Source organism: Synechococcus sp. N5 (assembly GCF_900473925.1).
Taxonomy (GTDB): domain Bacteria; phylum Cyanobacteriota; class Cyanobacteriia; order PCC-6307; family Cyanobiaceae; genus Parasynechococcus.
The window spans coordinates 377,722-599,692 of the sequence record NZ_UCNI01000001.1 but is presented as its reverse complement, the minus strand read 5'-3'; the positions used below and the strand labels follow the sequence as shown (position 1 = coordinate 599,692).

245 protein-coding genes, 3 tRNA genes and 1 pseudogene (2 of these 249 running past the window's edge) are annotated in these 221,971 nt (G+C 59.9%); 125 read left to right on the top strand and 124 right to left on the bottom strand.

Going from position 1 to position 221,971, the window contains the following annotated elements:
• The 9 genes from DXY03_RS03395 to DXY03_RS03355 form a co-directional block, all read right to left on the bottom strand.
• Positions 1-456, bottom strand: the beginning of a protein-coding gene (locus tag DXY03_RS03395) for an ABC transporter substrate-binding protein (protein WP_115009106.1). It extends 810 nt beyond the left edge of the window; only the first 456 of its 1,266 coding nucleotides appear in the window; it begins with the start codon at positions 454-456; the stop codon falls past the left edge of the window.
• Positions 453-1,943: a glucosylglycerol-phosphate synthase gene (gene ggpS, locus DXY03_RS03390; protein ID WP_115009105.1), complete on the bottom strand. Its 1,491-nt coding sequence runs from the start codon at positions 1,941-1,943 to the stop codon at positions 453-455. Before ggpS ends, DXY03_RS03395 begins: the two co-directional genes overlap by 4 nt.
• A 52-nt stretch (positions 1,944-1,995) precedes the next feature.
• On the bottom strand, positions 1,996-2,556 hold the full coding sequence (locus tag DXY03_RS03385) for a peroxiredoxin (protein ID WP_115009104.1): 561 nt from the start codon (positions 2,554-2,556) through the stop codon (positions 1,996-1,998).
• A 12-nt stretch (positions 2,557-2,568) separates the two neighbouring features.
• On the bottom strand, positions 2,569-2,805 hold the full coding sequence (rpmB, locus tag DXY03_RS03380) for a 50S ribosomal protein L28 (protein WP_006850205.1): 237 nt from the start codon (positions 2,803-2,805) through the stop codon (positions 2,569-2,571).
• A 79-nt stretch (positions 2,806-2,884) separates the two neighbouring features.
• Positions 2,885-4,789 carry a molecular chaperone HtpG gene (htpG, locus tag DXY03_RS03375; protein WP_115009103.1) on the bottom strand — a complete coding sequence of 635 codons (1,905 nt, stop codon included), beginning with the start codon at positions 4,787-4,789 and terminating at the stop codon, positions 2,885-2,887.
• A 103-nt stretch (positions 4,790-4,892) separates the two neighbouring features.
• Positions 4,893-5,117, bottom strand: coding sequence for a ferredoxin family protein (locus tag DXY03_RS03370; protein WP_006851587.1), 225 nt, complete (start codon positions 5,115-5,117; stop codon positions 4,893-4,895).
• A 25-nt stretch (positions 5,118-5,142) separates the two neighbouring features.
• Positions 5,143-6,321: an ATP phosphoribosyltransferase regulatory subunit gene (locus DXY03_RS03365; RefSeq protein ID WP_115009102.1), complete on the bottom strand. Its 1,179-nt coding sequence runs from the start codon at positions 6,319-6,321 to the stop codon at positions 5,143-5,145.
• Positions 6,322-6,343: 22 nt separating this feature from the next.
• Positions 6,344-7,231, bottom strand: a complete 888-nt coding sequence (locus tag DXY03_RS03360) for an inositol monophosphatase family protein (protein WP_115009101.1) — start codon at positions 7,229-7,231, stop codon at positions 6,344-6,346.
• 2 nt (positions 7,232-7,233) lie between these two features.
• Positions 7,234-7,602 carry a 2Fe-2S iron-sulfur cluster-binding protein gene (locus DXY03_RS03355; RefSeq protein WP_114989241.1) on the bottom strand — a complete coding sequence of 123 codons (369 nt, stop codon included), beginning with the start codon at positions 7,600-7,602 and terminating at the stop codon, positions 7,234-7,236.
• 53 nt (positions 7,603-7,655) lie between these two features.
• On the opposite strand from DXY03_RS03355, the gene DXY03_RS03350 reads away from it, so the two are divergent.
• Positions 7,656-7,742, top strand: a tRNA-Ser gene (locus DXY03_RS03350).
• An 88-nt stretch (positions 7,743-7,830) separates the two neighbouring features.
• Here DXY03_RS03350 and pstB read toward each other — a convergent pair.
• From pstB to pstC, 3 genes are read right to left on the bottom strand one after another with little or no spacing between them, the layout of a single operon-like run.
• On the bottom strand, positions 7,831-8,652 hold the full coding sequence (gene pstB, locus DXY03_RS03345) for a phosphate ABC transporter ATP-binding protein PstB (protein WP_115009100.1): 822 nt from the start codon (positions 8,650-8,652) through the stop codon (positions 7,831-7,833).
• A 20-nt stretch (positions 8,653-8,672) separates the two neighbouring features.
• Complete coding sequence (pstA, locus tag DXY03_RS03340; protein WP_115009099.1) at positions 8,673-9,590, bottom strand: phosphate ABC transporter permease PstA; 918 nt, start codon at positions 9,588-9,590, stop codon at positions 8,673-8,675.
• A gap of 1 nt (position 9,591) precedes the next feature.
• Positions 9,592-10,539, bottom strand: a complete 948-nt coding sequence (gene pstC, locus DXY03_RS03335; RefSeq protein WP_115009098.1) for a phosphate ABC transporter permease subunit PstC — start codon at positions 10,537-10,539, stop codon at positions 9,592-9,594.
• Between the two features lie 124 nt (positions 10,540-10,663).
• On the opposite strand from pstC, the gene dnaK reads away from it, so the two are divergent.
• The 4 genes from dnaK to murQ are packed head-to-tail and all read left to right on the top strand — an operon-like array spanning position 10,664 to position 14,976.
• On the top strand, positions 10,664-12,655 hold the full coding sequence (gene dnaK / locus DXY03_RS03330; RefSeq protein ID WP_115009097.1) for a molecular chaperone DnaK: 1,992 nt from the start codon (positions 10,664-10,666) through the stop codon (positions 12,653-12,655).
• A complete protein-coding gene (locus DXY03_RS03325; RefSeq protein WP_115009096.1) occupies positions 12,639-13,535 on the top strand; it encodes a DnaJ domain-containing protein in 897 nt (298 codons plus the stop codon). The genes dnaK and DXY03_RS03325 overlap by 17 nt, the downstream gene beginning before the upstream one ends.
• A 43-nt stretch (positions 13,536-13,578) precedes the next feature.
• A complete protein-coding gene (locus DXY03_RS03320) occupies positions 13,579-14,022 on the top strand; it encodes a DUF3110 domain-containing protein (protein WP_115009095.1) in 444 nt (147 codons plus the stop codon).
• Positions 14,023-14,025: 3 nt separating this feature from the next.
• Positions 14,026-14,976, top strand: a complete 951-nt coding sequence (murQ, locus tag DXY03_RS03315; RefSeq protein WP_115009094.1) for an N-acetylmuramic acid 6-phosphate etherase — start codon at positions 14,026-14,028, stop codon at positions 14,974-14,976.
• On the opposite strand, the gene mtnP is transcribed toward murQ, so the two are convergent.
• Complete coding sequence (gene mtnP / locus DXY03_RS03310; RefSeq protein ID WP_371637595.1) at positions 14,958-15,908, bottom strand: S-methyl-5'-thioadenosine phosphorylase; 951 nt, start codon at positions 15,906-15,908, stop codon at positions 14,958-14,960. The two genes, murQ and mtnP, sit on opposite strands and share 19 nt — an antisense overlap.
• On the opposite strand from mtnP, the gene DXY03_RS03305 reads away from it, so the two are divergent.
• Positions 15,907-16,350 (top strand): peptidylprolyl isomerase, encoded by a 444-nt coding sequence (locus DXY03_RS03305; protein WP_114989232.1) that lies wholly within the window; start codon positions 15,907-15,909, stop codon positions 16,348-16,350. The genes mtnP and DXY03_RS03305 overlap by 2 nt on opposite strands.
• Here the strand turns inward: DXY03_RS03305 and ribBA are convergent, their stop codons facing one another.
• Positions 16,351-17,946 carry a bifunctional 3,4-dihydroxy-2-butanone-4-phosphate synthase/GTP cyclohydrolase II gene (gene ribBA / locus DXY03_RS03300; protein ID WP_115009092.1) on the bottom strand — a complete coding sequence of 532 codons (1,596 nt, stop codon included), beginning with the start codon at positions 17,944-17,946 and terminating at the stop codon, positions 16,351-16,353. It abuts the gene before it with no gap.
• Positions 17,947-18,083: 137 nt separating this feature from the next.
• On the opposite strand from ribBA, the gene argC reads away from it, so the two are divergent.
• The gene (argC, locus tag DXY03_RS03295; protein ID WP_115009091.1) at positions 18,084-19,157 is read left to right on the top strand and encodes an N-acetyl-gamma-glutamyl-phosphate reductase; all 1,074 of its coding nucleotides are present in this window, start codon (positions 18,084-18,086) and stop codon (positions 19,155-19,157) included.
• Here the strand turns inward: argC and purN are convergent.
• On the bottom strand, positions 19,148-19,708 hold the full coding sequence (gene purN, locus DXY03_RS03290; protein ID WP_244272232.1) for a phosphoribosylglycinamide formyltransferase: 561 nt from the start codon (positions 19,706-19,708) through the stop codon (positions 19,148-19,150). The genes argC and purN overlap by 10 nt on opposite strands.
• Before the next feature lie 72 nt (positions 19,709-19,780).
• Here purN and DXY03_RS03285 point away from each other — a divergent pair, with 72 nt between their 5' ends.
• From DXY03_RS03285 to DXY03_RS03270, 4 genes are read left to right on the top strand one after another with little or no spacing between them, the layout of a single operon-like run.
• Positions 19,781-20,131, top strand: coding sequence for a DUF1257 domain-containing protein (locus DXY03_RS03285; protein WP_115009089.1), 351 nt, complete (start codon positions 19,781-19,783; stop codon positions 20,129-20,131).
• 1 nt (position 20,132) lies between these two features.
• Complete coding sequence (locus DXY03_RS03280; protein WP_115009088.1) at positions 20,133-21,830, top strand: M61 family metallopeptidase; 1,698 nt, start codon at positions 20,133-20,135, stop codon at positions 21,828-21,830.
• Complete coding sequence (locus DXY03_RS03275; protein WP_115009087.1) at positions 21,812-22,699, top strand: N-acetylmuramoyl-L-alanine amidase; 888 nt, start codon at positions 21,812-21,814, stop codon at positions 22,697-22,699. Before DXY03_RS03280 ends, DXY03_RS03275 begins: the two co-directional genes overlap by 19 nt.
• A 37-nt stretch (positions 22,700-22,736) precedes the next feature.
• Positions 22,737-22,976: a TIGR03643 family protein gene (locus DXY03_RS03270; protein WP_115009086.1), complete on the top strand. Its 240-nt coding sequence runs from the start codon at positions 22,737-22,739 to the stop codon at positions 22,974-22,976.
• A gap of 225 nt (positions 22,977-23,201) precedes the next feature.
• On the opposite strand, the gene DXY03_RS11805 is transcribed toward DXY03_RS03270, so the two are convergent.
• From DXY03_RS11805 to DXY03_RS03250, 5 genes are all read right to left on the bottom strand, one after another.
• Entirely contained in the window at positions 23,202-23,486 is a 285-nt protein-coding gene (locus DXY03_RS11805; protein WP_136987626.1) for a hypothetical protein, read from the bottom strand.
• Positions 23,487-23,905: 419 nt separating this feature from the next.
• The gene (locus tag DXY03_RS03265) at positions 23,906-24,223 is read right to left on the bottom strand and encodes a hypothetical protein (protein ID WP_136987625.1); all 318 of its coding nucleotides are present in this window, start codon (positions 24,221-24,223) and stop codon (positions 23,906-23,908) included.
• Positions 24,224-24,316: 93 nt separating this feature from the next.
• Positions 24,317-25,342 (bottom strand): rod shape-determining protein, encoded by a 1,026-nt coding sequence (locus DXY03_RS03260; RefSeq protein WP_115009084.1) that lies wholly within the window; start codon positions 25,340-25,342, stop codon positions 24,317-24,319.
• Positions 25,343-25,983: 641 nt separating this feature from the next.
• Entirely contained in the window at positions 25,984-26,106 is a 123-nt protein-coding gene (locus DXY03_RS12715) for a hypothetical protein (protein WP_256377232.1), read from the bottom strand.
• 333 nt (positions 26,107-26,439) lie between these two features.
• Positions 26,440-27,210 (bottom strand): helicase DnaB, encoded by a 771-nt coding sequence (locus DXY03_RS03250; protein WP_115009083.1) that lies wholly within the window; start codon positions 27,208-27,210, stop codon positions 26,440-26,442.
• Positions 27,211-27,319: 109 nt separating this feature from the next.
• On the opposite strand from DXY03_RS03250, the gene DXY03_RS03245 reads away from it, so the two are divergent.
• Positions 27,320-28,918: a glucose-6-phosphate isomerase gene (locus tag DXY03_RS03245; protein ID WP_115009082.1), complete on the top strand. Its 1,599-nt coding sequence runs from the start codon at positions 27,320-27,322 to the stop codon at positions 28,916-28,918.
• A 12-nt stretch (positions 28,919-28,930) separates the two neighbouring features.
• On the opposite strand, the gene leuS is transcribed toward DXY03_RS03245, so the two are convergent.
• Positions 28,931-31,540: a leucine--tRNA ligase gene (gene leuS / locus DXY03_RS03240; protein WP_115009277.1), complete on the bottom strand. Its 2,610-nt coding sequence runs from the start codon at positions 31,538-31,540 to the stop codon at positions 28,931-28,933.
• A 46-nt stretch (positions 31,541-31,586) separates the two neighbouring features.
• Positions 31,587-31,808 carry a hypothetical protein gene (locus tag DXY03_RS03235; protein ID WP_115009081.1) on the bottom strand — a complete coding sequence of 74 codons (222 nt, stop codon included), beginning with the start codon at positions 31,806-31,808 and terminating at the stop codon, positions 31,587-31,589.
• 128 nt (positions 31,809-31,936) lie between these two features.
• Here DXY03_RS03235 and DXY03_RS03230 point away from each other — a divergent pair, with 128 nt between their 5' ends.
• Entirely contained in the window at positions 31,937-33,325 is a 1,389-nt protein-coding gene (locus DXY03_RS03230) for a site-specific integrase (RefSeq protein ID WP_136987624.1), read from the top strand.
• A 55-nt stretch (positions 33,326-33,380) separates the two neighbouring features.
• Here the strand turns inward: DXY03_RS03230 and DXY03_RS12095 are convergent, their stop codons facing one another.
• The 3 genes from DXY03_RS12095 to DXY03_RS03220 form a co-directional block, all read right to left on the bottom strand.
• Positions 33,381-33,557 (bottom strand): hypothetical protein, encoded by a 177-nt coding sequence (locus DXY03_RS12095; protein WP_170951953.1) that lies wholly within the window; start codon positions 33,555-33,557, stop codon positions 33,381-33,383.
• Positions 33,558-34,792: 1,235 nt separating this feature from the next.
• Positions 34,793-34,945, bottom strand: coding sequence for a hypothetical protein (locus tag DXY03_RS12450; protein ID WP_206749719.1), 153 nt, complete (start codon positions 34,943-34,945; stop codon positions 34,793-34,795).
• Between the two features lie 3 nt (positions 34,946-34,948).
• A complete protein-coding gene (locus DXY03_RS03220; RefSeq protein ID WP_115009276.1) occupies positions 34,949-35,818 on the bottom strand; it encodes a DUF5655 domain-containing protein in 870 nt (289 codons plus the stop codon).
• A gap of 186 nt (positions 35,819-36,004) precedes the next feature.
• Between DXY03_RS03220 and DXY03_RS03215 the strand changes: the two genes are divergently transcribed.
• Entirely contained in the window at positions 36,005-36,388 is a 384-nt protein-coding gene (locus DXY03_RS03215) for a hypothetical protein (RefSeq protein ID WP_136987623.1), read from the top strand.
• A gap of 391 nt (positions 36,389-36,779) precedes the next feature.
• Here DXY03_RS03215 and DXY03_RS03205 read toward each other — a convergent pair whose 3' ends face one another.
• A complete protein-coding gene (locus DXY03_RS03205) occupies positions 36,780-37,220 on the bottom strand; it encodes a hypothetical protein (protein WP_115009076.1) in 441 nt (146 codons plus the stop codon).
• A 454-nt stretch (positions 37,221-37,674) separates the two neighbouring features.
• On the opposite strand from DXY03_RS03205, the gene DXY03_RS03195 reads away from it, so the two are divergent.
• From DXY03_RS03195 to dacB, 8 genes are all read left to right on the top strand, one after another.
• Positions 37,675-37,938 (top strand): DUF3104 domain-containing protein, encoded by a 264-nt coding sequence (locus tag DXY03_RS03195; protein ID WP_115009075.1) that lies wholly within the window; start codon positions 37,675-37,677, stop codon positions 37,936-37,938.
• Between the two features lie 529 nt (positions 37,939-38,467).
• Positions 38,468-38,668, top strand: coding sequence for a hypothetical protein (locus tag DXY03_RS03190; protein WP_115009074.1), 201 nt, complete (start codon positions 38,468-38,470; stop codon positions 38,666-38,668).
• A gap of 6 nt (positions 38,669-38,674) precedes the next feature.
• Positions 38,675-38,806, top strand: coding sequence for a hypothetical protein (locus DXY03_RS12705; RefSeq protein ID WP_256377231.1), 132 nt, complete (start codon positions 38,675-38,677; stop codon positions 38,804-38,806).
• A 298-nt stretch (positions 38,807-39,104) separates the two neighbouring features.
• Positions 39,105-40,211 (top strand): diaminopimelate epimerase, encoded by a 1,107-nt coding sequence (gene dapF, locus DXY03_RS03185; protein WP_115009073.1) that lies wholly within the window; start codon positions 39,105-39,107, stop codon positions 40,209-40,211.
• Positions 40,198-41,370, top strand: a complete 1,173-nt coding sequence (locus DXY03_RS03180; protein ID WP_115009072.1) for a cysteine desulfurase family protein — start codon at positions 40,198-40,200, stop codon at positions 41,368-41,370. Before dapF ends, DXY03_RS03180 begins: the two co-directional genes overlap by 14 nt.
• Before the next feature lie 12 nt (positions 41,371-41,382).
• Positions 41,383-42,099, top strand: a complete 717-nt coding sequence (locus tag DXY03_RS03175) for a DUF1995 family protein (RefSeq protein WP_115009071.1) — start codon at positions 41,383-41,385, stop codon at positions 42,097-42,099.
• A 62-nt stretch (positions 42,100-42,161) separates the two neighbouring features.
• Positions 42,162-42,668, top strand: a complete 507-nt coding sequence (locus tag DXY03_RS03170) for a DUF4330 domain-containing protein (RefSeq protein WP_115009070.1) — start codon at positions 42,162-42,164, stop codon at positions 42,666-42,668.
• Positions 42,665-43,972, top strand: coding sequence for a D-alanyl-D-alanine carboxypeptidase/D-alanyl-D-alanine-endopeptidase (dacB, locus tag DXY03_RS03165; protein WP_115009069.1), 1,308 nt, complete (start codon positions 42,665-42,667; stop codon positions 43,970-43,972). Before DXY03_RS03170 ends, dacB begins: the two co-directional genes overlap by 4 nt.
• Here the strand turns inward: dacB and DXY03_RS03160 are convergent.
• Both DXY03_RS03160 and coaD read right to left on the bottom strand, forming a co-directional pair.
• Positions 43,917-44,849 carry a hypothetical protein gene (locus DXY03_RS03160; RefSeq protein WP_115009068.1) on the bottom strand — a complete coding sequence of 311 codons (933 nt, stop codon included), beginning with the start codon at positions 44,847-44,849 and terminating at the stop codon, positions 43,917-43,919. The two genes, dacB and DXY03_RS03160, sit on opposite strands and share 56 nt — an antisense overlap.
• Position 44,850: 1 nt before the next feature.
• Entirely contained in the window at positions 44,851-45,342 is a 492-nt protein-coding gene (gene coaD, locus DXY03_RS03155; protein ID WP_115009067.1) for a pantetheine-phosphate adenylyltransferase, read from the bottom strand.
• 69 nt (positions 45,343-45,411) lie between these two features.
• Between coaD and DXY03_RS03150 the strand changes: the two genes are divergently transcribed.
• Genes DXY03_RS03150 through DXY03_RS03120 form a run of 7 tightly spaced genes read left to right on the top strand, consistent with a single transcriptional unit; the run spans position 45,412 to position 51,523 of the window.
• Positions 45,412-45,894: a flavin reductase family protein gene (locus DXY03_RS03150; RefSeq protein WP_115009275.1), complete on the top strand. Its 483-nt coding sequence runs from the start codon at positions 45,412-45,414 to the stop codon at positions 45,892-45,894.
• 9 nt (positions 45,895-45,903) lie between these two features.
• Entirely contained in the window at positions 45,904-47,889 is a 1,986-nt protein-coding gene (uvrC, locus tag DXY03_RS03145; protein ID WP_115009066.1) for an excinuclease ABC subunit UvrC, read from the top strand.
• The gene (locus DXY03_RS03140; RefSeq protein WP_115009065.1) at positions 47,886-48,173 is read left to right on the top strand and encodes a hypothetical protein; all 288 of its coding nucleotides are present in this window, start codon (positions 47,886-47,888) and stop codon (positions 48,171-48,173) included. The genes uvrC and DXY03_RS03140 overlap by 4 nt, the downstream gene beginning before the upstream one ends.
• A gap of 2 nt (positions 48,174-48,175) precedes the next feature.
• Positions 48,176-49,672, top strand: coding sequence for a cryptochrome/photolyase family protein (locus DXY03_RS03135; protein ID WP_115009064.1), 1,497 nt, complete (start codon positions 48,176-48,178; stop codon positions 49,670-49,672).
• Positions 49,673-49,707: 35 nt separating this feature from the next.
• Positions 49,708-50,280 (top strand): protoporphyrinogen oxidase HemJ, encoded by a 573-nt coding sequence (gene hemJ, locus DXY03_RS03130; protein WP_115009063.1) that lies wholly within the window; start codon positions 49,708-49,710, stop codon positions 50,278-50,280.
• A gap of 13 nt (positions 50,281-50,293) precedes the next feature.
• Positions 50,294-50,941, top strand: a complete 648-nt coding sequence (locus DXY03_RS03125) for a PHP domain-containing protein (protein WP_115009062.1) — start codon at positions 50,294-50,296, stop codon at positions 50,939-50,941.
• A gap of 27 nt (positions 50,942-50,968) precedes the next feature.
• A complete protein-coding gene (locus DXY03_RS03120; protein ID WP_115009061.1) occupies positions 50,969-51,523 on the top strand; it encodes a hypothetical protein in 555 nt (184 codons plus the stop codon).
• On the opposite strand, the gene cobN is transcribed toward DXY03_RS03120, so the two are convergent.
• Entirely contained in the window at positions 51,513-55,241 is a 3,729-nt protein-coding gene (cobN, locus tag DXY03_RS03115) for a cobaltochelatase subunit CobN (protein WP_115009060.1), read from the bottom strand. The genes DXY03_RS03120 and cobN overlap by 11 nt on opposite strands.
• Before the next feature lie 65 nt (positions 55,242-55,306).
• Between cobN and DXY03_RS03110 the strand changes: the two genes are divergently transcribed.
• The 3 genes from DXY03_RS03110 (at position 55,307) to DXY03_RS03100 (ending at position 60,231) form a co-directional block, all read left to right on the top strand.
• On the top strand, positions 55,307-56,221 hold the full coding sequence (locus DXY03_RS03110; RefSeq protein ID WP_115009059.1) for a branched-chain amino acid transaminase: 915 nt from the start codon (positions 55,307-55,309) through the stop codon (positions 56,219-56,221).
• A 63-nt stretch (positions 56,222-56,284) separates the two neighbouring features.
• Entirely contained in the window at positions 56,285-59,911 is a 3,627-nt protein-coding gene (gene metH, locus DXY03_RS03105) for a methionine synthase (RefSeq protein ID WP_115009058.1), read from the top strand.
• A gap of 47 nt (positions 59,912-59,958) precedes the next feature.
• Positions 59,959-60,231 carry a DUF4090 family protein gene (locus DXY03_RS03100; RefSeq protein ID WP_115009274.1) on the top strand — a complete coding sequence of 91 codons (273 nt, stop codon included), beginning with the start codon at positions 59,959-59,961 and terminating at the stop codon, positions 60,229-60,231.
• A gap of 34 nt (positions 60,232-60,265) precedes the next feature.
• On the opposite strand, the gene DXY03_RS03095 is transcribed toward DXY03_RS03100, so the two are convergent.
• Positions 60,266-60,496, bottom strand: coding sequence for a hypothetical protein (locus DXY03_RS03095; RefSeq protein ID WP_006851429.1), 231 nt, complete (start codon positions 60,494-60,496; stop codon positions 60,266-60,268).
• A gap of 111 nt (positions 60,497-60,607) precedes the next feature.
• Here DXY03_RS03095 and DXY03_RS03090 point away from each other — a divergent pair, with 111 nt between their 5' ends.
• Positions 60,608-61,003, top strand: a complete 396-nt coding sequence (locus tag DXY03_RS03090; protein WP_115009057.1) for a DUF2237 family protein — start codon at positions 60,608-60,610, stop codon at positions 61,001-61,003.
• On the opposite strand, the gene DXY03_RS03085 is transcribed toward DXY03_RS03090, so the two are convergent.
• Positions 60,985-61,713 carry an SDR family NAD(P)-dependent oxidoreductase gene (locus DXY03_RS03085; protein WP_115009056.1) on the bottom strand — a complete coding sequence of 243 codons (729 nt, stop codon included), beginning with the start codon at positions 61,711-61,713 and terminating at the stop codon, positions 60,985-60,987. The genes DXY03_RS03090 and DXY03_RS03085 overlap by 19 nt on opposite strands.
• Before the next feature lie 126 nt (positions 61,714-61,839).
• Here DXY03_RS03085 and DXY03_RS03080 point away from each other — a divergent pair, with 126 nt between their 5' ends.
• Genes DXY03_RS03080 through DXY03_RS03065 form a run of 4 tightly spaced genes read left to right on the top strand, consistent with a single transcriptional unit; the run spans position 61,840 to position 64,213 of the window.
• A complete protein-coding gene (locus DXY03_RS03080) occupies positions 61,840-62,667 on the top strand; it encodes a SpoIID/LytB domain-containing protein (protein WP_244272230.1) in 828 nt (275 codons plus the stop codon).
• On the top strand, positions 62,657-63,502 hold the full coding sequence (locus DXY03_RS03075; RefSeq protein WP_170951952.1) for a DUF4922 domain-containing protein: 846 nt from the start codon (positions 62,657-62,659) through the stop codon (positions 63,500-63,502). The genes DXY03_RS03080 and DXY03_RS03075 overlap by 11 nt, the downstream gene beginning before the upstream one ends.
• A gap of 30 nt (positions 63,503-63,532) precedes the next feature.
• Entirely contained in the window at positions 63,533-63,946 is a 414-nt protein-coding gene (locus DXY03_RS03070) for a sigma factor (RefSeq protein WP_115009054.1), read from the top strand.
• Positions 63,947-64,213, top strand: a complete 267-nt coding sequence (locus tag DXY03_RS03065) for an RNA polymerase sigma factor (RefSeq protein ID WP_115009053.1) — start codon at positions 63,947-63,949, stop codon at positions 64,211-64,213.
• Here the strand turns inward: DXY03_RS03065 and DXY03_RS03060 are convergent.
• Positions 64,198-64,383, bottom strand: a complete 186-nt coding sequence (locus tag DXY03_RS03060) for a hypothetical protein (protein WP_114989156.1) — start codon at positions 64,381-64,383, stop codon at positions 64,198-64,200. The genes DXY03_RS03065 and DXY03_RS03060 overlap by 16 nt on opposite strands.
• A 154-nt stretch (positions 64,384-64,537) precedes the next feature.
• On the opposite strand from DXY03_RS03060, the gene DXY03_RS03055 reads away from it, so the two are divergent.
• Complete coding sequence (locus tag DXY03_RS03055; protein ID WP_115009052.1) at positions 64,538-66,079, top strand: DUF3370 family protein; 1,542 nt, start codon at positions 64,538-64,540, stop codon at positions 66,077-66,079.
• Positions 66,080-66,157: 78 nt separating this feature from the next.
• Positions 66,158-67,105, top strand: coding sequence for a molecular chaperone DnaJ (locus DXY03_RS03050; protein ID WP_170951951.1), 948 nt, complete (start codon positions 66,158-66,160; stop codon positions 67,103-67,105).
• A 65-nt stretch (positions 67,106-67,170) separates the two neighbouring features.
• On the opposite strand, the gene DXY03_RS03045 is transcribed toward DXY03_RS03050, so the two are convergent.
• Both DXY03_RS03045 and DXY03_RS03040 read right to left on the bottom strand, forming a co-directional pair.
• A complete protein-coding gene (locus DXY03_RS03045; protein ID WP_244272228.1) occupies positions 67,171-67,734 on the bottom strand; it encodes a YqhA family protein in 564 nt (187 codons plus the stop codon).
• Positions 67,735-68,455: 721 nt separating this feature from the next.
• Positions 68,456-68,950, bottom strand: coding sequence for an allophycocyanin subunit alpha-B (locus tag DXY03_RS03040; protein ID WP_114989152.1), 495 nt, complete (start codon positions 68,948-68,950; stop codon positions 68,456-68,458).
• A 100-nt stretch (positions 68,951-69,050) separates the two neighbouring features.
• On the opposite strand from DXY03_RS03040, the gene rlmD reads away from it, so the two are divergent.
• Complete coding sequence (gene rlmD / locus DXY03_RS03035) at positions 69,051-70,448, top strand: 23S rRNA (uracil(1939)-C(5))-methyltransferase RlmD (protein WP_115009050.1); 1,398 nt, start codon at positions 69,051-69,053, stop codon at positions 70,446-70,448.
• On the opposite strand, the gene pheT is transcribed toward rlmD, so the two are convergent.
• A complete protein-coding gene (gene pheT / locus DXY03_RS03030) occupies positions 70,438-72,861 on the bottom strand; it encodes a phenylalanine--tRNA ligase subunit beta (protein WP_115009049.1) in 2,424 nt (807 codons plus the stop codon). The two genes, rlmD and pheT, sit on opposite strands and share 11 nt — an antisense overlap.
• Positions 72,862-72,987: 126 nt before the next feature.
• Here pheT and rpmG point away from each other — a divergent pair, with 126 nt between their 5' ends.
• Genes rpmG through DXY03_RS03015 form a run of 3 tightly spaced genes read left to right on the top strand, consistent with a single transcriptional unit; the run spans position 72,988 to position 75,489 of the window.
• Complete coding sequence (gene rpmG, locus DXY03_RS03025; RefSeq protein WP_115009048.1) at positions 72,988-73,188, top strand: 50S ribosomal protein L33; 201 nt, start codon at positions 72,988-72,990, stop codon at positions 73,186-73,188.
• 38 nt (positions 73,189-73,226) lie between these two features.
• Positions 73,227-73,448 (top strand): 30S ribosomal protein S18, encoded by a 222-nt coding sequence (gene rpsR, locus DXY03_RS03020; RefSeq protein WP_006041316.1) that lies wholly within the window; start codon positions 73,227-73,229, stop codon positions 73,446-73,448.
• 10 nt (positions 73,449-73,458) lie between these two features.
• Complete coding sequence (locus DXY03_RS03015) at positions 73,459-75,489, top strand: ribonuclease catalytic domain-containing protein (protein WP_115009047.1); 2,031 nt, start codon at positions 73,459-73,461, stop codon at positions 75,487-75,489.
• Here the strand turns inward: DXY03_RS03015 and DXY03_RS03010 are convergent.
• Positions 75,477-77,264 (bottom strand): FAD-dependent oxidoreductase, encoded by a 1,788-nt coding sequence (locus DXY03_RS03010; RefSeq protein WP_115009046.1) that lies wholly within the window; start codon positions 77,262-77,264, stop codon positions 75,477-75,479. The genes DXY03_RS03015 and DXY03_RS03010 overlap by 13 nt on opposite strands.
• An 86-nt stretch (positions 77,265-77,350) precedes the next feature.
• Here DXY03_RS03010 and metG point away from each other — a divergent pair, with 86 nt between their 5' ends.
• Positions 77,351-78,895, top strand: a complete 1,545-nt coding sequence (gene metG, locus DXY03_RS03005) for a methionine--tRNA ligase (RefSeq protein WP_115009045.1) — start codon at positions 77,351-77,353, stop codon at positions 78,893-78,895.
• Positions 78,882-80,048: an LPS export ABC transporter periplasmic protein LptC gene (gene lptC, locus DXY03_RS03000; protein WP_115009044.1), complete on the top strand. Its 1,167-nt coding sequence runs from the start codon at positions 78,882-78,884 to the stop codon at positions 80,046-80,048. Before metG ends, lptC begins: the two co-directional genes overlap by 14 nt.
• On the opposite strand, the gene DXY03_RS02995 is transcribed toward lptC, so the two are convergent.
• On the bottom strand, positions 79,993-80,643 hold the full coding sequence (locus tag DXY03_RS02995; RefSeq protein ID WP_115009043.1) for a cofactor assembly of complex C subunit B: 651 nt from the start codon (positions 80,641-80,643) through the stop codon (positions 79,993-79,995). The genes lptC and DXY03_RS02995 overlap by 56 nt on opposite strands.
• A gap of 47 nt (positions 80,644-80,690) precedes the next feature.
• Here DXY03_RS02995 and DXY03_RS02990 point away from each other — a divergent pair, with 47 nt between their 5' ends.
• The 6 genes from DXY03_RS02990 to DXY03_RS02965 all read left to right on the top strand — a co-directional run bounded on the left by DXY03_RS02990 (position 80,691) and on the right by DXY03_RS02965 (position 85,175).
• Positions 80,691-81,113, top strand: coding sequence for a hypothetical protein (locus DXY03_RS02990; RefSeq protein WP_244272226.1), 423 nt, complete (start codon positions 80,691-80,693; stop codon positions 81,111-81,113).
• 33 nt (positions 81,114-81,146) lie between these two features.
• On the top strand, positions 81,147-81,818 hold the full coding sequence (gene psb32 / locus DXY03_RS02985) for a photosystem II repair protein Psb32 (protein ID WP_115009041.1): 672 nt from the start codon (positions 81,147-81,149) through the stop codon (positions 81,816-81,818).
• Between the two features lie 27 nt (positions 81,819-81,845).
• Positions 81,846-82,994 carry a proton extrusion protein PcxA gene (pxcA, locus tag DXY03_RS02980; protein WP_115009040.1) on the top strand — a complete coding sequence of 383 codons (1,149 nt, stop codon included), beginning with the start codon at positions 81,846-81,848 and terminating at the stop codon, positions 82,992-82,994.
• A complete protein-coding gene (cobU, locus tag DXY03_RS02975) occupies positions 82,981-83,565 on the top strand; it encodes a bifunctional adenosylcobinamide kinase/adenosylcobinamide-phosphate guanylyltransferase (RefSeq protein ID WP_115009039.1) in 585 nt (194 codons plus the stop codon). The genes pxcA and cobU overlap by 14 nt, the downstream gene beginning before the upstream one ends.
• Positions 83,562-84,053 carry a tRNA (cytidine(34)-2'-O)-methyltransferase gene (locus DXY03_RS02970; protein ID WP_115009038.1) on the top strand — a complete coding sequence of 164 codons (492 nt, stop codon included), beginning with the start codon at positions 83,562-83,564 and terminating at the stop codon, positions 84,051-84,053. The genes cobU and DXY03_RS02970 overlap by 4 nt, the downstream gene beginning before the upstream one ends.
• Positions 84,054-84,125: 72 nt before the next feature.
• Positions 84,126-85,175, top strand: a complete 1,050-nt coding sequence (locus DXY03_RS02965; protein WP_170951950.1) for a M23 family metallopeptidase — start codon at positions 84,126-84,128, stop codon at positions 85,173-85,175.
• 62 nt (positions 85,176-85,237) lie between these two features.
• Here the strand turns inward: DXY03_RS02965 and DXY03_RS02960 are convergent.
• Together DXY03_RS02960 and DXY03_RS02955 are read right to left on the bottom strand one after the other, a co-directional pair.
• A tRNA-Met gene (locus DXY03_RS02960) sits at positions 85,238-85,311 on the bottom strand.
• 47 nt (positions 85,312-85,358) lie between these two features.
• Complete coding sequence (locus DXY03_RS02955) at positions 85,359-85,667, bottom strand: hypothetical protein (protein ID WP_115009036.1); 309 nt, start codon at positions 85,665-85,667, stop codon at positions 85,359-85,361.
• Between the two features lie 121 nt (positions 85,668-85,788).
• Here DXY03_RS02955 and DXY03_RS02950 point away from each other — a divergent pair, with 121 nt between their 5' ends.
• On the top strand, positions 85,789-86,391 hold the full coding sequence (locus tag DXY03_RS02950; protein ID WP_114989138.1) for a peroxiredoxin: 603 nt from the start codon (positions 85,789-85,791) through the stop codon (positions 86,389-86,391).
• Positions 86,392-86,434: 43 nt separating this feature from the next.
• Here the strand turns inward: DXY03_RS02950 and DXY03_RS02945 are convergent, their stop codons facing one another.
• Positions 86,435-89,179 (bottom strand): UPF0182 family protein, encoded by a 2,745-nt coding sequence (locus DXY03_RS02945; RefSeq protein ID WP_115009035.1) that lies wholly within the window; start codon positions 89,177-89,179, stop codon positions 86,435-86,437.
• Positions 89,176-90,975, bottom strand: coding sequence for an ATP-dependent zinc metalloprotease FtsH (gene ftsH, locus DXY03_RS02940; protein WP_115009271.1), 1,800 nt, complete (start codon positions 90,973-90,975; stop codon positions 89,176-89,178). The genes DXY03_RS02945 and ftsH overlap by 4 nt, the downstream gene beginning before the upstream one ends.
• An 87-nt stretch (positions 90,976-91,062) precedes the next feature.
• Here ftsH and rpmF point away from each other — a divergent pair, with 87 nt between their 5' ends.
• Positions 91,063-91,239 (top strand): 50S ribosomal protein L32, encoded by a 177-nt coding sequence (rpmF, locus tag DXY03_RS02935; protein WP_006851068.1) that lies wholly within the window; start codon positions 91,063-91,065, stop codon positions 91,237-91,239.
• On the opposite strand, the gene DXY03_RS02930 is transcribed toward rpmF, so the two are convergent.
• The 3 genes from DXY03_RS02930 to DXY03_RS02920 are packed head-to-tail and all read right to left on the bottom strand — an operon-like array spanning position 91,203 to position 93,257.
• Positions 91,203-92,180, bottom strand: coding sequence for a phosphoribulokinase (locus tag DXY03_RS02930; RefSeq protein ID WP_115009034.1), 978 nt, complete (start codon positions 92,178-92,180; stop codon positions 91,203-91,205). The two genes, rpmF and DXY03_RS02930, sit on opposite strands and share 37 nt — an antisense overlap.
• Positions 92,170-92,481 carry a DUF565 domain-containing protein gene (locus DXY03_RS02925; RefSeq protein ID WP_115009033.1) on the bottom strand — a complete coding sequence of 104 codons (312 nt, stop codon included), beginning with the start codon at positions 92,479-92,481 and terminating at the stop codon, positions 92,170-92,172. The genes DXY03_RS02930 and DXY03_RS02925 overlap by 11 nt, the downstream gene beginning before the upstream one ends.
• Positions 92,478-93,257, bottom strand: coding sequence for an HAD-IA family hydrolase (locus DXY03_RS02920; RefSeq protein ID WP_115009032.1), 780 nt, complete (start codon positions 93,255-93,257; stop codon positions 92,478-92,480). The genes DXY03_RS02925 and DXY03_RS02920 overlap by 4 nt, the downstream gene beginning before the upstream one ends.
• Before the next feature lie 32 nt (positions 93,258-93,289).
• Here DXY03_RS02920 and recJ point away from each other — a divergent pair, with 32 nt between their 5' ends.
• The gene (recJ, locus tag DXY03_RS02915) at positions 93,290-95,188 is read left to right on the top strand and encodes a single-stranded-DNA-specific exonuclease RecJ (RefSeq protein ID WP_115009031.1); all 1,899 of its coding nucleotides are present in this window, start codon (positions 93,290-93,292) and stop codon (positions 95,186-95,188) included.
• 10 nt (positions 95,189-95,198) lie between these two features.
• On the opposite strand, the gene psb30 is transcribed toward recJ, so the two are convergent.
• Positions 95,199-95,306 carry a photosystem II reaction center protein Ycf12/Psb30 gene (psb30, locus tag DXY03_RS02910; protein WP_025362280.1) on the bottom strand — a complete coding sequence of 36 codons (108 nt, stop codon included), beginning with the start codon at positions 95,304-95,306 and terminating at the stop codon, positions 95,199-95,201.
• A 108-nt stretch (positions 95,307-95,414) separates the two neighbouring features.
• On the opposite strand from psb30, the gene DXY03_RS02905 reads away from it, so the two are divergent.
• The 11 genes from DXY03_RS02905 to fmt all read left to right on the top strand — a co-directional run bounded on the left by DXY03_RS02905 (position 95,415) and on the right by fmt (position 105,398).
• Positions 95,415-95,789, top strand: a complete 375-nt coding sequence (locus DXY03_RS02905) for a YkgJ family cysteine cluster protein (RefSeq protein ID WP_115009030.1) — start codon at positions 95,415-95,417, stop codon at positions 95,787-95,789.
• Positions 95,779-96,111 carry a TMEM165/GDT1 family protein gene (locus DXY03_RS02900; protein ID WP_115009029.1) on the top strand — a complete coding sequence of 111 codons (333 nt, stop codon included), beginning with the start codon at positions 95,779-95,781 and terminating at the stop codon, positions 96,109-96,111. The genes DXY03_RS02905 and DXY03_RS02900 overlap by 11 nt, the downstream gene beginning before the upstream one ends.
• 2 nt (positions 96,112-96,113) lie before the next feature.
• Positions 96,114-96,431: a TMEM165/GDT1 family protein gene (locus DXY03_RS02895; protein ID WP_115009028.1), complete on the top strand. Its 318-nt coding sequence runs from the start codon at positions 96,114-96,116 to the stop codon at positions 96,429-96,431.
• Positions 96,432-96,531: 100 nt separating this feature from the next.
• A complete protein-coding gene (locus DXY03_RS02890) occupies positions 96,532-98,853 on the top strand; it encodes an RNB domain-containing ribonuclease (protein ID WP_115009027.1) in 2,322 nt (773 codons plus the stop codon).
• 3 nt (positions 98,854-98,856) lie between these two features.
• Positions 98,857-99,465 (top strand): flavin prenyltransferase UbiX, encoded by a 609-nt coding sequence (locus DXY03_RS02885; protein ID WP_115009026.1) that lies wholly within the window; start codon positions 98,857-98,859, stop codon positions 99,463-99,465.
• Entirely contained in the window at positions 99,462-99,947 is a 486-nt protein-coding gene (locus DXY03_RS02880; RefSeq protein WP_115009025.1) for a hypothetical protein, read from the top strand. Before DXY03_RS02885 ends, DXY03_RS02880 begins: the two co-directional genes overlap by 4 nt.
• Positions 99,948-99,992: 45 nt before the next feature.
• Complete coding sequence (locus DXY03_RS02875; protein ID WP_115009024.1) at positions 99,993-100,430, top strand: DUF2996 domain-containing protein; 438 nt, start codon at positions 99,993-99,995, stop codon at positions 100,428-100,430.
• Between the two features lie 66 nt (positions 100,431-100,496).
• On the top strand, positions 100,497-101,567 hold the full coding sequence (acsF, locus tag DXY03_RS02870; protein WP_115009023.1) for a magnesium-protoporphyrin IX monomethyl ester (oxidative) cyclase: 1,071 nt from the start codon (positions 100,497-100,499) through the stop codon (positions 101,565-101,567).
• Between the two features lie 32 nt (positions 101,568-101,599).
• Complete coding sequence (locus DXY03_RS02865; RefSeq protein WP_115009022.1) at positions 101,600-103,009, top strand: TldD/PmbA family protein; 1,410 nt, start codon at positions 101,600-101,602, stop codon at positions 103,007-103,009.
• Positions 103,009-104,379: a TldD/PmbA family protein gene (locus tag DXY03_RS02860; protein ID WP_115009021.1), complete on the top strand. Its 1,371-nt coding sequence runs from the start codon at positions 103,009-103,011 to the stop codon at positions 104,377-104,379. The genes DXY03_RS02865 and DXY03_RS02860 overlap by 1 nt, the downstream gene beginning before the upstream one ends.
• A 2-nt stretch (positions 104,380-104,381) precedes the next feature.
• A complete protein-coding gene (gene fmt / locus DXY03_RS02855) occupies positions 104,382-105,398 on the top strand; it encodes a methionyl-tRNA formyltransferase (protein ID WP_115009020.1) in 1,017 nt (338 codons plus the stop codon).
• Position 105,399: 1 nt separating this feature from the next.
• Here fmt and DXY03_RS02850 read toward each other — a convergent pair whose 3' ends face one another.
• The 3 genes from DXY03_RS02850 to DXY03_RS02840 are packed head-to-tail and all read right to left on the bottom strand — an operon-like array spanning position 105,400 to position 107,119.
• Positions 105,400-106,050, bottom strand: a complete 651-nt coding sequence (locus DXY03_RS02850) for a hypothetical protein (RefSeq protein ID WP_115009270.1) — start codon at positions 106,048-106,050, stop codon at positions 105,400-105,402.
• Positions 106,051-106,053: 3 nt separating this feature from the next.
• On the bottom strand, positions 106,054-106,392 hold the full coding sequence (locus tag DXY03_RS02845; protein WP_115009019.1) for a DUF6464 family protein: 339 nt from the start codon (positions 106,390-106,392) through the stop codon (positions 106,054-106,056).
• Positions 106,382-107,119 (bottom strand): DUF475 domain-containing protein, encoded by a 738-nt coding sequence (locus DXY03_RS02840; RefSeq protein ID WP_115009018.1) that lies wholly within the window; start codon positions 107,117-107,119, stop codon positions 106,382-106,384. The genes DXY03_RS02845 and DXY03_RS02840 overlap by 11 nt, the downstream gene beginning before the upstream one ends.
• Positions 107,120-107,157: 38 nt before the next feature.
• Between DXY03_RS02840 and DXY03_RS02835 the strand changes: the two genes are divergently transcribed.
• A complete protein-coding gene (locus DXY03_RS02835; protein WP_115009017.1) occupies positions 107,158-107,913 on the top strand; it encodes a hypothetical protein in 756 nt (251 codons plus the stop codon).
• 214 nt (positions 107,914-108,127) lie between these two features.
• Here DXY03_RS02835 and DXY03_RS02830 read toward each other — a convergent pair whose 3' ends face one another.
• The gene (locus tag DXY03_RS02830) at positions 108,128-108,322 is read right to left on the bottom strand and encodes a hypothetical protein (protein ID WP_115009016.1); all 195 of its coding nucleotides are present in this window, start codon (positions 108,320-108,322) and stop codon (positions 108,128-108,130) included.
• A gap of 289 nt (positions 108,323-108,611) precedes the next feature.
• Here DXY03_RS02830 and DXY03_RS02825 point away from each other — a divergent pair, with 289 nt between their 5' ends.
• Entirely contained in the window at positions 108,612-109,118 is a 507-nt protein-coding gene (locus DXY03_RS02825; protein ID WP_115009015.1) for a hypothetical protein, read from the top strand.
• A 30-nt stretch (positions 109,119-109,148) separates the two neighbouring features.
• Here DXY03_RS02825 and DXY03_RS12700 read toward each other — a convergent pair whose 3' ends face one another.
• Complete coding sequence (locus DXY03_RS12700; protein ID WP_006851938.1) at positions 109,149-109,283, bottom strand: hypothetical protein; 135 nt, start codon at positions 109,281-109,283, stop codon at positions 109,149-109,151.
• A gap of 40 nt (positions 109,284-109,323) precedes the next feature.
• A complete protein-coding gene (locus DXY03_RS02820) occupies positions 109,324-109,587 on the bottom strand; it encodes a hypothetical protein (RefSeq protein WP_244272224.1) in 264 nt (87 codons plus the stop codon).
• A 37-nt stretch (positions 109,588-109,624) separates the two neighbouring features.
• Between DXY03_RS02820 and mfd the strand changes: the two genes are divergently transcribed.
• Together mfd and DXY03_RS12090 are read left to right on the top strand one after the other, a co-directional pair.
• On the top strand, positions 109,625-113,203 hold the full coding sequence (gene mfd, locus DXY03_RS02815) for a transcription-repair coupling factor (protein ID WP_115009014.1): 3,579 nt from the start codon (positions 109,625-109,627) through the stop codon (positions 113,201-113,203).
• Between the two features lie 79 nt (positions 113,204-113,282).
• Entirely contained in the window at positions 113,283-113,450 is a 168-nt protein-coding gene (locus DXY03_RS12090) for a hypothetical protein (protein WP_006849887.1), read from the top strand.
• Between the two features lies 1 nt (position 113,451).
• Here the strand turns inward: DXY03_RS12090 and DXY03_RS02810 are convergent, their stop codons facing one another.
• From DXY03_RS02810 to DXY03_RS02795, 4 genes are read right to left on the bottom strand one after another with little or no spacing between them, the layout of a single operon-like run.
• Positions 113,452-114,801, bottom strand: coding sequence for a S41 family peptidase (locus DXY03_RS02810; RefSeq protein WP_115009013.1), 1,350 nt, complete (start codon positions 114,799-114,801; stop codon positions 113,452-113,454).
• Between the two features lie 34 nt (positions 114,802-114,835).
• Complete coding sequence (ispG, locus tag DXY03_RS02805; RefSeq protein ID WP_115009012.1) at positions 114,836-116,032, bottom strand: (E)-4-hydroxy-3-methylbut-2-enyl-diphosphate synthase; 1,197 nt, start codon at positions 116,030-116,032, stop codon at positions 114,836-114,838.
• Positions 116,033-116,037: 5 nt separating this feature from the next.
• Positions 116,038-116,616: a uracil-DNA glycosylase gene (locus DXY03_RS02800; RefSeq protein ID WP_115009011.1), complete on the bottom strand. Its 579-nt coding sequence runs from the start codon at positions 116,614-116,616 to the stop codon at positions 116,038-116,040.
• A complete protein-coding gene (locus DXY03_RS02795; protein WP_115009010.1) occupies positions 116,613-117,014 on the bottom strand; it encodes a VOC family protein in 402 nt (133 codons plus the stop codon). The genes DXY03_RS02800 and DXY03_RS02795 overlap by 4 nt, the downstream gene beginning before the upstream one ends.
• Positions 117,015-117,100: 86 nt before the next feature.
• Between DXY03_RS02795 and DXY03_RS02790 the strand changes: the two genes are divergently transcribed.
• From DXY03_RS02790 to DXY03_RS12085, 6 genes are read left to right on the top strand one after another with little or no spacing between them, the layout of a single operon-like run.
• Positions 117,101-118,279 carry a pyridoxal phosphate-dependent aminotransferase gene (locus DXY03_RS02790; protein WP_115009009.1) on the top strand — a complete coding sequence of 393 codons (1,179 nt, stop codon included), beginning with the start codon at positions 117,101-117,103 and terminating at the stop codon, positions 118,277-118,279.
• Positions 118,280-118,306: 27 nt separating this feature from the next.
• Positions 118,307-119,230, top strand: coding sequence for a putative selenate ABC transporter substrate-binding protein (locus DXY03_RS02785; RefSeq protein ID WP_115009008.1), 924 nt, complete (start codon positions 118,307-118,309; stop codon positions 119,228-119,230).
• Positions 119,227-119,931 (top strand): phosphonate ABC transporter ATP-binding protein, encoded by a 705-nt coding sequence (locus tag DXY03_RS02780; protein ID WP_115009007.1) that lies wholly within the window; start codon positions 119,227-119,229, stop codon positions 119,929-119,931. The genes DXY03_RS02785 and DXY03_RS02780 overlap by 4 nt, the downstream gene beginning before the upstream one ends.
• Positions 119,910-121,442 carry a phosphonate ABC transporter gene (locus DXY03_RS02775; protein WP_115009006.1) on the top strand — a complete coding sequence of 511 codons (1,533 nt, stop codon included), beginning with the start codon at positions 119,910-119,912 and terminating at the stop codon, positions 121,440-121,442. Before DXY03_RS02780 ends, DXY03_RS02775 begins: the two co-directional genes overlap by 22 nt.
• The gene (locus DXY03_RS02770; RefSeq protein WP_115009005.1) at positions 121,439-122,125 is read left to right on the top strand and encodes a GDSL-type esterase/lipase family protein; all 687 of its coding nucleotides are present in this window, start codon (positions 121,439-121,441) and stop codon (positions 122,123-122,125) included. The genes DXY03_RS02775 and DXY03_RS02770 overlap by 4 nt, the downstream gene beginning before the upstream one ends.
• A gap of 54 nt (positions 122,126-122,179) precedes the next feature.
• A complete protein-coding gene (locus DXY03_RS12085; protein WP_011364263.1) occupies positions 122,180-122,347 on the top strand; it encodes a hypothetical protein in 168 nt (55 codons plus the stop codon).
• A 3-nt stretch (positions 122,348-122,350) separates the two neighbouring features.
• On the opposite strand, the gene DXY03_RS02765 is transcribed toward DXY03_RS12085, so the two are convergent.
• On the bottom strand, positions 122,351-122,515 hold the full coding sequence (locus tag DXY03_RS02765) for a PCP reductase family protein (protein WP_115009268.1): 165 nt from the start codon (positions 122,513-122,515) through the stop codon (positions 122,351-122,353).
• An 83-nt stretch (positions 122,516-122,598) separates the two neighbouring features.
• On the opposite strand from DXY03_RS02765, the gene DXY03_RS02760 reads away from it, so the two are divergent.
• Both DXY03_RS02760 and DXY03_RS02755 read left to right on the top strand, forming a co-directional pair.
• Complete coding sequence (locus DXY03_RS02760; protein ID WP_115009004.1) at positions 122,599-123,111, top strand: sigma factor; 513 nt, start codon at positions 122,599-122,601, stop codon at positions 123,109-123,111.
• Positions 123,112-123,162: 51 nt separating this feature from the next.
• On the top strand, positions 123,163-123,354 hold the full coding sequence (locus DXY03_RS02755; protein WP_115009003.1) for a sigma-70 family RNA polymerase sigma factor: 192 nt from the start codon (positions 123,163-123,165) through the stop codon (positions 123,352-123,354).
• Here DXY03_RS02755 and DXY03_RS02750 read toward each other — a convergent pair whose 3' ends face one another.
• Positions 123,355-124,074, bottom strand: a complete 720-nt coding sequence (locus DXY03_RS02750; RefSeq protein WP_244272222.1) for a TIGR00297 family protein — start codon at positions 124,072-124,074, stop codon at positions 123,355-123,357. It abuts the gene before it with no gap.
• An 86-nt stretch (positions 124,075-124,160) separates the two neighbouring features.
• On the opposite strand from DXY03_RS02750, the gene DXY03_RS02745 reads away from it, so the two are divergent.
• Positions 124,161-124,577 (top strand): hypothetical protein, encoded by a 417-nt coding sequence (locus DXY03_RS02745; RefSeq protein WP_115009001.1) that lies wholly within the window; start codon positions 124,161-124,163, stop codon positions 124,575-124,577.
• On the opposite strand, the gene DXY03_RS02740 is transcribed toward DXY03_RS02745, so the two are convergent.
• Both DXY03_RS02740 and DXY03_RS02735 read right to left on the bottom strand, forming a co-directional pair.
• A complete protein-coding gene (locus DXY03_RS02740) occupies positions 124,567-125,298 on the bottom strand; it encodes a 16S rRNA (uracil(1498)-N(3))-methyltransferase (protein ID WP_115009000.1) in 732 nt (243 codons plus the stop codon). The two genes, DXY03_RS02745 and DXY03_RS02740, sit on opposite strands and share 11 nt — an antisense overlap.
• Positions 125,291-125,740: a DUF3531 family protein gene (locus tag DXY03_RS02735; protein ID WP_115008999.1), complete on the bottom strand. Its 450-nt coding sequence runs from the start codon at positions 125,738-125,740 to the stop codon at positions 125,291-125,293. The genes DXY03_RS02740 and DXY03_RS02735 overlap by 8 nt, the downstream gene beginning before the upstream one ends.
• A gap of 41 nt (positions 125,741-125,781) precedes the next feature.
• Between DXY03_RS02735 and DXY03_RS02730 the strand changes: the two genes are divergently transcribed.
• Positions 125,782-126,420 carry an ABC transporter ATP-binding protein gene (locus DXY03_RS02730; RefSeq protein ID WP_115008998.1) on the top strand — a complete coding sequence of 213 codons (639 nt, stop codon included), beginning with the start codon at positions 125,782-125,784 and terminating at the stop codon, positions 126,418-126,420.
• Positions 126,421-126,434: 14 nt separating this feature from the next.
• Positions 126,435-127,352, top strand: a complete 918-nt coding sequence (gene hslO / locus DXY03_RS02725; RefSeq protein WP_115008997.1) for an Hsp33 family molecular chaperone HslO — start codon at positions 126,435-126,437, stop codon at positions 127,350-127,352.
• Positions 127,353-127,355: 3 nt separating this feature from the next.
• Here the strand turns inward: hslO and DXY03_RS02720 are convergent, their stop codons facing one another.
• From DXY03_RS02720 to DXY03_RS02705, 4 genes are all read right to left on the bottom strand, one after another.
• Positions 127,356-128,051 carry a CPP1-like family protein gene (locus DXY03_RS02720; RefSeq protein WP_115008996.1) on the bottom strand — a complete coding sequence of 232 codons (696 nt, stop codon included), beginning with the start codon at positions 128,049-128,051 and terminating at the stop codon, positions 127,356-127,358.
• A gap of 42 nt (positions 128,052-128,093) precedes the next feature.
• Positions 128,094-128,315: a hypothetical protein gene (locus DXY03_RS02715; RefSeq protein ID WP_025362298.1), complete on the bottom strand. Its 222-nt coding sequence runs from the start codon at positions 128,313-128,315 to the stop codon at positions 128,094-128,096.
• A 69-nt stretch (positions 128,316-128,384) separates the two neighbouring features.
• A complete protein-coding gene (locus tag DXY03_RS02710) occupies positions 128,385-130,031 on the bottom strand; it encodes a peptide chain release factor 3 (protein ID WP_115008995.1) in 1,647 nt (548 codons plus the stop codon).
• A gap of 6 nt (positions 130,032-130,037) precedes the next feature.
• On the bottom strand, positions 130,038-130,688 hold the full coding sequence (locus DXY03_RS02705) for a trans-aconitate 2-methyltransferase (protein ID WP_371637575.1): 651 nt from the start codon (positions 130,686-130,688) through the stop codon (positions 130,038-130,040).
• Positions 130,689-130,836: 148 nt separating this feature from the next.
• Between DXY03_RS02705 and nrdJ the strand changes: the two genes are divergently transcribed.
• Entirely contained in the window at positions 130,837-133,167 is a 2,331-nt protein-coding gene (gene nrdJ / locus DXY03_RS02700; RefSeq protein WP_115008993.1) for a ribonucleoside-triphosphate reductase, adenosylcobalamin-dependent, read from the top strand.
• A 769-nt stretch (positions 133,168-133,936) separates the two neighbouring features.
• Positions 133,937-134,614 carry a site-specific integrase gene (locus DXY03_RS11800; protein WP_206749718.1) on the top strand — a complete coding sequence of 226 codons (678 nt, stop codon included), beginning with the start codon at positions 133,937-133,939 and terminating at the stop codon, positions 134,612-134,614.
• A 9-nt stretch (positions 134,615-134,623) separates the two neighbouring features.
• Here DXY03_RS11800 and DXY03_RS02690 read toward each other — a convergent pair whose 3' ends face one another.
• Positions 134,624-135,292, bottom strand: a complete 669-nt coding sequence (locus DXY03_RS02690; RefSeq protein ID WP_136987620.1) for a hypothetical protein — start codon at positions 135,290-135,292, stop codon at positions 134,624-134,626.
• Positions 135,293-135,571: 279 nt separating this feature from the next.
• Here DXY03_RS02690 and DXY03_RS11795 point away from each other — a divergent pair, with 279 nt between their 5' ends.
• The 4 genes from DXY03_RS11795 (at position 135,572) to DXY03_RS11790 (ending at position 139,233) form a co-directional block, all read left to right on the top strand.
• The gene (locus DXY03_RS11795) at positions 135,572-135,847 is read left to right on the top strand and encodes a hypothetical protein (protein WP_136987619.1); all 276 of its coding nucleotides are present in this window, start codon (positions 135,572-135,574) and stop codon (positions 135,845-135,847) included.
• A complete protein-coding gene (locus DXY03_RS02685) occupies positions 135,844-136,089 on the top strand; it encodes a hypothetical protein (protein WP_115008990.1) in 246 nt (81 codons plus the stop codon). Before DXY03_RS11795 ends, DXY03_RS02685 begins: the two co-directional genes overlap by 4 nt.
• Before the next feature lie 551 nt (positions 136,090-136,640).
• Positions 136,641-138,473: an AAA family ATPase gene (locus DXY03_RS02675; RefSeq protein WP_115008988.1), complete on the top strand. Its 1,833-nt coding sequence runs from the start codon at positions 136,641-136,643 to the stop codon at positions 138,471-138,473.
• A gap of 520 nt (positions 138,474-138,993) precedes the next feature.
• Complete coding sequence (locus tag DXY03_RS11790) at positions 138,994-139,233, top strand: hypothetical protein (RefSeq protein WP_136987618.1); 240 nt, start codon at positions 138,994-138,996, stop codon at positions 139,231-139,233.
• Between the two features lie 67 nt (positions 139,234-139,300).
• On the opposite strand, the gene DXY03_RS02670 is transcribed toward DXY03_RS11790, so the two are convergent.
• Positions 139,301-139,861: a tyrosine-type recombinase/integrase gene (locus tag DXY03_RS02670; protein ID WP_115008987.1), complete on the bottom strand. Its 561-nt coding sequence runs from the start codon at positions 139,859-139,861 to the stop codon at positions 139,301-139,303.
• A gap of 624 nt (positions 139,862-140,485) precedes the next feature.
• Between DXY03_RS02670 and DXY03_RS02665 the strand changes: the two genes are divergently transcribed.
• From DXY03_RS02665 to DXY03_RS02650, 4 genes are all read left to right on the top strand, one after another.
• Positions 140,486-140,950, top strand: coding sequence for a hypothetical protein (locus tag DXY03_RS02665; RefSeq protein ID WP_136987617.1), 465 nt, complete (start codon positions 140,486-140,488; stop codon positions 140,948-140,950).
• Positions 140,950-141,399, top strand: a complete 450-nt coding sequence (locus DXY03_RS02660; RefSeq protein WP_136987616.1) for a hypothetical protein — start codon at positions 140,950-140,952, stop codon at positions 141,397-141,399. Before DXY03_RS02665 ends, DXY03_RS02660 begins: the two co-directional genes overlap by 1 nt.
• Positions 141,400-141,808: 409 nt before the next feature.
• A complete protein-coding gene (locus tag DXY03_RS02655; RefSeq protein ID WP_206749717.1) occupies positions 141,809-142,339 on the top strand; it encodes a hypothetical protein in 531 nt (176 codons plus the stop codon).
• Between the two features lie 208 nt (positions 142,340-142,547).
• A tRNA-Ser gene (locus DXY03_RS02650) sits at positions 142,548-142,634 on the top strand.
• Between the two features lie 430 nt (positions 142,635-143,064).
• Here the strand turns inward: DXY03_RS02650 and DXY03_RS02645 are convergent.
• Complete coding sequence (locus DXY03_RS02645; protein ID WP_115008983.1) at positions 143,065-143,514, bottom strand: hypothetical protein; 450 nt, start codon at positions 143,512-143,514, stop codon at positions 143,065-143,067.
• A 311-nt stretch (positions 143,515-143,825) separates the two neighbouring features.
• Here DXY03_RS02645 and DXY03_RS02640 point away from each other — a divergent pair, with 311 nt between their 5' ends.
• The gene (locus DXY03_RS02640; RefSeq protein WP_006850194.1) at positions 143,826-144,062 is read left to right on the top strand and encodes a hypothetical protein; all 237 of its coding nucleotides are present in this window, start codon (positions 143,826-143,828) and stop codon (positions 144,060-144,062) included.
• Positions 144,059-144,481 carry a hypothetical protein gene (locus tag DXY03_RS02635; protein WP_115008982.1) on the top strand — a complete coding sequence of 141 codons (423 nt, stop codon included), beginning with the start codon at positions 144,059-144,061 and terminating at the stop codon, positions 144,479-144,481. The genes DXY03_RS02640 and DXY03_RS02635 overlap by 4 nt, the downstream gene beginning before the upstream one ends.
• Here the strand turns inward: DXY03_RS02635 and DXY03_RS12805 are convergent.
• From DXY03_RS12805 to DXY03_RS02615, 4 genes are all read right to left on the bottom strand, one after another.
• Positions 144,465-144,668 (bottom strand): hypothetical protein, encoded by a 204-nt coding sequence (locus tag DXY03_RS12805; protein WP_371637571.1) that lies wholly within the window; start codon positions 144,666-144,668, stop codon positions 144,465-144,467. The two genes, DXY03_RS02635 and DXY03_RS12805, sit on opposite strands and share 17 nt — an antisense overlap.
• A gap of 260 nt (positions 144,669-144,928) precedes the next feature.
• A complete protein-coding gene (locus DXY03_RS02625) occupies positions 144,929-145,216 on the bottom strand; it encodes a hypothetical protein (protein WP_115009267.1) in 288 nt (95 codons plus the stop codon).
• Positions 145,217-145,275: 59 nt separating this feature from the next.
• Positions 145,276-145,971: an SDR family NAD(P)-dependent oxidoreductase gene (locus DXY03_RS02620; RefSeq protein WP_115008981.1), complete on the bottom strand. Its 696-nt coding sequence runs from the start codon at positions 145,969-145,971 to the stop codon at positions 145,276-145,278.
• Positions 145,971-146,513, bottom strand: a complete 543-nt coding sequence (locus tag DXY03_RS02615; RefSeq protein ID WP_244272220.1) for a TIGR00730 family Rossman fold protein — start codon at positions 146,511-146,513, stop codon at positions 145,971-145,973. The genes DXY03_RS02620 and DXY03_RS02615 overlap by 1 nt, the downstream gene beginning before the upstream one ends.
• 35 nt (positions 146,514-146,548) lie before the next feature.
• On the opposite strand from DXY03_RS02615, the gene DXY03_RS02610 reads away from it, so the two are divergent.
• The gene (locus DXY03_RS02610; RefSeq protein ID WP_244272218.1) at positions 146,549-147,415 is read left to right on the top strand and encodes an SdiA-regulated domain-containing protein; all 867 of its coding nucleotides are present in this window, start codon (positions 146,549-146,551) and stop codon (positions 147,413-147,415) included.
• The gene (locus DXY03_RS02605) at positions 147,402-148,355 is read left to right on the top strand and encodes an SDR family NAD(P)-dependent oxidoreductase (RefSeq protein WP_115008979.1); all 954 of its coding nucleotides are present in this window, start codon (positions 147,402-147,404) and stop codon (positions 148,353-148,355) included. The genes DXY03_RS02610 and DXY03_RS02605 overlap by 14 nt, the downstream gene beginning before the upstream one ends.
• 34 nt (positions 148,356-148,389) lie before the next feature.
• On the opposite strand, the gene DXY03_RS02600 is transcribed toward DXY03_RS02605, so the two are convergent.
• On the bottom strand, positions 148,390-149,235 hold the full coding sequence (locus DXY03_RS02600) for a DUF389 domain-containing protein (RefSeq protein ID WP_371637569.1): 846 nt from the start codon (positions 149,233-149,235) through the stop codon (positions 148,390-148,392).
• Positions 149,232-149,486 carry a hypothetical protein gene (locus tag DXY03_RS12800; protein ID WP_371637567.1) on the bottom strand — a complete coding sequence of 85 codons (255 nt, stop codon included), beginning with the start codon at positions 149,484-149,486 and terminating at the stop codon, positions 149,232-149,234. The genes DXY03_RS02600 and DXY03_RS12800 overlap by 4 nt, the downstream gene beginning before the upstream one ends.
• 86 nt (positions 149,487-149,572) lie before the next feature.
• On the opposite strand from DXY03_RS12800, the gene DXY03_RS02595 reads away from it, so the two are divergent.
• Positions 149,573-150,439, top strand: a complete 867-nt coding sequence (locus DXY03_RS02595; RefSeq protein ID WP_115008978.1) for an EamA family transporter — start codon at positions 149,573-149,575, stop codon at positions 150,437-150,439.
• Here the strand turns inward: DXY03_RS02595 and cobW are convergent.
• Both cobW and DXY03_RS02585 read right to left on the bottom strand, forming a co-directional pair.
• A complete protein-coding gene (gene cobW, locus DXY03_RS02590; protein ID WP_115008977.1) occupies positions 150,376-151,494 on the bottom strand; it encodes a cobalamin biosynthesis protein CobW in 1,119 nt (372 codons plus the stop codon). The two genes, DXY03_RS02595 and cobW, sit on opposite strands and share 64 nt — an antisense overlap.
• 5 nt (positions 151,495-151,499) lie before the next feature.
• A complete protein-coding gene (locus tag DXY03_RS02585; RefSeq protein WP_371637631.1) occupies positions 151,500-151,991 on the bottom strand; it encodes a pentapeptide repeat-containing protein in 492 nt (163 codons plus the stop codon).
• Positions 151,992-152,064: 73 nt separating this feature from the next.
• Between DXY03_RS02585 and DXY03_RS02580 the strand changes: the two genes are divergently transcribed.
• From DXY03_RS02580 to ilvD, 3 genes are read left to right on the top strand one after another with little or no spacing between them, the layout of a single operon-like run.
• Entirely contained in the window at positions 152,065-152,670 is a 606-nt protein-coding gene (locus tag DXY03_RS02580; protein ID WP_115008975.1) for a uracil phosphoribosyltransferase, read from the top strand.
• 36 nt (positions 152,671-152,706) lie between these two features.
• Complete coding sequence (locus DXY03_RS02575) at positions 152,707-152,985, top strand: hypothetical protein (RefSeq protein WP_114989086.1); 279 nt, start codon at positions 152,707-152,709, stop codon at positions 152,983-152,985.
• 44 nt (positions 152,986-153,029) lie between these two features.
• Positions 153,030-154,703, top strand: a complete 1,674-nt coding sequence (gene ilvD / locus DXY03_RS02570) for a dihydroxy-acid dehydratase (protein ID WP_115008974.1) — start codon at positions 153,030-153,032, stop codon at positions 154,701-154,703.
• An 11-nt stretch (positions 154,704-154,714) separates the two neighbouring features.
• On the opposite strand, the gene DXY03_RS02565 is transcribed toward ilvD, so the two are convergent.
• From DXY03_RS02565 to glpX, 7 genes are all read right to left on the bottom strand, one after another.
• Positions 154,715-155,083 (bottom strand): hypothetical protein, encoded by a 369-nt coding sequence (locus tag DXY03_RS02565; RefSeq protein WP_114989084.1) that lies wholly within the window; start codon positions 155,081-155,083, stop codon positions 154,715-154,717.
• Positions 155,084-155,087: 4 nt separating this feature from the next.
• Positions 155,088-155,648, bottom strand: a complete 561-nt coding sequence (locus DXY03_RS02560) for a CIA30 family protein (protein ID WP_115008973.1) — start codon at positions 155,646-155,648, stop codon at positions 155,088-155,090.
• On the bottom strand, positions 155,629-156,342 hold the full coding sequence (gene pgl, locus DXY03_RS02555) for a 6-phosphogluconolactonase (protein WP_114989082.1): 714 nt from the start codon (positions 156,340-156,342) through the stop codon (positions 155,629-155,631). The genes DXY03_RS02560 and pgl overlap by 20 nt, the downstream gene beginning before the upstream one ends.
• Positions 156,343-156,353: 11 nt before the next feature.
• The gene (gene gndA, locus DXY03_RS02550; RefSeq protein WP_115008972.1) at positions 156,354-157,772 is read right to left on the bottom strand and encodes an NADP-dependent phosphogluconate dehydrogenase; all 1,419 of its coding nucleotides are present in this window, start codon (positions 157,770-157,772) and stop codon (positions 156,354-156,356) included.
• Between the two features lie 134 nt (positions 157,773-157,906).
• Entirely contained in the window at positions 157,907-159,202 is a 1,296-nt protein-coding gene (locus DXY03_RS02545) for a glucose-1-phosphate adenylyltransferase (RefSeq protein WP_114989080.1), read from the bottom strand.
• 121 nt (positions 159,203-159,323) lie between these two features.
• Positions 159,324-160,622, bottom strand: a complete 1,299-nt coding sequence (locus DXY03_RS02540; RefSeq protein ID WP_114989079.1) for a glutamyl-tRNA reductase — start codon at positions 160,620-160,622, stop codon at positions 159,324-159,326.
• Positions 160,623-160,653: 31 nt separating this feature from the next.
• Entirely contained in the window at positions 160,654-161,658 is a 1,005-nt protein-coding gene (glpX, locus tag DXY03_RS02535; RefSeq protein WP_006851350.1) for a class II fructose-bisphosphatase, read from the bottom strand.
• A gap of 150 nt (positions 161,659-161,808) precedes the next feature.
• On the opposite strand from glpX, the gene rpe reads away from it, so the two are divergent.
• Entirely contained in the window at positions 161,809-162,492 is a 684-nt protein-coding gene (rpe, locus tag DXY03_RS02530) for a ribulose-phosphate 3-epimerase (RefSeq protein ID WP_115008971.1), read from the top strand.
• Between the two features lie 153 nt (positions 162,493-162,645).
• The gene (locus DXY03_RS12695) at positions 162,646-162,774 is read left to right on the top strand and encodes a hypothetical protein (RefSeq protein ID WP_255477759.1); all 129 of its coding nucleotides are present in this window, start codon (positions 162,646-162,648) and stop codon (positions 162,772-162,774) included.
• A gap of 611 nt (positions 162,775-163,385) precedes the next feature.
• Here DXY03_RS12695 and DXY03_RS11785 read toward each other — a convergent pair.
• The 9 genes from DXY03_RS11785 to DXY03_RS02485 all read right to left on the bottom strand — a co-directional run bounded on the left by DXY03_RS11785 (position 163,386) and on the right by DXY03_RS02485 (position 172,594).
• Positions 163,386-163,610, bottom strand: a complete 225-nt coding sequence (locus DXY03_RS11785; protein WP_136987614.1) for a hypothetical protein — start codon at positions 163,608-163,610, stop codon at positions 163,386-163,388.
• Positions 163,611-163,765: 155 nt separating this feature from the next.
• Entirely contained in the window at positions 163,766-164,680 is a 915-nt protein-coding gene (gene ccsB / locus DXY03_RS02520; protein WP_115008969.1) for a c-type cytochrome biogenesis protein CcsB, read from the bottom strand.
• A 38-nt stretch (positions 164,681-164,718) separates the two neighbouring features.
• Positions 164,719-165,849: an LptF/LptG family permease gene (locus tag DXY03_RS02515; RefSeq protein WP_170951967.1), complete on the bottom strand. Its 1,131-nt coding sequence runs from the start codon at positions 165,847-165,849 to the stop codon at positions 164,719-164,721.
• A 29-nt stretch (positions 165,850-165,878) separates the two neighbouring features.
• A complete protein-coding gene (lptB, locus tag DXY03_RS02510; RefSeq protein WP_115008968.1) occupies positions 165,879-166,607 on the bottom strand; it encodes an LPS export ABC transporter ATP-binding protein in 729 nt (242 codons plus the stop codon).
• Positions 166,604-167,041, bottom strand: a complete 438-nt coding sequence (locus tag DXY03_RS02505; protein ID WP_115008967.1) for a hypothetical protein — start codon at positions 167,039-167,041, stop codon at positions 166,604-166,606. Before DXY03_RS02505 ends, lptB begins: the two co-directional genes overlap by 4 nt.
• 50 nt (positions 167,042-167,091) lie before the next feature.
• Positions 167,092-167,448, bottom strand: coding sequence for a DUF309 domain-containing protein (locus tag DXY03_RS02500; RefSeq protein ID WP_115008966.1), 357 nt, complete (start codon positions 167,446-167,448; stop codon positions 167,092-167,094).
• Positions 167,448-169,256: a translational GTPase TypA gene (typA, locus tag DXY03_RS02495; RefSeq protein WP_115008965.1), complete on the bottom strand. Its 1,809-nt coding sequence runs from the start codon at positions 169,254-169,256 to the stop codon at positions 167,448-167,450. Before typA ends, DXY03_RS02500 begins: the two co-directional genes overlap by 1 nt.
• A gap of 57 nt (positions 169,257-169,313) precedes the next feature.
• Entirely contained in the window at positions 169,314-171,845 is a 2,532-nt protein-coding gene (locus DXY03_RS02490) for a U32 family peptidase (RefSeq protein WP_115008964.1), read from the bottom strand.
• Complete coding sequence (locus DXY03_RS02485) at positions 171,842-172,594, bottom strand: M15 family metallopeptidase (protein ID WP_115009264.1); 753 nt, start codon at positions 172,592-172,594, stop codon at positions 171,842-171,844. The genes DXY03_RS02490 and DXY03_RS02485 overlap by 4 nt, the downstream gene beginning before the upstream one ends.
• A gap of 108 nt (positions 172,595-172,702) precedes the next feature.
• Between DXY03_RS02485 and chlP the strand changes: the two genes are divergently transcribed.
• Positions 172,703-174,085 carry a geranylgeranyl reductase gene (chlP, locus tag DXY03_RS02480; RefSeq protein ID WP_115008963.1) on the top strand — a complete coding sequence of 461 codons (1,383 nt, stop codon included), beginning with the start codon at positions 172,703-172,705 and terminating at the stop codon, positions 174,083-174,085.
• 49 nt (positions 174,086-174,134) lie between these two features.
• On the opposite strand, the gene DXY03_RS12690 is transcribed toward chlP, so the two are convergent.
• Together DXY03_RS12690 and glyS are read right to left on the bottom strand one after the other, a co-directional pair.
• Complete coding sequence (locus DXY03_RS12690) at positions 174,135-174,269, bottom strand: hypothetical protein (protein WP_256377230.1); 135 nt, start codon at positions 174,267-174,269, stop codon at positions 174,135-174,137.
• A 140-nt stretch (positions 174,270-174,409) separates the two neighbouring features.
• Positions 174,410-176,575 carry a glycine--tRNA ligase subunit beta gene (gene glyS, locus DXY03_RS02470; protein WP_115008962.1) on the bottom strand — a complete coding sequence of 722 codons (2,166 nt, stop codon included), beginning with the start codon at positions 176,573-176,575 and terminating at the stop codon, positions 174,410-174,412.
• 88 nt (positions 176,576-176,663) lie between these two features.
• Between glyS and DXY03_RS02465 the strand changes: the two genes are divergently transcribed.
• Positions 176,664-178,406, top strand: a complete 1,743-nt coding sequence (locus DXY03_RS02465; RefSeq protein WP_115009262.1) for an NADPH-dependent assimilatory sulfite reductase hemoprotein subunit — start codon at positions 176,664-176,666, stop codon at positions 178,404-178,406.
• Here DXY03_RS02465 and DXY03_RS02460 read toward each other — a convergent pair.
• From DXY03_RS02460 to DXY03_RS02410, 11 genes are all read right to left on the bottom strand, one after another.
• The gene (locus DXY03_RS02460; protein ID WP_115008961.1) at positions 178,370-179,071 is read right to left on the bottom strand and encodes a M15 family metallopeptidase; all 702 of its coding nucleotides are present in this window, start codon (positions 179,069-179,071) and stop codon (positions 178,370-178,372) included. The genes DXY03_RS02465 and DXY03_RS02460 overlap by 37 nt on opposite strands.
• Positions 179,072-179,093: 22 nt before the next feature.
• Positions 179,094-181,610: an ATP-dependent DNA helicase RecG gene (recG, locus tag DXY03_RS02455; protein ID WP_115008960.1), complete on the bottom strand. Its 2,517-nt coding sequence runs from the start codon at positions 181,608-181,610 to the stop codon at positions 179,094-179,096.
• Positions 181,565-182,686, bottom strand: a complete 1,122-nt coding sequence (locus DXY03_RS02450) for a hypothetical protein (protein ID WP_115009261.1) — start codon at positions 182,684-182,686, stop codon at positions 181,565-181,567. Before DXY03_RS02450 ends, recG begins: the two co-directional genes overlap by 46 nt.
• 5 nt (positions 182,687-182,691) lie before the next feature.
• The gene (gene tsf, locus DXY03_RS02445) at positions 182,692-183,354 is read right to left on the bottom strand and encodes a translation elongation factor Ts (protein WP_038555235.1); all 663 of its coding nucleotides are present in this window, start codon (positions 183,352-183,354) and stop codon (positions 182,692-182,694) included.
• 84 nt (positions 183,355-183,438) lie between these two features.
• Positions 183,439-184,155: a 30S ribosomal protein S2 gene (gene rpsB / locus DXY03_RS02440; protein ID WP_006850376.1), complete on the bottom strand. Its 717-nt coding sequence runs from the start codon at positions 184,153-184,155 to the stop codon at positions 183,439-183,441.
• Positions 184,156-184,285: 130 nt separating this feature from the next.
• Positions 184,286-185,218: a glycosyltransferase family 2 protein gene (locus DXY03_RS02435; RefSeq protein ID WP_115008959.1), complete on the bottom strand. Its 933-nt coding sequence runs from the start codon at positions 185,216-185,218 to the stop codon at positions 184,286-184,288.
• A gap of 91 nt (positions 185,219-185,309) precedes the next feature.
• Entirely contained in the window at positions 185,310-185,465 is a 156-nt protein-coding gene (locus DXY03_RS02430; RefSeq protein WP_006850288.1) for a hypothetical protein, read from the bottom strand.
• A gap of 36 nt (positions 185,466-185,501) precedes the next feature.
• Positions 185,502-186,179, bottom strand: a complete 678-nt coding sequence (locus DXY03_RS02425) for a DevA family ABC transporter ATP-binding protein (protein ID WP_114989063.1) — start codon at positions 186,177-186,179, stop codon at positions 185,502-185,504.
• The gene (gene devC, locus DXY03_RS02420; RefSeq protein ID WP_114989062.1) at positions 186,179-187,348 is read right to left on the bottom strand and encodes an ABC transporter permease DevC; all 1,170 of its coding nucleotides are present in this window, start codon (positions 187,346-187,348) and stop codon (positions 186,179-186,181) included. Before devC ends, DXY03_RS02425 begins: the two co-directional genes overlap by 1 nt.
• Positions 187,345-188,241, bottom strand: a complete 897-nt coding sequence (locus DXY03_RS02415; RefSeq protein ID WP_115008958.1) for an HlyD family efflux transporter periplasmic adaptor subunit — start codon at positions 188,239-188,241, stop codon at positions 187,345-187,347. The genes devC and DXY03_RS02415 overlap by 4 nt, the downstream gene beginning before the upstream one ends.
• Positions 188,241-188,984 carry a phycocyanobilin:ferredoxin oxidoreductase gene (locus tag DXY03_RS02410; RefSeq protein WP_115009260.1) on the bottom strand — a complete coding sequence of 248 codons (744 nt, stop codon included), beginning with the start codon at positions 188,982-188,984 and terminating at the stop codon, positions 188,241-188,243. Before DXY03_RS02410 ends, DXY03_RS02415 begins: the two co-directional genes overlap by 1 nt.
• Positions 188,985-189,002: 18 nt before the next feature.
• On the opposite strand from DXY03_RS02410, the gene DXY03_RS02405 reads away from it, so the two are divergent.
• The gene (locus DXY03_RS02405) at positions 189,003-190,286 is read left to right on the top strand and encodes a pitrilysin family protein (protein ID WP_115008957.1); all 1,284 of its coding nucleotides are present in this window, start codon (positions 189,003-189,005) and stop codon (positions 190,284-190,286) included.
• Positions 190,283-191,539, top strand: coding sequence for a pitrilysin family protein (locus DXY03_RS02400; protein WP_115008956.1), 1,257 nt, complete (start codon positions 190,283-190,285; stop codon positions 191,537-191,539). Before DXY03_RS02405 ends, DXY03_RS02400 begins: the two co-directional genes overlap by 4 nt.
• On the opposite strand, the gene DXY03_RS02395 is transcribed toward DXY03_RS02400, so the two are convergent.
• A complete protein-coding gene (locus tag DXY03_RS02395) occupies positions 191,536-191,763 on the bottom strand; it encodes a DUF3148 domain-containing protein (RefSeq protein WP_006849608.1) in 228 nt (75 codons plus the stop codon). The two genes, DXY03_RS02400 and DXY03_RS02395, sit on opposite strands and share 4 nt — an antisense overlap.
• Before the next feature lie 56 nt (positions 191,764-191,819).
• Between DXY03_RS02395 and DXY03_RS02390 the strand changes: the two genes are divergently transcribed.
• From DXY03_RS02390 to DXY03_RS02380, 3 genes are read left to right on the top strand one after another with little or no spacing between them, the layout of a single operon-like run.
• Positions 191,820-192,389 (top strand): biotin transporter BioY, encoded by a 570-nt coding sequence (locus DXY03_RS02390; RefSeq protein WP_115009259.1) that lies wholly within the window; start codon positions 191,820-191,822, stop codon positions 192,387-192,389.
• Positions 192,386-192,907, top strand: a complete 522-nt coding sequence (lspA, locus tag DXY03_RS02385; protein ID WP_115008955.1) for a signal peptidase II — start codon at positions 192,386-192,388, stop codon at positions 192,905-192,907. The genes DXY03_RS02390 and lspA overlap by 4 nt, the downstream gene beginning before the upstream one ends.
• A 34-nt stretch (positions 192,908-192,941) precedes the next feature.
• Positions 192,942-194,531, top strand: a complete 1,590-nt coding sequence (locus tag DXY03_RS02380; RefSeq protein WP_115008954.1) for a YcjF family protein — start codon at positions 192,942-192,944, stop codon at positions 194,529-194,531.
• Between the two features lie 121 nt (positions 194,532-194,652).
• Here DXY03_RS02380 and DXY03_RS02375 read toward each other — a convergent pair whose 3' ends face one another.
• Positions 194,653-196,062: an aminotransferase class V-fold PLP-dependent enzyme gene (locus DXY03_RS02375; RefSeq protein WP_115008953.1), complete on the bottom strand. Its 1,410-nt coding sequence runs from the start codon at positions 196,060-196,062 to the stop codon at positions 194,653-194,655.
• 40 nt (positions 196,063-196,102) lie between these two features.
• Here DXY03_RS02375 and DXY03_RS02370 point away from each other — a divergent pair, with 40 nt between their 5' ends.
• Positions 196,103-196,606: a nucleoside deaminase gene (locus DXY03_RS02370; RefSeq protein ID WP_115008952.1), complete on the top strand. Its 504-nt coding sequence runs from the start codon at positions 196,103-196,105 to the stop codon at positions 196,604-196,606.
• Here the strand turns inward: DXY03_RS02370 and DXY03_RS02365 are convergent.
• Both DXY03_RS02365 and DXY03_RS02360 read right to left on the bottom strand, forming a co-directional pair.
• Positions 196,578-197,774 (bottom strand): alanine--glyoxylate aminotransferase family protein, encoded by a 1,197-nt coding sequence (locus tag DXY03_RS02365; RefSeq protein ID WP_115008951.1) that lies wholly within the window; start codon positions 197,772-197,774, stop codon positions 196,578-196,580. The genes DXY03_RS02370 and DXY03_RS02365 overlap by 29 nt on opposite strands.
• A 95-nt stretch (positions 197,775-197,869) precedes the next feature.
• Positions 197,870-198,394, bottom strand: a complete 525-nt coding sequence (locus DXY03_RS02360; RefSeq protein WP_115008950.1) for an allophycocyanin subunit beta — start codon at positions 198,392-198,394, stop codon at positions 197,870-197,872.
• A 206-nt stretch (positions 198,395-198,600) separates the two neighbouring features.
• On the opposite strand from DXY03_RS02360, the gene glnA reads away from it, so the two are divergent.
• The 3 genes from glnA (at position 198,601) to DXY03_RS02345 (ending at position 201,599) form a co-directional block, all read left to right on the top strand.
• Positions 198,601-200,022 (top strand): type I glutamate--ammonia ligase, encoded by a 1,422-nt coding sequence (gene glnA, locus DXY03_RS02355; RefSeq protein ID WP_114989052.1) that lies wholly within the window; start codon positions 198,601-198,603, stop codon positions 200,020-200,022.
• 114 nt (positions 200,023-200,136) lie between these two features.
• Positions 200,137-201,210: a class I SAM-dependent methyltransferase gene (locus DXY03_RS02350; RefSeq protein WP_115009258.1), complete on the top strand. Its 1,074-nt coding sequence runs from the start codon at positions 200,137-200,139 to the stop codon at positions 201,208-201,210.
• Between the two features lie 74 nt (positions 201,211-201,284).
• Positions 201,285-201,599, top strand: a complete 315-nt coding sequence (locus tag DXY03_RS02345; RefSeq protein ID WP_114989051.1) for a copper-binding protein — start codon at positions 201,285-201,287, stop codon at positions 201,597-201,599.
• 13 nt (positions 201,600-201,612) lie between these two features.
• Here the strand turns inward: DXY03_RS02345 and DXY03_RS02340 are convergent, their stop codons facing one another.
• Entirely contained in the window at positions 201,613-201,882 is a 270-nt protein-coding gene (locus DXY03_RS02340) for a hypothetical protein (RefSeq protein WP_115008949.1), read from the bottom strand.
• Between the two features lie 49 nt (positions 201,883-201,931).
• Here DXY03_RS02340 and DXY03_RS02335 point away from each other — a divergent pair, with 49 nt between their 5' ends.
• Positions 201,932-202,186 (top strand): DUF6439 family protein, encoded by a 255-nt coding sequence (locus DXY03_RS02335; protein WP_115008948.1) that lies wholly within the window; start codon positions 201,932-201,934, stop codon positions 202,184-202,186.
• On the opposite strand, the gene DXY03_RS02330 is transcribed toward DXY03_RS02335, so the two are convergent.
• On the bottom strand, positions 202,146-202,583 hold the full coding sequence (locus DXY03_RS02330) for an ATP-binding protein (RefSeq protein ID WP_115008947.1): 438 nt from the start codon (positions 202,581-202,583) through the stop codon (positions 202,146-202,148). The genes DXY03_RS02335 and DXY03_RS02330 overlap by 41 nt on opposite strands.
• Before the next feature lie 53 nt (positions 202,584-202,636).
• Positions 202,637-203,356, bottom strand: a complete 720-nt coding sequence (locus DXY03_RS02325; protein WP_115008946.1) for a GUN4 domain-containing protein — start codon at positions 203,354-203,356, stop codon at positions 202,637-202,639.
• A gap of 39 nt (positions 203,357-203,395) precedes the next feature.
• Here DXY03_RS02325 and mnmH point away from each other — a divergent pair, with 39 nt between their 5' ends.
• The 4 genes from mnmH to DXY03_RS02305 are packed head-to-tail and all read left to right on the top strand — an operon-like array spanning position 203,396 to position 206,915.
• Complete coding sequence (mnmH, locus tag DXY03_RS02320; protein ID WP_115008945.1) at positions 203,396-204,439, top strand: tRNA 2-selenouridine(34) synthase MnmH; 1,044 nt, start codon at positions 203,396-203,398, stop codon at positions 204,437-204,439.
• Between the two features lie 30 nt (positions 204,440-204,469).
• Positions 204,470-204,853 carry a photosystem II reaction center protein Psb28 gene (gene psb28 / locus DXY03_RS02315; protein WP_025362320.1) on the top strand — a complete coding sequence of 128 codons (384 nt, stop codon included), beginning with the start codon at positions 204,470-204,472 and terminating at the stop codon, positions 204,851-204,853.
• On the top strand, positions 204,850-205,929 hold the full coding sequence (locus DXY03_RS02310; protein ID WP_115008944.1) for an AI-2E family transporter: 1,080 nt from the start codon (positions 204,850-204,852) through the stop codon (positions 205,927-205,929). The genes psb28 and DXY03_RS02310 overlap by 4 nt, the downstream gene beginning before the upstream one ends.
• Complete coding sequence (locus DXY03_RS02305) at positions 205,926-206,915, top strand: AI-2E family transporter (RefSeq protein WP_115008943.1); 990 nt, start codon at positions 205,926-205,928, stop codon at positions 206,913-206,915. Before DXY03_RS02310 ends, DXY03_RS02305 begins: the two co-directional genes overlap by 4 nt.
• Before the next feature lie 149 nt (positions 206,916-207,064).
• On the opposite strand, the gene DXY03_RS02300 is transcribed toward DXY03_RS02305, so the two are convergent.
• On the bottom strand, positions 207,065-207,244 hold the full coding sequence (locus DXY03_RS02300) for a hypothetical protein (RefSeq protein WP_115008942.1): 180 nt from the start codon (positions 207,242-207,244) through the stop codon (positions 207,065-207,067).
• Positions 207,245-207,373: 129 nt separating this feature from the next.
• Here DXY03_RS02300 and DXY03_RS02295 point away from each other — a divergent pair, with 129 nt between their 5' ends.
• Complete coding sequence (locus DXY03_RS02295; protein ID WP_115008941.1) at positions 207,374-207,595, top strand: hypothetical protein; 222 nt, start codon at positions 207,374-207,376, stop codon at positions 207,593-207,595.
• Here DXY03_RS02295 and DXY03_RS02290 read toward each other — a convergent pair.
• The 8 genes from DXY03_RS02290 to DXY03_RS02255 form a co-directional block, all read right to left on the bottom strand.
• Entirely contained in the window at positions 207,592-207,813 is a 222-nt protein-coding gene (locus tag DXY03_RS02290; protein ID WP_115008940.1) for a hypothetical protein, read from the bottom strand. The genes DXY03_RS02295 and DXY03_RS02290 overlap by 4 nt on opposite strands.
• Positions 207,806-208,795, bottom strand: a complete 990-nt coding sequence (secF, locus tag DXY03_RS02285; protein ID WP_115008939.1) for a protein translocase subunit SecF — start codon at positions 208,793-208,795, stop codon at positions 207,806-207,808. Before secF ends, DXY03_RS02290 begins: the two co-directional genes overlap by 8 nt.
• Positions 208,796-208,798: 3 nt before the next feature.
• Positions 208,799-210,280, bottom strand: coding sequence for a protein translocase subunit SecD (secD, locus tag DXY03_RS02280; RefSeq protein WP_115009257.1), 1,482 nt, complete (start codon positions 210,278-210,280; stop codon positions 208,799-208,801).
• 5 nt (positions 210,281-210,285) lie between these two features.
• Positions 210,286-211,269, bottom strand: a complete 984-nt coding sequence (locus DXY03_RS02275; protein WP_115008938.1) for a pyruvate dehydrogenase complex E1 component subunit beta — start codon at positions 211,267-211,269, stop codon at positions 210,286-210,288.
• 182 nt (positions 211,270-211,451) lie between these two features.
• The gene (locus DXY03_RS02270; RefSeq protein WP_115008937.1) at positions 211,452-211,769 is read right to left on the bottom strand and encodes a DUF3082 domain-containing protein; all 318 of its coding nucleotides are present in this window, start codon (positions 211,767-211,769) and stop codon (positions 211,452-211,454) included.
• Positions 211,766-212,689 carry a 4-(cytidine 5'-diphospho)-2-C-methyl-D-erythritol kinase gene (gene ispE / locus DXY03_RS02265; RefSeq protein WP_115008936.1) on the bottom strand — a complete coding sequence of 308 codons (924 nt, stop codon included), beginning with the start codon at positions 212,687-212,689 and terminating at the stop codon, positions 211,766-211,768. Before ispE ends, DXY03_RS02270 begins: the two co-directional genes overlap by 4 nt.
• A gap of 9 nt (positions 212,690-212,698) precedes the next feature.
• On the bottom strand, positions 212,699-213,523 hold the full coding sequence (gene rsmA / locus DXY03_RS02260; protein ID WP_115008935.1) for a 16S rRNA (adenine(1518)-N(6)/adenine(1519)-N(6))-dimethyltransferase RsmA: 825 nt from the start codon (positions 213,521-213,523) through the stop codon (positions 212,699-212,701).
• Positions 213,524-213,537: 14 nt separating this feature from the next.
• A complete protein-coding gene (locus DXY03_RS02255; protein WP_115008934.1) occupies positions 213,538-213,900 on the bottom strand; it encodes a YraN family protein in 363 nt (120 codons plus the stop codon).
• Between the two features lie 78 nt (positions 213,901-213,978).
• On the opposite strand from DXY03_RS02255, the gene DXY03_RS02250 reads away from it, so the two are divergent.
• The 5 genes and pseudogenes from DXY03_RS02250 to DXY03_RS12565 form a co-directional block, all read left to right on the top strand.
• On the top strand, positions 213,979-214,464 hold the full coding sequence (locus DXY03_RS02250; protein ID WP_115009256.1) for a pentapeptide repeat-containing protein: 486 nt from the start codon (positions 213,979-213,981) through the stop codon (positions 214,462-214,464).
• Between the two features lie 3 nt (positions 214,465-214,467).
• The gene (locus tag DXY03_RS02245; RefSeq protein WP_115008933.1) at positions 214,468-214,896 is read left to right on the top strand and encodes a hypothetical protein; all 429 of its coding nucleotides are present in this window, start codon (positions 214,468-214,470) and stop codon (positions 214,894-214,896) included.
• Positions 214,893-215,327 carry a 23S rRNA (pseudouridine(1915)-N(3))-methyltransferase RlmH gene (locus DXY03_RS02240; RefSeq protein ID WP_115008932.1) on the top strand — a complete coding sequence of 145 codons (435 nt, stop codon included), beginning with the start codon at positions 214,893-214,895 and terminating at the stop codon, positions 215,325-215,327. Before DXY03_RS02245 ends, DXY03_RS02240 begins: the two co-directional genes overlap by 4 nt.
• Before the next feature lie 9 nt (positions 215,328-215,336).
• On the top strand, positions 215,337-215,612 hold the full coding sequence (locus DXY03_RS12570) for a hypothetical protein (protein WP_115008931.1): 276 nt from the start codon (positions 215,337-215,339) through the stop codon (positions 215,610-215,612).
• Between the two features lie 21 nt (positions 215,613-215,633).
• Positions 215,634-215,963 (top strand): annotated as a pseudogene (locus DXY03_RS12565) (2OG-Fe(II) oxygenase); the annotation flags it as partial.
• On the opposite strand, the gene DXY03_RS02225 reads toward DXY03_RS12565, so the two are convergent.
• Positions 215,932-216,321, bottom strand: a complete 390-nt coding sequence (locus DXY03_RS02225; protein ID WP_244272215.1) for a hypothetical protein — start codon at positions 216,319-216,321, stop codon at positions 215,932-215,934. The pseudogene DXY03_RS12565 and the gene DXY03_RS02225 sit on opposite strands and share 32 nt — an antisense overlap.
• Positions 216,322-216,409: 88 nt before the next feature.
• Between DXY03_RS02225 and DXY03_RS02220 the strand changes: the two genes are divergently transcribed.
• Both DXY03_RS02220 and DXY03_RS02215 read left to right on the top strand, forming a co-directional pair.
• The gene (locus DXY03_RS02220) at positions 216,410-216,841 is read left to right on the top strand and encodes a LexA family transcriptional regulator (RefSeq protein ID WP_115008928.1); all 432 of its coding nucleotides are present in this window, start codon (positions 216,410-216,412) and stop codon (positions 216,839-216,841) included.
• 12 nt (positions 216,842-216,853) lie between these two features.
• Positions 216,854-218,128 (top strand): Y-family DNA polymerase, encoded by a 1,275-nt coding sequence (locus DXY03_RS02215; protein ID WP_115008927.1) that lies wholly within the window; start codon positions 216,854-216,856, stop codon positions 218,126-218,128.
• 21 nt (positions 218,129-218,149) lie between these two features.
• Here the strand turns inward: DXY03_RS02215 and DXY03_RS02210 are convergent, their stop codons facing one another.
• The 3 genes from DXY03_RS02210 to dnaG are packed head-to-tail and all read right to left on the bottom strand — an operon-like array spanning position 218,150 to position 220,807.
• On the bottom strand, positions 218,150-218,446 hold the full coding sequence (locus DXY03_RS02210; protein WP_006851716.1) for a hypothetical protein: 297 nt from the start codon (positions 218,444-218,446) through the stop codon (positions 218,150-218,152).
• Positions 218,446-218,703 carry a hypothetical protein gene (locus tag DXY03_RS02205; protein WP_115008926.1) on the bottom strand — a complete coding sequence of 86 codons (258 nt, stop codon included), beginning with the start codon at positions 218,701-218,703 and terminating at the stop codon, positions 218,446-218,448. Before DXY03_RS02205 ends, DXY03_RS02210 begins: the two co-directional genes overlap by 1 nt.
• A gap of 55 nt (positions 218,704-218,758) precedes the next feature.
• Positions 218,759-220,807: a DNA primase gene (dnaG, locus tag DXY03_RS02200; RefSeq protein WP_115008925.1), complete on the bottom strand. Its 2,049-nt coding sequence runs from the start codon at positions 220,805-220,807 to the stop codon at positions 218,759-218,761.
• Positions 220,808-220,860: 53 nt separating this feature from the next.
• On the opposite strand from dnaG, the gene DXY03_RS02195 reads away from it, so the two are divergent.
• Complete coding sequence (locus DXY03_RS02195; RefSeq protein ID WP_115008924.1) at positions 220,861-221,751, top strand: DMT family transporter; 891 nt, start codon at positions 220,861-220,863, stop codon at positions 221,749-221,751.
• A gap of 3 nt (positions 221,752-221,754) precedes the next feature.
• Here DXY03_RS02195 and DXY03_RS02190 read toward each other — a convergent pair whose 3' ends face one another.
• On the bottom strand, positions 221,755-221,971 hold the final stretch of the coding sequence (locus DXY03_RS02190) for a hypothetical protein (RefSeq protein ID WP_170951948.1). 245 nt of this gene lie beyond the right edge of the window; the window shows 217 of its 462 coding nt (coding positions 246-462); the start codon falls outside the window, past its right edge; its stop codon occupies positions 221,755-221,757.

Below are 221,971 nucleotides of genomic sequence, written 5' to 3'. Positions count from 1 at the left end.
CGTGCGCCAGTAGAGCAGTCCCACATCGGCCACCAGCGGCCAGCGGTAGAGATGGCCGTCGTAGTCATTGCCGAGCCGAGCACCTTGAACCAGCTGCTCCTGGTCGCCTTGACCAAACCAGGGATCCAGGGCTTCCAGCCAGCCGGCGGCGGCATATTTCGGCAACCAGGTGACATCCATCAGCAGCGCGTCGAACGGCGCATCACCCAGCAGAAGACTGCTGATCGCCAGGTCTGAAATCGATTCCGTGTTCAACGGACCGCGAATCAAGCTGAGATGAATCCGGCCGAGATGCTCGCGGTTGAAGGCTTTCACCAGATCGGCACTGGCATCGGTGAAGGATGACGGCATCAGGATGCTCACCTCCTCCGCGCGCGAGGTGGCTGACCCAACCAGAACACCCAGTGCAATCAACAGCGCCAAGGCACCGCCTGCGAGCCAGCGGCGCAGTTTCATTGCGGGGTGGAGGGCGACAGGCCAGACATTTGTTCCTCGGCCCAATCACTCACCGTGTAGTTCTCAACGGCATCGGTCATGCGGCTCATGCGGTCGCGCTGCTCGTCTTCATCCATTTCCAGTGCCGATTCGATGGCCTCATCCATGCGGCGATTGGAATAGGGATTGGTGAGTACGGCGCCATCCAGCACAACCGAGGCTCCGGTGAATTCCGAGAGCACAAGAACGCCGCCACGGTTGCGTCGAGCAGCGGCGTACTCCTTGGCCACCAGATTCAGGCCATCCCGCAGCGGAGTGATCCAGCAGACATCGGCATGGCAGAACCAGGCGATCATTTCGTCGTAGGGGATCCGGCGAGTAGAAAAGCGGATGGGCACCCAATCGATCTGGCTGAAGCGGCCGTTGATCCGCCCGGCCATTTCCTCGATTGAGCGTTGGGTGTCTTCGTAGATCTTCATTCCACTGGCAGCGGCCACACAGGCCAGCATCAGCACCACCTGGCCGTGCAGATCCTTGCGTCGTTCCAACAGACGTTCAAACGCCAGCAGCAACTCTTCGTTGCCCTTGGTGTAATCCACCCGACTGGCAGAGAGGATCAGTTTTCGGCCTTTTTTGGTGTCTTGAACGATCAATTCGCCATGACTTTCAACCGACGGGCTCCAGCACAATTCCTGAATCAGATCCGGTGAGGTGCCCACCGGAGAGCTGAGTAGCTGAATGGTGCGACCGTTGTGCTCGAGGTGACTGGTGACCGTGCCTTCCGAAAGGGCGGTTCCGACCTCAATGAATTTCTTGTCCACCGGCACTTTGGGCCCTCGTTTGGCGCCCACCAGGGTTGTGGCAGCGCGGGCAAAGTTTTCGGTGTAGCGGGGAATATGGAAGCCGACGACATCACAACAGAGCAAACTTTCCAGGATCTGCTCACGCCAGGGAAGTATGGCGAAAACATCATTCCCCGGGAAAGGAGTGTGATGGAAAAAGGCAATCTTCAGGTCTGGACGTTCGGCTCGGATGTAACCGGGAGCCAGCCACAGGTTGTAGTCATGCACCCACACCGTTGCACCCTCGGCGGCCTCAGCGCATGCCGCCCTGGCGAAACGTTTGTTGACCTCTTCAAAAATCTTCCAGTTGGCGTTGTTGACATTGAAATAGGTTGGAAATGTATGAAGTATTGGCCAGAAGCATTCTTTGGATGTGATGTGATAAAAACTGGAGATCTGCTCATCTTCCAGGGGGATTCGGCACAGAGTAAACGGCGAAGGATTATCCATCTCAAACCGTTCTGTGCCTTCATTCGACTGATCGTCGACCCGTCTCCAGGCAATCCAAGTGCCTTTTTCGCAGCTACGGAAGAGGTTGCGAAGGGTTGGAATAATTCCGTTAGGGCTTTTCTGATCGACCCATATTCTTTTCCCGTTCTTGTCTTTTGATTCGTCGAACGGCGTGCGGTGATAGAGGATTACAAATGAACTCTGACCCGCACCCATTTATTCGAACAACGCTTCGTTCGGTCCACCATTCAGCAAAAGCCCTCTTTTGTCAAACGGCGGCTTTGGTCTGAAAAGACACCAACGAATCCAGCACCTCGCGGGCGTGACCGTTGGGTCGAACCGCCACCCAGCGTTCGCGCAAGACCCCGTCCGGATCGATCAGAAAGGTGTGGCGCAGCGAGTACGGCGCCATCCACGACCCGTAGGCCTTGCTCACGGTCCCGTCGGGATCGGACAGCAGGGGGAAGCTCAATCCTTCGCTCTCACAGAAGGATTCATGGTCGTCAACGCTGTCGGCGCTGATGCCGATCACTTCCGCACCGGCCTGAAGGAAGTCGTTGTGAAGGCTTTCGAAGCCCCGGGCTTCGATCGTGCATCCGCCGGTGAAATCCCTTGGATAGAAGTAAACCGCGAGCCAGCGGCCGCGCAGATCACGGCTGCTCCATTGCTTCCGATCGGGTTCGGACTGACTGGATCCGGGCAGATCGAAATCAGGCACGGTTGTACCCGTTTCCAAAACAAGACCCCCGAGGGCCGAAGCCCGCGAGGGTGTGAGCGTCAAAGCTGCAAGGAAAAGGCCGGACTTGATTAGTAATTCCCGCCGATTCACCCGTTCAAGATCTCAGATCTTGGCCAGGTTAATGCCCAGAGACTTGGCGTAGGCGCCCAGGCCTTTCTTCTGGATGGTTTTGAGGGCGCGGGTGGTGACACGCAGCTTCACCCAGCGGTTGCCTTCCGCCCACCAGAGGCGACGCTGCTGCAGGTTTGCCTGCTGCAGCTTCTTGGTGCGGATGTGGGAATGGCTCACGGCCATGCCGTTGTTGGCGCGAGTACCGGTGAGCTGACACACCCGTGACATGACGATGTCCTTCTACTGAGAGGTTGTTTGGAGCTGAAAAGCCAGTTCCAAACAACTAATTTAGCAAAAGGTCTTCAGGTCAAAGTCCTCTCTGCATCAAGGCACCCATCAATTCAGTGCTGCGGGTCTGGAAACCGGCCAGCTCATTGGGCTCCAGACCCCCGACGCCCAGGCGCGCCATGTCATACAGATAGCGGGCCACATCCTCGGCCAGGCTTGCGGTCGTCGATGTGTCCGCCGCTCCTACCAGCACGCCACCGGCACGCAACTTCAGCATCCCCTCCACAAGGGGGTGGCGCCGGTTCACCAGCAGCACGTGATGCTCGGGAAGGCCCGGCAGGCGTTGTTCCATCAAGGCGCCCATGTCGTTCAGCCGGCGCATCTGTTCCGGCAGAAGAATCATGGCCGGCGGTGCCCCCTCGGCTTTCAAGGCCTGCACCTGAACGGTCACCTTGTCGTTGGCGAGGGCTGCTTTGATCAGATCACGCAGTCGGTCTGACTCCGTGGTGCCGTCCTGATCGGTGAGTTCGGCATCGTTGTCCTTCAGGCTTTCGTCCAGTTCCGAGTCGACGCGCTGGAAGGTGAGTTCCTCATGGCGATGTTCCAGCCAGGGGATGAACTGGGTGTCGATCACCGTCTCCAGCTTCAGCACTTCCGCGCCCTGGGAGGTCCAGAGGTTGAGCGCACCGGCCTGGGCAACGTCATCGGTGCTGTAGAGCACACGCTTGTTCTGATCCGCGGCCAATCGGCTGCGGTACCCCTCCAGGGTGGTGAAGGCACGGCCATCGCAGGCGATCGGGTCAGCGTCGTCCCCTTCCCCTGCTGCAGCGGTGGTGGCGAACAGGATCAGTTCAGACACCTGTTCGGCGAACTTCTCGTCCTCCATGGCGCCGATCTTCACGAAGGGTGCCAGGGCATTCCAGGCTTCGGCGTAACCCTTGGGATCCTCCTTTTTCAGGTTCCGCAGCCGGTCGGACACTTTCTTGGTGACGAAGTTGCCGATGGAGCGAACGCGTCGGTCGGTTTGCAGAGCACTGCGGCTCACGTTCAGGGGGATATCGGGTGAATCGATCACTCCCCGCAGGGGCAACAGGTAGCGCGGAACGACCTCCTTGATCGAATCGCTGACGAACACCTGGTTGCAGTACAGCTTGATTTCCCCCTTCTCCCAGTCGGCACGTCCGGTCTGCTTGGGGAAGAAAAGAATGCCCTGGAGGTTGTAGGGGTAGTCGGTGTTGAGGTGAACCCAGAGCAGGGGATCGCCCTGGAAGGGATAGAGGTAGTGGTACAGGTCGATGTAGTCCTGATCACTCAGATCTCTGGCGCTTTTGCGCCAGGGGGCATCCATCTTGTTGATGGTTTCCCCTTCCAGCTGCACCGGCACTGCCATGAAGTCGCAGTAGGTGTTGATCAGGGTGCGGATCCGAGCCGGTTCGAGATATTCGAGCTCGTCCTCCATCAGATGAAGGATCACGTCCGTACCGGGCTGGTCTTTCTCGGCGGCAGTGAGGCTGAAGTTCGGAGAACCATCACAGCTCCAACGCACGGCCTCAGCCTCGGGCCGGGCTGAACGGGTCAGCAGCTCAACCCGCTCGGCCACCATGAAGCTGGAATAGAAGCCCAGGCCGAAGTGGCCAATGATGGCGTCATTTTCCTGCTTGTACTTCTCCAGGAAATCCTCGGCGCTGGAGAAGGCCACCTGGTTGATGTAGCGCTTCACCTCATCGGCGGTCATGCCGATGCCGTTGTCGCTGATGGTGAGCGTTTTGGCTTCTCGGTCCACACTGATCCGAATGGCCCCGTCATCCCCTTCACTGCAATCGCCGGCCATCGCCGCCATGCGGCGCTTGCTGATGGCGTCAACGCCATTGCTCACCAGCTCCCGCAGAAACACCTCATGGCCGGAATAAACGGCCTTCTTGATGATCGGGAAAATGTTTTCGGTGTGGATCTGAATCTGACCCTGTTCCTCCAGCACCGCCATTCCTTTGCTGCGAAAAACCAGACACTAGAGACAGGTTTTACCCGGGCTCAACGGCTGTTTCAGGGGGTTCCCCGTACCTTTTACCGACGTCCCTTGGTCCAGCTCAGGGCGTCTTCTGCAGGTCGGGGCGCTCTTCTGCGACGATGGCCCCCTCAACGGGACACACCTGCAGGCAGATACCGCAATCGATGCAGGTGTCGAAATTGATCCAGTAGAAGTCAGTGCCCTTCTTGTTCTTTCCTTTGCCTTGGTCGATACAGGCCACAGGGCAGGCATCAACGCAATCAGCGATTCCCTCGCAAACGTCAGTGACGATGGAATGAGCCATGGAGGTCCTGCTGCACAGCGGGATCCTAAGGATCGACCCAATCCAGCTGCAGACCACCCTGGGCCTTCGCCAGCTGCTCAGCCTCCTGCTTGGACGCCAGGGGTTCCAGGGCCATCACGGCGGTGCGTCCCTGCTCGTGCCAGCCGCGCTGACGCTCCATCGCGGATTCCAGATTCGAAGCCGTTGAAAAAGCAACGAGAACATCGGACTGCTCCTGTTCGGCAGCATCCAGGTCTGAAATCAGTTCGCGGATCGGATCGATCGCGAGGCTGAACCCAGCGCCAAAAGCCCGGTCATCCGTTGCGCCGCAACGGCGCACCAGATCGTCGTAGCGGCCGCCGCGGGCAATCACCACCGGTGAACTGCGGCCATCACAGACCAGCTGGAACACCAGGCCGGTGTAGAGCTCGAAATGGGGTTGAAAGGTTGGATCCAGCTGGATCGTCACCGCCTGAGCCTGAGCTGCCGAGGCGAGATGGGCACAGAGGCGCCGCAGCTCATCGAAGACCGGCTGTTCCCCGCAGAGACTGCCGAGCTGCGTCAGCACCTGGTCGGGGGTGCCACGGCAGTCCAACAAGGAGAGCAGCCTGGTCTTCTCAGCGTCGGCCAGATCGAAGCTCTCGATGGCCAACCGGTCGAAATCGATCAATGCCGTGCGGATCTGATCACGCAACGCACCGCTGAACGGACGGAGCACCAGATCCATCAGAGCGGTGTGCCCCAGCAACAGCCTCGGTTTCTGGCTGGCCTGCAGCCCCAGGGTCTGAACGGAGGCCATCAGCAGGCTCAGCAGCTCCATCTCCGCTTCGCTGCCACTGACACCGAACAGTTCAACGCCGCTCTGAAGGTTTTCCTCAATGCACTGACCACCCTCATCGGCGGAACGGGTGCGGAACACCGTGCCAGAGGCCCAGAGCCGCAGCGGTCTCCGGCGATCTGCAAATCGGGTGCAGGCGGCTCTGGCGATGGATGCTGTCATCTCCGGGCGCAGCCCGAGGGGGTCATCAGCCACCAGACGAACAATGTCTGAGCTGTCGATGGCACCGCCGGCCATCAGGGTGGCCAGGCGTTCCACCCGGGGGGGCGAGACCTCGTCGTAGCCCCAGAGGCGGTAGACCGACGCCAGACGTTCCGTCAGCTGTCGGTTGGTCTCCACCTGACGTGGATTCAGATCCTTTGCGCCAGCTGCAGGTTGCAGCGCCATCTCACGTCCTCTCGGCCACGCCTCAGGATCCCATGGCCGTGACCTCGGGCGCTCCGAAGGCGGCTCCAGGGAGTGGTTGCACCTGAGACAGCCCCTCGGTGATCGCCGCATGCAGGCTGGCGCCAGCGGCAACGACCCGGCCACTGGAGAGGTTGAAGGGTCTATTGCCATAGCCGGTGACGGTTCCACCGGCCAGATCCACCAACGCCACGCCAGCGGCCAGATCCCAGGGAGACAAGCCCCGTTCCCAATAGCCGTCCTGGCGGCCAGCGGCCACGAAGGCCAGGTCCACCGCTGCAGCACCGCCCCGGCGCACGCCGTGGGTGCGATGGGTGAACCAGCAGAACTCGGCGTAGTTGTTGTCGAGTCGGGTGTGCCGGTCGTAGGCGAACCCGGTGACCAGTAGGGAGTCTTCGAGCCGATCGCAACTGCTCACCTGCATTGGTCTGTCGTTGCAGAACGCTCCGACCCCCGGTGCCCCCCAGTACATCTCCTTCAGAAAGGGCACAGCGATGGCCCCGAGGATGGGCTGCTGGCCCAGGGTGAGTCCGATTGAGGTGGCAAAAAAGGGGTAGCCGTGGGCGAAGTTTGTGGTCCCATCGAGGGGGTCAACACACCACCTCAGGCCGTCCTGCTGACCGGCTGCCCCGCTTTCCTCCGCCAGCACGGCAATCTCAGGGGTTTGCTCCGCCAGCAGCTCCAAGACGATGCGTTCGGCAGCAAGGTCGGCATTGGTGACCAGGTCGCCGACGCGGCCTTTGCTTTCGATGGACGACAGGCGCCCGTAGTGGCGCATCAGTTCCTGGCCACCGGCATCGGCCGCTGAGCGGGCCACGCCGACAAGACGCTCCAGATCGCTTGGGTTGAGACCGGCTTCGTGGGCGGCACGGGTGCAGATCGATTTCGGCATGTTCACTCCTCCTCGAGGGGAATGCGAGCAGTGACGCGCCCTTTGCCGAAGTGGCGACCGAACTGGAGCTCGTACACCTCATCCTCATCCTGGGTTTCAGCCTCCAGGGGCCCGATGGCGCGGGCCACGCAGAGCAGGCCGTAGCCCTTGTCCCTCAGCTCCCGCGACAAACCCATGGCTTCGCGCTGGTCGAGGTTGCCGCTCTGCACGCGAACGGCGCACTCCGTGCAGCATCCGTTTCTGCAGGAGAAAGGAAGTGGGTCACCCTGCTCTTCGAAGCTGTGAAGGATGTAGTCCCCCTCAGGGACGTCGTGGGTGATGGTGCGACCCTCCTGGCGCCAGTGAATCGTGATCCTGTGGCTGGGACGCATGAAGGTCTGCTGGCAGTGCCCTGCTACATTCTCACCTGCCCCATTTAGCCGGTGGAGAGCTGGCCGAGTGGTCGAAGGCGCAGCACTGGAAATGCTGTATAGGGGCAACTCTATCGAGGGTTCGAATCCCTCGCTCTCCGCTTCTCCGGTCCATCAGGACCGGATTTTTTTTGCCCTTTTCGAGGCCTGAAGGCCCAATCACCGCCTTACCTGGGGCCGGCTCGGCGATCAGCCGAAACGACCGGAGACGTAGTCCTGTGTGGCCTGCTGTTGGGGTGCGTTGAAGATCTTGTCGGTCTCGTTGAATTCCACGAGGTAACCCACTTTTCCGGTTCCGCCTTCAACGGCCTCTGCGTTGTAAAAGGCGGTCATGTCGCTGACGCGAACGGCCTGCTGCATGTTGTGGGTGACGATCACGATGGTGAAGCTCTTCTTGAGCTCATGCATCGTCTCCTCGATCTTCAACGTTGAGATGGGATCAAGGGCTGAGCAGGGCTCATCCATGAGGATGACCTCTGGCTGAATCGCGATCGTGCGCGCGATGCAGAGGCGCTGCTGCTGTCCGCCTGAGAGCGAATACCCGCTTTCATTCAGCTTGTCTTTGCACTCATCCCAAACCGCCGCCTGGCGGAGGGAACGCTCAACAAGTTCATCCATGTCTCCGGTGTAGCCATTGATCCGAGCGCCGAAGGCGATGTTTTCGTAGATGCTTTTCGGGAATGGGTTGGGTTGTTGGAACACCATTCCGATCCGGCGACGCACCTCCACGGGATCAATCTTGGGCCCATAGAGGTCTACGCCTCCAAACAGGATGTTTCCCTTCAGTGAGCAGCCTTCGATCAGATCGTTCATCCGATTCAATGAACGAAGCACCGTGGACTTTCCACATCCGGATGGGCCAATGAAGGCTGTCACCTTGCCGCGGGGAATCTCGCAGTAGACGTTTTTGACGGCTTCGAAATTGCCGTAGCTGATCGTGACGTTCTGCAGGGAAAGGGCGACGTCTGTGTTGTGGGACTCGGTGGCTTGGGGCTGTTGAAGAGTCGTCATTGTTTTATGCAGAAAAAGGTTTATTTGGCAGCAAATCGCGCCAGCCAGCGAGAGAACAGGTTCAGGGCCAGGATCATCACGACGAGCACAAACGATGCGGCCCACGCCAGCTCGTTGTGAAATTCGTAGGGCATGATCGCGAAGTTGTAGATCATTACCGAGAGGGTCGCGATTGGAGCGAAGATCCCTTCGGGCGTAAGCAGATCCGACCAGAACGGTGAGAACAGAGCGGTGAAGATCAAGGGAGCTGTTTCCCCTGCTGCTCGGGCGATGCCCAGCACAACCCCTGTGGCTATCGGGGTTAATGCGGCAGGCAGGGTGATGCGAACAACGGTGACGAACCGGGATGCCCCCACGCCGAGGGCGCCACGCCGGAGATCGTCGGGCACCAGCTTTAGGCCTTCATCGGTGGTTTTGATCACTGTGGGAAGCATCAGCACCGCCAGCGCCATGCCGCCGGCCACGGCGCTGTAGGCGTTTCCGAACAGGATTCGACTGGTGACGATCGTGCCGTAAATGAAAACCCCGGCAATGATCGATGGCACCCCGGCCAGCACATTGGTGCCGAAGCGAATGAACTGAGCGAACCATCCCGAACGGGAGTATTCAGCCAGAAAAACTCCGCCGCCGACGCCCACCGGAACGGCGATCAGTGCAGCGATGGCGGTCACCACCAGCGTTCCAACGATCGCATTGGCGATGCCGCCGTCTTCGAGGCCTGGCGGTGGTGGAAGTTGCGTCAGCAGGGCCAGGCTGATCTTGCTGCCCCCCTGCACGAGCACGTAGCCCAGCACAAGGATCAGGGGCAGAACAGCAATCGCGGCAAACAGGGCTGCCAGAAACGAGAGCGCCCTGCTGCTGATGTTTCTGCGTTTAAAGGGTTTGTAGCTGAGGTCAGAAGCTGACTTGGCCTTGTTGTGGGTGAGCGTCTGTGTCATGTCAGTACTTCAGGCTCAAACGCTTCACGATCCACTGGGCAAAAATATTCACGCACAGGGTGAGAACAATCAGCACGAACGCTGCGTACATCAGTGATGACACCTGGGAGCCATCCGCCTCACCAAATTGATTGGCCAGCATCGCTGCGATGGTGTTGCCAGGGGCCAGCAGCGAAACGCTGAAGTTGTTGGAATTTCCGATGATCATGGTCACGGCCATGGTTTCGCCCATGGCCCGGCCCAAGGCCAACATCACACCACCAATGATTCCGGAAATCGCTGCCGGGAGAATCACATTGATGATGGCTCCCCAGCGGGTTGTGCCCACCCCATAGGCCGCCTGGCGCAGTTGCGGCGGAACCTGATTCAGGCAATCACGGGAGATCGCCGTGATGATCGGCAGGATCATCACCACCAGGATCAACACGGCGGGAATGGTGCCAGGCCCCATCGGTGGGGTGCTGAACAGGGGGAACCAATTGAACAGCTGATAAAGAAGTTCCAGCCCAGGCCTGATGAACGGTTCCATCACAAAAATGGCCCAGAGGCCAAGCACCACCGATGGAATCGCCGCGAGCAGTTCCACCATCAGGCCGATCACGTCCCTGATCCGCTTGGGAATGATGTTTTCGGTGATGAAAATGGCCGTGCCAACACCGAGGGGCACCGCGATCATCAACGCGAGTAGTGACGTGATCAAGGTGCCGTAGATCGCGGCTCCGGCCCCGTACTGATCGTCCACGGGATTCCAGTCTGAGGTGACCAGAAATCGCCATCCGTAGCGGGCCATGGAATCCAGGCTTCCCTGGAAAACCACCACAAGGATTGAGAACAGAACGATCGCCACAACGGAGGCCATGGCGATGGCGAGATTTCTGAAACTGATGTCCACCAGCTTTTCCGCTGGTGGACGGCTTCGGAGCAAGTAACGACTGTCCGGGTCGGACATGCATCCAATGGCGCGCCCTTACAACGTATGACCCGAACCGTTTGGGGGCATTAACAACCGCTCAAGGGAGGGACTGGAGCCGGTTTGAACCTGCCGTTAGCGTGGGGATCAAGTTTTCAGGGATATGGGGCGGATCGTCGGAATCGATCTGGGGACCACCAATTCGGTTGTCGCTGTGCTGGAGGCAGGTCGTCCCCACGTGATCGCCAATGCCGAGGGCGGCCGAACCACCCCATCCGTTGTCGGATACACCAAGGATCAGGAACTGTTGGTGGGTCAGCTGGCCCGGCGCCAGCTGGTGCTCAGCCCCCGCAACACCTTCTCCAACCTGAAGCGGTTCGTCGGCCGGGACTGGGACGAACTGGAGGACAGCAGCCTCTCGGTTCCCTACACGGTGCGTGCCAACGACCAGGGGCAGGTTCGGGTGCCTTGCCCGGTCACCGAGCGGGAATACGCGCCCGAAGAACTGGTGGCCAGCATCATTCGCAAGCTTGTCGATGACGCGTCCACCTATCTGGGTGAACCGGTGGAAGCGGCGGTGGTGACCGTGCCCGCTTACTTCAACGACGCACAGCGCCAGGCCACCCGTGACGCCGGACGGCTGGCGGGCATCTCGGTGGAGCGCATCCTCAATGAGCCCACCGCAGCTGCTCTGGCCTATGGCTTTGACCGCAGCGCCGTCAAACGGGTCCTGGTCTTCGACCTTGGTGGCGGCACCTTTGACGTGTCGCTGCTGCGCATCGCTAACGGCGTTTTTGACGTCAAGGCGACGAACGGCGACACGCAACTCGGCGGCAACGATTTCGATCAACGCATCGTCAACTGGCTTGCCGATGCCTTTGAAGAGGAGCACAAGGTTGATCTGCGCCGCGATCGCCAGGCCCTGCAGCGGTTGACGGAAGCAGCTGAGAAGGCGAAGCAGGAACTTTCCGGCGTGCTGAGCACCCCGATTTCGCTTCCCTTTATTGCTACCGGCAGCGATGGTCCGCTGCACATCGAAACCCGCCTGGACCGCGCCACCTTCGAAGGGCTCTGTCCCGATCTGCTGGATCGTCTGCTGAGTCCTGTCCAGGCAGCGCTGCGCGACTCAGGCTGGTCGGCTGACGACATCGATGACGTTGTGCTGGTGGGTGGTGCCACGCGGATGCCGATGGTTCAGCAATTGGTGCGCACCCTCGTGCCGATCGATCCCTGCCAATCGGTGAATCCAGATGAGGTGGTGGCCATCGGTGCTGCTGTACAGGCCGGAATCCTCACCGGTGAACTCAGGGATCTGCTGCTCAACGACGTCACCCCCCTGTCGTTGGGACTGGAGACCATCGGCGGATTGATGAAGGTGCTGATTCCCCGCAACACACCGATCCCCGTGCGTCAGTCCGATGTGTTCAGCACCTCGGAAGCCAATCAGTCGTCCGTGGAAATCCATGTCTGGCAAGGGGAGCGCCAGATGGCGACGGACAACAAATCCCTCGGACGTTTCCGGCTCTCCGGGATTCCACCGGCTCCGCGGGGGGTGCCGCAGGTGCAGGTGGCCTTCGACATCGATGCCAATGGCCTGCTGCAGGTCAGTGCCACCGACCGCACCACCGGCCGCAAGCAGTCGGTGTCGATTCAGGGCGGCTCGAACCTCAATGAGGAGGATGTGACCGCTCTGCTGGCGGAAGCGGAGGCGAGGGCTGATGAGGACAGGCGCAAACGCAATCAGATCGAGCGCCGCAACCGGGCTCAGACCTTGCTTGCCCAGGCGGAACGGCGGCTGCGGGATGCCTCGCTCGAGCTGGGGCCCTATGGCGCTGAACGGCAGCAACGGGCCGTTGAAATGGCCATGCGTGACGTGCAGGACTGTCTCGCCAATGACGACCTCCAGGAGCTTGATCTCTGCGTGAGTGGTCTCGAGGAGGCGTTGTTCGGGCTGAACCGCCGGCTGTCGGCGGAACGTCAGGCCGATGGCAGCCCGCTTCAGGGGATCCGCAACACCCTGGGCTCCCTCAAGGATGAGCTGTTTGCCGATGACTGGGACGAAGACCCCTGGGGTCCCCCCAGCCGTCCGGGTGACCGTGGCCGTGGTTTAAGCCGGCGTGAACCTGCACCTTGGGACGATGACATCTACCGCTGAGCCTGATTACTGGTCTCTGCTGGGGGTTGATTCCGACTGCACCGATCAGCAACTGAAACGGGCCTTTCGCCGGGAGGCGCGCCGCTGGCACCCCGATCTCAACAGCAACGATCCCGTTGCTGAAGAGCGCTTCAAGCTGGTGAATGAGGCCTATGCGGTGCTCAGCGATCCCCGCCGGCGTGAGGCCTGGCAGAGAGGGGGTGGTTCCCGTGCGGATGTTGCAGATCCCTTTGCCCAGGGCTTCCCAGATTTTGAGGACTACCTCGATGTGATCTTCGGCGGTGGAACCGGTCGTTCCTCAGTTGAGGTTGAGGACGAGCCCGATCCCCCCTTCCGAAGTCCGGTGTCGGCACCGCCGCCGCCGCCCCCGGTGCGTGCCGTGGAAGATCTCGAGTCGGTGGTTTATCTCACTCCGGATCAGGCTCTCCAGGGAACCGTTGTGGAACTGACGCTCGATGACGGCACCGTGATTGAGCTGAACACGCCCCCCGTTGCTGGGGATGGCTGGCGTCTGCGGCTTGAGGGCGTTGCCCCCGGCGGCCGTGATCATTTCCTGCAGCTCCGGGTCGTGACCGATGACGGCCTGCGGATTGATGGTCTGCGGGTGCTCTACAAGCTGATGCTGTTCCCACCGGATGCAGCCCTCGGTTGCGCCGTGGATGTGCCGACCCTGGATGGCCCTGTGACGCTGCAGGTTCCTCCAGGCTCATCCAGTGGACGTTTGCTGCGGCTGCGGGGGCGCGGGCTGCAGCTGGATGACGAGCGGGGTGACCAGTTGGTGGAGATCGTTGTGGTGATTCCGTCGGATCTGGGTGATGCGGAACGGGCCCTCTACCGACGTCTTCAGGAACTGGTGAGCGAATCCGAGCAGGGTGGTTGACGATGGGTGAGACTCCGGTCCGGTTGATCTGACGGTTTTCCCGATGCGCGTCCACGTCCTGCTCTTTGATGCCGGTACGGATAGCGAAGGCATCCACTCGCTTGAAATCGCTGGACGAACCGTGGTTCTGCTGTTTGAGAACCCCGACGATGCCGAGCGTTATGCCGGTCTTCTGGAGGCCCAGGACTTTCCGGTCCCGACAGTGGAGGCCCTCGATCGGGAAGACGTGGATCTGTTCTGCCGTGAGGCCGGTTACGAGGCCCGGCTGATCGAGTCGGGCTTTGTGCCCAGCAATGACGAGGAGCGTCTGTTTATGGCGCCCCCCCAGAGCAACCGCGATGTGAGCAACTGGAAGGACGAGGCTGTTTCTGACGGCGGGGTGGCAGAGCAGCAGGGCGTGGAGCCGGCGCGCCAGGGACTGGAGACCGAACCGGAATCGAATCCTGAACTGGATGAGCTGCGTCGGCGCCTGGAGGGTCTGCTCTGAGCCATGGCCGTGTTCGACCCCGATCTGCAGCCCTCCAGCGACCGCGGCCACCTGCTCACCGAGCAGAGCAACCGGCGCAGTTCACGCCTGGATCAGCTCGACACCCTGGCGCTGGTGGAGTTGTTTGCAGACGAGGATCGTCGCCCCCAAGAAGCCGTCGCCGCGGTGGCTCCGGCCCTGGCCCAGGCTGTTGATGCCGTTGCCGCGCGCCTCCGTGCCGGCGGCCGGCTCTTCTACCTGGGTGCTGGCACCTCCGGACGACTGGGGGTGTTGGATGCCGCGGAATGTCCGCCCACCTTCTGCAGTGATCCCCAGCAGGTGCAAGGTGTTCTCGCCGGTGGTTCCGCCGCGTTGCTGCGCAGCTCGGAAGGGCTTGAGGACATTGAGGCCGCCGGACGTGCCGATCTCGAGGAGCGGGGCTTCTGTGCCAAGGACTGCCTGGTGGGCATCGCCGCAGGCGGCACCACCCCCTACGTGCGCGGTGGGCTGGCGTTTGCCAAAAGCATCGGAGCTCATGCCATCGCCATGGCCTGTGTTCCAACGGAGCAGGCGCCCCTGCCCTGCGACATCGACATCCGCCTGCTCACGGGCCCTGAGCTGCTGACGGGATCCACCCGGATGAAGGCTGGAACCGCCACAAAATTGGCCTTGAACACCCTCTCCACCGCCGTGATGGTCAAGCTGGGCAAGGTCTACGGCAACCGCATGGTGGATGTGGCCGCCAGCAACAGCAAGCTGGTGGACCGTTCCCTGCGGATCCTGCGGGATCTTGCCGGTGTGGAGCGGGAGCGGGGGCTGACGCTGCTGGAGGAGGCCGGCGGATCGGTGAAACTCGCCCTGTTGATGGCCGCTGCAGCCTTGTCGGTGGACCAGGCCAAGGCTCATCTGCAGCAGCACAACCAACAGCTGCGGCCGGCCTTGGCCGCCTGCGGCGCTCAGCTGGCGGAAGCCTGATCGAACGGTCCCCAGTAGGGGGCGGTGAATAGATCAAGGTTGGACCGGGTCTGTTCCGGGACTTGATCTTTGGGGGTAATCAGGGCGTTGGCGAGGGCTGTGTGGGCCGGCGAGGCGGGAGGGTCCTGTTTGAGCCGCTGCATCAATCCACTCAGGATCGGTTCGGTGGCTGAGGCATTGGCCTGAAGGTTGCCGATCACCATCTCCACCGAGACAGCGTCGTGATCCTCATGCCAGCAGTCGAAGTCGGTGACCATGCTCAGGGAGGCATAGGCCACTTCGGCTTCCCGGGCCAGACGGGCTTCGGTGTGATTGGTCATCCCGATCACCGAACAATCCCAGGAGCGGTAGAGCTTGCTTTCGGCCTGGGTGGAGAAGGCGGGGCCCTCCATGCAGAGATAGGTGCCACCGCGGTGCAGCCGTCGACCCTCCGGCAAACCCTGTTCGGCGGCATCGGCCAACAGGGCACTCAAATTGGGGCAGAAGGGGTCTGCAAGGCTGACGTGGGCCACGCAGCCGTTGCCGAAGAAACTGGCGGGCCGGTCCCGGGTGCGGTCGATGAACTGATCGGGCACGACCATGTCGCGCGGCTGCAGATGCTCCTGCAGGGACCCCACCGCCGAGAGCGAGATCAGCCAGCGCACCCCCAGGGAACGCATCGCCCAGATGTTGGACCGGTAGGGCACTTCACTGGGAAGTAGATGGTGATGGCGGCCGTGGCGGGCCAGGAAGACGGTTTCGACGCCCTCGAGCTCTCCCAGGCGCAGTTGATCGGATGGTGCCCCGAAGGGTGTGTCGACCGTGCGTTCCTCCATCTGCCGCAAGCCGGGGATCGAATAGAGGCCGCTGCCGCCGATCACACCGACGCGGGCTTGGGAGAGGTCGGGCATGGTCGGCGTCTCTTTACACTCCAATTTTGCTCGCGCCACCATGACCAAGGCCTTGATGGACACTGAAGCAGGCCTGATCGAGCTCGAGCTGTTCGAAGCCGATGCCCCGAACACCGTCGCCAACTTCGTGAAGCTCGCCAAGGATGGCTTCTACGACGGTCTGGCCTTTCACCGCGTCATCCCCGGCTTCATGGCCCAGGGGGGATGCCCCAACAGCCGTGAAGGCGCCCGCGGCATGGCCGGTACCGGCGGCCCCGGCTACCAGATCGATTGCGAGATCAACCAGCAGAAGCACCAGGCCGGCACCCTGGCCATGGCCCATGCCGGTCGCAACACCGGCGGCTCGCAGTTCTACATCTGCCATGAGGCCCAGCCTCACCTCGATGGCGTGCATACCGTCTTCGGCCACACCGGCAACATGGATGTGGTGCTGAAGCTGGCCAACGGCTCCAAGATCAACAAAGTGACGATCCAGGAGGGCTGATCAGCTCCGGGTCCAATGCAGCAGTGACGGGCCGTTTTCCAGCAGTTCGTCACTGCCCAGATTGATCAACTCATTGAGTTGATGCTCCACCCGTTCTAGGGTCTGGGGCGGGTGCAATGCCATCCGCTCCGTGGGAACGCGCATCAGACCCACCCGCTCGGTGGCCGCCAGGGCCGCCAGGCTCTTGAGCAGGGGGACTGCATCGGCGCCGTCGGGAATCAGTTTCCAGACGAATTGCGGTCGATCCCACAGCGCTAACAAGCGGGGTTCATGCAGTGCCTCAAGGCTGAAGCCATGGCGCTGGGCGATGGCTTCCACTTCCTGGCGAATGGTGGGCCAGCTTTCGGGGCCCACGTTCACCGCCAGAGCCAGCACCACACAGGGACTCTCGGATTCGAACAGATGCCCGAGCTTCTCCCGCTTGGCCGCCAGGTAGTCGGCGTTATGGGCACCGGGGTCCATCACCAGCGGCACCCGCTCCTCCACCTGCAGGCCATAGCCGCCGAGGCCGGCGATCTTGCGTGGGTTGTTGGTGAGCAACCGCAGCCGATGGATGCCGAGGTCGGAGAGGATCTGCGCGCCCACGCCGTAGTTGCGCAGATCCGCCGGGAAGCCAAGCCGCTCGTTGGCTTCAACGGTGTCGAGCCCGGCTTCCTGGAGGCTGTAGGCCTTCAATTTGTTGATCAGGCCGATGCCCCGCCCTTCCTGGCGCAAATAAACGACCACACCCTCGCCCTCCGCTTCGATCTGACGCAGGGCCGCCTCGAGCTGGGGCCGGCAGTCGCAGCGCAGTGAGCCGAAGGCATCGCCGGTGAGGCATTCGGAATGCATGCGCACCAGCACGGGTTCGCTCAGGGCATTGGGCTCACCCTTGATCAGGGCCACGTGTTCTGAGCCATCCAGTTCGTTGCGGTAGCCCACCGCCTGAAAGCTGCCGAAGCGGCTGGGCATCTGGGCCTGGGCCATGCGGCGAACGAAGCGCTCGTTCTCCAGCCGGTAGCGGATCAGGTCAGCAATGCTGATCAGCTTCAGCCCCCAGCGATCGGCGTAGCTGCGCAGCTCCGGCAAGCGGGCCATCGAGCCATCGCTGTTCTGGATTTCACAGATCACTCCGGAGGGGCTGAGGCCCGCCAGCTGAGCCAGATCCACGGCGGCTTCGGTGTGACCGGCCCGTTTGAGCACGCCGCCGGGACGGGCGCGCAGCGGAAAGATGTGCCCAGGGCGGCGCAGTTCCGCTGGCCGTGTGGCTGGGTTGAGGGCCACCTGAATCGTGGCGGCCCGGTCTTCGGCGGAGATGCCGGTGGTCACCCCATGTTCGATGCCGGCATCGATGCTCACGGTGAAGGCCGTTTCGTTGGCATCGGTGTTGCGGTCCACCATCAGCGGCAGATCCAGTTCGTCCAGCCGCTGTCCCTCCATGGCTAGACAGATCAGGCCCCGTGCCTCGGTGGCCATGAAGTTGATCGCTTCCGGGGTGGCGAACTGGGCCGCGCAGATCAGATCGCCTTCGTTCTCCCGTTGTTCGTCGTCCACCACGACAACGCATTCCCCATTGCGGATCGCCGCCAGGGCGTCGCTGATGGCATCAAACGCGATCGGTTCGTTCGCGGGGTCAAGGGAACTGGGGTTCAGGAGCCTGGTCGCCGGGAGATGACTTCATTATTGATCTCTGTACGATCGACCGTTGGCTGGTTGGTTCAATGGCAGGCAGGACAACGTCGGCGGTTGAAGCGATGGCAACGGTGAAGGGCGGACGGGTTGCTGTGATCGGCGCCTCCGGCTACGGCGGCCTGCAGACCATCCGTCTGCTTCAGGGCCATCCTGCCCTGTCTGTGAGTTTTCTTGGCGGTGAACGCAGTGCTGGCCAACGCTGGAGCTCCGTCTGCTCCTTCCTGCCCCTGCCGGATGACCCAACGGTGGAATCAGCGGATCCGGATCGGATTGCGGCCTGTTCCGATTTTGCTGTTCTGAGCCTCCCCAACGGCCTGGCCTGTCAGTTGGCACCGCAACTGCTGGAGCGGGGTGTGCGGGTGGTGGACCTCTCCGCCGACTTCCGCTACCGCTCCCTGGAGCAGTGGCTGCAGGTGTACGCCAAAGAGGCCGGCTCCCTCAACCGTCAGGACGCTGAGCTCTGCAGCAGTGCCGTCTACGGCCTGCCGGAATGGAACGGCCCCGCCATCGCTGACGCGAAGCTTGTTGCCGCACCGGGTTGCTTCCCCACCGCCAGCCTGCTGCCTCTGCTGCCGTTCCTCAAGCAGGGCCTGATCGAGACCAGCGGCATCATCATTGATGCCAAGACGGGCACCTCCGGCGGAGGGCGCGTGCCGAAGGAGGCGATGCTGCTGGCGGAGGCCTCGGAATCCATCGCGCCCTATGGCGTGATCGGCCATCGCCACACCTCTGAGATCGAGCAGATGGCGATGGAGGTGGCTGGCCAGGAGGTGCGGCTTCAGTTCACGCCGCATCTGGTGCCGATGGTGCGTGGTCTGCTGTCCACGGTGTATGCCCGCCTGCGCGACCCCGGTCTCACCGCCGAGGATTGCACCACGGTTCTGGAGGCGATCTACCGCCACCACCCCTGCGTTCAGGTTCTGCCGGTGGGCACCTATCCCGCCACCAAGTGGGCGCGCCACACCAACCGCGCCCTGCTGTCGGTTCAGGTGGACACCCGCACCGGCCAGCTGGTGTTGATGAGTGCCATCGACAACCTGATCAAGGGTCAGGCCGGGCAGGGCTTGCAGTGCCTCAACCTGATGGCGGGCCTCGCTCCGGAGACGGGGCTTCCCTTGCAGTCGTTCTATCCCTGACGCCAGGTGGGCTTCAGCTCAGCCAGTGCCCTGGGCAGGAGCAGGTGTTCCTGCTCCTGAATCCGTTGGGCGAGCCTGGCGTGGTCATCCCCATCGAGAACTGGAACAGCGGCCTGGGCCAGGATCGGACCGGCATCCAGTTCCTCGGTGACGATGTGCACCGTGCAGCCGGTGACTTTCACCCCGGCCTGCAGGGCCTGCCCGATGGCATCCAGGCCACGGAAGCTGGGCAGCAGTGAGGGGTGGATGTTGATCAGGCGATCGGAATAGCCGCTGACCAGCACCTCGGTGACGATCCGCATCCACCCCGCCATCACCACCAGTTCCACCTGGTCGGCGCGGAACAGGCGCACCAGTTCGCCGTCCAGCTCGCGCCGGTTCTTGATCAGGCGATGGTCAAGCACCGACACCGGAATGCCGAGACGCTCCGCCCGCTGCTGGGCACCACAGCCCGGATTGTTCACCACCAGCCGCTGGATCCGTGCGTTGAGAGTCCCCGTCTGAATGGCCTGGGCCAGGGCCTCGAAGTTGCTGCCGCTTCCGGATGCCATCACCCCCAGCTGCAGCGGGGCCTGGTCAGCTCGAATGTTGTGGCTAGGGTCTGTCAAAGCGGGGTTCGGTCCATGTCCCATCTCTCCATCCTGCCGACTGTCTTCACCGACCTCGAGCGTCTGGTTCAGGCCCTTTGTGATGAGGGCTTCACGGTGGAGCGATCGACAAAATTGCAGGGATTCGCGGACGACTCCCATGCCGTGGATGTGCTCGCGTTTCAGGGCTCAGCCATGCCCCTGGGCTGGACCCAGCGGGAGGACGGAACAATCGTGATGCATGGCGACATCCAACGGATCAGCCGCCAGCCCGGGCTTGAACAGCGCTTGCAACGGGTGACGCGCCGCTACGCGCTGCTCCACGCTATGGACGAAGTGCGCCTTGGTGGCATGGGTTCCGCTGAGCTGATCCTGCAGACCAACTGACGTGTTCGAACCGGTTCAGATCCGGCTCGATCTGAGCCATCCCGAAACACAGACCATCGCGGTGTCCATCGAGTGGACACCGCAGACCCAACGCCAGACCTTCCAACTGCCGGTGTGGACACCGGGGTCCTACACGGTTCGTGATCACGCCCAGCACTTGCACAGCCTGCAGCTGTTGGCCAATGGTGAGGAGCTTCCTGTGCGTCGCATGGCGCCGCACCAGTGGCTCTGTGATCTGCCGGACCTGAGCCCGCTCACGCTCAACTATCAGCTTGAAGCCCGGGATCTCACCGTCCGCACCGGGTTGCTGGATCCTGATTTCGCATCGCTCTGTCTCGCTGCTGTGGCGATGGACATCGACGGCTGCCGCTGGTCACCACACCACGTTGCCGTCATGGCTCCGGAGCACTGGAGTGTGCATCTGCCGCTGGAGTCCAGCGCTGAGGGCTGGGTTGCTGCCGATTTCGATGCCCTCGTGGACTGCCCGCTGCATGCGGGGCCTTTTCAGGCAGAACCCTTCATGGTGGAGGGCAAGACCCATGAGCTGTTGCTGATCGGAACGCCACCGATGGGTTGGCCGCCGAACTTCATCAGCGACATCGAAAAGGTGTGCAGTGCCACCTGTCGCTTGCTGGGAACCCCTCCCCCGGCGGGGGACCGCTACCAGCTTGTGTTGCAACTGCTTGATCAGGGTTACGGCGGCCTCGAACACGATCACAGTGCTGTGCTGCAGTTCAGCTGGTCGGCTCTGGCCAAGCCCAAGGGGTACCGGCAGCTGTTGCAGCTGATCGGCCATGAATACCTGCACCAGTGGAATGTGCGACGGCTGCGGCCCGTTGAGCTTCGCCCCTATGACTACGGGCAGGCGGTGATCACCGAGGGCCTCTGGTTTGCCGAGGGAATCACCAGCTATTTCGACCTCAGCCTGCCCCTGCTGGCGGGATGTTCGGATCGACCGACCCTGCTCAAGGATCTGGGGGAGGAGCTGTCCAGCGTGCTGATGTCCCCCGGTTGCGCGATCCAGTCGCTGGCGGCCAGTGCCCGTGAGGCGTGGATCAAGCTCTACAAAGCAACGCCAGCCTCACGGGACAGCCAGATCAGCTACTACCGCCTCGGTGCGGCGGTGGCCTTCTGCCTGGATGTGCGCCTGCGGCAGCGCGGCCACTCCATGGCCGCGATCCTGCGGGAGTTGTGGCAGGGCCCTGGCTGTCAGGCCCGTGGCTACAGCCGTGATCACATCAAGGCGGCAGTGGCTCGATGGGATCGCGATCTTGCCTCGGATCTGGATCAATGGCTTGACCAGCCCGAGGCCGTTCCCCTGCTTGATTGCGTGAAGGCTCTGGGGCTGCGCATGGACCCTGTGCCGCTCAAGCATCCCGACCATGGACTAACCCTCAAGGATGCTGAGGGCGCCGTTTTGATTCAGCGGGTGCGGCGCGACAGTCCCGGACAACAGGCAGGGCTTGTGGTGGGTGATGAGCTGTTGGCGATCAATGGCTACCGGGTGCGTCGCAGCAGTGACCTCGCAGTTCTGCTTGAGAAGCAGGAGTGTGTGCGCGTCACCTATTCACGACGCAGCCTGCTCAAGGAGACCCAGCTCTTCCCTGATGCGGGTGTGGACCATTGGACGTTGGATTGGGATCCTGGGTGCACAACGGAACAACGGCAGTTGCGGGATCGATGGTTCGAGATCGTCTAAGCCGTTTCTGCACCGGTGTGTGGAACCGCGTTGAACAGCACCGTCCGCTCTCCATCGGCGTTGCTGCAGCGGGGACGTTGGCTCTGGGGCTGATCAGCTGGTCGTTGATGGAGCAAGGGAAGCTCTCTTCTGTGGGGATGGAGCGTGGTCGCCAGCGGGAGAACAACCCCTCCTCTTCGGTGCCCTTACCACCGAAGTCGCGCTCCTGGAGATCGCCCCTGGCCCGGCAGTGTTCGGGTGTGGACAGGGCATTGCGGTCGCGTTTGAACCAGCTCGATGCCCGCTCGAGTTCCTGGCGGGAGTTTGTGGAGATCGATCCCACCAATTTTGGTGAGCGTTACGACAAGGACGCCTACGGCCGTGTGATCGACGCCACGCCGAGGGTGGTGGTGCTGCACGAAACCGTCTACTCCTTGAGCTCCGCTCTGAACACCTTCATGACGCCCCATCCTCGTGATGAAGATCAGGTGAGTTATCACACCCTGGTGGGCCAGGACGGACGCGTTCTGGATCTGGTGGATCCCTTGAGCCGTGCCTATGGCGCAGGTTTTTCAGCCTTTCTGGGGGAGTGGGCGATCACTAACAGGAAGCTCAAGGGTTCCATCAACAACTTTGCTCTGCATCTGAGCTTGGAGACACCACCATCAGGCGCGAATGCCAACCGTTCCCACGTTGGCTACACCTCCAAGCAATACGACGCGCTGGCCCTGGTGTTGTCGGGTTGGATCCGCTCCTTCAATCTGCCGCCAGCGGCGATCACCACCCATCGCCATGTGGATCTGGGCGGAGAACGGGATGATCCCCGCAGTTTTGACTGGTCGAAACTTCAAACGCGGCTGGCGGCCCTCGGTGACCTCTGCGTGAGTTGATGCATCGTTAGCGTTCGCATTACTGTGTATTGCATCGGTGAAAACGCTCCCCAGCGAGGATCTTGATCGCATTATCGAAATGGCCTGGGAAGACCGCACGCCCTTCGAGGCGATCGAGTTTCAATTCGGACTCTCCGAGCCGCAGGTGATCGCAGTGATGCGGCAAGAGATGAAAGCGTCATCGTTCAAGCTCTGGCGCAGGCGAGTCAGCGGCCGCAAAACCAAACACGCCGCCACCAGCCGCTCTGATCGATTCCGGGCGAGCTGCCACAAGTGAATGGACCCCGATTCGGTTCAGCGCAGCTCTGAATTCTGCACAGGGGAAATGCGGAGCTATTTATCTACCTAAATTAAAGTATTAGATCGCTTTTGATAGATTCTCATTGGTAGTTAAAGCTCGAGGACTGTTGTGCATTACAGGAATGGCTTGGTAAATATGCTTTAGAAAAAGCCAGTAAAAGTATTTCTTTGATGTGCTTTTTGAGGAGTTGAGAGTTGTCGGCTAAAGCCCGTAGGGCTTGCATCCACCGGCAAGTGCATTCATGATTTTATCCTTTACCAGGAAAGATTTGCTGCTTGAAGAGCTCGCCTCAAGCTTGTTTAGTTTATGGTTTAAACGTGAAGAGGCCATTCTCAATTCTAGGCAAGCCATTTTGTAATTTTCAAGACTGCCAGTCTTTGAAAATTCTTCGAGGTGATTGTGATATCTAAGCATCGCATGTTCGGCTTGTGCTGACACCTCAGAAGCGGCCAAAGGAAGCGTTGGCAGGTTCAGCAGCAATACCAACAGTGGAGGCCTCATTTGCTGGGGCTCGAAGTCTTCACTCGATGCTGGGTCTGCTCTCCGCCTAGCGTTGATGTATTGGAGATTTTGCAAGAAAATGAAATTTTTTGGCACTCTGCGTTCTCTTCCTGCCTTTGCTGTAGAGCGCTTTTTAGAGATAAAGTAGGGTCCAAGGTAATAATATTAAAGTGAATATGAATTTATGAGTCGAACACTGCCGATCGTCTTTGTTGGAGTTGAAGAGAATAATTTTGGCAGAAATGTTATTCCATGATGGGTCGTATGCTGCCTGATAGAAATATCCTTAGTGCAAAACAATGGCGGGGCTTGGGTAAGCATTGATGGGTTGGATGGAGGTTGGAAAGTTCTTGTAGTAGCTTGAACCTTTGGTATTTGCTTGGGTTTGCTTTTGCAAAGATGCGTTAGAGCTTCTTGTTTAGTTTGATGATATTCATTTCTTGGCCCCATGCAAGCAAGTTATTAGCAGTATCGCATAAGAATAAATAGCGGTTCCATGCTTCAATTACGCTGTCTGCTTCTTTTATGTATGTGGCCATAGCATGATGTGATCGCACAAACTCGCAGGAGGCTTTAACGCTTTGGGGTGTCATCTCATTTTCTTTGATCATGGTTATCAATTGAAGACCCCAGAAAGCATGTGCCACCCCATTTGGCTGACAAACTGCCCGATCAAGAAGGTCGAGGATGGCTCTTAGTTTTGCTGCTCGTGCGTCGTCCATGCCATAGGCATAACACGCGTAATTTTTTGCATGCAAGAAAAAAGCCGGCTCATGCCGGCTTGTCGTTTAAATGGTTTGAATTTGTTGATCTGCCTATGCTTCTTGTTGCGATACACAGTTTTTGTATTCCTCCCAATTTTCCACCACTTCTCCGCATCCATTCACGACGCAGTGAAGCGGATCATTGGCCACCATGGTCCGAAGGCCTGTGCTTTCAGTGATCAACTCGCTGATGCCTGGGATCAGTGCACCTCCTCCAGCGAGAACAATGCCATTGGTGTAGACGTCGGCAGCCAGTTCTGCGGGGACATTGTCGAGAACTTTTTTGATTGCATCGTTGATAAATCGCAGGGGTTCCTGGATCGCTTCGCATATTTCTGCAGAGGTGACCGTAACACTTTGTGGTAGTCCTGTTTGGCAGTTCAAGCCGCACACTTCGATTTGATTGACTTCTCCAGATGAACCTCGGTGTGCTGATCCAATGGTCAATTTGATATCTTCCGATGTGGTTTCACCCACAATCAATGAATATTTCTGCTTCAGATAAGCAGCAATGCTTTCGGTGATCTCATCGCCAGCTACTCGTACTGATTCACTTGTAACCGGAGCACCAAGGCTGAGAACGGCAACATCTGTGGTTCCACCGCCAATGTCCACGATCATGCTGCCCGTTGGTTCGTTGATCGGCAATCCTGCGCCAATCGCTGCTGCAACTGTCTCATCAATGAGGTGAACTTCGCGTGAAGCCAATATTCCTGCTTCGCGAACTGCAAGCCTTTCAATATCAGTGATACATGAGGGAACACCGATCACCATGCGAGGAGCATTCGCATTTTGTGTATTGCTGCTTTTCATGAACGACTGCATCATCAAGTCTGTAGCTGCTTTATTGGCAATCACACCGTCGCGTACAGGTCTGACTGTTTCAATATTTTCAGGCGTTTTGCCTATCATCTGTTTGGCTGATTTTCCGGCCTTGAGTAGTTCGCCGTTCTTCTTGTTGATGGCGACAACAGAGGGCTGGTCAAGGACGATTCCCTGCCCCGATAGGTACATCAATGTATTGGCTGTACCGAGGTCAATGCCGATCGAAGCGGGCTTGCGGAAAATTCCGAACATTTGAGGCTTGGGTGTCCATTTCGAACATGCCCGGTTTGAGTTTTTACTCCCATCGGCTTAATTAATTTTTTGGATTTCTAGCGTTGTCCTTCACCTGCGCCGCTACATGTGGTGGCTGCATTGTTGCTTGTGCACTCGACTGAAGCATCCTTTCGACTTTTCTTCTGCTGCCCGGGATGAGTATTTGTGCCGTCTGCATCGACTGGCGTTCTGGTTGGCAGCTTTTGAAGGTTTATGGCTATCGGTTGGGTAGTCATCGAGGTGCCCATGGATGACAGGACGCTTTACGGGGGCCAAACGCGAAATCGTTCGCGTTTGAAGGGTCATGTCGGTTTACTTCGAGGCTTTTCTCCCGGCGGGGGGCGTTATTCGATCCAATTGACTGAGGCTTAGCAATGCAACACATGCCATGCAGGGCTCCGTTCAGGCGTTTCCTATCAAGGCGAGGTAGGCCCACGCCTCCTTCGCGACACCTGGTGATGACGTGGCTTCTCTCTCTCGGAGTGGCAACGTTTTGCGTTTTGGTTAATGCCCTCACATCGGCTGGATGACCAAGGGTTGGTGCAACATCAAGCTCTTCAAGTGACTAAAAGCCCACTTCAGCCACTGCAACTTCGCCGCCATCAGCCGCTTCGATCGGTTCACCGCAGGACGCCCCGCAGGATCCCTTCAACAAGACCAGCCGGATTCATGCCCCGGGGGAAATTTTGGGGTGCGTTGCGGTAGCCCTGGCCTGAGATCAGGCCTTCAGCCACCTGCCCCATCACGCCGGCATAAGGGTCATGTCATCGGAACGCCGGACCGGAGTGGTGAAGGCCCTGACGCAGCCATAGAAATCCCTGGCGTCTCTGCACTGTGCTGCCACTTCGGCGTCCACCCGAGCGAGTGCGGTTGATGGGACAAGGAGTCCAAATGCCAGCAATGGAAGGAGCTGTTTCATCGGTCTGCCCTGCTGGATCGATGCTTCAACAGAAAGGGGGGCGCCCACATCCCCCGTATGGGGGAGAGGCAGAGCTGAAGAACTCCTTCAACTGAGAGATATGGAGACGAGGGCTTGGGTTGGGCCGCTCATGCAGCCAAGTGCTCGTCGTGGATCCCTAAACCGTGATGTCGGGATTCGGTTGGCGACCGCCGTAAATCAATCCGTGCAGTTCAGGGTCCTGCATGTAGCCCAACACCCGTGCTGGGTAATCCAATTTTCCGTTGTGGAGATAGGTGAGGGTGGCGATCGCCTTGGCATCCAGGTAGGAGCGACTCGCCTGCAGCATCAAGCTCTCCGGCAGACCAAGGGCCAGCTTCAGCCGTTGAAACTTGGCCGCCAGCAGGGTGATGTTCATCTCAGGGTCCAGCAATTGATTGCGGGCCCAGGTGATCTCCTCCTGTGTTGGGTTCGCCGGCAGCCGGTTCTGATGGATCAGTTCCGAGACGCTGATCTGGGCCGGTCCGTGGGTCTTCACAAGACCGGAATGGGTGATGAAAGAGAGGCTCTCCCCCGGCTTGGAGTGCTGAATTTCGTCGAAAAGAACGGCGGTGATCAGCATTGGATTCACCTGATGCGCCGTTGCCTGGCGCAGGATGACCGGCTTCAGCTCGCGAAGACGATCCAGGGTGGATGCGCGCAATGGTTGGAGCTGATCTATCCCGCTGGTGAATAGCTGGGCCAGCTGCGTCTGGGGGCCGTGCACCCCGAAGCGCCGTTGCAGCAGCTTCAGTTCGTCGGGTGTGAAGTCGGTGGGCTCGAGCCTGTCCTCCACCAGAACAGGCGCTTGATCCCCAACCTCAGCAACCGGGTGTGACCACTGGCCAACCAGGCACAGGCTCGCTGCCGTCGCCAAAAGAGCTGTTGTCCATCGCAATGGCTCAGCCATGGGGGATGGAAATGGGGTCAGGGGACATGAAACTAGCTGTGGTGTCCTTTTATGCGGGCAACCCGTCAGATTCTGGATACGTTCAGCAGGACTGCACCGTCCGCCAGGCATGAGCTTTCCGGATTTCAACGCTTCCGACGCTCATATTCAGTGGCAGAGGTTCTGCGATCTCAGCTGGTATCACGATGATCTGGGCGTCTGGCTCGACATCAGCCGGATGCATGTGAACGCCACCGATCTGCAACAGCTGCAGCCGCGAATGGACAAGGCGTTCGCAGCGATGCAGGAGCTGGAAGCCGGCGCCATCGCCAATCCTGATGAGCAGCGCCAGGTGGGGCATTACTGGCTGCGCACCCCTGAACTCGCCCCCTCGTCAGAGCTTCAGCAGCACATCTCCAGGGAAATCGATCTGATCGCCGCCTTTGGGCGGGATGTGGTCAACGGAACGATCAAGGCCCCCAATGGCGAAGCCTTCACCGATGTGCTCTGGATCGGCATCGGCGGCAGTGGTCTGGGCCCCGCCTTGATGATCAAGGCTCTTCAGAATCCGGGCGAGGGGCTTCCGTTTCATTTCTTCGACAACGTCGATCCCAATGGGATGAGCAACGTCCTGGCGGGGTTGGAGGGTCGTCTCGACCGCACCCTGGTGGTGACGGTGAGCAAGTCGGGGGGGACACCCGAACCCCATCTCGGCATGGAGCAGGCTCGCCACCGCCTCGAGGCCGCTGGGGGCCAGTGGGCCGGCCAGGCCGTTGCCGTGACGATGCTCGACAGCAAGCTGGATCAGCAGGCCCAGAAGGAAGGTTGGCTCAAGCGCTTCGACATGTTCGATTGGGTGGGGGGGCGCACCAGCATCACCAGTGCCGTTGGTCTGCTGCCCGGTGCCTTGATTGGCTGTGACATCCGCGATTTCCTTACCGGCGCCTCTCAGATGGATGCCGCCACCCGCGCCGCGGATCTGCGCCGCAATCCAGCCGCCCTGATGGCCGCTTCCTGGTTCGTGGCCGGTGGTGGACGCGGTCAGCGCGACATGGTTGTTCTGCCCTACCGCGATCGTCTGGAGGTGTTCAGCCGTTACCTCCAGCAGCTGGTGATGGAATCCCTGGGTAAGCGTCTCGATCGCAACGGTGACGTGGTGCATCAGGGCATCGCTGTGTACGGCAACAAAGGCTCCACCGACCAGCACGCCTACGTGCAGCAGCTGCGCGACGGCGTCGACAATTTCTTCGCCACCTTCATTGAGGTACTCGAAGACGTGAGCGATATCCCCACGCTTGGCGGGGAATGCCCCGGCGACTTCCTTGATGGTTTCCTGCAGGGCACCCGCTCAGCCCTTACAGAGGGTGGCCGCCAGAGCATGACGATCAGCATGCGCCGCTTTGATGCACGCCGTCTCGGCGCCTTGATCGCATTGTTCGAACGTGCCGTCGGTCTCTACGGCGAACTGGTGAACATCAACGCCTACCACCAGCCCGGCGTGGAAGCCGGCAAGAAGGCGGCGGCGGCGATTCTTGACCTTCAAGGTCGTGTGGAAGCGATCCTGGCCGACGGTGTGGCCCGCTCCGCCGATGAAATTCGCCTGGCTCTCGGGGATGGCACCGATGAATCCATCTTCTGGATTCTGCGTCACCTCACCGGCAACCAGCGCGGCTTCAGTGCCCAGGGCGACTGGAGCCAGCCCGCCTCGATGCGCTTCAGCAAAGGCTGATCCCGCCTGGGATCAGGGCACCAGGTTCACCAGTTTTCCGGGGACCACGATCACCCGACGGGGGGTTGCGCCCTCCAACCATTTTTCGGCCACATCGCTGGCCAGGGCGAGCCGTTCCAGCTCCTCCTTGTCTGCGGAGACCGGAACCTGCAGCTTGCCTCGCACCTTGCCCTTCACCTGGATGACCACTTCAACGTTGGCCTGCACCAGTGCCGTTGGATCCAGAACCGGCCAGCTTTGACGGTGCACGCTGCCGCTTCCCCCCAGACGGCTCCAGAACTCCTCCGCCAGATGTGGCGCGAACGGAGCCAGGAGGCGAACCAGTCCGGAAAGTGTTTCCAGCAACACAGGTGCACTCAGGGCCTCGATGCCCGTGGAGCTGATGGCATTGGAGAGCTTCATCAGCTCGGAGATGGCCGTGTTCAGCTGGATCTCGTCGCTGAGGTCCTCGCTGACGGCTTCGATGGCCAGGTGCAGCGCCCGACGTACGTCGCTGTCGGCATCGCTCAGATCGGCTGGCCGTTGCATCGGCTCGAGTGAGTCGATGCGGGCAGCCCCGGCCTCAACAAGGCGCCAAAGACGTTGCAGGAAGCGGAACTGGCCCTCCACATCGGCGTCATCCCACTCCAGATCCTTCTCCGGCGGTGCCTTGAACAGGATGAACATGCGGGCTGTGTCTGCGCCGTAGCGGTCGATCACTGCTGCGGGGTCAACGCCGTTGTATTTCGACTTCGACATCTTCTCGAACAACACCTCGAGCTTGTCGCCGGTGTTGGGATCCCGGGGGTCTTCGGGATCTGCCACGTCCGCTGGAGCGATGTACTTGCCGGTTGTCGCATTGCGGTAGGTGATTCCCTGCACCATGCCCTGGGTGAGGAGCCGTTCAAACGGTTCGTTGATGTCGATCAGGCCGCGATCTTTCAGCGCCTTGGTGAAGAAACGGGCATAGAGCAGGTGCAGGATCGCGTGTTCGATGCCGCCCACGTATTGCTTCACCGGCAACCAGCGGTTGACCGCCTCCTTGCTGAAGGGTTTCTCGGTGTTGTGGGGATCGGCGAAGCGCAGGAAATACCAGGAGGAACACATGAAGGTGTCCATGGTGTCTGTTTCCCGCTTGGCCGGCTTGCCGCAGCAGGGGCAGGCCACATTCACCCAGTCGCTCTGCTGGCTCAGAGGCGAACCGCCTTTTCCAGAGAGATCAATGCCCCGGGGTAGCTCCACCGGAAGGTCCTCGCGGGGCACCGGAACAGCACCGCAGTCATCGCAGTGGATGACGGGAATGGGGCAGCCCCAGTAGCGCTGGCGTGAGATCAGCCAGTCGCGCAGGCGATAGGTGACCTTGCTAGTTGCCCAACCCTGCTCGGCGCCGTGGCCGGTGATGGCGCCCTTGGCTTCGCTGGAGGCCGTGCCATCGAAGCTGCCGGAGTTGATCAGTGTTCCGGCATCCGTCCAGGCCTGACCGGCCGCGATGGCTTCAGCAGCTCCTTCGGCGTCGATCACCTGCTGGATCGGCAGACCATTCGACCGGGCAAAGGCGATGTCGCGTTGGTCGTGGGCCGGAACGCCCATTACGGCGCCCGTGCCGTACTCGGCCAGCACGTAGTCGGCGATCCACACCGGCAGCACCGCCCCCGTCAGGGGGTTGATCACATGACTGCCGATGGGCACCCCCCGTTTGGGCCTGTCATCACTGGTGCGTTCGATCGTGCTCAGACGAGCCACCTGCTTGCGGAAGGCCTCCACCGTGCCCTTCTGTTCAGCGCTGGTGAGGCTGTCCACCAGCTCGTTTTCCGGTGCCAGCACCAAGTAGCTCGCCCCAGCGAGGGTGTCGGGCCGAGTTGTGAACACCGTGATCGTCTGATCCTGTGCCCCTTCAACGCTGAAGCTGATCTCCGCCCCTTCCGAGCGACCGATCCAGTTGGCCTGCATGGTGCGCACCCGTTCCGGCCAGCCCTTGAGGGCGTCCAGGTCGTTGAGCAGCGGCTCGGCGTAGTCGGTGATGCGCAGAAACCACTGATTCAGCTGCCGTTGTTCCACCAGAGCTCCGGAGCGCCAGGAGCGGCCGTCACCATCCACCTGCTCATTGGCCAGCACGGTCTGGTCGACGGGATCCCAGTTGACGGTGGCGTTCTTGCGATAGGCCAGCCCCCCTTCGAGCAGTTCAAGGAACAGCCACTGCGTCCAGCGGTAGTAGTCGCTGTGGCAGGTCGCCTGTTCGCGGCTCCAATCGATTGAAAGGCCAAGGCGATCCAGCTGCGCCCGCATCTGATCGATGTTGCGGTCGGTCCACTCGCCGGGGTCCACATTGCGTTCGATTGCCGCATTTTCAGCGGGGAGTCCGAAGGCATCCCAGCCCATCGGATGCAGCACCGCGTGGCCCCGCATGCGTTGAACCCGGGCGATCACATCGGTGATCACGTAGTTGCGCACATGGCCCATGTGCAGGCTCCCCGAGGGGTACGGGAACATCGACAGGGCAAAGAATCCGGGCTTCTCACCACCTTCTTCAGTGGTGTCCACCCCATCCGCCTTCCAACTCTCCTGCCAGCGCTGCTCCAGCGCAGTGGGGTAATAACGACCGTTCTGGGCACTGGCGTCGACGGCAGGGTTGGCAGCGTTCACGGAACCAGCGCTCGGCAAGGTTGCGATCGTGCCACATGCCTGGTGTTCAGCCGAGGGAGCGGATCACGCTGATCTGCCGACGGTTGATCAGCACGGGCCGGCTCGCACCCGCCCGTTCGATGGCCAGAAATTCAGGGTCCTGCCAGATCAGACGCCCCTCGATGGGCTCCTGTCCCACCACAACAATGCTGAGGGGGAGCTGTTCACGAATCCAGCTCTGCAGCAACCGAACCCCCGGAAGGCTTGGATCGAGTGGAGATGTCTCCATAGGATGCGGGGGCAATACCGGCCACGCATGCTGCAGTTCAGCAAAGATTGGCAGAAATGAGCCTATAACTGGGTATTGGGCGTTGAAATCGCTCAATACCAACCAAATACCAACTTTATTTCAGGTCCGTGCCGCGGATTTCGCAAAAACAAGCTGTCCTAAATGGGCGAGGAGCTGTTGTTCAGTACGCCTCAGGAAGCAGTGCTGAAGGTTGGTTCTACAGGGAGCTGGTCCCTGGGACTAAGTCCTACAGAACAAGGCGCATAGAAGGAGCCCAGACGCTCGAGGAAGCCGTCTCAGCAGCCACTGATGTGGCATTCCAGCTGAACTCCGCTTCAGCAGGCTCTGAAGCGGTTCTAGGGGGTGTTCTTAGGCGGCGAACCGGAGCAGACAAGCAAAACGTCACTTCTTCAGTACGCACACCAAGGTCTTTAACCATGGAATCGGCCTTAGGGGGATTCGAAAAGGAGGAGCTTCTCCGGGTTAAAGCAGGTCACATCACTGAGGAGACCCACCGGAACAAGATCCGAACGCTCAGGAAGCACCTAATCCCTTTCCTGGAATCCAAATACGTCGTTCAAACCAATCAGATCAGGCCTGACAGCTTTCAGGACTACGCACTGTGGCGAGCGAATGCGTCTCCTTTGAGCATCAATCGTGAAATCGTTCAAATTCGCGACTTCCTAAGGAACTATCTGGTCAGGCATCGCCTGATGCCAGCTGAACTCCTGGCTGATAAAGGACTCTTTAGGAAGCTTCCGATCCGACAGACAGACCTAATGGCAAACCCAGCCATTAACCCTGAAGACTGGAAGCTGATCATTGACTGGATACGTGGTCCGTTCCGCAAGGAGGTGGAAGAGGACTCAAATCACAAGTGGCATTACTGGAGAACTGCTTTCTGGCACTTTGCTCTTCTGTTGAAGAACAGCGGTATGTCGCCTGAGGAGGCGATCAAGCTGAAGTGGAAGCAGATTGAGTTCCGCAATGAACCCAGAAGAACATCAAGAGGAGGTACCGAAGATTGGATTGTTACCTACATCAATACAGTCAGATCAAAGACGAAGCAGGCAAGGGAGATCCCTTGTAATCAGGGGAGAGAATTGCAGCGATGGCTTGAGTTCCAAAGCCAGTACATCAAGGACAACAACATTTCAACAGAGATAACTTTGGATACGCATGTGTTTGGACAGCCAATGAAAGATTGGCGACCTTGGGAGCGGAATCAATTTGGTAAAGCATGGATAAAGGCAAGGAATGCCGTAGGACCACAACTTAAGGGTCATAAGTTTTCAAAAAAACCTTACACGCTTTATTCATTACGATCTACTTTCATCGAAGATCACCTTGTTAAAGGCACTGACATCTTTCTCTTATCTAGAATTGCTGGTCATGACGTGAGGATCCTTCAACGTCACTACGAAAGAATGGACATCCGATTGAGATCACGCGAAATCACACAGATTGAATTTGGAAAAACCAAGGATGAGTCACTGTTGATAAATCCATTTGAATAGAGTCCACTCAGAATCGCCCACAAGTGGCTCCAAGAAAACCGAAGCATGAATCCCCTCACGCACACTCATCAAGAGGCGTTACAGGGGCTTCTAAAGACCTCTCAGGATCACATTTATCAAGAGCAATTATCTCCGCATAGAACAGATACATTGCACCGACGATGCAAGCGGTAATTGCAGCAACAGTGCCGAACTGCACGAGGAACAGATTGAAGAGCATTTCGTTGAGCATTGATCCTTCCTTCTCTCTGCATTCTTTCTACTGCGGATCATCTGGAACGTGCAGTTCGCATTACCGAACCAATCCCTTCCGTATACAGAGAGAAGTTCGATTTCCGGTGTATACGAGAGAGAGGCTCTCTAACCCGTTATGTCTACAGGAGGAGTTAACCCCTGCCGTATAAGCAGAAAGAAGGACGGTACCCGGTTAATACAGGAGAACCTCCAGCTCCCTGCCTTCTCCAGGGAGAAGCAATCCCTGATGTATAGAGGGATAAACTCTTTAACCCGTTATGTATAAGGGGGAGAAAGTGATCCCACATGTATACAGGGAGAAGCGGTAGGACATGTATACAGAGACAACACCTGAACACTTGGTCAAGCTGGACCTTAAACGCAGCAAACAATCTGACTACAACGACAATTGACCGTCCTGTGAGATAGCAACGCAGGCATGCCGCCAGTCATGGGTACTGGTAAGAGCTATCAACACGAGATGCTGCACCTCTTGGGTAATGCATTATTGATGGTCTTCTTTCGAGGTTTGGGGTCCTTTTCTTCTTCGCCGTAAACGTCCTCAGTGAAGCCCTTATGGGCAGCATCTCACTGGACATGCCAGGCAAGACCAACCTTATTCGCCATTCATTAATGGGGGGTAAGGGGGGTTTTACCTTTCTTCTTGTCCAAACCTTCCTAGTGAATACCATTACAGCAGTCTTGCTGGATGAAGACAGTGAAGGAAAAGATCTTGAACAAAAGCTAATACGGTAAAAAATGACAGAACCAATTACAAAACTAGACGATGCATTCGTGACCTTCTACGAATACGCAACGGGCAACTTTTATCTTCGGTTCAAGGAAGGCGTTAGTCGTGACACACCAATGAGCCCAAGGCTTGAAAAGATGAAGATCCTGATTACTGACAATTATCCCAACAATAAATGAACCATAACACTTACAAGCAACTTGAGTTTGAGCCCTATGTTGAACATGGTGTTGCCAAGCTGCGATACAACGAACCACTTACAAAAGGGATGTTTCCAGAAGAGGCTCAGTACTCTCCAGAAACTCCAAACTGGGTTCTACATTCATTGACGTCAGATTGATATTCAACCCACTTTGAATTGATGTCAGATGCTCTTTGAATGCATTCCTTATAGGTAGTTGGCGTCCTTACCAGATTCTGATCTTCAGTCTCGGCTATGGCTTGGACCGGAAGCGAAAGAAGAATGACTGCTAAAGCCGACTTCATTGCTTTGCTCTTTCAACAGAGGGCGATCTCATTATCTCGTCTTTTATGAATCCTGCTACTCCCGCAACCAATGGAATCGTCATCCCAGCAACAGCAAGCAAAGCCATGGCTTGGATGAACCATTTTGGTGAGAGTGGTTTGTCTTCCATCAATCAGTTTATCCTGATTTCATATGCACTTCTCAGTAGGTGAAGAAGTGCCTCTCTCTTTTGCTCAAGATCATTCTCCGTAACCCGGATTCTGTATTGCTTCCATCGAGAATCGTAATCAAGGCAATCAAGTTCAGCGGATTCAATGAACTGATCGTTCTCTTGTGACTTTGGAATCTTGATATCCAGTCGTAGGACTGATTTCTGCGGTCTGCAGATTGCAAAATTATTTGCTCTTCCGTCAATCCAAAATCCCATATAATGCTTGTTATAACTGAATTCCGTAGAGCTAGGCAGGAACTCTGAGCATATCGCCAGTATCTTATCGGCCAATGAGATCGTTTTCTTACTGCCTCTGTTCTCCCAATAAGAGCGATCAGTTATTTGGGCAACCTCTTCGTCATCGTCTACAAATCCTCTTGAGACAGTGTCCAGGACAGTGGTGAAGTGCAATCCCACTCCCTCTCCTGTCTCGATAGCACTGAATTGAATAGCCATAATTGGGATATGACCATTGAAGAGGCTAATTACGTTTAGGAATCGACTTGTTATATCCTCGGCAACTATTACAGCCGTGTGATCATATTGAGGATACCTTTTCCTTTCAATATCCCAATATTCGATTGTTCTAATTATGTGTGATTCATCTGAGGCTCCCAGTTGTATTTCCACCTCATAGCGGCCGTGACCATCCGCTTCTTGCAGCAGTAGATCTAGCCGACCTGCATTCCTATGGACTCTCTCTTTGTCTTTAAGGACGACATCTCCGATCCCCAAGATCGATGGGTCATCAGCAATAACGTTCTGTACCCAACGCTCATTTAGCGATGGGTGGTTCTTCAGCTGTATTTGACGGAGCTTGACGTGCTGCATCAAGACGACGCGCTTACCCCTCATTTTGATGCATGAATCCAGTGCCTGTCAGCCTTTTGATGGAATCACTGGCTCCGTCACTTGAGCCAGAGCCGTCATCGCTGTAGGGTCGCGATCTAACGATTAGGTCGTATGAAGCCGGAAGCGATCACTGAACCCAGGTTCCCGAAGAACCCTGAGTCACAGGTGCTTCGGAAGACATACAACGACCTACGCAAGACAGCGATCAGCATCAACCGCAGTCGTGGTCAGATCAGGGCTGATCGTGACCGTCAGCTCGCCATCGTCGTTGAGCAGCAAGAGAAGCTCAGGGCTTTTGCCGAGGAGTCCGGCCTCCTGTTCCAACAGAAGGCAGAGCTGAACAAGATCCTGAAGCACTACGCCGAGTCACTTGAGGTGGTCGAGCAAGCAGGCGATGAGCTTGAGCTTGCAATGGAGGACTTCAAAGGCGGTATCGCTAGCTGGCAGAAGCTCTTCGCAGCCTTCAGTCGCTTCATGGCATTCCTGCGGCAATCTCGCCAAGGTGCTCGTACTGCTCCCAAGGTGATTACCGATGGGTCTGGCGAGTGACCTCAAGGCAGCTGTAGCAGCGGTCAACGAGACCGATAAAAAGCTTGCTCGCCTAGTAGGTCAACACATCGAAGACACTGCAGCTGGCCTGCAGGAGCTTCGGACTGCCATAGAGGCCAAGCAGCTAGCACCCGCAAACTTCCGTTCTCTTCCACCAGCACAGGCATCAGAGCTTCAGAGCTTGAAGGTTCCTGAGCTCAAGGCAATTGCTACGCGTATGAACTTGCCTGGGAGGAGTAAGGCCAAGAGAAAGGCAGACATAGTTGCATTCTTGGTAGAGCACAAGGCGCCTATGGCTCCTTCTTATGAGCAGCTCTTAGCTTTTTGGGTCGAGCACAGACAGTAAATAAGCACGCCAGATAAATTATCCAGCGTGCATTGATAGGGCTATTCAAAAATCAAATTCGTCCTCCGGCTCAATGTCAGGAACATCTTTTTTGAGCAGCTCGTCCAGGCGTTGAGCAAGCTCATTGCCATCACCAACGGCTAGGGATTCCCCACCCCTCCATTCAATTCCTTCTATATCTGATCCAATGGCATTGAGCATCAGTCCAAAGATCTTGGCTTTCAACTGATCGGTTTGGTAAGTCCATGCCAAAGCTCTGAATCGAAGAACTTTCTTGCCATTCCAAGTTCCTGAAAACTTGATAGCTGAAATTTCTTCTCCCATCAAAATGTTTGGCAGAAAACCAGCGGGAAATTCGTCAATAAATACATCACAGGAATAATGACTTTCCTTGTGGTAAACAAGGATGGCAATAGCAACGCCCCTATGGGTTTTCCTCTTGTCGATGACTTCATCGACCCGGACCTCGCAGATTGGGTTCAGCATTCGATCAACCTCCAAACAGCTGCTCTGTCATGTCTTCGGATTCAGGGCTTTAACTCCAATCCGCTGGGTAGAGCTTTGTCCTAGTGGCGGTCAGATCAGGCCTGTCCTCTATGAGTTCCTTGGCTGCCCACATGCCTCTGACTACGCGGCAGACGCCTTCCTGGTCGCAAACCCTGTAGTACTCAAAGCCCTGCGGGGCGGCGGTGAGTTTTGTTGCTTTCATGCTCTGCATCCCTGCTTCCTTTAGGAATAGGCAGCAAATCGAGTCCCGTTTGACTCAACCGAGACAAAAAGTTCAGCTTGTCACATATCCCTGGGTGTCTTAACGAAGCGGGTTGCGACAGGTAAAGCTGCTCGCTCTAGCCAGGGTCAACCGAACTTCGATCGTCGGTTTTACTCATTGCAGTTCACCTGTACTACTGCTTACCTGGTGAGGTGCGACAAGAGAAGTGGAATGTTGGTTGATCATTCGGTCGTCACAGCACGGCCTGACCGCGACCCACTGTTCCTGCACGTCAAAGCAGGGGTGACCGTGATCGTTGAAGAGAACGGTGATTGGTGGATGGGCGATGTCGTGTTTGTCGAGGGTGGAGCAAGGAACGCCAAGGTCCCGACCCTCTTCCAAGTGGAAAACGTGGACACTGGTGTGATCCGTTGGATCAACGCCGATCTGGTGACCCATATCGTGCCAAGAATCCACGAGCCAGTGGCGGCCTAGCAGCCCCTTCTATCGGCGGGGCTGACTTCCAACAGCCACTACCGAATCAAAGATGTGGGGCGACGGAACCGCGAGGAGAACGCTGTTCTCCCCGAGCGATGCGGTATCCGTATGAACAAGCTCGCTGCGATACAAGTGCTTGTCGCAAATGCACCAACTCTTTTCAGAGATCTGAAGAGCGCAGAAAGCTCCCCCTGGCAATCGCTCATGCCAAGGGAGCTATTTCTGCCAGCCACCAGGTCGCTCTCCCGGTGCTGCCTAGACAGTGCCACGTATTACGTGTTTGCTGCCCGGATCCCAAATATGGGGGCTAACGCCGGGGTTTGCAGCGACTTTTTGGACAGGTTTTAGTTTCCGGAAAATCTTCCGTGAACGTCTGTTCAGTGGTATCGCCTACTACTGACGAGACGTCTCTTGGCTTCTCAGAGCGATCTCTCATCCGACGATCACGGTGGGCGTTTCAAGGGTCTGAGCCGACCTGTATCAAAAGACCCGCTTATTGGTTCAAAACGCCGTTAGCTTCATCGGCATGAAACACCTGAACACGGCTGACATCAGTGCTTCGTACGGCGTCCTGCGCGTTCGTGCCGCTGTGGTGATCGCCGCTGTCATGGCTGTGCTGGTTTTCGTTGGCGGCGCCAACGCCTGTCACCACAACGCCGAGACAGCTGAGCAAACCTCCACTGAGGTTCCTCAGAAAGCTGACGAGAAGGCTGAAATCGAAGCCTGATCAGCAATGGAGCTTCTTGGCTTTCTGCTGGGCGCGATTGCGATTGCCTTTGTTATTGCAAAGGTGATCTTCAGCAGTAAGGCGAAGACGCCTGCATCCACCGAGCTGCCGGAAGACAAGAGCGACGACGACAGCTGATTTTTCGACTGAACGTCGATCACCTTGGGTGTTCTACAGAATGCGTGCAGCACTCCTGCTGAAACTGCTGCAGAACCTGTGCCTGGCTACGTTTTTCGCAGTCGGTTTGTATAGAAGGTCAGAAGGGTTGGTATCAAAGATTTTTTAAACTGGATGCACCACCGGATTGAGCGGCGCGGTCGAGTCGACAGCCGGTATGCGTGAACCCGAGTCACGCGATCTGTTGAAGGCCAAAAGCGCCTGATACCAACCAGATACCAACCGCTCAAAACCGCCCAAATCCCAGCTATATCAACAAATGCTTCAGTTCAGCAAATATCAGGGACTTGGCAACGACTTCCTGATCGTTGAAGGCCGGCAGGGACAACTGCCCGATGCCATCAGCAATCCCGATCCCGCCTGGGTGCGGCGCATCTGTGATCGGCGCTTCGGCGTTGGTGGCGATGGCCTAATTCTGGCGCTGCCTGCTCAGGCGGAGGGAGAACTGCGCATGCGGATTCTCAATGCCGATGGCAGTGAGGCCGAAATGTGTGGCAACGGCATTCGCTGCCTGGCCCGCTACCTGGCCGACACCGACGGTGATGCCCCAGGCCGCCGCTGGGACATCGAAACCCTGGCGGGAATGATTCGCCCCGAACTGGTGGCCGATGGCCAGTTGCGGGTGGACATGGGTCCTCCTTTCCTCACCTCCGAGGGCATCCCCACAACCCTGATGCCCGAAGACGGCCTGCCGCAGGGGGTGCTGCTGCTGGAGGGAGAACAACTGAAGGTGGCGGCCGTCGGCATGGGCAATCCCCATGTGGTGGTGCCCGTCGACGACCTGGCCAGCATTCCCTTTGATGCCTGGGGTGCTGCCCTGGAGGTCCATCCGGCCTTCCCGGCCAAGACCAACGTTCATTTCCTCCAGGTGCATAGCCGTGAGCGGCTGGAGATCCGGGTCTGGGAACGGGGTGCTGGCCCGACATTGGCCTGCGGCACCGGTGCCTGCGCCACCCTGGTCGCGGCGGTGCTGCTGGGCCTCGCCGATGACTGCGCTGAGGTGGTGCTGCCCGGCGGTCCGCTGATGATTGGGTGGCGTGATCGCTCCGGTTCCGTGCTGATGACGGGACCCGCCGAAGCGGTGTTTGACGGGGTGCTGACGCCCGATCTGGTGCCGGCAGGATCCTCGATGGCTTCGACCAGCGAAGCCCCTGCCGCTCCACCTGCACCGACGGCCGCAACCGACTTCGATTGCTCCAAGGATTGCGCTGAGCAGTGTCAGCGCCCCGACCGCTGTCTCCGCGATGAGGCGCAGCAGAAGGTGCAGGCTTTCCTCAGCAGCACGTCCCTCGACTCGATGCTCAATCTCGCCAGTGAGTCACTGGAGCAGCGCACCAAGGCGCGGTTCGAGCGTGGAACCCCCTGAGCTCTACCTGGATGCTGCTGCCACGACACCGCCCCTGCCGGCGGTGATCGCGGCGATGCAGCAGTTGCAGCAGACGGCCTGGGCCAACCCCAGCAGCCTCCATGGGGCTGGGTTGGTAGCAGCTGAAGCTCTGGAGCGAGCGCGCTGGAGCATCGCCGAGCGCTTTGCTGTCAATCCTGACCAGTTGATCGTCACCTCAGGGGCGACGGAATCCGTGCACCTTGCCTTGCTCGGCAGTGCCGCCGGTCTTGTCCCGGGCCGGTTGGTGATCTCTGCGGTGGAGCATCCGGCGGTGGTTGCTGCGGCGCACCAACTGGAAGCCCTGGGCTGGAGCATTGCCGAATGGCCCGTTGATGGGCAGGGCGTACTGCGGCTCCATCAGCTCGATCGGTTGTTGTCCGCTCCAACCCGATTGGTTTCCCTGATTGCAGCCCAGGGCGAGGTGGGTGCACTGCAACCGATCAGCACGATTGCTCGGGCCTGCCGCGAGCGCGGCATCGTCATCCATAGCGATGCCACCCAGCTTGTGCCCCAGGGTTGCTTCGCCTTCGAGCGGCTCGGCGTTGATCTGCTGACCCTCTCCGCCCACAAGTTCCGCGGCCCCCGGGGCGTGGGCCTGTTGATTCGTGCCCCGGGTGTGGACCTTTCACCGCTCCAGGGCGGCGGTGGACAGGAGCACGGCCTGCGCTCTGGTACCGAACCTGTTGCGTTGGTGGGCGGCATGGCCGAAGCCCTGATGGCCCTTCCCAGCTTTGACCCCGTCAGCCAGCAGGTTCCACCGGGCAGCTCAACTCAAATCCGTCGTCAACGGGATCAATTGCTCGAACGCCTGCTGGCGCTACCCCAGCTTCAGCTCTGCGGCCCTTCTCCCGATCAGCGTCTGCCCCATCACATCGCGCTGTTGGCCAAAACCGTTGGTGGACAGCCGCTGCCCGGACGCGATCTGGTGCGACGGCTGGCGGCGGCGGGGGTGGCCTGCAGCAGCGGCAGTGCCTGCAGCAGTGGCAGCAGTGCCGACAGTGCTGTGCTCACGGCCATGGGCATTCCCGGGCCTGAACGTCAGTCGGGCCTGCGGTTGAGCCTTGGCCCCTGGTTGTCGGATCAGGATCTCGACGCCGTTCCCGGCCGTTTTGCATCCGTGCTCGAGGCATTTTCCTGACATGCTTTGGCGATGACTCAATCCGATGCTTCCTGTCTCGCCCTCCCCGCGGATCTTCTCGCCGCCGAGGAGGCCATGCTGCAAGCCGCCCTGGCGGCCGTTGGATCCGGCGACGGTCAACGTTGGGCCGCAAGCCTCCGTTTTGAAGGGCTTCGCCTACTTCCGGTGGCGGTACGGCTGGCCCGAGCACTCATCGCTGCCGGTCAGGACCTGTTGATGGTTTGGCCCGATGCCGGCGCTGCCGCCCTGGCCCGGCGCGATGCGGAGGACCTCAAGGAGGTGATCCTTGATTTCAATCAGCTCAAACGGGCGGAGAGCGATGCCCCCGACACCCGCCTTCTGCTTGCGGTGAACCCCTCCCCTGCGGATTACGAGGAGTTCCAGGACTTGTGTGAGAACCACGCAGGAGTGGTTCTGATGCTGAATGGACGTCTCGAAGACGCCGCCGTCGGCATCGGTAGCGTGGCCCGGGAGCGCCGAAAGGGTTTCGTGGCCAGCTGGCAGCAGGCCTACTGGCTCCAGCCCCTGGAGGGAGGCGCGTTGATGCGCTGCTTCCCCGATGACTGGCGACTCTATCGCCAGGATCCCGATGGTTACCGGCAATTGGAGGTGCTCCCCGAACGTCCGGATCCCGACACCACAGCAGCACTTCTGGCCGGTGAAGATCCCGACAGCATCAAGCAACAGCTGTCCGGGGTCGACCGCTTCCTTGATGGTCTGCGCAATTGAGCCGCCTCTGGCTTGATCCAGGCTCAGACCCTCCTTAAGGTTCAAGCCCAGGCTCCCCTTCGATGGTGCTCAACAGGCTTCGATCCCTTTCACCCATCGATGCCGTGGCTGGAGTCGTCGCCTTGGCCGCTCTGGCCGGGGTTGTCTGGTCCCCAAAGCTCTCGAATGAGGTCGCCAAGGCCACTGGTGCTGTGAAACCTGTGCAGGTGAGCGTTGATGTGGTGCGGCTGTACAGCGCTGATCCCGAGCAGCTGCTGAATTCAGTGCGGGAGGAAGCAGCCCTCAACATCGTGATTCGCAATCAACCGGCCGGACGGGTGAGCCTGGTGTCGGTGGATGACGTCACCACTTCACTGACGGCGGTGCAGCCCGATGGTTCGGTGGTGCTCGCCGATGCCCCCGCCACGGCTCTACCCCGCCATGCCCGGTTTGTGATGGAGGCGCAGGCTGAGATCAAACCCTCCGGTGTTGTGATCGGTGGCACCAAGCTCAAGGTGGGTGTGCCCGTTGAGCTGGAGGGTCGCCTCTACCGCTTGAACGGTGTCGTGAGCGGAGTGATGCCTCTGTGATTCGCTCTGCCCTGGTTTCCCTGCTGGTGCTGGTGCCCCAGTTGCCCGTTAGGGCAGCGACTCCACTGTTGGCACCACCTCCGGTGGTGCAGCGTCAGGGCCAGGCCATGCTCAGCGGCGGTGCACTATGTCCGGCCCTGCAGACGGCCCTGGAATCAGCGGTGGGCACGGAAGAGCGGCTTTGGAGCGTCAGCGTTGTCGATCAACGGGGTCAGCTGCTGGCTGATCTCAACGGGGGGATCCCCCGGATTCCTGCATCGAATCAGAAACTGGTCAGCACGGCCTTTGCCCTGGATCGCCTCGGCCCCGACTTCCGTCTGAAGACGCAGCTGTTGCGTCATCCCGATGGATCACTGGAGATCGTGGGGGAGGGCGATCCCGACCTCAGCATTGCCGAGATCCAAAAGTTCGCCATGGTGGCCCTCGGCCAGGGCGGCTCCAGCAGCACCTCCAGCTCCGCCTCTGCGCCGGTTCAGCTGATGGTTCGGGAGGAACCGCGTCAACTTTGGTGGCCTGCCGATTGGGATCCTGCGGATCGCTCTTACGCCTACGGCGCACCGATCACCCGCCTTGCTCTCACCAGCAACGCCCTGCACATGGCGGTGATGGATCCAGCGGCACGGCTGCAGCGGATCCTCAACTCCACCGCGCATCAGCAAGGGGGACAGATCCGCCTGCAGATGGTTGATCAGCGGACCCGAGAGGCGGCCCTTGCTCGGAACTGGCGAGCGAGTGTTGTCCTGCACAGCGAGGATTCCGCGCCGATGCACGCCCTGCTCAGCCTGGCCAACACGGAGAGCCACAATTTCACCGCTGAGGTGCTGATGCGTGAAGCGGCGGACGTTTGGGATGCGAACCGTGCGTCCATCGCCACCACCCGCTGGTTGCAAGCCCAGGGCATCCCGATGACGGGACTTCGGCTGCGGGACGGCAGCGGACTCTCACGGGGCAACCGTCTTACAAGCCGTTCCCTGTCTGTGCTGCTGTGGCGCATGGCGCAACACCCCTTGGCGGCTTACTACCAGGCCTCGATGGCGATTGCAGGCCAGAGGGGAACGCTGCGCAACTACTTCTGGGGCACAACACTTGTGGGTCGCTTCTGGGGAAAGACCGGCACCCTTAGAGGAGTTCGTTCGATCTCCGGCATTCTTGAAACTACCAATGGACCGCGTTACGTGAGCATGATTGCCAACGGGTCCTATGCACCCAACTCCGTGATGGGCCAGATCCTGCTGGCCAGCCAGCGGATCAGCCGTTGCCCCGCATGGACCGCAGCCGTGACGCTGCCCGCTGAGCCCGACTGAACGGAACGGTTTTGCTGTCGTCGCCAGCGTTGGCGCCATGGGCCGCAGAGCGGATCGTCTGAATCTTGGAGAGCTCCTGACGGCCGGCCATGACCACCTGGGCCATTTCCTTGAGGCGAACCTCCAGCTCCCCCAGGGTCTGCTCGGCGTAACGGTTGGCCCCGTCCTGAACGCCGGCTGCTTCCTGGCGGCTGCGTTGGATCAGAGACTCACACTGCTGTTGGGTCTGCTGGCGGAACTGCAGCGCGTCGTTGTGAATTCGCTCGGCCTCATCCCGGCCTTCCTTCTGCAGACGCAGGGCTTCACGGCGAATCGTCTCCAGGTCCTGCTGCGCCTGTTGGCGGCTGGCGTCGAGTCGTTCAGCGTGTTGGCGCTTCAGCTCGATCGCTTCTTGATCCAGCTGCTGGCGACGCTCCAGTGCTTCTTGCTCCAGCTGCTGGCGGCGTGAGGCGAACTGCTGTTCCAACTGGGCCAGTTTGCTTTGCATCTCCTGCTCCAACTTCGCCCCCTGCTCGCGCGTTTTCTGGAGCAACTGCTCACACTGCTGGCGGGCTTGCTCACGCATCTCATTCACCTGCCGTTCCGCTTCCTGGCGGATGGCTGCGTTGTTCACCAGCTGCTCGCGCTGACGCTGGGCCTGTTCAACGATCTCCTCGGCGTTCCTGCGGGCGGTGTTGATGAACTCGTCCCGGCGATCCAGCAGTTTGGCGGCCCGCTCCAGCTCCTTCGGCAATTCATCGCGGACGGCATCCAGCAGCTCGACGGCATCCGTTTCGTTGACCAGACGTCCGCCGGTGAAGGGCAGCCGACTGCCCTCCAGCACAACTTCCTCCAGCTGATCGAGTTGATCGAGAACGGAGAACCGGACGTCGTTCATCTCAGTTGGCATGGAAAGTTGAATTAAAGAGCCTGTTGAGGTCCTTCGCCACCTCTGGCGGAACCATGTGGTCGATCGATCCACCGAAGCGGGCCACTTCCTTCACCACCGAGCTGCTGAGGAAGCTGTGGCGGGCCGTCGTGGCCATGAACACCGTTTCCAGATCGTCTGCCAAGGAGCGGTTGGTGTGGGCGATCTGCAGTTCGTATTCGAAGTCACTCATCGCTCGCAGGCCCCTCAGGATCAGGTCGGCGCGATGGGTGACGGCACAGTTCACGGTGAGGCCATCGAAACTGATCACCTCAACGCCGGAGAGGTGGCCTGTCGAAGAGCGGATCTGTTCTATCCGCTCTTCGACACTGAACGCGGGTCGTTTGCTCGGATTGCTGAGCACCGCGACAACCACCTCTCCAAACAGGCTCACCGCCCGCTCGATCAGGTCCATATGACCATTGGTGAGTGGGTCGAAACTGCCGGGGTAGAGCGCCCGCATCGGGAATCAGCGATGGGCGGATCCTATGCAGTGGATCGCTGTTTAGATTTCAGCCAACGCATCCGTGCCATGAGCCTCGACGCCGACGCCAAGAAGGTCCTGCTTCGCAAGATCCCCCATGGGCTCTTCATCTGCGGCGTTCGCAACGGTGATGAGGTAAACGGATTCACGGCCAGCTGGGTGACCCAGGGATCGTTCGAACCGCCCTTGGTGGTGATGGGTGTTCGGGCTGACAGCAGCAGTCACGCCATCATCGAGGCCACCGGTAAGTTCTCGCTCAACGTGCTGCGGGCCGATCAGAAAGATCTGGCAGCCGTGTTCTTCAAGCCCCAGAAGGCACTTGGTGGTCGCTTTGAAGCGGCACCCTTCGAGGAGGGCGAACTTGGTCTTCCTCTGCTCACCGATGCCGTCGGTGGTGTGGAGTGCGAACTCGTGGGCTCGATCAAGCATGGTGACCACACCGTTTTTGTGGGCGAAGTGAAAACGGCGCGCCTGATCGCCGATGGCGAGGCCCTGAATCTGGCCAGTACCGGCTGGAATTACGGCGGCTGAGCTGGCCCGGTGGATGCCGCCTCCGGTGCACCGCTGCTGACGCAGCCCGAGCGTCTTGAACGCCGGCTCAAGGAGATCCCCGCTGAGCCGGGTTGCTATCTGATGCGGGACGGCGACGACCGGATCCTCTACGTCGGCAAGTCGAAGGCGTTGCGCAGCCGCGTGCGCAGCTATTTCCGCAGTCGGCATGATCTGTCGCCACGGATCCGGCTGATGACACGCCAGGTCTGTGAGATTGAGTTCATCGTCACCGACAGCGAGGCGGAGGCCCTCGTTCTCGAGTCGAACCTGATCAAGAACCATCAGCCGCACTTCAATGTGCTGCTGAAGGACGACAAGAAATACCCCTACCTCTGCATCACCTGGAGTGAGGCCTACCCGCGGATTTTCATCACCCGTCGCCGTCGCTTCCGAAGCCCCCTGGATCGCTTTTACGGGCCCTATGTCGATGTGGGGCTGCTGCGCCGCACCCTGTTCCTGGTGAAGCGAGTGTTCCCACTGCGGCAACGACCCCGGCCGATGTACCCCGACCGCACCTGCCTCAATTACAGCATCGGGCGCTGTCCAGGGGTCTGCCAGGAAAAAATCAGCTCAGAGGACTATCACCGCACCCTGCGCAAGGTGGCGATGGTGTTCCAGGGCCGCAGCGATGAACTGCAGCAGCTGCTTCAGGAGCAGATGGAGCGGTATGCCGAGCGAATGGACTACGAGTCGGCGGCCCGGGTTCGCGATCAAATTCAGGGGCTGGATCAGCTCACCGCCGATCAGAAGATGAGCCTTCCGGATTCCTCCGTGAGTCGCGATGTGCTGGCCCTTGCCTTCGATGAACGTTTGGCAGCCGTGCAGCTGTTTCAGATGCGCGCCGGGAAGCTGGTGGGACGTCTCGGCTACACCGCTGACGCCTCAGGTCTGGAACCTGGACTGATCCTGCAACGGGTGATCGAAGAGCACTACAGCCAGGTGGATTCCGTTGAGGTGCCTCCCGAGTTGTTGGTGCAGCACGCTCTGCCCCAGCAGAAACTGATGGAGGATTGGCTCTCGGAACAGCGCGAGCGTCGGGTGCAGATCCACTGCCCGCAGCGCCAGCAGAAAGCCGACCTGATCGAACTGGTGCAGCGCAACGCGGAGTTTGAGCTACTCCGCGCCAAGCAAGGTCAGGAGAAGCAGTCGTTGGCCACGGAGGATCTGGCGCAACTGTTGGAGTTGCCCACCCCGCCGCGGCGGATCGAGGGCTACGACATTAGTCACATCCAGGGCAGCGATGCCGTGGCCTCCCAGGTGGTGTTCATCGACGGGCTGCCCGCCAAGCAGCACTACCGCAAGTACAAGATCCGCAGCAGCAGCATCCGCGCTGGCCACAGCGACGACTTCATGGCGATGGCGGAAATCATGCGCCGTCGTTTTCGGCGCTGGGCCCGGGCCAAGGCGGAAGGAGTGGATGTGGGTGCCCTGCGTCACAAAGGTGGCAGCGCTCTGCAGACCGACGGCCTCAACGACTGGCCCGATGTGGTGATGATCGACGGCGGCAAGGGCCAGCTCTCTGCCGTGATGGAGGCCCTGCGCGAGCTTGATCTGCACGAAGATCTCAACGTCTGCTCCCTCGCCAAGCAGCGCGAGGAGGTGTTTCTCCCCGGCGAAAGCCAGCCGCTGGAGAGTGAACCGGATCAGCTCGGAGTTGTGCTCCTTCGCCGCCTTCGCGACGAAGCCCACCGTTTCGCTGTCAGCTTCCATCGCCAGCAGCGTGGTGAGCGCATGAAGCGTTCACGTCTCTCGGACATCCCTGGGGTTGGGCCCAAGCGGGTCAAGGATCTCTTGGCCCACTTCCATTCGATTGATGCCATCCAGCTGGCATCGGTTGAGACCCTGTCCAAGGCCCCTGGCGTCGGCCCGGCTCTGGCCCGCGACATCCACGATTTCTTCCATCCTTCCGACGATGGAACCGACGCTGATGCCAGGGCTGCTTTAGAAGAGCAGCCTCAGGAACTCTCCGCATGATCCGTCATCTCTGCATGGCTCTGGCAGGAGTGCTTTTTCTCGCCACTCCGGTCTGGGCATCTCCCGGGCTCTGCACCGGGCCTGTGTGTGCCGACGGCATCACCCGCAGCGCCAAGAACCACTGGCAGTTGGTGCTGCGGCTCAACGATCAGCAGGGCCATCGCGAAAAAGTGGTGATGAATTGCCGGGCTGGTCAGCTGAGCCCCATGGAAGGGCCCGTGGATCGCGCCTACGCCACCGCCCTGGGTCGACGCGCCTGCCGTCTTGCTGGGGAGGACAGCTGACGGTGGATCTCAGTCTCGTTTTTCCCCATCAGTTGTTTGAGCACCATCCCGCGCTTCAGCCGGGACGGGCCGTGGCCCTGATCGAAGATCCGCTGCTGTTCGGCACTGATCCCCGCTGGCCCATCCAGGTACATCGACAGCGCCTGCTTCTGCATCGGGCCTCGATGAATGCCTATGCCGAGATGCTTCAGGCCAGGGGCTTCACCGTGTTGCGGGTGCTGCAGGGGCAGGCGGCCAGCACCACTGAGATCCTCGGGGATCTGGTCGAGCAGGGCTACCGGGCTTTTCATCTGGCGGATCCGGTGGACGATGTTCTGAGCCAACGGATCTCCGCCTTCGCCTCCCGCCACGGCTGCGGTCTGGAGATCGTCGCCACCCCGATGCTGCTCACTCCAGAGGCCGTCATCGAGGACCATTTCGCCTCCGGCAAGAAGCCCCTGATGGGTCGCTTCTACGAGATGCAGCGCAAGCGACTGGATCTGCTGATCAATCCTGATGGTGGTCCTGTTGGTGGCCGCTGGAGTTTCGATGCCGACAACCGCAAGAAGCTCCCCAAAGGAATCCTGGTTCCAGAGCCCCCAGCCGAACGCTCCAGCGCAGCGAACGCCATCGTTGAATCCGCCCGGAAGCAACTCATTCGGGAGGGGGTGGTCGGCATCGGCAGCTGGGACGGGTTCCATTACCCCGTCACCCATGGCGATGCAGCCCGTTGGCTGGATCAATTTCTCGAACAACGCCTGCGCCAGTTCGGGGCTTACGAGGATGCGATCAGCACCCAGCACCAGGTGATGTGGCACAGCGTGCTCACGCCGATGCTCAACATCGGTCTGCTCACGCCGCAGCAGGTGCTGGATCGAACGCTGGAGCGGGCTGCAGCCGGTGACATCCCCCTCAATTCATTGGAGGGATTTCTGCGTCAGATCGTCGGCTGGCGAGAGTTCATGGCCGCGATGTACCGGCGCCATGGGGTGGAGATGCGCAACGGCAATTTCTGGGGCTTTGACGATCGCCCGATTCCCTCCGCCTTCTACACCGCATCCACGGGTCTGCCCCCGATTGATGACGCCATCCGCCATGCCCTGGAGACCGGCTATTGCCATCACATCGAACGCCTGATGCTCCTGGGGAATGTGATGCTCCTCTGCGGATTCCATCCAACCCGGATCTACACCTGGTTCATGGAGCTGTTTGTGGATGCCTACGACTGGGTGATGGTTCCCAACGTCTATGGCATGAGTCAGTTCGCTGATGGTGGCATCTTCACCACCAAGCCCTATCTCTCCGGCTCGAACTACGTGCGCAAGATGTCGGATTACCGCAAAGGCGAGTGGTGTGACATCTGGGATGGCCTGTTCTGGACGTTCATCCATCGGCATCAAGACTTCTTTCGGCGCCAATACCGGCTAGCGATGATGGCCCGCAACCTGGATCGCATGGCTCCCGACGTTCTGTTGGCCCATCAGCGTCGAGCCAGCGATTTTCTTGACGCGCTCACCTGAACCCTGCGTAAGGTCGCCCCAGATCAGTTGTGTTGATGACGTTTTCGCCCGAGGCCTACCTCTGGTTCAAGACCCTGCACATCGTTGGGGTCGTGGTGTGGTTTGCGGGCCTCTTCTATTTGGTGCGCCTGTTCATCTATCACGTTGAAACGGAGGAACTGGCGCCGGAACTGCAGCAGCCGTTCCGCGATCAGTACACCTTGATGGAGAAACGGCTCGCCAACATCATCACCACGCCGGGAATGGCTGTGGCGGTATCGATGGCCATCGGGTTGCTGCTGGCCCAGCCCTCCTGGCTTCAGCAGGGCTGGATGCACGCCAAGCTCGTTTTTGTGGCGGCCCTGCTGGCTTACCACGTGTTCTGTTACCGACTGATGGGCCAACTCCACGCCGGCACCTGTGCCTGGTCAGGCAAGCAGCTGCGTGCCTTGAATGAGCTGCCCACGCTGCTGCTGGTGATCGTGGTGATGCTGGTGGTGTTCAAAACGCAGTTCCCCACCAGCGCAGCGACCTGGTTCATCGTCGCCCTGGTGGTGTTCATGGCAGCGTCGATTCAGTTCTATGCCCGTTGGCGTCGCCTGCGGGCCGAAGCCTCCGCCAAAGCCTGAGATGAGGGTTGAGATGACCCACCCCCTCCAAGCAGTGCTCGAACAGGTGGGACCGTCGAGCTGTCCCACCACGCACAACTTCCACTGCCACACCATCTGCAGTGACGGCAGCCTCGAACCGCTCGAGCTCATCCAGCAGGCCACCGAGCGTGGGCTCAAGCACCTGGCGGTGACGGATCACCACAGCAGCCATGCCCACCGGGAGATCCAGGTCTGGCTGGATCAGAAGCGTGCCAGCGGTGTTGAGGTCCCCACGGTGTGGAGCGGCATGGAAATCAGTGCACTGCTGAAGGGGTGCCTCGTTCATGTGCTCGCCCTTGGCTTCGAGCTCAACCACCCTGCGCTCCAGCCCTACAACCGTGGTGATGCCGTCGTCGGTGAACCGCTAAGGGCTGAGGCGGTGGTGAAAGCCATCCATGAAGCCGGTGGATTGGCAGTGTTGGCCCATCCCGCCCGTTACCGCCTGGGCCATGACGTGCTGATCGATGAGGCGGCCCGGCTTGGTTTCGATGGTGGTGAGGCCTGGTACGACTACGAGATGCAACCAACCTGGTCCGCCAGCCCGTTGATCTGCGAGGCCATCGATCGTCAGCTGAGCAACCTTGGCCTTTTGCGTACGTGTGGCACCGATACCCATGGAATTGACCTTTGCGGCCGCTAAGTTCATTTCATCTCAGTTCCGGTCGACATGGGCTTCTTGGATCGTCTGCTGAAAAAGGATTCCGCAGATTCCGACTCCACGATTCAGCCGCGCAAGCCGGCAAAGGAGAAGCCGGCCGAGTTCTTCCTTGATGCCGACGCTTCCTCCTCCCTCGGGGATGTGAACTACATGCGCGAGTCGAAGACGATTCGCCGCACCTTCCCCGGCACCGTCGACAGTCCCGGCACCAAGGAGCAGATCATGGAGGTGGCTGCCGAAACCGAGAAGCTCGAGAAGCGCAGCGAAGGCCTGGGTGGCGTCGTCAAGAAGGAAGAATCAATCAGTCTCAACGCGGGCATTCCCACGCCAGTGAAGAAAACCTTCGCTGAGCAGGTGAGCACCGAGGAGATGAGCAAGCGCCTCAAGGGCACGGCCATCACGGGTGTGAACACCCCTGCTCCTGCCGGTGCTGCTCCCCTCGGCCGTAAGGAAGAGCTGAATCCCAAAGAGGAACCGGTGGCCAAGGCTGGATCCGCTGCGCCTTCCTCCAAGCCTGGATCGATCGATCCGTTCCGTCAGATGGTTCGCGACCTCAACAAATAGGGCTTCCCCGTTCAATCTGGGCTTCGCTGCTGATCACCAGCTGTTGCAGGTGAAGCAGCTGATCTTTCGTTGCTGACGTCCAAAGGCCTCGATTCGAGGCCTCCAGCAGCCGTTCGGCCATATCCCTCAGCACCCAGGGGTTGCTCCCCTTGAGGAAGTCGAGAATTTTCGTCTGGCTCAGCCACTGCTCACAAAGCGCGCCGTAACACCAATCGGGTACGCGATCGGTGGAGGCGTCGTAGGCAAAAAGGTAGTCCAGGCTGGCCCCCATCTCGAAGGCACCCTTGTAGCCGTGCTGCATCATTCCCTCGATCCAGCGGGGGTTGAGCATCCGGCTGCGCATCACTTTGTCGAGTTCCTTTTCAAGGCGGTGCAGACGAGGGCGTTCGGGGCGTGAATGGTCTCCGAACCACAGTTGCGGCCGTGCTCCTGAAACCTCTTCCACCGCTGCACTGAGGCCCCCCTGGAACTGGTAGTAGTCGTCGGAATCGAGCAGGTCGTGCTCGCGGTTGTCCTGGTTATGGAGCACCACCTGCACCCTGCCCAGGGCTTGCTCGAGGCCGGAACGATCAAGGCTGGGGGCAGCGGCACCGTCGTACGACCATTGGCTCCAACTGAGAAAGGCCTGGCCCAGGTCTGCTCGGGAATCCCAGGCGCCACTGTCGATCAGGACTTGCAGACCGGCTCCGTAGGCACCGGGGGGGGACCCATAAATGCGGCCCTGGGGCCCGCCTTGACGGGTGAGCTCAGCCAGGGGATTCAGTTCATCCGGTTCATCAAGGGCCGCCACCATCGACTGGGCCTGATGCACCCAGCCAACCAACTGGGGGAAGGCGTCGCGAAACAGTCCGGAGATGCGCAGCACCACATCCACCCGCGGTCGACCCAGCAAACGGGCTGGGATCACCTCCAGGTCCACCAACCTTCGGGTGGGGCCGTCCCAAACCGGTCGAACACCGATCAGGGCCAGCAGCTGAGCGATGTCTTCTCCGCCATTGCGCATCGTTGCTGTTCCCCAGACCGATAACGCCAGATGGCGCAGCGGTTCCCCCTGCTCCAGCAGATGGAGATCCAGTAACTGCTCCGCCGATCGTCGCCCCAGATCCCAGGCGGCTTCCGTGGGCAAGCCCCGCAGATCGACGGAATAAAAATTGCGGCCGGTGGGCAACACATCGGGGCGACCACGACTCGGTGCTCCTGAGGGTCCCGCAGCGATGCGCTGCCCCTGAATGCCCCGCAGGAAGGCCTCTTTTTCAGCTGAGGCACAACCGTTCAAGCGGGGCCAGAGGTCGTGGTGCAGGTTCTGCAGGCAGGGATCCTTTCGGCTCCAGGTCCGGAACGGTTTCGCCAGTCCGTCGCCCTGTTCCCCATGGATGATCCATCGGATCAACAACTGGGCCTGCTGTTCCAGCCAGGCGCAACCATCCCCCACCCGTCGGCAGTTCGCGCCACCCAGCAAGCTCAGGCGGGTCTGATCCGCCTCCGAGAGCTTGTCGCCTTCGTCCTGCTGCCAGGGGTCAAAGCCCAGTTCTGCCTGCAGGGCCATGGCCTGCAGCAAGCCGGGCTGCCCCTTTCTGGGGGGCCGGGCCAGGGCGACCAGCAGCTCATCGGCGGCTTCTGTCGATGGCGCCACACCAAACCGATGCAAGCCCGTGCGGATCTGCGATTCCTTGAGCTCGCAGAGATAGGTCTCGGCCTGATCCAGACAGGTCTCCAGCAACTCAGGTTGGCGGCGAATCTCCGCTTGGCTGGGGATTCCAGGCCAGTTGAGGGACAGCAAGCTGGAATGCACTGCCTGTTCCAGCACCCGGGCCCGCTGGCCGCCCAGCTGCCTCACCTCCACCAGTTCATCCAGCAGGCCCTCCAACCGTTGCAGTGGTCCGTGCAATCCAGCACGCCCCAAGGGCGGTGTGAGGTGGTCCAGTACCACGGCATGACCCCGTCGCTTGGCCTGAGATCCTTCGCCGGGATCGTTGACGATGAAGGGGTAGAGGTGAGGGATCGCTCCCAGGGCCAGCTCGGGGCCGCAGGCATCGCTCAACCCCACCGACTTGCCCGGCAGCCATTCCGCACTGCCGTGCTTGCCCACATGCAGCATCACCTGGGTCTGATGCATGCAGCGCAGCCAGAGGTACTGAGCCAGATACCGGTGCGGTGGCGGCAGATCCGGTGAGTGGAGATCGGCGATCTGATCGGCGTCATAACCGCGATCCGGCTGGATCAGCACCACCACATGGCCGAAGCGCAGGCCATGAATGGCAAACCCCTTGTTTGGATCCAGATCGCAGGCGGCTTCTGGAGGTCCCCAACGGGATTCGATCAAGCGTCGAGCCGATTCCGGAACGCTGGTCCACCATTTCTGATAGGTGGTGAGGGGCAGATGATCCAGCGCTGGGCGGTGCTGACCTTCCGGTGCATTGGTGCGGCCGGACAACAGCTGTTGCATCAAGCCATCGCCTGAATCCGGCAAGGCTTCCGAACCGAGGTCATGGCCGGCGTCAGCCAGCCAGCGGAGCATCCGCGCCGTGCTGTCTGGCGTATCAAGGCCCACGCCATTGGCCACACGACCGTCGCGAACGGGATAGTTGGCCAGCACCATCGCGATGCGCCTCTGGGCACAGGGGGTCTGTCGCAGCTCCACCCAGCGACGGCTGTGCTCGGCCAGCCATGCGAGTCCAGATGGATCCGGCTGCAGGCAGGGAATGGCCGTGGCCAGGGGGCCGGTGGTCTGCAGGTGGTCACGAAAACCGCAGGGCCGCGTGGTGATCCGAGCATCCAGCTCCGGCATCACCACCTGCAACGACAGATCCATCGGATTCAGCCCCTGGCTGCTCTCCAGCCACTGGGCCCGGCTGCGGCTGCTGCTGAGCAGTTGCAACACCGGTCGATCGAGCCGATCCCAGAGAGGGCTGCCAAGGCCGGCCTGTTCGGTCTGCACCGAGGCAAAGGACGTGCCCGCAATCACCAGCTGAGCGTTTTGCTGATTCAACAGGTCGTGGACGCCGGCCTGCACAGCCGGGTTTCTCAGGCTGCTGACCCAGAGCAGACAGGGCCGCAGTCCCTCCTTCCGAAGTGCGGCCGTGAGGGCATCCGCCAGGGCAAGGTCTCCGGCTTGAAACTGAGCCCGATAGAGAACAACGCCCACCGCAGGCCAGGCTTCGTCGCGCCAATCCCAGGGCATCGGATCGGGGCAAGGCACCACCGCAACGTTGTCGGGTGATGGGGGGGTGCCCTCCAGCAGAGCCTCGAGAGCTCCAAGGAACCGCCCCATGTTGTCGATGCCCCCTTCCCGCAGCAGTGCCGACAGCTGATCGGCCAGTTCAGCGCTGCAGGAGCCCAACCCATGCAGCTCGTTGTTCTGATCAGCCGTTCCGGCAAGGACGATCAATTGTCGCTGCTTCGCTTCGCTGCACCAGCGCTGCAGTTGCTCCAGGCCGTAGCTCCAGTGCCCACGGCTCCCGAGCAGGCGCACCACGATCAAGTGCGCCGCCTGGGCGGTGGTGTTCAGGTAGTGGTCCAGCTGCGCTGGGTGGTCCAGGCAGCTAAGGGGCAACGCCCGGATCCGCTCGTTCCAGGCCGGGTTGCTCGATAGGCTTGCGTCCAGGCAGCTGATGTCTGTGCCTGCGCTGGTGAGGAACAGCACATCCGCGCCCGGCTGCTCCACGAGCACCACATCTTCCGGTGGGTCCAGACCCGGACAGGTGGCAAGGCGATGCATGACCCCATTCTCCGTGTTGCGGTGCGCGGTGGTGAGAAGATTCAGCGATCGGATCCATCACGGTGATGCATCAGTTCCTGCCCTATGCCTGGTTCCAGGGCCAGTGCGTCCCCTTCGAGGAGGCCAGGATCTCCATTGCCACCCATGCCCTGCACTACGGCACCGGTGCCTTCGGCGGCATGCGCGCCATTCCCGATCCTCAGAACAGCAACACCATGCTGCTGTTCCGTGCTGATCGGCACGCCCGGCGTCTCAGTCAGAGCGCCAGGTTGCTGCTCACGGATCTGAGTGAGGACACGATCCTCTCGGCGCTCAAGGCAATGCTGCAGGCCAACAAGCCTGATCAGCCGATCTATCTGCGGCCCTTTGTGTACACCAGCGATCTGGGCATCGCCCCGCGCCTGCACAACATCGAGACCGACTTTCTGATTTACGGACTCCCCCTGGGGGATTACCTGTCTCCGGAAGGGGTGAGCTGCAGGATCAGCAGCTGGACCCGCCAGGAGGACCGCTCCTTGCCGCTACGCGGCAAGATCTCCGGCGCCTACATCACCAGTTCCCTGGCCAAGACGGAAGCCGTGCAGAGCGGTTTCGACGAAGCCTTGCTGTTGAACAGTCGCGGCAAGATCAGTGAAGCCAGCGGCATGAACCTGTTCCTGGTGCGTGATGGCCAGCTGATCACGCCTGGAGTTGATCAGGACATCCTTGAGGGCATCACCCGCGCCAGCGTGATTGAGCTGGCCAAAGCGATGGACATTCCTGTGATTGAACGTCCGGTGGACAAAACCGAGTTGTTCATCGCCGATGAAGTGTTCCTGTCCGGAACGGCCGCGAAGGTGACGCCGATCCGTCAGATCGAATCAACGGTGCTGAAAGCCAAGCGTCCTGTGATGGATGCCCTGAAGGCCAAGCTCGTGGCGATCACCGAAGGACGGGATCCCGCCTATGAGCACTGGGTGACCCGTATTCCGATCTCCTAAATCAACAGCCTGAAGTTCGCCCTGAGCTTTTCTTAAGATTGGGGCTTCCACGAGGGTGCATGGATGGTGGTGACGCAGGCAGATCGGAAAGCCACCACCTCTGCATTCCTTGAGTACCTGCATGGGCCAGAGCGTCCTGTGCTCGTGTTCGACGGTGCCACTGGCACCAGCCTTCAGGGGCTTGGGCTTACGGCGGAGGATTTCGGTGGTCCTGACCTGGAGGGTTGCAACGAGAACCTGGCGGTCACCAAGCCGGATGCAGTCAAGGCAGTGCATCGCCAGTTCCTCGAGGTGGGCTGCGATGTCATCGAAACCGATACCTTCGGCGCTGCATCGATTGTGCTGGCGGAATACGGCCTGGAAGACAAGGCCTTTGAGCTGAACAAGCGGGCAGCCGAGCTGGCTCGGGAAATGGCTGATGAATTCAGCACCCCTGAGAAGCCACGTTTCGTGGCGGGCTCCATGGGGCCCACCACCAAGCTGCCCACCCTTGGCCACATCGATTTCGACACGATGCGGGATTCGTTCCGGGAGCAGGCTGAGGGACTGATCGCCGGCAACGTCGACCTGTTCATCGTCGAAACCTGTCAGGACGTGCTGCAGATCAAGGCAGCACTACAGGGCATCGAAGCGGCCTTTGCCGCCACCGGTGAGCGGCGGGCCCTGATGGTTTCGGTCACGATGGAAACCACGGGCACCATGCTCGTCGGCACGGACATCGCCGCTGTGGTGTCGATTCTTGAGCCATTCCCGATCGACATCCTCGGCCTGAACTGCGCCACCGGTCCGGAGCAGATGAAGGAGCACATTCGCTACCTCTCTGAGCATTCCCCCTTCACCGTCAGCTGCATTCCCAACGCCGGACTGCCTGAAAACGTTGGCGGGGTGGCCCATTACCGCCTCACGCCGGTGGAGCTGAAGATGCAGCTGATGCACTTCGTTGAAGACCTCGGCGTGCAGGTGATCGGTGGATGCTGCGGCACCACTCCCGCTCACATCGGCAGCCTTGCGGAACTGGCGCAGGAGCTCAAGCCGGCTGAACGCCATTCCCGCTGGGATCGCGCCAGCGCGGGGGATGTGCGCCCCAGCCTCAATTACGAGCCCGCAGCTTCATCGATCTATGGCGTCACGCCCTATCACCAGGACAATTCTTTCCTGATCATTGGTGAGCGGCTCAATGCCAGTGGCAGTCGCAAGGTGCGCGAACTTTTGGCGGAGGAAGACTGGGACGGGCTGGTGTCGGTGGCCCGCGGTCAGGTGAAGGAAAACGCCCACGTCCTCGACGTCAACGTCGACTACGTCGGTCGCGATGGCGAACGGGACATGCACGAGCTGGTGAGCCGTCTCGTCACCAACGTCAACCTGCCCCTGATGCTCGATTCCACCGAGTGGCAAAAGATGGAGGCGGGTCTGAAGGTGGCTGGTGGGAAATGCATTCTCAACTCCACCAACTATGAAGACGGTGATGAACGCTTCTTCAAGGTTCTGGAGCTGGCCCGCCGCTACGGCGCCGCTGTGGTGGTCGGCACGATCGATGAAGACGGGATGGCCAGAACAGCCGAGAAGAAGTTCGCCATCGCACAGCGGGCCTATCGCGATGCCCTCGAGTTCGGCATCCCCGCCCATGAGATCTTCTACGACCCCCTGGCCCTTCCCATCTCCACTGGCATTGAGGAAGACCGGCTGAATGGTCGCGCCACCGTGGATGCCATCCGGATGATCCGGGAGAACCTCCCCGGCGTGCACGTGGTGCTCGGGGTCAGCAACGTGAGTTTCGGCTTGTCACCGGCGGCCCGGATCACCCTCAATTCGGTCTTCCTTCACGACTGTTGTGAAGCCGGCATGGATTCGGCCATCGTCAGCCCCGCCAAGATCCTCCCTTTGATCAAGATCAGCGACGACCACCAGAAGGTGTGTCGTGATCTGATCAGTGACAACCGCCGTTTCGAGGACGGCATCTGCGTCTACGACCCGCTCACCGAACTCACCAAGCTGTTTGAGGGAGTGAGCACCAAGGAAGCCCGTGCATCAGGCCCCTCGCTGGAGGATCTGCCGATTGAGGAACGGCTCAAGCAGCACATTATTGATGGTGAGCGCATCGGCCTGGAGCCCTCCCTGGATGAGGCGTTGCAGACCTACCCCCCTCTGCAGATCATCAACACCTTCCTTCTGGATGGCATGAAGGTGGTGGGTGAATTGTTCGGCAGTGGCCAGATGCAGCTCCCCTTCGTGCTGCAAAGCGCCGAGACGATGAAATCCGCGGTGGCTCACCTCGAGCCGCACATGGAAAAAAGCGAGGGCGAGAGCACAAGCAAGGGCAAGTTCCTGATCGCCACGGTGAAGGGCGATGTCCACGACATCGGCAAGAACCTGGTGGACATCATCCTCACCAACAACGGTTATGAGGTGATCAATCTGGGCATCAAGCAGAGCTGTGAAGCCATCGTTGAGGCTCAACGTGAACATAAGGCCGATTGCATCGCCATGAGCGGTCTGCTGGTGAAGTCCACGGCCTTCATGAAGGACAACCTCCAGGCCTTCAACGATGCGGGAATTGATGTTCCTGTGATCCTCGGCGGTGCGGCGCTGACCCCACGCTTCGTGCAGAAGGATTGCCGTGAGGTTTACGACGGCAAGGTGATCTACGGCCGTGATGCCTTCGCTGATCTGCGCTTCATGGATGCGTTGATGGATGCGAAGCGCAGCGACAACTGGACCAACACCAAGGGCTTCCTAGCTGATGCTCCCCAGGGGGTTGGCCTGGATGAAGAGTCGACAACCTCCGAGAGCGCTGAGGAGACATCCACCTCCTCATCGGATGCTCCGGCTGCGGATCTGCCGCCGGTGAGCTCAGATCGATCCGACGCTGTCCCCGCTGAAACCGCACCGGTGCCGCCCTTCCTCGGCTCTGCGGTGATCACTGAGGCCGACATCGACATCGCCGAGGTCTTCCACTACCTCGATCGCAATGCCCTCTTCGCTGGCCAGTGGATGCTCCGCAAAACCAAGGAGCAGAGTCGGGACGACTACGAGGCGATGCTTCAGGAGAAGGCAGAGCCGGTGTTGCAGGAGTGGATGCAGCGCTGCATCAACGAGTCACTGTTGACCCCCCGGGCGGTGTACGGCTACTTCCCTGCGGGACGCGATGGCAACAGCCTGCGGGTCTTCGATGCCGACGGCACGCAGGAACTTGGGTGTTTTGAGCTTCCCCGTCAACGGTCTGGCAACCGCTACTGCATTGTCGATTTCTTCAACGATCTGGACGCTGAGGGACGCCCAACCGACGTGCTGCCGATGCAGGCCGTGACCATGGGCCAGAAGGCCTCTGTGGTGGCGCAGGAGCTGTTCAAGGGCGATCGCTACAGCGATTACCTGTACTTCCATGGCCTGGCGGTTCAGATGGCCGAAGCGATGGCCGAATGGGTGCACGCACGGATTCGCTCGGAACTCGGTTTCGCAGATCCAGCTGGGATGCCCCTGCGGGATGTGTTGGCGCAGCGCTACCGCGGCAGCCGGTACTCCTTCGGCTACCCCGCCTGCCCGAATGTGGCCGACTCCAGGCAGCAGCTGGACTGGCTCGGAGCTGAGCGGATCGGCTTGAGCATGGACGCCAGCGACCAGCTCGAACCGGAGCAGAGCACCACAGCATTGGTGGCGCTGCACTCCCAGGCCCGTTACTTCAGCGCCTGAGCCCTGAGGGGCGTCCCATAGCCTGAGGCGCCCTGTTTGTGTTCACCATGGCCATTGCCGGACCGGATGGTGTTGATGCCGCCATCAAAGCTGGTGTGGATCTTGATGGAAGTCCAATCCCTGAAGCGATGCTCGCCCTTTACAACCAGGTGATGGATCTGGAAAGTCAGCGCGCCCGCAGTGGTGTTCTGAAATCGATGCGCAACAGGGTGGTCAAGACCGGAGCCAAGCATTTCGACAAGGAAACGCTCAATCAAAGGCTCCTTGAGGCCGGGTGGGACGGTCTGAAGGACAAGGAGATCGCTTTCTTCTACGGATGATCTCCTGCTGACGGAGAAGCACCCTCTGCCGGGCTCAGTCCTGGCAGAGCTTCTCCATCGTGTCGATCACCTCTTGCTGGAACGATTCCAGGGCACTGGACTCGCTCAGATCAAGGCCTTCGCCAGCGGCGTTCTGGGCCAGGTCCTGGAAATGAAAGGCTCCCTCTCCATTGGCAAGGAACTCGATCGCCGAACTTTCACCGCTCTCGCGAAACGCATCGCAGAGCGCCAGAAAAGCAGCGTCTTCAGTGAACTCCCAATCCATCGAGTGGACATGACTGAATGACCTTTAACCCGCTCCCCCAGGGGTTCGTCAACCGTCTGAAGTCAAAATGTGCCAGTCCTTGGGCAGACTCCCCCTCAAACGAGCGCTCAGATGTCCAGCAGCAGCCCCGAATTTCCGCCGGCCAGGAACGTTCTTGGCGACCCACTGGAGAGTTGCAGTTGTGAACCGATGACGGGTTGGTATCGCAATGGTCTCTGCCAAACCGATCCATCGGATCTCGGCCAGCACAGCATCTGCTGCGTGATGACCGAGCAATTTCTCAGTTACAGCAAGGCCCAGGGCAATGACCTGAGCACACCGATGCCCGCGTTTCAGTTCCCGGGCTTGAAACCAGGGGACCACTGGTGCGTCTGTGCACCGCGCTGGAAACAGGCCTACGACGATGGCGTCGCACCGCTGGTGCGCCTGGAGGCCACGGAAGACACAGCTCTGACGGTTGTCAGCCTCGAGCAGCTGAAGCAGCACGCTCACCAATCGATCGACTGACCGTCCCAGGCGAGAAAGGCTCCTGATTGTTCCGGGGTCTGTTGCAGCAACACCTCAACCAACTGACGCGCAGCCCGTTCTGGAGTGAAAAGTTTGTCCGGTGCCACGAAGCTCTGGAAAGGTCGAGACAGGGCTGTGTCGGTCGTACCGGGATGCAACAGGCTCACGGTGGCCAATGGCCAGCGGCGGGCCCATTCAATGCTCAGGCAGCGCAGCAGCTGGTTCTGAGCCGCCTTGGCCGCCCTGTAGCCGTACCAGCCCCCGGTGCGGTTGTCGCCGATGCTTCCCACGCGAGCACTGAGGCTGGCGAAGTGAAAGGGTTGATCCCGCTGCAGCAAAGGCTCGATCGCCTTTGCCAGCAGGATCGGTGCCATGGCGTTGATGCCGAATTGCTCCTCCAACTGAGAACGATCGATCTGTTGAAGACGTTTTTCCGGTTGAAGCCCAGGACCATGCAGACGGCCGCTGCAGTTGAACACCAAACGCAGGGGGAGCCCCTGGGCTCGCAGGCTTGAGCTCAGACCATCCAGATCACTGTCGTTTTGGAGGTCCAGTTGCAGTGAGGAGGCCGGAGGTCCATGACGTCCAGCGGTCAGCACCTTCAGCTCAGGGCAGGTGCGCTTCAGTTCTGCTGCCACCGCCGCTCCGATGCCGCCGGGGCCAACCACCAGAGCCAAGCCAGCCCAAGTGGTCAGAGCTTCTTCGACCATGTGAACTTGCTGCGAAGAGGAGACCGTCTAGCGGAAATCAGGCATCATCGGCTGGTGGCTCTGACAGCAGTTCTGGTGCCGATGCGCTGTCATTTTTGGCTCCCGGCCGCGATCGGAAGTCTTTTCATGGCGGCTTTGATCGGCTGGTTGGTTCGGCCGCTCTCACAGCGGCCTGATCAGCTCAGATCAAGCTTGGCTGATCTGCTCGATCACGATTCAACCGTTGGTTCGAGTGTGGTTCCAAAGGTGCCGCCTGGTGCTGACCATGTGCTCCTGGAGATCCGCGTCGGTTTGGTCAGCCAGAGCCCTATCACCGCCTTCCGACCCGGAGCCAACGTGCTCTGTCGCTACCAGCACGGCGATGTGATCCTTCCCCAAGACCTGATGAAGAGGATCGCTTCCTCACCTCAGCATGAGATTCATTGCTCCGGTGGACCTGTTCAGATCAATCAGAAGCATTATCAAGGCGATGTATCACTCCTGAAAGGCCAAGCTGATTGGCTGCCGGTGGTCTCGCTTGATCTGGAGACCTACGTGGCCTCAGTGGTTGGCGCCGAAATGCCCAGCAGTTGGCATGGGGAAGCCCTCAAGGCGCAAGCCGTTGGAGCCCGCTCCTATGCGATGGCCCATCTCGCCCGACCGGCAACGACGGCCTATCACCTGGGGGATACAACCCGTTGGCAGGTGTTTGCAGGGGAGCAAAGCACCACCCCGGCCAGTCGTTCAGCAACACGGGAAACCCGCGGGATCATCCTGAGTTACGGCGGCGGCATTGTGGAAAGCCTTTATGCGTCAAATGCGCAGGTGAGTGCTGAAGCCCATGGCCATCTCGGCGCCAGCATGAGTCAATCAGGGGCACAGCAACTTGCCCATCAGGGACTCCCCTTCAATGCCATTCTCGGCAGGTACTACGCAGGAGCCTTGCTGGCACGGTTGACATGGCATGACCAGTGAACTGCTTCGAAAAGCGATGGAGGTCACGGTTGCATCGACCGCATCCGGAGCTCTTGTTCCGCTCGACACCTCATTGAGCCATCTGGTCGGGGAAAGAGGCTGTCGCTTTGAGTTGCGCCACCTCCTCAGCGCCACACCAAAACACCTTCGAGCATCGGGTCCAAAGCCGAATCCGTTTCTTCCCTGGGACCAACGTCTGGAGGTTGACCGGATCGGTGAATCCCACGTCGTGATCCTGAACAAATATCCCGTTCAGACCTCCCACATGTTGCTCATCACCCAGGACTGGCAACCCCAGACCGGTTGGTTGTCCCTGGAGGATTGGCACTCCCTCGCCAGGATTGATGCCACGACGACGGGGCTGTGGTTCTTCAACAGCGGGCCTGATGCCGGCGCCAGTCAGCCCCATCGACATCTGCAGTTGTTACCGCGGTTAGAAGGGGAGCGGATCTGTGCACGGGACGATTGGTTCCGTTGCTGTGCGGCTGGCACAACCACGTCTGCTCAGGATCCTCTGTTGCGCAGTGCACGGGTCGCACCGATCAGTTCAACCCTGACGGGTGAAATGCTTCAAGCGTTGTATCTCGCCCTAGCTGAAGACCTCGGTCTGGGGCACCCCAGCACCGATGACTGCCCGCGAGAGGCTTACAACCTGTTGCTCACACGGCAGTGGATGGCCATGGTTCGCCGCAGCAGGGAGGGAATTCACGGCTTCAGTGTCAACGCCCTCGGCTTCGCCGGATCCTTGTTGAGCACTGATGCCTCCGATCGAGAGTGGATTCATCGTTTTGGACCGGAGGCCCTACTTCAAGCTGTTGTTGACACGCAGGACTGAAAAGTTCAGTGGTGGCACGGATGCTGTGGCTTGCTTCTCTCTGCCAAGGCTGGAGATGCAACTCACAACCATCCATTGGACAAGACCTGCCTCAAGCGTCGGAACCGTCAAATTCAGGACAACCAGCATCTGGTTCAACCCATTGCCCGTCATTACGCCCAACAGACAGGCCTAGAAAGCGACGATCTCCTGCAAGTCGGATGTCTTGGCCTGATCAAGGCCTATAACCGCTACGACGCCCAGCGGGGAACTCCCTTTCCAAGCTTCGCCAAGCCGCACATTCGCGGAGCCATTCTCCACTTTCTTCGCGACAGAGTCGGATTGATACGACTCCCCAGGGCCGTTGAAGAACGGGCCATGCAGATGGTGCGCAGTTCGGAGGGCTCTGCTCTGAGCCCAGCCGATGCTCTCGTGGTTGACCACTACCGCAGCAAGCAGCACTGAGTGGAATTCAACGACGACCTTCTCGATGACACAGCGCAAGGTATGGATTTGGTCGAACGTTCGGAGGCCTGGAGCAGGGTGAACAAGCTCTTCCGCAACCTTGCAAACGACGACCAATGTGCCCTGCAGATGGTCGTCATTGATGGGATGAGTCTGAGGAAGACAGCGCGACTGCTTGGGATTTCAGCGATGACAGTTCAGAGGCGCGTGAAACGCGGCCTCAACACCATCGCGAAGAGTTTGAACGCCGATCAGCCGGACGCCTGAGCATCGCGATCCATCTGTTCCTGAAGAGTTTTGATGGCGGCATTCAGGGCCGACAGCTGCCGTTCAGCACCATCACGCCAGAACCGCAGCATCGACAACTTCCGTTCCTGATGCTGGCGACGAAGGCTTGTGTGATCGGTGCTGGGGCTGCAGCAGAACGGAGGAAGCATTTCAGCGTCGACGCTGAGCGCATGCTGACCGATTTTCAGGCACGGTGTGACTCATCAATCTGTTGGCTGTCTCAGAAGGTGGAACTACGGTGTGAATTGAGAGCATCCAAATCGTGGTGTCGACGTTGCTCCGAACACCACAACGGCAAGCCGCATGAGTCTCAGGCAAATCCCAATCTTGGTCTTGACCTGTGTCTCGCTTGCGGGTTTTGAGTGCGTGCCTCAGCGCAACGCTGAGGCCTACGTCGCGCTCATGGCAGGTCAAAAGGCACGACCTCTCAACGGCACCTTCAACAACGTTCCGGTTCTTCATTCCAATCAACCGGAGATCGTCACCGGTCCAGGAATCCTGGTGAACACGGCTGCGGGTTCAGCAATCGCTGCGGAGTCGAACCAGCCGCTTCGCAATGCCGCCCACACCTTCAACGGTGAGTTCGGCGTTCATATGCATCACAAGTATTACCCCCAAGACCAAGCCAAGTTGGGGGGGCGTCGATCCAGAGGCTTGATGACCTTGGCTTTGATCGCGACGAATCCCGGGTCAAGCCCGATCACACTGAAGTTCGATCGAGGCTCCGTCAAAAACAGTTTTGAAGCGCCTTATCACCCGAATCGTTTGATGGGGGTCAAACCCCTTGGGAAGCGTCCTTGGAACACAGGGCCAGGCGATGCCACCGCCGTTCAACTGCTGCGCGGTGAACTGGACCGGAAATTACCCGAACAGGTCGTGATTCCGGCAGGAGGGCAGAGGGTTGTTGTGCGCACTGTGCTCCCTGCCCGTGGCATTGCCAACGGGCTGCTAAGAGGACGCAGCAACGGTCCTTTCACGATGGCTGTCGTTGCCGCCGAGCAATCAGCACAGGATGCCGATCTGTTCGCGGTGCTGCAGTCGGGGCGGCTGGCGCCGGGAAGGATTTATCTCAACCGGATTCGCGAGATCCAGCTGGGTCGTGTTTTCTCCCGGGTGGCCGGCGTTGCCCTGGGCGATGCCTACAAAGCTGAGATCAGCCATGACCTCAACCAGGGGCCACTCCACGTGCCCCTGACCAGCACGAAGCGGCATCACTTCGGCACCAGCGACGTTCAGGTCAATCCGTTGACCACACGGATGGTTGATTCCGCTCTGAACAACGTCGGCACCTATGGGGTTCGCTATGACGTGACCCTCAATGTTGCTGGTGCAGGGCCCCATCAACTGGTGCTCAGTCACCCGGTTGTGTCTGGCAAGAAGACGTTCACAGCCTTCCGTGGATCACTGCAGATTCGTCAGGACCGAACCCTGCAAGAGGTTCACGTGGGCATGCGCTCAGGGGAGAGCCTGGCTCTGGCTGATCTAAACCTGGTTCCTGGCACGCGCAAGGCGGTGAAGGTGAGCTTGGTTTATCCGGCTGATGCCACCCCAGGCCATCTCCTCAGTGTGGTTCCCGTTCAGCAGTTGGCCATGCTTCATCGCCGCAAGCAACAACAGCGAGATGCCCAGGTCAAAATCGCTGACAGTAAATCCCGCTGGGTGGGCCCGAAGACCGCTCCTCCTCCGCCTGAAGCCAAGCCTGTTGTTGTGAACCCTGCAGCTGCGAGGCCAGCACCTGTGAGGCCGGCTTCTGTGATTCCTGCTGTGGTGCCTGCCACCCGACCCGGTTACGGCGATGTGATTCGATCTCAGCAGCAGTGGTTGCTCCAGCTTCAGGGTCGATAACCTGCCCAAAGGTGGATTGAACTTTTGAGCGGCGAGGACTCAAAACGTCAACGCATCTCTGTGGAGATGTCAGAGCCCATGGTCGCGTTGATTGACCAGCTCAAGGGTGAATACGGAGCCCGTTCCCGGGGCCGGGTTCTCGAAATGCTCCTCCAGGATCTGCTCGACCCTGGGGATGCAGCATCGGATCCTGAGGTCGATCCTCTCAAGGACGTTGCTGAACCAGCGGTCGCCACTGGGGCCGATGAGGTCACCAGTCTCGTTCTGATCTCAACGGGGAATCAACAGCAAGGGGGTGAAGACGCTCCAACCTCGGCCTCTGGGCTTCCTTCGGGAGGTGGCTCCTCAGGCATCGACCTGCCGGGGTTCGTCAGCAAGCGCACCAGTCAGCTGAAAGCGACGCTTCGCTCTCCGCAGCAACGCGATTCCCCTCAGAACGACCCCCTTGTCTCAACGGTGGACCTCGCCGATCTAAGAGAGGCCAGTGCTGCCGCAGAAGAACACTGGAGGTCCCTCTATGGCCAACCACCGGGCCCAACAGTGATTGAAGCGGCCATGACATGGCTGGCCCGAGATGTCTGGTCCAGCACCGATGCCAGTGATGGGCGTCCATTCACCTGGTCTGCTGCCAATGCAGCCGTTGAGACACTCTGTGCCAGCTGGGAGTCCAGCGATCCATCGCTGGGTCGGGTGATGGTCGTGGCTGGCGCTCTTGAGGATCCCTTTGCAACATCCTCGTTGGCAGAACGGATGCCGACCCTGATCCGCCGCTTTGTGAACCGTTTCCGCCGCAGCAGACAGGTCACCTCCTTCGAAACCCTTGAGTCGACCATGACGGTGCATGGGGCTCTAAAGCTGTTGGGTTTATCAACCCAAGCAGGGACTTCGGTCACGCTCAGCTCCATCCGGGAGGCTTACAAGCAACGGGCGCTTGAAGAACATCCTGATGCGGGTGGTTCCACCGATGCGATGCGCCGACTCAATGAGGCCTATCGGCTCCTGCGTGAGCTGTACAGAAACCGTTGATCACTTATCTCGACTGAGACGCAAGGCAATTCCAAGCACATGTCTTGGCTGAGACGGCTGCGTTGTTATTCATGGCCAGCTCCGTGGCTTCGAACAATCAACCAAGTACTGAGGGCCAACATGGCCACGGAGCCACACAGCGCCAGTAGATAAGTGGCGTTGTTCACCTCGAAGCCGATGGTCTTTTTGAGCGCGGCAACAATCAGGCCCACAACAATCACATTGGACAGATTGTTCTTCAGGCTTTGGAGGCTGTTCACCGAGAGAATGTTGGTGTGCTGCTCTTCGCCACCCTCCAGGCGTGGATCAAGGTCTGAAATCACAAGCTCGTAGATGCCATAGCCAAAGATCAGCAGGGCGATGCCGATTACGAAGTAATCAACCCCTCCCACCATCTGGGCGATGGTTTTGGCCGCAACGCTCTTGGTCGTGAAGGGAAGGGGCATGATCACAAGGAAAGCGTTGAAGACCTCAATCGCTCCAATGACGAAGCAGCCAACGCTTCCGAGCAGGCTCAATACCACCGGAACGATGCTGATCAGCCGGAATTTCCAGATCAGGTTCAAACCGACGTTCAATCCATCGCGCCGCCACGGTCCTATCCGATCATCCGCTCGCAGTCTGATCAACAGAATCTCAGGTCTTGACTGCGACACGTTTCAGGACCCAATAAAAGTCTTGCCTGCAATGCGCGCTAATCCTCAAGATTCAAAAAATGGTGGTTTTTATTTGCCGCGCATCCGAGATTGTCGCAGCACCCTTCCTTCTGCAAAAAACCATTGTCTTGATGGCTTTACCTGTAGTCCACGGCCAGTCCAGAGATGGCCTGTGACCATCAAAACCGTCTGAAAACGGTGGTTTTCAGTCTTGCGTACCTGCTATAGACACAGGTACGCAATAAGGGCTCACGATTTTGGACCTTGAAACCTCCAATCCGGACCAGTGTCCGGCTGTTGATGCGGGGATCGCTTCACAGCTTCCATCACACATATCTCAATCATCATGAAGTCAGAGACAAGTACCAAGCGGCGCAGTATGGACTTGGTATGAGTCTTGATTGATGTCTCACCCGGGACGAATTGACATTACGAGGCCTAGGCCAGTGCTGTTCAAGAATGTCGACCTATGGATAGGCAGAGACCTGACGCCCTCGAGCAGCCGATCGAATCATCGAGAGGATGCCTTGCATGACTTCAGCAGATGATTGGCAGAAAATAAAAAGCAGATTTTCATCTCTTAGGTCTCAACTGAGGCGCATTTCAGGTCTTGAAAGCTGTCTCAGTCAAGACAAGTGGACAATAAAAAACCGGGCTCGAGGGCCCGGCTCTTTTGAACACGTTCAACGTTGAATCAGGTGGACGTCTGCATGCCCTGAATCAAGAAGTCGAAATACGGAGACGTGAGCTTCACCTGCTGTTCCGACAACAACGACAGGGACGCTTCCTTCATGCACTTCATGGCTTCAACCATTCCGGGCATCGGAACACCAAGGCTGTTGTACATCTCGCGAGCACCCACCAGACCGATCTCCTGGATCATTTCGGTGCTGCCGGCCAGAACTCCGTAGGTGATCAAACGGAGGTACCAGCTGTAGTCACGAAGGCACTGGGCCCGCTGGCGCTGACCGTAGGCATTGCCGCCAGGGGCGACGTACTCAGGTTTGCGACCAAACAATTGCTTGGCGGATTCGTCGACGATCTTTTTTTCGTTCTCGGTCAGAACCTTGACCACAGAAACGCGCATGGCGCCTTGGTCGAGGAAATCCACCATGGTGCGGAGTTCTCCGCTGGTGGGATACCGCAGATCGTCATCGGCCTGGAGGATGAGATCCCGGACAACGCTCATGGAACTGGGCAGGCTTCGTGGAGTTTAGTGGTCTCGACCCGTTCACCTGACCCATCACCGCCCGGGTGTTACGCCATTGCAATGGCAGGGAATCGAGAGCATGACCAAAGTCGACAGCCCGAACAGCAGTGAACCGCGGCCCGGGCTCACAATCGAGCTCGAGGCTGTTGACCTGGATCGCGACGGCAAGGGTCTGGCCCGTTGGAACAACTGGGTGATCGTCGTTCCTGATCTCTTGCCGGGGGAGCGTGCCACGGTCCAGCTGCAGCAACGCCAGAAGTCGCGCTGGTTGAGCCGTCGGGTGGATCAGATCACGTTCTCCGAAGATCGGCGTCGCCCTCCCTGCATCCTTGCCGATGACTGCGGTGGTTGCACCTTGCAACGCCTTGATGACCCCGCCCAAACCCGTTGGAAAGCCCAGCAGATTCAACAGACCATGCAGCGTATCGGGGGCATTGACGTTGCCCCTGCGCCCACGCTTGTTGATGCGGAACGCTGCTTCGGTTACCGCAACAGGGCCTTGATCCCGCTGAAGCGAGACCAGAACAGACGCTTGAAGGCCGGCTACTTCCGACCGAAGACCCACAAGATCGTCAACCTGAACCACTGCCCGGTGCTCGATCCACGCCTGGACGCGTTGGTGGAGCCTCTCAAGCAGGACCTGGATGCAGGGGGGTGGCCTGCCGACCATGACCTGCTCGAAGCCCAGGGGCTGCGCCACCTCGGGCTTCGTATTGCCAGCGCCACAGGAGACGTGTTGATCACGCTGATCAGCAGCCATGCTCAGCTTCGAGGCCTTGAGGACCTCGCACAGAGCTGGGTGGAGCGTTGGCCCGCGGTGAAAGGGGTCTGCCTCAACCTTCAACCCAAGGCCAACAACCTCGTGCTCGGTCGCACCACCCATTGCCTCGCCGGTGTTTCCACCATTGAGGAACAGTTCTGCGGAATCAAGCTCGCCCTCAGCAGCACCACCTTTGTTCAGGTGAATACGCCGCAGGCGGAACGGATCGTTCAGCGCCTCACAGACTGGCTTTTGACTCAGTGCGCTGGAGCACGGGTGGTCGACGCCTATTGCGGCGTCGGAACCATTGCCCTGCCCCTGGCCAAGGCCGGTTTTGATGTTCAAGGTCTTGAACTCAACCCCGACTCGGTGGAGCAGGCCCGGCTGAATGCCATGCACAACGGCCTTTCCTCCCGCTGTGCCTTTGATGCCGGCGATGTGGCCGACCTTCTCGCTGCTCAGCTGGACGACTGTCAGGCGCTGGTGTTGGATCCCCCGCGCCGGGGGCTCGATCGACGCGTGGTGGACAGCATCCTTGAGCGGCCACCTGCCGTGATGGCTTACCTCAGCTGTGACCCCGCCACGCAAGCTCGGGATCTCAAAGCACTGCTCGCCCCATCAGGCCCCTACGAGCTGGAGATGCTCCAGCCCGTGGACTTCTTCCCCCAGACAACCCACCTCGAATCGTTGGCGCTGCTGAAACGGGTCAGCTCCTGAGCTCAGCCTGAAACTGCTTGCTCAAAGCGGCACGCACCTTGTCGTGAACAGGCTGAATTTTGTCGTCGGTGAGGGTCTCGTTCTTGCCGCGGTAGCGCAGACGGAATGCCTGACTCACTTTGTTGTCGCCCAGCTGTTCGCCCTCAAAGCGATCCACAAGTTCCACCTGCTCCAGAAGGGGTTTGCCCGCCTTGCGAATGGCTTGGATCAGATCAGCAGCTGCATTGGATCGGTCGACGATGACGGCAAGATCCCGCTCGCTGAAAGGCACGGTTGGGTAGGGCTTGAAGGCCGGCGTCCAACGGTTGCTGCGGGTTGCAGCATCCACCAGTCGTGTCAGATCCAGTTCAAAGAGGTATGTGGCTTCTGGGAGATCCAGCTCCTCAGCCATGGCTGGATGAAGCTGACCGAAACAACCCAAGGGGCGCCCTTCCAACACCAGGGTGGCGGCACGACCCGGATGCAGTCGTGCGTCATCCGTGAGGCGACGGTCAGACAGCTCCAGCTGCAAGGCCTCCATCACTCGGGTGAGAACGCCACGGGCCTGGAAATAGTCGGGCGCCTGCGGCTTGCCGCTGGTGGCCCAGGTAGAGAGGCGTCGATCTCCGCAGATCACGCCACCAAGAATGGCGGTCTGGCTGACGGCTTCCGGTGAACCGCTGTAGGTGTTGCCGATCTCGAAAACAGAGCAACCGCGCTGTGATGCCTTCAGATTGCGAACACAGATCTGCAGGTGCTCCTCCCAGAGGTTCGTGCGCAGATGGCTTGTGTCGGCCAACAACGGATTGCTGATGGCGATGCGCTGTTCCTGCTCCGAAGCCGGGACGAGAGACAGGGTGGTGACCTCCTGTAGCCCTGTGGAACAGAACAGCTGCCGCAAGCGCCGTTCCGCCTGCTGGCGCGGGGTGAGGGCACCGGGCTCCAGCGGATCCGGCAGGTGAGCCTCAAACCGATCGAAGCCCACAAGACGCGCCACCTCTTCGATCAGATCAACTTCACGCTGAAGGTCTTGCCGTCTTGAGGGCGGTGCAATCACCTGCCATCCCTGCTCATGGGCTGAGAGCTGGCAACCGAGGGCTGTCAGGCAGTTTTCGATGCTGGTGTCATCGAGATCCTCCGGGCCATCGGCAGCATCGAGGGGGCCAAGCAGTTGATGGAGGGCACTGCGCCTCAACAGCACCGGTTCCGCTTCTGCGGGACCGTTACCGCCCACCCAGCGGCCGCTCTCAGAGCAGGAAAACTCCTGACTCAACAAGGTCAAAGCGCGGGCCGAACAAGGCAGGGTCATTTCCACAGGCAACCCTTTTTCGAAACGGCTGCTGGCATCCGTACGCAAGCCCAGGGCACGGGCCGACTGACGAACCCGCGGCGGAGCAAACAGAGCGGATTCGAGCCAGATGTTCCGGGTACCGGCAGTCACCCCACTCTCGAGACTCCCCATCACACCAGCGACGGCGACAGGCCGGTCATGGCAGGTGACGACCTGCACACGGCTGTCGAGGGTGCGCTTCTGATCATCCAGACCCACGAAAATTTCCCCATCGCGAGCGGAACGAACGGCAAAACTCTTGGCGTCTACCGGTTGCCCGGTCAGTTGTTCCAGCGCATCGGCATCAAAGGCGTGGAGGGGCTGCCCCTGCTCCAGCATCACCAGGTTGGTGACGTCAACCACCGCATTGACGCTGTTCACGCCACCACGCTCAAGGCGCTGCTGCAACCAGGTGGGTGAGGGCTTGGATCCGTCCACACCCTCGATCCTGGTGATCGAATAGAAGCACCCGTCCAGTTCTGCGTTCAGCGGAGTGGTGCTGGGATCCAGATCCAGCTCGGGCAGGCTCAAACTGCCACCGGTCAGGGCCGCCACCTCGCGGGCAATACCCACCATCGAGAGGCCGTCGGGGCGATTGGCGGTGATGGCCAGCTCCAGAACGGTGTCGTCGAGACCCAGCAGGGGCGCAACGGGCGTCCCGTTGGCCGGCAGCGACTCCCCAAGCTCATCCAGGATGGCGATGCCGTCGGACTGCTCCGTCAGGCCCAGCTCCGTCAGGGAGCAGATCATTCCGTTGCTGGCCACACCCCGCAATTCACCGGCTTTGATCGTCAAGCCAACGGCGGGGAGGGTGGCTCCGACCATGGCTACCGGAACATGGATCCCGACACGCACGTTGCTGGCACCACACACGATCTGGATGGGTTCCTGAGCTCCCACATCCACCGTGCAGACGCTGAGCTTGTCGGCATTGGGGTGTTTCTCCCGTTCCAGCACATGGCCGACCACCACGCCATGGGCCCGGGCGCTGAGGTCATCAACGTCGTCCACCTCAAAGCCCGCCATCGAGAGGCGCTCGGAGAGATCGTCCACGGACTCATTCACCTGGACCAGCTGCTTCAGCCAGGAGATGGATACCCGCATCGGATCTAAGCCAGACAGCGCGCGATCTTAGGAACTCCCCTTGGGAGAGCTGCTCTGCACCTGTCGGGTCAGGAGGTACGATCGGTGTTTGTAATTTCGCTTCGCACCTGCGGCGCTACGTCCTTTATGGCCAAGAACAAGGGCGTCCGGATCGTTGTCACTCTCGAGTGCACCGAATGCCGGTCCGTTCCCGCTTCCGAAAAGCGATCCCCTGGCGTGTCTCGTTACACGACTGAAAAAAATCGCCGGAACACCACTGACAGGCTTGAGCTGATGAAGTTCTGCCCTCAGCTCAACAAGATGACTCTCCACAAAGAGATCAAGTGAGTTTTTTGCTCATTCAGCCTTTCAACTGTTCCTGATTCATGTCCAGCTCCTTCTTCAAGAAGCGTCTTTCGCCGATCAAGCCCGGTGATCCCATCGATTACAAGGATGTGGATCTTCTCAAGAAGTTCATCACCGAACGAGGCAAGATTCTTCCCCGTCGCCTCACCGGCCTCACCGCCAAGCAGCAGCGCGATCTCACCAACGCCGTCAAGCGTGCCCGCATCGTTGCCCTTCTGCCGTTTGTGAACCCCGAAGGTTGATCCTCGGGCGTTGAACAATTCAATCCAACCCGGAGACACCGTCGCGGTTGTTCTCAAGGGTTCTCCTCTCTTCGGCCGTCTTCTGTCCATCAAGGGCAGCAAGGCGGTTCTTTCTTTTGGTGGTCAACGTCGTGACCAGGGACTGCCCCTGCGCGATCTGATTGCCATCGATCCCGAGCATCTGTTCGATGGCAGTGAACTACCTGCCCCTGAGCAGGTGCAGGACAGCGCTCCATCAGCGCGGGCCATTGTGGAGGCATGGCAGCTGTTGGAAACGGATCAACCGGGGGGATTGGCTCGGCTGAGCCTCTGCGAGCTGGGCGAGTTGGTGTTGACCCCGCTCAACCTCGCTGGTCTGGCAGCGCTGTGGGCCTGGCTGCATGGAAACCAACAGTTGTTCCGCTGGCGTCGTGACCGTTTGATCCAGCCACTCTCCCGCGAAGAGAGGGCAAGCCTGCGGCGCCAACGCCGAGCTGAGCGGCAGGCGCAACAACATGAACAACGGCAGCTCGCATTGCTGCGGGCAGAGCGAGCCCTCAGCGACGCTGAACGCCTGGAGCTGGACCCGGTTTGGGACGAGCGCTTCAGCCACTGGATTCAGTTGCTGAAAGACAATCCCGCTGCGGTTGGTACCGACCTGGATCTCCAGCAGTGCTCGGCAGCGTTGTCGATTGGATCAGATGCCGCCGATCTGCGTCAGTGGTTGATCGTGCGTGGGTTGCTCGATCCCAATGAGCCCATTGGCCTGAGGGGCAGCGTCTGGTCCCGCTGTTTTCCCTCTGATCTGGTGGAGGAAGCGAATCGTCTTATTGCTCTTTCGAATGAAGAGCGACCTGGGGATGAGCAACGCATCGACCTCACTCACCTGGCCACTTACAGCCTGGACGATGCGGGCACTCGAGAAATTGATGACGCGCTCTCGCTGGAGCGTCGTGATGGCGTCGATTGGATCTGGATCCACATCGCTGATCCCAGCCGTCTGATCGACATTGACTCCCCCCTTGATCAGGAAGCCAGACGTCGAGCCACCAGTTTGTATCTGGGGGAGGGTGTGATGCCCATGCTCCCTCTGGAGCTGGCGGCCGGTCCCCTCAGTCTTCGGGCTGGACAGCGCTGTGCAGCCCTCAGTGTGGCCGTTCGCCTCGATGAGGATGGTGCTGTGGCGGAGCAACGGATTGCGCGCAGCTGGATCCGACCCCGCTATGGCCTCACCTACACCGATGGTGATGAGCTGATCGAGTTGGCACCCCCAGGGGATGAAGCCCTCTCGGATCTCTCGGGACTTCTGATGTTGCGCATGCGCTGGCGCCGTTCCAAAGGAGCCGTGATGTTTGACCGGCCTGAAGGACGCTTCCGCCGCAGCGATGGAGCCTTGGCGCTGCAGGTGATTGACCCTTCACCCTCCCGCCTGATGGTGAGTGAAGCGATGCTGCTGATGGGAGCTGTTGTGGCCGGCTTTGGGCAAGAGCACAGCCTGCCGTTGCCCTTCCGCAGTCAGCCTGCGGCGGAGCTGCCCTCCAGCGATGAACTCGATCGAATCCCCGAGGGACCAGCCCGTGATGCGGCGATCAAGCGCTGCTTGAGCCGAGGCGTGCAGGGAACGCGAGCCATGCCCCATTTCAGCCTCGGGCTTGAGGCCTATGTGCAGGCAACCTCACCGATCCGACGCTACGCCGATCTCGTCGCCCACCGGCAGATCATTGCCCAGCTTTCGGCGCTTGCACCGATGGATGAAGAGCGTCTGCGGGAAGTGATCGATGACCTCGATGATCCATTGCGCCAATCCATTCAGATCAGCCGTGAGGATCAGCGCCACTGGCAGCAGGTGTGGTTCGCCGAGCATCAGAACACTGTTTGGTCAGCCGTGTTCCTGCGCTGGCTGCGCCCGCAGGATCGCTTGGCCCTGGTTCATGTGAGCGAGCTGGCCATGGATCTGGTCGGTTGTGTGTCTGCAGACAACCCTGCTCCTGGTGACGCTCTTGAACTCAGGGTGGGGCGTGCTGACCCGGTACGCGGTGAGCTGCAGCTTCAGTTGGCTTGATCCAGAACCCCGGTGATCCGCACCCAGGGCCCCCAGGGATTCTTAATGCCGCGGAGGTTCAGGGTTCGGCCCGAATGATCCTCGTTGGATAGCCAGCGATGGATTGCCGGTTCCAGGGTGATCAGAGGCCAGATCCCTTCAGCGGTTTCCAAGTGGTAGCCCTCATGGAGGTTGCCGGTGAGCACGCCACTGAAGCCAACCTCATCAGGCTGATTTGGCGCCTGGTTCACGCCAGGGGGAAGCAGAATGCTGGCCCTTGGGCCTGAAAGGCGGCCCATGGAGTCCAGGTGTTCAGGCTGAGCCAAGCCCTGCTCCTGTGCCTGAACCCAGTGCGGATGCCAGAACGGCCAGTCCCAGATCGGGAGAACTGCTGCAGGGGCCTGCGGCTCATGGATCAGGGCTGACTGGATGGCCTCAACCTGCAGATCAGCAGGGTCACACCCCTGGCAAACCGCCATGGCCGCCGCCAGACCCGCCACCTGGCCCAGGTTGAGGATCAAAGGCTGCAGGCGCGTGGCCCCATTGGCCATGTGGCTGACGCTGAAGCCTTTCTCTGCCATCACAAGGTTGGGGATTGAGTCTGTGATCAGGGCATCGAAAGGGATGCAGAAAGGCGTACCGCTCCAACGTCCTCCCCAACGCACACTTTTTGGCGCGAGAGGCCAGTCCTCGCCCGGGTAGTGATGGTCATTGGCATAGGTGCCCACAGCGATGCTGGTGCAGCGACCCTGGGCATCGATGGGGAGCGGTCCCCGTCGGGCTTCTGTGGAGATCGGCAAGAGGTCGCGTTCCGTGACCGTTGTGCGACCCATCAGCCGCCGGCCTTCTCGCCAGTACGGCATCAAAGCCAGGCTGGGATCGGCTCCGGGGAAGGCGTTACCGGCAGTGATCCAACCACCGCTGCATTCCTCCAGGGCCGCCAGGAAATCCTTGCTGTGCCGTTGCATCTCCTGGGCCAGCTCCGCACGAACCTCGCCATCAGCACTGATGGCTCGATCGAGGCTGATGTGCCAGTCGTTGCCCTCCAGGGGCCAATTGAGCATGACCAGGCCGCTGGGCAGACGGCCATAGGTGATGGTTTTCTCGAGGCCGAAGCTGGCGGTGCTCCGATCGAACGGAATCCGCGGGATCGCTGCGGCATGGCGCGGAGCGAGTTCCCCATGCAATTGGCCCATCACCACCCAGGTGGGTGACTGAATCGGTTGCTCTTGAAAAAATGCTTCGCTCTCAAGCCGGGACTGCTCGGGGGCGCTGGGTTCATCCCAGATCTCCTTGGCTTCCCACCCCCAGCGGAAGGGGGCGGACGACAGGGCAAGCAGATCACCCAGATCGCTGCCATCCACAAACACGTCGGCGGAATAGTTTTCGACGCCATTGGCGCTGTGGATCTCCACAGACTGGAGGCGACCCTGCTGGCCGTGAACCTGTTCCAGGCTGCTGTGGGGACGCCACTCCAGCCTGGGCTCAGCCGCCACCCAGCGTTGCAGGATCCGTTCGGCTGTTTGCGGCCTGTATCCGAAACAACTCACCCAGTTGTGGTCGAGCCCGCTCGGCTCCTCCAACTCCAACTCCCGCAGAAAGGCGCCCCAGATCCCGGTTTGCCAACAGGTGAGTTCATGGCCATCCGGGGCACAGACTCCTGCTGAACTCACCATGCCCCCCAGCCAGGGGCCAGGGGTGAACAGTGTCGTGTCTGCTCCTGATCTTGCGCTCTGCAGCGCAGCAGCAACGCCGCCGCAGCCACCACCCCAGACCACCACGTCGCGGTGCGTCATGACGAGGGCCGGTTGGCGTGGAGCGAGATGGGCATGCTCGTTAGAGTCTGTCGTCGCTGCGGTGCAGCGGAGTTCGAACTTTTCTGATGCCTTACACCCTTACGACTCCGCTCTATTACGTCAACGATCGTCCCCATCTGGGCAGCACGTACACGACCCTGGCCTGTGATGCCTTGGCTCGTTTCGAGCGGCTGCAGCTGGAGAAGGTGACCTTCGTGACCGGTGTTGATGAGCACGGCCAGAAGATTCAGCGCACGGCAGAACGTCAGCAGCTGAGCCCCCAGGACCACTGCGACAAGATCAGCAGCCGGTACCGCGATCTCTGGAATCAGTGGGGGATTTCTGACGATCGCTTTGTGCGCACAACCAACCCCCGCCACCTGGAATTGGTGGAACAGTTCTACGAACGGGTCAAGGCATCCGGCGACATCGTTGTCGGCAAGCAGACCGGCTGGTACTGCGTCGATTGCGAGGAATACAAGGATGATCCGGCCGAAGCGGAGTCGCCCTCCTGTTCGATCCACCGCAAGCCTCTCGAGTGGCGCGATGAGGAGAACCTGTTCTTTCGGCTCTCCCGCTATCAATCCGCCATTGAGGAGTTGGTGGCGCGCGATGACTTCATCGCCCCAGCCAGCCGACGACAGGAAGTGCGCAACTTCGTCGCTCAAGGTCTGCGCGACTTCTCCATTTCGCGGGTGAATGTGTCCTGGGGACTTCCGGTCCCCGACCATCCAGGCCACACCTTCTATGTCTGGTTTGATGCCCTGCTGGGTTATCTCACAGCGCTTCTTGATGATGGAGAAGCGGTATCGCTCGATCGGCTCGCCTCCTGCGGTTGGCCCGCCTCCGTGCACGTGATCGGCAAGGACATCCTTCGCTTCCACGCTGTGTTCTGGCCTGCCATGTGCATGTCTGCAGGACTGCCGGTGCCGCAAAAGGTGTTCGGCCATGGCTTCCTCACCCGTGAGGGCCAGAAGATGGGCAAATCCCTCGGCAATGTGCTCGACCCCGAACTGTTGCTGGAGCGATGCGGCAGCGATGCCGTTCGTTGGTACCTCCTTCGCGATATCCAATTCGGAGACGACGGCGATTTCCAACAGCAACGCTTTGTTGATCTGGTCAACAACGATCTGGCCAACACCATCGGCAACCTCCTGAATCGCACCTCGTCGATGGCGCGCAAATGGTTCGATGACGGCGTTCCCCCGGCAGGAGCAGCCTCAAGTGCTGACCATCCCCTGGCCCTTAAGGCTGCGGAAACCGTCAGCACGGTGATGGAAGCGATGCCGAAGCTCGCGTTCAAGACCGCGTCCGAGTCGATCCTTCAGTTGGCCATTGCCGCGAACGGTCATCTCAATGACACGGCTCCCTGGAGTCGCATGAAGGAACCCGGTCAAGAGCAGAGCGTGGCCGAGGATTTGTTTGCTGTGCTGGAAACGACCCGCGTCGTTGGACTCCTGCTTGCCCCGCTGTTGCCCGACCTCAGCGAGCGGATCCTGTCTCAACTTGGGGAACGCCTGGATCCAGACAACTGGTCGAAACAGCTGAATTGGGGCAGGCTGTGCAGCGGTTCCGCGCTGCCGAAGCCAACACCGGTGATGCAGCGGTTGGAACTGGATGAACCGCTCTGAAAAAAGCATGTTGGGTCGCTGGTCACGTTGTGGTCTGACAGCAGCCCTTGTGGCGAGTGCATGGCTCACCGGTTGCACAACGCGGCGGCCGATTGCGCTTGAACCCACGCCGTCCTTTGTCTTCCGGTCGCTGGATTTGAGCCAGCGGGCCGTCGATGGCAACCGTGACTGGGATCTCATCAGCCCCGAGGCGCGCTACGACCTAATCAGTCGAACCATCCGTGCGCGAGGTCCCGAGGGCGTTCTCTATCGAAATGATCAACCGCACTTCAGGATCACCGCCGATCTCGCCACGGTGTTGCGGGATGGTGAGCTCGTCGTTCTTGAAGGATCGGTCCAGCTGCGGCAGTTGAACCAACGGGGGCTGACGATTGAGGGAGACAATCTGATCTGGACGCCATCGCAGTCACGGATGGTGATCAATCAACGGCCCAAGGCCAATGATGGTGAAACGCAAATTCGTTCACGTGAGCTGGTGTTCCAGCAGGACACCGAGGTACTGGAGTTCAGCGGCCCAACCCAGCTCAACCGTCTTGATGAAAGCAGTTCTGCTTCCACGGTGGTGAAAGGTGGTAACGGCACCTGGAATCTGAAGAGTGGTTTGTTCCAGGCGCCTGGTCCGGTGCAGGCCATCCGCAGCGATGGCCGCACGCTCAGTGCTTCAGGACTGGATGGCAACACCCGCCAGGGTTACTTCGACCTACAACAACCGGTCACGCTGGTGCTGGAAAGCGACCGCGGTCGGATCAGTGCCGGCCGGACGCGTTGGCTTTTTTCGGCGGAGCAACTTGAATCCGATCAACCCATTCAGGCTGAGTTGAAAAACAGCAAGGTGCAGGGCAGGGGGTTCAAGCTTGATCAGCGCACTGGCACCGTGATCATTTCCAATTCATGTCGCGTTGAGCAGACGTTGGAAACATTGACGGCCCAACGCTGCGCTTGGAACTGGCGGAGTGAACGGGTTGTTGCTGATGGCGATGTTGTTCTGCAGCGGACCGAACCGGAGCAGATCACGCGGGCTTCGCGCATGGAGGCCAAGATTTCGGACGGTGGTGCGATCCGCTTCGGCCAAGCCGGAGCGAGGGTTGAATCGACGATCAAGCTGAGTCCGGCGGCACAGGAGAAGCCTCGCCGGTCGCAAGTGTCGTTCTGAGCCGCTTGGTCCAGCCTTCAATCCATCGCTCATCGGAGCGGGTGAAACAACGGGGCGACCATCCCCCCACGATCACGGCTCCCTCCTTCCCCATCGGGCAAACAACGATGGCTGGAAGTGACGGCAGCATCGCGTCGAATTCCGCTCGGCCCGGAAAGAGCGTTGTGTTGACCAAGGAGATGGTTTGCTCACGCTCCATGGCCCGTTGTGTGATCGCTCCTGGCTCGAAAGCCTCCTGAGTGATCAGGCCCCGACGCAGCACAACCTGATGGCGCCAGAACACGAGCACGGATGCCGCTGGCGTCGCCGTCAACAGCATGTGGCTGCCCCAGGCCAGCTCCTGTTGTTGGTTTTCGCTGAACTGATCCGCCATCAAAAGTCCCTGTTCCCCCTGCAACGGAACTTTCTCTGCTGACTTGGGGTTCGCCCGTGTCCACAGCACCGCCACCAGCATCAGGCCCACCGCTGCCATCCCCGCCAGAACTTCGGCCCGTTGAAATTCCGGTGTCACGGTCTGCGCTACCCCTGCATTGGTCACAGTCAGACCCAGCAACAAGAGCGCACAGATCAGAACGGCTCGGGCGGGACCTGGCATCAACAGAGGGTGCTGTCAGAACGCAATCATCCTGCTCAAATACCGACATGTGCGTCTCTGCCATGACGACTCCCGAGGCTTTTGCCGCTGTTGCCCTTGCCGCTGTTGCCTGTGATGGAAGGCTGGGGCGGGATGAGGCCCATGCCCTGCGCCGTCAGCTGGAGAACCGGTCGCTTTACAGCGACAGCTCTGAAGCGGCCATGGGTGAATTGTTCGACCGCCTGCTGTTGCTGTTGCGGGAGCAGGGAGTTCAGGGCTTGATCACGTCCGCCTTACCTCAGCTCAATCGAATTCAGCAGCAGTCCGCCCTGGCTGTGGCAGCGCATCTGGTGCATGCCGACCACAAGATCACAGCGGAGGAGACCGATCTCCTGGACCAGCTCACCCGTCAGATGACACTGCCCGATAACGAAGCCCGCATGGTTGTTGAGGCAATTGCAGCTTTGAACCGCGACATGCTGGACAGCTAACGGCAGACTGAGGCGGTAATAACGCTTGAAGGGATGCCCCGTTACGCCCGACGCCTGTTGGCCAGTTTCCTCAGTTTCGGGGTCTGTCTTCTCCTCTGGGCCCCTGCCAGCCTGGCGATCTCACCTGCTGCACTGGGTGAAAGCCTGCCGGATGCGTTGGTGATCGACGATGCCGACGTGTTCAGCCGCGCCAGCCGTGGTGAATTGGAAACGAGATTGCGCAGCTTTGAAGATCAACGGGTTGATGCCCGCTTGATCACGATGCGGCGTTTGGATTACGGCATCACCTTGAACAGCTTCGGTGAAGAACTCCTCGAGACGTGGAGCTCACCCAGCGGCAATCCCTTGCTGCTGATGTTGATCGAAACCTCCAACAAGCGTTCCGCTGTGGTGGCCAATCAGGAGCTTGAGGCACAGCTTCCTCCCAGCCTGCTGAAGAGCACCGCCCGTACAACGATGACTCTGCCCCTGAGGGAGGGCGATCGTTATCGCCAGGCATCCGTTGATGGACTCACCCGACTTTCAACCGTCCTCTCGGGTGGCGAGGATCCCGGCCCGCCGAAGGAGATCGAACGGGTCACCCTTCCCACCAACATTCCCACCAAGGCGGAAACCGCTGAAAGCGATGCCACCAAGTGGGTAATCATCCTGTTGGTGCTTGGAACCATCATTCCGATGGCCACCTGGTGGGTGTTCTCGCGCTGATGACCCGACTGCGATGAGCTGACTGCAATGAGCCGCCGTAACTGGATCAACCTGTTCAGCAACAGCCAAGCGATCGAGCTCTCCAGTGATCTTGAGCGTGGCTACGAGGCGGCTCTGCTTATCCAAAGCCTTGAGTTGGAGTACTACGGCGACCGGCAGATTCGGCCGGAGCTCAAGCTCTCCGTGCCGCGCTCTGTTCAGGCCACGATTCTTCGCCGCTTCAAAACAGCGCTGGCCATCTGCCGCAATTCAGCAGCGACTCTCTCGAAACAACGGGGCCAACTGGATTCCCAGGAGTTGCGACAACTTCAACTGATTGAATCCGTCGTGAGCCGCTATGGATCGAGACGAACCAGCAGTTCGCCGTCGATCAGCCGCTCACCGGATGCCCTCCCCCGATCGCTTCTGGGTGTCTTCGACAGCATTCGCCTCCAGTTGGATCCCTCAACGGAAGACAGCGTCGTTGCGGGGTATCGACGCCGCCGGGACAGCACGCTGATTTCCCTGAGGGTTCTGCTTCTGCTCGTTCTGGTTCCCCTTCTTGTTCAGCAGATTGCTGGCACCTATCTGATCTCGCCTGCGGTCAATCAGTTTTCCCCCGAACTCCCTTTCCTGAGCTACCCCAAGCCTCAGCTAGAAGAGAAGGCGGCTGAAAAACTTCGGCTTTACAAGCAAGAACTTGAATTCGATGCCTTCCTCAAGGGCGTGCAGCCCCTTGAGGATGGTGCGCTGCGCGACAAGCTCACCGAAAAGGCGACTGTTCTTAAGCACGATGCCGATGAGGAAAGTCTCAAGGCGATCAAGAATGTGTTTGCGGATCTGGCGGGCCTGATCGCTTTCGCCGTGGTGTGTTTTCTGAGCCGCGATGAACTGCGTGTTCTGCGTGGATTTGTTGATGAGGCGGTTTATGGGTTGAGTGATTCCGCCAAGGCCTTCGCCATCATCCTGTTCACCGATATCTTCGTTGGTTACCACAGCCCGGAAGGTTGGCAGGTCTTGCTGGAAGGGATTGCCGAGCATTTCGGTCTTCCCTCCAGCCAAAGTTTCGTCAACCTCTTCATCGCGACATTCCCGGTGGTGTTGGCGACGATCTTCAAGTATTGGATTTTCAGGTACCTCAACCGTGTGTCTCCGTCTTCCGTCGCGACGCTGAAGGGAATGAATGGCAGTGGTTGACCCCTCCTCCACAGTGGAGCCCCCCGTTGCCGGCCAGACCAGCCGGCTGATCCTGGTGAGTGGGCCAACCCGCAGTGGCAAGAGCCGTTGGGCTGAGCACCTGTTGAAACACCACCCCGTTGTCACCTACATCGCCACGGCGGCCGCCCGGCCGGATGACCGTGATTGGCAAAAGCGTTTGGAGGCCCACCGGCAGCGTCGGCCCGACCATTGGAGCGTTTCTGAATGTGGGGCAGAGCTGGTGAGCGTGATCAACGGCCTGGCTCCCGGGCAATCCGTTCTGATTGATGCCCTCGGTGGCTTTGTTGCCCACCACCTGGACCTCACTACCCAGGAGTGGGATCACCTCTGTGAACAGCTGATCGCCTCGATTAGGGCATCGCACTGCACGTTTGTTCTGGTGATCGAAGAGACAGGGTGGGGGGTTGTTCCCCCAACACGCATCGGAGGCTTGTTCCGTGATCGTCTCGGAACCCTCGCGCAGGTACTTGACCCCGTTGCTGACGCTGCCTGGCTCGTTCTCCAGGGTCGTGCACTTGATCTTCATGCCCTTGGCCAGGTGGTGCCATGACTGAGATCGCTCCCCTGCAGATTGCCCTGTTCGAACCTCAGATCCCTCCGAACACCGGCAACATCGCCCGCACCTCGGCGGCCTTCAGGGTGCCGTTGACCCTGATTGAACCCCTCGGCTTCAAGGTGGATGATCGGAGCGTTCGTCGTGCCGGACTTGATTACTGGCCCCACGTTCAGCTTTCCATCGCTTCGAACTTTGCCGAGTTCCAAGCTGAGCTTCGTCCTGAGCAGAGGTTGATCGGCTGCAGTCGACGTGGTGGTTCATCGCTCTCCTCGTTCACGTTTCAACGGGGAGATGTTCTGCTGTTTGGTCGGGAAGATACGGGGCTACCGGAACCGATTCGCGAAGCCTGCGACAGCATCCTCACGATCGCCATGCCAGGAGCTGCTGATGACGCAGGCCAGGGAGGTGTTCGCAGCCTCAATCTTTCCGTGGCCTGCGCCCTGGTGACCTACGTGGCTGGACAACAGTTGCGGTTGTGGTGATCCCACCACTGCTCCAAAGCCCCTTGCGCGGGGATGTTCGGCTCGTTACCTTCAACGCGTCTCAGTGGTTTCATGCGCGCAACGCTTGCTCTGGCAGCTGCTGTAACCCCTGTTCTGTCCCTGGGTATGTGGAGTTCTCTGCCCGGGATTGCCGATAACGCCACTTTTCATCTTGCCGAGCTGCCCCCTCTGCCAGCTCTCTCCCCGAACAATCCCGTTGCTGTTGTCAGCAAAGTCGACTCCAGCAGTCAGGTCTGGTTCCAAGTTGTTCGTGCCACGTCCTTGCGGCGTTATGCCGAGCTGTTGAAGCTCGATCGTGAAGAGCTGGCCTCGTTGAACAACGTGCCAAGCTCCCACGTTTTTGAAAAAGAGAGTTGGCTTTCCCTGCCGGACTCTGCACGGGTTGTTGCCGTGACGTTGTCGTCACTCAACCGCTCCAGTGAACGTGAGACGCTTCCGTTGGTTGCCCCACCTCCGCTTCGAGAAACGGCCAAAATCAAGACCGGAGACTCTCTGGCGTCATTCCTCAAGCGCCACGGCGTGACGCAACAGCAGCTGTTGAGTTGGAATCCAGGCCTTCAGCTGAGTGCTTTGACGATTGGCCAGGAACTGCAGATCGCTGAAGCCACTTCGGGTCAGTCGCTCCTGGCTGTACGCCCCCTCAGCAGTGGAGGTGCTGCATGGCCTGATCGTCCCCTGTCGTCTTCAGCCGATCAGCCCGACAGCCTGAAGTCGCCGTTTGTTGGTTACCAGTGGCCCACAAAGGGAGTTTTCACCTCTGGTTATGGGTGGCGCTGGGGACGCATGCACAAAGGCATTGATATCGCCAACAACACTGGCACCCCCGTTGTTGCGGCCCGTGATGGGATCGTTTCATTTTCCGGCTGGAGAGGTGCCTACGGGTATCTGGTTGAAATCGCCCACAGTGATGGCGAATTCACGCGTTATGCGCACAATAGCCGTCTTTTGGTCCAAAAAGGGCAGATTGTTCCCCGTGGGTCTCGCATTTCACTGATGGGAAGCACCGGACGGAGTACCGGACCTCACCTTCACTTTGAAATCCGTCGGGCCGGTGGCGCTGCCCTAAATCCCCTGGTCAAACTACCGGCACGCAAGGCCTGAATCAGGCATGCCCGAACTCAACGAGAGTTCGAACGAGCTGATCAACAGCATGAATCAATAAATGTCAGAGGGGAGACTTGAACTCCCGACCTCAGGGTTATGAATCCTGTGCTCTAACCAGCTGAGCTACTCTGACGCAGGCCCTTCAGGCCAGTACCCATCATACATCTCAGGGGTTCTGGCTCAGCGCATGTCGATGGCATTGAGGCGATCGCGGAAGGATTTCGGTTGATCGTCCTTGGTGAGTGGGGCTGCCGTCTCAACAACAGGTGTTGGAGCTGGAGCTGGGTCCGGCTCGATGCTCCGCGTTGCCGTTGAACGTCGGGTTGCGCCGCGATTCCCGCCCAGAGTCTTCAGCTGACCAGTGCGCTGGTCTCGATCCAGGGGTTTCTTGCGCAGATCGCCCTTCAGCTGGTTCAACAGACGGAAATGTCCGGTGGAACTGAACTTGCGCAGGAGCGCAGGATCCCAGCTCGTGAGTTGGTCAGTCATCAACTGAGTTTATGGCGACGGATGGCTAGGGTCGTGATAGGTTCAATCCTGAAACTGGAAGTCGAATCGACTACGTGTTAAGTCGTTTGCGTCCTTCAGCTCACTCATTCACCTCCCGAACATGACCGACACCGGTTGCTTGCGTGTGGGCCAGCAGGCCCCTGATTTCACAGCCACCGCTGTGGTGGACCAGGAGTTCAAGGAAGTCACCCTGTCCCAGTACCGGGGCAAGTACGTGGTGCTGTTCTTCTATCCGCTGGATTTCACCTTCGTTTGTCCTACTGAGATCACGGCCTTCAGCGACCGCTACGCCGATTTCTCCAGCAAGAACACCGAGGTTCTCGGCGTTTCCGTGGACAGCCAGTTCAGCCACCTGGCCTGGATCCAGACCCCTCGCAATCAGGGTGGCCTGGGCGATATTAACTATCCCCTCGTTGCCGATCTGAAGAAGGAAATCTCCACGGCCTACAACGTTCTCGACGAGGCTGAGGGTGTTGCCCTGCGTGGTCTGTTCATCATCGACCCCGACGGTGTGATCATGCACGCCACCATCAACAACCTGCCTGTGGGACGGAACGTTGATGAAACCCTTCGCGTTCTGCAGGCCTTCCAGTACGTGCAGTCCAACCCCGACGAGGTTTGCCCTGCCAACTGGACTCCTGGTGAAAAGACCATGAAGCCTGACCCCAAGGGATCCAAGGAGTACTTCTCCGCCATCGGCTGATCGTTCGATCAACCCGAACGGTCAATTCGTTTCGCCCTGCCCGTCAAACTGGTGGGGCTTTTTTCATGAGTTGATCCAAAGCAAGATTGAGGTCGCGGTCCATGGCAACCAATCGGCCGTCACTCACAACAATTCTGGCCAGAGAAGGCAGCCCCACCTTCTTGGTGCGCAGATACACCGGTTCCACATAGAGAAGTCCGGAGCCCACGGGAAGCACAAGAAGATTTCCCTGCAGGAGTTCCAGATCCTCCTGATCCCATAGACCAAACTGCTCGCTCACATCTGGATCCTGATGAATTAGAGCCTGAACCTGTTCCGGCCCGGGAATGTATTTGTCTTTGGGAAAGTCGATCAGTTTCAATTCACCGTAGTGATCGCCATCGTTCCGAGCCACCAACCACGCCGTGAGATTTGGCCTTGATAAGGGGGTCAGGGGTTGGAGCAGCAGAAATTCAGAATTGTCGTTGCTTTGAAGCTGAGCCGTGATGTGATACGGAGCAACATCAACTTTGCGGCCGCCGTAGATCTCGCTTGGCACCTGCCAAACATCATCACCGTTGTAGAAAATTCTGGGATTCGAAACGTGGTACCGCTTCAATTGGTTGACCTGGGCATTGAAGAAGTCCTCAGGAACTCTGCGGTGATCAAGAAAAGGCTTTGGCATTGCCTCCATCGGCTCCATCAAGCCTGGAAAAGCCTGAGCCCAGGCCATCACGATTGGATCCTCAGGCTCCGAGATGAAAAACCGAATGCTGCCGTTATAAGCATCAACGATGGCCTTCACTGAGTTTCTTAAATAGCGATCGGGATCATCTGCTGATACCGCTGCGCTGTAGGGCAGGGTTGAACTGTGGGTGTAACCCTCGACAACCCAATACTGATGTTGGCTGTGTTGTTCTGAAGTTGCCTTGGTGGTGTTGGAGCTGTCTTGCTGAGGGTTTGGAATGGAGATCAGGTAGGGCTCACCACGAAAATCAATGAAGGGAGCGATGGCCTTAACCCGACTGCGCACATCACGCCGGATCAAAAGTTTGGAATCAGCATTGATCGTTGTGGTGATCAGCAGTCGAGGGTCACGCAGATAAACAGCCGCTGCGAATCGTTGAAGCCAGGATCCAATCGGTACTCCGCCAGAACCCTGATAGTGCGTCATCACATTGATGTCGCCTTCGGGGTAGTCGAATTCTTCAATCTGCGTTGGAGCGATGGCATAGGGCGAAGGAAGCATCCCGTAATAGATCGCTGCATCACCAACGGGGATGGCCTTCTGCACCTCCGATCGTTCAATACCCAGTCCAGGATTTCCCGCAATGACTGTTTCTGGGCCAAGACCTTTAATGAAATACGAGGGAAGGCCATCACTGCTTCTGTCATTCACAGGGCTGACGGTGAATCCATAGCCGTGGGTGAAGATGAAGTGACGGTTCTGCCAGGTTTTGGATTGACGCGGTAACGCGGATTGATCCAATTCGCGGGCCGAGAGGATCACTTGCTGCGATGAATCGCTGTTTTCATTCAGCGGGTAGCGATCAACAGCTGCATTGGAAAAGCGGTAGTACACCCTCAGTTGCTGCAGTTGCCGGTTGGCTTCCAGCAGAGGGCTGCTGTCCCAGAGACGCACATTTTCGAGCGTGCTAACACCTTGCTCGCGATCAGCGGCGCTGAACCTTGTCGGGTCGACGACCTGACTCTTGATCTGATCCAACTGAAAGCCCCATTGCGTGGCCTCAATGGCGTTGTTCAGATAGCGCTCTTGCAGTGCAAATTCCCTTGGCCGCACCACCAGCCAGCGCGTTAACGGAGTTGCCACCGTTTCCAACACCACAAGAGACACCAAGACCAGTGCGAGGCCCTGACGGAGGCGTCGCCGGCACGGGACAAGAAGTGCACATGCGATCAGCACCAGCAGCAGTGTTGCGAAGCTGCGCAACGGAAGGGTCATGTGGGCCTGGAGCCAGCCCGCCCCTGCCACAAGGCCGTGTTGGGTCCACAGCAGCTGATGCCTCGATAACCACACCTGCCCCGCCGCTCCCAACAGGAGAAGCGCCGAAAGCAACCTGATCAGTTGGATCTGTCGCGAACAGAAGGCTGGACTGGCCCAGTCAGAAATCGATTTTGAGCTCGCCAGCACCCGCCAGAGCTCAAAGGCGAGGGTGAACGCGGCAGCCAAGAGCAGTAGGTCCAGGGCCAGATGTAAGCCGGCAAAACGCCCCAAGCCGAAGCTCAGATCCGCTCCCAGCAAGGGGTCTCTCGTGGATTCATCGGGAATCCATAGCGCCAGCGACCAGATGCCCCACGCCCGGCTGACGACAGCCACCAGCGAACCCGCCATGATCCGTGCCAGCCACAGCCTCAACCGCGGCCAGGCCATCGCAAGCCCTATCGCCCCTGCCTGAACAAGTCCTGCAGCTGAGCTGATGCGGTGCTGGAGCCCCGCAACTGGCTGCCATTCCCCAAGCTGAAACGGATCGTGGATGGCCAACGCCAACAGATCCAGCGTGAGCAAGGCACTGATCAGCACAGCACCACCACTGATCAACAGCGTGAATCCAAAGGACCATCCGGTCAGGCTCATCGCCTTGGATGAACTCGAGCTGTGTTGCCTGAATTGCCTTGACCAGGCCTGGGCTGCCAGCAGCGGCAGCATCGCCACACCCGCAAAGAGAAGCTGCAGAAGCCAGCGCTTGAGGAGAACGTCGCTCCAGGCGAACTGATCGAACCAGAGCCACTCGATCTGCATCCGGGCTGCAACAACAACCAGCGGCAGCAGAAGGAGGAGGCGTCTCATGGGAGGCCAGCGATGTCTCTGAATCGATCACCGTTGATCGTTTCCTCGGCAATCAAAACGTCCACCAGTTGATCCATCAACTCACGGCGGGGCTCAAGCAGGGCGATGGCCTGCGCCAGAGCACTCTTGGCGAGCTGGCGGATTTGAGCGTCAATGGCCTGGCCAGTGGATTCGGCGTATCCCGGCCGTTGGTTGAACCAATCGCGCCCCAGAAAAACCTCCGTACCCGGACCCTCGAGGGCCATCGGTCCGAGGCTGGAAAAGCCAAAGCGCGTCACCATCTCCCGTGCGAGTTGCGCCACCATCTGGAGATCTCCACTGGCTCCCTGGGTGATCTCGAGCGACCCGAAAACCACTTGCTCAGCTGCTCGTCCCCCCAGGGCCACCACCAGATCAGCGAGGCAGGAGGAGCGGGTGATCAACCCGGAATCAAGCACTTCCTCGTCAGGCATGAAGCGGGTGTAACCACCGGCCCTTCCCCGGGGAAGAATCGTGACCTTGTCCACCGCATTGGCCGCTGGAAGAAGACTGGCCACCAGGGCATGACCCACCTCGTGATAGGCGATTAGCCGTTTTTTGGCGCTGTCCTGCAAGGGACGATTGCTCAGCCCCATGGTGATCCGCTCCAAGGCCCCCTCCAGCTGGAACTGACCGATACGGAGCATGTTCTGGCGGGCCGTGAGGATGGCCGCTTCGTTGAGAAGATTGGCGAGGTCAGCCCCGGAAAAACCCGGCGTGCGGCTCGCCCAATCCGATAGCGAGACCGCGTCGTCGAGGGGGCGAGTTCTCGCATGAACGGCGAGAATTGCCTCGCGACCTCGGCGATCGGGAAGGCCCACATCAATGCGCCGGTCGAAGCGTCCTGGACGCAACAGTGCGGCGTCGAGCACGTCGGCACGGTTTGTGGCCGCCAGCAGAATCACACCGGAGTTCTCCTCAAAGCCGTCCATCTCCGTCAGGAGTTGGTTGAGGGTCTGCTCCCGTTCATCGTTGCCGCCACCGATACCAGCACCCCGCTGGCGACCCACAGCGTCGATTTCATCAATGAAAACGATGCAGGGGGACTTTTCCTTGGCTTGGCGGAACAGATCGCGAACCCTGCTCGCACCAACACCCACGAACAGCTCAACAAACTCAGAGGCCGCGATGGAGAAGAACGGCACGCCCGCCTCGCCTGCAATCGCCTTGGCAAGAAGCGTTTTCCCGGTTCCAGGGGGGCCGACCAGCAGCACTCCCCGCGGAATCTTGGCGCCCAGGCGGATGAAGGCCTCGGGCTGCTTGAGAAAGGTGACCACCTCCTCAAGTTCCAGCCGCGCATCGTTGATGCCGGCAACATCCTCAAAACGAAGCTGAAGGTCTTCCTGGGGTTTCAACCGAGGTTGACTACGCCCAAACCCAAGAGCTCTGTTCGCCATTTGAGCTGAACGCTTCAACAGAAACGACAAGCCGACCACCACCAGCAGAACCAACATCAGGGTTCCCGCCAGTTCGCGTCCTGCTTGTTCGCGGCGGATGTCAACAACCGTCAGGGGCGTGCCGGAGCTTTCAGCGGCCCGAAGAATTTGGTTGTCGTTGGCGAAAACAGGAACGGTGACCCGTCGGCCATCGTTGTATTGGACTCTTACCTCCCGACGACCGGGTACAAGATCCAACTGTTTGATCTCTTTCGCATCGATATCTCTCAGCAGGGTCGAGTAACTCACCGTGTCCTGCTTCGTCCAAAAACCCTGTATCGAAGAAGGTTGAGCCTTCTGAGGGGCCGCGGAACCACTGGAGTCGTCCGAACCTGGTGCCACGTCTTCATTGCGCTGCACGGAGCCTAGCGATTTGACGCAAGGGGGTTCCAAACGAGACAATCTCGGTTTGGAAATTAACCAGGCGCAATGGCCGTCCCGAAGAAGAAAACATCCAAGGCCAAGCGCAACCAGCGCAGCGCCACCTGGAAGGCCAAGGCAGCCGTTGCCGCCCAGCGCGCCATGTCCATCGGCAAGTCTGTGCTGAGTGGCCGCGCCCAGGGTTTTGTTTATCCGGTGAGTGAGTCTGAAGACGGCGAATCCTGAGTCGAACTCGGGAGGTGGATCCGCCGCAGAGTTCGATCCGGATCCACCTCCACAACAACATCCGCTCGCATGGTGTGAAAACTGCTCGATGGCAGCGAGCAGAGAATCATGCGGATAAAACGATCCAATTCGGCATTCGACAGCGACGCACAGCGTTCCTCTTCAAGGGTGGCTTCCTGTTGGCGCTTCCATCGCCAAGGAGCGTTGAAGTCGGTCGCTCGCAGTTGCCAGAGTTGATCGAAACACCTCCAGGTGGGTTCGTAGTGGGCGAGCACGGGTTGCAGCTTCAGGCGCCACTCCCACTCCTGCGCCGTTAGGGGGCTCTCGAGATGGGGCTCATCCGCAGTTGCGTCGTCATTTGGGCTGCAGCCCACAAACCAACCCTCAAAAATCAGCAAGTCGGCATCGCAACGGCGCCAACCGCTTCGATCTCCTCGGCCATGGCGTTTGGCTTTGTCGAAGCAGGGCATCAGAACGTTCTCACCCTGTCGCCATGTCTGAAGACACTCCTGCAGGAGCTCCAGGTCATGGCTGCCAGGAAGCGCGCGAGGCACACCCCAGGGGTTGCCCTGCATTGCCGCATCAAGCCGTTCGGCCTCGAAATAAAAGTCATCTAGCGAAACCACCTGGATCGAGAGGTGAAGTGCCCGTGCGGCAGCTTCAATCCACTGCCCCAGGGTGGTTTTCCCGCAACCTGGCAAAGCACTGAATCCGAGCAGTCGGCGTTGTCCCTGCCATTGCTGGCCCAGGTTCAAAAGCGGCAGACCAACAGACCACAGCCAATCCGGTGTCGCGTGAGGATGCCAGTGATCGATGGCGACCCGATGCCACCCAGAGTTGCGCTGCAGTGCAGACCAACTCGGAAGGTCGCCCAACTCGAGATGGTGCAGCAACCGCTGCTGATCCTTGCTGGGGATGACGCGTTGGCCCTCAGGATCCAACTTTGAACGCCTCCAGAACAACGGCGTAAACGAATCCAAGCCGGAGGTTGTCCAGCCAGGGAAGACGACGGCGCCCAAGAACCATCAATTCACAGGCGATGAGGGCATAGAACGCTGTGGACGTCCTGAGTTCAACAGCATCCAGGATGTAGACGGGAAGGTTGCTGCCAATGAAAAATCCGAGCAGCAGCAGCAACAACGAAGCGCTGCGGCGCCACCAGGGGCCAGACCAGGACCGCCGGATCCCAGCGCCCCACGCGTTCTGAAGCCCCGCCAGACGTGTGCGCTGGATTGAGCTCATCGATCCGGCACCGACAGCAGGAACTCCAGATACTTCAGCGTTACTGCCCCCTCATGGCAAGAGGCACCGGAAAGCACGGTTGCTGGCTGTCCAGGGTCCCCCAGGTGATTCAACACCGCAGCAGCCTCGCCTCCGGACTCACGTAGAGCATCGGCATCCCAGGGGGAAGGGGTCAGCAGACAACGCAGACCTGCGGCTCTTGCCGCCGAAAGACCTGCCGCAGAATCTTCGATGGCAAGGCTGGCAGCACTGTTGGCCCCACTGCGTTCGAGAGCGAGTCGGTAGCCGTCCGGTGCTGGCTTTCCCGAAGCAACGTCATCCGATGTGACCACCCCATCGAAGCTGGGGATTTGCTTCTGGATCTGTTCCAGCAGAGCCATCACCGACGCCGATCCGCTGGAGGTGACGATCCACTGCTGCACGCCGGCCCTGTTCAACTCCTGCAAAAGCCTCTTCACTCCGGGACGGAGATGCACATGTCCTTGGCGGACCCGTTCCAGGTAATGGACGCGTTTGCGATCACGCACTTGGTCCAGTTGGTTCTGGCTGAGATGCACCCCACATGTTTCAGCGTGGAGTTTCACCCTGCGCAGCCCGCCAGGAATCGCCAGCAGCCTGTTGTAGAGCGCTTCATCCCAAACAAAGGGAAGATCCAGTTCCTGGAAGGCCATGTTGAAGGACGGTCGATGACCGTCCATTTCCGTGTCGGCCAAGGTGCCATCCACATCCCAGAAGACCGCTGAAAGCCTGTTCACCTTGAGGAGCAGCAACGGCACAATGCTGGGACATCACCGCCTGTTGCGTTCCCTTGCCGGCTGTTCCGCTGCATTGGTCCTGGTCCCTTCCAGCCGTGGTGGAACCATCGCCATTGCAAGGGCTTGATTTGCCGCTGTCGCTGCGCTGTGTGCTGCGGCGCAGGGGATTCAGTTCCACATCCGAGGCCGAGAGCTTTCTCTCCCCTGGTGATCTACCGCCTACACGTGATCATTTCCCCGATCTCGAGCAGGCCTGTACGCGCTTGGTAAAGGCCTGCCGTTCCTGTGAACGCGTCGCCATCTGTGGTGATTACGACGCCGATGGGATGACCAGCACTGCGTTGTTACTGCGGGCGTTGGCCCCGTTGGGTGCTGAGCCGGAACCCGCTATCCCCTCGCGGATGGAGGAGGGATATGGCCTCAATCCCGCCATGGTGCAGCGGCTCTACGACGATGGCGTGCGATTGCTGGTCACCGTTGATAACGGTGTTGCCGCGAGGGAAGCCCTCGAACTGGCCGCAAGTTTGTCGATGCAGGTGATCGTGACCGATCACCACACGATCCCGGCGCAACGACCGCCCATGACAGCGCTCATTCATCCGTCCACCACCCCAGAGGGCTCGCCTTACCGCGGACTCGCCGGTGTGGGGCTGGCCTATGTGCTGGCCCATGCCGTTGCCGATGTTCTGAACAAACCAGAAGCCATCCGCGTGGCCCGGGATCTGTTTTGCATCGGCACGGTGGCCGATATGGCTCCTCTGGTGGGGGCTAACCGCAATTGGTTGCTGGAGGGGCTGAACCATCTGCATCGCTCCGAGTGCAAGGGCGTGCAAGCGCTTCAGCGCCTGGCGGGTCTCGGGGAACGTCCGCTGACGGCAGAAGACATCGGGTTTCAGCTTGCACCGCGCATCAATGCAGTGGGCCGCCTTGGGGAACCGAGGCTTGTGGTGGATCTGCTCACGGCTGAAGATCCCGATTCAGCCATGGCCCTCGCGCGCCGTTGTGATGATTACAACCGCCAGCGACGGGATCTCTGCGACGCGATTGAAGCGGAGGCCGTGGCGCTGGTGGAAGCGGAGTCCAGTGACACTCTCCCCTCATTCCTGCTGTTGGCGCAAAGCCACTGGCACCACGGGGTGATTGGCATTGTTGCTGCACGGCTGATGGAGCGCTACCACCGCCCCACCGCTCTTCTGGCCGGTGATGGAGATGGAAGTCTGCGGGCTTCGGTACGGGGACCCATCGGCTTCGCGGTGGATCGTGCCCTCTCCAATTGCAGTGATCTACTGACCCGCTTTGGAGGCCATCCCGCTGCCGGGGGGTTCACCGTTAAAGCGGAATTCGTGCATGCCCTGCATGAGCGCCTCTGCGCCGAAGCCGATGGCTGGTTGATGACCCAGGCCCAGGGGCGTCCCGTGCAACCTGATGCTCTGCTGCACCTGAAGGATGTGAACTGGGATATGTGGCGCCACCTGCAATCCCTGGCCCCCTTCGGCATTGGTCATCCCAAACCGCAGTTCTGGTCACGGGGGGTGAGCGTTGAGGATCGGCGCGACCTCAAAGGAGGACACCTGGCCCTGACGCTGCGCCAGGGTGAAAGTGAGCGTCGCGCCATCGCCTGGCGATGGGATCCAGCCGCGCCTGTTCCCGCATGTTGTGACGTGGCTTACAGCATTTCGATCAACCGTTGGCAGGGTGAACAGCGGCTGCAGCTGGAGCTCAAGGCCATCCGTGCACATACGGAGTTGGTGTTGATCGACCGCGGGACACGGCAATACACCGCCCAGTTGACGGAAAGTTCAGGTCTGAAGCTCACCAATGGCGAGGGTGAGACGCTTCAGGCGAGCATTCAACAAGAACAATCCCTCACCAGCGACAACGACCTGGCGAGGGATCAGCGGGTGATTCAGTTGATCGAGGAAGCCTGCCTGGGATTGGGGCTACGTCCTTGAAACGAGGCGATCAGAGTGCGCCGCGGCGGTAGAAGAGGATGAAGATGACAGCGGGTCCGGCAATGGTGATCATCGCCAGGGCGGCAAAGTTGGCGATCAGGTGAATGTCAAAGCCCATGGCGATGCAGCGCTGTCCAAAATCGTTACGCCTCCCAGGCTACGGGGCTCTGACCCAGGAGCGACGGATTGGTTCTGATCTCTGTGATGGCTTGTCACAGCTTCAATCATGAGCCGTGAGACGCCGCAATGGTCCTGCATCAAACACTGTGGAGCCTGTTGCCGACTCGCTCCGGAGGAACGGGCTGATGCCCTGGCGGCCTTGAACGACGAGCAACAACGCACATATCTGGCCATGGTTGGCCCTGACGGTTGGTGCATCCACTACGACACGGGCAGTCAGCGCTGCAGGATTTATGAGGAGCGTCCTGATTTTTGTCGTGTCAGTGGTCTGGGCCGTCTTTTTGACGTTCCCGATGATCAGTTCGATGCCTTCACCATCACCTGTTGCCAACAACAGATCCGCAGCACCTATGGCGGCCGCAGTGGCGTGATGCGTAGGTTCAAGCGCGCTCAGACCTCGGGAGGTTCTGTTGACGAGTGAGCAAACAAGCCCTGAGTCGCGCAGCTTTGCTGCCGTGCTGTTCAGCACCTTCACCACAGTGTTTGTGGCTGAACTGGGCGACAAAACCCAGTTGGCAACGCTGTTGCTCTCGGCCCAGTCCGGCTCTCCTGTTCTGGTGTTCATCGGTGCCGCGCTGGCGTTGATTTCATCCAGTCTTGTGGGCGTTCTCGTCGGTCAATGGTTGGCCAAAACCCTTCCGCCTGAGCGTCTTGAACTGATGGCTGGGGTGCTGATGGTGGCGCTCGGCATCTGGCTCGGTCTTCAGGCCGCCAGCTCCCTTTGGCTCAATGCAGCGAGCTGACGATGGATTTTCCCCTTCTGATCTCCACGTTCTTGACCGTGTTCCTGGCCGAACTCGGTGACAAGACCCAACTGGCCACCGTTGCCATCAGCGGTACGTCCAATCGCCCCCTGGCCGTGTTTCTCGGCTCATCATCGGCGTTGGTTCTGGCCAGTTTGCTGGGGGCCTTCGCCGGTGGTTCCGTTGCAACCGTGATTCCCAGCGATCTGCTTCAACTGCTGGCTTCCGTGGGTTTCCTCGTGATCGGTGGCCGCTTGCTGGTTCCTCTCGTCCGTGATGTTGAAGCCAACTCGGACGGGGATCAAACTTCTGAGTCCTAAAGTGATCCTTGAAGGGCTGACTCTGCACGGCCTGCTGAAGAGCGTCGACCACCCCTTCCCTCTCTCCCGGCCCTGATGGTCGGTTTCTGCGCACGCCACGATGAAATTTACGGTTGCCGATCTGCTGGATCAGCTCTCAACGGAGCACTCCTCTGAGCCCGACCAACTGGCCAAGATCCTCAAGCTCAGCAACAAGACGGATAAAGCGGCGCTTGAGCTTGCCGTTTCATCACTGATGAAAATCGGTGTGATCGAAAAGACCAGTGAGGGTGGTCTCACACGGCCCCAGGAGAGTGATCTGATTGATGCTCGCCTGCGTTGCAGCAGCAAAGGCTTCTGCTTCGCCATTCGCGATGACGGCGGCGAGGACATCTACATCCGTGACCATCAGCTGAACCACGCCTGGAATGGCGATCGTGTGCTGGTGCGGGTGACGCGGGAGGGCGGACGCCGCCGCTCTCCTGAAGGAGGTGTGCAATGCATCCTGGAGCGGGCCACGCAATCTCTCCTGGCTCAGGTGGAGCAGCAGAGCGACCAGCTGCTCGCCTCCCCCTTGGACGACAGAGTGCTTGCCGGCATTGAGCTGCCAGCTGAGGATTCCAAGCATCTGCCCGGTGATGAGGTCTCCAGCGTTGTCGAGGTGCACATCGATCGCTATCCCGTGGCTCAGCATCCTGCGGCCGGCCACGTTGTGCGATCTCTCCCGCTCAATGGCGGACCAGCAGCCGACCGGGACCTGCTGCTGACCAAGGTTGGTCTTCAGGACCGTCCAGTGGCACCCAGAAGCTCAGGCAAAACCCCTGCGTCCAAGGGCCGGGTCGATTTCACCGCACAACCGTCGCTGCTTCTCAAAGGATGGAGTCAGGACGATGCACCGGGGTTGCCTGCCGTGCACGTTGAAGCGAGGGACGGCGGTTGCCGCCTCTGGGTCCACGCGCCCAGCGTGGGCGAGCGGATCGGTCTGGGCAACAGCCTCGATGCCTGCCTGCGGGACCGTGGTGAAGCCCTTTGCCTCGGTGAAGTCTGGCAACCTCTGCTGACTCCGGCCCTCCACAAGGCCACCAGCTTCTCGGCCGGATCCGAGGCTGATGCCATCAGCGTTCGGCTCGACGTCTCTGCCAACGGTGAGGTGAGCGACTGGGAGTTCATGCTCAGCTCGGTGCGCCCCGTCGCCGAGGTGAGCGCCGATCAGTTGATCGCCCTGGCGGAACGCAAACCCAAGGCGCGCAGCGTTCCGACCGCTCTCAAGCCGATTAAAGACCAGCTCGGTCAGTTGGAGACCCTCCGCTTCTGCAGCACGCTGTTGTTGGAGCAGGAGCGTGCCAAAGGGGATGTGCAACTCGATCTCTGCCCTCCGCAGCTGGAGGCCCTTGGTGACCTGTGCAGCGCAGATCCCTCCGGGTTGCGGCATCGCTGGGTTGATGCGTTCAACCCGGTCGACCCCCATGCGTTCCTTCAGCCTCTGTTGAGGGCCGCCGACCGTGCATGGACAGCACAACGTCTCGAGCTCCAATTGCCGGGCATCACCATCGAGGCGGATGAACCCGATGGCAGCGTGCTTACCGATGTGGCGAAAACAGCCATTGCCCTGGATCTTCCCCTTGAACTGGATGACGACGGCTGTCCATCAGCTTCGGAGCTGGTTCAGGTGTTCAAAGACAGCAGTCAGCGCCGGGTGCTGGAACAACAACTCAGTCACGCCCTGCCACCTCTCACCCTCGTGGCATCCACAGAGGCCCCCACTGCGGCAGCAGATTCCGATGGGGACGAGGTTGCTGCGTCAAGCCGGAACAGCTCACTGACCCCATGGACCTGTGCCACCCAGCACTACGCCCACTTGGTGAATCAACAGGTGATCGTTGCGCTGCTGACCGATGCCAAGGATCGTCCAACCGTCCGTCATAAGACCCGTCTGAAGCTTGGCCTCAAGGGTGCCGGTGCTGATCTCACGTGGCCCCTGTTCACCGCATCCCAAGACGAGAAGTTGAACGGATTGGTGAACGAGCGCACCGTGCAGCGGCTCAACACGCGACGGCGTCAGGTGTTGGAACTGGAAAAGGATCTGCTTTCGATGATCCAGGCCCGTTCAGCCCAACCCCTGATCGGCGAACAGGTGGAAGGGCGGATCAGTGGTGTGCAGAGCTATGGCTTTTTCGTGGAAGTTGGTGAAAGTCGCGTTGAAGGGCTGGTGCATGTGAGCTCCCTCAACGATGACTGGTACGAATACAGATCACGCCAGAATCGCTTGGTCGGGCGCAAGAACCGTCAGACCTATCAACTTGGCGACGCCGTACAGGTGCGCGTGATCAATGTGGATGTTCTGCGCAACCAGATCGACCTTGAGGTCATCAGCCAGGGTTCCAATGGCTCCACGGAACCTGAATCCTCAGCGCCGCTGCCCGTTGCCCTCAGCGAGCGCTGAGTGATGCATCCCTACGTTCTGGCAGTCACCGGTGCATCCGCTCAACCCCTGGCCGAGCGTGCCCTACAGCTGCTGCTGCAGCGCGGGCGCTCGGTGCATCTTGTGCTCAGCCATGGTGCCCATGAGGTGTTTCGTGCGGAACAGGGCCTGACGATCCCTGTTGATCCTCTGAAACAACGTGCGTTCTGGCGAGAGAGGCTGTCGGTTGAGAGTGGCGAGCTCACCTGTCATCGCTGGAATGATCAGGCTGCCTGCATTGCCAGTGGCAGCTACAGAACTCGGGCGATGGTCATCGTTCCCTGCAGCATGGGAACCGTCGGGCGGATCCATTCCGGTATCGCCGCAGATCTGATCGAACGTTGTGCGGATGTGCATCTCAAGGAGCGTCGGCCCCTGGTGATTGCTCCCCGGGAGATGCCTTTCAACCTGATTCACCTCCGCAACCTCACCGGCCTCGCTGAAGCTGGAGCCACCATTGCCGCTCCCATTCCGGCCTGGTATACCCGGCCCGATTCCTTGGAGGAGATGGTGGACTTTCTGGTGGTGCGCCTGTTCGACGGCCTGGAGGAGGACCTTGCACCCCTGAAGCGCTGGCAGGGCCCCCTGGAATGAGCATGTTTCAGCGGTTGCTGCTGATTCCCTGCCTGGCGCCACTGCTGGCGTTGCTGGTTCTTTCGGCCACCAATGTCGGAGAGAAGACCCGGATCCGTCTGCTGGTTTGGACAACACCTCCGCTCCCCGTTGGGGCGTGGACAGCGCTAGCTGGCGTTGGTGGTGCGGCCGGAGCCGCTGTCGCAGCGGTTTTGGTCTCCCCAGTGGAGCGTCCTCTGAGTCGCCAGAGGCGTTCCCCTGTTCAGCCGGAGTTTGAGGAGAGGGGCTACACCGACTACGAACCGACACCCAGATCCAGCACAAACCCAGGCCCCGAAAGAGATGTGAGAGAACCGGCTCCAACGGTGTCTGTGGCCTACCGCGTGATTCAACGCCCTTCGTCAGTCCCCCCGCAGTCAGACGCTTCATCAAGCACTTCAGCCATGGGCTCTCCTTCTCAGGAGTTCAGTGATTGGGGAGATGATCCGGAGGCGAACTGGTAAGCAGCGCACCAAGCTGCTTACAGTTGCGCCAGCAATGCTGGATCGGTGAGCGAAACCCCAGTCGAGAAGCAGTCTTCAGGTCAAGAGGCCCCTGCCAAAGCGGCGCCGAAAGCGAAGCCGCCCAAGCCGGAGGACAAGCCCTTCCCTGAATTCATCGACACACTGTTTTTGCCGGCCGTCGCCAAACAGTTTGCCGAACATGACATCACCGCTGATCGGCTCGAGCGCGTGGATGGGCAGCGTCCCGTTGTCGGTGGTGAATGTCCAATGGTGGTTGGTGAGCTTCCAGGGGGCCGCCGCTTCTGGGTCTGCTTCTCCAAGGCCGACATCAACAGCGCCAAAGTGATTGCCCTGGCTGATGCCGGCAGCGAGCCAACGCTGCTGGAGAGCTTTCTGATCGATGAGAAGCGGATGTCTTTGCCCCTGCTCGTTTCCCGTCTCTTGCAACGGCTCAACGGCCAAAAGTGGCTGGGAGGTAACTAACCGCCCGGCTCGGCCTCGGGGGTTGGGCTGACACGCCTACATTGGCAAGATCGTGAACCGCATCTGATGGTCCCTCCCACCGCCGTGGCCGAAGGCAGCGCTGTAGCCATCAAGGATCCTGTCAAGGACACAATCCTGACCCCTCGCTTCTACACCACCGATTTCGAAGCGATGGCGGCAATGGACCTTCAGCCCAATGAGGCTGAACTTGAAGCTATCTGTGAAGAGTTCAGGAAGGATTACAACCGCCACCACTTCGTTCGTAACGAGGAGTTCGAGGGTGCTGCGGACAAGCTGGATCCTGAAACCCGCAAGGTGTTTATCGAATTCCTTGAGCAGAGCTGCACATCGGAATTTTCAGGATTCCTGCTCTACAAGGAACTCAGCCGCCGCATTAAGGCGAAGAACCCTCTTCTGGCCGAGTGCTTTGCTCACATGGCTCGGGATGAAGCTCGCCACGCCGGCTTCCTCAACAAGTCGATGAGTGATTTCGGCATGCAGCTTGATCTCGGGTTCCTGACCGCGAACAAGGACTACACGTTCTTCAAGCCGAAATTCATCTTCTACGCCACCTACCTGTCTGAAAAGATCGGCTACTGGCGTTACATCGCCATTTACCGCCACCTCGAAAAGAACCCCGACAGCAAGATCTTCCCGATCTTCAACTTCTTTGAGAACTGGTGTCAGGACGAAAACCGACATGGTGATTTCTTTGATGCCCTGATGAAGGCCCAACCAGACACGGTTCGTGGCCCCATCGCCAAACTCTGGTGCCGCTTCTTCCTGCTTGCGGTGTTCGCCACCATGTACGTGCGCGACGTGGCCCGCAAGGAGTTCTACGAGGCTCTCGGATTGGATGCTCGCACCTACGACAAGATGGTGATCGAGAAGACCAACGAAACGTCTGCGCGCGTTTTCCCCGTTGTTCTTGATGTGAACAACGACAAGTTCTGGACACGCCTCGAACGGCTGGTGGCCAATAACGCCGCATTGGACAAGGCTGATGCCAGCGATGCCATCGCTCCTCTGAAAGTGCTTCGCAAGCTGCCCTTCTGGATCGGAAACGGTGCCGAGATGGCCAAGCTGTTCCTTATGCCAGCGATCGACAGCGATCGTTTCCAGCCAGCTGTGCGCTGAGGGGACTCCCCCGGCCCAATCGAGGAGATTTCTTGACCAACGCCTTTTCGAATCAGTGGCAAGGACTCTTGGAGTCCTTGCTGCACCGTGGTAGCTCAGCAGGAGCCGACCTGGTGGAGGTGTTTCTTGAGCGCACCGACCACATCGGTTTGCTTGCCGAACAGGATCGGATCACCAGTGTGAACCCGTCGTTCGCCCGTGGAGCTGGCCTCAGGGTGTTCCGTGATGGCCGTGATGGCTTCGTCAGCACCAATGATCTCAGCGAAGCTGGCCTCCAGCGCGCCCTCGATCAGGCCCTCGCCATGCTCGGTCTTGAGGCGCAACAGTTCACGTCCCCTTCAGCTTTTGAAGGGTTGAAGAAGCTGACCGACCACGGCTTGAACAAAGCCGACTGGCTGGAACGCTGCCCATCCCTGGATCAGGCCAGCCAGTGCCTGCTCGAAGGCACAGACCATCTCAATCGTCTTGGTCAGCACCTGCAGGTGCGCCGTGGCAGTTACGCCCGCGACTGGCAGGAAGTACTGGTGGCTGCAACCGATGGCACTTTTGCCCGCGACATCCGCCTGCATCAGTCGACCGGTCTCTCCGTTCTTGCCGCCGACGGCGATCACCGATCCAGCATTGGCCGCCGCTATGGCAGTTCTGATCGTCCAGACGATCTTCGGGACTGGGATTCCGAAGCCAGTGCAGCTGAAGTGTGCAACAGCGCTGGAACGATGTTGCGGGCCGACTACGTGGATGCCGGACAGATGCCGGCTGTTCTCGCCAACCGGTTCGGTGGCGTGATTTTCCACGAGGCCTGCGGCCACCTGCTCGAAACAACCCAGATTGAACGGGGCACCACGCCCTTCGCAGACCGGGTTGGTGAACTGATCGCTCACCCTGCAGTCACTGCCATCGATGAAGGGCTGAGTGGTGGATCCTTCGGTTCCATCTCGATGGATGACGAGGGAATGGAACCTGAGCGCACCGTGCTGATCAAAGACGGGGTGCTCCAACGCTTCATCAGTGACCGGGCCGGTGAACTGCGCACGGGCCACAAACGCACCGGAAGCGGCCGGCGTCAGAGCCATGCCTTTGCAGCTGCGAGCCGGATGCGAAACACCTTCATCGACGCCGGTCCGCATACCCCTGAGCAGTTGATTGAATCCGTCGATCAAGGCCTGTACTGCAAGGCCATGGGTGGAGGAAGCGTCGGCCCGACAGGTCAGTTCAATTTCTCCGTTGAAGAGGGGTATCTAATTGAGAACGGCAAACTCACCAAACCGGTGAAAGGGGCGACGTTGATCGGTGATGCCAAGGAGGTGATGCCACGCATTTCCATGTGCGCCAACGATCTGGAACTGGCTGCCGGGTTCTGCGGATCCGTGAGTGGAAGTGTGTTCGTCACCGTGGGCCAACCCCACATCAAAGTTGATTCGATCACGGTGGGGGGCCGTTGATGATGAGCAGCAACAACAGCCTTAACGCCACGGATCTCAGGGATCGCCTTCAGACCCTCGCCTCGCGTGAAGGCATTCGTCGTTGGGATCTTGGTGCCGCCTGCAATGACGATTGCTCCGTTCAGGTGGATCGTGGTGAAGCCAAACAACTCAAGGCTTCGCAGCGGAGCTCCATCACCGTCCGGGTTTGGAACAGCGATGGCCTGGTAGGCATCACCAGCACCACCGACCTCTCCGATAGCGGCTTGGAACAAGCCCTGGTGGGAGCCCATACGGCCAGCCGTTTTGGCAATCCCGAGGACATCCCTGAGTTCTCCCCCCTCGCCACAGCTCCACTCCCCGAGCTCGATCGCCCGCTTCAACCACGCCAAGGAATCCTCCCCCTGCTGGACACCCTTCGGGATGCGGAAGCCGATCTGTTGGGTCGTCACCCTGCGATCCAGACCGTCCCCTACAACGGACTGGCGGAATCCCTGTCCCAGAGCCTCTATCTCAACAGTGAGGGAGCACTGCGCCAGATGGAGCGCACCCAAGCCAGCCTGTATCTCTACGCGAGGGCGGAAGAAACAGGTCGTAAGCCCCGCAGTGGAGGAGCTATTCGTTTGGGTCTTGGCAGCATCGAACTGGATGTTCAAGGCTGCATCAGCGAGGCTGTTGATCGCACCGTCAGCCATCTGAATTATCGACCGATCGAAACCGGGAGCTACCGCGTTTGCTTCACACCCGAGGCCTTTCTCTCACTGCTTGGTGCCTTCAGCAGCATGTTCAATGCGCGTTCAGTGCTCGATGGGGTGAGCTTGAGCCAGCGGGATTCGATTGGATCCGATGTGGCGGTTCCCTTCTTCAACCTCCACGATGACGGCCTCCACCCCGGACACATCAGTGCGGCAGCCTTCGATGGCGAGGGAACACCAACCCGGCGTCTCTCTTTGATTGAGGGCGGAACCCTGCGGAATTTCCTTCACTCGGAAGCCACGGCCAGAGCCTTCGGTGTTCAACCCACCGGCCACGCTGGACTTGGAGCCAAGGTTTCGGTGGGTCCAGACTGGTTCGTGGTTGGTTCCAACCCGCAGGTGAGCAGCGGTGACAGCCTCAACCACCGCACCGAGTCAGGCCCCTTCGTGCTGATTGAGGATCTGTCAGCGCTTCACGCCGGTGTGAAAGCCACCCAGGGATCCTTCTCCTTGCCCTTCGATGGATGGTTGGTGAACAACGGCGAACGGGTTTCCGTTGAAGCAGCAACGGTTGCCGGTGACATCCGCTCTGTTCTCAACGGCATTGCTCATCTGGAAGCTGATTCTGAAATCACCCACCGAGGCGTTTCCCCTCATGTTTGGGTGGATGGACTCTCCATCACCGGCGAAGCCTGACGTTGAAGATTCTGTTCTGGGGGACACCGGTCTATGCGGTGCCAACCCTTAATGCACTGCATGATGCGGGCCACACCATCGTTGGGGTCGTCACGCAGCCAGATCGTCGGCGGGGTCGAGGCAAACAGCTGGTTCCATCACCGGTGAAGGCGAGGGCGGAACAACTCGGTCTTCCTGTGTTCACCCCTGAACGGATCCGACGGGACGACGATTGCAAAGCCAAGCTCGCTGCACTCGGTGCTGATGCCTCTGTGGTCGTAGCCTTCGGACAAATCCTTCCCAAGGATGTGTTGGAGCAGCCTCCTCTGGGCTGCTGGAACGGCCACGGATCACTGCTACCGCGTTGGCGCGGTGCAGGGCCCATCCAGTGGTCCCTGCTCGAAGGGGATCAGGAAACGGGTGTGGGGATCATGGCCATGGAAGAAGGGCTCGATACTGGTCCGGTTCTGCTCGAGCAACGCACCCCGATCCAGCTGCTGGAACCTTCCGTCGCCTTGGCTGAACGGCTCAGTGCTCTCACTGCAGAGCTGATGGTTCAGGCGATGCCGCTGATTGAAGCGTCGGGACCGGGTCCAGTAGACGAGAGATTGGCAAGGCTCAACGTGCGGGTTCAGGCCGAGGGGTCGACCTATGCCCGCATGCTGGAGAAGCAGGATTTCCAATTGGATTGGTCTGCCCCTGCTCTCAGCATTCATCGCAAGGTGATGGGGCTTCATCCCGGAGCGTTCACCCAGTGGCAGGGCAAACGCCTGAAGGTGTTGCGCACGGAGCCGTTGATCGAGCGCCTGCAGGATCAACTCAGTCCTGAGGGACGCAACCTCGTGGGCCAATGGCCCACCGGCGGGCATCCCCCAGGGACGATCCTTGCAGTGATTGAAGATCTGGGGCTTGTGGTGAGCAGTTCAGGCTGTCCCCTTCTGATCCGGGAGGCACAGCTGGAAGGGAAAGCACGCAGCACAGCCCCAGTACTGTTGCAGCAACTCAACGCCACTCCCGGAGATCGATTGGGCGAAGGTTGATTCAGGATTCCGTATACAACATCCGCGCTTGAGTCCAGACCCGATCGAGATCCTGCTCGGAGAGCTGAAGAGCATCCGGGAACATCGTCGAGAGCCATTGTTGGCGCTTCAACAGGGTGTCAGCTTCAAAAAATGTTTGCTGCGAGGCCAGAACTCTGAATTTGAGAAATTCCAGCAACCTTGCGCGCAGGCGAACCGTATCGATGAGTTTGATCCGTTGGCCTTGATCACAGAGATGAATGGTGCCGCCTGTTTCCACTCCGCATAATCGCGGTGCAAGCAATTCCAACGTTGTCGGCGGTTGCCAATGGCGCAACTTTGTCTCGGGGTGGGGGTAATAAATCCAGCCGTGCACAACCTCACTTTGGGGCGTCTTGATCTGAACACTCCAGAACGAGAACGTTTCGGGGGGGTGGAGGTCGGTCCATCGCACCTTTTCAAACAGGTGATCTGGATTTGAAAGTGAAACCTCGAGGGGGGCAAAGTCGAGATTCAGCGTGCCGAAGTAACAGCCCGAAAGGTCCAGCCCTAAGGACTGGAACACGGGGAATTGCATTCGAATCGTGCCATCCGGATACGGTGAATCGTTGCTTGTTCCGGAGGCGACGCCATGGCCAGCACAGAGTCGCCCAGTGAGCCAGTCCGGTTTCATCAATCAGCGAAGTTCACGGTGGCTGCAGTTCTCGCAGGGGCCTTCCGGCCACACAGCACAGCGGAGCAAAGGACTACGGGCATTGAAACGGCATTTGGGATCACCGATCACCCAGCCATGTCTCCAGGGTGTTGCATCGGCGGGACGCGTCTGGGGTTTCACCAACAGGGCCACTGAGGCCATCACATAGCGACCGTTGCGAAGGGCGTAACGGTGAAGACGTTGCATCACGAGGAAGGATTGCTGTTCCACAACAAGCCATCGCCCCGGTTGTGGCGGATCCTCAAGATCAACGCGATGGAGCAAACGGTCTCCACTGATATGGCGAAGTTCAACAAGCATGGCCTTCGTCCTGATCGAGTTCCTTGCTGCGGATCGACATTCCCCAGGAAAACAGCAACAGCACCACCACCAAGGTGAGCCAATCGGGTTGATTCAGACTGGGCACGACAACATGAACAATCAAGCGCAGCGCCACGAAAGCAACGGCGAGAAACCCAGCCGTCTCAAGCCGTGGATACAGATCAAGCCAGCGGATAAACAGGGCGGATGTAAAGCGCAGTGCCACGATGCCGATGAAGGCACCTGTGCTGATCAACACAATCTGATCACTGATGGCCACGGCTGCGGCGACGCTATCGATGGAGAAGGCCAGATCTGTGAATGCCAGCAGCAAAACCGTGTTCAGAAACGGGCGAGACAGACCGTTGGATTCATGTCCTTCGCTGGACTCGGCATCATCTCCTGATCGGTTGTTGAAGTGATCAACCACCAGCCAAACCAGATAGGCCGCAGCGAGGAGTTGCACCCAGGCGTTTTGCAACACCCACTGGGCCACAACGATCAAGGCGATCCGCAAGACCAGTGCAATGCCAATGCCCAGGTTGAGGGCAAGGCCTTCCCGCTCCGGTTGGCGGCTGCTGCGGGCGATGGCCGCGAGGGCCACGGCATTGTCAGCCGACAGGATCAGCTCCAGAAGTACAAGAACAGGCAGCAGGGCCAAAACCTCACCCCATTGATCGGCACCTTCGAAGAAATCCGACAGTGAGGGAAGCGAAGTGATGTCCATCGCGGCAGCCTAGAAAGTGCAAGCGCTGTTCCATTGCGATGCAGATCCGGGCCGAGCTGTGTCACGTCGACACCTTGAGATGCATCGTGCGGGTCGAGGCCTGGCTCGACGGTTCTCTGCAGGGCAGCTCCCTCGGTGAAGCCGCCACTGCTGAAGAGGCTGAGGAGAGAGCGTTGCGACGCCTGAACTCCAGGCTGGGGTCCACTGAGGGGCCACAACAGCCCGTGAATTCAGCTCGCCCTGAAGCCCCCCAGGTGGATGAGCCAAATCCGAAGCAGGTACCCGTGGAGCGGCCGAGAAAAATTGAGCAGACCCAGCCCTCGTCTGCTCCACTGCCCCCTGCCACCCATCAGGTCCCCGTCACCCCTGCTGACAACGCCCCCTCTGAAACACCAACGGATCCTGACGACTGGAGTGATGAGCTGACCGCCATTGATATGGAAATCAGACGCATTGGTTGGTCTCGAGAGCAGGAGCAGGAGTATTTGACACGGGCCTTCGGTCTCGGCAGCCGCCACAAGCTCACGCGCTATGCCGATCTGGTGGCCTATCTGCGTCAGTTGAAGTTGATCCAAGCCAACGACGACTCGTCCACGGCACCAGCACCCATCCGTCGTGGTGATCTGCTTCAACAAGGAGACGCAATGTTGAAGCAGCTGGGCTGGAGCTCCGATCAAGCCAGGACCTTTCTCCAACAACAACTGGGGGCGACCAGTCGTCAACAACTCAGTGATGAACAGCTTCTGCAGTTCAACATGCTGCTGGAAGAGCAGACGCTCAGCCAGGCCAAATAAGAATCAATACTCAGGAAGGGTCGAAGCTAGTGGCCTACAACGGTTTTGCGGCAGGGACTTATACGGCGTCCATGCCGATTGCAGCAGGGTGAATCGTCTACACACTCTGCGCAGCCAGGTCGTTCCCTCCGCTTCTTTCCTGAAGGGGGGAATGGCCCCTATGGGGCGGTAATAAGATCAGAGCTCTGTCGCGAAGGGATGCTCAGCTAATAACTCAACTGCGGAAGTTGAACTCCAGTTTCGTTTTGGGCTTTTGGTACTTGATTACATTCATCACCTGAAGACCAGTATTTTCAGACTTCCTCTCCTCGGCAAGCGCTTTGAGGATCATGGAGCCTGAGGCCTGCCAGTCTTGATCGACTTCGATCAATAGCTTGGCTCGTGAGTAGTACTCCGCAGCTTTAGCCAAATAATCAGATTTATGGCTTGATGTCTTTGAAGATATTGCCGTTGTGATGGATCTCACTTTCTCTGGAAGAATTATACAGCATGCTTTTCAGTGCAGATAAATTACTTGAGGCCTGCAATCCCGTAAGCGCGTTTTAGACCAAGGTGATTGGCCAAACCACGAGGAATCGATAACCAGCTGAGGCGGATGCTCCTTGTGAGCGTTTTTGGCCTGAATGTCACCTGATATATCAACGTTTTGAATCTTTAACCTGCAAAATCCACCAGCTGCACTTGCGATAAGGTCAGTCATGGATGACCCCACCCTTGTTGTACGGCAGCTGATCAATGAGCTTCGGGATGACATGTCCGAAGCGGGCCGTGAACTCAGAAATCGCAGCACTTGGGATCTCCAATGCCCCGTCGTCATCATTGATGCACGTACCGAACCCAACCGGGTAGTTCGTACCTCAGTTCGCGGCATCACTGGTGCCATCGCCACCAGCAACGTGATCGATGATCCCTTGATGCGGTCGTTTCTGGATCGCTTTCGTGAAGTCGGGGCTGATGAAGCCCTCAATGAATTTCGGCAGGGTCCGGAGGCAGAACGTTTCTCAGAGCTCTGGGACATCTACAACGACGAAGCCCAACAGCAGGGTCTAGCGGTCTGGTCCCACAGTGACGCCGCCAAATTTGTGCTCAAGTCGAAAACTTGTTTTGACGATGGTCAGCTGGCCTGTGTTGCCATTACGTCGGGAGACCATCGTGATGCCCACGACGTGCTCACCTTTTCAGTGGATGCCTGCTGGTTGTCTTGAGCGCCGGTTCGGCCTTAAACGCACCGGAATTCAGGAGCGAATCAGTTGCACAACAACAAAAAGCGCTGAAGCTGCCAGAGGCCAAAGCAACCAGGTCAACTGAGGAATGGTGAGGGCGAGCACAAGCCCGATCACGAAGAAAATCAGAAAACGGCCGAGGGTCATGAAGTCACCAATACCGACGTATTGAACCGAAAACCCCGCCTCAGGCCAGTTTTTCGCGCCTTGAGCTGGGAGCTGGTTCGGGGGTGAACAGGATCGGGACCGAGGAAGCAACCAGCACGCCGCCCACAGTCAGCAACACCAGCAGCGGAATGGGCCGGACCAGGGGCTGACGCTGCAACGGTGTCGCGCAGCTGGAGCAGAGCAGAACACCCCCCTTGGGTGGATGCAACACCAAGGCCCGGCCGCAACAGCAGGAGGGGCAGCGGTAGCGCGGCATCGACCGGTGAAACGCAGCTGCAGGCACCTTATTGCGAAGATCATGGATTGCCGAGGCCTGCTCCATGCCGCTCCGTTCCCTGGTGACCAAGTTGCAGGAAACTGCACTCACCGGTGAGCTTGATGAGCGCTCAAGCCGCCCCGAACGTTTGCTGATGCGCGGGGCTGGTCGTTGCAGCCGAGCTCTGGTGGCCAGCGCGCTCTCACAGCGGCGGGGCGCACCTCTGCTCGTGGTGGTGCCAACGCTTGAGGAAGCGGGACGCTGGACAGCGCTGTTGGAATTAATGGGATGGAGCCAGGCCAGCCTGTACCCCACCAGCGAAGGCTCTCCCTATGAACCCTTCGATCCCACAAGTGAAATCATCTGGGGGCAACTTCAGGTTCTGAGTGACCTGCTGGGGGAACCCAACGCGGCGTCCTGGGCCATCGTGGCCACGGAACGTTGTTTGCAGCCCCATCTCCCCCCGCCGGATGTTCTGAAAACAAAAACGCGCACCTTGCGCAAAGGGGATGAGGTTGATCTGGAGGCACTGGGCGAGACCCTGGCCCAACTTGGCTACGAGCGGGTCACCACCATTGAGCAGGAGGGGAGCTGGAGCCGTCGCGGCGACATCGTCGACATCTTCCCGGTGAGCAGTGAGCTGCCTGTTCGACTCGAATTCTTCGGAGAGGAGCTCGACAAACTGCGGGAATTCGATCCCGCCAGCCAACGCTCACTGGATCCCGTCGATGCGCTTCGACTCACACCAACAGGGTTTGGGCCTCTGATTGCGGACCAGCTCAGGGAGACGATGCCCGATGGACTAGAGCAATTGCTTGGTAGCGAGGGCACAGAGCAGCTTCTGAACGGCGGGACCCCGGAAGGAATGCGCCGGCTGATGGGGCTCGCTTGGGAGCAACCCGCCTCGCTTCTCGACTACCTGCCGGACACCACAACAGTGGTGATCGATGAGCGACGCCAGGGCCTAGCCCACGGAAAACAGTGGCTCAGCCATGTGGAGGAACATCACCACGACATGGCTGCAGAGGCGGGTCTGGACGAGGGCGATCGTGATCGGCTCTGGCCAGCGGTTCTGCACCGTGAGATTGAAGCCGCCTATGCCCTAACGGAGGTCTTCCATGGCTTTGATATGGCAGAACTGCTCGAAGTCGACCAGCACCCCAACAGCTTTGACCTCGCCAGCCGCCCTGTTGCGGCCTACCCCAACCAATTCGGAAAACTCGGGGAACTGATCAAGGGATTTCGATCCGAACGCACCGCGGTTTGGTTGGTGTCTGCACAACCCAGCCGAGCGGTTGCGCTGCTGGAGGAGCACGACTGCATCAGTCGGTTTGTGCCGAACGCGGGAGACAGCAATGCCATTTCCCGTCTGATTGAGCAGAACACCCCCGTCGCCCTGAAGGTGAGGGGCACTGCCGAACTTGAGGGTTTGCAGCTGCCGGCTTGGCGGATTGCGCTGGTCACCGACCGTGAATTCTTTGGCCAGCAGAGCCTCAGTTCCAGTGGCTATGTGCGCCGTCGTCGCAAGGCCGCCAGCCGCACGGTGGATCCCAACAAGATGCGCCCGGGCGATTTCGTGGTGCATCGGAACCATGGCATCGGCCGCTTCAAAGCCATGGAAAAACTCGCGATGTCAGGCGACATACGCGACTACCTCGTGGTGCAGTACGCCGATGGAATCCTTCGGGTTGCCGCCGATCAACTCGGCAGCCTTGGGCGTTATCGGGCCACGAGTGAAACACCCCCGCAGCTCAACCGTATGGGTGGCACGGCCTGGAACAAGGCCAAGGAACGGGCCAAGAAGGCGGTACGCAAGGTTGCCCTTGATCTGGTGAAGCTGTACGCAGAACGGCAACAGGCCGCAGGCTTTGCCTTCCCCTCCGACGGCCCCTGGCAGGTGGAAATGGAGGAGTCGTTCCCCTATGACCCGACGCCGGATCAACTGAAGGCCACGGCCGACGTGAAGCGGGACATGGAACGGCAGGAGCCGATGGACCGACTGGTGTGCGGGGACGTTGGCTTCGGCAAGACCGAAGTTGCGATCCGCGCCATCTTTAAAGCCATCACCGCTGGGAAGCAAGTGGCGATGCTGGCCCCAACCACGGTGTTGGCTCAGCAGCACTGGCGCACGCTCTCGGAACGCTTCGCGCCATATCCGATCAAGGTGGCTCTGCTGAATCGTTTCCGGACAGCGTCGGAACGCAAATCCATTCTCGATGGCCTGAAGCAGGGAACCATCGACGCCGTGGTGGGAACCCACCAGCTGCTCAGCAAAGGAGCGTCATTCCAAGAGCTTGGTCTGTTGGTGGTGGATGAAGAACAGCGCTTCGGTGTGAACCAGAAGGAAAAGATCAAAGTGCTGCGGAAGGACGTCGACGTGCTGACCCTGTCGGCAACGCCGATTCCCAGAACGCTCTACATGAGCCTTTCGGGGGTGCGGGAGATGAGCCTGATCACCACACCACCGCCACTGCGCCGTCCGATCAAGACGCACCTGGCTTCTCTGGATCCGGAGGCGGTGCGCAGCGCCATCCGCCAGGAACTGGATCGTGGGGGCCAGGTGTTTTATGTGGTTCCCCGGGTGGAAGGAATCGAGGAGGTGGCTGCAGGCCTAAGGGAAATGCTGCCAGGCCTGAAGCTTTTGGTGGCTCACGGTCAGATGGCCGAGGGCGAACTGGAGAACGCCATGGTGGCGTTCAACGCCGGTGAAGCCGACGTGATGCTCTGCACCACGATTGTGGAAAGCGGCCTGGACATTCCTCGTGTCAACACGATCCTGATTGAGGACGCCCACCGCTTTGGCCTGGCCCAGCTGTACCAATTGCGGGGACGGGTCGGTCGCAGTGGGATTCAGGCCCATGCCTGGTTGTTCTATCCGGGCAACGCATCGCTGAGCGACACCGCTCGTCAGCGGCTGCGCGCCATTCAGGAGTTCGCCCAACTGGGCAGTGGATACCAGCTCGCCATGCGGGATATGGAGATCCGTGGGGTCGGAAATCTCCTTGGCGTGCAGCAGAGCGGCCAGATGGAAACTATCGGCTTTGACCTTTACATGGAGATGCTGCAGGAATCCCTGGCCGAAATCCAGGGTCAAGACATCCCCAGCGTTGAAGACACCCAGGTAGACCTCCCCGTCACGGCCTTTGTGCCTGCGGACTGGATCACTGATCCCGATGAGAAGATCGCGGCCTACCGAGCTGCCGCCGACTGCCTCACCGCCGAGGCACTGGTGGAGCTGGCTGCGGGTTGGGCCGATCGCTACGGAGCGCTGCCCGCTGCCGTGGTGTCGCTCCTCCAGCTGATGGAACTCAAACTGCTGGCAAAGCGGTGCGGCTTCTCCAGGATCAAACCGGAGAAGCCCAACATCGTGCTCGAAACTCCCATGGAGGAACCGGCGTTCCGTTTGCTGCGCCAGGGGTTGCCCCAGCATCTGCATGGCCGCTTGGTGTATCAGGCCGGCAGCGGCATCCAGCACAAGGTGATGGCCCGCGGTCTTGGTGTTCTCCCCATGGAGAAGCAACTGGAACAGCTGATGGAATGGCTGCGTTTGATGGCAGCCCAGATTCCCGATGCCGATGGCAAAACGGAGGCACAGCGGCAGGAGGAACTGCGTGCCAAGAATGCAGAGGTGGTTCAGGTCTGAAGCCTGAACCCAATTCTGAGAAAAACGTTACCAACCACGCAATTCTTCGTTACATTGGTGCCAGCGAAATCCGTTGGACATGGGTGAATTCGTCGAAATCGGTGCTGGTGGCGTCTCTCTGGAACTGATTAGCGGCGTTTTCTGTGCCACCGCCCTTGGTGTGTATGCCCTGTTCCAGCCCGGCGCTTCAGACGACGACGACTCCAATGGTGGTGGCGGCGGCGGACTGATGCAGCCGATCTCCTGAGCTACTGCAGCGCGTAGCTGAGGTTGGCTCGACCGGGTTGATAGGTGTTGCCCGCCTGAATCTTCTTCAATTGGTTCATCAGGGTCCCCTCAGCTGTCCGGTACTGACTGTCCTTCTGGGTACCCAGGTCTTCAACCGAGAAGTTCTTGATCTCCTGCTTCGACATCGCCGCTTCGATGTCCGGTTGGATTCCGTTCTTATGAATATCGGTTCCCTTGGGTGTCAGGTACTTCGCGATGGTGACCGTCAGACCCGATCCATCGGCCAATCCGCGAACGGCCTGGACAAGCCCTTTGCCGAAGGTCTTCTGTCCAACGAGTTGGGCACGGGAATTGTCCTGAAGTGCACCTGAAAGAATTTCGCTGGCACTGGCGGATCCCTGGTCAATCAGCACGACCAGAGGTTTATCGGTGATTGCACTACCCGTGGCGCGCCTCACATCGCGGATTCCTGCGCGGGTTCGGGTGCTGACGATGGTGCCTTCGTTGAGCCATTGGCGGGCGATGTCCACACTGGCCTCAAGTAAGCCGCCGGGATTGCTGCGTAGATCCAGCACGTAGCCCTCAGCAGCCTGTGATTCCAGATCCTTGATGGCCGCACGCATCTCACGCGTGGCGTTGGCATTGAATTGCTTGAGACGGATATAGCCCACTTTGCGGCCATTGGGCGCCGTGTTGAGCATCGCTTTCACGGCATGAATCTCAATGCGCGCCCGTTTCAAGGGCACATCCAGCACCTGACCCTGGCGCCTGAGTCCCAGCACCACATCGGTGCCTTCCGGACCACGGATCAACTTGACGGCGTCCTCAGTGGTCATGCCTTTGGTGGAGGCACCATCGATGGACACGATCACATCCTTGGGCTGAATGCCCGCACGGGATGCAGGGGTGCCCTCAATCGGAGAGACAACAATCAGCTCTTTCGTGTCTTTGTCGAGACTGAGCTGGATCCCCACGCCCATCAACTCCCCGGAGGTGTCGATCTGCATCTCCTTGAACTCCTTCGGATCAAGGAAACGCGTGTAGGGGTCATCAAGGCTGGTCAGCATGCCCCGGATCGCCTCGTAGGACTCGGCGCTGCCCCCGTAGGACTTGCGCAGCAGATTGCTCCGCAACTGGCGCCACGTTCTTTCGTCGTAGGAGCCCGTGGAATCCAGGTAATCGCGATAAACGATCTGCCAGACCTGATCAATCACCTCCTTGGGGCTGTCGTGAATCGATCCGCCGGAGACCGATGGCAGGGAAAGACCTGGCGAGCTGATGCCCAGGGCGGTGACCACACCACCAACCCCCAGCATCAACAGCAACGGAGTCGACCGAACCAAAGAACGCAGGCGCTGACTCCGAACCATGGCCCTTCAGGACTGATTCTTCAGACTAACGAGATTAGGCGGGCTCCACCCAGCGACCGTCCTCTTTGATCAACTGGATGAGGGCTTCAACGCCCTCAGCTTCAGGCACCTTGCGGATTTCATCTCGACCGCGATACAGAGCAATGGTTCCAGGCCCTTTGCCCACGTAGCCGTAATCAGCATCGGCCATCTCTCCGGGTCCATTGACGATGCATCCCATCACAGCAACGTCAAGACCCTGGAGATGCTTGGTGGCATCCCGAACCTTATGCAGCACCTCTTCGAGATTGAACAGGGTGCGACCGCAGCTGGGGCAGGCGACGTACTCAACCATGGTCTTGCGCAGACCCAGGGATTGGAGAATCGAGTAGCAGACGGGGATTTCCTTTTCAGGAGCCTCCGTCAATGAGACCCGGAGGGTGTCTCCCAATCCATCGGCCAACAGGGTGGCAATGCCTGCGGTGCTCTTGATCCGGCCGTAATCACCGTCACCGGCTTCGGTCACGCCCAGGTGCAGAGGGTAATTGAAGCCTTCCTTGTCCATGGTGTCCGCCATCAGGCGATAGGCCGCAAGCATCACCGGCGCCCGCGAGGCCTTCATCGAAATCACGATGTTGTGGAAATCAAGTTCGTGGCAGATGCGCACGAATTCCATCGCTGATTCGACCATCCCCTCAGGGGTGTCGCCGTAGGTGAACAGCATCCGCTCCGCCAGGGAGCCATGGTTCACACCAATTCGCAGCGCCTTGTTCTGATCCCGCAGCAGGGTGACCAAGGGCTCGAACGTCTCACGGATGCGCTGGCCGATGGCGGCAAATTCTTCTTTGCTGAACTCCTGCCGATCAGGATCGGGCTTGTCGAAAACAAATAGCCCGGGATTGATCCGAACTTTGTCGACATGCTTGGCGACTTCAAGGGCGATTTTGATGCCGTTGTGGTGGACATCCGCCACCAGGGGAACCATGCAGCCCTGCTCTCGAAGTGCAGCACGAATTTTGGCCATGGCCTTCGCATGGCCAATCGAAGGCGTCGTCACCCGAACGATTTCACAGCCAGCTTCCACAAGCCGAAGGATTCCTGCGACGGACCCATCTATGTCGAGGGTGTCCTCGTTGATCATCGACTGAACAACCACAGGATGCTCACTGCCGATCGGCACATCACCCACCATCACGGTGCGGGTCACACGTCGATGGATCTTGGTGTCGTAACGCCGATCCAGGGCAGTCATGAAGCTCAGCTAGAAGCAACCCAAGGCTCGCACAGGCGCTGTTGGACTGCGGCCAGGTCCTGTTGTGTCAGATCCAGGGGCGCGCCGGCTGCTTTGGAGGGATTGCGCAGCAGATAAGAGGGGTGAAAAATCGGCATCACCGCCCGTCCATTCCAGCTCTGCCACTGCCCACGAAGCTGGGTCATGCCCCCCTTGATGCCAAGGATGGTCTCCACAGCGGTGGCTCCCGTCAGCACGATCACCTTGGGGTCAACGGCCTCCAGTTGAAGGTCAAGCCAGGCCCGACAGGCGGCCAACTCAGCTTTTTTCGGCCGTCGGTTGTTGGGCGGCCGGCATTTGATCGCGTTGCAGATGTAGAGGTCATGCTCGGGATCCAGATCCACATCCCGCAGCAGTTGATCGAGGGCACGTCCTGAACGGCCGACAAACGGGACGCCCTGAGCATCTTCCTGAGCCCCTGGTGCTTCACCGATCAGCATCAGATCCGCTTTGGGATTGCCGCGGCTGATTACGACGGTCTGGCGCGAACTGGAGAGGTCACAGGCAGTGCAAGAACTGCAGGACTCCAGGCTGGAGAGAGTCATGACATCGAAGCAACAGAGGCAAGGGGAGCCAGGAGCAACAGGGGATTACCCTCCGGATCTTGGATCCAGGCCTCAGCACCAAAGGGCTCAAGCCGCGCCTCCTCGAGGAGCGATCCACCACGCTTCAGGGCGTTACTGAGCAGCCGTTGAAGTTCAGGCAGGGGTTCCTGCGATGGGGAGAGCCTCAAACAGGGCGCCAGCGCTCGCCCTCGGATGGGAAAAGAGCGCCGGCGTGAAGGCCTGTAGATCTCCAGCTGGGTGCCATCGCTGAATTGAACGATGCAGTGGTGCTCCGCCAGCCCAGGCTTCAACGTGGCTTGAAACAGCTCGCTGTAGAACGTCGCCAACCTGGCGCTGTCTTCCGCAGCCAAGACCCAGCTGATCTGTATCGCATTCATGGGCGCTGAGAAATCAAGGTTGTCTGCGACACCATCTGCGGCAGGATGATGACGTTTTAAACGCACCGCGGGGAGGTGCGTTACCGATGCCGCGCCCGCCAGAACTTTCCGACCGGGCTGTCGCCCTCAAACCGTCGCTGACGCTGGAGATCAGCGCCAAGGCCAAAGCACTGCGCGACAGCGGTAAGGACATCTGCAGCCTCAGTGCCGGTGAGCCGGACTTTGCGACGCCTCCATTCATCGTTGAAGCGGCTCAGCATGCTCTGGGATCCGGCTTCACCCGCTACGGCCCCGCCGCGGGGGACCCCGATCTGCGTGCTGCTCTGGCCCACAAACTGAGCGTCGAAAACGGGATTCCAACCCAGCCCGAGCATGTGCTGGTCACCAACGGTGGCAAGCAAGCCATCTACAACCTGTTCCAGGTGCTGCTCAATCCCGGCGACGAAGTTCTGGTGCCGGCGCCCTACTGGTTGAGCTATCCCGAGATGGCGGCCTTGGCCGGGGCGAGCACCAAGATCATCCCCACCAAAGCGGAAGAAGGCTTCCGTCTCGACCTCGATCTGCTGGAGCAGCAGATCACCTCACGCAGCCGACTGCTGGTGATCAATTCCCCTGGCAACCCCAGCGGCCAGGTGATGACACGGGCCGAACTGGAGGCCCTGGCCGCGCTGGTGGACCGTCACCCCCAGCTGATGGTGATGAGCGATGAGATCTATGAATATCTCCTGGCCGATGGTCAGCAGCACTGCAGCTTTGCGGCCATTGCCGAAGAGATCCGCTCGCGCTGCTTCACCGTGAACGGCTTTGCCAAAGGCTGGGCGATGACCGGCTGGCGCCTCGGTTATCTGGCTGGAGATGCTGCAGTGATCAAGGCTGCTTCAGCCCTGCAGAGCCAGAGCACCAGCAATGTGTGCAGCTTTGCTCAACGGGGTGCCCTTGCAGCGATCGAAGCGTCCCGAGATTGCGTGCGCGAGATGGCCATCAGCTACAACCGCCGCCGAACTCTGCTCACTGAAGGGCTGCAGGCTTTGGAGGGCATCATCCTGACGCCCCCTCAAGGGGCCTTCTACGCCTTCCCCCGGTTGCCGGATGGTGCGCCTGATTCGATGGAGTTTTGCCGGCAAGCCCTGGAACAGGAAGGCCTGGCCGTGGTTCCCGGTCTGGCCTTCGGCGACGACCGCTGCATTCGACTCTCCTGTGCCGTAGCGGATGAGACGATCAACGATGGACTTATGCGATTGAAGAGACTGCTTCGTTCCTTCTGATCCGATCTGATCACTTCCTTTTTCTGAATGTCTGTACGAGAACGCAGGGCCGTGGTGGCCACCGGTTTGATTGCCGGCCTCGCCCTCACGGCCAATGTTTCCAGTTGCGGCGCACCCCAGAACGACGCCGAACAGGCCGTTCTGCAGATCGGTGCCATCCCCGACCAGAACCCCGAGAAACTCAATCGCCTCTACGGCACGCTCTCTGCGGAACTCAGCGAAAAGCTGGATGTTCCCGTGCGGTATGCGCCGGTGAGCAATTACGCGGCGGCGGTGAGTGCCTTCCGCACCGGCAGCCTTGATCTGGTCTGGTTCGGTGGACTCACCGGTGTGCAGGCCCGGCTGCAGACGCCTGGAGCCCGGGTGCTGGCACAACGGGACATCGATGCAGAGTTCACCAGTGTGTTCATCGCCAATGTCGCCAGTGGTTTGCGCCCCTTCACCAGTGCCGACCAACTGGTTGAGCTGAAGGGACGCCGACTGGCCTTCGGTTCGGAGAGTTCCACCTCTGGCCGCCTGATGCCCCAGTTCTTCATGGGGGAAAACGGCGTGAAACCTGAGGATCTGGCGGGGGGCGGCCCTGGATTCAGCGGAAGCCACGACGCCACCGTTGCCGTGGTGCAGAGCGGTGCCTACGAGGTGGGCGCCTTGAACGAGCAGGTCTGGCGTAGCAATGTGGCGGACGGCCGCGTGGATCCCGGCAAGGTGTCGGTGATCTGGAGGACACCGCCCTACGTGGATTACCACTGGGTTGTACGACCCGGTCTGGATGAGCGCTTTGGCAAAGGTTTCACCAACAAGCTGCAGAGCGCGTTGCTGGACTTGTCGGCAGACACAGAGAACGGCGCCACGATTCTTGAGTTGTTCGGTGCCGAACGCTTCATCCCCGCCAAGGACGAGGACTACGTGATGATCGAAACGGTGGGTCGCCAACTCGGAAAGATCCGTTGACGGCGCTGCTGGAGCTGCACCAGGTCTGCCTGGGGCAACGGCTCCAACCAATCACCCTCACCCTTCGTGCTGACCAGCGTGTGGTTTTGCTCGGTGCCAGTGGCGCCGGAAAAACCACGTTGCTGAAGCTCTGCAACGGGGCCTTAAGCCCCGAAGCAGGATCCGTGCACTGGTGCGGTCGCCCCCATCAGCAGTTGTCCCGCCGGCAACGGTGCCAAATCGGCACGCTCTGGCAGGACCTGCGCCTGGTGGAGGAACTGAGTGTGATCCAGAACATCAACAGCGGTGCCCTGGGACGCCATGGGCTGCTCTGGGCGATTCGAAACCTGCTGGGTCCGCTGGACCCAAACACCTGCCTGGAGCTGATGCACCAGGTGAAACTGGAGGCCGATCTGCTTGAACAGCCCGTGCGTGAGCTCTCCGGAGGGCAGCGCCAACGGGTGGCTCTGGGCCGTCTGTTGCATCAGCGGCCTGAACTCGTGCTGGCGGACGAACCCCTCTCCGCCCTTGATCCCAGCCTCGCCGAAGACGTTCTCAACACCCTGCTTCTCTTGCCGGGCTGTCTGATCAGCCTGCATCGGCCGGATCTGATACACCGTTTCGATCGGGTTCTGGGGCTCCGTGGTGGTGCCCTGGTGATCGATGCGGCTCCAAACACCATTCATCGGGATCAGTTGGAATGGCTCTACGCATCGGCCTGAAGCCAGCCCTGCCGCTGATCCCATTGCTGCCGGGCCTCAGCCTGCTCGGCATTCTTGGGGTGCTGTTGCGCGATGGTCACGGCGGCGGACTTTCAGTTCTTCAACAGTTCGCGGCTGGGGCCGTGCAGCCCTCCATCGATCCCATCGTTCTGGGCAGCTTGCTCAACGGGCTCCAGATCACCCTGGTGATCGCTGTGATGTCCTGGGGCATCAGCAGTGTTCTCGGCGTGGGTCTCGGACTCCTGAGCTCAAGCACCTTCTGGGAAATCCAGGCGGGCGTGCGTTGGCCTGCCGTGATCTTGCGCCGTTGGCTGGCGCCCCTGCGCGCTGTGCATGAACTGATCTGGGGGCTGTTGTTGCTGCAGGTGTACGGGCTGAATGGCTGGGTTGCAATCTGCGCCATCGCGATTCCCTACACGGTTCTGATGGCGCGGGTGATCGCCGATCAGGTGGATTGCCACGTTTCACCGGCCATTCCCGTCCTCAAGGGAGCCGGCGCCTCGCCATGGGCGGTGATGCTCACCGGGCTTGTCCCACCGCTGGCAGAGCCGATCAGCGACCACATCGGCCACCGCCTCGATTGCGCACTTCGTTCAGCCTTGATTCTGGGCGTTTTCGGCCTCGGAGGACTGGGGACAGACCTCAGCCTCAGCCTGCGCTCGCTCCAATTTCAGGAGCTGTGGAGTGGGCTTTGGATGCTGGCCATCGCCATGGTGGTGCTCGACCGACTGCTGCGAACGCTGCGCGGCTGGTCACGCATGCTGATTCTTCCCGTGGCCATGGCCAGCCCCGGGGTTGCCCTTGGCTGGGGAACACAGCTGGATCTGCAGCTGGCCTGGCCAGTGGCTGAGTGGTCGATGGTTGTTGGCAACCTCATCGACGGATCCCAGGGATTCAATGCTGCCCTTGAGATCTCCTGGCCCGGGGTGATTGGTGCCACGGTGTGGATCACCCTGATCGCCGGTTGTGTTGCCACCGGCCTTCCACCGCTGTTGCTGCTGGTTTGGCCCAGCCAAGCCAGCCTGCGTTTGCAGGGAGTGGCGTGGGGGGCGTTGCGACTGATCCCGGCCCCTCTCACCGCACTCCTGCTGCTGATGCTGGCCAAACCAAGCTTGAGCCTGGCGGGGCTGGCCCTGGGGCTGCACCACGGCGGTGTGATGGGTCGGGTGCTGATCGACGACATCCGCAGCACGGGAGTGAGTTCCGCCCAGACCATGAAGGCCTGCGGCGCCCCCAACCGGGTGAGCTGGCTTTACGGCCCCCTGGCGGATGTGAGTCGCGCTTACCTCACCTATGCGACCTACAGATTGGATGTGATCCTTCGCGACACCGCGATCATCGGCATGGTGGGGGGAGCTGGTCTGGGCTGGCAGCTGATGGAAGCCCTCAGCTCGTTTCATTGGTGGTTGGTGCTCTGGATCGTGCTGATCTCCGCAGTGCTCACACTGCTGGGTGAGAGCCTGGGGGAACGACTTCAGGGGAGCTGGAACAGCCGGGCCATGGCCTTATGAGCGGTGCGAACGACGCCCCCCGTCAGCTGATCGTGCTCGGGGACAGTGGCGTGCATGGTTGGGGTGACCATGAAGCGGGTGGCTGGTGCCAGCGACTGCGCCTGCGCTGGATGAACCTGCCCTGCGCTCCAGTGGTGTACCCCCTGGGCATCCGCGGGGACGGCCTGGAACGCGTGGCCGCCCGCTGGCGCAGCGAATGGAGCTGCCGCGGCGAACTGCGTCGCCAAACGCCGGGCGGACTTCTGCTAAGTGTCGGGCTTAATGACACCGCCCGCGTTGGTCGGACCGACGGCAGACCCCAACTGGATGTGGAGGCCTTTTCGTTCGGCCTGGGACAACTTCTCAATGAGATGACCCAGGAGGTGCAGGTGTTTGTGCTGGGCCTCACTGCGGTGGATGAGCACGTAATGCCCTTTGCCGGCTGCCTCTGGTACAGCAACAGCCAGATCGCGGCCACGGAGGCCGTGATGGCTGAACAGTGCCGTGAGGCTGATGTGCCCTTCCTGTCCATGCATCAGGAGATGCAGGAGGAGCCCGACTGGTTGACCTGGATGGAACCCGATGGGATCCATCTCAATGCCGATGGCCACCGCTGGCTCGACCAGCGCTTGGTTCAGTGGGCGCCTCTGCAGGAGTGGGCCGGACTCGCTGCTCTTAACACATCAACACCTATCAGCATGTAAACGAGACCGACGGGGGCGACTAATGTGTGGCTCTCCTGACATTGGTGATCGGACTTGGGACCTGACCGCTCTGCACAACGCGCTGCCGGCCACCCCCCTGCCCAGCGCAAAACCACGCTCAAGTGGGACGAAAACGGTGAACTCACAGCCCTGGATATGGCACGCATCGTTGACCGCTTGACCCAGCCGGAACTGCAGCGCTGCGATCTCGACCCCTCCTGAGGATCAGCTCGGAGCCATGGCCTGCTTGGCGGATTGGTAGAAATCCAGGTCGATGTCGGAACGTCCATCTGAATCCGCCATCGCCTCAACGCGTTTACGAACAGCAGGCCGTACGAAGAACGGAACATCTTTCTTGAGTGCTGCCAGTGCTTCTGGTTGCCAGTCCATCAATCCAAAACCGTTGCACCCATGATCCGGCACGAAAGTGCCGATCTGCGGCACCAAAGGGCCAACCGCTTCGGGGCTGAGGGTTGAACCGTTGGATCAGTTGCACTGATCCTTTGATTTCTCAACGTCACCTGCGCCAGGAGATCCGGCGTGGACTGCCGCCCTGCATTGCACGACGCAATCAGCAGGCTCTCAAGCACCTGGGCCTGGCCCACTGCGCGGCCCGTCGCCAACAGCAACGCGGGCCTGAAGAGTTCGACGACCTGCTGCAGGAGTCCCGGGTTGGATTGATCCGTGGCCTTGATCGGTTTGATCAACAACGAGGCCTCCGCCCCAGCAGCTATCTGCTCTCGCGGGCCACCGGCCAAATCCTCCACTTCCGCCGCGATCGATCACGCACCATTCGGATTCCCTGGCGACTGCGTGATCTTTACGCAGCCGGAATGAAGATCCAACGGGAACGCGAACAGAACCGGCAACCGCTTCTCAGCAATCAGGACCTTGCTACCGAACTCTCGGTTCGACCAGAGCGCTGGGCTGCCGCCGTTGAGAGCCATGGAGCCAGCCAGGTCGTCGACCTGGCTGCCAGCCCTTGAGAGCCAGCAAGCTCGAGGGCGGAGGATGAACACCTGGACTGGCTGAAGAGCGTGCTGCACCAGGTGGATGGCCTGGCCGGCACGGTGCTGCAAGCCCACTTGATCGAAGGCCAGACCCTCAAGGATCTGGCTCAGGTTATGAATTGCAGCCGTTCAACCCTGCGCCTTCATCTCCATGAGGGCGTTCAACTGCTGCAGCAATGGGCCCATCGCGATGGTCTGATGCCCATCCAAACCAGCTGATCAGAGCACCATCAGCAGCATCGCCAGAACTGCGGCCAAGAGGGTCTGGAGAGCATTGACCAGCTCATTGCTCAACCAGGCCACACGATCCTGCACCAGGGCACCAAGCAGGCTTTCGCCGAGGGTCGCCACCAGGCCAACCAACATCACCAGCGCTGCCACAGGCCATGAAGGAACCAGCTGCAGGGCCAGCATCACCAGGGTCATGGCGATGCTGCCGGCGGCACTGGCCAGGGTTCCCTCAAGGCTGATGGCTCCTTCGGTTCCTGGTGGAACAACCCGCAGGCTGGTGATCAAAACCGTGGTGCGCCCGAATCGTTTGCCGATCTCACTGCCGAAGGTGTCGGCCAACTTGGCGGCAAAACTCGCCGCAAAACCAACCAACATCAGCTCACGGGACTCGACACCAGCACCGATGAGCAGTGCCAGGAAGGCTCCAACGGCCGCAGAACCCCAGACGTTTTCAGGGCCGCGCTGCCCACCGCGGGCTTCGGCAAGGCCCCGGCTCTGCTTGTTCTGAAAGCCGATCTTGGTGACCAGACTTCCCAGACAGAGATAGGCGACCACGGCCAACCAGCCCGACCACCCCAAACACCCCCACAGGATCGTGCCCAAGGCAGCTGCATGGACCCAACCACTGCGGGTGAGCACAGATGTCCGCTGCGCCAGGGCGATCAAAACCGTGTTCACTAGCAGGGCCTGAATCCAGAGTGCTGACATCACACCGTGTTGCAGTGCCCTAAGCATCTCCTGCCTGCGGCCATTGCAGAGGGAGAATCGGGTGCGTTCGTTCTCTGGTCGACCGGATGGTGTTCAACAGCAACAAGGGCTTTTTCCTCACCCTGGATGACGCCGCCGCTCCGGCCACCCTCGAGCTGCCTCAACAAGAGGCTCCAGCAACCGAAGACGTACCGGTCGAGGCAGCAGTGGTAGCAGCCTCCGAGCCTTCGGTGGTTGCCCAGCCTTCAGCCCCCGAAGCTGTTGAAGAGACCGTTGCAGAAGCCAGCGCTGCATCCAGCGCTCAGCCCGCAGCCATACTCACCACAGCAGAAGCGATCGCGGCTGAACTGGCTGCAGCAGAGGCAGCCCGCCCAGAAGTGACCTACTCCACCTTTGCCCCCAGCAACCTCATGCCTGGTGGCGGACTGCGCCAGCGCAGCCGCCGGCCTGGAGCAGCTCTGAAATCCTTCCGGGGGATCGCTCAGGATCTGTTCAAGAGCTGATCAGCTGATCACGCCAACGAACCAGTTCCACGGCACCAGCCACCGCGGCTGTCGAACTGCGCAGGATGGTTGATCCCATCTGGACAGGCTGAATCTGGGCTTGGGTGAACTGCTTCAGTTCCTCTTCGGTCCAGCCCCCTTCCGGGCCGACCATGAGCCATGTGAGCTGAACAGGATCGGCCTGGTGACGTAACCATTGATCCAAGGCCGGTGGTGCCGTCTCGCGGGTCACCCCCACCAGACGCTGGCCCCGCTCATCTCCCATCCATTGGGATAGGTCATTGAGATCGAGCAGCTGTGGCGTCCACAACCGTTCGCACTGCTCCACCGCTTCACGAATGATCGTGGCCCAGCGCTCGGGTCGGTGGTCGGCCTGGGGAACACAGCGATCGCAGCGGAGGGGCTGAATCCGATCAATCCCGAGCTCACATGCCATCCGGACGACCTCATCCATCCCACGCCGCATCAAGGCCACGGCCAGACCCAGCTGAGGTTGGGCCTGTGGCTCAATCAGTTGCGCTGGCCGATCGAGCTCGAGCAGCTTGGCTTCCATCAGGGTTGCGGTGGTGAGACGGCCGCAACCATCGATCAGATCCACCTGCTCGCCAATGCGCAGGCGCAACACTCTCCGCAGGTAGTGCTGCTCTTCGGTGTTGAGCAGAACCGATCCACCCTGCTCCAGACGATCCGGCGACAGAAGCAAGCGCCGGCGTTCAGCCATCGGCAGGAAAAACGCTGTCGGGATGGTCTTCAACCGGCCAATTTTCATTGACCCCACCAACGACCAGCTCTTCGATCTGAACCACGTCGGAGTCCAGTTGACGCAGAGCATTGATCAGAACATCGATGGCAACTCCATCCGACGTACCGAGATCTACCCAGCAACGTCCCCAGTCGTTCTGGTATTCGAGCTGCCCCATGTTGTGCATCAGGGCTGGCATCGCCGACTCAGCCCCATCGTTGTCGTAGGTCATCCAACTGAGATCGGAGCCCGCTTCATGCACCTGCAGGTTTTCTGCGTTGAAGCCGCCCAAACGCCCGATCACGTACCAGCTGTCGAAGACACCATCGACGTAATTCCGTTCCCCCTGACTGGGGGGTTCCGAAAAACGGATCCACAACCAGCAATTGAAGGGATCGACTTCACGAAAACGAATGTCCATGGGGCCATCGCGACACCGTCATCATCGTTCAAGCTGAACGCATGCTCGAGCTCTCAGGAATCACTTATGCACCTGCTACTGCCGGTGCTCCCATCCTCGACGGCGTCGGTTTTCAGACGCAGAAGGGACGGCCGCTGCTGATTGCTGGCGCCAGTGGATCCGGAAAGACATCGCTGCTGGAAATCATCAGTGGCCTGGCATCAGCCACATCTGGCAGCATCCGCTGGAACGGCAGCGCAGTGAAACGACGGCAGCTGCGCTGGCTTTGCGGCATCGTTTTCCAGTTTCCTGAGCGCCATTTCCTCGGGCTGAGCGTGGCTCAGGAACTGCGGCTGGGGCATCGGCGGCTCGGTCATGAGCGCGAACAGAGCGTGCTCGAACGGGTTGGCCTCGACAGCATCGCCTCCACAACGGCGCCAGAACGGCTGAGCGGCGGACAGCAACGGCGGCTTGCCCTCGCCGTGCAAATGCTCCGCGGCGCTGAAGTGCTCCTCCTGGATGAACCCACCGCAGGTTTGGATTGGTCGGTGCGACGGGACGTGCTTGATTTGCTCGCCGACCTCGCCCGTGAGCAGGTGTTGATCGTGGTCACCCATGAACCCGAGCTGTTTCAGGACTGGGACTGCCAAAGACTGCGCTTGCAGGGCGGGCGGCTCGAACCGATGACTACATTGCCCTGAGCTTCCGAGGGGATATGGCCGACCGGCTGGTGCGTGCAACAGCCGCTGAGGGCGGCATCCGATTGGTGGCGGTATCAACAACCAACATCGTGCGTGAGGCGAGGGAGCGCCATGGTCTGTCGTTCCTCGCCAGCGTGATGCTCGGACGAGCCATGGCCGCTGGATTGATGCTGGCCAGTTCGATGAAGGTGCGGCACGGCCGGGTGAACCTGCGCCTCGGTTCCGACGGACCGATCAAGAATTTAATGGTGGATGCCGGCCGTAACGGAACCGTGCGTGGGTACGTGGGCGAGCCGGGCCTGGAACTCGACCCGATTCAGGATGAAGCAGGCCATTTCAGCTTCAACTTCAAGGAGGCCGCTGGCACCGGCTACCTCCACGTGATGCGTGATGACGGTAAGGGTGAGCCCTTCAACAGCACCGTTGAACTCGTCAGTGGAGGAATTGGTGAGGATGTGGCCTCCTATCTGCTCCACTCCGAACAAACTCCTTCAGCCGTGTTTGTGGGTGAGCAAGTGAACAGCGCCGGCATCCATGCCAGCGGTGGCCTCCTGGTTCAAATCCTTCCCAAAGCAGCGGAAGAGCCGGCCCTAGTGGAGCTGATTGAACAGCGTTGCCGCGAGATCACTGGATTCAGTCAGCGGCTGGCGGCAAGTGGAGACCAGCTGGAGGATCTGCTTCGGGACGTCTTCCCCGACCTTGATCCCAAACCCCTCGACGATGCCGAGGCCAGTCAGGAACTTCGTTTTTTCTGTCCTTGCAGCCGTGAACGCAGCAAAGCGGCACTGCTCCTGCTGGGCAGGGACGAACTCACAGACATGCGTGACAAGGACGGTGGCGCGGAACTGACCTGCCACTTCTGCAACGACCGTTATGACGTGAGCGCTGCGGAGCTGCAGGAGCTGATTGACGGACTACCGACGGCGGCCTGATGCTCAGGCCAGGAACAGGGCTGCAGCCCACAGCAGCAGAGCTGCAGGCAGAGCCTGGATCTGCAGAGGGCTGAGAGCCAGCTGTTCAACAGCAGTGGGGGAGAGCGCCAGGTTCAGCAAAGAGCCTGCCGCCAAGCCCAGGATGAGCACCAACAACGTCCAGCCCAGGGATGCCAGTGGGCGGCGACCACGGCGAACCTGACTGAGAAAAACGCCGATGGTTGCCAGGGCCAGCACCAACTGAATGCTCCCGGCCGAGATCAGCAACAGAGCAACGCCGACGATCCCTGCAATCAGGCGAACGGAACGCCCCTGCCCTTCCACCAGGGCCCAGTCAGGCTTGAGGCCGGAGAGGGTCGGGGAGGGATCGGGCAGCCTGTTGCGGAGATTCGCCAACACGTTGCCCATCGGTGCCTGAGCTGGCGGAGAAGGCATGGATCCCGCCATGGCCTCCCGCTCCGATGCCGTCGCTGCAGCAGCACTCACCTGACCCTGTTGCCGGTCCCGCAGGCGAGCCATCAGGACAGCGTCGTAGGCCGCTTCGATCTTTGCTCGGGCCTGATCATCACCGGAAACCTCGGCGAGACAGCGTGCTTTGGCCGCCTGAACCTGATCAAAGCCCGCATCACGGCTCAGGCCGAGACGGGCAAATGGATCATCTGCGTTTGCATCGGGACCAGATTCACCCAGGGCTGCCATTGCGTCGATCGGGTTCCTTTTGATGAGCGTATCGGGGCCTGTTCAGAAGAGGGGCGCACCGTGACGAAAACCTTCGCTGCGTTCCAGCCTGCTCCGACAGCTGAGGGCATCCACCCGGTTCATCCAGGAGCGGCGCTTGATCAACGGCATCTGAGGAGGAAGGTGGTAGCCCTCCAGCATTTCCACCGATTCGTCATCACCACGGAAACACACGTATTCGGTGCCGCCGTCAGCGCTGTTCCTCAGCAGCCAGAACGTACTCACGGAAGTTGAAGGCGCGGCACGATTCTGGCGAGAGAGCCGTGGAGGTGTGGATGGGGTGATCGGCGCGATTCAGAGACTGATCGGCTCCACTCCACTCACCACCGGGGCAACACTGCTGAGTTCAAGATCGGGGTGGTCTTCCCGAAGCTGGTTGAGATTCCACTCGTTCTTGAACAACAGCACAGGCCGATTCCAGGCATCACGCACGGTTTTGCAATTGAAAATCCGGCCCACCTTTTCGAGTTCAGCCCAACCGCCGTTGATCCAACGGGCAACCTGGAAACCCATGGGCTCAAGACGGGTTTCCACGCCATATTCGTTTTCAAGCCGGTGCTGCACCACCTCAAGCTGGAGTTGTCCAACGGCCGCCAGAATTGGATCCCGCTTGCTCTCGTCGGTGTCATAAAGGATCTGCACAGCTCCCTCTTCCCGCAGCTCGTTCACCCCTTTTCGGAAGTTCTTGAAGGCTGAAGGGTTGGGGTTGCGCAGCCAACTGAAAATTTCAGGGCTGAAACAGGGAATGCCTTCGTATTCCACTTTCGAACCCACATAGAGGGTGTCGCCAATGGAAAACATGCCGGGGTTGTTGAGACCGATCACATCACCCGGATAGGCGTCTTCCACCACGGCTCGGTCCTGACCGAACAGCTTTTGAGGACGTGAGAGACGGATCGCTTTGCCCGTGCGGGCGTGCTTCACCGTCATGTCTTTTTCGAAGCGGCCGCTGCAGACACGAACGAAGGCCACCCGGTCGCGGTGCCTGGGGTCCATGTTGGCCTGAAGCTTGAACACGAAGCCGCTGAACCCTTCACGCAACGGGTCCACCAGACCTTCGCTGCTGGATCGGGCGATCGGCCGTTGCGCCATCTCAAGGAAGGCGTCGAGGAACGGACGGACCCCGAAGTTGGTCATGGCCGAGCCGAAGAACACCGGGGTGAGCTCACCGGCATGGACCATCTCGATGTCCAGCTCGGCACCAGCCGCCTCCAGGAACTCCATTTCTTCAATGGCCAGATCCAGCAGGTCCTCTTCCACCAACTCGCGCAGGGCAGGGTCGTCCAGCGAGAGGCGTTGCTCACTGGCCTGTTTGCCGCGTTCAGCACGGCTGAACAGAACCACCTCCTTGCTGCGGCGATCGATCACACCTCGGAATTGCTCGCCACTGCCGATCGGCCAGTTCACCGCCCAGGGGGTGAGGCCGAGTTCCGACTCGATTTCATCGAGCAGGGTGAGCGGTTCCCGCCCCGGGCGGTCCATCTTGTTGATGAAGGTGAAGATCGGGATCTGCCGCATACGGCAGACCTCGAACAACTTCCGGGTCTGAGGCTCCAGGCCCTTGGCGGCATCCTCCAGCATCACGGCGTTGTCCGCCGCTGCCAGAGTTCGGTAGGTGTCTTCGGAAAAATCCTGGTGACCTGGCGTGTCCAGGAGGTTGATCGTGGTGGCGTCGTAATCGAACTGCAGCACCGTGGAGGTGATTGAAATGCCCCGCTGCTTTTCAAGCTCCATCCAGTCGGAGGTCACCTTGCGCTGCTCACCCCGGGCTTTCACCGCACCGGCCTGTTGAATGGCACCGCCGTAGAGCAGCAACTTCTCTGTGAGGGTTGTTTTTCCCGCGTCCGGGTGGGAAATGATCGCAAAGTTGCGACGGCGATCCACCGCCGAGGCCAAAACCTGGGCCAGATCACCATCAGTGGTCGCTTGACTGCCGCTCATCGGATTTCAGGACTTCACCAAGCCTGACACCACCAGATAACGGTCGTCCTCCGCCGACACCGTCAACTCGTCGAGATCAAGCCGGTGGAGCTCTGCGGTCACCTCCTGAGGTTCGAAGGCCGCCGCCAGCGAGGCAGCGAAATCGTGCTGCAACACCTCTGGAGCCGATGGCAGGTGTTTGAGCAGCAGCTGTTGAATCTCAGCGTCGGAAGCAGGACGCCGCAGATCGCGGTGCAAGGTGCGACAACCCGGTGCTGCCAAGTCTCTGGTGACCATCCAGAGCAGATCAGGCTGGTGCAGGTGATGCAAAAGGCTGTTGCTGACGATCAGATCAGCCTGCTCAAGCAAAGCACCTCGAAGCACCTCCTGAAGGGTCTGACAAAGGAAGGAGATCTCCAGCTGCTGCTGCTGGGCCCGCTCCCGGGCGACAGCCAGCATCGATTCGGCTCCGTCAATGCCGATAATCCGAGCCTTGGGGAAGAGGCCGGCCAGCCGAAGCGTGATGTTTCCAGGGCCACAACCCAGGTCCACCACCAGTGGATCAGGCGGCAAAGGCGATGTGCGTGAGAGGAGACGCTGAATCGCTTCGATGGTGGCTTGATCGCCGGAACTGAAGTCGGCAGCGGCATAGGCCTGCACCTGCGTGTCGCCGTTCATCAACTCAGGCTCCAGCCGCCGCTGCATCATTTGCTGCCGATTCGGAGCTTAGTTTGAACGGGACACTGTTGATGGTGGTAAAGAGACCTTGCTACCCCCATCTGTGGCGTTAGGGTTTCGATACTTGTCCTTCGCCCCAGCACCGCACGTGACCCTCACTCCAAATCGTGTGGAGACCTCTGCGGGAGCTGTCGCCGGGTTCGGCGACTTCCCCGCAACCGCTCCTGCTGCCAACCCGGTCTTCTATCGCACCTACAGCCGCAAAGCCCCCAGCGGCCGTGAGAGCTGGAGTCAGGTGGGCGCGCGAAACCTGGAAGGCCTGCGTCAATTGGGCAACCTCAACGATGCGGAAGTTGCCCTGCTGGCTCGCATGCAGGCCGAGAAAAAAGCTCTTCCCTCCGGCCGCTGGCTCTGGATCGGTGGTACCCGCTGGATCGAGCAGCCCGAAAACTTCTCGGGTTCCTACAACTGCACATCGACCAACCTGGTGGATTGGCAAGCCTTTGGTCTGATGATGGACCTGGCGATGATGGGCTGTGGCACCGGCGCCATCATCGAGCCGCACCTGATCGACCGGCTTCCGGTGGTGCGCAACAGTTTTGAAGTTCTCAGCGTCAGCGAAATCGGCATCACTCCTGCCGCTGAGCGCCAGGACGACTGCACCCACAGCATTGATGGCAACAAGGTAACTATCAAGGTGGGTGACACCCGTCGCGGCTGGGTGGACAGCTACCAGCTGATGCTCGAGCTCAGCAGCGATGAACGGTTCAACGGAGGTCTGATTCAGATCGAGGTGGACCTCAGCGATGTGCGGCCTGTTGGGGAAACGCTGAAGGGTTTCGGCGGCATGGCCAACCCCGTCAAGCTGAAGGATCTCTACGGGCGCGTTGCTCGGCTGCTGAACAAGGCCCAGGGCCGTCGGCTCACCTCAGTCGAGTGCTGTCTGTTGATCGACGAAGCCGCCGTCACGATCGTGGCTGGAAACATCCGGCGCAGCGCCGGCATGCGCCAGTTCGCTTCGGACGACCAGGCGGCTGCGTCCTCCAAGGACAACCTCTGGCAGCAAGACGAGGAGGGCAACTGGAGGATCGACCCCGAGCGTGATGCGTTGCGGATGGCCAACCACACCCGCGTGTATCACACCCGTCCCAGCAAGGACGTGGTGCACGCAGCGGTGACCAAGCAGTTCCACTCCGGCGAAGGCGCGATCCAGTTCGCTCCCGAAGCGATCGCTCGCTCCAATGCCGATCTGCTCACCACCCCTGAGCTGCGAACGGAATTCATTGAGATCTACTGCGACCAGGGTCGTGAGGAAGCGGGGCGTTGGCTGTCCGATAACCATGGCCCCATCGACGCCGACGAGCTGGAGCACCGCCTCAGCCGTTACGGCTTGAATCCCTGCGGCGAGATTCTGGGTGCCGATTTCCACTGCAATCTGGCCGAGGTACACCTCAACCAGATCGACCCCAGCGACGAGGAAGGACAGGCCGATGCCTTCCGTGCAGGTGCCCTCTCGGTTGCTTGTCTGCTCAACCATCGCTTTGAGGTGGAGCGCTACCGCCAGAGCCGTGAATGGGACCCGATCGTTGGCGTCAGCTTCACCGGTCTGTTCGACTTCTTCGTCCATGCTTTCGGCACGGAATGGCTGAGCTGGTGGGAGGCTGGCCGGCCTGATACCGAGGAGGGGCTGCGCTTCAAGGAGCAAGAAGCCGCTTACCTGAGCCGTTGGAAAGAGATCGTCAATCAAACGGTCTGGGACTACTGCGACCGTCATGGCCTGCGTCGTCCCAACCGCTGCACAACCGTGCAGCCTGCTGGCACCAAGAGCCTTCTCACCGGTGCTGCCCCCGGCTGGCATCCGCCCAAAGCTCAGCGCTTCATCCGTCGGATCACCTTCCGCAAGAACGACCCCGTGGCCATGGCCTGCATGGACTACGGCTACACCATCGTTCCCTCCCAGTCCGACAAGGATGAGGAAGGCCGTCTGCTGAATGACCCCTTCGATCCCCGCTGCACCGAATGGCTGGTGGAGATTCCCACCGAGGTGAGCTGGGCCAACCTGCCCGGTGCTGATGCCGTTGACATCAACGGCTTCAGTGCGATGGCGCAATTCGATTTCTACATGCAGGTGCAGCGGCATTACACCGCCCACAACACCTCCGCCACCATCGAATTCCGCGAGCACGAAATCGAACCCTTGGCTGATGCTCTGCATCAAGCTATGGACAAGGGCGAGGGCTACATCTCAGCAGCACTTCTGGCTCGCTTCGATGCCAATGCCACCTTCCCCCGCCTGCCCTTTGAGCCGATCGATGCAGCCACCTACGAGGAGCTGCAATCGGCTGTGGTGAAGCGTCGCGTCAGCAGTGATTTCTTCGAAGCACTGCAGCGTTACGACCAGGGCGAGCTGACCGAAGCGGGCCCGGCCGGGTGTGATTCCGATAAGTGTCTGCTGCCTCTAGCCAAGCCGGAAAACTGAACTGGGAGCACGTCCCGATACAGTTGTCAGGTGTCCTGCGGGACACCTGACACCCTCTGGAGAGGTGGTCGAGTGGTTTATGGCTCTGGTCTTGAAAACCACTGACGACTAAAGCTCCAAGAATTTGACCAAAAGATTTGAGCCCCGTGAGCGCGGGGCTTTTTTATTGCGCTGGAAGGGATCTCGGCGTTTTCTCTGGGTAGTTAGAACCTGGATCTAGCTTGTCTACCGGTTGTAAGTAGGTCGTCACCCGGTAGCTTTTAGGGCACGTTTTTAGGGCACGCTCCAGTTGGAGGACATATCGGAGCAGCTCAAGCAGTCCAACGTTGTTCTCAAGAACAGCAAGGCTGGCGTCACGATCCGGCAGAGACGAAACAAGCTCTGCCTCAGATCAGTATTACCAGCAAAAGATGGAAGCCAAAAACTCACCCAATACGACATACCAACAGGATGTGATGCCAACGCTCCAGGACTGAAGCGATGTCTAAAACTCGCTCAGAAGCTTGCGGCTGAGAAATCTCTTGGATCGTTTGCCTGGTCCAACTGGATCGCAGCACCAAAAGAGGTCCAATCGAGAGCAGAGGTTCAGACCGAAAGTCAGACCGTTGAGGCATGGGTCCAACGGTTCAAGGTTGATTGGTGGGATGACAAGACTCTCGACACAACAGCTCAGAGGTCCCAAGCCAAGCGCTCTTGGTACGCCTACGAGGTGCAGTTCAACCGGATTCCAAACCAGAAAGACCTGCTGACTGTTGATCTGCTGGTTGAAGTGGCGAAAACCACGAAGCCAGGAAGCAAGCCACGGCATGAGTTCTGCCAGAAAGCCAAGGCGTTAGCGAAATTCGCTGACCTCCCTGGAATCAAGAAGCTGGAGAAGGTTCACACCAAATACGTTGCCAAGGTTCCGAAGCTCCCAACTGATGAGGAGCTGTTCGCCTTTGCTGAGAAGCATCGGCATGACGGGCGTTTCGGTTGGTGCTTCGCTGCTTTGGTCGTTTACGGCTGCCGAGTCAGTGAGGTGTATTCGCTGGTTCCAACGGGTGATGGTGGAACGGCATCAGTGCTGACGTTGAAGCAGAAAGGGTTTGACCCCAAGCCAAGAACGGCAATCGCACTGCCGTTTGATTTGGTGGAACGGTTGGACTTATTGAACGTGCAGAAACCGTTTGAGATTTCTGATGGCGAGGACTACGACAGCGATGCTGCCAAGAGCCAAACCGACATGTTCAACAAATGGCTCCAGAAGCGATGGAACGGAAGCACCAAGCTCTCGAACAAGAATGTTCGCCATAGCTGGTGCATCCGCTCGATCTTTGATCCGAAGTTCAGCGATGGACTAGCTGCAAGAGCAGCAGGACACTCTCTGGCGCTCCACACCTCCACCTACGCCAATGCGATAGAGAAGAGGGATATGGAGGAGCAAGCCAAGTTGCTCAGAAACACATAGCTCAATTAGCTATCCCCGCATGCGCGCTGCAATTGGGGACAACATTTGAAGTGCCATTTTCTTTGTATCTTCGCTGGCGATACTTTGAGCAATCGTAATAACAACCCCATCCGTGAAGTATTTAGCCGCTTGATCACAAGGCTTGGTTTTGCCAGAAGCAAAATGCCCAACCATCATCATCATCAGAGGAGTGCCAAACATCTGCATGTATGCGTCGTCCTGAACGTACTGGTTCAGACAGATTTGAATCACTTCACTGGAACTTGGCTCGGCAATGTAAGCTGCAGCCTCAAGAAACTGAAAATACTCGATATTGAATATGTTTTGATGTTTTTCAAATGCAGCTTTCGCCAGCATATTGTAAAGGCAGCGCACAACCTTGCCGAACTTGCGATCACCAGCATCGCCAGACTCGGAAAACAATACATCTGCATATTCACCAGCCCGAAAGATGGAATAAGCGAGAAGATCTTCGTGCCGCATCTTAGAAAGAACACTTACATCGGCCTTGCCGCAAAGTGATCTAAGTTCTCCTTCGCGAGAAAGAATGTCATCACGAGAAGCCCGTTTTGCAGCTTCAATAACAACATCCATGTCCGGAGCTGGGATTAGCTCATCAATGGCTTGAGCAAAGGAAACCAGCCACCCAAGATTCATCTGCGAGAGCTGAAGTGCCATGTAGAACACAAACCACTGAACCAAAGCAAAGGTAGACCACAGGGAATTTTCCGGGTAGTGTCTTGGAAGACCACCTTTCCTCTTTGGTGGGACGGTCCCTGAAGAGCTAGTTACTCCAAGGGATGCTGCGCAATTAAGGCATCACGATCCTGCACACCAGATTGATGGTGAAAAAGGCAGGGCCAGCTGGGGGCAATCCAGATGCGTTGCTAGACGTAGCCGACACTTTCGACGGAACGAGAGGAGAGAAACCAACACAGTTCCGTCGCTGTTTCCATAGTGTCCGAGTCGCTCATCGCGACGTTGACTGCCGAAATTCGGCAGATGCGTCATGACATCAATCTGCTGATTGAGAAATCACCAGATTCGATCAATACGTGGATTCCTCCACGTGAGCTGGGTCGTCTTCTTGGCCTAAGCACCAAGACGATTACCAGTTATCGCAACGAAGGTCGTTTTCGTTCCAGCAGCATCAGAGCCGTCAAACGAGGGCAAAGGACTGACTGGGAATACCACCGCCATGACGCCGTTGAAGACGTCAGGGGGTTGGCATGACCTACCGCGACTATCGAATCGGTTTTTCTGGAACGGACCTCATCAGTCCAACTCAGTTCGAGTATTACCCCGAGCTGAAATATCGGATGCCTCAAGCGCTGGCTCATGCGTTGTATCGCCTCGAAGAGGTTCAAGGCGAAATCAATGACATGGAGCTGTCTGAGGAAGTGAGGCGTGTTGCTCGAAAGCGGCGTCACATCCTCAACGGCTGGATCCGTTATTACCGGGAGCAACTCCAATGAGGTGGCTTCCAACCAACCAGGCGAGTGCTGCGCTGTTCTTGCACCGCAACACCCTTCACAAGTACAGACGAGAAGGTCTGTTCAAGGCTGGAACGCATTGGATCCGTAAAGGCCCCTGGCGTAATGCTGGGTACCTCTACGACGTTGATGCCTGCAAGGAGACATTCCAGCAGTGGGCCGTTGACCCACCACTGCGTCTTCAGCTCATTAACTGCACAAGGTTGCACAGGGCTGAACGTGATTTGCAGGGCGATGTAGTGCACACGAATGGTTTCTCATACGTTGTTAGCGATGAGTAGACATTCCGAAGTGGACTACTACCAGCGGGAGAAATTAGGTGCTCCACTTGCAGATCAGATGACCTTTCGAGTGCAGAAACGGCTTGCCGTATTTATTCGAACGGTTGCTCTTACTGAAGGTCGAGACCCTGCCCAACTGATACGTCGGATGCTGCATGAGGCGTGCCAAGAGATTGGCTACGACCCAGACGCTTTTTGACAAGAAAAAGGCCCCTGAAGGGTTAGGGGCCCATCTACTTATCCAGGTCCATCATGGCAGAGATAACAACTTCAGCCGAATGGCTAAAGGCAGCTACCCATTGCGTTCTGGAGCATTGGTGTGATGCCGATGCTTGGCTTTGGAACGTTCCTGAAGGAAAGCGTTGCCGACCCAATACACAGCGTTGGAAAGGGTTCCAAATCTGGAAGGATCACTTTGATTACTACGACTGGGAAGACCCAGTACATGTAGCGATCTACAACGCTCTGTGTTTCCATCTCAACCCAGAGAGTGGGCCCAAAGACACCAGAGCACCTGAATGGACTCATGGAGTGCGTCCAAAGGATGAAATCATCCAAGGACTGGAACGTTTGATCAATGGCGATCCAGAACCTGAACCGGAGGTTGTTGCTGTTAGCGAGAACCTGCCGGATTACGAAGACCTACCGATAGAGGTCATCAAGGAAACGTCTAACTTCCAGCCATTTGATGACGCACCGGTCAGACCAATGCGGTCTGAGTTTGAGAAAGCCCTCTCTTACACAGGAAGGTTGAGTCGCAAAGCGCTCTGCCCCCTGTTCAAAGAGATGGACATTCTTTGGACTGTTCTCAATGAGCTGGAAGATGTCGCACCTGATTGGACCAACCAGGAGGTTCGAATCAGTGAATGGTTTGCCAATGCCTGTTGCGAGGTTGAGGAGCTTCTCGAAGCTCACCAACGCAAGACCCAGGCACTGAAGGACGCTGTACCCGACAAAGACTGCGGTTACACGGTTCTGTTGGAACGGATGTTCAAAGCCCTGTTACGGGACAACAGAGACCAGTACGAGTTCACTTCTGCGGTTATGCGGCAGAAGTTCCGCAAGAACGACAAACAGCTAATGCCAGACCTCTTAGGGCTCCTCAGAGACCATTACGGGGCCAAAGAGCACAAGGTGGGAGCCATTGACCTCTCCAAGGTCACATCACTGAAATACACGCTTCCAGGGTTCTGGCCGCGTGGTGGTGTGACCCATTGGTTTGGTGGCTCTACTGACGGGAAGACCAGCACAGCATTGGGTGCTGCAAGAGCCGTTATTTACGGCACTGGTTTCCTTGATCAAGAGTTCCCCGGAACTCCGGGGAAGGTGCTGTTTGTTCAGGCAGATGCTGGAGCGCCAAGGTTCAAAGCCGAGTTTGAAAAGCTCGGAATGGACGTTGATCCCCTCATTGCTGAACGATTTGAGGTGTGGGCTCCTGATGCTGAACAAGGTGTTTCAGGCTTCAAGGCATCCATTCCTGGGTTCATCCAGATCAGGAAAGCGCTTGAGGAAAAACAGTTTGATGCGGTGATCATCGACTCCGTTAAGGGCATGTGCTCTGGAACGGGGTTCGATTACGCCGATAACGCCAGCGTTAACTCACTGGTGACGATGCTCAGGGAGTCAATCGCCATGCCCTGCAAGTGCGCCATTGTTCTGATCAATCACCTAGGTGTTGACCAAAACCAGGGTGCTGGAGCGAAGGCATGGTCGGAAGCTGCCGATCAGACCGTTCAGTTCAAGTCTGTTCAAGGGCGTAACGCCAATGAACTGCTCGACATACGAGAAATCGTTGTCTGGAAAGACCCTGTGTATGGACGCCGAGCGTTCCACACAACAATCGAAGACGGCCTGCATGTGTGTTGTGACGACACAGCAGTGGTCAAAGACAAGTCAGACATGGTGCTGAAGTTTTTCCGTGATCAAACCCGTGAAGGCCGTAACCGTTGGAAAGCCAAGGATCTGAAAGCTCAGATCAAAGACGTTTCTTCAGCAACAGTGGAACGATCGCTGGCTGATCTGAGTCGTCACGGTGGACAACTGCGAAAAGTCAGTCGTGGTGTCTATGAGCTGAAGGGGGCCTAATGAAAACCACTAGGGGGTGCAGCTCCTTTGATGGTGGAACGCTCCAGAGGCAAGCAATACCAATGGATCTAGACGTCTATTGGTGTGATGGAAGCGTGAGGGAACGATGGAAACAGGACGTTCCATCAACCATCACCCGTTCCATCAGCGGTTTAGACAGCCAGAACCGTTCCAGGGCAAAGGATCTAGTCATATCAATCATCAATAACCAACACCCCCTTAAGAGGAGAACTAATAAGAGGGGTTTGGAACGGATGACGTACAGCGGTTCAGAACCGGTAATTCCGGTTTCGAAAACTGTGATTCCAGCCCTTGCCCCTGGAACGTCGAGTGCAGGCGAAAGCGCTGTAAACACTGAAAACAGTGATGACAGTGAAAACAGTGATGACACTTCCCGCACGGGTGCGGGTCAAGTGAGAGCAGTCCGGCGGTTTTTGGGACGTAAAACGCCCAAACCGACTGCAACACAATGGATCTACCCCCGGCGCTCTGATGACAGTGGTGTCACCAAAACCACTAAGTGCAGACCATTGGCTACCCGGTTTTTCGACGTTCTGACGGCCCGCGTTTTTCAGGAGAAAAAATCATGAGCCTGGAACGTGAACTGGCGGCCCTTAATAGACGCCTGAAAGACCTCAAGCGGAGGCAAGAGGCCATTCACATGCGTGTATTCACTCGAAACCACGACGAGCCATACCCCGCTGATGCAAGGGATGGCGACTTAGTGGTGACGATTGAAGCGCCATTGAACTGGGAGTGATGGTATGGCCCATTTCGGCCACACCACCACTTAGGTGCTGCTTTGACGAAACCGTCAAAAACGCCATTCACGCACCAGCAAGAACACAGTCGTTCTTCGCCTGATCAGAGACTTCCAAATAGGTTGAAAGCTGACCGAGACTCCGATGTCCGGAGATACTTTGAATCGCCCTTAATGGGATTCCGTTCTCACTAGAAGAAGTCAAAAAAGAACGGCGGAACGTGTGAGTGCTGACACCCACCAGTCCCACCGACTTGGCTGCTTTCCGTAATGCGTGATCGAAACCACGCCTAGTGAGATGTTCTCCAGGGTTACGACCAGGGAAGACCCATTGATCTGGATCGTTCTCTGGATTCGCAACTCGCTTCCAAGCTGCTAACTCGGCTGCAAGTTGTGGATGGATTGGAACGGTTCTGGTTCTTGCTGATCCTTTTGTTGTTGGAGCGGTCAGGAGCAACTGGTTCTCCATGACGTACCTCCACTTGAGCTGCAAGCCTTCGCTCACCCGAGCAGCAGTGCGTCTCAGCACTGTGGCTAAGACACGATGGTTCTCAGGTAAAGCATCCAGAAGCAGATCAAGCTCGGCAGTCGAGAGAACACGTGCTCGACCGAAGCGATCTTTCTTCATAGATCTATTTAGTTACCGAGGTTCAGAGGCCAGGCAGAGACTGCGTTGTCCTCTTCCATAGGGTAGAGGACTTATTACCTACTTATTACCCAGTAGACCTACAGACTATTTAATCAAAGTCGCAATCATTATCACTGATGTCCATATTATGAGACTTTGGGATCTGCAATACTTAGTTCAATTATTATCTCTAAACTTATTAGCAATGCCTATGCAATTAGGGGGTAGGGTAGCGATTTGCTAATCGCAATTCCTAGCGCGGGGAACTTACTGGGATAACAATACATACCCAAGGAGTAATCGTCAACATGCAATCTCTAGTTAATTCAAATGCACTGCATTTAGATGGATGCCATGGGGCAATAAAGGCAGGTAAGATTTAGTTGCGGTCATTTCTTCCACTCGCATGAGTTCCGATTGGGATCTCACTTCTGCTGAGTGGTCAATGATGAGCAGGGCGAACAAATGTGCCAAGCAGTTGTATCCCTACTCATCTCAATCTTCTGAAGCATGGGCCGCTCGTGCTTTCCGTATTTGGAGAACACAGGGGGTACCGCCAGAAGTTCAACGGGACAAACAAAGCCCAGGAATTCTGAACCTCATAAACAAGAGGCCACCTAAACCATGAGCAACATCGAAGCCTTCGTCAGCACGTACCAGAGCCTTTTCCCTGGAACGCCTACTCCTGCAATGCCATCCAAGCCGGAAGATCTTGGTCTCTCGGTTCAAGTGGCGATCAGAGAGAAGAACCCTCGTTTGTGGCAGGCGATGTTTGGCGGTCATGGAGCGCCACTACCTGCTGATGTCGCCATGCGTATGGCGAAGGGTGAGATCTATCCAGAAGATGCTTCTGCCCTACGTGCCAGCAACTACGACGACTGGGCAGCCGTTGCTGATCAGCATCGTGAATCAATCCTGGAACGCACCAGGCAAGCCACTCGTGAACGTGAGAAAGCAATCCACCAGGAGCAACTGAAACGACAACGCGAATGGTCTGAGATGTCGCTGCTTCAGCGCATGGCAGCCAACCCTGTTTCAGAGGTTGCAGCAGCTCAAGCGCGTGAGCAGTGGGGAATCACTGGTCACTGATGACTCAAGCCTTCGTACAAATGCCAGAAGGACGTAGAGGCAGGCCATTCCGTGAGGAACAGGATCTGCCACCACAAATCCAACAGGCGCTTGTTTTGCGTGCTGCTGGAGCGTCTTGGATTGATTGCGCTGCTGGAGCGGGTGTCGATGTCCGCAACCTTCGGAAGTGGCGAAAGCATCCACAGGCAGAGCCATTTCTGAACGAACAGATCAGAGGCAACCTCCAGCAAGCACAGACGCTGTTTGCCGAAGCAGCACCAAAGCTGGCTGAACGTCTCATCAAGTTGGGACTAGATGAGCGGGTGAAGGGTTACACCGCTGTGAGCGCTATCTCAGAGGCGTTCAAAATCCTGCAAACCGGTGTTGTGGACCAACAGCAGCGAGAGCAGATCGAAGCGATCAAAGCGCAGCTCACTGCTCTTGAAGACGGCCAAACGATCGATATTTAGAGTCGATCAGCAGAGTTCAGCCGGTGCAGTGGACCTGAAGCCCGTCGACTGGTCAAAAGTCGAGTGCTGCTTCGTCTACTGCTATCTGCGAGAGAAGGATCAGACCCCTTACTACGTAGGGATTGCCAAGAGGCGCGACCGCATAACGGCCCACCACACAGTTCATATCCCACCCAATCGGGCTTACATCCGGTGCATGCGATCAGGCCTGACGCATAAGGAAGCTCAGGCATGGGAGCAGTTCTATATCGCCCATTACGGGCGCAAGGACACTGGAACCGGGATTCTTCGGAACCAGACAGATGGTGGTGAGACAGGAGGTCTTGGCCGTGTCTGGACAGAGGAGATGCGCAAGAGGCACTCCGAGGCCCTCACAGGACGGACATTGTCCGAGGAGTGCAGAGCCAAATTGTCGGCAACCAAGACGGGGCAAGCGATGACCCCAGCAAGGAGGAAGGCTCTTAAGCCCTACTGGGATGAAGTCGCAAGACCTCAAGCAGAAAAGATGGGTGTCGATGTGGAGGCCTACTGCGCCTTGCCCACGGAACTGAAGAAGAAGGTCGTCGACCGCTTCAAGTACGGGGGCTTCAAGCCAGAGGACCTAATGAAGGACCTTGATGGCGAGAACCGATACGAGCGGGCTGGCTTGCGACAGAAGCTCGGTGCCGCCGAGAAATACGGAATCGATCCTGACTTCTACCTGACTCTCAATGACAAGCAACGACTGAAGATCGCAGGGCGCTATTCCGAAGGGATGCGTGGTGAACGCTTAACCCAGCACCTAGACCTAAACATGCGTACCGCCCGATCGCTCGAGCGATACGAATGCACGCTTGAGCAGTGGAACAGCCTCACCACCAATCAGAAGGCCAAAGTCAAGCACCGCTGGAAGAAGGGCTTGCGCGGAGCAGACCTCTTCTACCAATTGCCTGACAGCTGAAGTCAGCCCCTCGGACAATTAGGGCACGTTTTAGGGCACGCCCGATTTAGGGCACGCTTGCAGCCAAGTTGTCGAGGTGCTGGAACGAGCTGTTTTGAAGCCTGTTCTCCTCATACACTAGTCCAGCAGACCCATTGGCAGCACTAGCTTCAAGCCACGTTGACGATTGGGTAGACTAATCAAGTCGATCCAAGGGATTGACCCGCCTGGAGAGGTGGTCGAGTGGTTTATGGCTCTGGTCTTGAAAACCAGCGTGTCTTCACGGGCACCGTGGGTTCGAATCCCACCCTCTCCGTTTTGAACCACCTGAATCAATGATCTAGACGATCGTTGGTCTTGAAATGAATCAGGAAATGTTGTGTGGCCGACGGTGATGCACCACCGGAGCGATTCGACCACGTCGATACCTTGACGGGCCAATCACTGCAGATCGATTCATCACCAGGTTTCTTAAGAAACAAATGGATTTGACCACTGCAGTAGCAGGAGTCAAACACAAAGGCGTCGGACATCGCTCTGTCCGGCTTCCAAGCCCGATTAGCGACTTGGCGGTGCCACTATGAGCCGAATCGTCCGCATTTTTGAAGGGGTTGCGCTGGGATTTCTGGACATCCACAAATTGCGCCCAAGACTCAATCTGATTCCTACCTCGTCGGCCTCGATCAATCTCTTGACGTTAAGGCTCGTGCATCGATGGGTGAAGTGACTAAACAATTGAAATCTGATCAGCCCATCTGGGTGGGAGCCTCAATACTGCTGCCGTCAAAGTCGAAGATATAAGCCGATTCCTCAGCAACCAATTCACGGATCTCCTGGCGGGGGATATAAAGTGAATCAGTTTCACCAGCCATGCATGACTCTGCATGGCGGCAGTAATAACAGGCGTAACTAAAACAAGGCTTACGAGCTCTGGGGTCTTGTTCGATCCCATGCTCATCCATCAAAGAGCGCACAAGGCGGCAACAAAAGCGTTGCTTCTGGATTTGCATTAACGCGAAATCACGAAGCACGTCTTGCATGCTTCGATTCATCGAAGCGCAATAGGCCTTCAACAGAGTGTGCTCCGATTCAGACATTCTGACGTTGACGACCTTGTCAGCCTGAACCGAAGTTGCGCCCATCTGCTCCCAAGAATCCACGCCTACATCATATCCATGGATATGCAGATTTTGCATAAAAAAACTTCGCCTGGGTGCTCAACAATCAACACCTGGAATCACCGGGACAAGGAAAGATGGCAGCCCAGACAGGGCTGAATTGACGGCATAGAGGCACAACAATTGCAGCCAGATGGTTCAGGCCTGGCACCTCAACGGGGTGGCCCACGAATCAGCTATGCAAGCAGCACCCTGGCGGTCACGCCACAGGGCCGAGCAATGCAGAGGAGAAACCCCGAAGCAACCCCAAAGACACCCGACAGATACTCAAGAGTTGCTCAGCAGCATCTCTCGAGCTACCCTGGGGATGCTCCGGCAGCAGACGGGTCATGATCAAAACCTCCACTCGAGAGACCCAGGTGAAGCTCACGGTCTCCGTTCCACCGAGCCTTCATGTGCTTCTTCGCGGCTGGGCCCTGTGCGAAGGACGTGAGCTGACCAGCGTTGTACTTCAGTGCGTGGAGCTGTCGGTGCGCCAACTCAAAAGCAATGGTTCCATTCCCAGCGCAGCCATCCGCGCCTATGAGGCTGCCTGTGATGAACGTTTGGCTGTGGGAGGGTTGTGATCGTGCAGCTTGATCAGATCGAACAAGCGCTTCAGGCTCCGGTGATGGACGCCGTGATTGCCCTGAGCGAAAGGGTGCAAACCCTCGAGAACAATCCTGAGGGGCGGATCTACACCGCCTATCGCGCTATTGATCAAACTCTCTCCTTGGGGTATTCCGAGAACATCGATGCGATCGGTGAACAGCTCCGCGAACGCGACTTCGTGCTTCTCGCGAACCGTCGGGGTACACGTCGAGAGCAGAGGTTGCTGTTACTCACCCTCAAAGAGATCGGTATCGCCAGCAGCTACAGCGAAAACTGCTTTAGCGCATCGCCGAACACGGTGAGCCATCTCAGGCACCTGGGCTGGCCCTTGGGCAATCTCAAGCAAAACGCCAACGGCACCAAGACGCGCAAACGCTTCAACCCGGGGCGCTGAGCAACGATCGACAGCGTTGCACCATCGCTGCCACAACGGCAGGATCAGCGGCGGCTCGATCGCCGCGATCCATGTCCCGGTACGAGTCGGCAACCGCCCACGCTTTGGAGGCCGGTTCATTCAGATGTCGTGGGATGAGATGGAGATGAAGGTGCTGGGCTGCCTCACCAAAGGCAATGACATACACGCGCTCTCATCCGCTGATCTGTTTCACAAGATCGCTGGCATCGCGAACAGCGCACCCCCAATCAGAAGCCTCGGCCGCCGTGAAATCCACGGGGCCGGAACAGTGCCTTTGTGAATCCAAGAGAAGCCAACCTGGTAGGGGTGCTGGGTCCGGGTGATGCCGCAAAACCCAGAGTTCAGAGCGCTGAATCTCATACCGCGCTTGCGCGGTGGGATCAAGATGAAGCTGGCAGATGGCGCAGTTTTCCACGGGGATGATCTTCAACGACGAACAGCACCACGGCCATTACCGATCAGCCCAAAGTCGATGATCAAACCGATCAACACCACCAACAGGCCACTGAACGACGACACGCCCCCGAACGAGGCCGCAGCCCAGCAATAGCCGAGGGTTGTGGTGGGGAGAAACAACAGACCCAGGATGGGAAGCAACGGGTTGGGAACACTGGTGCCACTGAAGGGCTGCAGCACGAAACTGCTGTTGATCAACCACATCAACACCAAAACCAGGCGTGGAGCCAGCAGGCCAATCGCCGCCAGAAGACACATCGCAAGGCAGGGACGCTGGGCGACATCATCTGACGGCGACATCGTCCTCACTGGAAGATTCAGGTTTCAAGCGAGCAATTCATCGCCAACTCGAACGGAACGGCGGCGTTGGGGATCGACAACAGGCTGCTCGAGAGAGACGCAAGATCCTCGGGTTGGGTCATCGCGGCAGGTTCAACGGCCGTCACCGCACGAGCCATATCGGTGTTGACCCAACTGGGACAGATGGCGGTCACTCGAATCCCCTTGTCCCACCCTTCATTGCGCATGCTCTGACAGAGCCCCATCAAGGCGAATTTGCTCACGGGATAACCCGCCATTCGACCTTTGACGCGTTTGCCACTCATCGACACCAGCATCTGGATTCGTCCATGGCCACTGCTGACCAGATACGGCCAGGCCGCACGGGTCAGCCACCAGGGCCCCTTCACGTTGATTGCCCACAGTTCATCAAGCTGCTGCTCTTCGCCATCCGCAAACAACAACGGGGTTCGATGCAAAATCCCCGCACAGTGGATCAAGGTGTCGATGGCACCCCAGCGACGAACGGTGCTGTCAACCCAGGCTTCAACACTGGCTGGATCGTTGGCGTCGTAGGCGTGATGCAGCACCGTACCGACGTCCAGGTCTGTTCCCCTTAGAGCCTGCGGATCCCGCAGACCAAGGCTGAGGCGGTGACCATCCTTGAGCAACCGTCTGGCAATGGAACGTCCGATGCCACGACTGGCTCCGGTAAGCAAAACCATGCGTTGCATCAGGACGCGTTGAGGAGTCGATCGATCAGCAATTCTGGCGTTGTTGCATCCAGGAGGAGCTGGCGATTCCGCTGCGAGAGAAAGCCCGTCGAAACGCTTTGATCCAAAAAGCTCAGCAACGCATCGAAGTAGCCATCGATATTGAGCATGCCGATCGGCTTGGCATGAAAACGAAGCTGAGCCCAGGTCAAGGCCTCAAACAACTCGTCGAGGGTTCCCAGGCCTCCGGGCATGGCAACGGCTGCATCGGCCAGGTCGAGCATTCGCGCTTTGCGCTCGTGCATCGATCCCACAACCTCGAGATGGGTCAAACCGGAGTGCACCACTTCATCCTGCGTTAACGCCTCGGGGATCACCCCGATCACCTCCCCTCCAGCCGCCAAAGCGGCATCAGCAACAGCGCCCATCAAACCAATGCGAGCGCCGCCGTAAACCAGGGCCATGTCCTGGGTGGCGATCAGTGCACCCAGCTCAGTGGCAGCAAGCTTGAACAGGCTCGAGTCGCCGCTCGAGGAGCCGCAGTACACAGCGATTCGATTCATGGCGCCTGGCCGTGATCCATTCATCCTCACCTGGCATGGCTGGCAAAAACGAGCCAAGCCTCGAGAATCACCAGGAACGGGTCCCGATGAGGATGACCTCGATGGGCCTTGAGCTGCTGAGCCGTCACAGGATTCGAGACCCAGGCCTCGGCCTGAATGAGCCATCCGGACTGACGCTGAACGCGGATGGATCAGCGCTGTACTCCGTCAGTGATGACACCAAGGCGATTTTTCGTTTGGATCTCAAAGGCAGGGTGTCGGTGAGCGACTCGTTCTTCATCGGCCTCGACGGCTTGGAAGGCATTGCACTCCGTGGCGATGACAGCGAGCTACTCGTGGTGCAGGAGCGGAGCAATTCTGTGGTGGTGGTGGTGGATCTGAACAGCCAGAGCGAACGGGCTCGGCGCCCGCTGTCAGCCATGACCAACTACGACACGATCGCGCACCACTTCCCAGACCCTCCGGACAACAACGGATTGGAGGGCATCACTGTGAACACCAGGAACAACCATGTGGTTGCGGTGAAAGAGCGCAAGCCCGGTTTGCTGATCGAACTGGATTCCACACTCACCACAATCCTCTCCACACGAGTGCTGCAAGCCAGCCAAGGGTTCATGCATCCCGAACTGAAGGCCGAGAAGCTTGATTTCTCGGGCCTGAGCTACGACAGCAGCAGCGACACCCTTTGGATCGTCAGCGACAAGGGGCGGTGCCTGTTCCAGTACGACTGGGCAGGCGACACTGTTCTCCAGCGCCTCGATCTCACCATCAGCACGGGAGACAAGCCAAAGCGGATCCCCAAACCAGAGGGTGTTGCCTTCGATCCCGGGCGGAAAAGGATGTACGTGGTGAGCGATCGAGACGCTGATCTCTACGTGTTCAAACTCCATGACGACTGCTGAACAGCGCCGCGTTCTGATCACCGGTGCCAGCAGCGGCATTGGCCTTGAAGCGGCAAAAATCCTGCTGGCCCGTGGTGATGCACTCACCGTTGTTTGCCGCAATGCAGAGCGGGCGAAGCGAATCCGCACGGCTCTGTCGGGTTCCGTTGACACCTGCATTGCCGATCTGGCGGACCTTGCGTCTGTGGCCGAGACGATCGAACAACTCCGCCATCACGAGATGCCATTCGATGCACTGGTGCTCAATGCCGGGTTGCAATACGCCGGCCACAGCTCCCCCCGTTGGAGTGCACAGGGCATTGAACTCACCTTTGCAGTGAACCACCTGGCCCATCAACTTCTGGCGGAAGGATTGAAGGAGCAAACCCAAGCCATCGTGATCACCGCCTCCGAGGTGCACAATCCAGCCACCGGCGGAGGACGGGTTGGCCAGCCTGCAGGGCTGGGCTCGCTACAGGGACTGCGCCAGGGCCCCGGGGCACCGATGGTGGATGGAGAAAGTCCGTTCAATGCAGACAAGGCCTACAAAGACAGCAAGCTCTGCAATCTGCTGATGGCCCTGCAGATCCACCAGCAGCGTCCGGACATACCAGTCGTGGCCTGGAGTCCGGGGCTGGTGATTCCACGCACGTCAGAGGGGTTTTTCAGAAACAGTCGCCAAGCCAATCCACTGGGGCAGGCCTTGTTTGGGTTGGTCGCTCGGGATCTCTTGCGATTAACGGAAAGCGTTGAGCGGGCAGGGGCACTGCTGGTGCAGCTCATCGATGAACAACTTAATCAACCGGGATTCAGCTACTGGAGCAATGCCCTGTTGGGCCCTGGCCGGCATCAATTCAAACCAACGGAACCCTCCGAGGAAGCGAAGAACAGCGACACAGCGACGATGCTCTGGATGTTGTCGAACAATCTGATCAACTCGTTTTTAACGCCATCCCGCTGATCGCCAAACCGTTCACAAACCAGCATCCATTGCATCAGTTCATTGACTGATTATCAAACTTGTACACACGGTTGGGAATCACACTGATGTTGACGTCCAGGTCATCCAAGCCGAAGTCTTTGGCTCTTTTCAACATCTGCTGATTGACATCGTTCATAAAGGATTGATCCAAGATGTCTTCGGGTGCATTCAGCACAATATCCAGCCTTGCCTCGTTGTTAACAACACTGACGCTGCTGTACATCAGACGAACTTTTGACCACAACCTCTGGTTGCCTCGCGCGAGGGCGACACGTTTGAGTTGTCCTGCTTTGAAGCGACCAAATTCCGCATCCATCTGCTGCCGCACACTGAAGTCATGCAATGCCGATGACAAGGGCAGGCTCAACAGCCCGAGCAATCCCAACCAGACCAGAAGATTGCGCCAACAGCTGCGGAATGAGCCGTAACTCTGCAGCAAAAACACCACATGGGTGGTGACGGTGATGCCGATCAGGTTCGCCAGAAAAAGCAGAAACGAGCCCTCCGCGATCTGGTTGGTGAGACCCGCCACCGTTCCACGGCCAAACACAGCAACCATTTCCGAGCCGAGCGTGAGGCCAATGCCGGTGACACAGAGCGGTGGCACAAGGGCGACAGCAATCGCCACCCCTGCAATCGAATTCGACAATTGCTTGCGGGTCATCGAGAACGACCCGGCAACGGCCGCCGCGATGGCGATGCCCAGATCAATCAAGTTGGGAGACGTGCGGCCAGTGATCTCCGACTGCACATGGCTGATGCCCAGTCCCAAACTGATCAACGCGGCGGTTCCAATCACCGCCAGAACGCCGAAGCCAATGGTGACGGCGGAACGTCGGATCAATCTCCCATCGCTCACGGCCAAGCCAAAAGCCAGCTGAGGATGGGGTCCATCAACGGAGCGACGATCATGGCACCGATCACAACCGCCGTGCTGTTGGAGATCAGCCCGTGGCTGGCGATCACTGCAGAGCTGATCAGAAGAATGAAAAAACCAAGCGATGGCTTGGATGAAGCGATCCGAGCTTCATAAAGCTCCGTGCGAGGAACACGACTTTCAAGATGAACCGCCCAATGCCCCGACAGGGTTTCCAGCAGATGCCCCAGCACCGTGCACGTCTCCAGGCCTCACATTTCTGAATTGTGCACAGAGTTCTCGACTGCGCAGCAGACTGCACAACGATCAACACCAGACCATGACGGGTGTACTGGCAGCCCTGGGAGCAGCCATGGCCTGGACGGGAGCCAGTGCGCTCTGGCGATCGCTATCAGGGCGAGTCACGGCGATCCGGCTCAACGCCATGAAGAACGGCTTGGCCAGCCTGTTGTTTCTGCCGGTTCTGCTCACACTTCCGCACAACACCGAGGTGCATGCTGTTCTGCTGCTGTTAATCAGCGGCTTGATCGGCATTGCGGCCGGAGACAGCTTCTATCTCGGGGCGTTGCGGCGACTCGGCACCCGACGAACCCTCACCGTGGAAGCCAGCGGTCCGGTGCTGGCCAGCATCGCTGGGGTTCTGGTGATGGGGGACAGCTTGGCCGTGAAAAATGGTCTCGGCGCGCTTTTGGTTTCAAGCGCGGTGGTTCTCATTGCCATGCAGGCGAAAGAGACGAGCCAAGTGGAGAGGGGGGGCAGCGCTGCTGACTTCGGCATCGGTCTGCTGTTGGCACTCACCGCCGTGGTCTGTGGCCTGAGCGGAGCATTTCTAGCCCGTCACGTGCTGATCAGCAGCGACCTCACCCCATTGCAGACGGCATCGATCCGGCTGCTGGGCGGATGGCTTGGTCTTCTTCCCTTCCTCAAAGGGATCTGGAGACAGACCAAGCTGAAGCAACGGGAGCAATGGAAGCTTGTGATCGCCACCGTGGTCGGAACCAACGGGGGAATCCTGTTGCAACAGGTGGTGCTGCAAACGATGCCCGTTGGAGAAGGGGTGACCCTGATGGCTACGGCACCAGTGATGGCTCTTTGTGTGGGCCGAATGGAAGGAGACCCGATTCAGCTCTCCGGCGTAGCTGCCGCGGGGCTGGCCTTGGCCGGTGTGGCCTGCACAAGCCTCTGAAGGCCGGATTCCAGGGCCGGAGCTGCAGCCTCGTTCAAAGCCAGCACCACCAGATCAGCACCACAGCCCTGATCGGGACGCCAGGCATGGCTGGGAGCTGCTTCAAACCAGCTGTTCAACCGCGGACCCACCATCTGGATCTGAAGCGGAAGCGTTTTGCTGGGCAGCCAGACACGCCCCTTGAGTCGAACCACCTGGTGATTGCTGACCAGGCTGGGCAACAGCTGCTCGAGGGCCTGACGGTCCAAGGCCCCTTCCACACGAACATTGCTGCCGACCATGTCGACATGGCTGTGGTCGTGATGGTCGTGGTCGTGGTCGTGATGGTCGTGGTCGTGATGGTGGGTGTGGGCCTCCTGGGGAGTGGGCTTGTGATCAAGGCCCAACACAACGGATGTCTCCACCTGTCCGTGAGACACAGGAAGCAGAGCGGTACCCGGGCGCACTTTGTCTTTGATCCGCCCCTGCACCTCAGCCATCGCTGATGCGTCCAGGCAATCAGCCCGGCTGATCAAGACCAAGTCAGCGGCCTGGAGTTGATCCTCAAACAAGTCGTCGATCGCTGTGAGGTGATCGAGGCTGGGATCCTCGGCCCGTTGCCGCTCCAGCGCTTCAGCATCAGCCACTGGGCTGCCTGCAGCCAAAGCTTCGCCATCCACCAGCGTCACCACACCATTCACATGCACACGGCTGCGGATGGCCGGCCAATCCAGGGCCTGAAGCAGAGGCCTTGGCAAAGCGAGACCGCTGGTTTCAACAACGATCCCATCCAATTGATCCGCCCGTTCCAGCAACGTCTCCATGGTCGGCAGGAAGTCGTCCTGCACCGTGCAGCAGAGGCAGCCGTTGTTCAGCTCAACCAAACGGCCGTCCACCTCCTCCTCAGGACAAAAGCCGCAGCTGCGAATCAGATCACCATCAAGCCCAACGCTGCCAAATTCGTTGACCATCACGGCCAATCGCTGACCGCCACGGGTGAGCAGATGGCGGAGCACCGTGGTCTTGCCGGCCCCAAGAAACCCGGTGATCACGGTCACCGGAAGACGCTTAGCCATGACGATTAGGGGCGGCAGCCCAGGCTCTCACGGGTGGAGACACCACTGATCGGATTGGATCCATCCGCCCGAGCGCAGAGGGCCCGCTGTTGGGGAAGGTCGATCACGGCGTTGGTGAAATCAGCACCGTCGATCTGCGCGTCCGTGAAACGGCTCTGCATCATCATCGCGTTGGTGAAATTGGCCCCCCGGAGATCGGCGCCCTCGAAGTGGCTGGCAAAGCCCACAACATCGGAGAGATCGGCATCACGGAGATCGGCCCCCTGCAGTTGCGAGGTGTTGATCACAGCACCGCGCAGGTCTGTGCCGCTGAGATTCACCTCGCGCAAATCGGCCTTGAGGAACTCTTTTTCCTTGAGGTCAAGACCGTGCATATCCGCGCTGATCTCCTGAACTGCGAACTGACCACGCAGCTCGGGAGCGGTGATGGCCTGCACTGATTCAGCCCAAGCAACAGTGCTGAACGCCAGCGTGATCACCGCCAGCAGCGAGGCCATACGTCGAAGGGCGCCCATGAGACCGGTAATTTGAGCAATCACGTTATGGCAACTGTCCGCGGAGCGAGTCGATATGGCCATGAGCTTGCGGGTGGTGGTTCCACCCCATCCCCTGATCGGCCATTGGCTGACCATGCTTCGGCATCGGGAAACCCCTACGGCCCTCTACGCCACAGCCCTGCAGGAACTGGGCCGGTGGCTCACCTACGAAGCCCTGCGGGACTGGCTGCCCCATCGCCGGGAGATGGTGCCCGGACTCCATGGGGACACCGAAGGCACCCTCGTTGAAGCATCGGTACCGCTGATCGCCATTCCAGTGCTGCCAGCAGGTCTCGAGCTTTGGCAGGGAGGACGATCCGTCCTTCCCGATTCCTCCCTCTGCCTGGGGTCCTGCCCACAGGAGATCGAAGCCAACGCCGGGGTGATTCTGTTCGTGGATCAGATCAGTGATGGTGAGGCCACCCTCAAGCTTCTGCAGGAGCTCCAGAGCAAGGGTGTGGATGGACGGCGGCTGCGGCTGATCACTGCCCTGTGCGCCAGTCCTGGACTGAAGCTGTTGGGTGAAGCGATTCCAGACCTAACGCTGCACACCGCCTGCATTGACGAGGGCGTGGGGGAACAGGGTGAGATTCGTCCGGGAATCGGTGACCCTGTGCGACGGCTGAACCTCAGATCTTGAGGGCATGACTAACCTTCAGGCAGGTTGAACGCACCCATGGCCCAGCAGCACGACACGGGCTCAGGCACCCTGGCAACCCTGGTCACCGGAGCAGTGCTCGGTGCTGCAGGGCTGGCCTGGTGGCTCCTCAACGAAGCCGACAGGCGCAGGCGTTACGGCGCGCAAAAATCGATGTTGCACGCACCGCGGATGCAGGACGGTTCCGAAGTGCTGGACAGCGCAGGCAACGGACACCTCGAGGAGCGGGTGGAAAAACTCAACGCGGAGATCGCCCGCGTTCGCGCCCAACTCGAGGGACTCGGTAGCGAAGGATGAGCGCTCGGTAGGTTGGCTTGATTGCCACTGGTCCGCTCCGTTCCATGCTTCGCTCCGACGCCGTCACCAAGGGGATTCAGCGGTCTCCCAACCGCGCCATGTTGCGGGCCGTGGGCTTTGGAGACAGCGATTTCGGCAAGCCCATCCTGGGCATCGCCAACGGCTACAGCACCATCACCCCCTGCAATGTGGGGCTGAACGACCTGGCCAAACGAGCTGAGGAAGCGGCCCGGCAGGCCGGAGGCATGCCACAGATGTTCGGAACCATCACCGTGAGTGATGGAATCTCCATGGGCACCGAAGGGATGAAGTACTCCCTGGTGAGCCGTGAAGTGATCGCTGACGCCATCGAAACGGCCTGCAATGGCCAGAGCATGGATGGGGTGCTGGCCGTTGGTGGCTGCGACAAGAACATGCCCGGCGCCATGCTCGCGATGGCACGGATGAACATCCCTTCTGTGTTCGTCTACGGCGGCACGATCAAGCCGGGCAAGCTGGGCGGCTGTGATCTCACGGTGGTGAGCGCTTTTGAAGCGGTCGGCCAACTGACCAGCGGCAAGATCGACGAAGAGCAGCTCACCGCAGTTGAGAAAAATGCCTGCCCTGGGGCTGGCAGTTGCGGCGGCATGTTCACCGCCAACACCATGAGTGCCGCCATCGAAACGATGGGTCTCAGCCTCCCCTACAGCTCCACGATGGCTGCCGAGGACGAGGAAAAGGCCGACAGTGCCGCTCGCTCCGCCGAGGTGCTGGTGGAGGCCGTGAAAGCCAACATCCGCCCCCTGGATCTGCTCACCAAGGAAGCCTTTGAGAACGCCATCAGCGTGATCATGGCGGTGGGTGGCTCCACCAATGCGGTGCTGCACCTGCTGGCCATTGCCCGCACCGCCCGCGTTGACCTGAGCATCGATGACTTCGAACGGATTCGTCAGCGGGTGCCGGTGATCTGTGATCTCAAGCCCAGCGGCCGCTACGTGACCGTTGATCTGCACAACGCCGGCGGCATTCCCCAGGTGATGAAGCTGCTGCTGGATGCAGGCTTGCTGCACGGCGACTGCCGAACGGTGGAGGGCAAAAGCCTGAAGGAGTTGCTCGCCGATGTGCCCTCGGAGCCGCCCTCCGGGCAGGACGTGATTCGCCCCCTGAGTAATCCGCTTTACGCCAAAGGGCACCTCGCCATCCTCAAGGGCAACCTCGCCAGCGAGGGAAGCGTGGCCAAGATCAGCGGTGTGAAGACACCTGTTCTCACCGGCCCGGCGCGGGTGTTTGAAAGCGAGGAAGACTGCCTTGCCGCCATCCTCGACAAAAAGATCCAGGCCGGGGATGTGGTGGTGGTCCGCAACGAGGGTCCCGTCGGTGGACCGGGCATGCGGGAGATGCTGGCTCCCACCTCAGCGATCGTTGGTCAGGGCCTTGGGGACAAGGTCGCCCTGATCACCGATGGCCGCTTCAGCGGCGGCACCTATGGCCTGGTGGTGGGTCACGTGGCTCCTGAAGCCGCCGTTGGCGGAACGATCGGGCTGGTTCAAGAAGGCGACAGCATCACGGTTGATGCCGATCAGCTGCTGCTCCAACTCAACGTGGATCACGCGGAACTGGATCGCCGCCGGGAGGGATGGAGCAAGCCGGAACCCCGTTACCGCAACGGAATTCTCGGCAAGTACGCACGGCTCGTCTCCAGCTCAAGCCGGGGTGCGACCACCGACCACGCCGATTGAATTCGGCGCGATCAAACAGCCGGTTGCACCAGAGCCCGTAGGCGCCGACCCAATGCTTCAAGCGGGGCGGCATCCTGCGGTGCCGCACAGCGCTGCCCCGATGCGCCATCCATCCAGACCGGATGGCGCCCGTGCCAGAGCATTGGACGTTCCGGTTGGTCCCACCAGCTCAGCATCAGATTGATTTCATCGCCACTCCGATAGATCTCCAGTTCAAGATCCTGATCGGAGCAACGCTGGCCGTCACCATCACGGCATTCAATCCGCACGTGCAGATCGTCGATCTGTTCTGGAGCCGAAGGATCGATCAGAACAACAGCATGGCTCCAAGGCTTGAGGCAAACATCAGCCGCCTTGGCAATCAACACCAGAAGGTCCATGGACTCAGGGCAAGGCGCGGATTGAACGGATCAGCACCCGGATGGACCCAGCGCGAAACCCCGGATTGAGATCCCCAGCATCGCCGAATTTCGAGTGCAACACCTGGATGCGGGTGATGCCACTGGGATCGAAGCGCAGCGGTAAGCCAACGGGCTTGGCACGCACCGTGGGTCTGAGGTCGGCGAATGGCACCACAACAGGGGTCAAACCGGACGGTTTGGTCGCAACATCCACCACCCAGCGGAGACCACCGGGAATCAGTTCCGTGAGTCCCATGGCTCCATCCCGGCAACCAAGGGCAATCTTCAGGGTGCGTCCCTCACCCTCAACATCCAGCTGAAGTGCTGAATAAGGGGACAGATCGAGCGGGGGCTGCAGGCGAGGGGAGCGGCAGCTCACGAAACCACCGCCGGTCTCCACCAGCTCCCCGTCCAGCACGAGTCCGTCGGGGGTCACGCGGCAACCGGCACGGGATCGGCCGCCCATGATCGTGTCGTTCAGGCTGGCCCAGTCAGCAAAGTCGCTGCCCTGGAAAAGGATCTGTTCAGAGGCCGGCGGCTGCATCCTGATCAGCAAGGATCAGCACATCACTAGCAGGTTGAACCAGCCGAGCGGGAGTGCGATCGGAGGATTCAGAGGGATCGACCAGTCGCCGGAGGGCCTCCTGTTTACCGGCACCACTGACGAGGAAGATCACCTGACGGGCGGCACTAAGCACAGGAGCCGTCATGGTGATGCGATCCAACCCCTTGCCGCGCCCGATGGTCGTCCAGCGATCCAGCACCGCTGGAGCCTCGGTGCCGGGGAACAGGGATGCGGTGTGGCCGTCATCCCCCAGGCCCAGCAGCATCACATCGAACACCGGTGGGGCTCCTGAGCACAGCTGAGAAAGCTGGTCAGCAAAAGCCTGGGCACTGGCCTCAGGGCTCTCCAGTTCCACGGTGGGCACGGGATGAAAAGCAGCTGAAGCTCCAGGCCCGGGTGCGAGAAGGGTGCGGCGCAGCATGCCGGCGTTGCTGGAAGCATCATCGGCAGCCACCCAGCGCTCGTCACCCAGAACGACGTCCACCCGGTCCCAGGGCAACCGTTCCTGACCGAGCAGGGAGTAGGCACTGGCGGGGGTGCTCCCACCGGAGAGAGCGATCTGGCAGCGGTCCCGTTGATCCAAGGCCAGATCAATTTGGGCGGCAACAGTTTCACAGGCCTGACGGGCGAGGTCCTGAGGATCTTTCGCCCGCTCGATGCGGTAGTTGGTCATCGCTCAACCACTCAGCTGAGCCATTCGGTGTGGAACGTGCCCTCCTTGTCGACCCTTTGGTAGGTGTGGGAGCCAAAGCAATCGCGCATCGCCTGAACCAGGTTCTGAGGAAGGCGACCGGAGCGGTAGCTGTTGATGTAGTCGAGGGTGCTGCTGAAGCAGGGAACGGGAATGCCGGCTTCGGCGGCACCGGCCACCACTTGAGCCAGTCCGGGAAGCCGTCGGTTGATCTGTTCAGCGAACCAGGGATCAACCATCAGGTTGGGCAGCTGGGGATCCGCGTGGAAAGCATCCTGAATGCGCTTCAGCAGACGGGCCCTAATGATGCAGCCACCCTTCCAGATCTGAGCGATCGACGGCATGTGGAGTTCATAGTCGAGGTCCTGGGAGGCGATTCGCAGAAGCTCCATGCCCTGGGCATAGCTGGCGATGCAGCTCAGCACCGTGGCATCCATCAGCGGAGCCATGGCATCGTCAGGCGTTCCCAGGTCAAAGTCCTTGATGGTTGGTCCTTTGAGGATCGATTCGGCCGCCACGCGTTGGGGCTTCATCGAGCTCATCACCCTTGCATTGAGAGAGGCATAGATGGTGGGAACAGAGGCACCCATTTGCAGTGCCGTCACCACGGTCCAGAGGCCCGTGCCCTTCTGGCCAGCCTGATCGGTGATTTTTTCCACCAGATCAGTGCCATCGACGGGATCCTTGGTGCGGAGACACACCTCGGTAATTTCCACCAGATAAGACGACAACTCTTCTGTGGCGTTCCATTGACCGAGAACGTCGGCCATCTGCACACCGGTCATTCCTTTGACCCGCTTCATCAGGTCGTAGCCCTCGGCAAGGATCTGCTCAATGCCGTATTCGATCCCGTTGTGGACGGTCTTCACCAGGTGTCCTGACCCGCCGGGACCGATGTAGGTCACGCAAGGTCCGTCTTCGACCTGAGCCGCCATCTTGTTCACAAGGCCCTCGATGGCCTCGTAGGAGGTCTTGGTTCCTCCGGGCATCATGCTCGGGCCCTCCAGGGCACCTTTGGCGCCACCGGACACACCCATACCGATGAAACCGAAGCTCTTGCTCTCGAGTTGCTTCACCCGACGTTCTGTGTCGTGGTAGTCGGAGTTGCCTCCATCAATCAGCAAATCGCCTTCTTCGAGATAAGGGGAGAGCTGATCAACAACAGCATCCACGGCAGGCCCCGCCTTCACCATCATCAAAATCCGGCGGGGGCGCTCCAACTTGCCAACGAAATCTTCGAGGTCAGTGGCGCCCTGAATGTTCTTGTCCTTGCCACGCCCCTGGAGGAAGTCTTCGGTTTTGGCGTAGGTGCGGTTGTAGACAACGCTGGAGAAACCGTTGCGTTCCGCATTAAGGACGAGGTTCTCGCCCATCACGCCAAGACCGATGAGGCCGAAGTGAGACTTGGACATGGCCTGAAGGACCACTGAGGACTGATCTCAGTGTGTTGATCTCGCCTGGTCTCGACCGCAAATCAACCAATAAATGTCAGGAATGAGCCATCGGCAGAAAGACGTCGGCTCATTCCTGAAAACGATTGCTGCCTTCAGATCACCGTTCCATCAGCGATGGTGGCGTTTTTCTGAACCACTACAATGCCGTTGCGGATGTAGAAGCCCTGATCGGAACGGTCGGCTTCTTCCACGTTGTCCTTGTTGATGATCGAGACACCTGAACCAATGCGGGTGTTCTTGTCGAGGATGGCGCGTTTCACCGTGGTGCCCTTGCCGACGCCAAGAGGAATGCCTCCGCGCTCTTTCAAGACAGCGCGTTCGTCTGGAGATTCGAAGAAGTCGGCCCCCATCACCAGCGTGTCCTGAAGCACGCAGTCACTTTCAATTCGACTGCGTACCCCGAGAACACAGTGGTGGATGCTGCAGGACTTGAGGATCGAGCCTTCGCCAACAATCGAGTTGGTGATCTGGGCGTCAACCAACTTGCTGGGGGGCAGATAACGAGGACGGGTGTAGATGGGGAATTTCTCGTCGTAGAAGCTGAAGGGGGGCGTGGGTTGTTGGGTCAGGGCGAGGTTGGCTTCATAGAACGCACCGATGGTGCCGATGTCTTCCCAGTAGTCGTCGAACACATAGCTCTGAAGCTTGTCGCCCCGCGCGAGAGCCTCGGGAATGATCTCCTTGCCGAAATCCTTGTGCCCGGGATGCTTGTCGAGCAGATCAAAGAGGGTCTGACGGCTGAAGACGTAAATGCCCATCGAGGCCAGATAGGGCCTTTCCTTGGCTGAATCGGCACTGAGGCCGAAGCGAGAGGTGTCGACAGCCATCTCCAGCAGCGAATCACCCTTGGGCTTCTCGCGGAACTCCTTGATCGAGCCGTTTTCATCGGTCCGCATCAGACCGAAAGCCTCTGCCTGCTTGGGATCAACGGGAAGGGCAGCAACGGTGAGATCAGCACCTGAGCGTCGGTGGTGCTCGATGAAGAGGCTGTAATCCATCCGGTAGAGCTGGTCACCGGAAAGGATCAGGTATTCATCAACATCCCATTCCTGGAACAACCACTGGTATTTGCGTACAGCGTCTGCAGTGCCTTCAAACCAAGTGGGACTGTCGGGGGTTTGCTGAGCTGCGAGCACCTCAACAAAACCGCCACCAAAGGAATTACTGAGGTTGTAGGTCTGACTGAGGTGACGGTTCAGTGACGCACTGTTGAACTGCGTCATCACGTACATCTTGTTGATGTCGGAGTTGATGCAGTTGCTAATCGGAATATCAATCAGTCGATATTTGCCTGCCAGAGGGACGGCCGGCTTGGCGCGCATTTTTGTGAGCGGATACAGGCGCGTGCCTGCACCGCCGCCCAGAATGATGGCCAAGACCCGCTTCATGCCGCTGTCCCAAATCGGCGTTGCCGCAAGAACTTACCGGAGTTTTTGGCTTCGCAACCGTCTTTCGGAAGAATCAGTCGAGATTACTGGGATTCAGATCGCGACTGAATCGCTCAAGAGCTCAAGAAGCTTCCAAATCGAACAGTCGTTCGACAATTCGGAGGGCCTGTTGGCGATCCTGACGGGTCTGGGGAGCACGCAGCTGGGTCACCGGCGTGTGGAGGATTTTGTTGATAATTCCTTTGCTCAACGCTTCGACAACCTTGCGTTCCCGGGCTGAGAAATCAGGGCCCATTCGGCTGAGGGCTTTCTGGAGTTCCTCCGAACGGATCGACTCCATCGACGAGCGCAGCTGGTTGATGGTCGGCACAGCCTCAAGGCTGTCCCACCACTCGAGGAACTGCTGCGCTTCTTGCTGAAGCAACTGCTCAGCCTCGCGGGCCATGGCCTGACGGGCTTCCTGGTTACGGGCAACGACCTCTTGCAGGTCGTCCACATCGTGGGATTCAACGCCGTCCACATCGGCAGCATCCGCAGCGATGTTGCGCGGCACACCGATATCAATCAAGCGCAGCTTGCTGCGCCGGTTCAGAGGAGCCAGACGTGCGGCATCAATGATCGGATCATCGGCGGCGGTGCTGGTGAACATCAGCGAGCAGGTGCTCAGGTACTGATCCAGATCCGTAAGCGGCCTGCACTGAACAGGAAGATCAGGGAAATCAGCCGACAGCTGCTCGGCCCGCTCAACGGTGCGGTTCAGCAGAACAACACCCGAGGCACCTTTGGCCTGAAGGTGCTGGAGCAACAGACGGCTCATGCGCCCTGCACCAACAACGGCGATCTGCTCGCTTTCCAGGGTGACCAGTTGATCTAGACCTCGGGATTGACCGAGCTTGAGCTGGGCGAGCTCAACGGCAGCTGAGCTGATCGAAACAGCCCCCGTTCCGAGGTTGGTTTCACTGCGCACCCGTTTGCCGGTGGAAACAGCTTGGGTGAGCAAGCGGTTCAGGATCGGACCCAGGGATTTGTGCTCCTGGCCGAGCCGCATCATTTTTTTCACCTGGGAGAGGATTTGACCTTCCCCCAGCACAAGGCTGTCGAGACCTGCTGCCACCCGCATCAGGTGGTCGACAGCGTCTTCGTGGTGGTAACTGAACAGGTGGGGCGTCAGCTCCCCTGTTTCAAGACCGGAGTGGCTGCTGAGGAAGTCGCTGACAGCAGACACGCCGAGGTCCGGATTGCGGACCAGGGTGTAAATCTCAAGACGGTTGCAGGTGCTGAGGATCGATGCCTCGAGCACCTGCTCATTGCCACGGAGGGATTGAAGGGACGTCTCCATGGTCTGCTCAGGGATGCTGAGCCGTTCCCGGATCTCCACCGGTGCCGTGCGATGACTGAGGCCGACGACGGAGATATGCATGAAGACGTTCCTCTCAACCAGTTGATGACGATCAGCTCAGAGCGATGCTCTGGGCGCCGTCTTTGATGTGCACGGTGTTGGTGAAGCGGCAGGTGTTGTCCAGGTTGCTGATCACCAGGCTGCTTGTGCGGGTGCAGTCCTTTTCGAACTTAACGCCATCAAAGAGCAGACCATCCGTGATGCCGCTGCCAGCGAAACAAACATGCTCACCGCAGGCCAGCTCCTCAGCCTCATAGACCTTGTCGGGATCGGCGATGCCCATCTCAGCGAGACGCGCCAGGTTGCCCTCTTTGGTCATGTCAGCCCACTCGGAGGTCTGAGCAATCGCAGGGTCATACACCAGTTGGCCCTGGAAGTGACCACCAAGAGCGCGCATGGCAGCGGCGGAGATCACACCTTCAGGGGCAGCACCGATGCCCATCAGGCAGTGGGTTCCGGTACCAGCGAAACCGCAGGCGATGGCGGCCTGAACGTCTCCATCGGAGATGGGCTGGATGCGAGCGCCGGTTGCACGGATCTCAGCGATCAGGTCCTTGTGACGGGCGCGATCCATCACCACGATGTTCAGCTCGTCGACGGGGAGACCCAGGCACTCGCTGAGGATCTTGATGTTTTCAGTGGCTGATTTGCGGATGTCCACCTTGCCCTTGGCTGCCGGAGGAGCAGCCAGCTTCTTCATGTAGAAGTCGGGGGCGTTGAACAGACCGCCACGGTCGGAAGCGGCGAGAACAGCCATGGAACCGCGCTGGTTGAAGGCGCAGAGGTTGGTGCCTTCGCAAGGGTCAACAGCAAAGTCAACGCCTGGGCCGGTGCCGGTGCCGACCTCTTCTCCGATGTAGAGCATCGGAGCTTCATCACGTTCACCCTCGCCGATCACGATGCGGCCCTGCATCTGGATCTGATTCATGCGCTTGCGCATGGCATCAACGGCCAATGCATCGGCTTCATCCTTCAGGCCTTTGCCGGAGAGCGAGGCGGAAGCAATGGCGGCCTGCTCGACGATCTCGAGAATTTCCTGAATGAGGGTCTGATCCACGGGTCTCCGGATGAGGTGGGACGGGTTGGCGAGATCTCCTGGACGGGCAGTTGGCCGTCGCCGCAGTGGATCTCGACATCTGAGCGCGGCTCACTGTATCAGTGGTTGCAGGAGTCCCTAAAATCTCCCGGCACTTCGCGCTCCTCATCCATGAGCACCAAGCCCCTGGTGATCTCGCCGTCAATCTTGTCGGCTGACTTCGCACGCCTCGGCGAAGAAGTGAAAGCCGTGGACGAAGCCGGTGCGGATTGGATCCATGTGGATGTGATGGACGGCCGCTTTGTTCCGAACATCACCATTGGACCGCTGATTGTTGAGGCGCTGCGGCCGGTGACCCAGAAGCCCCTGGACGTTCACCTGATGATCGTTGAGCCGGAGAAGTACGTCCCCGACTTCGCCAAAGCCGGTGCCGACATCATTTCCGTGCAGGTTGAAGCCTGCCCTCATCTGCACCGCAACCTGGCTCAGATCAAGGACCTGGGCAAAAAAGCAGGTGCCGTCCTGAACCCATCAACACCGATCGACACCCTCGAGTACTGCCTCGAGCTCTGCGATCTGGTGCTGATCATGAGCGTGAACCCCGGTTTCGGGGGCCAGAGCTTCATCGAAAACCAGGTTCAGAAAATTCGCGACCTGCGCCGCATGTGCGACGAAAAGGGTCTCGATCCCTGGATCGAAGTGGATGGCGGCATCAAAGCCGGCAATGCCTGGAAGGTGATCGAAGCAGGTGCCAACGCGATTGTGTCCGGCTCCGGTGTGTTCAACCAGCCCGATTACGCCGAAGCGATCAAGGGCATCCGCAACAGCAGCAGCAAGGAAGCTGTTCTTGCCTGATCAGGAGACCATCAGCTGAACACCACAAGCCCGGCAGCCATGCCGGGCTTTTTTTATGAGCACTTCAAGCAAGAACCCAACGCTTGAACAGTTTCAACATCTCCAAAGATTTGGTGGCCACAGTGATGCGAACAGGCCTCCGATAATCACTGGATGAATGATGACGTCAAATTGGTTGCCGCCTTCCTGGCGCTGAATGCTGGTGTGATCGCATTGGCTTTTGCCGGATATCTCAAAGGGAGCATGAATATCGGTGCAGTCCTTCAACATCTTGCTCAATAGTTCCGTTGACTTTGCGCATAGGGCAGGCCCAGGCTCTGTTACCTGCCGCTGAGTTGAAATACGGATGATCAAAACATCTCCTCTGGAAGAGACTGGGAGAGTCGAAGTCGAAGTCGGAGGCGTCCAATGCGTGACGACGGTCCAACTGAGCAAGATCTAGAAGCTGCCTGACTGGTCTGACAAGCCATACAGCCAGACGCTTCGTTCAGCTTCAAAGAACGCCAACAAGGTTTAGGCCATCCCTTTTTTCAGGGGTGGCCTTCCTTTTTGCCCGTTGGCTTGATGCATGGCCTGAGAAGCCAACAACAACTTGGAAGGGCATCATGCCAATCAGTTACGTGGATCACAAAACAAGACTGAAGATCATGGAATTATTCAGTCACGCGATGGACCACAGGTCACGGCGCGAGATTCACGCATAACTGAGAGAACAGCATGAGCAGACGAGGCATCCATCCACTGCTTCGGGGTCTTGATCGGCCTCAGCGGGTCGCACCGTCAAGACGCGCTGTCTTGCTGTCTGGCCTGGAATCAGCGCAACGGAAGCGTTATCTGCGTTCGGAAGCAGAAGAGAGCGAAACCTCCCAACAAACGACCCGGCATCGCGCATCTCAGTAAGGACTGCCCCCTGCAGGCGCTGATTTGTTCGTTCCTACTGCATAGGAGAGGGTTGTGATCACAACCCAGAGTTGATTGGTGGGGGGGGAGAGTCCAAGTGGACCTCGATCCCCCCTGAGTGGTGGGGAGAGTCCGTAAGGCCTCGATCCCCAGGTGGCGGCCGCTTCCGCTTCCAGACCCACATCTCCACCATGGTTTCCATCCGCAGCTGCAGGCATGCAGCTCAAGAATCTCTTCCACTGATGGTGGGCCATCTTCACAAACTGAACCCGGGTGAAACATCCCTGGAATAAGGGATCTGGGCCAAAGGATCAATCGCTCATCCGAGGGTGGAAATTGTGACTGGAGAGCATGCCTCGTTATTCACTGGATTTCAGAAAAACCAGCCGTAGCTGTGCAAACCAATGCCCAACAGATTGACGCCGATGTAGCAAACAGCGATCACCACAAGACCAACAACGGCAACAAGAGCTGGGCGTCGACCCTGCCAACCACGGCTAAGGCGGGTGTGCAAATAAGCGGCATACACCAGCCAGCAAATCAAGGCCCAGGTTTCCTTGGGATCCCAACTCCAGTAGCTGCCCCAGGCTTCATTAGCCCAAACTGCACCACTCACGATGCCCACTGTGAGCATCAGGAACCCAACCGTGATCGTGCGGTAACTGAGGCTGTCGAGTTGCTCGTTGGTGCTCAGCTCAACCGATTGCAGCTGAACAGAACCACCATTCGCGATCGAGGCCGCCTGACGAAATCCACCACTGCCAATGGAACTGCTCCGCAGTTCCAGGGATTGGCCGCGATCGGTGACCAACACCGCCAAGGAGAGCAGGGATCCCACCAGCAGTGCGGCGTAACTCACCATGATCACGCTCACATGCATGACCAACCAGCTTGAGCGCAGGGCAGGCACCAGAGGAGCCGCTGACTGCAATTGATCGGGCAAGGCAAAGCTGGCGAAGGCAATGCAACCAAGGCCCATGGGGGTGGCCGCAGCCGCCACGATGGGAGAAGGCCAGGCCCGTTCCACCAGCAGCTGGGTGAGGGTGCAAGCCCAGGCGAGAAAGCACAGGGATTCGTAGAGGTTGCTGATCGGGAAGTGGCCGGATTGCCACCAACGCAAAATCAGCTGAGCCGTGAACAGAAGGTTGGCGACGGCCACCAGCAGTCGCACCAAGCCAGCCCGGGACTGGCTGGACACCGCCCAGAAAGCCATGGGCATGGCCAGCAGCAGCAACACAAAACCAGCGAAACCAAGACTGGTGACCAGCTCAAAAGGCGTGTTCAGCACACCATTTCCAGAAGACACGGGGATTCTGCCTCGGCCAATCAGCGGGTGGCCTGTTTCAGCAACAGACCACCCGCCCCGAGGAACAACATCACAGGCAGCCAGGCCGCCAGAACCGGGGGAAGGGTTCCCTTCACCCCGAGGGAACTGAAGCTGAAACCAATCACGTAATAGACAGCGATGATGCCGAGGGTGAGCACAAATGAGAAGCTTCGGCTGCTTCGGTAACTGGGCTGAGCGCCGAGGGTTGCTCCAAACAAGCCAAAAACCAGACATGCCATCGGAACAGTGAACTTCTCTTGAATCCGCACCCGGATTTTGCGGGCTTCCTTGATGCTGCCGGCCTCTTCGTACACCCTTTGGGCCTGCAAGGCTTCAGCAACGGTCATGTTCACGGCATCGTTCTCAATCCCCGCCAAACGCAGCGGCCCAGATCCCAGGGGATAAACGTAACGATCGAAATCGGCCTTGGTTGAGCTGCCGTTGGCGGCCAAGGTCAGAATCTGGCCATCCAGGAAAACCCAGCTGGCTTGGGCCTCATTCCAGATGGCCCGATCAGCACGCAACATCTGGGTAAGACCGGGTCTGGTGAAATCCAGAACCGTCACATCCAGCATTTGGCCGTTCTGGAATTTGCGGGAATAAAACAGTTGAAGCAGGCCCTTGTCACCCTTCTCACCATCTGAACCAATGCGTCTGCCGAAGCGGGGATAAATGACGTCGCGTCCCGTCTCACTGGCGAGAGAACGCCCCAAGGCGCGCTTCAAGCTCACCTCTGCAAAGCGTTGGCTGCGGGGCACCACCACGTCGTTGAGAACGAAGGTGAACAGGGTCATCGCCATCGAGAGGGCGAGAGCGGCACTGATCATCCGCTTCGTGGTGATGCCGAGGCTTCTCAGGGCGGTGAGTTCGTTGTTCGCCGAAAGGCGGGTGAACACGAACAGCGAGGCCATCAGCGTTCCAATCGGCACAGAGAAAGCCAACCAACGCGGAATGCTGAACAACAGCACCTGAGCCGCAACTGTGATCGGCAGGTTCTTATCAACCATCTGCCGCACCAGTTCAAACATCACGCCGCCTGTTAGCAGCAGCAGGGTGAACAGGGCAATGAAGAACAGAAGTGGACCAAGAAGCTCCTTGAGCAACCAACGATCCAGAAGATCCAGCCGCATCCAGGTGGCGCGTTTGAGACGATCCAGAATCACAGTTGGAATCCCTCCCCGAGGTAATAACGACGCACCTGCGGATCAGCTGCCACCTCCTCGGAACGTCCTGCGGCCAGCACCGCACCATCGTTGAGGATGTATGCCCGATCGGTGGTGGCCAGGGTTTCGCGCACGTTGTGATCGGTGATCAGAATCCCCATGCCCCGGGAGCGCAACCCCTCGATCAGCAGCTGCAGATCCGCCACCGCAAGGGGGTCGACGCCGGCAAACGGTTCATCCAAAAGCAGATACGTCGGTCCGTTGTCACCCGATGCCAGTGCCCTAGCCACTTCGCAACGGCGACGTTCTCCCCCGGAGAGTTGGAAACCAAGACGATTGATGAACGCGCTGAGGTGAAAGTCTTCAATCAGCTGCTGGCGCCGATCCCGACGCTGCTCGGAACTGAGACCGGTCTGTTCAAGGGCGATATCCAGATTTTCACGCACCGTGAGCTTGCGAAACACACTCGCTTCCTGGGGCAGGTAACCCACACCAAGCCGGGCTCGCTCCGGCATGGGCAGATGGGTGACCCGCTCACCGTTCACGGTCACCTCCCCCTGATCAGGGGAGAGCAGACCGATCACCAGATTGAAGGTGGTGGTTTTTCCAGCTCCATTGGGACCAAGCAGGCCGACCACCTCGCCGGGGGCAAGCTTCAGATCCAAGCCCTTCACCAACTGGCGGCCCCCAAGGGTGATGGAGACATTCGACAGTTCCAAGGTCATGGAGTCACCGGGTTGGTCTCGGCCTGAACGTCGAGCACGGGTTGGCTGGGAGTGAGCGACCACTGACTGAACACCTGCTGGCCAGGAACAGGGCTGGCAATCGCGCGACCTTCATCCAGGAGATAAGTAAACCGATCAGCGCGGAGCTGGTTGCCATCAGCCTGGATCACATCAACATCACCACTCAGCACAATCCGGTCTTCCTCTGTGAAGTACTGGGCTTGTCGGCTGGTGGCCACCAAACCACGACCGGCATGCACCAAGCGAACGTTGCCACTGGCGGTGATCACACCCGTTCCGTTGTCGGCCGATTGCAGGTCGGACTCAATCGTGATGACGCCAGCGTCAGCTGTTTGCTGAGCCTGGGCCGACAACAGGGTCCAAAGGGCGGCCAGAAGGGGCAGAGCTAAAAGAAGCCCCCGAGAACGGAGCATTGCTTTCACTGCCACACCACCTGCCCAAGTTCGTCGAGATTACCGGCGCTTCAGCGCATGGACTCAAGAACGGGGACAGTGCATGACTCGGGATCCCCATCCTGCTGAAGCGCCTCAAGCCTCTGTTGCGCAGCACGGCACAGAGACGCAAGATCCAAGCCAAGATCCGGGGTTCCAGGACGTTTGAGACGACCCAGAGCTTCACCAAAAAGAATCGTGGCACCGCGCCGGTTTCCCCGTTGCAGGTGCAACTGCGCCACCGCCACCTGCAGGATCCCCTGAAGGCTGCGCCTTTCCGGATCAGCTGTTTCATGCCAGAGCTCCTCAAACAGATCATGAGCGGCGTACCACTCACCTGCATTGAAGAGCTCCACACCCTGCTGAAAGCGAGGGTCCGCCTGAGGCATCAGCGCTTGGACTTGGCCGGCTTCTTGCCGGGAAGTTTGCGCAGACGGATCGACTCGGGCGTGACTTCGAGCATCTCATCGGGACCGATGTATTCCAGAGCGCGCTCCAGCGTCATCTGCACCGGTGCTTGCAGCGTGTCCAGTTCCTCAGCGCCCGCGGAACGCATGTTGGTGAGCTGCTTGGTCTTGCAGACGTTGATCTCGAGGTCCTGAGGCCGGTTGTATTCCCCGATGATCATTCCCTTGTAGACCTTGGTGCCCGGGCTGATGAAAAACTGGCCGCGATCCTCGGCGTTCTTGAGGGCATAGAACGTTGCTGTTCCTTCTTCGAAGGCGATCAGCACACCGTTCCGGCGGGTGTCGAATTCACCCATCATCGGCCGGTATTCATAGAAGGAATGGCTCATGATTCCTTCGCCGCGGGTGGCCCGGATGAATTCACCGCGGAAACCGATCAGACCGCGGGAGGGAACGATGAACTCCAGCTGGGTGCGGCCATCAGCGCTGGTTTCCATGTTCTGCATCTCGCCCTTGCGGGTGCCCAGTTTTTCGATGCAGCTGCCCACCGCTGGTTCAGGCACATCCATCACCAGGGTTTCCACCGGCTCGCAGGGGGTGCCATCGATGGTGCGGTAAATCACCTGCGGCTGGGACACCTGGAACTCATAGCCCTCACGGCGCATGGTCTCGATCAGGATGCCGAGGTGCAGCTCACCGCGACCACTCACCGCAAACCGGTCCGGTGAATCGGTGTCTTCCACACGCAGGGCAACGTTGGTGAGCAACTCACGCTGCAGGCGGTCACGCACCTGACGGCTGGTGACGAACTTGCCTTCCTTGCCCGCAAAGGGTGAATCGTTGACGACGAAGGTCATCTGCAGGGTGGGCTCATCCACCTTGATCAGCGGCAGAGCGGTGGGCTCATCGGGGCAGGCGATGGTTTCGCCGATGTTGACGTCGTCAAAGCCAGCCACGGCCACCAGATCACCGGCAGACGCCTCTTCGATCTCGACGCGCTGCAGCCCCTCGAAGCCCAGCAGCTTGCTGATGCGGCCCTTCTTGATGCTGCCGTCGTCCTTGATCAGCGCAGCGTTCTGACCCTGCTTGATTTTTCCGTTGTGAACGCGGCCAATGATGATCCGGCCGAGGAAGTCGGAATAGTCAAGGGTGGTGATTTGCAGCTGGAGGGGCTTCTCCGAATCACCAACCGGGGGCGGAACGTGGCGCAGGATGGCATCGAACAGCGGACGCATGTTGTCGCTGTCGGTCTTCATGTCGGGCTTGGCGAAACCTCCGAGACCGCTGCCGAACAGGTAGGGGAAATCGCACTGATCATCGTCAGCGCCGAGTTCGATGAAAAGGTCGAGCACCTTGTCGACGGCGGTCTCGGGATCCACCCGGGCCCGGTCGATCTTGTTGACGAACACGATCGGACGCAGGCCCTGCTCGAGGGCCTTCTTCAGCACAAAACGGGTCTGGGGCATCGGCCCCTCGTTGGCATCCACGATCAGCAGGCAACCGTCAACCATGCCCAGCACCCGCTCCACTTCTCCACCGAAATCGGCGTGACCAGGGGTGTCAACGATGTTGATCCGGGTGTCGTCGTAGGTGACAGCCGTGTTTTTCGACAGGATCGTGATGCCCCGCTCACGCTCCAGGTCGTTGGAGTCCATCACACAGGTGGGGACGGCCTCGTTGTCGCGGAAAATTCCTGACTGCGCCAACAGCGAATCGACCAGAGTCGTCTTGCCGTGGTCAACGTGGGCGATGATCGCGATGTTGCGGATCGCCTTGTTGTTGGCGCTCATGCGGGCTGACCGTAAGTATTTGTGAAGAACGCCAAAGGCGCAGTGCGAAAGGTTATCTCAACGTGAGAATCGACTGGTGCGCTCCGGACCCTTGCTGCGCAGGCTGCCGCGGGTGACGCCCAGCTGGTGGTGGATCTGCTCCTGGGACCAGACCTCCTGGGTGGCCATCCGACCCGCCAGAGCCTCGACGTAAAGGCTGACGCGCCGTTGCGTCGCAGCGGCATCCTCATCGAGAAGTTCGAGCCGGATCCTGCGCACGCCGGCCCGCAGCAGCGACGGAAGCGCTTCAACGCCCGATTGCGCCATACCATTGAAAAGGGTGTTCCGACAACCCAGATCAGCCCGCAGTGGGTGTTCAACGCCACTGCGATCCCGCAGGGTGACGTGGTGCTTCTCACAGGGACGACCGCAATCGGTGTGGTCCTTGCCGTCCGAGAGGAATGCACAGAACAGGCAATGCTCCATGTGGAACAACGGCATGTGCTGGTGCAGGGTGACCTCCAGCAGCGCCGGATCAACGGCGGCGGCGAGATCCAGCAGTTGCTGAAGGTTGAGGTCGTAACTGGCCGTGAGTCGCTGCAGCGCCCAATGGTCGCGGTACCAGTGGAAACTCAGGGGGTTGGCGGTGTTGAGGGAAAAGTCACCAATACAGGGGGCCAGCGCCGTCAGCACCTCCAGCTGATCGGCATTTCGCACCAGGAAACCGTCAGGACGGGCCCGAATCAGTGGCTCAAGCGACCAGCGTTCATCAGGCCGTGTGATCCGTGCACCGGCCAGCCATACACCCTCAGGCCAGCAGCCTCGACCGATCGCCACCGCTTCCCGCAGCTCCCGAGGCTGCTCGAGATCCGCCACCACCGAGCGAATCGGCAGGTCCGTGCCGGAGAGATCTACCAAGGCCTGCAGCTGCTCCAGGCTGCGCACCAGCACCACCAAGCCTGGCTTGGTCTCGCTGAGGGGAGCGACAGCTGGTGGGCACATCTGAGCCAGCAGCTCCGTTGGGTCTGCCGTTTTGGTGGCTGCAGGGACAGGGCCTGAATCGGTGCTGCAGTCCCCTGTGGCCTCCAACTGCTCCAGCAGAGCCCTGCGCATGCGGTTCAGTTCCGCCACGGGCAGAAAAAGCTCGCCCTCCAGTTCGATCTCCAGATGCTGAAGCGACCAACCGGTTCCCCCCAGGCGTCCCAGTTGCTGCTCAAGCCGTTCCCGGTCAAGGGGGCGCTGCGAAGCACTCTGGAGCGGCATGGTGCTGCAGAGCTTCAGCTCAAATTCCTGGGGCTCCAGCACCTGCAACTCCAGCGGGGCATCCAGCCGACCGGACACCCGCAGCGCCAGATCCCTGGACCGAGCCTCCACCGTGCGACGGGCGGCACGCTGCCAACGGGACTGCCAATCGGGATCACTGGTGAGCCAGACCGAGGCGCCAGCTCTCAAGCCAGAGCCATCCACACGATCGGGCCCCAGGCGCAGCTTCCAGCGTTCGTCGCCCATCCGCTCACACACCATGATCCGGCCACCGATCTCCCGAGGCGGATGCAGCGGGTCGGACGACAGTTGTTCCAGCACAAGGCCCTGCCCGGGATGCAGCTGTTCCCGGCTGCGCAGATGCAACCAACCACCCCGCTCCACCCGCAGCAACTGCCCCAGTAGCGGGCCCCGCTTCTTGCTCCAGCGGCCATGCACCAGACGGCGATGGTTCACCCCTTCAAGCCAACCGGTGGAAAGGCCTCGGGAAAAGGCCAGCTCAAGCTGGCGTTGCACCTGCGGCGCCGAAGCGGGGGTTTGATCCAGGCGCTGGCGATAAGCGTCGGTGACGGCAGCCACGTAGGCAGCATCCTTCAGACGCCCTTCGATCTTGAGGCTGGCCACGCCGATGCGCTGCAACTCCGGAAGCAGCTCCCAGGCCGCCAGATCCTGGGGCGAAAGGAGGTAGCGCTGGTCTTCAAGGGGGTGGGGTTGCCCATCCACCACCATTTCGTAGGGCAAGCGACAGGCCTGGGCACACTCTCCTCGATTGGCACTGCGCTGCCCGAGAGATTCACTGGTCAGACATTGACCGGAATAGGCGACGCAAAGGGCGCCATGCACAAACACCTCCAACGGCATCGCAAGGTTCCGCTGAACCAGTTGTGTCTGCAGTCGCTCGAGATCACGCAGGGCCAGCTCACGGGCCAGCACCACCCGCTGGCAACCGAGCGCCGCAGCCTGGGCAATCCCCGCGGCACTGGTGATCGACATCTGGGTTGAGCCGTGCAAAGAGAGGTTCGGCACCAGCCGCTGGGCCAGGCGACACAGCCCCACGTCCTGAACGATCACCGCATCCACGCCGGCTTGATCTGCAGCGATCAGCAACTGAGCCGCTGCCTCCAATTCATCGCTGAACACCAACACGTTGAAGGTGAGGAATCCCTTCACCCCCCGCTGATGCAGCCAATGCATCACCTCAGGAAGGTCTTGCAGTCGGAAATTCTCAGCCCGCTGGCGGGCGTTGAAGGCATCAACGCCGAAATACACCGCATCGGCACCGGAGGCAGCGGCCGCCTTCATCGCAGCCCAGTCGCCGGCAGGTGACAGCAGTTCGGGAACGGTCAAGGGTCCCGCCTGGAGAACCGACTGGCCGGCTCGAACAAACGCAGTGCATCCGCATTGCCCTCGTAACGCCAATGCCAGGGTTCGTACATCACACCCTGTTTGTTGCCCTCAGGGAAGGACAACACGAAGTGATATCTCGCCGCATGGTCCTGCAACCAGCGAAAGGCGGCGGTGTCTTGAAAGCTCTGGGAGAGGTTGGTCTCAGGGAAACGGCCATCGCCTAGATCGACGGCGTAACCCGTGCTGTGCTCGGAGTACCCCGGTGGAGCTGACACCTGGGCTCGCTCTTCGGCGGTCTGGTTCCGTTCGGAGGCCACATCAAAGAAGATCGATTCCTGGAGGGCCAGGGAGCGGAATCCACTGAGCAGACGCAGATCGATCCCGTCAGCCAAGGCGGAACGCATCATCGTGTCGAGGGCCGCGGCGGCTTTCACATTGAGCTCGATCCCCGGTTCAAAAACGATGAGTTGATCAGCGTCAGCCTCTCCATAGGGGAAGTGGCCCAGGAGTCGGCCATCGGCGTCAGGACGTTCGCGAAAGCCTGAAATCTCAAGGCTCTGCGTGGGCTGGCGCCGCGACAGCAGCGTGGGAACCAGCATCACCACAGCCAGGCTTCCGGCACAGACGAGAACGAGCCCAAACAGCAAGCCAGCTGCGCCATTTCCCTTGCGTTGACGCGGCTGCCGTGTTCGTCGAGCGACCGGAATGTCCTCCCGCTCGATGCGTCGCGCAGAGGAGGCCCGAACCAAGGCGCTGATGCGTGTTGTTTCGATCGTAAAGGCAGCAGCCAGCTCAACCCACAATGGTTGTTGTGACAGTGATAGCTTCACAAAACAATCCAGCGGAGACGGGCTGAGATGTTGCGAGTTGCGGTGATCGGTGGTGGCCCAAGTGGCTCCTGTGCTGCCGAAATTCTGGCCAAGGCGGGAATTGAAACTTGGCTGTTCGAGCGCAAACTCGACAACGCCAAACCCTGTGGTGGGGCCATTCCGCTCTGCATGGTCGAAGAGTTCGACCTGCCCGACGAAATCATCGACCGCAAGGTCCGCAACATGAAGATGATCTCCCCTTCCAACCGGGAGGTGGACATCAAGCTCGATCCGCTCGGTTACGACCAAAACGCCTACATCGGCATGTGCCGTCGTGAGGTGTTCGATGCCTTCCTGCGCAACCGCGCCGCCGATCTGGGCACAACCCTGATCAATGGCCTGGTGCAGAAGATCGACACCGGTGCAGACCGTCAGGGCCCTTACACCATTCATTACGCCGACTACAGCGGTGGTGGCCCCACCGGTGAGCAGAAGACTCTGGCTGTGGATCTGATCATTGGTGCCGATGGCGCCAATTCCCGGGTGGCGAAAGCCATGGACGCCGGGGATTACAACGTGGCCATCGCCTTCCAGGAACGAATCAAGCTTCCTGCTGAGGAGATGACTTACTACGAAGATTTGGCTGAGATGTACGTCGGAACAGACGTCTCTCCCGACTTCTATGCCTGGGTGTTCCCCAAATACGACCATGTGGCCGTGGGAACGGGAACCATGCAGCAGAACCAGAGCTTGATCAAAGGTCTGCAAAGGGGCATTCGTGAGCGGGCCAACAAGCGCCTGTTCCAGGGCGAAGTGATCAAGGTGGAAGCCCACCCGATTCCTGAGCACCCTCGTCCGCGCCGAGTTGTGGGCCGCATGGCCTTGGTGGGCGATGCAGCGGGCTACGTCACCAAGAGCTCCGGGGAAGGCATTTATTTCGCTGCCAAGAGCGGCCGGATGTGTGCCGAAGCGATTGTGGAAATCTCCAACAACGGCGCCTCCATCCCCACCGAAAAGCAGATCAAGTCGACCTACCTCAAGCGCTGGGACCGCAAATACGGTGCCACTTATGCGGTGCTCGACATCCTGCAGCGAATCTTCTATCGCAACGACGCTGCCCGGGAAGCCTTCGTCGAGATGTGCGACGACAAGGACGTGCAGAAGCTGACGTTTGACAGCTACCTGTACAAACGGGTGGTGATGATGAACCCCTGGCAGCAGATCAAGCTCACCCTCCGCACCCTGGGCAGCCTGATCCGGGGCGAGGCTCTGGCTCCATCCGTCTACAACCCTGTTCCTTCGGCCGTTGGCCGTTCCGACGGTGATTTCCTGGCGGAGGAAGCGGCCCAGCAGATCAAGTCTCAGGCTGGCGAATCCAAGGAGGGGAACTCCAAAGGTTCCGAGTCGAAGGAAAAGGCCGGCGTCTCCTGAGGGAGGCCGGCCCTCAACATCACTCCAACACCAATGACAATGCTGCTGGTCAGTTGAGCGACTCGATCGCCTTGCCAGCGGCATCCTTGATCCGCTCAATCCCCTGCTCAATGCTCTTGGCGGGGGATGTTTCTTTCTTGGTCGTCGACCAGACGTTGATGGCGTAAACGGCGGCAGCAGCCAAGATCAGCGCCGCAATCACGCTGCCCTGACCATTTCCTCCTTGGCGGATCACCACAGGCGGCTGGGTGGTGGTCGTCTATTGATCAGACATTGCGGCTCAAGCGGCTGGCCCCTGCTTAGCCGCAGAGGCCATGGCTGCCTTCATTTGGATTGTATCGATTCAAATTCGGCAAAGACCGAAGCCTGATTGCGCAGGACCGCCAACAGGTTGAGGCGATTGAGCCTCAGCGCGGCATCGTCGACCATCACCATCACGCTGGTGTCACCATCAAAGAAGGCCTGGAGCGCCGGGGTTGCCGCGACGAGGGCATCGGCAAGGGCCTGATACGACCGCTGCTGAGCCAACGGCTGCAGCTGCTCGAGAGCTGCGAACAGATCCTTCTCACTGGCGGACTCGAACCGTTCGGCCTCAACCACTTCGCCGGCCACAAGCTGATCGCGTGCCAGATCACCTTTTTCGGCAAGCTTCGCTGCCCGCTGCACCACCGCCTGGACGGCATCCAGCTGACCGCTGTCCCGAAGGTCACGCAACAGTTGAATCCGCTGCTTGACATCAAGGGGATCACTGAGCAGCCGCTGACTGGAGACAGCATCACCCGCCACAGCCTGCACCAGATCAGGCGCAAAGCCGTCGTCTTCCAGTTGAGACACGATCCGCTGCCGCATCAGCTGACAAAGGTCGTTGTGCAGTTGGCTGGAATCCACCGCAAAGGCCGGGAACAGAGCAGCCCACTCCTCCACGGCGTTGCTGAGGAAGGCCATGAGGTCTAGGCGCCAGGCCATGCCCCAGAGAATCTGCACAACACCATTGCCGGCCCGCCGCAGGGCATAGGGGTCGGAGGATCCGGTTGGTCGCTCTCCCTTGGCAAAGATGCTGAGCAGCAGCTCGAGCCGTTCCGCCAAGGCCACAACGGCTCCCGCGGGGGTTGCGGGCAGAGCATCACCGGCTCCCCGGGGCAGATAGTGCTCCACCACAGCAAGAGCAACATCGCGGGGTTCTCCCTCCTCCAGGAGGTATTTGCCCCCCATCAGGCCCTGAAGTTCAGGGAACTCACCCACCATCTGGCTGACCAGATCGTTCTTGCAGAAATGAGCAGCACGCTGGGCCGCATCCACCACGCTCTGATCAAGACCGAGTTGCTTCAACAGCAGGCCCGTAAGCCGCTCGATTCGATCGGAGCGGTCCAGAAGACTTCCCAGGCCCTCGGCGAAGGTGACACGGTCGAGGGCTTCACGCCGGGATTCGCTGGACTGACGCCGGTCAACATCGAGGAAAAATTCGGCATCCGCCAGGCGAGCTCCGAGCACGCGTTCATTGCCGCGAACAATCAAGGACGACGCCGGGGCCAGGCCATTGCCCACCAAAAGGAACTGGGGCCGAAGCACAGCCTCAGCGGTGAGTCGGAGCGGATCAGCCTCCAGACCAGGCACCTGCAGCGGCACATAACGCTGGTGGGCCTGCATCACCGTGCTGATCACCTCCGGAGGAAGCTGGAGGAACCGCTCAGCAATGGTTCCCTCGAGAATCCTGGGGTCTTCAACCAGGTCCACGAGTTCCTCAAACAGAGACTCCGGACAGTCGGGAGTTCCGTTGGCGGCCTGTGCCGACTGGTCCAGGCTGGTGCGAATTCGTTTGGCCCGCTCCGCACGATCGACAACAACGCCAGCGGCGGCAAGGGTCTCTCCAAACTGCTCCGCTGATGCGATGGAGAGTGGCTCGTCACCATGAAGACGGTGGGCACGGCTGAAACGGTCGCTGCGGACCTCAGGGTCAGCGCCGCCCAGCACCACCGGGATCACCTCTGAACCCTTCAGCGCCAGCAGCCAGCGAATGGGGCGGCTGAAGCGCTGGGCTCCGGTGCCCCAGCGCATGAACCGCCGACCCTGCAAAGCATCAATCCATTGGGGGATCAGCCCCTGGAGCAGTTCAACGCAGGCTTGACCGGGGGTGAGCACGGTTGCGAAAACACAAGGCCCCTTGGGAGTGTCACGCTGCTCAAGAGCTGAGGGATCAACCCCGCAGCGCTTGGCGAAACCGATCGCCGCTGGCCCTGGAATGCCGTCCTTTAAGGCCTGAGCCACGGGAGGGCCCTTGCGGTCTTCCTCAAGATCTGGTTGGCGGTCCTCCAGATCAGCAACGGAGACCACCAGACGCCGGGGGGTGCCGAACACCGACACCGCTCCATGGCCAAGCCTTACCTCACGCAGATCACGGCTCACCCGTTGCTGCAGCTGGTCAAGCGCTTGCCTGACGAAATCGGCAGGAAGCTCCTCGGTGCCGATTTCCAGAAGAAAGGTTGCCGTCACGCCAAGGTCAGAGCCGGAAGCGACTGTATTGGAAGCCGTTTCGCTACGTTCAAATCAAGAAATCCTTTTCGGGGTGGGGGAAGGCTCCTTGGCAGTGGCGGAAACAGGAACTCAATCGCTGTCCAAGGCGGAGCAGCGCAAGCTGGACAGCGACCATCTACGCGACCCGTTGTTGAGCGAGCTCAGCAACGACGATGTTCGCTTCACGGAAGATGCCGTTCAACTGCTGAAGTTTCACGGCAGCTACCAACAGCACCACCGAGAACTGCGCAAGACGGACAAAGTTCGCAGCTGGCAGATGATGCTGCGGCTGCGCAGCCCGGGCGGACGCATCCCTGCCCGACTGTTCCTCGCACTCGATGACCTCTCCAACCGCCTTGGGGACGGAACTCTGCGGGCCACCACCCGTCAGGCCTTCCAGATGCACGGCATCGCGAAAGCCGACCTGAAAGAGGTGATCGGCACCATCGTTCGCAACATGGGCTCGACCCTGGCGGCCTGCGGGGACATCAACCGCAATGTGATGGCACCACCAGCTCCTTTTGAGAAAGGCGGCTATCCCGTGGCACGGCGCCTGGCCGATGAAATTGCCGATCTGCTCAGCCCCGAAGCGGCCGAGGGGGCCTATCTGGACCTCTGGGTGGATGGTGACCTGAGTTATCGCTTCAAGCCCAGCCGAGCCGTTCAGAAGGCCAGAAAGCGCCAGAGCGAGGGCGGCGTTTTTTCCGGCAGCACTGAGGAACCTCTCTACGGAGACACCTACCTACCCCGGAAATTCAAGGTGGCCGTCACCGTGCCGGGGGACAACTCCGTTGACCTGCTCACCCAGGACATCGGCTTGGTGGCCTTCACCGACCCCTCCGGCGATCTGCGGGGCTGCAACGTCTACGTGGGCGGTGGCATGGGCCGCACCCACAACAAGGAGGAGACCTTCGCCCGCACGGCGGATCCTTTGGGTTACGTCGATGCTGCCGACGTTCTGGATGTGGTTCAGGCGATCCTGGCGCTGCAACGGGATCACGGTGATCGGGAGGTGCGCAAGCACGCTCGCATGAAGTATCTGCTGCACGACAAGGGAATCCAGTGGTTCCGCGACACCCTGTGCGCGACCTACTTCAAGGGAAGCCTCAAGGGGCTGCGTAATGAGCCCAAGGCCAAACTTTTGGACTATCTCGGCTGGCATCGCCAGAAGGCAGGGATGTGGTTCGTGGGACTTCCCCTGCTCTGTGGCCGCCTGAACGGAGATCTCAAGGAAGGGCTAAGGGAGCTGGTAGAGACCTACCAGCTGGAGATTCGCCTCACCGCCAACCAGGACCTGCTGCTGTGCAACATCGGCACCTCCCAGCGAGCCAGCATTCGAACCCAGCTGGAAGCCCTCGGGTTTGAGGTGCCTGAAGCTCCAGCACCTCTAGCCAGGCATGCCATCGCCTGCCCAGCTCTACCCACCTGCGGGCTCGCCATCACCGAATCTGAGCGCATCCTTCCGGATGTTCTGGATCGCCTCGATGCCCAGCTGCGACGGCTCGAGATTGAAAAGTCCCTGCTGGTGAGGATGACCGGCTGCCCCAACGGCTGTGCCCGCCCCTACATGGCGGAGCTGGGCTTGGTGGGCAACGGTGTTAACCAGTACCAGCTGTGGCTCGGCGGCACCCCAAATCTCCAGCGTCTGGCGCGCCCTTACCTGGAAAAACTGCCCTTGGATGATCTGGAGACAACCCTTGAACCGCTCCTCCTTAGCTGGAAAGCCGCCGGTGGACGTCGCAGCTTCGGGGACCACATCGAGAAGCTGGGTGATCAGGAAGTGAGCGCGCTGTTGACGGCCTCGGCGTAGACCGCCACAGCTGCACCTTTTCGCCAGGCCCAGAGCTGATCACCGAACGAGTAGTGCCACCACTCGTTCGGATGCTGGGCAAAGCCGGCTGCTCCCATCACTTCAGCCAGCAACTGCCGGCGTTGATGCCAGAGCCGAGCTTCGGAATCCTCCCGACCGGCGTAGTGCTGCGGTTCAGACACCGCACCAATGGCATCAATCTCTCCCCCCATGGCCAGCGGCGTTCCATCGCTGCTGCTGAGGGTGAGATCAACAGCCGCACCGGTGCTGTGGGGAGGCGGGGTTGCAGGATACCGACTGGGAGCAGCCCAGAAGCGCCCCACATCGGACACCACCTGATCGAAGGCGTGCCCTGAGCGCGATTCCACGCCGCGTTCACGGCAGAGTTCCGAAATGCTGTGGTCCACCATGAAGGCTTGCACGGCGATCGGCCGCCAGGCATCAAAAATGCTCAGGCGCAGGCAGGGATCGTGCTCGAGCAGCTGCTGCTGAGCATCAAGCAGGCGCTGAACGACCCCCAGGCGCAATTGAAAGGGATTCCCCGACGTCCCATAGGGCGCCCCCAGCGCCATGTACGGGTGAGGTTCCATCCGCAACAAAGCGGGAGGCAGCGCTTGCAAAGGCTCGCCGCAATCTTCGATCGGGATTGAACTCCAGGGGCGCATCGAATCGCGGCAACGGGATGGATCAGTTCAAGGGAGTGCCACCGCTGAGGCGACGCTGCTGGGCCTCCAGGGTCTCGCGCAGCAACGGGTGCTGCTTGAGCTCAGGATCGTTGTTCAACAGCTCCTGGGCGGCTGTTCGTGCGTCCTCCAGCACAGCACCATCATCGGCAAGGCTGGCCAGGGCCAGATCAGGCAGGCCCGATTGTCGAGTTCCCAGCACCTGGCCAGGGCCCCGCAAGCGCAGATCCATCTCGGCGATCTCGAAGCCATCGGTGGAGCGCACCAGCACATCCAGACGCTGGCGGGCCAGGGGATTGGAGCTGCCATTGATCAACAGGCAATGGGAGGCAGCGGCGCCACGGCCAACGCGCCCCCGCAACTGATGCAGCTGCGCCAGGCCGAAACGTTCGGCATGGTCGATCACCATCACGCTGGCTTCGGGCACGTCCACGCCCACTTCCACCACCGTGGTCGAGACCAGCACCTGAGTCGTGCCAGCAGCGAAATCGGTCAGCACTGCCTGCTTTTCAGCACTGGAGAGACGCCCATGCAGCAAACCAACGGCCAGATCTGGGAACACCTCCGAGGCCAATTCAGCGTGAACTTCAACGGCTGAGCGAAGCTCGAGCTTTTCAGACTCGTCCACCAGAGGCAGAACGACATAGGCCCGCTGGCCCAGCTGCACCTCCTCACGGATCAACTCATAGGCCTTCTCCCGCTTTGCGGCCGTGAGCATGCGGGTGCGAATCGGTGTTCGCCCTGGCGGCAATTCATCGATCTGGCTGACATCGAGATCCCCATGCATCGAGAGCGCCAGGGTCCGAGGGATCGGTGTTGCCGTCATGGTGAGCAGATGGGGCTGCAAGCCCTTATTGAGCAGGCGATCCCGTTGATGCACTCCGAAACGGTGCTGTTCATCCACCACCACCAGCCCCAGGCGGTTGAAAACGACAGGATCTTCGAGCAAGGCATGGGTGCCCACCAGCACCTTCAGCGACCCGTTGGCCAGGTCATCCAGCAGCTCCCGACGGCGGGGCCGCGGCGTGGATCCCGTCAGTAAGGCGACGCTCACATGGAGCTGCGGCAGCCAATGACAGAGGTTGCGGTAATGCTGCTCGGCCAACACCTCCGTTGGGGCCATCAGGGCCCCCTGCCAGCCCGAGGCAATGGTGCTGAGCAACGCTGCAATGGCAACCACCGTTTTGCCCGAGCCCACGTCACCCTGCACCAGACGGGCCATGGGTTCGCTGCGCTCCAGATCAGCTTCGATCTCCTGAAACACCCGTTGTTGGGCTGCGGTGAAGCGGAAGGGCAAAAGATCCATGAACTCCCCCACAAGCCCATTGGCACTGGATTGCAGATCCAGGTCAGGACCCGTCCGGGAGCGCAGCGCCTGGCGTCGGCGCAACAGACCGAGCTGCAGGAGCAGAAACTCATCGAACACCAGCCGGCGCCGTCCCCGATCGAGGCTCTCGCGGTCCTTGGGCGCATGCAGGGCCTGCAGGGCCTCCGACAGTGCCGGCAGCTGGAATTGCCGCAGCATCGCGGCGGGGAGAGGATCAGGCCACGATGCCGCGAGGGGCAGAACCTGATCGATCAGGCTGCGGAACCGATCCGCGCCAACTCCTTCGGTGAGGGGATAAACCGGGAGAAGCCGGCCGATGCTGGGGGATTTGACCGGAGACGAGGGGCTGTCCAGCACCTCGATCAACGGATCCTGAAAGGTGATGCCGTAGGGGCCGTCTTTCACCAGACCACTGACGGCCACGGTGGCACCAACGGGGTAGAGACGCTGCTGGCCTTTGAGGTAAGCCGGAGAACTGAAGCGTTTGCCCGCCAGGAAACGGCTCACCTTCAGGCGACCGGTCGGGTCCTGCAGCTGGAGCTCAATGATGGAGAGGTTGGTGTTCCGTGGGCTGACGAATCCGTTGCAACGGCGAATCGTGGCGACGATCGTGGCTGTTTCCCCCGACACCAGCGCCTCAATGCGGCGCATCGCGGAGTAATCGACATGATCACGGGGGTAATAGCGGAGCAGGTCGCGGACCAGAAGCAGGCCGATCGAAGCCAGCCGTGCCGCGAATTTCGGACCCACACCACGGATCTGGGTGATGGGACTGTCGAGCTGCAGTGGTGAGCTGGCACGCTGCTGGGGCGACGCCTGAACCTTGAGGCGTGGCGGTGCCATCGGAGCCGAGGGTTCCAGGCGATGGCGCAGCTCATGCAGCCACTGACGGGCATCGGTGACCAAGCGACGGCGGGCCGGATCAGCGAGCTCCGGATAGTCGGCAAAGCCAGAGCTGAGCTTGGACATGCGTTCACTGATCCCCTGGGGGAAGGGAACGGCCGGAGGCGCTGCGAGTTGCTGCTGCAGAAAGGCGTGAAAGCGCTGCTGGCGACCCTGCAGATTCTGAAAACCACGGTCGGCCTCCAACCCCAGCGAGCGCTGAATGGGAAGCATCCAGGTGAGGAGCAGCGACAGCTGCTCGCTGGTCAGTCCCCGCTCAGCTGCTGCGTTGAATCCGATGGGGTCTGCCAATGGGTCCGGGCCTCACGATCCAGGGAGCGACGCTGCCAATGACGCTGCTGCCGCACCATTGTGAGCAGAGCATGGTGGTGAGCGCGCAATCGTTTGCGGCACTGACGCAGACGTGGGCTGTCGAACTCCAGATCGTTGCTGCGTAAGAGCACACAGAGCACATCCATGCCCTGGTCGAGCTCACCGACGGCCAGAGGGAGGCGCAGGCGAAGCACGTTCGTGGCGGTTGGCTGCGTTTCGACCTGCCCCTTCAGGACAGCATCCAGAAGGCTGATGGGAAGAAGGGTCTGGGCCAGTCCTGACCGCAGCATCTGCACATTCACCGCATGGGACAGGTTGCGAAGGCGTCGCTCAAGCGCCTGATCCATGGCCTGGCTCCAGTGCAACAGCGCATCCGGTTCATTCGGGAGAAAGTGGTCGTTACCGTCCACCGAAGGATCAAGAACAGCACCGGGATCAAGGGGCTGTTGGGCCTGCTGCATCGCATCACCGGCCAGCTCGAACAGTGAGCGGAGCACATCCAAATCACCAGAAGATTTGTTGTCTGCGGGTTCAGGGACCGGTTCTTTAACGGGATCCGGGGAAGCGGTCCTCGGGGGGGATTCAAGCGGTGAAGCCAAGCTCAACTGAATGGATCCGCTCGGTTCTTCCCGTGGGAGCTCAGAGGTGGGTGGCTCGGTTTCAGGCGCACTCTCCTGGGACTGGCGACTGAGCTTCTGCAGCATGGTTCTGCTGGCATGGGCCTGCTGGCGCCGTTGCTCCTGCTGCATCTGCCGCACTAGCTGCATCAGCTGCTCAACAGTGAGCAGAACGCAGCAGCGGTCGATCAGGTCTGTGACCGCTGCATGGAAATTCTGACGGGTCGACTCCGGCAGCCGACCAAAACGGGAGGGATCAACCTCACCGAGAAGATTGAACAGGGCCTGACGGGTGGCTCCTTCAAGCAGTTCCCGCAGCACCTGAAGATAGAGAGCCTGCTCCCTGTACAGGGCGATGGCCCGCAGCCGGCACAACCGTTGAAGGCGTGCCAGCTGTTCTGACGGGTCGTAAGCAGGCCTGACGTCCGGGTCGGACAAGGGAATCAGCCGGCGTTCTGCATGGACGCCACTTCAGCAGCGAAATCGTTCTCTTCCACCTCGATGCCCTCGCCCAGGGTGTAACGGGTGAAGCGACGAACTTTCACATTCTCGCCGATCTTGCCAGCGGTTTGCTTGACGAGGTCAGCAACGGTGATGGAGCTGTCCTTGATGAAGGGCTGCTCCATGAGGGCGAGTTCCTTGAGGCGCTTGCCGATGCGGCCCTCAACGATCTTTTCCTTCATCTGCTCAGGCTTGCCCTCGAGATCGTCACGACCCATCTCGATCGCCTTTTCCCGCTCACGGATCTCGTCGGGAATCTCGTCGGTGGTGACGTACTCAACGTTGGGGCATGCCGCCACCTGCATGGAGACATCACGCAACAGCGACTGGAACATGTCGCCCCGGGCCACGAAGTCGGTTTCGCAGTTCACCTCAACCAGCACACCCACGCGGGCACCGGTGTGGATGTAGCTGCCGATGGCACCCTCGGCGGCGGTGCGGCCGGATTTCTTTTCAGCGCTGGCGATGCCTTTCTGGCGAAGCCACTCAACGGCCTTGTTGGCATCGCCTTCCGTGGCGGCCAGGGCCTTTTTGCAATCCATCATCCCCGCGCCGGTCTTGTCGCGCAGTTCTTTGACAAGCTTGGCGGATACGGCAGCAGCCATCGGTCGGAGCAGTGAGAAGGGAAATTGAATCGCCGCCGATTCCCTGATTGGAATCAGCGGCGTGAACTTAGCGGTGAGAGGAGATCAGCCTTCGCTGTCGCCACCACGCTGATCGTTGGAACCGTGGCGGCCCTCATTGATCGCATCGGCCAGACGGCCAAGGATCAGTTGCACAGAACGAACAGCATCGTCGTTGCAGGGAATCGGCACCTCACAGAGGTCCGGATCACAGTTGGTGTCCAACATGGAAACCAGGGGGATGTCGAGCTTGCGGGCTTCGAGCACCGCATTCGACTCACGACGCTGGTCCACCAGGACCACAACATCGGGAAGGCGACGCATGTTCTTGAGGCCACCCAGATACTTCTGAAGACGCTCGAGTTCGCGACGTAGCACCGCACCTTCCTTCTTGGGGCGCATGGCGATGGCGCCGCTGGACTCCATCCGCTCCAGATCCTTGAGACGGTCGATCCGGGCCTTCATGGTGGTCCAGTTGGTGAGCATGCCGCCCAACCAGCGCTGGTTCACGTAGGAGGCTCCGCAGCGGGCGGCTTCCAGCGCCACAACTTCAGAGGCTTGCTTCTTGGTACCAACGAAGAGGAAACGCTTGCCGCTGCGTGCCGCAGAACGGGTCCACTTGTAGGCATTGTTCATGCAGACGGCGGTCTGCACGAGGTCGATGATGTGAACGCCGTTGCGCGCGCAATAGATGTAGCGCGACATCTTGGGGTTCCAGCGACGGGTCTGGTGCCCAAAGTGGGCACCAGCCTCCATCATCTCGGCGAGGGTGACGACAGCCATGGTTTGAGGGTTTCGGGTTCGCCTCCACCTGCCAGGGACCTGAACAACCAGCAGGGGCTGGTCTCACGGTGCACCCGAAACGGGCAGGTGTGCGGAGTGAAAGGACCTATAGAAGGTATCAAAACGTTGATCAGCGAAGCCCTGCCGCTCTGGCTTCACGGAACAGGGCACGCACACCGATGCGATTGAGAGGCAATCGAAGCAACTCCATCGCCGTTCCGGGATAGCCATGCCGGATCAGCCAACGGAGCAGCGGGCGAAGGCTTGAGGGATTGATCAGCCCACCGAGGGTGAGCACTTCCCAAAGGATGCGATGGAACCAGGTGAACTGGATGATCAACCGCACCCGCCTGGTGGGATGTTTGCGGTAAAAAACAAGTCCCATACGGGCCCGTTCACCCTCCACTTCCACCAGTCGGGGGATCTGGTCGAGACTCAGGGCGGGGTGCCAGTGATAGCCGACAGCGTCCGGGCACTTCACCAACTCAACCCCCATCCGCCGCAGACGCTCTCCCAGTTCCAGGTCCTCCCAGCCGTAGAGGCGGAAACCAGTGTCAAACAGGCCTGAGCGCTCCAGCACCTCCCGATCGATGGCCACATTTCCAGTGGCGAAATAAGCCCAGGACAAGTCTCGTAATTTGTGGCGCTCCGAGCAGGGTGCTTCGAAGTTGGCGGTGTTGATGACAGCGCCGTAGGTGAAGCAGAGCCGATCACCGCGCCGTTGCCAGCACTGCTGCAAAGCCCGTGCATGGGTGGCCAGAAAGGTTTCTGTGACCACCAGATCGCTGTCGATGAAGACGATCACATCTCCACGGGCGTGATCCACACCGCGGTTTCGGCCCTCGGCAGGACCACCGTGCTCCTGCTCGATCAGGCGCACATGGGGAAAACGCTGGGACTGCTCGCTCAGCCATGACGGCGTTCCATCGGTGGAACCGTCGTCAACCACAACAACCTCGTAGTCCTGAAGAGCCCCAGAAAGCTGCTGATCTTCCAGTGCCGAGAGGCATTTCTCGAGGATCGGGCGTCGGTTGTAGGTCGGAATAACGACGCTGACGAACATCGCGACGGCCGATGCAAATGGCCACCCACCCTACGAACAACAAAAAAGGGGCCCGCAGGCCCCCTTTTTGATGCATGGTCTGATCCGTTGATCAGTCGGCGGCACCACCGTTGTTGGCGGTTCCGGTCACACCGTTACCAGCGCCTTCACCACGGCCATCGTTCCGCATCTTGCGCTTCTTGAACTTGCGGGCGTAGGCGCGGTTCCGCTCCTGCTTTTCTTTCTTCAGGTTTCTGCGCTTGGCCATGCGGAACTGCGGGCTCTGATGTCAACTTTCATCGTACTAAACAGCATTCTTTAATCGCCCGTCCTCCATCTGAAGCAGGCGATCGGCCACATCAACGATGCGCGGGTCATGGGTCACCATCAGCACCGCGCAGGATTGTTCACGGGCGAGTCGGCGAAGCAGCTCCACCACCTCCCGGCCCGTACGGCTATCCAGGGCAGCGGTGGGTTCGTCAGCCAGGAGAAGGCGGGGGTTTGCGGCAAGGGCACGGGCAATGGCGACCCGCTGCTTCTGTCCACCGGACAAGTCATGGGGGACTTTGGCCATGTGGTCCTCCAGGCCAACGGCACGGAGCCACTGACGAGCCTCATCCCGGCGCGCCCTGTAACTGAGATCAGGCAGAAGATCGGCTCCCATCTGCACGTTCTGTTCAGCAGTGAGGCAGCGCAGAAGGTTGTGCCCCTGAAAAATCATTCCAATGCGCCGGCGCACCTGCTGGCGGCGCCGGCGGCCTGCACCATGCAGGGACTCACCAAGCACCGACACCTCACCCTGCTGAACCGTCCGCAAGGCGCCGATCAAGGTGAGCAGTGTCGTCTTGCCACAGCCCGAAGGACCGGTCAGCAACACCACTTCGCCCGGCTCGATGCTGAAGCTGATGTTCTGAAGAACCGCGCGGCGCATCTCCCCTTGGCCGAAAGCGTGGGAGAGGTTGTCGACAACAACAGCTGCCATCAGAAGATCTCCGCAGGGTCTGCATCGATGAGACGACGCATGGCCAGGAACGACGACAACATGCACATCACCAGGATCATCACCAGAACGGTCAACGCCCGGGACAGATCCATGCCGACGGGCAGCTTGGTGGCGTCACGAACGAACCAGTACAGCCCCTGACCGGCCATGTAGGCGGGGACGTACCCCATCGCCGCCAGATAGAAGCCCTCACGAACCACCACTCCCAACAGATGGCTGAGGCGATAGCCCATGGCCATCAAAGTGGCGTACTCCGGCAGGTGATCACTCACATCGGTGTACAGCACCTGATAAACGATCACGCAGCCCACCACGAAGCCCATGGCGGCGCCGAGCGTGAAGATGAAACCAATGGAGGTGCTGCTCTTCCAATAGTTCTGCTCGAAATCGATGAAGCCCTGCTTGGTCAGCACCGAAACATCCTTGGGCAGTCGCTGTCTCAATCGGGACACCACCTGCTCAGGATCCGCGCCGGGCTTCAACCGCACCAGACCCACTTCGATCGCCCCAGGCGGCTTCTGAGGCATCAGATCGAGGAATGTCTCCGTGCTCGTGAGCAGGTTGCCGTCGGCACCGAAGCTGGTGCCCAGGCTCACCAGACCCGCCACCCGGACGCGGTTGCCAGCGATCTCGGTTTCCACCACACGGCCATCGCGATACCAATCGGCAATGGGTCCGAATTCAGGACGTGACAGCTGATCGAAGAGGATCCGACCCTTCTGCTTGAGAGCGTCAGTTTTCTCAGCCAGGGAGGGATCGACAAAAAAGGGGTCGTCGGGATTGAAACCCAAGGCCAGGATCGACCGGTTGCGCCGCGTTTCCGGGTTCCGCCACAGCATCAGCCCCCAATGCACCGGGGTCACCCCATCGACGTCTGGATCAGCCAGGGTCTGAACTAGCCGCCGCCTTGGAAAGGCCTCCATGCTCACGGAGCTGGCAGAGCGGGGACTGATCAGAACAACATCAGCATCGAAGAGCCGGTGCGCTGTGACGCTGGCGTCAAAGAGGCCATCACGGAATCCAAGCTGCATGAACATCAGAATTCCTGCGAAACTGATGCCAGCAAGCGCCACCAGCAAGCGAACGGGCTGGCGCGTCAGCAACAGCCAGGAGAGGGGAATCCGACGCCCCCGCCAGAACCGGTTCATGGATCGAAGCGGGCGATCACCTTCAAACCCGCCAGACGACTGACCTTGGCGGCATCTTCAGGGTTCAGCACCACATCAACCATCACAACGCGGGCGTCGGCATCGCCGGTGGGATCGGTGGAGAGAACAGACCGTTGTTCCACCTGCGGGCTGATGCGCAGGACACGCCCGACGAGTTCACCTCGGAAACCACCGTTCTCGCTGATGAGGCGCACGGACTGGTCGAGGCGGATCAGGGAGATGTCGGATTCGTAGACCTCGATGCTGGCCTGCATCGCCTGATTGGCCCCCACATCCATCACCCCCTCTGCACCAGGGCGCTCGCCTGCACGGGCATGCAGCTTGAGCACAACACCATCAAGGGGCGAGATCAGCTGACTGAGCACGAGGTCGGCCTGAAGCCCTTTGCGCTCCGCCAGGGCCTGATCCCGCTGTCCCTGAAGACGCACCAGCTCCTCACGCTTGTTATCCACCAGAGTCAATTCGGCCGCACCCCAATCGGCGGCTCTGCTGAAGCGCTCTACCTCAAGGGCTTGAAGCTGTATCTCCTGATCGAGGCTGCGCAGCTGCGCATCGACGCGGTCCAGATCAGCGAGCAGTCCATCCCGGTGATCGAAGGACGCCAACACCTGGCCGGTCTTGATCAGATCACCCTCATTCACATTGAGGGCTGCCACCCGGGGTGTCCCCGCCATCCCCGCATTGGGAGCCGCCAGATTGCGGATGTCCCCAGCGGGCTCCAGCTGCCCCAGGGCCGCGACCGCTTCGGGACGAACCGTGGGTGCAGGCATCGGTTCAACCGGCTTGGGTTCGGGCGTCGGCCGCAGCAACCAGCCGCCGATGACCGCAATGACCAAACTTCCAGCCAGAACAGACCAGCGCTTGGGGGTCATCAGAGTTCCGGAGGGTTGTCGAACAGAAGCATGTCGATGTAGCGATCGGCCCAGGCTGAATCGAAGGCCTTCTCGAGCACGCGGCGGGTCTTGTCGTTGCGTTTCTGCTGAAGGCAATAGTTCAACTGACCCTCGTACCGGCGGACTGTAGTGAGAGCCGTGGACGGTTCGGGAGTCGCCTCGTTCACACTGGTAGCCATCACCTGCAGGTAATGGCTCACCAGTTCCTGAAAGGCTGCTTCCTCGTCAGCACCATCGGGGCGGATGAAGCACACCTTGTTCGAGAAGATGGCTGATCCCCAGGCCGGCAGCTCCCGAACCTGACGGAACGCCGGCCATGGCCTGGCCTCAAGCCGCTGGATCAGCTGCTCCGGCAAGTCATCGGAGGTGGGGGACAGATCGACGATCGCGGCGGAGATGCCTGCAGGGCCGGCCACGATGTCGGCCCCGAAGATCGGCAAGTCGTAGTGGGGATCGGGGAACCAGACGCTGTGGAGGATCTGCAGGCCGTTGCCGAGTCGCGCAACCTCCAAATGAAGTTTGCGAAGGCCGATGCAGCGAAAAAGCTCGTTGCCGATCGATAGGCCCTCGCCATCGAGTTGCCCCTGGATGAAGCGCAAATCCTCATCGCAGGGGAGGATTTCCAATCCGGGCAATCCCGCCCAGGCACTCCGGATCGACGCCGCTAAGGCCTGCACGAGGGGATGCTGTCCTGGCGGTGGCGCCAGCGGCTTGGGCTGCATCGAAAGGGCAGGCACAGAATGGAACTTTGCCACGCAGTTCTGAACCTTCCGTTCTCCGGTCCCCCACTGGACCATTGGACCCTCCCCAACGGAGTGCGCTGCGTGACGGCGGACATGCCGGATGCACCCCTGACCTGTCTCGATCTCTGGTGCCGTGCCGGCAGTGCCAGTGAGCAGCCAGGGGAAGAGGGCATGGCCCATTTCCTGGAGCACATGGTGTTCAAGGGAAGTGAGCGACTGGCCGCAGGGGCATTCGATGAAGCCATCGAAGCTCTGGGGGGCAGCAGCAATGCCGCTACAGGCTTTGATGACGTTCACTTCCACGTGCTGACACCCCCGGATCGAGCCCGCGAAGCGTTGGATCTGTTGTTGGAACTGGTGTTGCAGCCAAGCCTCGAGCCTGACGGGTTCAACACGGAACGGGGGGTGGTGCTTGAAGAGATCGCTCAATACGCCGATCAACCCAATGAGCAGGTGCTGCAACTGCTGTTGAGCAAGGGCTGTGACCAGCACCCCTACGGCCGACCCATCCTGGGTACCCCCCGCAGCCTGGAGGCCATGACGCCCGAGGCCATGCGGGCGTTTCATCAGCGGCAGTACCGCGGTTCCAACTGCTGTCTGGCGATGGCCGGGCCTTCGTCAGCGGAGCTGCGCAGTGCCCTGGGTTCCTCGGCTCTGGCGGACCTCCTGGATGCGCCTGAGCCCTCATCACCGTCATCGCCCCTGAGCGTGCGTCCTGGACGCGAAAGCGTTGTTGTGGACCGGCTCGAATCCGCCCGACTGCTGATGCTCTGGGAAGCTCCACGGGCCCAGGATCAAACAGGCGTGATGGCCGCTGATCTCGCCACAACCCTGCTGGGGGAAGGAAGACGCAGTCGTCTCGTGAACCGCTTGAGGGAGGAACTGCAGATCGTTGAAAGCGTGTCGATGGACCTCTCGGTTCTGGAGCAGGGAAGCCTGATCACGCTGGAGGTGATCTGTCCAGACGAGCATCTGGAGGCTGTGGAAGACGAGGTGAACCGGCAGCTGCGCGCCATGGCGGAAGAGCTCGTGAGCGATCAGGAGCTGAAACGGGGCCAGCAGCTGGTGAGCAACGGACTGCGCTATGCCTTGGAATCGACGGGCCAGGTGTCTGGGCTCAGCGCCAGCCAGACCCTCTGGGACCGGCAGCAGGATCTGCTCCATCCTATTGCTTTCCTGCCGCCATGGACGGCCGAGCGGCTTCGCTCAGACCTGTTCCCAAGGCTTCAACCCGAACAGGCGTTTGTGCTGACCGCCCAGACAAAGACGAAAGACGGATGAGCAACCTCGAACTGCTGATCGAACCGGTCTCAAGCCCGGGGATTCTGGCCGCGAAACTGCTGCTTCCTTTCGGCAGCGCCGACGACCCTGCAGAAACACGGGGGGCCCATGACCTGCTGGCATCTCTGCTCAGCCGCGGCTGTGGACGACACAACCACGTTGACCTGGCGGACCTTGTTGAGGGATGCGGAGCAGGTCTGCGCTGCGATGCCCAGGAAGATGCGCTCGTGCTGAGCCTGCGCTGCACGGTGGAAGACGCGGAGCAGCTCCTGCCCCTGCTGGCCCAGATGGTTCGTTCCCCCCGGCTTGAGCCTGGCCAGGTGGCCCTTGAACGTTCGCTCACGATTCAGGCCTTGCAACGGCAGCGGGAGGATCCCTTCCATTGCGCCACAACCGGATGGCGGCAGCTGACCTATGGCAACGGGGGCTACGGCCACGACCCGATGGGCATCGCTGAAGAGCTGGATGATGTGGATCGGGAGGCACTTCTCCCCCTGGCCGAGCGGCTACCGAGGGCATCGAGCGTTCTCGCCCTGGCGGGCAGCGTCCCACCGCAAATCATCGACACGATTGGCTCCCTTGAGGACTTTCGCGACTGGCCAGAAGGGAGCGGCAACGATCGCTCAGGCCGCCGTCCCTACGCCGAAGCAGTAGGAACCGAAACGATCCAGCTCGAAGCAATGGACACCGAACAGGTGGTTCTGATGCTTGGGCAGGCGACGCTGGGGCATGGACACCCGGATGAACTGGCGTTGCGACTGTTGCAATGCCATCTGGGGGTGGGGATGTCGAGCCTGCTGTTCCAGCGCCTGCGGGAAGACCATGGCGTGGCCTACGACGTGGCCGCGCACTTCCCTGCCCTGGCAGGACCGGCGCCCTTTGTGCTGATGGCCTCGAGCGTGGAGGAGCGCTCAGAGCTCGCGCTGGACTTGCTGCTGAACATCTGGGACGAGCTGAGTGAGCAACCCCTCAGTGAGGCCGCACTCGAGCTCGCACGGGCCAAGTACATCGGTCAGCTCGCCCAGGGCCTGCAGACCTGCTCCCAACGGGCAGAGCGACGGGTTCAGCTGAAGGCCCAAGGGCTCCCCGACAATCATGACCAGCGCTGTGTGCGGGCTCTTGCGGAACTGACACCGACGGATGTGCTCCATGCCGCCCAACGTTGGCTGAGGGAACCACGACTCAGCCTGTGCGGAACTTCCGCTGCACTGAAGCAGCTTGAACGGCGCTGGGATCGGCGGGACGCTGCTTAGTCCACCTCAGCGGCATCCACCGGATCCAGCCGATCGAGGGGGATCAGAAATGTGCCCCGGCGAAAACGCACAGCAACCGTGTCCATCGGATGAAGTGCAACCACCTCGCCCACTTCACCGGCGGCCACCAGATCCGGCGGTCGCAGCATCGGCATCGGATCCGCCGACTTGAGGTACGGAAGCTGCTGCGACAGGCGCAGCTGATCACCAATGGATACCGACATCTGAACTGGGCAGGATCTGCATTGTCGAGCAGGATGGGCCGAGTTGAGTGAGTGATGTGAGGGCTCTCGCCTCCTGGTGTGGTGCCCTGGCGGGTCTGCTGGCCATCCTCATCGGTGGTCTTGTGCCGGCCGCGTTGTTCCTGCCTGCTCCCGAGCCGATCCTTCTCCCCCTGCCGGTCACGTGGCAGGTGCCAGCGCTGCTTCTCTGCGCCATGGTCAGTGGCCCGCGTGCCGGCGTGATGGCCGCTGTTGGCTATCTGAGCCTGGGATTGTTCAGCCTGCCGGTGTTCCATGGCGGTGGAGGGCTGAACTACGTGCTTGAACCGGGTTTCGGCTATCTCGCGGGCTTCGTGCCCGCAGCCTGGCTCACCGGTCGACTGGCGCAGCAGGACGGCATGGATGACCTGCCCAGACAGTCGCTCTGTGCCCTGGCAGGGCTGCTCGTTCTCCAGATCTGCGGGGTGCTGAATCTCGCCCTCGGGGCACTGCTGGGGCGATGGAGCCTTGATTTTCCCCAGCTGCTGATGCAGTTTTCAATCGGTCCGCTACCGGCTCAGATGCTGCTCTGCATCGGTGCAGGATTCCTTTCAATTGTGCTTCGTCGGTTGCTGATCATCGAGCCATGAAGAGACCACTTCCACGTCGCTCAACCCTGCTGATTGCCCTTGTGATCGTGGTGGTGGATCAGCTGAGCAAGGCGGCGGCCTCGAGCGCTCTGCGAGGGGGTCAATCCCTACCCCTGCTGCCAGATCTGCTCTCGCTGCAATTGGTGCACAACACCGGCGCAGCCTTCAGTGTTTTGCAGGGCTCCACTGCCCTGCTTGGGCTGCTCAGCTTGGGGGTGGGCATTGGGCTAATCCTGTGGATCTGGCATGAACGGGTGCTGCCGTTCTGGCAGGCCCTCGCCGCAGCAGCGCTTCTAGGCGGAACCGTGGGCAATGGGATCGACCGTTGGCGTCTTGGCCACGTGGTGGATTTTCTAGCCCTCGAACCGATCAATTTCCCGATCTTCAACGGGGCGGATGTCGCCATCAATCTCGCCGTGCTCTGCTTTGCCATCGACCTCTGGACCCGCCGGGGTGACAGCAGCCTCCGTGACAAGAGCCTTCGTGACAACAACCTCCGTGACAACAGCCGTGGCTGACCCAAACTTGCCCTGAGGCTGGTGTGACGCAGGCATGAAACGCCAAACCCGGTTGCTGCTCGGTCTCGCCGTTGCCTTTGTGGCACTCGTGCTTATCGGCGCTGCCGTTCAGACCATCCGCAGCCTGCTGTGGGATCTGAGTTACTTCCTGCCTCCCTGGTTGCTGACGCCGGTGCTGCTGCTGGGGTTCGCGCTGGTGGCCACTCTGGCGGTGCAGGTGGGTTGGCCGATGTGGAAGCGCCTGAAATCACGCCCAAGCCAACACCCACGCCAAGCCACCCCGGCTCCACAGAACCGGCGGGATGCCGCGACCACCAGCCTCGGCCATGTGGATCGTCTGATCGAACGCATTCAGGACGACATCAGTCGCCGCAGCCTTCAGTACGAACGCGACCGGGTCGCCGAGGAACTGAAGCGAGGCGATCTGGTGGTTGTGGTGTTCGGCACTGGATCTAGTGGCAAGACATCGCTGATCCGTGCCCTGCTCAATGAAATGGTCGGCGATGTGGGAGCGCCCATGGGCGTGACCAAAACCAGCCGCGCCTACCGGCTGCGTTTGAAAGGCCTGGAGCGTGGTCTTCAGCTCGTGGACACCCCAGGAATCCTGGAAGCCGGAGACGAAGGACTCAGCCGGGAGGAAACAGCCCGTCGTCGGGCGGTTCGTGCCGATCTATTGATCGTGGTGGTAGATGGGGACCTCAGAGCCTCGGAATACGCCGTCGTGACCTCGCTCGCCGGGCTCGGCAAGCGGCTGCTCCTGGTGCTGAACAAGCGGGATTTACGCGGAGTTGACGAGGAGAAAAGGCTCCTGCAGGTGCTTCGCTCCCGTTGCCAGGGACAGCTCAACGCTGCTGATGTGGTGGCCTGCAGCGCCTCTCCTCAATCGATTCCTCAACCCGGCCGTCGCCCGCTGCAGCCGCTGCCTGACGTCAGCGATCTGCTGCAGCGCCTCGCCGTTGTGCTGCACGCCGAGGGGGAGGAATTGATTGCCGACAACATCCTTCTGCAGTGCCGATCCCTCGACAGCCGCGGGCGTGACCTGTTGAACAACCAGCGGTCTCGGGAAGCCAAACGTTGCATTGACCGCTACAGCTGGATGGGAGCGGGGATTGTCGCTGCCAATCCGCTACCCGGGGTGGATCTGTTGAGCACCGCAGCGGTGAATGCCCAGATGATCCTTGAGATGGCCAAGATCTATGGGGTCGAGATGTCCCGTGATCGCGCCAAGGATCTGGCCCTGTCCCTTGGACAGACCCTGGGCAAGTTGGGCATCGTCAAAGGTGCCATGAGCTTGCTGCGCACCAGCCTGAGCCTGAGCTTGCCCACTCTGGTGCTGGGGCAGGTGCTCCAGGGGGTGGTGACCGCATGGCTAACCAGAATCGCCGGAAGCAGTTTCATGCGCTACTTCGAACAGGACCAGGACTGGGGTGACGGTGGCATGCAGACCGTGGTTCAACAGGCCTTTGAGCTCAACCGACGGGAACTCTCACTGCAGCGCTTTCTGGCCAGTGCCATGCGGCAAGTGGTTGAACCGCTTCAGCAGTCTGCGGCGGGACGTCTTCCCCCCCGGCCAGGGCCTCAGCAGGAGGGGGAAGCATCGGCCCCCGGGCATCCAGAACGGTGATCAGAAGCAGATAGAGCACACCAATCGCCACGGAGATCGCCCCGGTGACGATGGCAACCCAGCGTGAACCCTGCTGCTGTTCCGGCATCGAAGCGTCTCCAACGATGGCGATTGTGAACGATCAGGCTGGAGCCAGCGATTCATTCAGTCGTCCCGACAGGTCGCTGAGGTGCTGAGCCGTGGTGTGGGGGTTTCCAAAAACCGCCTTGAGGCAGAAACGGTCGCCGTAGAACGGTCGCGACAGCATGTAGCCGTGAGACAGCAGCATTTGCCGGGTGTCTTCACTCCAACGGCCGGCTGCAGCAGCATCTCCATGTTTGGGATGAAAGGCCAGCAGGTGCAGGTCACCCGCCAGCAACGTGAACTTCTCCGGGTCCAATTGGGCTGCGAAGGCGGTTCGCCGTTGCAAAGCTCCGCTGAGCGTTGCTTCGATGCCCGCCTCGCCCAACTGGCGCAGGCCCAGCCAAAGCTTGAGGATCTCTGCAGGTCGGGTGCCCTGCAAGCCGATCTCACCTCCGTGATCCATCCCCCTGGGCGCCTCCATGTAGGGCAATCCTGTTGAAAAGGCCTGACGCAAATGGGTTCGATCCCGAAGCAACAGCAGGGATGACGCCTTGGTGATGCCCAGCAATTTCTGTGGATTCAGCGTGATCGAATCGGCAGATTCCATGCCATCCATCAGAGAGGCATGGCGGGCCGTGAGGGCGAACACACCGCCGATGGCCGCATCAATGTGCAACCAGACTCCGGCATCACGGCAGAGGATTGCCAGATCCGAGAGAGGATCAATGGCTCCGCGCACCGTGGTGCCGGCCGTGGCCACCACCGCCAGACAAGGCCGCCCCGCCGCTTGCAGAGCTCTTAAACGCTTGGCCAAAGCCTCGAGGCAAAGGCCACCATCCGCGGCCACGGGAAGCGTCTGAAGGGCATCATCCGCCAGCCCCATCACCTTTGCCGCCTTGTTGATCGAGACGTGAGCGTCTTGGCTGCACAGCAGCACAGGATCCCGATGGCTGGCCTTCGACGCCGCCCGTGCGGCCACCAGGGCCATGAGATTGCTCAGGGTCCCGCCGCTGGCCAGCACCCCTCCGGAACCGGCGGGCAGGCCAATCCTGTGGCAGAACCAGCGGCAGAGGTCATGTTCCAGGCCGGTCAGACCAGGCGAAAGCTCCTCGGCCAGGAGGTTGTTGTTGAGACCTGCACAGACCAATTCCGCCGCAATCGACGCAGTAAGCGGGGGCGGATCGAGATGGGCGAGAGCACCGGGATGGGACGGCTGATACGCCCCATCCATCACCTGCTGAAGATCACTGAGTAGCGATTCAACGCTGGCCCCATCAAGCCCTGGTGCCACGTCAGGCAAGGGCCGCATGACGGGGACCGGGCTTGATCGATCAGCGGAGCCGATCCAACGGCAGAGCAGATCCGAACTGCGATGCAGGAAGTTCCTCAGCACCGGGTCTTCGGCCGAGGGGATGGCGAACGGAGCAAGCCGATCCGGTGGGTGCTGAGACTCGGAACAGGCTTGCAACGGAGATCCGTGAACTGCACCGATCTTCGCGTCTCGTGGGATGGTGCTCAAAGGACAACGTGGAACAGCAGTGGATCAGCGGGATGAGTTCACTCGCTGGATGGATGTTCTGCTCCAGCGCGCTGAGGAGGCTGGAGCGGAAGGAGAAGTTCCGGTGGCCGCAGTGATCCTGGATGGACAGGGCCGAGCCATCGGCCATGGGCGGAACCGGCGCCAGAACGACAGGGATCCCCTCGGGCATGCCGAACTGGTGGCCTTGCAACAGGCAGCGATCGTTCAGGACGACTGGAGATTCAACAACTGCACCCTGATCGTCACCCTCGAACCCTGCCCCATGTGTGCGGGGGCCTTGGTGCAGGCCCGCATGGGAACTGTGATTTTTGCGGCATCAGATCCCAAGCGCGGTGGCCTGGGGGGAAGCCTTGACCTCTCCACCCATGCCAGTGCCCATCACCACATGAACGTGATTCAGGGCGTGCGCGAACCCGAGGCGAGGGAGCAGCTGGAACGCTGGTTCAGGCGGCGGCGGCGACGGAACCGCTGAAGCGAGGCAGCTCTGTCTCAAACAGGTTGAGCAGACGGTTCACGTTTTCAGGGGTGGAGTTGTACCCCATCAGGCCGATGCGCCAGATTTTGCCGGCCAGGCTGCCGAGTCCACCACCAACTTCAATGCCGTGGTTGTTGAGCAGGTGCTGACTGAAGGCCTTGCCATCCACACCTTCAGGGATGCGAACTGTGGTGAGGGTGGGCAGTCGGCGCTCGGCCGGCACATGCATCGAAAGACCGAGACTTTCCAGGCCTTTCCAGAGCATCTCCGCATTGCTGCGATGGCGAGCCCAGGCCTGGTCGAGACCTTCTTCAGCCAGCAGACGCAGGGCCTCACGCATGCCGAAGTTCATGTTGACCGGCGCGGTGTGGTGGTAGACGCGGTCGCTGCCCCAGTACTGGTTCAGCAAGGAAACGTCCAGATACCAGTTGGGCCCCTTGCCCTGACGGGCTGTCATCTTGGCCTCGGCACGGGGGCCCATGGTGAAGGGTCCGAGACCGGGAGGGCAGCTCAGGCCCTTCTGGCTGCAGCTGTAGGCGAGATCGACTTTCCACTCATCGATGTAGAGCGGAACGCCCCCGAGAGAGGTGACAGTGTCGAGCAGCAGAAGGCAATCATGCTTCCGACAGAGGTCGCCGATGCCCTCCATGGGTTGACAGACACCCGTTGAGGTTTCGGCATGGACCATCGCCAGGATGGCGGGCTTGTGCTCAATCAGGGCAGCTTCCAGCTCATCGAGGGAAAACCACTCACCCCAGGGCTTTTCAATGGTCTTCACCTCAGCGCGATAGCGGCCGGCCATGTCAGCCAGTCGCAGGCCGAAATATCCCTTCACCGCTACCAGAACGGTGTCTCCAGGCTCGACGGTGTTGGCGATGGTTGCCTCCATGGCAGCACTGCCGGTGCCGCTCATCGGAAGCGTGAGGCGGTTATCGGTTTGCCAGGCGTAACGCAGAAGTTCCTGCACTTCGCCCATCAGATCCACATAAAGAGGATCAAGGTGACCAATCGGGGTTCGCGACAGAGCCTTCAGAACCGTTGGGTGGGCGTTGGAGGGGCCTGGTCCAAGCAGGAGGCGGTCGGGTGTGCCGATCGGTGCAAAGGCTTTGCGGTGACGATCGTCAACAGAGAGGAGTGAGTTCGTCGTCGCCAAAGCCCTGTTCATTGGTTCGAATGTTGAGCCTACGCAGTCACGCCCCTTGGAAGGGGTGAGGGAGGCTTGATTGCAATCTGTTCAGATCTTGCGTTGAGCGTGCTGGATCAGCGCTGGCGCACATTGGTTTCACCCAGGCCCTTGGCCAGGTGATCGAACGGCTGAAGAACGGTGGCGAGCTGATCGGATGCAGCACCGTTTGCCAGAAGCATCTCGGAAACAACCTCTCCCAGCAGAACGATGCTGCGGACCGTTGGGCCTGTGGGAACGCCGAGACTCTTGTAGGTGTCGTCGAGTCCGTTCAGCACACGCTCATTGAGGATCGTGGAGTCACCTGCCACCAGGGCGTAGCTGGCGTAACGCAGGAAATAGTCCATATCCCGCAGGCAGGCGGCGAGCCGACGGGTGGTGTAGGCGTTGCCGCCAGGCAGCAACAGGTCGGGTTCATCCCGGAACAGGCGCTGGCTCGCCTCACGCACAATCTCGGCCGAGGATCCGTTGATCAGCTCTACGGCCTGAATCCGCAGCGCCGATTCATCCAGATACACATTGATGCTGTCGATCGCCGGGCGGTCGAAATAGCGACCCAGCTGGTCGTAACGACCGATCAGACCGCTGATTGCATCGCGCATGTCCCTGAATCTCCAGAGGATCCCCAGCGGAAGCTAACACCGTTGAGGCGGGCAGATCCTTTGGCATGCCTGCATTTCAGCCAAGTTGACAGAAACGGTTACGCAGTCGCCTTCCAGCAGCTGAAACGTACCTCTTGATACAAAATGGTGTCTTGTGGCTGTATACGGTCACATCACTGCACAATTCAGTCGAGCAGTCTCTTCTTATGTCGAAATCCCCCCAGGACGTCCTGCGCCAGATCAAGGACGAAGGCATCGAACTGATCGACCTCAAATTCACCGATCTGCACGGCAAGTGGCAGCACCTGACGGTGTGCACCGATCTGCTGGAGGAAGAATCCTTCACGGAGGGCCTGGCTTTTGACGGCTCATCCATCCGCGGCTGGAAAGGCATCCAGGCCTCCGACATGGCCATGGTGCCGGACGCCAACACGGCCTGGGTTGATCCCTTCTACCGGCACAAAACCCTGAGCATGATCTGCTCGATTCAGGAGCCACGCACCGGCCAGCCCTACGAGCGCTGCCCCCGTGCCCTGGCCCAGCGGGCACTGAATCATCTGGCCAGCACCGGACTCGCCGACATGGCCTTCTTCGGTCCTGAGCCGGAGTTCTTCCTCTTCGACGACGTCCGCTACAACTCGGCTGAAGGGGGTTCCTTTTACAGCGTCGATACGATCGAAGCGGGCTGGAACACCGGACGGATCGAAGAAGGCGGCAACCTCGCCTACAAGATTCAGGAGAAGGAGGGCTACTTCCCTGTCGCTCCCAACGACACCGCTCAGGACATCCGCTCCGAGATGCTCCTGCTGATGGGTCAGCTGGGCATTCCCACCGAGAAGCACCATCACGAGGTGGCAGGCGCGGGTCAGCACGAACTCGGCATGAAATTTGCTGAGCTGATCCAGGCCGCCGACAACGTGATGACGTACAAGTACGTCGTGCGCAACGTGGCCAAGAAGTACGGCAAGACAGCCACCTTCATGCCCAAGCCGGTCTTCAACGACAACGGCTCCGGCATGCACGTGCACCAGAGCCTCTGGAAAGGCGGTCAGCCCCTGTTCTTCGGCGAAGGCACCTACGCAAACCTCTCGCAGACGGCACGCTGGTACATCGGTGGCATCCTCAAGCACGCCCCCGCCTTCCTGGCCTTCACCAACCCCACCACCAACAGCTACAAGCGTTTGGTGCCCGGTTTCGAAGCCCCGGTGAACCTCGTCTACTCCGAGGGCAACCGCTCTGCCGCCGTGCGGATCCCGCTCACCGGCCCGAGCCCGAAGGCCAAGCGCCTCGAGTTCCGCTCCGGCGATGCCCTCGCCAACCCCTATCTGGCCTTCAGCGCCATGATGATGGCTGGTCTGGACGGCATCAAGAACCAGATCGATCCCGGCGATGGAGAAGATCGCGACCTGTTCGAACTTCCGGCTGAAGAGCTCTCGAAGATCGCCACGGTCCCCGCATCCCTCAACGGTGCCCTGGAAGCGTTGAATGCCGATCGCGGCTTCCTCACCGCCGGCGGTGTATTCAGCGACGACTTCATCGACAACTGGATCGACCTGAAGTACGAGGAGGTGCAACAGCTGCGCCAGCGGCCGCACCCCCACGAATTCACCATGTACTACGACGCTTGATCAGCGCCCCTGCAACCCACGACCCGCCTCCAAGGAGGCGGGTTTTTTTGTGGACTGCTGGCCACGCGATTGTGCGCCTCATTCGTTGGAATGGTTCCGTTGTCTGAATCCGCGATGGCGTCAACGCCCCTGAGCAAGCTTGCGTACCAAACGCTTCAGCAAGGCAAAAGCATCGCGGGCCTGGCCCACAAGGAGCTGAGCACCAAGCTGATGGAGCTGTTGGCGCCGGATGCGGTGCCGAAAACGGAGCCCGTGACCGCCGAAGTTCTTGGAGAGCTGCAGCTGGATATGAAGAAACTCCAGGAACAGGACTGGCAGGACGCCGAACAGGGGATCTACCCCGAGCAGTTGTTGTTTGATGCACCCTGGCTCGACTGGCTCAGCCGCTACCCGCAGGTTTGGATGGATCTTCCCTCCACCTGGGATCGACGCCGCGAGCGCAATGTGCGGGATCTCCCCAAGGAAACCGAAAAAGCGCTCTACCCCGAGTACTACCTCCAGAATTTTCACCATCAAACCGACGGCTACCTGAGTGACCATTCGGCTGGTCTTTACGACCTGCAGGTGGAAATCCTCTTCAATGGCACCGCCGATGCCATGCGACGCAGGGTTTTGGCTCCCCTGAAACGCGGCTTGAAGCACTTCGCAGACCGTGCTCCGGGTTCCCTCAAAATTCTCGATGTAGCTACTGGCACCGGCCGGACCCTGCAGCAGATCCGCGCCGCTATTCCCCACGCGCAACTGATCGGAACCGATCTCTCCGAGTCGTACCTGCGTCAAGCCAACCGCTGGCTGAATGACGGCGATGCATCGCTAGTTCAGCTGATCCGTGCCAATGGGGAATCACTGCCCTTGGCTGATGAATCGGTTCAGGCCGTCACAAGTGTGTTCCTGCTGCACGAACTTCCGGCGCACGCCCGCCAAAACGTGCTCAACGAGGCCTGGCGGGTGATTGAACCCGGTGGTGTGTTCGTGCTTGCCGACTCTGTGCAGATGGCCGATTCAGCCAAGTTCGCCTCCGTGATGGAGAACTTCAGGCGCGTCTTCCATGAGCCCTACTACCGCGACTACATCGGCGACGACATCGACGCCCGCCTCTCAGCTGCAGGGTTCGAAGGCATCACCGCGGAAACCCACTTCATGACGCGGGTCTGGTCGGCACGCAAACCCATCGCAGAGGCCAGCTGAGGGGATTCCCTGACAGCGTCCCTTGCACGAACGGCTGCGAGCCATAGGGTGTGATGGATCCCGAAGGGAACGTCATGACCAATCCCTTCCGGCTGCGTTGGCTTCAGGGCTGGACATTCCAGGTGGTGCTGATGGAAGGCCATGTGCAGGTCGAAGCCCATGGGTTCGGCATCTGCCTGCGCACGGCCGTGATGCCTGGGGAAAGTCCTCAGGCTGCAGCCGATCGTTTGGTGTTGTCTGAAGATCGCCGCAGGCGAGCCCTGCACAATGCCTGGCTTCGCGGTCAGGACATGGCACAGCCCGCGGGGGTTACACCCACGAAGGAATCAGCACCGGCCTCGAATTCGCTGGTGGTGGTTGGCCAAGCTCATCGCCAACGTGTGGCCTGATCTTCTGATGCGTTCAAAGCTGCGCCAGCAGCCAGGCCAAGGCAAAGCCTGCCCCGCCGAAGCGTAGGGATCTCCAGAAGCGCTCTCCAGACACTGGGGAGAGGGCCCAGCCCACAGGCCGTTGCGTGATCAGATTCGCAGCAAGTTTGCGGCGCTGCAGCCATCGCCGCGCCGCAACACCAGACCGGGCATGGGCCTGACATTGCCCTTGCAACACCAGCCGTGAGGCATGGTGCAACCAACGCAGTTCACGAACGCGTCGTTGGCCTTTGCGCTGTTCCACGCCATTGCACCCACAGCAACCGAAACTAGATCGATCTGCTGATTCAGGGATGACTTCACCTGACGCCCCATGGCCCGACTCCGCTACAGCCAAGGCGGAAGAACTGCACCAGTTGCTCCGCATCGGCGATCGCGACTGGCATCAGCTGAAGAGCAACCGACAGCGGCGTGGAGCTGAGTTACTAGCAGCAGCGATGGTGCAACTGCTCCGCCAAGGGGACAGCGCCGAAGTGGAGAACCTGACCCAACAGGCACTGGGGTGGTTCAAAGGAGAGCTGAAGGATCCGGGCTGTCCGCGTCATTGACGGGCCGACGGCAGGCCAGCTGCAGGCGATTCCCCCGACGGCTCCAGCGCACATCATCAAAACATTGATGGATCAGGAACAACCCACGCCCGCTGGGAGCATCGAGAGCCGGCGGCAGGGTGGCTGTGCGGGACTGTTGTGGGAGGCCGCAACCCTCATCCTGAACCTGCCAGACCATCCAGTTGGGCGTGAGGATGCGGCGAACACGGAGCTTCTTGGCGGGGTTCTCGGCATTGCCATGGCGAACGGCATTGACCAGGGCTTCATGCAACCCCAGCTCAATCCGCTGACTGGTGAGAACACAACCGACGGGCTCTGTCAGCAGCTCCAGCAGAGGAGCCAGCTGCAGGGTCGACGGCAAGGTGAACTCAGCCCAGCGAAACCTCTTGGACGGCACAGTGGGGCCCGTTGACGTCGGTGTTTCGAACTTACCGTTGATGGGAAGCCCCGTCAGGATCTGCGGGCCACAAGTGCCGGATGCTTCAAGAGGGAATCCATCAGGCGAACGCCACGGAGCTGGTTGATCAACGGCATGTGCCCCTCTGGAGCCTCGATCGACCAGGTAAAGGCACCGGGATAACGCGTCCAGACGCCATCACATTTCCAGCCAATCCGGGGCCAAAGGCGTTCGTAACGCCCATCGAGGGCTGACAGCAACTGGGACTGGGCTGTGAAGCCGAAGCGACCTTGGGAATAGACCGTCCAGAGGCGATCAAGACTGACCAGATCAACGCCTGACATCGGCGCAACTTCTGTGAAGTAGACGTAGCCCCGCTTCAGGGCGGCATCACCGGCCAATTCACGCAGGCACTGGCTGGTGACGCGATCCGCCTCTTCAAAGTTCTGATCGAGCAGCTCCTGCTGGAGCGGCCCGTAATCCAGGCCAACTCCGGAATCAGTGGTCAACCAACCTCGATCGGACGACGGAATGAGAGCGGTGATTGCATCGGGCTGGTGGCGCTGCAACACCTGCAAGATCCAACCTGCAGCCCAGTCATCACCGGCGGGGTCAAAGCCAGACAGAAGGTCTGGCCCCACCGCAGCCAACTCCTCGGCGCGGGTTTCGATCTGCTTGATCAGCGGACGACGCTGGCGAGGTGTTCCCTTCGCGAAACGATCCAGCAGCTGATCGATGCTGAGTTTGGTGGCGGGTGTGGAACCGGAGAGCATGAGTGGCAACCGGCCCCAACTGGCTCGGTGTTGGCCACTATGTCAGGCATGGGCGAAACAAGTTCAATCGAGATCCAGCAGCTTCGCGAGCTGAAAGGTCCACTGGTGGACGTTCGCAGCCCCAGCGAATTTGAAAAGGGGCACTGGCCCGGCGCCATCAACGTGCCGCTGTTCAACGATGAGGAACGTGCCGCAGTGGGCACCGCTTACAAGCAGCAGGGACGCACACCAGCGATTCACCTGGGGCTTGAACTCACCGGCCCCAAGCTCAGCAGCCTGGCCCGCCAATTGGACAACCTGCGTCAGCAGGGGGAACCACGGATCTACTGCTGGCGGGGCGGAATGCGCTCGGCCAGCGTGGCCTGGCTGGCCCAGCAGATCGATCTCAAGCCAAGGCTCCTTCAGGGGGGCTACAAGAGCTATCGGCGCTGGGCACAGAGCCGCTTTGAGCAGATCTGGCCCCTTCGCGTGATGGGAGGCCGCACGGGAACAGGGAAAACCGATCTGCTGTTGGCCATGGCCGCGCGCGGTGCAGCCGTGGTTGATCTGGAAGGGCTGGCCAACCACCGCGGCAGCAGTTTCGGCGGTCTGGGTCTGCCGGATCAACCCAGCACCGAGCACTACGAGAACCAATTGGCTGAGGCTTTGGACCAACACCAACGCTGTGGAGCCACAGCCATCTGGTTGGAAGCGGAAAGCATCCAGGTGGGCCGCTGCCGCATTCCCAAGGCCCTGTTCGATCAGATGCAAGAGGCGCCTGTGCTGGAGATTCAGCGCGACCTCGGGGAACGGGTGAACCAATTGGTGCAGGTGTACGGCCACCAAGGGGGAGCCGCTCTAGCTGAGGCGACCGAACGGATCAGCCGACGCCTGGGGCCTCAGCGCACCAAGGAAGCCCTTGAAGCGATTGCCAGGGAGGACTGGGCCACCGCCTGCCGCGCCACGCTCGATTACTACGACCGGTGTTACGACCATGAACTGGCGCGATCGCCCAAACGCGACACGATCGATCTCTCAGGGCTCAGCGCTGATCAAGCCGCCGAGACCTTGATCGACGGCGGGTTTGTTGATATCCCCGATTAAGATCGCCCCCATCGACGGTTCGAGAACGGCATGAGCAAAGCGGCGATTCAGTTCTTTCGGGGAGTCAACGAGCCGGTAGTGCCCGACATCCGTCTGACCCGCAGCCGCGACGGCCGCACCGGTCAAGCCACCTTCCGTTTCGAGCAGCCTGCTGCGATTGCTCCCGAAACCATGGGTGACATCACCGGAATGTGGATGGTGGATGAAGAAGGCGAAATGGTCACCCGCGAAGTGAATGGCAAATTCGTGAACGGCACCGCCAGTGCCCTTGAAGCCGTTTACTCATGGAAGTCCGAGCAGGACTTCGAGCGGTTCATGCGCTTCGCCCAGCGCTACGCCGATGCCAATGGCTTGGGTTATTCACAAAGCCAGGATTCCAATCAGACTGAAGGGGCCGACGACCAGCAAGCTTGAGACTGCCCCAGTGGCTGTTACTGACAGCCTTCATTGCAGCCATCGTTCTGCTGTGGTCGCTGCGTGAGCTGCTGCTGCTGATCTTCGCAGCAGTGGTTCTGGCCATGGCTCTGTGCACTTTGGTGGGCATTCTTCGCGAGCGGCGGCCGATGCAAAGGCCCCTGGCCCTGCTGCTCTGCATCGTTGGGTTGTTGTTGTTGGTCGCCGGTGCGACTGGTGTTGTTGTCCCCCCGTTTCTCGAGGAATTCGCGCTGCTGTTGCAGAAGCTGCCCGAAGCGGGTCAGACCCTGGTGCGGCTGGGACTCGGTTGGATCGACAGCATCAGTGAGGCCATTTATGGGGCCGATGCATTCCCCGATCTGGATCAACTGGGCCTGAACGGTCCACGCCAACTTGTGCCCGACAGTTCATCCCTCGCCGCTGGTGTGGGCAGTGGCTTGCTGGGTCTGCTCGGTTTGGCAGGCAACCTCGGCAACGGCGTCCTGCGGCTTTTGTTCGTAGTGGCGGTGGCTCTGATGATCAGCATTCAGCCCCAGGCCTATCGGAATGTTGGCCTGCAGTTGATTCCCTCCTTCTACCGACGCCGGGGGCGTCGCATCCTGGATCATTGCGGTGCTGCCTTGAGCAGCTGGATGGTGGGTGTGCTGATCAGCTCCCTGGCAGTGTTTGTGCTGTGCAGCATTGCGTTAACGCTGTTGGGCGTGAAGCTCGTTCTGGCCAATGCACTCCTGGCAGGGCTGTTGAACGTGATCCCCAATGTGGGACCAACCATGAGCACGATCTTCCCGATGGCGGTGGCTCTGTTGGATGCCCCCTGGAAGGCCGCTGCGGTGCTGGGTGCCTATGTGGTGATCCAGAACATCGAGAGTTACGTGATCACACCATCGGTGATGCACCACCAGGTGAAGCTGCTGCCCGGATTGACTCTGGCGGCTCAGTTCCTGTTCACACTCCTGTTTGGCCCCCTCGGACTGCTGATGGCGCTGCCTTTGGCGGTGGTACTGCAGGTGATCATCCGTGAAGTGGTGATCCACGATGTGTTGGATCGCTGGAAACGCCTGGAGCCGGTTCGATGACCGCCGGCACATTTCTCATCGCACTCACCTTGGTGGTGCTGGTGCTGTTGCTCTGGCACCTGCGTTGGGTGCTGCTGGTGCTCTTTGGCGCCGTGGTGGTGGCCGTAGCCCTGGATGTGCTGATTGTTCAGGTTCAGAAGCGAACCCCACTGGAGCGCCCCCAGGCCCTAGCGGCCGTGCTGGGGATTTTAATCTTGGCCGGGGGGCTGCTGGGGCAACTGCTGGTGCCGGAACTGATCAGCCAGTTTCAGCAACTGGGACGGGATCTGCCGCAGTTGGTCAGCAAGGTGTCCGACCTGCTGAGCAGTGAGCCGCGCCTGGCGCAGCTGAATGACGCTTTGGGGAAGGACCTCAATCTGAAAGGACTTCAGCCGTTGCTGGGGTTCGCAGGAGGTGCAGCGCACTCGCTGATTCAACTGTTCTTGATGGTGCTGCTCGCGATTCTGCTGGCCTTGGATCCAAGCGCCCACAGGCGCATGGTGGTGGCCATGACGCCCCGACCTGCCCGGGAGCGGATGGAGCACCTGCTCGACGAGTGCAGGCAAGCGTTGGGGGGGTGGCTCAGTGGCATGACCCTCTCCGCCACCACCGTCTTTCTGCTCACCTGGGGCGGCCTGTTGCTGCTGAAATCACCCCTGGCCCTTTTGAGTGCCCTGGTGTGCGGGCTGCTCACGTTCGTGCCAACCATCGGGCCCACGGCGGCAACGCTGCTGCCCACAGGATTGGCCCTGCTGCAGTCGCCGCAATTGATGCTGTCGGTTCTGGTGTTCCGGCTGGTGCTGCAGAACCTGGAGGCATTTCTGCTCACACCACTGCTGCTGCGCAAAACCGTGAATCTGCTGCCAACAGTGGCCTTAACGGCTCAGCTCAGCCTTGGCGCTCTACTCGGGCTTCCGGGCGTGCTGCTAGCCCTTCCTTTGGTTGTGGTGCTTCAGGTGTTGATGCAGCGGGTGGTGGTGCAGCAGGTCATGGACCGCTGGACGTGAATCCAGCCATGAGGTCTGTATCCGAACGAACATCCGGTAGCAAGGGTCACACCTGAGACCCGACCTGCATGCGTATTTTTGCGGAGTCGTGAGAACGACGCGTCGAGCCTTGGGACTCTTGGGAGAGGGTCCCATTTTTTTCGACCAGATCAGAGCAGCTGACGCCGCTTCTTTTCTCTCGAATCACGCTCCCGCTCAACCGCTTGCCAATAGGCCGCAGAAACCGCGACCTCTTGGCCACGCTCAATCTTGTTCAAGCGCGTCTTCAAAGCCTCAACCTCAGCACGCAAGCCGAAGACCACCTCGCTGAGACCAGGATTCAACTCCATGGAACCTGAGCAACCAATTGAGTCGTAACTCAGCCTTTGCAGGCCATGACGTTCACTCCGATACCAAAGAGGCCAGCTTGAAGCTCTTCAATCCAATAGTGTGTCCAAGAGGTCGTGAGACGAGCGGGCTTGGACGTCATCTTCAATTTCTCCCGTTACGAGGAACTGAGGCAGGCCGTGATGCAGCTGGTTCGCGAGAATCTTGACCCCGATTTGCTGCAAGAGGAAGCCCACGATCTGTTCGAATCGTGGTGGGCCTCAACCCACAGCCAGGGCCAGTGGAACGCCGAGGTGAAACAACGCACCTGGGATTCGATCTGGCGGGAATTCGGCACCAGCCCCAAGCGCTAACCGAAACGACGCCAGAGAGAGCCGGAACCCAGCAAGACCACCACAGCAAGCTGATGATGCCGAATGGCATAACCAAGCCCTGTGATCGTGAACTGATCACTGAGCAGCAGAACTTCGGTGCGCAGATCAGCCAGAGCCAGCAGGATCAACAGAATTGGAAACCAACGGGCCAAAACAGCACGGCGTCTCCGCTCTGAATTACCGCTGGATTTAGTCACGGGAGCGGTCCCACAGCGTGAGCAACGAGGGCGCCAGGGCGATGCTCGACCAGGAACCAACAACAACCCCGAGGGCGAGGGCAATGGCAAACCAATACAGCGTTGCTCCACCGAAAAACACGAGCGCCAAGAGAGGCAGCAAGGTGGTTCCGCTGGTGTACAGCGTGCGGGTCAAGGTGGCGGACACCGCTTGATCCACCTGCACCGAAAGCGGCAGGTCGGCAGCATCCTTGCTGCGTTCACGGATGCGATCAAAGACCACCACCGTGTCGTTGACCGAATAACCAGCAATGGTCAGCAATGAAACTGCAAAGAGGCTGTCCACCTCCAGCTGGAGCACAACCCCGAGCCAGGCAAAAACTCCACAGACGATCGCCACGTCATGGGCCAGCGCCACCAGAGCGAGAAACGCGTAGCGGCGGTCGTAGCGGAAGCTGATGTAGGCCGCAATACCGCTGAAGGCCACCAACAGAGAAATCAGACTGCTGCGCAGCAATTGTTTGCCCAGGCTCGGCCCGATCGTGTCGACCGATTGACCACCGGAGAGGAATGGTCCTGCAACGGGTTCAACCGCCTCAATCACCGCTTGGCCCTGGGCAGCCGACAAGGTTGGCAGGCGCAGCAACAACGACTGACCGCCATCCAGAAGCTGAACCCGGGGAGCGCCCAGGTTGGGGAGAGGTTGACCCTCCTCCTGGGGCAGCTCCAGGCTGCGGATCACATCCGAAACCTGAATCGCCTTGAGCTCGGTGCAGGCATCATCACAGCGACGCTCCAGTTGAATCTGCGTGCCACCGGTGAAATCCAGGCCGGGACGGAGAGGAGCACGAATCGCAGGATCCAACCAGCTGAGCACCAGGCCCAACAGGCTGATCAGAACCACCAGACCAGAAACGAGCCACACCTTGCGGCGCATGCTGCTGAGGGACCAGCGCAATCTGAGGACCGTGGCCGCTTGTGCCGATGACGATGCTTCAGTCATGGTTCAGGCGGTGGGGGAAGGAAGTTGCCCGGTGGGCAGAAAGTTGCTGGCACGACGCAGACCGGCGTAGCCCATCAGGAAACGAAGCAGGGTGCGGGTGCAAGTCAGGGCCGTGAACAAACTCAGCAGAACACCAATGCCCAGGGTCGCGGCAAAGCCCTTGACCAGGCCGGTGCCAAGGAAGAAGAGAGCTGCACAACTGATCAGCGTGGTCAGGTGACCATCGACGATCGATGAAAAGGCCTCGGAGAAGCCTGTATCGATCGAGCGGATCAAGGTATTGCCCCGCCGCAATTCGTCCTTGATCCGTTCAAAGATCAGCACATTGGCATCCACGGCCATGCCGATCGAGAGGATGAAACCAGCGATTCCCGGCAGGGTGAGGGTGACCGGAATCAAGGCGTAAACCGCCAGGTTGAACAGGGCATAAAGGCTGAGGGCCATTACAGCCACCGCCCCTGGCAGGCGATAGGCCACCACCATGAACACCGCCACCAGAGCCAGGCCCGAGAGGGCGGCCACCAGGCTGCGGCGGATGTTCTCTGCTCCGAGCGTGGGCCCGATTGTGCGGACCTCGATCACTTCAACGGGGAGGGGCAGGGAGCCGCCGCGGAGCTTAACCTCGAGCTCACGGGCCGTTTCCGCACTGAAATTGCCACTGATGGTGGCTGCACCACCAGAAATTCCAGCACTTTTGAACTGGGGGCCAACGCTGGCGGCACTGATCAGCTGATCATCCAGAGTAATGGCCAGCAACCGGTCGGTACCGGCAATCGATTTGGTGAGGTCAGCGAAGGCCTCAGCACCCTCACCATCGAAATTGAGGGTCACCTCCCAGCTGTTCGGGTTGTTCTGGAGCGGTTGGCGGCCTGCTGTCACCAGCTGTTTGCCCGTCAGGGCTGCCGGCTCAAGCATCGTGAGCAGATCGGCATCAACCTTGTTCAGGAGCTGGCGGAGCTGCTCCTCTTCCGAGCTGGCCTGCCCATCCAGACCCAGGGTCTGCTGGGTTGACTTCAGCTGAGCCAGATCCAGAGGCTCCGGGGTCTCACCACGGCGGATCTGATCTTCACGCAACCTGAGGATCGCTTCCACCTGGGAACGGAGCTGCCTCAGACCTCGGAACTCTGCTTCGGTGTCGGCCTCTTGGGCACGAAACTCCAACAGGGCTGTGTCGCCGAGAACCCGCGCAGCAGCGGTGGGATCCTGCTCACCTGGGAGCTGCAGCACGAGCTGCGACTCACCCACCGTCTGCAGGGTGGACTCAGCCACACCAAGACCGTTGACCCGACGATCGAGCACGGCTTTCACCGCTTCCATCTCTTCGGCGCCAACCCGGGTGATTTCTCCGGCTGGCTTCACCTCAACGGTGAGCTGACTGCCGCCCCGCAGATCGAGGCCCAGTTCCAGCGGCGTCCGAACCAAAAACATCCCGGCGGCGATCGCCAGGGCAAGAACAAGGGCAAACCAACCCTGATAACGCGCCATCAACGTCAGATGCCCTTGTTGACCAACGCCTGCGCCGCCTCAACGATCTGATGCGGCTGAATGATCGTGAGGTTCTCGAGAGAACCGTTGTAGGGGGTGGGGATGTCCTGACTGGAAAGACGCACAGGCCGGGCATCCAGATCGTCGAAGCACTGCTCGGTGATCAGCGCAATCAACTCGGCCCCGATGCCGCCGGTCTTCATGCATTCCTCCACCACGATCACCTTGTTGGTCTTGCGGATGGAGCGGCTGATCGTCTGCATGTCGAAGGGCTTGAGGCTGATCAGATCGATCAGCTCAACGCTCACCCCCTCTGCCTCCAGTTGCTCCACAGCCTTGAGACAGTGGTGACGCATCCGGGAGTAGGTGAGGATCGTCACATCGGTGCCTTCCTTCACCAGATCCGCCTGGTCGAGGGCACAGGTGTAGTCGCCTTCGGGAAGTTCCTCGCTGAGGTTGTAGAGCAGAACGTGCTCGAAGAAGAGCACGGGGTTGTTGTCGCGAATCGCGGCCTTCATCAGGCCTTTGGCATTGGTGGGCGTGCTGCAGGCCACGATCTTGATGCCGGGAACGGCATGGAAGTAGGCCTCCAGCCGTTGGCTGTGCTCAGCGCCAAGCTGACGACCCACACCGCCGGGGCCGCGCACCACGGTGGGAATGGTGAAGTTGCCGCCGCTCGTGTAGCGGAGCATCCCCATGTTGTTGGAGATCTGGTTGAAGGCCAGGAGCAGGAAGCCCATGTTCATGCCCTCAACGATCGGCCGGAGACCGGTCATCGCGGCACCAACCGCCATTCCGGTGAAGCCGTTCTCAGCAATCGGGGTGTCGAGCACCCTGAGATCGCCGTATTTCTCCGCCAGATCCTTGGTGACCTTGTAACTACCGCCGTAGTGACCGACGTCCTCCCCCATCACGCAGACGTGGGGGTCTCTCCCCATCTCCTCGTCGATGGCTTCCCTGAGGGCGTTGAAGAGAAGTGTTCCTGCCACGGCGTCACAGTGATCCCGGCCAATCCGGGTGGTGAGGCCAAGCTATCTCAGTCAGCGCAGGGTCAACCGCCCGCCGCGAAGGTGAACAACAACAAAACGGAAAGCAGCATGGCCGGAGACAGCAGCAACGCCAGCTGGCCGAGGTCGTGGGGCGTCATCGAAACCCTGGCAATGAGCGGACGCTAGGCAGGGTTCTGATCGCGAGCCGTAAAGAGACTGCGAACAAACACCAGGGTCAGGCCAAGGGCCACAAAACCCGTGCTGAAGGTGGCCAGGAAGGACAAACCCACCAGAAGTGTCTTCAGGGTGACAGCGATGTTCTGGGCAATCGGCGAGCTGTAGTGCGGGGGATGAACGGCGAAATACACCACCATCCTCCGACTCAGGCCCAGGGCCAGCCAGGCCAACAGCCCGGCCGTCAGCGCTCCGGAAAGAAAACTCAGCGGACCTTTGCGCGGATCCTGTGGTTCGGGGCTCTCTGGTGTGGTGACATCAGTCATGCCTCGATCCTCACGCCATCGCTGCGAAGGGCGCAAGACCAGGCCTTCAGGCCGGCGCGGTCCAGCTGGGGAGTGAGCTGATCCTGCGCCTGGCGACATGACTCCAGATCGGAGAACAGCGCGAAACAACTGGGTCCAGAACCACTCATGGCCACCGCCAGGCTTTCGGGAACGCTGTTCAACAGATCGAGCGCTGAACGCACCGCAGCTGTTTCAGGAGCAACCACCTCCTGCAGGTCATTGCGGAGGGGCGGTGGCAGCTCGCTGCGCAATGGCTGGAGCCAATCAACGCTGCGCAAGGCTTGCCGGCGTTGTTCAAAAGCCGCCTCGTCAGCGAGGTAGTGGGATTGATTGAGCTCACGGCAACGCTTGTAGGCCCAGGGCGTTGAAACGCTCACCGTGGGGTCTTTGACCAAAAGCACGGCCAGGGGTTGAGGCGTTGGTGGCACGGCTTCCAGTTGTTCGCCTCGCCCGAAGCAGAGCTGACATCCTCCGGCCACACAGAAGGGCATGTCTGAACCGAGCTCAGCGGCCATTCGCTCCAGATCCGCGGAGCTGTGGCCCAAGCCCCACAGAGCATTCAGACCAACCAGTGCCGCGGCGCCGTCGCTGGAGCCACCAGCCAGGCCAGCACCGATGGGGATGCGCTTCTCGAGATGAATGGACGCCCCCAATTCACTGAAACCCGAACGGTCCCGCAGCAACTGGGCCGCCCGGAGGATCAGGTTGTCGTCGCCGACGCTGAGGCTGGCGTCATCGCAGGTGAGGCTGAGTTGTGCATCAGCGGTGTTCTGAAAGCTCAGGCGATCCGCCAAGTCGATGCTCTGCATCACCATGGCCAGCTCATGGAAACCGTCCGAGCGCAGCCCCAGGACCTCCAGGTGCAGGTTGACTTTGGCCGGGGCCGTCACCGTGATCATGGTGGTTGTTCAGTCGCCCCGATTCAAACCCCTGGCCAGGGCGACCCAGGTGGCGGGCGCGAGTTCCTGGGGGCGTTGCTGCAGGCTGAAACCCGCGGAGGCCGCCAGCTCCTTCAAGCGGTCTGGCTCAGCCACACCCGCCAGGGTGTTGCGCAACATCTTGCGCCGGGCCAGAAACGCCTGCTTCAGCAGCGATTCCACCCGAGCGGCCAGAGCCGGCTCCACCCGCTCCGAGGCCGGCAAGGGCTCCAGGCAGATCACTTCCGATTGCACCTTTGGTGGTGGCTGAAAACAGCGCGGCGGCACCGGACACACCGAACGGCACCGGGCCAGCAGCTGCATGCGCACACTCAGGGCACTGAAACTGCTGTGGCCGGGCCGGGCACGAATTCGCTCCGCGACTTCTTTCTGCACCAGCAACACAAGCCGTTGGTAGGGCGGATCCACCGGCCGGTCCAGTCGGCCCACCAACCGCTCCAGCAGTGGGCCAGTGATGTTGTACGGAATGTTGGCCACCACCTTGTCGGCGATGCGGCCATCACTCAATTCCAGTGGGGCTTCAAGAACATCGCCCTGATGGAGGCTGAACCCAGGCTGAGCCTCAAAACGTTCCTGAAGACCATCCACCAGATCGCGGTCGAGCTCAATCGCATGCACCGCCTTCAGCCCCGCGGCCAGCAGACGCTCGGTTAATGCCCCGCGACCGGGACCCACCTCCAGCACCCGATCGCTGGACTGCAGGTCAGCAGCCTCGATAATTCGTTGCAGCACGGATTCGTCCCGCAACCAGTGCTGACCAAAACGCTTGCGGGCGTGATGTCCGGAGAAACCCATGGGTCAACTGTGCATCAGCACAGCCGCTCCACATCAATCCAGCGAATCGTTCGGCGGGACGTCATCAAGGGAACGAGGGCCAGCTTGACCCGGAGCAGCTGCTCAGCAGATGCCGGATGCACAGCTCTCCAGCAACTGATCGCGCGAGCCATGCGGCGCCGTTTGGCGGAATGAAAGGCATCAAGGCCATGGCGGTCCCTATGCCCCGTGCGACGGCCCTTCACCTCCACCACCAGCAGCTGCTGCTGCCGCTGCAGCACCAGATCGAGCTCGCCCCAGCGGCAGTGCCAGTTGCGGTCCAGCAACCGCCATCCCTGCGCTTCCAGCTGCTGCAATGCCTGCTGCTCCGCCCAGCCACCGCTGCATTGAGACCCCACCGGCTTGAACCCTCACCTCTTGGTTCAAACCATTCCCCCCTGGAACGGTTCTAGGGTTCAGCGGTGATGGTTCCGATCATGGGCAGACGCTTCACGGCCGTACTGATCTCTCTGGTGGTGTTCACATGCCAGTGGCTGATGCCGGCTCCGGCCCACGCCGCGATGGATGTGGCCAAACAGGTGCTGATCGGTGCCGACTATTCCAACAAGGACCTGCGGGGGGCCACCTTCAACCTCAGCAACCTGCGCGAAGCCAACCTGTCCGGGTCTGATCTGCGGGGAGCCAGCCTCTACGGCGCCAAGCTGCAGGATGCCGACCTCAGCGGCACCGACCTGCGCGAAGCCACCCTGGACGCCGCTGTGATGACAGGCACCAACCTTGAGGATGCCGTACTGGAGGGGGCTTTTGCCTTCAACACCCGCTTCAGCGATGTGTTGATCACGGGGGCCGACTTCACCGACGTTCCCATGCGCGGGGACCAACTCAAAAGCCTCTGCGCCGTTGCCGACGGAACGAATTCCGTCACGGGCCGCAGCACCCGTGAAAGTCTCGGTTGCGCCTGAACCATGAGTTTTGATCCCCGCAGCCTCGAGCGCCTGCGTGAGTTGGGGCGTCAACTCCCTGCACGCCTGCCGGAACCGGAGAAGCCTGCGTCAGCTCCCAAAGCCAGCCAGGTGCGCCATCGCGTTGAAACGGAGAAGAACCCCGAGGAGCTCTTCCGGGAACTGATGAAGGCCAGCCAGGACGGCACCGTTCCTGAGCACCTCATGGACCGCCTCAAACAGTTGGAGGCCCAACGCAAACCATCGGCTCAACCATCGCCGTTCAACAACAACGACACCACCCCAGCCCTTACCGCACCAACGCGCAGCCAGCCCGGACCGGGAAAAAACACCCAGCCGAAACGGCCGAAGGTGGACCCGGGCAGCGAGGAGGAAAGCCTCTACGTGGCTTTCGGGCAGCTGCTGCTCGAGGATGAGGGAGACGACGTTTGAACCCGGCCCGTTGCCGGATTCTTGCGGTGGGCAAAGTGCGTCGTAGCTGGATTCAGGACGGCATTGACCTCTACCTCAAACGCCTGCCTGGGTTGACCATCAGCGAACTGCGCGACAGCAATCCAGACAAGGAAGCCGATGCCATCAGAGCGGCCCTGAGACCCGACGAAACCCTCATTGCACTGATGGAACAGGGCGACACCTTGGCGTCGGTTCCCTTCGCGCGACGTCTCGAGCAATTCGGCAACCAACGGCTGGCCTTCGTGATCGGTGGGGCCGACGGTCTGACGGCTGAGCTCAAGGCACAGGCCAAATGGCGCCTGAGCCTTTCACCGATGACCTTCCCCCACGAACTGGCGCGGCTGATGCTCGTGGAACAACTGTTCCGAGCCCAGGCGATTGTTCAAGGCAGCCCTTATCACCGTGCCTAGGGTTCGGCGATGGCCGCTGATCTCTCAGCTACGACCATGCTGCACATCATCGACAACCTTCTGCCCGCCAGCGCCCTTCAGGACCTACGCGACCTCTGTGACATCCACGGGCGACTCAAGGAGGAACACGACGGTGATGCTCAATTCAGCTGGCGACCCGAAACCGGTTCTCCCCGCTCGATTCACGCAGCGGCTCAGCAAGCCGTCGTCGATCACTACCTCGACGAGGCCCTGCTCCCTCTGGCAACACCGTTCGCACCACAGCGGGCCGGAGTCGAGTGGTAATGCAACACCAACAACGATCTCGACTGGCACATCGACAATGACGAGCTGGAAGGTCGACGCAGCGGCCGTTTCCTGCTGCCGTTGCTGTCCACCGTGTTCTACCCCCACGTGAGCTGCGCTGGCGGCGAACTGCTGGTGGCCGACAGCCCTCCGATCGAGAACGGATACCAGGGGCCGTTACCCACATTCCGCTCGGTGATCTCGATCCCACCGGTGGTGAACCTCCTGGTGCTGTTCTCCCCCGGCATCCTGCACCGGATCAACCCGTTCGAAGGCGAGCGCTATTCCGTGGCCGTGAACATCTGGGAGCAAGCGCCCCTCACCACAACGGCTGCAGAGCCACTGGCTTGAATTTTTCGATCGAAACCGTCCAGGCCCGCGGGGAGAAAGCCTGCAATGCCGCTTTGAACGCGGCCGTATCCCCCGTGTTCAACCAGTCCGCCTTGAGCCTGGGCACGTCCTCCGGCAGCCGTTCCATCGGCAGCTCCACCAGCAGCAGACTGTCGGCTCCAGCCGCACGCTGCAGCACACCCTGATCACTGCGCTGCCACACCCGCAGCAACAGCTCCAGCACCAGTGCATGACCCAACGCCTCCGGGGCCTCACCCTGCGGAGCCACCTCTTTCTGAGACCGTCCCCCGAGGGGCAGGGCGCGCCGGCCCTGCTGATCGATCAGCGCCATGGCCACGAGGTAAGGGGAGTCAGCCAACACCAGATGTCGAAGGCCACCATCCTCACCGGATCCTCCCCACAGCGAGCAGTACATGCGTACTATTTAGCCAGTTGTCGCTGCTGCCGTGGAGCTCCTACACAGACCGCTTCCCCTGCAGCCCAAGCGCAGTCGACTCACGCTGCCCCTGGCCGGGGAACGGGTCGCCGCAGGCTTCCCGTCCCCCGCCGATGACTACGTCGACGTGGGGATCGACCTCAATGAACAGCTGATCCGGCATCCCACCAGCACCTTTTTCCTGCATGTGAGCGGCGAATCGATGACCGACGCCGGCATCCATGACGGCGATCTTCTGGTGGTCGATCGCAGCCTCGACCCGCGCCCGGGCCAGGTGGTTGTGGCTGTGCTCGACGGTGCCTTCACCCTCAAACGCCTGATGCGTCATCGCGGCCGGTTGCGCCTGGAAGCCGCCCATCCGAACTATCCGCCACTGGAGCTTCACCGCTGCGGCGAAGTGCAGATCTGGGGCGTCGCCATCCACGTGATCCATCCGCTCTGAAGCGACATCGCCATGCCTCAGGCCACGGCCCTGATCGATGGAAACAACTTCTATGCCTCCTGCGAACAGAGCCTGGATCCGGCTCTGATCGGTCACCCCGTGGTGGTGCTGTCCAACAACGACGGCTGCATCGTTGCACGCAGTGCCGAAGCCCGTGCCCTCGGCATCCGCATGGGGACGCCGTACTTCAAGGCGCGCCGGGAGCTTGAACGGCACAACGTGGTGGTGCGCAGTTCGAACTACGCCCTTTATGCCGACATGAGCCAGCGGATGATGAGCCTGCTGGAGGCCCACTGTGAAGAGCTGGAGGTGTATTCGATTGACGAGGCCTTCGGGAGAATTCGTCGTCCCCGCGATGGCGACCTGCAGGGTTGGGCCCGCCAGCTGCGGGCACGGGCACGGCAGAACCTTGGCCTACCGATCGCCATCGGCTTAGGGGCCAGCAAGGCCCAGGCCAAGCTGGCCAATCGCCTGGCCAAGCAGACCCCAGACCATGCCGGGATGTTCGACCTCGGCCAGTGCGACAACCCCGATCGCTGGCTGGAAACCATTGCGATCGAGGATGTCTGGGGAATCGGTCGACAACTGGCCCATTGGTGTCGCCTGCGGGGCGTCAGCAACGCACGACACCTCCGGGACATGCCGAGCGGTGAACTGCGCGCAAAATGCGGCGTGGTGGGTCTGCGGCTGCAACGGGAGCTGCGGGGCCATGCCTGCCTGCCGCTGGAGCTGGCACCAGCACCGAAGCAAGAAACCTGCGTGAGCCGCAGCTTCAGTCGCCCCATCACCAGCCAGGAGGAGCTGCACCAGGCCATCGCCACCTATGTGGTGCGCGCCGCCGAGAAATTGCGCAGGCAACGGCAACGGGCAGCAGCGCTCACCATCTACACCCGCACCAGCCCGTTCGCTCCTGGGTTTTACAGCCAAGCCGCCAGCACGCAGCTGGACCTGCCGAGCAATGACACAGCCGTGCTGCTGGAGGCGGCACGCCCCTTGGTGGCACGGATCTTTCGCCCCCACCGTCCACTGGCCAAGGCCGGCGTGCTGATGCAGCACCTGCAGAGCCACGACATCCTGCAGACCCATCTGATGGTGCCGATGAGTGAGGAGCAGCAGCAGAAACGGGAGTGCCTGATGCAGACCATCGACCGGATCAATCGGCGTTACGGGCGTGGAACCCTGCAATGGGCCGGTTGCGGACTGCAGCCCAGCTGGTTGATGCGGCGTGAGCAACTCAGCCGCGCCGCCACCACCCGTCTGCAGGATCTACCGGTGGTGAAGGCCTGACCCACAGCGTTGATCCAGGCCTCAAACCTCCTGCAGCAACTGGATGACCTGCTCACGGGTGCTGAGCAGCAAGACCATCCGCTCGCCGTGGGCGTTGAGACCCGTCTGCTCCCGCACCAGATCGGTGCTGGCCAACGCCAGTCCTCCGGTTTCAGTGAACAGCACCGGCAGGGTGCCCTGGTGCCCTCGCATGCCCTGAAGATCCAGCGCCTGACGAACAGCCCGCTGAGCCTTCTCGGAACCCAGACGCTCCACAAAGGCCGGCCAGAGGTGGTTGACCGGATCGAGCGCGGCGAAATCCAGCTGCGAATCAGTCATCAGGACGGCAACAACGCAAGGGCTTCGCTGATCATCTGCGGGGTGACGGCAATGCGCTCAAGCGGATCAGCGTTGTCGAGGTAGGCGTCAAACGAGGCGAAGCGCTCGATCACAGGGTCGGCCCCCTCGGCGGCGCAAGCCTCAACCCAATCCCCCTCGTCCGGCTTCACCGCGACGTAGGCCTGCAGCGCTTCCTCCAGATCACCGCCGTCGCCGACGCCCTCACCGTGCCAGATCGCTTCGAAGAATTCAGACATCTTCAACTCGAGGAACAGATCCTGATGCAGTTTGCCCAGACCACCGGCCCATGGCTCAGGCGGCCGGGGGAACGGTGTAGCTGGCGCAACGTTGCTGATCCAGATGGCCGATGTGTTTTCGCTCGGTGTAATACAACTCCTGGTAGCGCAGCGCATCACGGTTGAGGTCATCGAAGAGGGCCTGAATCCGCACCTCCATGTCCACGGAGGCCTGATCTGACGAAGCCTCCTGATCAATCAGAACAGCGATGCAGGATTCCAGGGTTTGGAGACGCTGGCCACCCCAGGCCTCCAACAGGTGCCGGCAGCGCTTCAAGCTTTTCTGACGCTCCAGCAGGGCAGCAATGCCCCGCAGCTGCTCCAGGGGCTCCGCCAGGGCAACACGCTGCAATTCACCTGGCTCCAAAAGGGGCGTCAGGCGGGACACCAGCGCACTGCTCTCCAGCAAGAGCTGATCGGTGAGCAAGCGGGGCAGATCGATGAGATCCAGACCCTCGCCGTCGTCGTCGCAACGGCTGATCGACTCCATGCGCCCCTCACCCAGGTTGGTCTCCTCGAGATCCGTAATGGCCGCCCAGAGATGGCGGTGATGGGGAATGGCGAAATCCTCCAGTTCGCGTTTGCGCAGTTCCTGGCGAATCGTGGCCCGATGTCGGGGGCAATGCAGATACAGCCGCAGCAGATCGGCCTCACAGCGCTCCCGCTGTCCGGATTCACCGGGCTGCTCGTGACGGCTGGAGCGCCCATGCCAACGCTGGCCCTTCACCTGCTGCCGCAGGTCGTCCTCGAGCTGAAGCGCCAGGCGTCCCTGGCCACCACTGAGGCGCTCCGCCACCCGTTGGAGGTAGTGGGTGCGCACGGCGGACTGGGGCAGTTTGCCCAGCAGCCCCACCAGGGCCGTGACCGCCTGTTGGAACTGGTCGGCCCGGCTGAGATCGCGCTCCTCCAGCACCTGCTCGATCTGCCAATCCAGCCAGAGGGGGGCCTGATCGAGCAGAGCGCGGTAATCGCCGGCCCCGTTCTGTTTGAGGAACTCATCGGGGTCCTTGCCTGAAGGGAGGTGCAGAACCCGCAGCTCCAGCTGGCCCTGCATCGCCAGCTGCTCCACCTCGCCAATGGCTCGATTGGCTGCACGGACACCGGCACCGTCGGCGTCGAAATTCAGAACGATCCGCTTGCTGTCGCTGACGCGGCACAACTGGGTGATCTGCTGACTGCTCAGGGCCGTGCCGAGGGAGGCCACAGCGTTGGTGATGCCGGCGGCATGCAGGGCAATAACATCGAAATAGCCCTCCACCACCACTGCCCTGTCGTCCTTGCGGATGGCATTGGAGGCCTTGTCGAGACCGAACAGGTGCTTCCCCTTCTCGAACACTTCGGTCTCGGGGGAGTTGAGGTATTTCGGTTCGCTGCCATCAAGGCTGCGTCCCCCGAAACCGATCACCCGGCCCTGACGGTCATGGATCGGCACCATGACCCGATGGCGGAAGCGGTCATAGAACCCGTTGCCCCCCTTGCGGGGAACCACCAGCCCAGCAGCCTCGAGAAGCTCAGGCGCCAGCCCCTCAACTTGCTGAAGATGCTTCAGCAGACCATCCCACTGATCCGGCGCATAGCCGAGTTGAAAGGTCTCCTGGGTCGCGGGACTCAACCCTCTGGCCCCACTGAGGTACTTGAGGGCCTCTGCACCAGCAGGCGCCATCAACTGGCTGCGAAACCAACCGGCAGCTAGGGCCAGGGCCCGCTGCAGCTTGTCCCTGCGGGACAACTGTTGGCGCAGACGTTCCTGCTGCGGACCATCCACCGTCTCGATCGGCAGCTGATAACGCCGCGCAAGATCCAGCACCACATCGCTGAAACTCTGGCGCTGGAACTCCATCAGAAACTTGATGGAGTTGCCGCCAGCACCACAGGAGAAGCAGTAGTAGAACTGCTTGGCGGGCGACACCGTCATCGACGGTTTGCTGTCGTCATGGAACGGACAGATCCCGACGAATTCCCGTCCCTTCTTCTTGAGCACCACGTGCTCGCCCACCACATCAACGATGTCGGCCCGTTCCTTGACGGCCTCGATCGTTCTTGGGTGCAGGCGGGCGTTCACCATCGGTCCATTCTGCGAAGTCGCAGGGTTCCGTGCACCCCGTCATCAGAACAGCCATGGCCGAACCGCAGACCCCACAGCCCTGGTGGAACCGGGACTCGGTGCAGGGCAGCCGAGCCCTGATCCTGAGCTCCCTGGCCTTCAGCCTGATGACGGTCTGCGTCAAGCAACTGAACAGTCGGCTTCCGGTGGCGGAAATCGTGCTGTGCCGGGCCCTGATCAGCATCGTTCTGACCACTGTGGGCCTGCGCCTGGCCGGGGTCTCCCCGTGGGGCCAGCGACGGGGGCTGCTGGTGGCGCGGGGGGTGCTGGGCAGCTTGGCCCTGCTCTGCTTCTTCGAAGCGATTGACCAGCTGCCGCTCGCTTCAGCGACGGTGCTCCAGTACACCTACCCCACCTTCACCGCCGTAGCAGCGCTGTTGCTGCTGGGCGAGCCCCTGCGCCGACGCATCAGTGCAGCGGTTCTGCTGGGCTGGATCGGCGTCACCCTCGTGGTGCAACCGCAGTGGCTCACGGGAACAGCCCAACCTGCGCAACTGATCCCTGCCCTGATCGGCATTGGTGGCGCTCTGATGACCGCCCTGGCCTACGTGAGCGTGAGGCGGCTGTCGCAAACCGAGCACCCCTTGGTGATCATCCTCTATTTCCCGATGATCTCGGTTCCCCTGACCCTGCCCTGGGTGCTGCAGCAAGGGGTCTGGCCCCAAGGCATCGAATGGTTCTGGCTCCTGGGGGTCGGGGTGATGACCCAGCTGGGCCAAATCTGGGTGACCGAGGGCCTGCGCTGTCTGCCCGCCGCCCGAGCCACATCGATCAACTACGTGCAGGTGGTCTTTGCCGCAGGCTGGGGCTGGCTGTGGTTCGCCGAATCGATCAATGCCTGGCAAGTGGGCGGCGGGATGCTGGTGCTGGCCGCCACCCTGATCAGCCTGTCGGCGCGACGTTAGAGCTCAGGCTTTGTCCAAACCCAGGGGGTACGTCAGCCAGGCCTGGCGGTCGTCGGATCCGCCTTTGGGTCTGGCCAGGCGCCAGCTCTGACCACGGGATCCCCGCTGCAGAAACAGTTCAAACGGGCTATCCACCTGCACACGGTCGCCGGGGAGCTGCCAGTCGAAGCGGCCTGAAATCCTGAGGCCCTGCTCGTCACCCAGGGCAAAACTTTCCTGG

Coding starts and splice junctions, on each gene's coding strand:
- rpmG (WP_115009048.1), top strand. CDS start 72,988: ATGGCCAAGAACAAGGGCGTCCGGATCGTTGTCACTCTCGAGTGCACC.
- DXY03_RS02215 (WP_115008927.1), top strand. CDS start 216,854: ATGCCTCAGGCCACGGCCCTGATCGATGGAAACAACTTCTATGCCTCC.
- mtnP (WP_371637595.1), bottom strand. CDS start 15,908: ATGGTGGCGCGAGCAAAATTGGAGTGTAAAGAGACGCCGACCATGCCC.
- DXY03_RS02645 (WP_115008983.1), bottom strand. CDS start 143,514: ATGCAAAATCTGCATATCCATGGATATGATGTAGGCGTGGATTCTTGG.
- rpe (WP_115008971.1), top strand. CDS start 161,809: ATGAGCACCAAGCCCCTGGTGATCTCGCCGTCAATCTTGTCGGCTGAC.
- DXY03_RS02690 (WP_136987620.1), bottom strand. CDS start 135,292: ATGGCACTTCAGCTCTCGCAGATGAATCTTGGGTGGCTGGTTTCCTTT.
- DXY03_RS02250 (WP_115009256.1), top strand. CDS start 213,979: ATGGGCAGACGCTTCACGGCCGTACTGATCTCTCTGGTGGTGTTCACA.
- DXY03_RS02575 (WP_114989086.1), top strand. CDS start 152,707: ATGGCCCAGCAGCACGACACGGGCTCAGGCACCCTGGCAACCCTGGTC.
- pgl (WP_114989082.1), bottom strand. CDS start 156,342: ATGACCAACTACCGCATCGAGCGGGCGAAAGATCCTCAGGACCTCGCC.
- DXY03_RS03055 (WP_115009052.1), top strand. CDS start 64,538: ATGAGTCTCAGGCAAATCCCAATCTTGGTCTTGACCTGTGTCTCGCTT.
- DXY03_RS02850 (WP_115009270.1), bottom strand. CDS start 106,050: ATGAAACCGGACTGGCTCACTGGGCGACTCTGTGCTGGCCATGGCGTC.
- DXY03_RS02580 (WP_115008975.1), top strand. CDS start 152,065: ATGGCCATGAGCTTGCGGGTGGTGGTTCCACCCCATCCCCTGATCGGC.
- DXY03_RS03120 (WP_115009061.1), top strand. CDS start 50,969: ATGGGCTTCTTGGATCGTCTGCTGAAAAAGGATTCCGCAGATTCCGAC.
- DXY03_RS02790 (WP_115009009.1), top strand. CDS start 117,101: ATGCCGCGCCCGCCAGAACTTTCCGACCGGGCTGTCGCCCTCAAACCG.
- DXY03_RS03125 (WP_115009062.1), top strand. CDS start 50,294: ATGACCCACCCCCTCCAAGCAGTGCTCGAACAGGTGGGACCGTCGAGC.
- DXY03_RS02970 (WP_115009038.1), top strand. CDS start 83,562: ATGACTGAGATCGCTCCCCTGCAGATTGCCCTGTTCGAACCTCAGATC.
- purN (WP_244272232.1), bottom strand. CDS start 19,708: ATGGCATCCGGAAGCGGCAGCAACTTCGAGGCCCTGGCCCAGGCCATT.
- DXY03_RS02885 (WP_115009026.1), top strand. CDS start 98,857: ATGCATCCCTACGTTCTGGCAGTCACCGGTGCATCCGCTCAACCCCTG.
- cobW (WP_115008977.1), bottom strand. CDS start 151,494: ATGGCTAAGCGTCTTCCGGTGACCGTGATCACCGGGTTTCTTGGGGCC.
- DXY03_RS03275 (WP_115009087.1), top strand. CDS start 21,812: ATGGTTCGAGATCGTCTAAGCCGTTTCTGCACCGGTGTGTGGAACCGC.
- mfd (WP_115009014.1), top strand. CDS start 109,625: ATGCCGCTCCGTTCCCTGGTGACCAAGTTGCAGGAAACTGCACTCACC.
- psb28 (WP_025362320.1), top strand. CDS start 204,470: ATGAGCAAAGCGGCGATTCAGTTCTTTCGGGGAGTCAACGAGCCGGTA.
- DXY03_RS02835 (WP_115009017.1), top strand. CDS start 107,158: ATGCAGATCCGGGCCGAGCTGTGTCACGTCGACACCTTGAGATGCATC.
- coaD (WP_115009067.1), bottom strand. CDS start 45,342: ATGCGGGCGCTCTACCCCGGCAGTTTCGACCCACTCACCAATGGTCAT.
- DXY03_RS02905 (WP_115009030.1), top strand. CDS start 95,415: ATGAGCCGTGAGACGCCGCAATGGTCCTGCATCAAACACTGTGGAGCC.
- DXY03_RS02625 (WP_115009267.1), bottom strand. CDS start 145,216: ATGTGTCTTCTGGCGGCGATTGGCCTGCTGGCTCCACGCCTGGTTTTG.
- DXY03_RS03095 (WP_006851429.1), bottom strand. CDS start 60,496: ATGGATTGGGAGTTCACTGAAGACGCTGCTTTTCTGGCGCTCTGCGAT.
- DXY03_RS02660 (WP_136987616.1), top strand. CDS start 140,950: ATGACTCAAGCCTTCGTACAAATGCCAGAAGGACGTAGAGGCAGGCCA.
- DXY03_RS02765 (WP_115009268.1), bottom strand. CDS start 122,515: ATGGACTGGCAACCAGAAGCACTGGCAGCACTCAAGAAAGATGTTCCG.
- ispG (WP_115009012.1), bottom strand. CDS start 116,032: ATGACTGCCCTGGATCGGCGTTACGACACCAAGATCCATCGACGTGTG.
- rpmF (WP_006851068.1), top strand. CDS start 91,063: ATGGCCGTCCCGAAGAAGAAAACATCCAAGGCCAAGCGCAACCAGCGC.
- typA (WP_115008965.1), bottom strand. CDS start 169,256: ATGAGCGCCAACAACAAGGCGATCCGCAACATCGCGATCATCGCCCAC.
- DXY03_RS12095 (WP_170951953.1), bottom strand. CDS start 33,557: ATGCTCAACGAAATGCTCTTCAATCTGTTCCTCGTGCAGTTCGGCACT.
- dnaK (WP_115009097.1), top strand. CDS start 10,664: ATGGGGCGGATCGTCGGAATCGATCTGGGGACCACCAATTCGGTTGTC.
- lspA (WP_115008955.1), top strand. CDS start 192,386: ATGAAGAGACCACTTCCACGTCGCTCAACCCTGCTGATTGCCCTTGTG.
- DXY03_RS02750 (WP_244272222.1), bottom strand. CDS start 124,074: ATGTCAGCACTCTGGATTCAGGCCCTGCTAGTGAACACGGTTTTGATC.
- metH (WP_115009058.1), top strand. CDS start 56,285: ATGGTGGTGACGCAGGCAGATCGGAAAGCCACCACCTCTGCATTCCTT.
- DXY03_RS02425 (WP_114989063.1), bottom strand. CDS start 186,179: ATGGCAGCTGTTGTTGTCGACAACCTCTCCCACGCTTTCGGCCAAGGG.
- DXY03_RS02860 (WP_115009021.1), top strand. CDS start 103,009: ATGATGAGCAGCAACAACAGCCTTAACGCCACGGATCTCAGGGATCGC.
- DXY03_RS03050 (WP_170951951.1), top strand. CDS start 66,158: ATGGTCGCGTTGATTGACCAGCTCAAGGGTGAATACGGAGCCCGTTCC.
- DXY03_RS03320 (WP_115009095.1), top strand. CDS start 13,579: ATGCGCGTCCACGTCCTGCTCTTTGATGCCGGTACGGATAGCGAAGGC.
- DXY03_RS03175 (WP_115009071.1), top strand. CDS start 41,383: ATGACTCAATCCGATGCTTCCTGTCTCGCCCTCCCCGCGGATCTTCTC.
- DXY03_RS03205 (WP_115009076.1), bottom strand. CDS start 37,220: ATGCTGAACCCAATCTGCGAGGTCCGGGTCGATGAAGTCATCGACAAG.
- murQ (WP_115009094.1), top strand. CDS start 14,026: ATGGCCGTGTTCGACCCCGATCTGCAGCCCTCCAGCGACCGCGGCCAC.
- rlmD (WP_115009050.1), top strand. CDS start 69,051: ATGACCAAAGTCGACAGCCCGAACAGCAGTGAACCGCGGCCCGGGCTC.
- DXY03_RS02640 (WP_006850194.1), top strand. CDS start 143,826: ATGATCAAAACCTCCACTCGAGAGACCCAGGTGAAGCTCACGGTCTCC.
- DXY03_RS03110 (WP_115009059.1), top strand. CDS start 55,307: ATGCATCAGTTCCTGCCCTATGCCTGGTTCCAGGGCCAGTGCGTCCCC.
- hslO (WP_115008997.1), top strand. CDS start 126,435: ATGGCCGACCGGCTGGTGCGTGCAACAGCCGCTGAGGGCGGCATCCGA.
- DXY03_RS02505 (WP_115008967.1), bottom strand. CDS start 167,041: ATGCTCCGTTCTCGGGGGCTTCTTTTAGCTCTGCCCCTTCTGGCCGCC.
- DXY03_RS12090 (WP_006849887.1), top strand. CDS start 113,283: ATGGGTGAATTCGTCGAAATCGGTGCTGGTGGCGTCTCTCTGGAACTG.
- rpmB (WP_006850205.1), bottom strand. CDS start 2,805: ATGTCACGGGTGTGTCAGCTCACCGGTACTCGCGCCAACAACGGCATG.
- DXY03_RS02210 (WP_006851716.1), bottom strand. CDS start 218,446: ATGACTGATTCGCAGCTGGATTTCGCCGCGCTCGATCCGGTCAACCAC.
- DXY03_RS03170 (WP_115009070.1), top strand. CDS start 42,162: ATGGTGCTCAACAGGCTTCGATCCCTTTCACCCATCGATGCCGTGGCT.
- DXY03_RS03265 (WP_136987625.1), bottom strand. CDS start 24,223: ATGGACGACGCACGAGCAGCAAAACTAAGAGCCATCCTCGACCTTCTT.
- chlP (WP_115008963.1), top strand. CDS start 172,703: ATGTTGCGAGTTGCGGTGATCGGTGGTGGCCCAAGTGGCTCCTGTGCT.
- DXY03_RS03360 (WP_115009101.1), bottom strand. CDS start 7,231: ATGCCGAAATCGATCTGCACCCGTGCCGCCCACGAAGCCGGTCTCAAC.
- htpG (WP_115009103.1), bottom strand. CDS start 4,789: ATGGCGGTGCTGGAGGAACAGGGTCAGATTCAGATCCACACCGAAAAC.
- lptB (WP_115008968.1), bottom strand. CDS start 166,607: ATGACCTTGGAACTGTCGAATGTCTCCATCACCCTTGGGGGCCGCCAG.
- DXY03_RS11785 (WP_136987614.1), bottom strand. CDS start 163,610: ATGCCTGCAGCTGCGGATGGAAACCATGGTGGAGATGTGGGTCTGGAA.
- DXY03_RS02925 (WP_115009033.1), bottom strand. CDS start 92,481: ATGAGCTCAATCCAGCGCACACGTCTGGCGGGGCTTCAGAACGCGTGG.
- argC (WP_115009091.1), top strand. CDS start 18,084: ATGGCAACGGTGAAGGGCGGACGGGTTGCTGTGATCGGCGCCTCCGGC.
- dnaG (WP_115008925.1), bottom strand. CDS start 220,807: ATGGTGAACGCCCGCCTGCACCCAAGAACGATCGAGGCCGTCAAGGAA.
- DXY03_RS02995 (WP_115009043.1), bottom strand. CDS start 80,643: ATGCCAGGTCCCGCCCGAGCCGTTCTGATCTGTGCGCTCTTGTTGCTG.
- DXY03_RS12695 (WP_255477759.1), top strand. CDS start 162,646: ATGAATGATGACGTCAAATTGGTTGCCGCCTTCCTGGCGCTGAATGCT.
- DXY03_RS03190 (WP_115009074.1), top strand. CDS start 38,468: ATGAAACACCTGAACACGGCTGACATCAGTGCTTCGTACGGCGTCCTG.
- DXY03_RS02515 (WP_170951967.1), bottom strand. CDS start 165,849: ATGCGGCTGGATCTTCTGGATCGTTGGTTGCTCAAGGAGCTTCTTGGT.
- DXY03_RS02785 (WP_115009008.1), top strand. CDS start 118,307: ATGTCTGTACGAGAACGCAGGGCCGTGGTGGCCACCGGTTTGATTGCC.
- lptC (WP_115009044.1), top strand. CDS start 78,882: ATGAACCGCTCTGAAAAAAGCATGTTGGGTCGCTGGTCACGTTGTGGT.
- DXY03_RS03355 (WP_114989241.1), bottom strand. CDS start 7,602: ATGCGTCCCAGCCACAGGATCACGATTCACTGGCGCCAGGAGGGTCGC.
- rpsB (WP_006850376.1), bottom strand. CDS start 184,155: ATGGCTGTCGTCACCCTCGCCGAGATGATGGAGGCTGGTGCCCACTTT.
- DXY03_RS02880 (WP_115009025.1), top strand. CDS start 99,462: ATGAGCATGTTTCAGCGGTTGCTGCTGATTCCCTGCCTGGCGCCACTG.
- DXY03_RS02585 (WP_371637631.1), bottom strand. CDS start 151,991: ATGGCCTCGCTGCTGGCGGTGATCACGCTGGCGTTCAGCACTGTTGCT.
- DXY03_RS02430 (WP_006850288.1), bottom strand. CDS start 185,465: ATGGCCAAGCGCAGAAACCTGAAGAAAGAAAAGCAGGAGCGGAACCGC.
- DXY03_RS02245 (WP_115008933.1), top strand. CDS start 214,468: ATGAGTTTTGATCCCCGCAGCCTCGAGCGCCTGCGTGAGTTGGGGCGT.
- DXY03_RS03250 (WP_115009083.1), bottom strand. CDS start 27,210: ATGGCTGAGCCATTGCGATGGACAACAGCTCTTTTGGCGACGGCAGCG.
- DXY03_RS02770 (WP_115009005.1), top strand. CDS start 121,439: ATGAGCGGTGCGAACGACGCCCCCCGTCAGCTGATCGTGCTCGGGGAC.
- DXY03_RS03305 (WP_114989232.1), top strand. CDS start 15,907: ATGACCAAGGCCTTGATGGACACTGAAGCAGGCCTGATCGAGCTCGAG.
- DXY03_RS02615 (WP_244272220.1), bottom strand. CDS start 146,513: ATGAATCGAATCGCTGTGTACTGCGGCTCCTCGAGCGGCGACTCGAGC.
- hemJ (WP_115009063.1), top strand. CDS start 49,708: ATGACGTTTTCGCCCGAGGCCTACCTCTGGTTCAAGACCCTGCACATC.
- gndA (WP_115008972.1), bottom strand. CDS start 157,772: ATGTCCAAGTCTCACTTCGGCCTCATCGGTCTTGGCGTGATGGGCGAG.
- DXY03_RS02795 (WP_115009010.1), bottom strand. CDS start 117,014: ATGAATGCGATACAGATCAGCTGGGTCTTGGCTGCGGAAGACAGCGCC.
- DXY03_RS03370 (WP_006851587.1), bottom strand. CDS start 5,117: ATGGCTCATTCCATCGTCACTGACGTTTGCGAGGGAATCGCTGATTGC.
- DXY03_RS02410 (WP_115009260.1), bottom strand. CDS start 188,984: ATGCAGCCCAAGCCGCTGGCGCCACCGCCAGGACAGCATCCCCTCGTG.
- ilvD (WP_115008974.1), top strand. CDS start 153,030: ATGCTTCGCTCCGACGCCGTCACCAAGGGGATTCAGCGGTCTCCCAAC.
- DXY03_RS03100 (WP_115009274.1), top strand. CDS start 59,959: ATGGCCATTGCCGGACCGGATGGTGTTGATGCCGCCATCAAAGCTGGT.
- DXY03_RS02710 (WP_115008995.1), bottom strand. CDS start 130,031: ATGAGCGGCAGTCAAGCGACCACTGATGGTGATCTGGCCCAGGTTTTG.
- DXY03_RS03365 (WP_115009102.1), bottom strand. CDS start 6,321: ATGGCGCTGCAACCTGCAGCTGGCGCAAAGGATCTGAATCCACGTCAG.
- DXY03_RS02565 (WP_114989084.1), bottom strand. CDS start 155,083: ATGGACCTTCTGGTGTTGATTGCCAAGGCGGCTGATGTTTGCCTCAAG.
- pheT (WP_115009049.1), bottom strand. CDS start 72,861: ATGCGGGTATCCATCTCCTGGCTGAAGCAGCTGGTCCAGGTGAATGAG.
- DXY03_RS02300 (WP_115008942.1), bottom strand. CDS start 207,244: ATGGAGTTGAATCCTGGTCTCAGCGAGGTGGTCTTCGGCTTGCGTGCT.
- DXY03_RS02670 (WP_115008987.1), bottom strand. CDS start 139,861: ATGAAGAAAGATCGCTTCGGTCGAGCACGTGTTCTCTCGACTGCCGAG.
- DXY03_RS02435 (WP_115008959.1), bottom strand. CDS start 185,218: ATGTTCGTCAGCGTCGTTATTCCGACCTACAACCGACGCCCGATCCTC.
- DXY03_RS02705 (WP_371637575.1), bottom strand. CDS start 130,688: ATGAACGGCGACACGCAGGTGCAGGCCTATGCCGCTGCCGACTTCAGT.
- DXY03_RS02350 (WP_115009258.1), top strand. CDS start 200,137: ATGGCGTCAACGCCCCTGAGCAAGCTTGCGTACCAAACGCTTCAGCAA.
- DXY03_RS02735 (WP_115008999.1), bottom strand. CDS start 125,740: ATGGACATTCGTTTTCGTGAAGTCGATCCCTTCAATTGCTGGTTGTGG.
- psb32 (WP_115009041.1), top strand. CDS start 81,147: ATGCCCCGTTACGCCCGACGCCTGTTGGCCAGTTTCCTCAGTTTCGGG.
- pstA (WP_115009099.1), bottom strand. CDS start 9,590: ATGACACAGACGCTCACCCACAACAAGGCCAAGTCAGCTTCTGACCTC.
- DXY03_RS02415 (WP_115008958.1), bottom strand. CDS start 188,241: ATGACCCCCAAGCGCTGGTCTGTTCTGGCTGGAAGTTTGGTCATTGCG.
- DXY03_RS03235 (WP_115009081.1), bottom strand. CDS start 31,808: ATGGAGACATCTCCACTCGATCCAAGCCTTCCGGGGGTTCGGTTGCTG.
- DXY03_RS02395 (WP_006849608.1), bottom strand. CDS start 191,763: ATGTCGGTATCCATTGGTGATCAGCTGCGCCTGTCGCAGCAGCTTCCG.
- DXY03_RS03285 (WP_115009089.1), top strand. CDS start 19,781: ATGTCCCATCTCTCCATCCTGCCGACTGTCTTCACCGACCTCGAGCGT.
- DXY03_RS02895 (WP_115009028.1), top strand. CDS start 96,114: ATGGATTTTCCCCTTCTGATCTCCACGTTCTTGACCGTGTTCCTGGCC.
- DXY03_RS03010 (WP_115009046.1), bottom strand. CDS start 77,264: ATGACGCACCGCGACGTGGTGGTCTGGGGTGGTGGCTGCGGCGGCGTT.
- DXY03_RS02775 (WP_115009006.1), top strand. CDS start 119,910: ATGGCTCTACGCATCGGCCTGAAGCCAGCCCTGCCGCTGATCCCATTG.
- DXY03_RS02195 (WP_115008924.1), top strand. CDS start 220,861: ATGGCCGAACCGCAGACCCCACAGCCCTGGTGGAACCGGGACTCGGTG.
- DXY03_RS02950 (WP_114989138.1), top strand. CDS start 85,789: ATGACCGACACCGGTTGCTTGCGTGTGGGCCAGCAGGCCCCTGATTTC.
- DXY03_RS02840 (WP_115009018.1), bottom strand. CDS start 107,119: ATGGACATCACTTCGCTTCCCTCACTGTCGGATTTCTTCGAAGGTGCC.
- DXY03_RS12705 (WP_256377231.1), top strand. CDS start 38,675: ATGGAGCTTCTTGGCTTTCTGCTGGGCGCGATTGCGATTGCCTTTGTT.
- tsf (WP_038555235.1), bottom strand. CDS start 183,354: ATGGCTGCTGCCGTATCCGCCAAGCTTGTCAAAGAACTGCGCGACAAG.
- DXY03_RS12570 (WP_115008931.1), top strand. CDS start 215,337: ATGGCCGCTGATCTCTCAGCTACGACCATGCTGCACATCATCGACAAC.
- pstB (WP_115009100.1), bottom strand. CDS start 8,652: ATGACGACTCTTCAACAGCCCCAAGCCACCGAGTCCCACAACACAGAC.
- DXY03_RS02335 (WP_115008948.1), top strand. CDS start 201,932: ATGACTTCACCTGACGCCCCATGGCCCGACTCCGCTACAGCCAAGGCG.
- DXY03_RS02685 (WP_115008990.1), top strand. CDS start 135,844: ATGACCTACCGCGACTATCGAATCGGTTTTTCTGGAACGGACCTCATC.
- DXY03_RS12700 (WP_006851938.1), bottom strand. CDS start 109,283: ATGACCCTCGGCCGTTTTCTGATTTTCTTCGTGATCGGGCTTGTGCTC.
- acsF (WP_115009023.1), top strand. CDS start 100,497: ATGGTCCCTCCCACCGCCGTGGCCGAAGGCAGCGCTGTAGCCATCAAG.
- DXY03_RS02460 (WP_115008961.1), bottom strand. CDS start 179,071: ATGCGCCCCTGGAGTTCAATCCCGATCGAAGATTGCGGCGAGCCTTTG.
- psb30 (WP_025362280.1), bottom strand. CDS start 95,306: ATGGGCTTTGACATTCACCTGATCGCCAACTTTGCCGCCCTGGCGATG.
- DXY03_RS03085 (WP_115009056.1), bottom strand. CDS start 61,713: ATGGTCGAAGAAGCTCTGACCACTTGGGCTGGCTTGGCTCTGGTGGTT.
- DXY03_RS02370 (WP_115008952.1), top strand. CDS start 196,103: ATGGTGCTCAAAGGACAACGTGGAACAGCAGTGGATCAGCGGGATGAG.
- DXY03_RS02560 (WP_115008973.1), bottom strand. CDS start 155,648: ATGCAGCCGCCGGCCTCTGAACAGATCCTTTTCCAGGGCAGCGACTTT.
- DXY03_RS02665 (WP_136987617.1), top strand. CDS start 140,486: ATGAGCAACATCGAAGCCTTCGTCAGCACGTACCAGAGCCTTTTCCCT.
- DXY03_RS02955 (WP_115009036.1), bottom strand. CDS start 85,667: ATGACTGACCAACTCACGAGCTGGGATCCTGCGCTCCTGCGCAAGTTC.
- DXY03_RS03325 (WP_115009096.1), top strand. CDS start 12,639: ATGACATCTACCGCTGAGCCTGATTACTGGTCTCTGCTGGGGGTTGAT.
- DXY03_RS02740 (WP_115009000.1), bottom strand. CDS start 125,298: ATGGCTGAACGCCGGCGCTTGCTTCTGTCGCCGGATCGTCTGGAGCAG.
- DXY03_RS03090 (WP_115009057.1), top strand. CDS start 60,608: ATGTCCAGCAGCAGCCCCGAATTTCCGCCGGCCAGGAACGTTCTTGGC.
- DXY03_RS02620 (WP_115008981.1), bottom strand. CDS start 145,971: ATGCAACGCATGGTTTTGCTTACCGGAGCCAGTCGTGGCATCGGACGT.
- DXY03_RS03150 (WP_115009275.1), top strand. CDS start 45,412: ATGAGCCTCGACGCCGACGCCAAGAAGGTCCTGCTTCGCAAGATCCCC.
- DXY03_RS02345 (WP_114989051.1), top strand. CDS start 201,285: ATGACCAATCCCTTCCGGCTGCGTTGGCTTCAGGGCTGGACATTCCAG.
- DXY03_RS03220 (WP_115009276.1), bottom strand. CDS start 35,818: ATGCAGCACGTCAAGCTCCGTCAAATACAGCTGAAGAACCACCCATCG.
- rpsR (WP_006041316.1), top strand. CDS start 73,227: ATGTCCAGCTCCTTCTTCAAGAAGCGTCTTTCGCCGATCAAGCCCGGT.
- DXY03_RS02325 (WP_115008946.1), bottom strand. CDS start 203,356: ATGCTCTCCGGTTCCACACCCGCCACCAAACTCAGCATCGATCAGCTG.
- DXY03_RS12715 (WP_256377232.1), bottom strand. CDS start 26,106: ATGGGGCAGGTGGCTGAAGGCCTGATCTCAGGCCAGGGCTACCGCAAC.
- DXY03_RS03160 (WP_115009068.1), bottom strand. CDS start 44,849: ATGAACGACGTCCGGTTCTCCGTTCTCGATCAACTCGATCAGCTGGAG.
- DXY03_RS02545 (WP_114989080.1), bottom strand. CDS start 159,202: ATGAAGCGGGTCTTGGCCATCATTCTGGGCGGCGGTGCAGGCACGCGC.
- DXY03_RS12450 (WP_206749719.1), bottom strand. CDS start 34,945: ATGGAAGACAAACCACTCTCACCAAAATGGTTCATCCAAGCCATGGCT.
- DXY03_RS02825 (WP_115009015.1), top strand. CDS start 108,612: ATGGATGACCCCACCCTTGTTGTACGGCAGCTGATCAATGAGCTTCGG.
- DXY03_RS02720 (WP_115008996.1), bottom strand. CDS start 128,051: ATGGCAGCCCTGGGTGAATCTGGTCCCGATGCAAACGCAGATGATCCA.
- DXY03_RS02400 (WP_115008956.1), top strand. CDS start 190,283: ATGAGCAACCTCGAACTGCTGATCGAACCGGTCTCAAGCCCGGGGATT.
- metG (WP_115009045.1), top strand. CDS start 77,351: ATGCCTTACACCCTTACGACTCCGCTCTATTACGTCAACGATCGTCCC.
- DXY03_RS02845 (WP_115009019.1), bottom strand. CDS start 106,392: ATGCTTGTTGAACTTCGCCATATCAGTGGAGACCGTTTGCTCCATCGC.
- secF (WP_115008939.1), bottom strand. CDS start 208,795: ATGACTGAAGCATCGTCATCGGCACAAGCGGCCACGGTCCTCAGATTG.
- glnA (WP_114989052.1), top strand. CDS start 198,601: ATGTCGAAATCCCCCCAGGACGTCCTGCGCCAGATCAAGGACGAAGGC.
- DXY03_RS02745 (WP_115009001.1), top strand. CDS start 124,161: ATGGTGTTCAACAGCAACAAGGGCTTTTTCCTCACCCTGGATGACGCC.
- DXY03_RS02540 (WP_114989079.1), bottom strand. CDS start 160,622: ATGCATATCTCCGTCGTCGGCCTCAGTCATCGCACGGCACCGGTGGAG.
- DXY03_RS02360 (WP_115008950.1), bottom strand. CDS start 198,394: ATGCGCGATGCAATCAGCGGTCTGATCGGTCGTTACGACCAGCTGGGT.
- DXY03_RS02800 (WP_115009011.1), bottom strand. CDS start 116,616: ATGACTCTCTCCAGCCTGGAGTCCTGCAGTTCTTGCACTGCCTGTGAC.
- ispE (WP_115008936.1), bottom strand. CDS start 212,689: ATGATCACGGTGACGGCCCCGGCCAAAGTCAACCTGCACCTGGAGGTC.
- DXY03_RS03075 (WP_170951952.1), top strand. CDS start 62,657: ATGACCAGTGAACTGCTTCGAAAAGCGATGGAGGTCACGGTTGCATCG.
- DXY03_RS02205 (WP_115008926.1), bottom strand. CDS start 218,703: ATGTCTGAATTCTTCGAAGCGATCTGGCACGGTGAGGGCGTCGGCGAC.
- DXY03_RS02675 (WP_115008988.1), top strand. CDS start 136,641: ATGGCAGAGATAACAACTTCAGCCGAATGGCTAAAGGCAGCTACCCAT.
- DXY03_RS02365 (WP_115008951.1), bottom strand. CDS start 197,774: ATGAACAGGGCTTTGGCGACGACGAACTCACTCCTCTCTGTTGACGAT.
- secD (WP_115009257.1), bottom strand. CDS start 210,280: ATGGCGCGTTATCAGGGTTGGTTTGCCCTTGTTCTTGCCCTGGCGATC.
- pstC (WP_115009098.1), bottom strand. CDS start 10,539: ATGTCCGACCCGGACAGTCGTTACTTGCTCCGAAGCCGTCCACCAGCG.
- cobU (WP_115009039.1), top strand. CDS start 82,981: ATGGCAGTGGTTGACCCCTCCTCCACAGTGGAGCCCCCCGTTGCCGGC.
- DXY03_RS03260 (WP_115009084.1), bottom strand. CDS start 25,342: ATGTTCGGAATTTTCCGCAAGCCCGCTTCGATCGGCATTGACCTCGGT.
- cobN (WP_115009060.1), bottom strand. CDS start 55,241: ATGCATCGCCTTGCCACCTGTCCGGGTCTGGACCCACCGGAAGATGTG.
- DXY03_RS03195 (WP_115009075.1), top strand. CDS start 37,675: ATGTTGGTTGATCATTCGGTCGTCACAGCACGGCCTGACCGCGACCCA.
- DXY03_RS03040 (WP_114989152.1), bottom strand. CDS start 68,950: ATGAGCGTTGTCCGGGATCTCATCCTCCAGGCCGATGACGATCTGCGG.
- DXY03_RS02605 (WP_115008979.1), top strand. CDS start 147,402: ATGACGACTGCTGAACAGCGCCGCGTTCTGATCACCGGTGCCAGCAGC.
- DXY03_RS02965 (WP_170951950.1), top strand. CDS start 84,126: ATGCGCGCAACGCTTGCTCTGGCAGCTGCTGTAACCCCTGTTCTGTCC.
- DXY03_RS03080 (WP_244272230.1), top strand. CDS start 61,840: ATGGCGGCTTTGATCGGCTGGTTGGTTCGGCCGCTCTCACAGCGGCCT.
- DXY03_RS02890 (WP_115009027.1), top strand. CDS start 96,532: ATGAAATTTACGGTTGCCGATCTGCTGGATCAGCTCTCAACGGAGCAC.
- DXY03_RS02270 (WP_115008937.1), bottom strand. CDS start 211,769: ATGACTGATGTCACCACACCAGAGAGCCCCGAACCACAGGATCCGCGC.
- DXY03_RS02990 (WP_244272226.1), top strand. CDS start 80,691: ATGTGCGTCTCTGCCATGACGACTCCCGAGGCTTTTGCCGCTGTTGCC.
- DXY03_RS02595 (WP_115008978.1), top strand. CDS start 149,573: ATGACGGGTGTACTGGCAGCCCTGGGAGCAGCCATGGCCTGGACGGGA.
- DXY03_RS03245 (WP_115009082.1), top strand. CDS start 27,320: ATGAGCTTTCCGGATTTCAACGCTTCCGACGCTCATATTCAGTGGCAG.
- DXY03_RS03060 (WP_114989156.1), bottom strand. CDS start 64,383: ATGCTTCCTCCGTTCTGCTGCAGCCCCAGCACCGATCACACAAGCCTT.
- ggpS (WP_115009105.1), bottom strand. CDS start 1,943: ATGGGTGCGGGTCAGAGTTCATTTGTAATCCTCTATCACCGCACGCCG.
- devC (WP_114989062.1), bottom strand. CDS start 187,348: ATGAACCGGTTCTGGCGGGGGCGTCGGATTCCCCTCTCCTGGCTGTTG.
- DXY03_RS02810 (WP_115009013.1), bottom strand. CDS start 114,801: ATGGTTCGGAGTCAGCGCCTGCGTTCTTTGGTTCGGTCGACTCCGTTG.
- DXY03_RS02945 (WP_115009035.1), bottom strand. CDS start 89,179: ATGAGACGCCTCCTCCTTCTGCTGCCGCTGGTTGTTGTTGCAGCCCGG.
- DXY03_RS02500 (WP_115008966.1), bottom strand. CDS start 167,448: ATGCCTCAGGCGGACCCTCGCTTTCAGCAGGGTGTGGAGCTCTTCAAT.
- DXY03_RS02610 (WP_244272218.1), top strand. CDS start 146,549: ATGGCTGGCAAAAACGAGCCAAGCCTCGAGAATCACCAGGAACGGGTC.
- rsmA (WP_115008935.1), bottom strand. CDS start 213,523: ATGGGTTTCTCCGGACATCACGCCCGCAAGCGTTTTGGTCAGCACTGG.
- DXY03_RS02380 (WP_115008954.1), top strand. CDS start 192,942: ATGAAACGCCAAACCCGGTTGCTGCTCGGTCTCGCCGTTGCCTTTGTG.
- DXY03_RS02730 (WP_115008998.1), top strand. CDS start 125,782: ATGCTCGAGCTCTCAGGAATCACTTATGCACCTGCTACTGCCGGTGCT.
- DXY03_RS03140 (WP_115009065.1), top strand. CDS start 47,886: ATGATCCGTCATCTCTGCATGGCTCTGGCAGGAGTGCTTTTTCTCGCC.
- mnmH (WP_115008945.1), top strand. CDS start 203,396: ATGTCAGGCATGGGCGAAACAAGTTCAATCGAGATCCAGCAGCTTCGC.
- dapF (WP_115009073.1), top strand. CDS start 39,105: ATGCTTCAGTTCAGCAAATATCAGGGACTTGGCAACGACTTCCTGATC.
- DXY03_RS02305 (WP_115008943.1), top strand. CDS start 205,926: ATGACCGCCGGCACATTTCTCATCGCACTCACCTTGGTGGTGCTGGTG.
- DXY03_RS02405 (WP_115008957.1), top strand. CDS start 189,003: ATGGAACTTTGCCACGCAGTTCTGAACCTTCCGTTCTCCGGTCCCCCA.
- pxcA (WP_115009040.1), top strand. CDS start 81,846: ATGAGCCGCCGTAACTGGATCAACCTGTTCAGCAACAGCCAAGCGATC.